Origin of the sequence: Anaerococcus urinomassiliensis, from assembly GCF_900128425.1 — a bacterium.
Taxonomy (GTDB): Bacteria; Bacillota; Clostridia; order Tissierellales; family Peptoniphilaceae; genus Anaerococcus; species Anaerococcus urinomassiliensis.
On the sequence record NZ_LT635782.1, the window covers coordinates 1,115,515 to 1,346,200 of the forward strand.

The 230,686-nt window shown below is 34.6% G+C and carries 198 protein-coding genes, 2 rRNA genes and 3 pseudogenes (2 of these 203 running past the window's edge); 34 read left to right on the forward strand and 169 right to left on the reverse strand.

Features of this window, described 5'->3' with window-relative positions; translation table 11 throughout:
- The 4 genes from BQ7474_RS06395 to BQ7474_RS06410 all read right to left on the reverse strand — a co-directional run.
- Positions 1–145, reverse strand: partial view of an FtsB family cell division protein gene (locus BQ7474_RS06395; RefSeq protein WP_073998102.1) — the beginning only. Its footprint begins 224 nt before the window's first position; 145 of the gene's 369 nt are visible here — the first part of the coding sequence; it begins with the start codon at positions 143–145; its stop codon lies beyond the left edge, outside the window.
- Positions 138–383: an RNA-binding S4 domain-containing protein gene (locus BQ7474_RS06400; RefSeq protein ID WP_073998103.1), complete on the reverse strand. Its 246-nt coding sequence runs from the start codon at positions 381–383 to the stop codon at positions 138–140. Before BQ7474_RS06400 ends, BQ7474_RS06395 begins: the two co-directional genes overlap by 8 nt.
- 77 nt (positions 384–460) lie before the next feature.
- Complete coding sequence (locus tag BQ7474_RS06405) at positions 461–1,276, reverse strand: YsnF/AvaK domain-containing protein (RefSeq protein ID WP_073998104.1); 816 nt, start codon at positions 1,274–1,276, stop codon at positions 461–463.
- A 123-nt stretch (positions 1,277–1,399) separates the two neighbouring features.
- A complete protein-coding gene (locus BQ7474_RS06410; protein WP_143179989.1) occupies positions 1,400–1,624 on the reverse strand; it encodes a DUF2382 domain-containing protein in 225 nt (74 codons plus the stop codon).
- Positions 1,625–1,697: 73 nt separating this feature from the next.
- On the opposite strand from BQ7474_RS06410, the gene BQ7474_RS06415 reads away from it, so the two are divergent.
- On the forward strand, positions 1,698–2,732 hold the full coding sequence (locus BQ7474_RS06415) for a DNA polymerase IV (RefSeq protein WP_073998106.1): 1,035 nt from the start codon (positions 1,698–1,700) through the stop codon (positions 2,730–2,732).
- Positions 2,733–2,770: 38 nt separating this feature from the next.
- Here the strand turns inward: BQ7474_RS06415 and recA are convergent, their stop codons facing one another.
- The 16 genes from recA to BQ7474_RS06495 form a co-directional block, all read right to left on the reverse strand.
- Positions 2,771–3,817, reverse strand: a complete 1,047-nt coding sequence (recA, locus tag BQ7474_RS06420; RefSeq protein WP_073998107.1) for a recombinase RecA — start codon at positions 3,815–3,817, stop codon at positions 2,771–2,773.
- 9 nt (positions 3,818–3,826) lie between these two features.
- Positions 3,827–4,357 (reverse strand): CDP-diacylglycerol--glycerol-3-phosphate 3-phosphatidyltransferase, encoded by a 531-nt coding sequence (pgsA, locus tag BQ7474_RS06425; RefSeq protein WP_073998108.1) that lies wholly within the window; start codon positions 4,355–4,357, stop codon positions 3,827–3,829.
- Position 4,358: 1 nt separating this feature from the next.
- Positions 4,359–6,659: a DNA translocase FtsK gene (locus tag BQ7474_RS06430; protein ID WP_073998109.1), complete on the reverse strand. Its 2,301-nt coding sequence runs from the start codon at positions 6,657–6,659 to the stop codon at positions 4,359–4,361.
- Between the two features lie 92 nt (positions 6,660–6,751).
- Positions 6,752–7,852 (reverse strand): ABC transporter permease, encoded by a 1,101-nt coding sequence (locus BQ7474_RS06435; RefSeq protein WP_073998110.1) that lies wholly within the window; start codon positions 7,850–7,852, stop codon positions 6,752–6,754.
- Positions 7,839–8,936 (reverse strand): ABC transporter permease, encoded by a 1,098-nt coding sequence (locus tag BQ7474_RS06440; protein ID WP_073998111.1) that lies wholly within the window; start codon positions 8,934–8,936, stop codon positions 7,839–7,841. Before BQ7474_RS06440 ends, BQ7474_RS06435 begins: the two co-directional genes overlap by 14 nt.
- A 1-nt stretch (position 8,937) precedes the next feature.
- Positions 8,938–9,876, reverse strand: coding sequence for an ABC transporter ATP-binding protein (locus BQ7474_RS06445; RefSeq protein ID WP_073998112.1), 939 nt, complete (start codon positions 9,874–9,876; stop codon positions 8,938–8,940).
- Between the two features lie 133 nt (positions 9,877–10,009).
- The gene (gene pnp / locus BQ7474_RS06450) at positions 10,010–12,172 is read right to left on the reverse strand and encodes a polyribonucleotide nucleotidyltransferase (RefSeq protein ID WP_073998113.1); all 2,163 of its coding nucleotides are present in this window, start codon (positions 12,170–12,172) and stop codon (positions 10,010–10,012) included.
- Between the two features lie 43 nt (positions 12,173–12,215).
- Positions 12,216–12,482, reverse strand: coding sequence for a 30S ribosomal protein S15 (gene rpsO / locus BQ7474_RS06455; protein ID WP_073998114.1), 267 nt, complete (start codon positions 12,480–12,482; stop codon positions 12,216–12,218).
- 108 nt (positions 12,483–12,590) lie between these two features.
- A complete protein-coding gene (locus tag BQ7474_RS06460) occupies positions 12,591–13,529 on the reverse strand; it encodes a bifunctional riboflavin kinase/FAD synthetase (protein ID WP_073998115.1) in 939 nt (312 codons plus the stop codon).
- On the reverse strand, positions 13,519–14,403 hold the full coding sequence (gene truB / locus BQ7474_RS06465; RefSeq protein ID WP_073998116.1) for a tRNA pseudouridine(55) synthase TruB: 885 nt from the start codon (positions 14,401–14,403) through the stop codon (positions 13,519–13,521). Before truB ends, BQ7474_RS06460 begins: the two co-directional genes overlap by 11 nt.
- Positions 14,396–15,358, reverse strand: a complete 963-nt coding sequence (locus tag BQ7474_RS06470; protein ID WP_328585400.1) for a DHH family phosphoesterase — start codon at positions 15,356–15,358, stop codon at positions 14,396–14,398. Before BQ7474_RS06470 ends, truB begins: the two co-directional genes overlap by 8 nt.
- Positions 15,348–15,731 (reverse strand): 30S ribosome-binding factor RbfA, encoded by a 384-nt coding sequence (gene rbfA, locus BQ7474_RS06475; protein WP_073998117.1) that lies wholly within the window; start codon positions 15,729–15,731, stop codon positions 15,348–15,350. The genes BQ7474_RS06470 and rbfA overlap by 11 nt, the downstream gene beginning before the upstream one ends.
- A 1-nt stretch (position 15,732) precedes the next feature.
- The gene (infB, locus tag BQ7474_RS06480; RefSeq protein ID WP_073998118.1) at positions 15,733–17,982 is read right to left on the reverse strand and encodes a translation initiation factor IF-2; all 2,250 of its coding nucleotides are present in this window, start codon (positions 17,980–17,982) and stop codon (positions 15,733–15,735) included.
- Positions 17,983–17,992: 10 nt separating this feature from the next.
- Positions 17,993–18,259 (reverse strand): RNase P modulator RnpM, encoded by a 267-nt coding sequence (gene rnpM, locus BQ7474_RS06485; RefSeq protein WP_073998119.1) that lies wholly within the window; start codon positions 18,257–18,259, stop codon positions 17,993–17,995.
- A gap of 1 nt (position 18,260) precedes the next feature.
- Positions 18,261–19,526, reverse strand: a complete 1,266-nt coding sequence (gene nusA / locus BQ7474_RS06490; RefSeq protein WP_073998120.1) for a transcription termination factor NusA — start codon at positions 19,524–19,526, stop codon at positions 18,261–18,263.
- Between the two features lie 9 nt (positions 19,527–19,535).
- Positions 19,536–19,988, reverse strand: coding sequence for a ribosome maturation factor RimP (locus tag BQ7474_RS06495; RefSeq protein ID WP_073998814.1), 453 nt, complete (start codon positions 19,986–19,988; stop codon positions 19,536–19,538).
- Positions 19,989–20,203: 215 nt separating this feature from the next.
- Here BQ7474_RS06495 and BQ7474_RS06500 point away from each other — a divergent pair, with 215 nt between their 5' ends.
- From BQ7474_RS06500 to BQ7474_RS06515, 4 genes are all read left to right on the forward strand, one after another.
- Positions 20,204–21,661 carry a carbon starvation CstA family protein gene (locus tag BQ7474_RS06500; RefSeq protein WP_073998121.1) on the forward strand — a complete coding sequence of 486 codons (1,458 nt, stop codon included), beginning with the start codon at positions 20,204–20,206 and terminating at the stop codon, positions 21,659–21,661.
- A 58-nt stretch (positions 21,662–21,719) separates the two neighbouring features.
- Positions 21,720–22,031, forward strand: coding sequence for a hypothetical protein (locus BQ7474_RS06505; RefSeq protein ID WP_073998122.1), 312 nt, complete (start codon positions 21,720–21,722; stop codon positions 22,029–22,031).
- Positions 22,032–22,300: 269 nt separating this feature from the next.
- Positions 22,301–23,755, forward strand: a complete 1,455-nt coding sequence (locus BQ7474_RS06510) for a carbon starvation CstA family protein (RefSeq protein ID WP_073998123.1) — start codon at positions 22,301–22,303, stop codon at positions 23,753–23,755.
- 45 nt (positions 23,756–23,800) lie between these two features.
- Complete coding sequence (locus tag BQ7474_RS06515; protein ID WP_073998124.1) at positions 23,801–24,112, forward strand: hypothetical protein; 312 nt, start codon at positions 23,801–23,803, stop codon at positions 24,110–24,112.
- A gap of 106 nt (positions 24,113–24,218) precedes the next feature.
- On the opposite strand, the gene BQ7474_RS06520 is transcribed toward BQ7474_RS06515, so the two are convergent.
- From BQ7474_RS06520 to BQ7474_RS06540, 5 genes and pseudogenes are all read right to left on the reverse strand, one after another.
- Positions 24,219–28,337 carry a PolC-type DNA polymerase III gene (locus tag BQ7474_RS06520; protein WP_073998125.1) on the reverse strand — a complete coding sequence of 1,373 codons (4,119 nt, stop codon included), beginning with the start codon at positions 28,335–28,337 and terminating at the stop codon, positions 24,219–24,221.
- Positions 28,327–29,388 (reverse strand): flavodoxin-dependent (E)-4-hydroxy-3-methylbut-2-enyl-diphosphate synthase, encoded by a 1,062-nt coding sequence (ispG, locus tag BQ7474_RS06525; RefSeq protein ID WP_073998126.1) that lies wholly within the window; start codon positions 29,386–29,388, stop codon positions 28,327–28,329. The genes BQ7474_RS06520 and ispG overlap by 11 nt, the downstream gene beginning before the upstream one ends.
- A gap of 10 nt (positions 29,389–29,398) precedes the next feature.
- Complete coding sequence (locus BQ7474_RS06530) at positions 29,399–30,412, reverse strand: M50 family metallopeptidase (RefSeq protein ID WP_073998127.1); 1,014 nt, start codon at positions 30,410–30,412, stop codon at positions 29,399–29,401.
- A 9-nt stretch (positions 30,413–30,421) separates the two neighbouring features.
- Positions 30,422–31,198 carry a phosphatidate cytidylyltransferase gene (locus BQ7474_RS06535; RefSeq protein WP_073998128.1) on the reverse strand — a complete coding sequence of 259 codons (777 nt, stop codon included), beginning with the start codon at positions 31,196–31,198 and terminating at the stop codon, positions 30,422–30,424.
- Positions 31,195–31,923 (reverse strand): annotated as a pseudogene (locus tag BQ7474_RS06540) (isoprenyl transferase); the annotation flags it as partial. The gene BQ7474_RS06535 and the pseudogene BQ7474_RS06540, both read right to left, overlap by 4 nt.
- 191 nt (positions 31,924–32,114) lie before the next feature.
- Here BQ7474_RS06540 and BQ7474_RS06545 point away from each other — a divergent pair.
- Positions 32,115–32,861: an ECF transporter S component gene (locus tag BQ7474_RS06545; protein ID WP_073998130.1), complete on the forward strand. Its 747-nt coding sequence runs from the start codon at positions 32,115–32,117 to the stop codon at positions 32,859–32,861.
- A gap of 1 nt (position 32,862) precedes the next feature.
- On the forward strand, positions 32,863–33,633 hold the full coding sequence (locus BQ7474_RS06550; protein WP_073998131.1) for a type III pantothenate kinase: 771 nt from the start codon (positions 32,863–32,865) through the stop codon (positions 33,631–33,633).
- A 141-nt stretch (positions 33,634–33,774) separates the two neighbouring features.
- On the opposite strand, the gene BQ7474_RS06555 is transcribed toward BQ7474_RS06550, so the two are convergent.
- The gene (locus BQ7474_RS06555) at positions 33,775–34,047 is read right to left on the reverse strand and encodes a UvrD-helicase domain-containing protein (RefSeq protein ID WP_082187896.1); all 273 of its coding nucleotides are present in this window, start codon (positions 34,045–34,047) and stop codon (positions 33,775–33,777) included.
- A 34-nt stretch (positions 34,048–34,081) separates the two neighbouring features.
- Positions 34,082–36,826: an AAA domain-containing protein gene (locus tag BQ7474_RS06560; protein WP_073998132.1), complete on the reverse strand. Its 2,745-nt coding sequence runs from the start codon at positions 36,824–36,826 to the stop codon at positions 34,082–34,084.
- Positions 36,827–36,961: 135 nt separating this feature from the next.
- On the opposite strand from BQ7474_RS06560, the gene BQ7474_RS06565 reads away from it, so the two are divergent.
- Positions 36,962–37,591, forward strand: coding sequence for a hypothetical protein (locus BQ7474_RS06565; RefSeq protein ID WP_143179990.1), 630 nt, complete (start codon positions 36,962–36,964; stop codon positions 37,589–37,591).
- 144 nt (positions 37,592–37,735) lie between these two features.
- Here BQ7474_RS06565 and BQ7474_RS06570 read toward each other — a convergent pair whose 3' ends face one another.
- From BQ7474_RS06570 to BQ7474_RS06595, 7 genes are all read right to left on the reverse strand, one after another.
- Complete coding sequence (locus BQ7474_RS06570) at positions 37,736–39,856, reverse strand: thermonuclease family protein (protein ID WP_073998134.1); 2,121 nt, start codon at positions 39,854–39,856, stop codon at positions 37,736–37,738.
- A 321-nt stretch (positions 39,857–40,177) separates the two neighbouring features.
- A complete protein-coding gene (locus BQ7474_RS06575) occupies positions 40,178–40,459 on the reverse strand; it encodes a hypothetical protein (protein WP_073998135.1) in 282 nt (93 codons plus the stop codon).
- A 141-nt stretch (positions 40,460–40,600) separates the two neighbouring features.
- The gene (locus tag BQ7474_RS10610) at positions 40,601–40,759 is read right to left on the reverse strand and encodes a hypothetical protein (protein WP_159429551.1); all 159 of its coding nucleotides are present in this window, start codon (positions 40,757–40,759) and stop codon (positions 40,601–40,603) included.
- A 383-nt stretch (positions 40,760–41,142) separates the two neighbouring features.
- The gene (locus tag BQ7474_RS06580; RefSeq protein ID WP_073998136.1) at positions 41,143–42,324 is read right to left on the reverse strand and encodes a GspE/PulE family protein; all 1,182 of its coding nucleotides are present in this window, start codon (positions 42,322–42,324) and stop codon (positions 41,143–41,145) included.
- A 1-nt stretch (position 42,325) separates the two neighbouring features.
- On the reverse strand, positions 42,326–43,855 hold the full coding sequence (locus BQ7474_RS06585) for a YifB family Mg chelatase-like AAA ATPase (RefSeq protein WP_073998137.1): 1,530 nt from the start codon (positions 43,853–43,855) through the stop codon (positions 42,326–42,328).
- A 1-nt stretch (position 43,856) separates the two neighbouring features.
- Entirely contained in the window at positions 43,857–44,756 is a 900-nt protein-coding gene (locus BQ7474_RS06590) for an RluA family pseudouridine synthase (RefSeq protein ID WP_073998816.1), read from the reverse strand.
- Positions 44,757–44,822: 66 nt separating this feature from the next.
- Positions 44,823–46,736: an FIVAR domain-containing protein gene (locus BQ7474_RS06595; protein WP_073998138.1), complete on the reverse strand. Its 1,914-nt coding sequence runs from the start codon at positions 46,734–46,736 to the stop codon at positions 44,823–44,825.
- Between the two features lie 150 nt (positions 46,737–46,886).
- On the opposite strand from BQ7474_RS06595, the gene BQ7474_RS06600 reads away from it, so the two are divergent.
- Positions 46,887–47,714 (forward strand): exodeoxyribonuclease III, encoded by an 828-nt coding sequence (locus BQ7474_RS06600; protein WP_073998139.1) that lies wholly within the window; start codon positions 46,887–46,889, stop codon positions 47,712–47,714.
- A gap of 83 nt (positions 47,715–47,797) precedes the next feature.
- Here the strand turns inward: BQ7474_RS06600 and BQ7474_RS06605 are convergent, their stop codons facing one another.
- The 15 genes from BQ7474_RS06605 to BQ7474_RS06670 form a co-directional block, all read right to left on the reverse strand.
- Positions 47,798–48,907 (reverse strand): hypothetical protein, encoded by a 1,110-nt coding sequence (locus tag BQ7474_RS06605; protein ID WP_073998140.1) that lies wholly within the window; start codon positions 48,905–48,907, stop codon positions 47,798–47,800.
- Positions 48,908–49,031: 124 nt separating this feature from the next.
- Positions 49,032–50,249, reverse strand: a complete 1,218-nt coding sequence (locus tag BQ7474_RS06610; protein WP_073998141.1) for a CAMP factor family pore-forming toxin — start codon at positions 50,247–50,249, stop codon at positions 49,032–49,034.
- Positions 50,250–50,431: 182 nt separating this feature from the next.
- Positions 50,432–50,581 carry a hypothetical protein gene (locus tag BQ7474_RS10615; protein ID WP_159429552.1) on the reverse strand — a complete coding sequence of 50 codons (150 nt, stop codon included), beginning with the start codon at positions 50,579–50,581 and terminating at the stop codon, positions 50,432–50,434.
- 83 nt (positions 50,582–50,664) lie between these two features.
- Positions 50,665–51,582, reverse strand: a complete 918-nt coding sequence (locus tag BQ7474_RS06615) for a helix-turn-helix domain-containing protein (protein ID WP_073998142.1) — start codon at positions 51,580–51,582, stop codon at positions 50,665–50,667.
- Between the two features lie 214 nt (positions 51,583–51,796).
- On the reverse strand, positions 51,797–52,897 hold the full coding sequence (locus BQ7474_RS06620; RefSeq protein WP_073998143.1) for a hypothetical protein: 1,101 nt from the start codon (positions 52,895–52,897) through the stop codon (positions 51,797–51,799).
- A 352-nt stretch (positions 52,898–53,249) separates the two neighbouring features.
- Positions 53,250–54,353 (reverse strand): tRNA 2-thiouridine(34) synthase MnmA, encoded by a 1,104-nt coding sequence (gene mnmA / locus BQ7474_RS06625; protein WP_073998144.1) that lies wholly within the window; start codon positions 54,351–54,353, stop codon positions 53,250–53,252.
- Positions 54,343–55,416, reverse strand: a complete 1,074-nt coding sequence (locus tag BQ7474_RS06630) for a cysteine desulfurase family protein (protein ID WP_073998145.1) — start codon at positions 55,414–55,416, stop codon at positions 54,343–54,345. The genes mnmA and BQ7474_RS06630 overlap by 11 nt, the downstream gene beginning before the upstream one ends.
- Before the next feature lie 96 nt (positions 55,417–55,512).
- Entirely contained in the window at positions 55,513–56,019 is a 507-nt protein-coding gene (locus BQ7474_RS06635) for a YbaK/EbsC family protein (RefSeq protein ID WP_073998146.1), read from the reverse strand.
- On the reverse strand, positions 56,019–56,240 hold the full coding sequence (locus BQ7474_RS06640; RefSeq protein ID WP_073998147.1) for a YdbC family protein: 222 nt from the start codon (positions 56,238–56,240) through the stop codon (positions 56,019–56,021). Before BQ7474_RS06640 ends, BQ7474_RS06635 begins: the two co-directional genes overlap by 1 nt.
- Positions 56,241–56,250: 10 nt before the next feature.
- Positions 56,251–57,366, reverse strand: coding sequence for a GH25 family lysozyme (locus BQ7474_RS06645; protein WP_073998148.1), 1,116 nt, complete (start codon positions 57,364–57,366; stop codon positions 56,251–56,253).
- A 218-nt stretch (positions 57,367–57,584) separates the two neighbouring features.
- Entirely contained in the window at positions 57,585–58,517 is a 933-nt protein-coding gene (locus tag BQ7474_RS06650; protein WP_082187897.1) for an asparaginase, read from the reverse strand.
- Between the two features lie 61 nt (positions 58,518–58,578).
- Complete coding sequence (locus BQ7474_RS06655) at positions 58,579–59,985, reverse strand: YfcC family protein (protein WP_073998150.1); 1,407 nt, start codon at positions 59,983–59,985, stop codon at positions 58,579–58,581.
- Complete coding sequence (locus tag BQ7474_RS06660; protein ID WP_143179992.1) at positions 59,982–61,247, reverse strand: amidohydrolase; 1,266 nt, start codon at positions 61,245–61,247, stop codon at positions 59,982–59,984. The genes BQ7474_RS06655 and BQ7474_RS06660 overlap by 4 nt, the downstream gene beginning before the upstream one ends.
- Before the next feature lie 816 nt (positions 61,248–62,063).
- A complete protein-coding gene (locus BQ7474_RS06665) occupies positions 62,064–64,160 on the reverse strand; it encodes a heavy metal translocating P-type ATPase (protein WP_073998152.1) in 2,097 nt (698 codons plus the stop codon).
- A 19-nt stretch (positions 64,161–64,179) separates the two neighbouring features.
- Positions 64,180–64,635 carry a CopY/TcrY family copper transport repressor gene (locus tag BQ7474_RS06670; protein ID WP_073998153.1) on the reverse strand — a complete coding sequence of 152 codons (456 nt, stop codon included), beginning with the start codon at positions 64,633–64,635 and terminating at the stop codon, positions 64,180–64,182.
- A gap of 198 nt (positions 64,636–64,833) precedes the next feature.
- On the opposite strand from BQ7474_RS06670, the gene BQ7474_RS11100 reads away from it, so the two are divergent.
- Positions 64,834–64,926 (forward strand): IS3 family transposase, encoded by a 93-nt coding sequence (locus BQ7474_RS11100; RefSeq protein ID WP_082187941.1) that lies wholly within the window; start codon positions 64,834–64,836, stop codon positions 64,924–64,926.
- A gap of 73 nt (positions 64,927–64,999) precedes the next feature.
- Here the strand turns inward: BQ7474_RS11100 and BQ7474_RS06680 are convergent, their stop codons facing one another.
- Positions 65,000–65,803, reverse strand: coding sequence for an alpha/beta hydrolase (locus BQ7474_RS06680; RefSeq protein WP_073998154.1), 804 nt, complete (start codon positions 65,801–65,803; stop codon positions 65,000–65,002).
- Positions 65,804–65,980: 177 nt separating this feature from the next.
- The gene (locus BQ7474_RS10905) at positions 65,981–66,301 is read right to left on the reverse strand and encodes a substrate-binding domain-containing protein (RefSeq protein WP_235821484.1); all 321 of its coding nucleotides are present in this window, start codon (positions 66,299–66,301) and stop codon (positions 65,981–65,983) included.
- 262 nt (positions 66,302–66,563) lie between these two features.
- On the opposite strand from BQ7474_RS10905, the gene BQ7474_RS11005 reads away from it, so the two are divergent.
- On the forward strand, positions 66,564–66,782 hold the full coding sequence (locus tag BQ7474_RS11005; protein WP_268873870.1) for a transposase: 219 nt from the start codon (positions 66,564–66,566) through the stop codon (positions 66,780–66,782).
- Between the two features lie 144 nt (positions 66,783–66,926).
- Here the strand turns inward: BQ7474_RS11005 and rrf are convergent.
- The 18 genes from rrf to BQ7474_RS06780 all read right to left on the reverse strand — a co-directional run bounded on the left by rrf (position 66,927) and on the right by BQ7474_RS06780 (position 89,309).
- Positions 66,927–67,043, reverse strand: a 5S ribosomal RNA gene (gene rrf, locus BQ7474_RS06700).
- Between the two features lie 185 nt (positions 67,044–67,228).
- A 23S ribosomal RNA gene (locus BQ7474_RS06705) occupies positions 67,229–70,256 on the reverse strand.
- Positions 70,257–70,880: 624 nt separating this feature from the next.
- On the reverse strand, positions 70,881–72,431 hold the full coding sequence (locus BQ7474_RS06710; RefSeq protein WP_073998156.1) for an NAD(P)/FAD-dependent oxidoreductase: 1,551 nt from the start codon (positions 72,429–72,431) through the stop codon (positions 70,881–70,883).
- A gap of 31 nt (positions 72,432–72,462) precedes the next feature.
- Positions 72,463–73,548, reverse strand: a complete 1,086-nt coding sequence (locus BQ7474_RS06715; protein ID WP_073998157.1) for a tetratricopeptide repeat protein — start codon at positions 73,546–73,548, stop codon at positions 72,463–72,465.
- Position 73,549: 1 nt separating this feature from the next.
- Complete coding sequence (locus BQ7474_RS06720; RefSeq protein WP_073998158.1) at positions 73,550–74,251, reverse strand: hypothetical protein; 702 nt, start codon at positions 74,249–74,251, stop codon at positions 73,550–73,552.
- A complete protein-coding gene (gene argS, locus BQ7474_RS06725) occupies positions 74,251–75,951 on the reverse strand; it encodes an arginine--tRNA ligase (protein WP_073998159.1) in 1,701 nt (566 codons plus the stop codon). The genes BQ7474_RS06720 and argS overlap by 1 nt, the downstream gene beginning before the upstream one ends.
- 14 nt (positions 75,952–75,965) lie before the next feature.
- A complete protein-coding gene (locus tag BQ7474_RS06730) occupies positions 75,966–78,311 on the reverse strand; it encodes an endonuclease MutS2 (RefSeq protein WP_073998160.1) in 2,346 nt (781 codons plus the stop codon).
- The gene (locus BQ7474_RS06735; RefSeq protein WP_073998161.1) at positions 78,311–80,509 is read right to left on the reverse strand and encodes a peptidase U32 family protein; all 2,199 of its coding nucleotides are present in this window, start codon (positions 80,507–80,509) and stop codon (positions 78,311–78,313) included. Before BQ7474_RS06735 ends, BQ7474_RS06730 begins: the two co-directional genes overlap by 1 nt.
- Positions 80,509–81,000, reverse strand: a complete 492-nt coding sequence (zapA, locus tag BQ7474_RS06740) for a cell division protein ZapA (protein WP_073998162.1) — start codon at positions 80,998–81,000, stop codon at positions 80,509–80,511. The genes BQ7474_RS06735 and zapA overlap by 1 nt, the downstream gene beginning before the upstream one ends.
- 8 nt (positions 81,001–81,008) lie before the next feature.
- The gene (gene pheT / locus BQ7474_RS06745) at positions 81,009–83,396 is read right to left on the reverse strand and encodes a phenylalanine--tRNA ligase subunit beta (RefSeq protein WP_073998163.1); all 2,388 of its coding nucleotides are present in this window, start codon (positions 83,394–83,396) and stop codon (positions 81,009–81,011) included.
- A gap of 8 nt (positions 83,397–83,404) precedes the next feature.
- A complete protein-coding gene (gene pheS, locus BQ7474_RS06750) occupies positions 83,405–84,427 on the reverse strand; it encodes a phenylalanine--tRNA ligase subunit alpha (RefSeq protein ID WP_073998164.1) in 1,023 nt (340 codons plus the stop codon).
- Positions 84,428–84,655: 228 nt separating this feature from the next.
- Positions 84,656–85,378, reverse strand: a complete 723-nt coding sequence (locus BQ7474_RS06755; protein WP_073998165.1) for a TrmH family RNA methyltransferase — start codon at positions 85,376–85,378, stop codon at positions 84,656–84,658.
- A gap of 11 nt (positions 85,379–85,389) precedes the next feature.
- Complete coding sequence (gene rplT, locus BQ7474_RS06760; RefSeq protein ID WP_073998166.1) at positions 85,390–85,743, reverse strand: 50S ribosomal protein L20; 354 nt, start codon at positions 85,741–85,743, stop codon at positions 85,390–85,392.
- Positions 85,744–85,765: 22 nt separating this feature from the next.
- Positions 85,766–85,963: a 50S ribosomal protein L35 gene (gene rpmI, locus BQ7474_RS10530; RefSeq protein ID WP_143179993.1), complete on the reverse strand. Its 198-nt coding sequence runs from the start codon at positions 85,961–85,963 to the stop codon at positions 85,766–85,768.
- 3 nt (positions 85,964–85,966) lie between these two features.
- Positions 85,967–86,509: a translation initiation factor IF-3 gene (gene infC / locus BQ7474_RS06765; RefSeq protein ID WP_177343664.1), complete on the reverse strand. Its 543-nt coding sequence runs from the start codon at positions 86,507–86,509 to the stop codon at positions 85,967–85,969.
- 154 nt (positions 86,510–86,663) lie between these two features.
- Positions 86,664–87,521, reverse strand: coding sequence for a DegV family protein (locus BQ7474_RS06770; protein ID WP_073998167.1), 858 nt, complete (start codon positions 87,519–87,521; stop codon positions 86,664–86,666).
- 93 nt (positions 87,522–87,614) lie between these two features.
- Entirely contained in the window at positions 87,615–88,469 is an 855-nt protein-coding gene (locus tag BQ7474_RS06775) for a DegV family protein (protein ID WP_073998168.1), read from the reverse strand.
- A 75-nt stretch (positions 88,470–88,544) separates the two neighbouring features.
- Positions 88,545–89,309 (reverse strand): MBL fold metallo-hydrolase, encoded by a 765-nt coding sequence (locus tag BQ7474_RS06780; protein ID WP_073998169.1) that lies wholly within the window; start codon positions 89,307–89,309, stop codon positions 88,545–88,547.
- A gap of 80 nt (positions 89,310–89,389) precedes the next feature.
- On the opposite strand from BQ7474_RS06780, the gene BQ7474_RS06785 reads away from it, so the two are divergent.
- Together BQ7474_RS06785 and BQ7474_RS06790 are read left to right on the forward strand one after the other, a co-directional pair.
- Positions 89,390–89,869 carry an aminoacyl-tRNA deacylase gene (locus BQ7474_RS06785; protein ID WP_073998170.1) on the forward strand — a complete coding sequence of 160 codons (480 nt, stop codon included), beginning with the start codon at positions 89,390–89,392 and terminating at the stop codon, positions 89,867–89,869.
- A 23-nt stretch (positions 89,870–89,892) separates the two neighbouring features.
- A complete protein-coding gene (locus BQ7474_RS06790; RefSeq protein ID WP_235821485.1) occupies positions 89,893–90,486 on the forward strand; it encodes a hypothetical protein in 594 nt (197 codons plus the stop codon).
- Positions 90,487–90,537: 51 nt separating this feature from the next.
- Here the strand turns inward: BQ7474_RS06790 and BQ7474_RS06795 are convergent, their stop codons facing one another.
- Genes BQ7474_RS06795 through BQ7474_RS06805 form a run of 3 tightly spaced genes read right to left on the reverse strand, consistent with a single transcriptional unit; the run spans position 90,538 to position 94,451 of the window.
- Positions 90,538–91,875, reverse strand: coding sequence for an acetyl-CoA hydrolase/transferase family protein (locus tag BQ7474_RS06795; RefSeq protein WP_073998171.1), 1,338 nt, complete (start codon positions 91,873–91,875; stop codon positions 90,538–90,540).
- Between the two features lie 10 nt (positions 91,876–91,885).
- Positions 91,886–93,577, reverse strand: coding sequence for an acyl-CoA dehydrogenase family protein (locus BQ7474_RS06800; protein WP_218188979.1), 1,692 nt, complete (start codon positions 93,575–93,577; stop codon positions 91,886–91,888).
- 16 nt (positions 93,578–93,593) lie between these two features.
- Positions 93,594–94,451 carry a 3-hydroxyacyl-CoA dehydrogenase family protein gene (locus BQ7474_RS06805; protein ID WP_073998172.1) on the reverse strand — a complete coding sequence of 286 codons (858 nt, stop codon included), beginning with the start codon at positions 94,449–94,451 and terminating at the stop codon, positions 93,594–93,596.
- 250 nt (positions 94,452–94,701) lie between these two features.
- On the opposite strand from BQ7474_RS06805, the gene BQ7474_RS06810 reads away from it, so the two are divergent.
- Positions 94,702–95,760 (forward strand): CaiB/BaiF CoA transferase family protein, encoded by a 1,059-nt coding sequence (locus BQ7474_RS06810; RefSeq protein WP_073998173.1) that lies wholly within the window; start codon positions 94,702–94,704, stop codon positions 95,758–95,760.
- A gap of 179 nt (positions 95,761–95,939) precedes the next feature.
- On the opposite strand, the gene BQ7474_RS06815 is transcribed toward BQ7474_RS06810, so the two are convergent.
- Both BQ7474_RS06815 and BQ7474_RS06820 read right to left on the reverse strand, forming a co-directional pair.
- On the reverse strand, positions 95,940–96,536 hold the full coding sequence (locus BQ7474_RS06815) for a hypothetical protein (protein WP_073998174.1): 597 nt from the start codon (positions 96,534–96,536) through the stop codon (positions 95,940–95,942).
- Positions 96,537–97,691 carry an AAA family ATPase gene (locus BQ7474_RS06820; RefSeq protein ID WP_073998175.1) on the reverse strand — a complete coding sequence of 385 codons (1,155 nt, stop codon included), beginning with the start codon at positions 97,689–97,691 and terminating at the stop codon, positions 96,537–96,539.
- Positions 97,692–98,122: 431 nt separating this feature from the next.
- Between BQ7474_RS06820 and istA (BQ7474_RS06825) the strand changes: the two genes are divergently transcribed.
- Both istA (BQ7474_RS06825) and istB (BQ7474_RS06830) read left to right on the forward strand, forming a co-directional pair.
- Positions 98,123–99,421 carry an IS21 family transposase gene (gene istA / locus BQ7474_RS06825; protein WP_073998176.1) on the forward strand — a complete coding sequence of 433 codons (1,299 nt, stop codon included), beginning with the start codon at positions 98,123–98,125 and terminating at the stop codon, positions 99,419–99,421.
- Positions 99,411–100,160, forward strand: a complete 750-nt coding sequence (istB, locus tag BQ7474_RS06830) for an IS21-like element helper ATPase IstB (RefSeq protein ID WP_073998177.1) — start codon at positions 99,411–99,413, stop codon at positions 100,158–100,160. The genes istA (BQ7474_RS06825) and istB (BQ7474_RS06830) overlap by 11 nt, the downstream gene beginning before the upstream one ends.
- Before the next feature lie 892 nt (positions 100,161–101,052).
- On the opposite strand, the pseudogene BQ7474_RS11105 reads toward istB (BQ7474_RS06830), so the two are convergent.
- From BQ7474_RS11105 to BQ7474_RS06930, 19 genes and pseudogenes are all read right to left on the reverse strand, one after another.
- Positions 101,053–101,265 (reverse strand): annotated as a pseudogene (locus tag BQ7474_RS11105) (type II toxin-antitoxin system RelE/ParE family toxin); the annotation flags it as partial.
- Positions 101,266–101,347: 82 nt separating this feature from the next.
- A complete protein-coding gene (locus BQ7474_RS06840) occupies positions 101,348–101,620 on the reverse strand; it encodes a type II toxin-antitoxin system Phd/YefM family antitoxin (protein ID WP_073998178.1) in 273 nt (90 codons plus the stop codon).
- Between the two features lie 2,089 nt (positions 101,621–103,709).
- Positions 103,710–104,366, reverse strand: coding sequence for a hypothetical protein (locus BQ7474_RS06850; RefSeq protein WP_073998179.1), 657 nt, complete (start codon positions 104,364–104,366; stop codon positions 103,710–103,712).
- Between the two features lie 182 nt (positions 104,367–104,548).
- Positions 104,549–104,968: a hypothetical protein gene (locus BQ7474_RS06855; RefSeq protein ID WP_073998180.1), complete on the reverse strand. Its 420-nt coding sequence runs from the start codon at positions 104,966–104,968 to the stop codon at positions 104,549–104,551.
- Between the two features lie 102 nt (positions 104,969–105,070).
- The gene (locus tag BQ7474_RS06860) at positions 105,071–107,218 is read right to left on the reverse strand and encodes a pilin N-terminal domain-containing protein (RefSeq protein ID WP_073998181.1); all 2,148 of its coding nucleotides are present in this window, start codon (positions 107,216–107,218) and stop codon (positions 105,071–105,073) included.
- A gap of 525 nt (positions 107,219–107,743) precedes the next feature.
- Positions 107,744–108,931 (reverse strand): acetyl-CoA C-acetyltransferase, encoded by a 1,188-nt coding sequence (locus BQ7474_RS06865; RefSeq protein WP_073998182.1) that lies wholly within the window; start codon positions 108,929–108,931, stop codon positions 107,744–107,746.
- A 27-nt stretch (positions 108,932–108,958) separates the two neighbouring features.
- Positions 108,959–109,801, reverse strand: coding sequence for a 3-hydroxybutyryl-CoA dehydrogenase (locus tag BQ7474_RS06870; protein ID WP_073998183.1), 843 nt, complete (start codon positions 109,799–109,801; stop codon positions 108,959–108,961).
- 9 nt (positions 109,802–109,810) lie between these two features.
- On the reverse strand, positions 109,811–110,590 hold the full coding sequence (locus BQ7474_RS06875) for an enoyl-CoA hydratase-related protein (protein ID WP_073998184.1): 780 nt from the start codon (positions 110,588–110,590) through the stop codon (positions 109,811–109,813).
- 97 nt (positions 110,591–110,687) lie between these two features.
- Positions 110,688–111,692, reverse strand: a complete 1,005-nt coding sequence (locus tag BQ7474_RS06880) for an electron transfer flavoprotein subunit alpha/FixB family protein (RefSeq protein ID WP_073998185.1) — start codon at positions 111,690–111,692, stop codon at positions 110,688–110,690.
- A 9-nt stretch (positions 111,693–111,701) separates the two neighbouring features.
- Positions 111,702–112,487, reverse strand: a complete 786-nt coding sequence (locus tag BQ7474_RS06885) for an electron transfer flavoprotein subunit beta/FixA family protein (protein WP_073998186.1) — start codon at positions 112,485–112,487, stop codon at positions 111,702–111,704.
- A gap of 12 nt (positions 112,488–112,499) precedes the next feature.
- Entirely contained in the window at positions 112,500–113,645 is a 1,146-nt protein-coding gene (locus tag BQ7474_RS06890) for an acyl-CoA dehydrogenase (protein ID WP_073998187.1), read from the reverse strand.
- A 179-nt stretch (positions 113,646–113,824) separates the two neighbouring features.
- Positions 113,825–114,187: a class II SORL domain-containing protein gene (locus BQ7474_RS06895; RefSeq protein WP_073998188.1), complete on the reverse strand. Its 363-nt coding sequence runs from the start codon at positions 114,185–114,187 to the stop codon at positions 113,825–113,827.
- Between the two features lie 74 nt (positions 114,188–114,261).
- Positions 114,262–115,560, reverse strand: coding sequence for a histidine--tRNA ligase (gene hisS, locus BQ7474_RS06900; RefSeq protein ID WP_073998189.1), 1,299 nt, complete (start codon positions 115,558–115,560; stop codon positions 114,262–114,264).
- A 200-nt stretch (positions 115,561–115,760) separates the two neighbouring features.
- Positions 115,761–116,417: an FctA domain-containing protein gene (locus BQ7474_RS06905; protein ID WP_073998190.1), complete on the reverse strand. Its 657-nt coding sequence runs from the start codon at positions 116,415–116,417 to the stop codon at positions 115,761–115,763.
- On the reverse strand, positions 116,417–116,686 hold the full coding sequence (locus BQ7474_RS06910) for a sortase family protein (RefSeq protein WP_073998191.1): 270 nt from the start codon (positions 116,684–116,686) through the stop codon (positions 116,417–116,419). Before BQ7474_RS06910 ends, BQ7474_RS06905 begins: the two co-directional genes overlap by 1 nt.
- 255 nt (positions 116,687–116,941) lie before the next feature.
- The gene (locus tag BQ7474_RS06915) at positions 116,942–117,859 is read right to left on the reverse strand and encodes a class C sortase (RefSeq protein WP_073998192.1); all 918 of its coding nucleotides are present in this window, start codon (positions 117,857–117,859) and stop codon (positions 116,942–116,944) included.
- The gene (locus tag BQ7474_RS06920) at positions 117,828–118,709 is read right to left on the reverse strand and encodes a class C sortase (RefSeq protein ID WP_073998193.1); all 882 of its coding nucleotides are present in this window, start codon (positions 118,707–118,709) and stop codon (positions 117,828–117,830) included. Before BQ7474_RS06920 ends, BQ7474_RS06915 begins: the two co-directional genes overlap by 32 nt.
- A complete protein-coding gene (locus tag BQ7474_RS06925) occupies positions 118,702–119,766 on the reverse strand; it encodes a class C sortase (protein ID WP_073998194.1) in 1,065 nt (354 codons plus the stop codon). Before BQ7474_RS06925 ends, BQ7474_RS06920 begins: the two co-directional genes overlap by 8 nt.
- A 1,175-nt stretch (positions 119,767–120,941) precedes the next feature.
- The gene (locus BQ7474_RS06930) at positions 120,942–123,221 is read right to left on the reverse strand and encodes an MSCRAMM family protein (protein ID WP_073998195.1); all 2,280 of its coding nucleotides are present in this window, start codon (positions 123,219–123,221) and stop codon (positions 120,942–120,944) included.
- Positions 123,222–123,953: 732 nt separating this feature from the next.
- Here BQ7474_RS06930 and BQ7474_RS06935 point away from each other — a divergent pair.
- Positions 123,954–124,457 carry a sigma-70 family RNA polymerase sigma factor gene (locus BQ7474_RS06935; protein ID WP_073998196.1) on the forward strand — a complete coding sequence of 168 codons (504 nt, stop codon included), beginning with the start codon at positions 123,954–123,956 and terminating at the stop codon, positions 124,455–124,457.
- Positions 124,458–124,642: 185 nt separating this feature from the next.
- On the opposite strand, the gene BQ7474_RS06940 is transcribed toward BQ7474_RS06935, so the two are convergent.
- The 9 genes from BQ7474_RS06940 to srtB form a co-directional block, all read right to left on the reverse strand.
- Positions 124,643–134,215, reverse strand: a complete 9,573-nt coding sequence (locus BQ7474_RS06940) for a SpaA isopeptide-forming pilin-related protein (protein ID WP_073998197.1) — start codon at positions 134,213–134,215, stop codon at positions 124,643–124,645.
- Between the two features lie 705 nt (positions 134,216–134,920).
- Positions 134,921–135,292 carry a GIY-YIG nuclease family protein gene (locus tag BQ7474_RS06945; protein WP_073998198.1) on the reverse strand — a complete coding sequence of 124 codons (372 nt, stop codon included), beginning with the start codon at positions 135,290–135,292 and terminating at the stop codon, positions 134,921–134,923.
- A 724-nt stretch (positions 135,293–136,016) separates the two neighbouring features.
- Positions 136,017–137,771 carry a hypothetical protein gene (locus BQ7474_RS06955; protein ID WP_073998200.1) on the reverse strand — a complete coding sequence of 585 codons (1,755 nt, stop codon included), beginning with the start codon at positions 137,769–137,771 and terminating at the stop codon, positions 136,017–136,019.
- A 58-nt stretch (positions 137,772–137,829) separates the two neighbouring features.
- Positions 137,830–138,978 (reverse strand): toxic anion resistance protein, encoded by a 1,149-nt coding sequence (locus tag BQ7474_RS06960; protein WP_073998201.1) that lies wholly within the window; start codon positions 138,976–138,978, stop codon positions 137,830–137,832.
- A gap of 10 nt (positions 138,979–138,988) precedes the next feature.
- Complete coding sequence (locus BQ7474_RS06965) at positions 138,989–140,047, reverse strand: substrate-binding domain-containing protein (RefSeq protein ID WP_073998202.1); 1,059 nt, start codon at positions 140,045–140,047, stop codon at positions 138,989–138,991.
- On the reverse strand, positions 140,044–140,655 hold the full coding sequence (locus BQ7474_RS06970; RefSeq protein ID WP_073998203.1) for a 5-bromo-4-chloroindolyl phosphate hydrolysis family protein: 612 nt from the start codon (positions 140,653–140,655) through the stop codon (positions 140,044–140,046). Before BQ7474_RS06970 ends, BQ7474_RS06965 begins: the two co-directional genes overlap by 4 nt.
- Positions 140,655–142,265, reverse strand: a complete 1,611-nt coding sequence (locus BQ7474_RS06975; RefSeq protein ID WP_073998204.1) for a substrate-binding and vWA domain-containing protein — start codon at positions 142,263–142,265, stop codon at positions 140,655–140,657. Before BQ7474_RS06975 ends, BQ7474_RS06970 begins: the two co-directional genes overlap by 1 nt.
- A 132-nt stretch (positions 142,266–142,397) precedes the next feature.
- On the reverse strand, positions 142,398–143,300 hold the full coding sequence (locus BQ7474_RS06980) for a DNA-3-methyladenine glycosylase family protein (RefSeq protein ID WP_073998205.1): 903 nt from the start codon (positions 143,298–143,300) through the stop codon (positions 142,398–142,400).
- Positions 143,301–144,089, reverse strand: a complete 789-nt coding sequence (gene srtB, locus BQ7474_RS06985) for a class B sortase (protein WP_073998206.1) — start codon at positions 144,087–144,089, stop codon at positions 143,301–143,303.
- A gap of 77 nt (positions 144,090–144,166) precedes the next feature.
- Between srtB and BQ7474_RS06990 the strand changes: the two genes are divergently transcribed.
- Complete coding sequence (locus BQ7474_RS06990; protein ID WP_073998207.1) at positions 144,167–144,397, forward strand: glutaredoxin family protein; 231 nt, start codon at positions 144,167–144,169, stop codon at positions 144,395–144,397.
- A gap of 14 nt (positions 144,398–144,411) precedes the next feature.
- Positions 144,412–145,230, forward strand: coding sequence for a Cof-type HAD-IIB family hydrolase (locus BQ7474_RS06995; RefSeq protein WP_073998208.1), 819 nt, complete (start codon positions 144,412–144,414; stop codon positions 145,228–145,230).
- Positions 145,231–145,275: 45 nt separating this feature from the next.
- Here the strand turns inward: BQ7474_RS06995 and BQ7474_RS07000 are convergent, their stop codons facing one another.
- The 10 genes from BQ7474_RS07000 to BQ7474_RS07045 form a co-directional block, all read right to left on the reverse strand.
- On the reverse strand, positions 145,276–145,632 hold the full coding sequence (locus BQ7474_RS07000; RefSeq protein ID WP_073998209.1) for a DUF1667 domain-containing protein: 357 nt from the start codon (positions 145,630–145,632) through the stop codon (positions 145,276–145,278).
- Positions 145,629–146,888 carry an NAD(P)/FAD-dependent oxidoreductase gene (locus BQ7474_RS07005; protein WP_073998210.1) on the reverse strand — a complete coding sequence of 420 codons (1,260 nt, stop codon included), beginning with the start codon at positions 146,886–146,888 and terminating at the stop codon, positions 145,629–145,631. The genes BQ7474_RS07000 and BQ7474_RS07005 overlap by 4 nt, the downstream gene beginning before the upstream one ends.
- 10 nt (positions 146,889–146,898) lie before the next feature.
- Positions 146,899–148,326 carry an NAD(P)/FAD-dependent oxidoreductase gene (locus tag BQ7474_RS07010; RefSeq protein ID WP_073998211.1) on the reverse strand — a complete coding sequence of 476 codons (1,428 nt, stop codon included), beginning with the start codon at positions 148,324–148,326 and terminating at the stop codon, positions 146,899–146,901.
- Positions 148,327–148,422: 96 nt separating this feature from the next.
- Positions 148,423–149,925, reverse strand: a complete 1,503-nt coding sequence (gene glpK, locus BQ7474_RS07015; protein ID WP_073998212.1) for a glycerol kinase GlpK — start codon at positions 149,923–149,925, stop codon at positions 148,423–148,425.
- 13 nt (positions 149,926–149,938) lie between these two features.
- A complete protein-coding gene (locus BQ7474_RS07020) occupies positions 149,939–150,508 on the reverse strand; it encodes a glycerol-3-phosphate responsive antiterminator (protein ID WP_073998213.1) in 570 nt (189 codons plus the stop codon).
- 126 nt (positions 150,509–150,634) lie between these two features.
- On the reverse strand, positions 150,635–151,231 hold the full coding sequence (locus BQ7474_RS07025) for a sugar transferase (RefSeq protein ID WP_073998214.1): 597 nt from the start codon (positions 151,229–151,231) through the stop codon (positions 150,635–150,637).
- Between the two features lie 42 nt (positions 151,232–151,273).
- A complete protein-coding gene (locus BQ7474_RS07030; RefSeq protein WP_073998215.1) occupies positions 151,274–151,972 on the reverse strand; it encodes a 16S rRNA pseudouridine(516) synthase in 699 nt (232 codons plus the stop codon).
- A complete protein-coding gene (locus tag BQ7474_RS07035; protein ID WP_177343665.1) occupies positions 151,969–152,295 on the reverse strand; it encodes a PadR family transcriptional regulator in 327 nt (108 codons plus the stop codon). Before BQ7474_RS07035 ends, BQ7474_RS07030 begins: the two co-directional genes overlap by 4 nt.
- A gap of 40 nt (positions 152,296–152,335) precedes the next feature.
- A complete protein-coding gene (locus tag BQ7474_RS07040) occupies positions 152,336–154,894 on the reverse strand; it encodes an ATP-dependent DNA helicase (RefSeq protein ID WP_073998216.1) in 2,559 nt (852 codons plus the stop codon).
- Entirely contained in the window at positions 154,888–155,391 is a 504-nt protein-coding gene (locus tag BQ7474_RS07045; protein WP_073998217.1) for a GNAT family N-acetyltransferase, read from the reverse strand. The genes BQ7474_RS07040 and BQ7474_RS07045 overlap by 7 nt, the downstream gene beginning before the upstream one ends.
- Before the next feature lie 101 nt (positions 155,392–155,492).
- Here BQ7474_RS07045 and BQ7474_RS07050 point away from each other — a divergent pair, with 101 nt between their 5' ends.
- On the forward strand, positions 155,493–156,668 hold the full coding sequence (locus BQ7474_RS07050; protein ID WP_073998218.1) for an NAD(P)/FAD-dependent oxidoreductase: 1,176 nt from the start codon (positions 155,493–155,495) through the stop codon (positions 156,666–156,668).
- Between the two features lie 1,068 nt (positions 156,669–157,736).
- Here the strand turns inward: BQ7474_RS07050 and istB (BQ7474_RS07055) are convergent.
- From istB (BQ7474_RS07055) to ilvA, 7 genes are all read right to left on the reverse strand, one after another.
- Entirely contained in the window at positions 157,737–158,486 is a 750-nt protein-coding gene (istB, locus tag BQ7474_RS07055; protein ID WP_073998219.1) for an IS21-like element helper ATPase IstB, read from the reverse strand.
- A complete protein-coding gene (gene istA, locus BQ7474_RS07060; RefSeq protein ID WP_073998220.1) occupies positions 158,476–159,774 on the reverse strand; it encodes an IS21 family transposase in 1,299 nt (432 codons plus the stop codon). The genes istB (BQ7474_RS07055) and istA (BQ7474_RS07060) overlap by 11 nt, the downstream gene beginning before the upstream one ends.
- A gap of 374 nt (positions 159,775–160,148) precedes the next feature.
- Positions 160,149–160,886 carry an alpha/beta hydrolase gene (locus tag BQ7474_RS07065; protein ID WP_073998221.1) on the reverse strand — a complete coding sequence of 246 codons (738 nt, stop codon included), beginning with the start codon at positions 160,884–160,886 and terminating at the stop codon, positions 160,149–160,151.
- 8 nt (positions 160,887–160,894) lie between these two features.
- Positions 160,895–162,187: an NAD(P)H-dependent oxidoreductase gene (locus BQ7474_RS07070; RefSeq protein WP_073998222.1), complete on the reverse strand. Its 1,293-nt coding sequence runs from the start codon at positions 162,185–162,187 to the stop codon at positions 160,895–160,897.
- Positions 162,180–163,388 carry an aminoacetone oxidase family FAD-binding enzyme gene (locus tag BQ7474_RS07075; RefSeq protein ID WP_073998223.1) on the reverse strand — a complete coding sequence of 403 codons (1,209 nt, stop codon included), beginning with the start codon at positions 163,386–163,388 and terminating at the stop codon, positions 162,180–162,182. Before BQ7474_RS07075 ends, BQ7474_RS07070 begins: the two co-directional genes overlap by 8 nt.
- Entirely contained in the window at positions 163,385–164,812 is a 1,428-nt protein-coding gene (locus BQ7474_RS07080; RefSeq protein ID WP_073998224.1) for a UDP-N-acetylmuramoyl-L-alanyl-D-glutamate--2,6-diaminopimelate ligase, read from the reverse strand. Before BQ7474_RS07080 ends, BQ7474_RS07075 begins: the two co-directional genes overlap by 4 nt.
- Complete coding sequence (ilvA, locus tag BQ7474_RS07085; protein WP_073998225.1) at positions 164,809–165,993, reverse strand: threonine ammonia-lyase; 1,185 nt, start codon at positions 165,991–165,993, stop codon at positions 164,809–164,811. Before ilvA ends, BQ7474_RS07080 begins: the two co-directional genes overlap by 4 nt.
- 88 nt (positions 165,994–166,081) lie before the next feature.
- Here ilvA and BQ7474_RS07090 point away from each other — a divergent pair, with 88 nt between their 5' ends.
- On the forward strand, positions 166,082–166,699 hold the full coding sequence (locus BQ7474_RS07090) for a hypothetical protein (RefSeq protein ID WP_073998226.1): 618 nt from the start codon (positions 166,082–166,084) through the stop codon (positions 166,697–166,699).
- On the forward strand, positions 166,686–167,507 hold the full coding sequence (locus BQ7474_RS07095) for a hypothetical protein (protein ID WP_073998227.1): 822 nt from the start codon (positions 166,686–166,688) through the stop codon (positions 167,505–167,507). Before BQ7474_RS07090 ends, BQ7474_RS07095 begins: the two co-directional genes overlap by 14 nt.
- 1,026 nt (positions 167,508–168,533) lie before the next feature.
- On the opposite strand, the gene BQ7474_RS07100 is transcribed toward BQ7474_RS07095, so the two are convergent.
- The 5 genes from BQ7474_RS07100 to metG are packed head-to-tail and all read right to left on the reverse strand — an operon-like array spanning position 168,534 to position 172,876.
- The gene (locus BQ7474_RS07100) at positions 168,534–168,761 is read right to left on the reverse strand and encodes a glutaredoxin family protein (RefSeq protein ID WP_073998228.1); all 228 of its coding nucleotides are present in this window, start codon (positions 168,759–168,761) and stop codon (positions 168,534–168,536) included.
- A 29-nt stretch (positions 168,762–168,790) separates the two neighbouring features.
- Positions 168,791–169,642, reverse strand: coding sequence for a 16S rRNA (adenine(1518)-N(6)/adenine(1519)-N(6))-dimethyltransferase RsmA (rsmA, locus tag BQ7474_RS07105; protein WP_073998229.1), 852 nt, complete (start codon positions 169,640–169,642; stop codon positions 168,791–168,793).
- Positions 169,639–170,169, reverse strand: coding sequence for a ribonuclease M5 (gene rnmV, locus BQ7474_RS07110; RefSeq protein ID WP_073998230.1), 531 nt, complete (start codon positions 170,167–170,169; stop codon positions 169,639–169,641). Before rnmV ends, rsmA begins: the two co-directional genes overlap by 4 nt.
- Positions 170,166–170,927, reverse strand: coding sequence for a TatD family hydrolase (locus BQ7474_RS07115; RefSeq protein WP_073998231.1), 762 nt, complete (start codon positions 170,925–170,927; stop codon positions 170,166–170,168). The genes rnmV and BQ7474_RS07115 overlap by 4 nt, the downstream gene beginning before the upstream one ends.
- Entirely contained in the window at positions 170,927–172,876 is a 1,950-nt protein-coding gene (gene metG / locus BQ7474_RS07120) for a methionine--tRNA ligase (protein ID WP_073998232.1), read from the reverse strand. The genes BQ7474_RS07115 and metG overlap by 1 nt, the downstream gene beginning before the upstream one ends.
- A 236-nt stretch (positions 172,877–173,112) precedes the next feature.
- Between metG and BQ7474_RS07125 the strand changes: the two genes are divergently transcribed.
- Genes BQ7474_RS07125 through BQ7474_RS07135 form a run of 3 tightly spaced genes read left to right on the forward strand, consistent with a single transcriptional unit; the run spans position 173,113 to position 177,911 of the window.
- On the forward strand, positions 173,113–174,306 hold the full coding sequence (locus tag BQ7474_RS07125; protein WP_073998233.1) for an ArsR/SmtB family transcription factor: 1,194 nt from the start codon (positions 173,113–173,115) through the stop codon (positions 174,304–174,306).
- Positions 174,293–176,152 (forward strand): ABC transporter ATP-binding protein, encoded by a 1,860-nt coding sequence (locus BQ7474_RS07130; RefSeq protein ID WP_073998234.1) that lies wholly within the window; start codon positions 174,293–174,295, stop codon positions 176,150–176,152. The genes BQ7474_RS07125 and BQ7474_RS07130 overlap by 14 nt, the downstream gene beginning before the upstream one ends.
- Positions 176,142–177,911 carry an ATP-binding cassette domain-containing protein gene (locus tag BQ7474_RS07135; protein ID WP_073998235.1) on the forward strand — a complete coding sequence of 590 codons (1,770 nt, stop codon included), beginning with the start codon at positions 176,142–176,144 and terminating at the stop codon, positions 177,909–177,911. The genes BQ7474_RS07130 and BQ7474_RS07135 overlap by 11 nt, the downstream gene beginning before the upstream one ends.
- A 60-nt stretch (positions 177,912–177,971) precedes the next feature.
- On the opposite strand, the gene BQ7474_RS07140 is transcribed toward BQ7474_RS07135, so the two are convergent.
- The 7 genes from BQ7474_RS07140 to BQ7474_RS07170 all read right to left on the reverse strand — a co-directional run bounded on the left by BQ7474_RS07140 (position 177,972) and on the right by BQ7474_RS07170 (position 184,233).
- Complete coding sequence (locus BQ7474_RS07140; protein WP_073998236.1) at positions 177,972–178,841, reverse strand: N-acetylglucosamine kinase; 870 nt, start codon at positions 178,839–178,841, stop codon at positions 177,972–177,974.
- Positions 178,842–178,843: 2 nt separating this feature from the next.
- Entirely contained in the window at positions 178,844–180,175 is a 1,332-nt protein-coding gene (locus tag BQ7474_RS07145; RefSeq protein WP_073998237.1) for a 6-phospho-beta-glucosidase, read from the reverse strand.
- A 14-nt stretch (positions 180,176–180,189) separates the two neighbouring features.
- Positions 180,190–181,527, reverse strand: a complete 1,338-nt coding sequence (locus tag BQ7474_RS07150; RefSeq protein WP_073998238.1) for a PTS sugar transporter subunit IIC — start codon at positions 181,525–181,527, stop codon at positions 180,190–180,192.
- A 12-nt stretch (positions 181,528–181,539) separates the two neighbouring features.
- A complete protein-coding gene (locus tag BQ7474_RS07155) occupies positions 181,540–181,851 on the reverse strand; it encodes a PTS sugar transporter subunit IIB (protein ID WP_073998239.1) in 312 nt (103 codons plus the stop codon).
- 317 nt (positions 181,852–182,168) lie between these two features.
- Positions 182,169–182,486, reverse strand: coding sequence for a PTS lactose/cellobiose transporter subunit IIA (locus BQ7474_RS07160; protein WP_073998240.1), 318 nt, complete (start codon positions 182,484–182,486; stop codon positions 182,169–182,171).
- Positions 182,487–183,386, reverse strand: coding sequence for an N-acetylmuramic acid 6-phosphate etherase (murQ, locus tag BQ7474_RS07165; RefSeq protein WP_073998241.1), 900 nt, complete (start codon positions 183,384–183,386; stop codon positions 182,487–182,489).
- A complete protein-coding gene (locus BQ7474_RS07170) occupies positions 183,376–184,233 on the reverse strand; it encodes a MurR/RpiR family transcriptional regulator (protein WP_073998242.1) in 858 nt (285 codons plus the stop codon). Before BQ7474_RS07170 ends, murQ begins: the two co-directional genes overlap by 11 nt.
- Positions 184,234–184,574: 341 nt before the next feature.
- Here BQ7474_RS07170 and tyrS point away from each other — a divergent pair, with 341 nt between their 5' ends.
- A complete protein-coding gene (gene tyrS / locus BQ7474_RS07175; RefSeq protein ID WP_073998243.1) occupies positions 184,575–185,825 on the forward strand; it encodes a tyrosine--tRNA ligase in 1,251 nt (416 codons plus the stop codon).
- 40 nt (positions 185,826–185,865) lie between these two features.
- Here the strand turns inward: tyrS and epsC are convergent, their stop codons facing one another.
- The 9 genes and pseudogenes from epsC to BQ7474_RS07220 all read right to left on the reverse strand — a co-directional run bounded on the left by epsC (position 185,866) and on the right by BQ7474_RS07220 (position 192,759).
- The gene (gene epsC / locus BQ7474_RS07180) at positions 185,866–186,387 is read right to left on the reverse strand and encodes a serine O-acetyltransferase EpsC (protein WP_177343666.1); all 522 of its coding nucleotides are present in this window, start codon (positions 186,385–186,387) and stop codon (positions 185,866–185,868) included.
- Positions 186,380–187,292: pseudogene (cysK, locus tag BQ7474_RS07185) on the reverse strand (cysteine synthase A). The gene epsC and the pseudogene cysK overlap by 8 nt, the downstream one beginning before the upstream one ends.
- 337 nt (positions 187,293–187,629) lie before the next feature.
- Positions 187,630–188,181, reverse strand: coding sequence for a DUF3793 family protein (locus BQ7474_RS07190; RefSeq protein ID WP_073998244.1), 552 nt, complete (start codon positions 188,179–188,181; stop codon positions 187,630–187,632).
- A gap of 2 nt (positions 188,182–188,183) precedes the next feature.
- A complete protein-coding gene (locus BQ7474_RS07195; RefSeq protein WP_044566703.1) occupies positions 188,184–188,615 on the reverse strand; it encodes a flavodoxin in 432 nt (143 codons plus the stop codon).
- A gap of 149 nt (positions 188,616–188,764) precedes the next feature.
- On the reverse strand, positions 188,765–188,917 hold the full coding sequence (locus BQ7474_RS07200) for a FeoB-associated Cys-rich membrane protein (RefSeq protein ID WP_073998245.1): 153 nt from the start codon (positions 188,915–188,917) through the stop codon (positions 188,765–188,767).
- 17 nt (positions 188,918–188,934) lie between these two features.
- The gene (gene feoB / locus BQ7474_RS07205) at positions 188,935–191,088 is read right to left on the reverse strand and encodes a ferrous iron transport protein B (RefSeq protein ID WP_073998246.1); all 2,154 of its coding nucleotides are present in this window, start codon (positions 191,086–191,088) and stop codon (positions 188,935–188,937) included.
- A complete protein-coding gene (locus tag BQ7474_RS07210; RefSeq protein ID WP_073998247.1) occupies positions 191,085–191,312 on the reverse strand; it encodes a FeoA family protein in 228 nt (75 codons plus the stop codon). The genes feoB and BQ7474_RS07210 overlap by 4 nt, the downstream gene beginning before the upstream one ends.
- Positions 191,309–191,533, reverse strand: a complete 225-nt coding sequence (locus BQ7474_RS07215) for a FeoA family protein (RefSeq protein WP_073998248.1) — start codon at positions 191,531–191,533, stop codon at positions 191,309–191,311. The genes BQ7474_RS07210 and BQ7474_RS07215 overlap by 4 nt, the downstream gene beginning before the upstream one ends.
- A 443-nt stretch (positions 191,534–191,976) precedes the next feature.
- Positions 191,977–192,759 carry an alpha/beta hydrolase gene (locus tag BQ7474_RS07220; RefSeq protein WP_073998249.1) on the reverse strand — a complete coding sequence of 261 codons (783 nt, stop codon included), beginning with the start codon at positions 192,757–192,759 and terminating at the stop codon, positions 191,977–191,979.
- A gap of 59 nt (positions 192,760–192,818) precedes the next feature.
- Here BQ7474_RS07220 and BQ7474_RS07225 point away from each other — a divergent pair, with 59 nt between their 5' ends.
- The 4 genes from BQ7474_RS07225 to BQ7474_RS10920 all read left to right on the forward strand — a co-directional run bounded on the left by BQ7474_RS07225 (position 192,819) and on the right by BQ7474_RS10920 (position 196,015).
- Positions 192,819–193,205, forward strand: a complete 387-nt coding sequence (locus tag BQ7474_RS07225) for an MORN repeat-containing protein (RefSeq protein WP_073998250.1) — start codon at positions 192,819–192,821, stop codon at positions 193,203–193,205.
- The gene (locus tag BQ7474_RS07230) at positions 193,195–195,000 is read left to right on the forward strand and encodes an acyltransferase family protein (RefSeq protein ID WP_073998251.1); all 1,806 of its coding nucleotides are present in this window, start codon (positions 193,195–193,197) and stop codon (positions 194,998–195,000) included. The genes BQ7474_RS07225 and BQ7474_RS07230 overlap by 11 nt, the downstream gene beginning before the upstream one ends.
- Position 195,001: 1 nt before the next feature.
- Positions 195,002–195,607 (forward strand): threonine aldolase family protein, encoded by a 606-nt coding sequence (locus BQ7474_RS10915; RefSeq protein ID WP_235821486.1) that lies wholly within the window; start codon positions 195,002–195,004, stop codon positions 195,605–195,607.
- Between the two features lie 90 nt (positions 195,608–195,697).
- Positions 195,698–196,015: a PLP-dependent aminotransferase family protein gene (locus BQ7474_RS10920; protein WP_235821487.1), complete on the forward strand. Its 318-nt coding sequence runs from the start codon at positions 195,698–195,700 to the stop codon at positions 196,013–196,015.
- A 34-nt stretch (positions 196,016–196,049) separates the two neighbouring features.
- Here the strand turns inward: BQ7474_RS10920 and BQ7474_RS07240 are convergent, their stop codons facing one another.
- Genes BQ7474_RS07240 through BQ7474_RS07250 form a run of 3 tightly spaced genes read right to left on the reverse strand, consistent with a single transcriptional unit; the run spans position 196,050 to position 197,242 of the window.
- Complete coding sequence (locus BQ7474_RS07240) at positions 196,050–196,505, reverse strand: YtxH domain-containing protein (RefSeq protein ID WP_073998252.1); 456 nt, start codon at positions 196,503–196,505, stop codon at positions 196,050–196,052.
- A 40-nt stretch (positions 196,506–196,545) separates the two neighbouring features.
- Positions 196,546–196,767, reverse strand: a complete 222-nt coding sequence (locus tag BQ7474_RS07245) for a hypothetical protein (RefSeq protein WP_073998253.1) — start codon at positions 196,765–196,767, stop codon at positions 196,546–196,548.
- Positions 196,768–196,780: 13 nt separating this feature from the next.
- A complete protein-coding gene (locus BQ7474_RS07250; RefSeq protein WP_073998254.1) occupies positions 196,781–197,242 on the reverse strand; it encodes a GyrI-like domain-containing protein in 462 nt (153 codons plus the stop codon).
- A gap of 124 nt (positions 197,243–197,366) precedes the next feature.
- Between BQ7474_RS07250 and BQ7474_RS07255 the strand changes: the two genes are divergently transcribed.
- Entirely contained in the window at positions 197,367–198,566 is a 1,200-nt protein-coding gene (locus tag BQ7474_RS07255) for a peptidoglycan-binding protein (protein WP_073998255.1), read from the forward strand.
- Positions 198,567–198,630: 64 nt separating this feature from the next.
- Here the strand turns inward: BQ7474_RS07255 and BQ7474_RS07260 are convergent, their stop codons facing one another.
- The 7 genes from BQ7474_RS07260 to BQ7474_RS07290 all read right to left on the reverse strand — a co-directional run bounded on the left by BQ7474_RS07260 (position 198,631) and on the right by BQ7474_RS07290 (position 204,440).
- The gene (locus tag BQ7474_RS07260; protein WP_073998256.1) at positions 198,631–198,957 is read right to left on the reverse strand and encodes a hypothetical protein; all 327 of its coding nucleotides are present in this window, start codon (positions 198,955–198,957) and stop codon (positions 198,631–198,633) included.
- Between the two features lie 27 nt (positions 198,958–198,984).
- Complete coding sequence (locus BQ7474_RS07265) at positions 198,985–199,431, reverse strand: SH3 domain-containing protein (RefSeq protein WP_073998257.1); 447 nt, start codon at positions 199,429–199,431, stop codon at positions 198,985–198,987.
- Positions 199,424–200,089, reverse strand: a complete 666-nt coding sequence (locus tag BQ7474_RS07270) for a CpsD/CapB family tyrosine-protein kinase (RefSeq protein ID WP_073998258.1) — start codon at positions 200,087–200,089, stop codon at positions 199,424–199,426. The genes BQ7474_RS07265 and BQ7474_RS07270 overlap by 8 nt, the downstream gene beginning before the upstream one ends.
- Positions 200,082–200,873, reverse strand: a complete 792-nt coding sequence (locus BQ7474_RS07275) for a YveK family protein (RefSeq protein ID WP_073998259.1) — start codon at positions 200,871–200,873, stop codon at positions 200,082–200,084. The genes BQ7474_RS07270 and BQ7474_RS07275 overlap by 8 nt, the downstream gene beginning before the upstream one ends.
- Positions 200,863–201,654, reverse strand: coding sequence for a glycosyltransferase family 2 protein (locus BQ7474_RS07280; RefSeq protein WP_073998260.1), 792 nt, complete (start codon positions 201,652–201,654; stop codon positions 200,863–200,865). The genes BQ7474_RS07275 and BQ7474_RS07280 overlap by 11 nt, the downstream gene beginning before the upstream one ends.
- Before the next feature lies 1 nt (position 201,655).
- Entirely contained in the window at positions 201,656–202,804 is a 1,149-nt protein-coding gene (locus BQ7474_RS07285; protein WP_073998261.1) for a glycosyltransferase, read from the reverse strand.
- Between the two features lie 187 nt (positions 202,805–202,991).
- Positions 202,992–204,440, reverse strand: a complete 1,449-nt coding sequence (locus BQ7474_RS07290) for an amino acid permease (protein ID WP_073998262.1) — start codon at positions 204,438–204,440, stop codon at positions 202,992–202,994.
- A gap of 152 nt (positions 204,441–204,592) precedes the next feature.
- On the opposite strand from BQ7474_RS07290, the gene gltS reads away from it, so the two are divergent.
- Positions 204,593–205,771: a sodium/glutamate symporter gene (gene gltS, locus BQ7474_RS07295; RefSeq protein ID WP_073998263.1), complete on the forward strand. Its 1,179-nt coding sequence runs from the start codon at positions 204,593–204,595 to the stop codon at positions 205,769–205,771.
- Positions 205,772–206,089: 318 nt separating this feature from the next.
- Here the strand turns inward: gltS and BQ7474_RS07300 are convergent, their stop codons facing one another.
- The 11 genes from BQ7474_RS07300 to BQ7474_RS07345 all read right to left on the reverse strand — a co-directional run bounded on the left by BQ7474_RS07300 (position 206,090) and on the right by BQ7474_RS07345 (position 220,796).
- Positions 206,090–206,971 carry an undecaprenyl-diphosphate phosphatase gene (locus BQ7474_RS07300; RefSeq protein ID WP_407922701.1) on the reverse strand — a complete coding sequence of 294 codons (882 nt, stop codon included), beginning with the start codon at positions 206,969–206,971 and terminating at the stop codon, positions 206,090–206,092.
- Entirely contained in the window at positions 206,964–207,776 is an 813-nt protein-coding gene (locus BQ7474_RS07305; protein WP_073998265.1) for a tRNA 2-thiocytidine biosynthesis TtcA family protein, read from the reverse strand. Before BQ7474_RS07305 ends, BQ7474_RS07300 begins: the two co-directional genes overlap by 8 nt.
- A 9-nt stretch (positions 207,777–207,785) precedes the next feature.
- Entirely contained in the window at positions 207,786–208,577 is a 792-nt protein-coding gene (locus BQ7474_RS07310) for an MBL fold metallo-hydrolase (protein WP_073998266.1), read from the reverse strand.
- Positions 208,578–209,399, reverse strand: coding sequence for a Cof-type HAD-IIB family hydrolase (locus tag BQ7474_RS07315; protein WP_073998267.1), 822 nt, complete (start codon positions 209,397–209,399; stop codon positions 208,578–208,580). It abuts the gene before it with no gap.
- A gap of 541 nt (positions 209,400–209,940) precedes the next feature.
- Entirely contained in the window at positions 209,941–216,915 is a 6,975-nt protein-coding gene (locus tag BQ7474_RS07320) for a S8 family serine peptidase (RefSeq protein WP_073998268.1), read from the reverse strand.
- A 336-nt stretch (positions 216,916–217,251) separates the two neighbouring features.
- Positions 217,252–218,403 carry an NAD(P)-dependent malic enzyme gene (locus BQ7474_RS07325; protein ID WP_073998269.1) on the reverse strand — a complete coding sequence of 384 codons (1,152 nt, stop codon included), beginning with the start codon at positions 218,401–218,403 and terminating at the stop codon, positions 217,252–217,254.
- A gap of 402 nt (positions 218,404–218,805) precedes the next feature.
- The gene (locus tag BQ7474_RS07330) at positions 218,806–219,198 is read right to left on the reverse strand and encodes a MaoC family dehydratase (protein WP_235821488.1); all 393 of its coding nucleotides are present in this window, start codon (positions 219,196–219,198) and stop codon (positions 218,806–218,808) included.
- A 46-nt stretch (positions 219,199–219,244) separates the two neighbouring features.
- The gene (locus tag BQ7474_RS07335) at positions 219,245–219,844 is read right to left on the reverse strand and encodes an alpha/beta fold hydrolase (RefSeq protein ID WP_082187901.1); all 600 of its coding nucleotides are present in this window, start codon (positions 219,842–219,844) and stop codon (positions 219,245–219,247) included.
- Positions 219,844–220,011, reverse strand: coding sequence for a hypothetical protein (locus tag BQ7474_RS07340; RefSeq protein WP_082187902.1), 168 nt, complete (start codon positions 220,009–220,011; stop codon positions 219,844–219,846). Before BQ7474_RS07340 ends, BQ7474_RS07335 begins: the two co-directional genes overlap by 1 nt.
- Positions 220,012–220,167: 156 nt before the next feature.
- Positions 220,168–220,344: a hypothetical protein gene (locus BQ7474_RS10620; protein ID WP_159429553.1), complete on the reverse strand. Its 177-nt coding sequence runs from the start codon at positions 220,342–220,344 to the stop codon at positions 220,168–220,170.
- 149 nt (positions 220,345–220,493) lie between these two features.
- Entirely contained in the window at positions 220,494–220,796 is a 303-nt protein-coding gene (locus BQ7474_RS07345) for a hypothetical protein (protein WP_073998270.1), read from the reverse strand.
- 380 nt (positions 220,797–221,176) lie between these two features.
- Between BQ7474_RS07345 and BQ7474_RS07350 the strand changes: the two genes are divergently transcribed.
- Together BQ7474_RS07350 and citC are read left to right on the forward strand one after the other, a co-directional pair.
- Positions 221,177–221,941 carry a triphosphoribosyl-dephospho-CoA synthase gene (locus tag BQ7474_RS07350; RefSeq protein ID WP_073998271.1) on the forward strand — a complete coding sequence of 255 codons (765 nt, stop codon included), beginning with the start codon at positions 221,177–221,179 and terminating at the stop codon, positions 221,939–221,941.
- Positions 221,934–222,926, forward strand: a complete 993-nt coding sequence (citC, locus tag BQ7474_RS07355) for a [citrate (pro-3S)-lyase] ligase (RefSeq protein WP_073998272.1) — start codon at positions 221,934–221,936, stop codon at positions 222,924–222,926. The genes BQ7474_RS07350 and citC overlap by 8 nt, the downstream gene beginning before the upstream one ends.
- 528 nt (positions 222,927–223,454) lie before the next feature.
- Here the strand turns inward: citC and BQ7474_RS07360 are convergent.
- The 8 genes from BQ7474_RS07360 to groL all read right to left on the reverse strand — a co-directional run.
- Positions 223,455–224,450: a hypothetical protein gene (locus BQ7474_RS07360; protein WP_073998273.1), complete on the reverse strand. Its 996-nt coding sequence runs from the start codon at positions 224,448–224,450 to the stop codon at positions 223,455–223,457.
- Positions 224,447–224,983 carry a citrate lyase holo-[acyl-carrier protein] synthase gene (gene citX, locus BQ7474_RS07365; protein WP_073998274.1) on the reverse strand — a complete coding sequence of 179 codons (537 nt, stop codon included), beginning with the start codon at positions 224,981–224,983 and terminating at the stop codon, positions 224,447–224,449. Before citX ends, BQ7474_RS07360 begins: the two co-directional genes overlap by 4 nt.
- The gene (locus BQ7474_RS07370; RefSeq protein WP_073998275.1) at positions 224,976–225,671 is read right to left on the reverse strand and encodes a GntR family transcriptional regulator; all 696 of its coding nucleotides are present in this window, start codon (positions 225,669–225,671) and stop codon (positions 224,976–224,978) included. The genes citX and BQ7474_RS07370 overlap by 8 nt, the downstream gene beginning before the upstream one ends.
- Before the next feature lie 46 nt (positions 225,672–225,717).
- Positions 225,718–227,049, reverse strand: a complete 1,332-nt coding sequence (locus BQ7474_RS07375) for a CitMHS family transporter (RefSeq protein WP_073998276.1) — start codon at positions 227,047–227,049, stop codon at positions 225,718–225,720.
- Positions 227,050–227,064: 15 nt separating this feature from the next.
- Positions 227,065–228,609: a citrate lyase subunit alpha gene (citF, locus tag BQ7474_RS07380; RefSeq protein ID WP_073998277.1), complete on the reverse strand. Its 1,545-nt coding sequence runs from the start codon at positions 228,607–228,609 to the stop codon at positions 227,065–227,067.
- The gene (locus tag BQ7474_RS07385) at positions 228,606–229,499 is read right to left on the reverse strand and encodes an aldolase/citrate lyase family protein (RefSeq protein ID WP_073998278.1); all 894 of its coding nucleotides are present in this window, start codon (positions 229,497–229,499) and stop codon (positions 228,606–228,608) included. The genes citF and BQ7474_RS07385 overlap by 4 nt, the downstream gene beginning before the upstream one ends.
- Positions 229,496–229,789 carry a citrate lyase acyl carrier protein gene (gene citD, locus BQ7474_RS07390; protein WP_073998279.1) on the reverse strand — a complete coding sequence of 98 codons (294 nt, stop codon included), beginning with the start codon at positions 229,787–229,789 and terminating at the stop codon, positions 229,496–229,498. The genes BQ7474_RS07385 and citD overlap by 4 nt, the downstream gene beginning before the upstream one ends.
- Positions 229,790–230,335: 546 nt before the next feature.
- On the reverse strand, positions 230,336–230,686 hold the final stretch of the coding sequence (gene groL / locus BQ7474_RS07395; protein WP_073998280.1) for a chaperonin GroEL. Its footprint extends 1,266 nt past the window's final position; only the last 351 of its 1,617 coding nucleotides appear in the window; its start codon lies beyond the right edge, outside the window; it ends in the stop codon at positions 230,336–230,338.

The following is a 230,686-nucleotide window of genomic DNA, read 5'->3' on the forward strand; positions in this document are numbered from 1 at the left end:
GGTCAATCTCTCTCATCTCGGCATCCATCCTAGAGTTCGAATAGTAGATAAAGCCAGCAAAAAGAATGGTTAAGATAAGAATCATAACAAAGAATTTAGTATTTTTAGTCTTTCTTTTTTTTGCATAAGACTTTTTTTTAGCCATCTATTACCTCATACATTTCGCTAGCATCAGCTTTTTTGGCTCCGTCTACGATATTTTTGACTCGAACCTTTAGATTGCTCTTGCCAAAGACGATTTCAATTATATCGCCCTCATTTACAATAGAGCCAGCTTTTGCAAGATTACCATTTATGCTCACTCTGCCATTTTCGCAAGCTTCTTTTGCTACTTGGCGTCTTTTTATTATTCTTGAATTCTTTAAAAATTTATCTATTCTCATAAGTAAATTTTACTTGATTTACTAATTTTATCCACTTAAAAAGCCCAGGATAACCTGGGCTAATACTTTACTATTTTCTATAATAGACCGTCTTTGTCTGAATCAACTTCTTTTACATCACCTGATTCTACAACGTCAAGTTTTTCTTTTCTAACTTCTTCAGAAACTTTTTGATTTTCTGTAACATTTTCTCTGTTGATTTCTACTTCTTCGCTTACATAAGCTTCTTTGTCAACTGTAACTCTTTCTTCATGAATTGGAATTCTGATTTCTTCGTCAGTTGAATCAAAATTATATCCATCAGCAACTTTTTCGCCATCTACTGCATGACGTTCAACTGTAACTCTTTCTTTTTCAACTGGAACTTCAATCTCTTGAGTTTCTGTTACAACGTGTTTTTTAAGACCAATTTCACCAGATTGAACTTTTTCTTTGTTTACTCTTAGTCTTTCTTCGTGAAGTTGGATTTTTTCATCTTTAGAAAGGTCATCTCTTTCTAGGATATCTTTGTCGATATAATCTTTTCTATTTTCATATGCAGAATCAACGTATTCAGGATTTTCTAAATATCCTTCTCTTTCGATAGCTAGTACATAATTACCATTTTCTACTGCTCCAATAGCTTCATTAGAAATGTCACTATCAAAACCAAAATCACCAAAGTAAGCTGGATCTAATTGATCGCCTGTATAGTAACCATAAATTCCGTTATATTCAGGGTCTAATGTTGCTCTATTTGCTCTGTCTGCAATTCCGTAATATCTTATGTTGTCATTTGCAAATTCATTTGCAGAAATAACTTCTAGTTCGCTGTCTTTAAATCCTTGTGCTCTAAGTTGGTCGATTCTTGCTAATAGTTCTTCTTCACTTCTGAATGTTTCAAAATTTGCCATTATAATCTCCTTTAAATTAAATTGTAAGCATTCATGCATATTTGTCGTCTTCTATTTCATATATACCCCAGCATAATACTCCTAAACATAAAATAATAATTTTTTATCGCAAAAAAATATCTTTTAATCCAAATCTTCGTAGTTTATTTTGCTTTCATCTATAGAAATGACTTCTTTTCTGACAGGTACACGAATAGTTTCCATCTCTATATATTTTTCTCGTCTTATGATTATTTCTTCAACGATCTTTTTTTCTTTTCTAACAATAACCCTTTCTTCATGAAGGGGTATCACAACTTTCTCTCCTTTATTAAGTTTTTCTAAATATTCATCTTTTATATTATCCATATCAAAAAGTCCTTTCACGTATTCTCATTATTTATACCCAAGATATATGTCGTATAATAGCAGTGGTGATAATATGAACAATATTTTACATATAGATTGCGATGCCTTTTATGCTTCTTGTGAAGAACTTAGAAATCCAAGGCTAAAAAACTTCCCACTTGCAGTAGGAGGTCTTTCCAACAAATCAATAATCACAACAGCCAATTACAAGGCTAGAAAATATGGCATCCACTCTGCCATGCCTGTTTTCATGGCAAAAGAGCTTTGTCCAGATCTTATTTTATTAAAGGTTGACCATCCATATTATAAGAAGAAATCAAAAGAAGTTTTTGATATTATTAGAAATTACGCCATAAACTTTGAGCAAGTTTCCATAGATGAGGCCTACCTACAGATATCTTCCAAAGATCCTTATAGAATAGCAGAAACTATACAAAACGAAGTTTTTGACAAAACTAAAATCAATGTTTCTATAGGGATTTCTTACAATAAATTCTTGGCAAAACTTGCTAGCGATTGGAACAAGCCTCATGGGATTAAAGAAATATCAAAAGAAGACCTACCCGATATCCTTCTAGATCTAGATATCAAAAAAGTCCACGGTCTAGGCAGCCACGGTGTCAAAAAGCTTAGAAAAATCGGTATTTATACTATAAGAGACTTGATGAAATTAGATGAAGAGTTTCTGATAGGACTCTTTGGCAAGCAAGGGAGATATATTTACAATGTGATTCGTGGGATAGATGATAGAGAAATTAATCCAAGTAGGCAAAGAAAGTCTTTGGGGCGAGAACGAACTTTTGCAAACAACACTAATGATATAAATAAATTAAACGACTATTTATTAGAAATTGCCCAAAAAATAGAGAGTGATTTAGCTAACAAAGACTTGCAAGGCAGAACAGTAAATATAAAACTTAAAAATGCTGACTTCAAAACTATAACAAGGGCTATTACCCTTCAAGAACCAGTCTACAAAAAAGAAGATATATATCTAGCCGCATCTGACTTACTCAAAGATTCTTACAAAAATGAATACATTAGACTAATCGGAATCTCAATATCAAACCTTTCTAATAGAAATTCCAACCAGCTTAGTTTTTTATAAAAAAAGAAGTACTAGTAGCCACTAATACTTCTTTTATATTATTCTAAATCCAAGCTTTCTTGAGTATCTTTACCCTTTTCGCCTGTTTCGTCTTCTTGTTCAGGTGCTAATGTTTCCCTGATTTTTCCTTCTATTTCGTTCATTATATCTTGGTTTTCTTCAAGGTAAGTTTTTACATTTTCCCTACCTTGGCCAAGTTTCTCACCATCGTAAGAGAACCATGAACCGGCCTTGTCAACTATATCCATTTCTACTGCAGTATCTAGAATTACACCCGATTTTGATATGCCTGTTCCATACATTATATCAAATTCAACTACTTTAAATGGTGGTGCTACTTTATTTTTAACAATTTTTACTCTAGTACGAGAGCCTATAGAATTATCTCCTTCAGTAATTGTCTTTATTCTTCTTATATCAAGTCTTACTGATGAGTAGAATTTGAGGGCACGACCACCTGTTGTCGTTTCTGGTGATCCAAACATTACCCCAACTTTCTCACGAAGTTGGTTGATAAATACTACTGTTGTATTTGATTTGGCTATAACACCTGTTAGTCTTCTTAAGGCTTGGCTCATAAGTCTTGCTTGTAGACCAACGTGGCTATCTCCCATTTCACCTTCGATTTCTGCTCTAGGTACTAAGGCTGCTACAGAGTCTATAACTATCAAGTCTACAGCACCAGAACGAACTAAAGATTCTGCTATGTCTAATCCTTGCTCTCCAGTATCTGGTTGAGAAAGGATAAGATTATCTATATCTACTCCTAAGTTTCTAGCATAGTCTGCATCCATAGCATGCTCTGCATCTATAAAAGCACACATATTGCCTTGTTTTTGGTCTTCGGCAATCATATGGAGGGCTAGGGTTGTCTTACCAGAAGATTCTGGTCCATAGATTTCTATAACCCTACCTCTTGGTATACCACCGATGCCTAGAGCTATGTCAAGGTTTATAGCTCCGGTTGGGATGGCAGAAACAGATACTCTCGGTGCTTCTCCCATCTTCATAATAGAGCCTTTACCATATTTTTTTTCTATATTTTTAAAGGCTTGGTCTAGGGCCTTTTGTTTGTTTGCATCCATTTTTTTCTCCTAAATATTTTCTAAATCAAGTACTTGTTTATTTTTAACCATATAGTCTACACCAGAAATCACTGTTAGGATAACTGCTATATAAAATATATAGATTCCTATATTGTTTAAACTTTCAACATCAAGTAATAGACATACTAGGGCTATCATTTGGCTGGTTGTTTTTGCCTTGCCCCACATACTAGCAGCTATAGTTATACCTTGGTCTGCAGCAAGAGTCCTGAATCCTGTGATTATTAGTTCACGTGCAATAATTATAATAACTGCCCATGCAGGTATTATTTGTCCTTCTACTAGGACTATGAAGGCAGCCATGGTGAGTACCTTATCTACAAGTGGATCTACGAATTTGCCAAAGTTTGTGATAAGATTGCGACTTCTAGCCAAGTGGCCATCTAGGGCATCTGTAAGAGATGCGATTATAAAAATAATTGCTGCAATGTTGTTCTCTCTACCCATGAAATAATAAAAGGCTACAAATATTGGTATTAATATCAATCTTAATGTTGTTACCTTATTTGCTATATTCATCCTACTCTCCTTCAAAATAAGATTTATCTACCAAGACTTTACGTGGTTTGCTACCCTCATAAGGGCCTACTATACCCTTTGTTTCTAGCTGGTCTATAATCCTACCAGCCCTTGCATATCCAACCCTAAGCTTTCTTTGCAAGAGCGAAACTGATGCTGTGTTTTCTTCTATAATAATTCTTGTAGCCTCATCTAAAAGTTCATCCTCATCGTCAATTTCTGCTACTTTTGATTTTTCTTCTACAGTTTCCATAGCTTTTTCATCATAGCTTGCTTGGCTTTCTTTTTTGATGTGTTCGACTACATTTAATACTTCTCTGTCAGATACAAAGGCTCCTTGAATCCTTAGTGGTCTCATAGAGTCACTTGATGCAAATAGCATATCTCCCTTACCAAGTAGTTTCTCCGCACCAGCTGAATCAAGAATAGTCCTTGAATCTGTTTGGCTAGTTACAGCAAAAGAAATCCTTGATGGAATATTTGCCTTAATAGTTCCTGTGATGACATCGACTGTTGGTCTTTGAGTTGCTATAACCAAGTGGATACCACATGCGCGAGATTTTTGTGCAAGACGCATAATATAATCTTCGACTTCACTAGCAGCCGTCATCATAAGATCTGCCAACTCGTCTATAATTACTACAATATATGGAAGATTTTCCATGGAATCGTCTGTTTTGGCTGCCTCTTTGTAACCTTCTATATCTCTGACATGGTATTTTTGGAAGGCCTTGTATCTTTTTTCCATCTCAGATATTGCCCAAAAAAGCGATGAACTTGCTTTTTTAGGATCTGTGATAACTGGCATTATAAGATGTGGTATCCCATTATAGACAGAAAGTTCTACAACCTTTGGATCAATCATCAAGAGTTTGACTTCATCTGGCGAATGCTTATAAAGAATACTCATAATAATAGTATTGATACAAACAGACTTACCAGAGCCTGTAGCTCCTGAGACTAAAAGATGGGGCATTTTTTCTATGCCTGATACTATTGGGGCGCCTGATATTGACTTACCCATAGCAAAAGGAATCTTGGATTTGGCATTTTGAAAGTTTGATGTGGATATTATTTCCTTAAATCCTACTATTTCTTTGCTCTTGTTCGGCACTTCAATACCAACGTGACTTTTGCCTGGTATAGGGGCTAAAATCCTAATTCCGCTTGTTGCAAGTGATAAAGCTAAGTCATCTGATAGGTTTAATATTTTGCTTACCTTTACTCCCCTTTGTGGTTTTAGCTCATAACAGGTTACAGTAGGTCCTACGTCAATTTGGACCACCTTTGACCCTATGCCAAAACTTTCAAGAGTTTCTTCTATAGCGAGAGCCTTGTTTTTGATCTCTTTTTCGTCTATAGAACCTGCATTTGTCCTATCTTCTAATAAGTCTATTGTCGGATAATTATAATCATCAAATTCCTTTTTGACGCCTTCATCCAAATCTTTCATCTCAATTTGTTTTGACTTGTAGCTTCTTACTTCGACTTCTTCGTCCTTGTCGAAATCATAAGCTTTAATTGGACTTCTCTTAACTACTGTCTCTTGGTCAAAAGTTTGGTCAAAATCTTCTTTTTCTTTTCTTTGAACAATATCTTCTATAGGATTCTCATATACCTTGTTGTCATTTGGCAAATTATCGATTGTTATTTCATCATCATCTTTTCTAGACTCTTTTATTTTTTCATTTTGAGCTTTGAAAAATGAGCTTATTTTATTGGCAATAAAGACTATTAAATTTTTGAATCTTATAAAAAACTCACTATAAGTTAGAGGGCTTATCCCTACCAAAAATAAAAATACCGATATAAAAAACAAGATATCTAATCCCAAGGTTCCGATGAAACTTACCAAGTAATATGCTATGTATCCACCAAGTATTCCTCCACCAAGACTTGCATGGGTCTTATTATAATCAATGGTCCATGAAAGGTCATATCTAACTAATCCCTTTGATAAAAACCCAAGAGTTATCAGAAATACTAAGTACAAGAGCAAGAATCTCCCTAAGTTTTCTTTGTACTTGTCCCTATAGGCAAAGAGAAAGCTTATGAAAATTATAATAGGCACAAGTATTGAAATTTTCCCAAAACTAATTGTAAACCAATTAGTTATGGCGTTGCCAAGCTTTCCTGTGTTGCTTGATAGAATAAATATAAACAAGAATGCACTAAGGGCCATCATTATCAATGAAAAAATATTAAAATCAAATGACCGAGTGCGTTTTTTATTCTTAGAATTTTTAGGAGGCTTTTTAGTAGATGTCTTTCTTATTCTATTTTGATTTTTACTATTAGCCATAATCTACCTCCCTATAAATTATATCTGAAATGAGCAAAAAAAGAAACCTCAAGGATTTAAATAGAAAAAGCAACCACGGATAGTAGTTGCTGTTATTTTTCTAACTTTGGCTTTGCCAAAATCGTTAGTATTATAAATCCTAGGCAATAACCAATTAATATAAGGCTATTCTTATTGATAAAGGAATAATCAGCTTTAGTCATAATGTCTTTTATATTTGAAACATAATAAAAGGCTGGGAATATTTTTCCAATCTTGATGGCAAAATCACCCAAAAGTTCTTGTGGAACAAATATTCCTGTAAGAAAAGATGATCCCAAGGAAAATACGTTCATTATGCCAGTTATGGTGTTTTCTTTTTTTGCAAGTTTTGAAACAAGTACAGCAAAGCAAACAATAGTTGCTGTAAACAATAGTGCATTTGCCATCATTTGACTAACTTGTCTTGAAAATGAAAAGTCTTTAAAATATAGGCAATATAAAATAACATAGATTAGCCAAATTCCAAGACCTGATATGATATGTCCCAAGATAAGCTGTAAGTCTTGGCTAGATTTTTTCATTGGGGAGATTAGATTTCTCTTTTTTGTCATCTCCTTATTGTAAGTAAGGTTTATGGTCCCTACTATTAGTATAATCTGGCTCATTATAACATATGCCATCATTTGGAAATAATATGGGCTATCTTTTTTGTAGTTTTTGCTGATTGAATTGACCCTTACATCAATTTCTTTATCAAAATTATCCTCTGTGTTTTTTATAGCTTCACTTGTGGTAAATCCCGCATTTTCAAAGGCTTCTATCTGATTTAAGAATGAGTCTAGATCATTTTTTGCAAAGAGAGTGAATGAATCATTATATACTTCTTTAAACTTTAATACTCGATTATTCTCAAAATCACTTGGTATATCTATGGCGCAAACTATCTCTTCGTAAAATAATTTGTCGTCTAGTAAGTCTTCATCTACATCAACAAGAATGTGATTTTTGTCTATAAAATCAACCACAGCTTTAGAGATTTCTGTATTTGACTCATCTTTTACATATATAGGTAATTTAGTTCTCGTAAATTTATCAACTGGATCACCAGACCCAGCAAAGATAAACATCAAAACTAAAAATATAATTGTGTAAAGCATCAATGATTTCTTGTGACTTTTTAATATTTTAAAGTAATTTTTAAAGACTATCATATTGCTTACCTCTAGTAAATATAAAAGTTAACAAAATAAGTCCTAAGGTAACTCCCACTAGGCAAATAAGGTTATTGTAGTACCTATCTAAACTTTCGTAATAGTACAAAGAATATATGCCATCACTGATTAAAGCGACTGGATTGATTTTATTTATCAAAGGTGCTTTCTCAGCAATTATAATTTTTATATTCGATACCATCATTCCAGCTAGAAAAGATAATAACAAAGATATGCCTATACCTAGGCCAAGCTTTGTCTCAATGTCAGCCTTGTTGCTTGCTCCGATTACCATTCCAAGGCTAACCCCTGAAAGAGATCCTATGGCAACTATCAGCAACAGTTGGGGGATTCTATTAGAAAAATCTACTCCCAAAACTTTATTAAAAATTAGCATGGTAAGTAAGGCAATAAAGAAGTTTAACAAAAATCCCACACTCATAGATGCCAAAAGGCTTATTCTTTTATTAAGTGGTGATATGGCATTTCTCTTTGCTATAGTGGTCAAATTTGCTTCGTATTGGTAGATTATAGAAAGCCCCCAGGAATAACCATATATGATTTGAAAACCGATAAGAGCATAGAAGAACACCATAGTAGGATCCATATCCTTATTTGGAATATCACTTTCTATGTGGGTCTTATCAACGAAAATATTTGAAATATCACTGCTGGGATTTTTCTCCATTATGGTTCTTGCCATATTTTCGTTCATAGAATAATACTTTAGAATATTTACAAGAATGCTTTCTTTAATCCCATTTTTCTTTAAAAGAACCTTATCCTTTTTTTCTATATAAGCACTTATGTCATCTCGATCTAAGATTTTGTCATCTTTGGATGCTAGAAAATCAAGCAAGTCTTCATCTTTCATTTGATCAGTAAAGTTTTTAAAATACTGATCATCAAGCAGGCTTTCATTTACCCCAACTTTAATTGCTTCAAAATTATTGGAATCTTTCACATTGCCAAGGGCAAGTTTGAAAAACACTCCCAAAACCAGAGGAAAGATTAAAGCCCAAAAAATCATAACTTTTTGTCGCATAAAGACCCTAAGAGTCTTTTTAAATTCATGATAGAACATCCTAGTCCCTCAATTCTTTGCCTGTAAGAGACAAGAATACATCGTTAAGACTTGGAGATTGACTGGTCAAATCGTCGTATTCCAAAGAGTTTTTATTAAAGAAATCAATCAAATTTATGAGGTTATTCTTACCGTGAGCAAAGTTTAGATGATAGTATCCATCCTTATATTCTATATCTATGAGATGATCCATTTCCTTTATTTGATCTATTTGTTCACTACTTAGCTTATCACTTGCAAAAGATACTTTCTCATTGATATCTATCAAATCTTTGAGACTTTCTTTTGTACCCTTGGCTATCACCTTGCCCCTGTCAATAATTACTATGTAGTCACAGAGCTCTTCTACTTCATCCATATAGTGAGAAGTGTATATTATCGTAGCTCCTTCTTTGTTAAGTTTTTTAATACCCTCCAAGATGTTATTTCTAGATTGAGGGTCGACAGCAACTGTCGGTTCATCAAAGATAATAATTTCTGGTTTGTGGGCTATACCACATGCAATGTTTAATCTTCGTAAAAGTCCACCAGAAAGCTCTTTTGGTTTAAATTTTAGAAAGTCATTGAGTCCAACCAAGTCGCAAGCCTCTTTGACAAGTTCTTTTCTTTTATTTTTATCTTTTATGTAAAGGCCACAAAAATAATCAATGTTTTCATAGACGCTAAGCTCTTCATAGACTCCTACATCTTGGAAAACCACTCCAATCTTTCCCTTTATATCATATGATTCCGGTGTCATTTCTTGATCAAAAATTTTGATAGATCCACTATCTTTGTAAAGTAAGGCAAGCATACAATTAATAGTCGTTGATTTACCTGAACCATTTGGTCCCAATAAGCCTAATATTTCTCCTTTTTTGACATCTAAGTCTAGATTATCGACTGCTCTTAGTTTTTTATAGGACTTAACCAAGCCTCTAACTTCAATAATATTCTCCATGGATCCCTCCTAAAGAAATTATATCACCAATTTTTTATTATTTAAAAATTTTTCATAAATTTTACTTGTTTTTAACTTAAATTTTACAAATAAAAATCGGCCTATGCTCATAGCATAAAACCGATTAATTTGCTTAGTTGTTGTGATTTCTTGGATCTTCGTCTGCTGGCCAAGCTTCTTGTTTTCTAGATCCTTCTTCCTTTTCTTCTCTTTCTGGTTTTGGAAGTAGGGATTTTCTTGAAAGATTAATTCTACCTTGTTTGTCGATTTCTGTAACTTTAACCTTTACTTCATCTCCAACACTTAGAACATCTTCGACTTTGCCAACACGTTTGTGGTCAATTTGTGATATGTGAAGTAGTCCTTCCTTGCCAATTGCTATTTCAACAAAGGCTCCGAAATTCATTATCCTTGTTACTTTACCAGTGTAAACATCTCCTGCTTTTGGATCTGTTACAATAGACTTGATCATTTCTATAGCACGTTTACCACTTTCACCATCAACTGATGCAACTGTAATGTGGCCATCATCTTCAGTTTCTATTGTTACACCTGTTTCATCAATGATCTTATTGATTGTCTTTCCACCAGATCCAATCACATCGCGAACCTTTTCTGGGTCTATGTCTATGGTAAATAGTCTTGGAGCATAGTCAGATATGTCTTCACGTGGCTTTTGGATAGTTGATTCTATTAGGTCAAGAATTTGCATCCTTGCTTCTTTGGCATTTGATAGAGATTCTTCAAGGACTTCTCTTGTGATTCCTGATATTTTCATATCCATTTGTAAAGCTGTGATTCCATCACGAGTTCCTGCTACCTTAAAGTCCATATCTCCTAGGTGGTCTTCTAGACCTTGGATATCTGTAAGGATTGATATAGAATCTTCTTCCTTGATAAGACCCATAGCAATACCTGCTACTGGTTTTTTGATTGGAACACCGGCATCCATTAGTGATAGGGTTGAACCACAGATTGATGCTTGAGAACTTGAACCATTGGATGACAATACTTCAGAAACCACCCTAATTGTATATGGGAACTCACTTAATTCTGGTAAAACTGGAATAAGTGCACGTTCTGCCAAGCGACCGTGTCCTATTTCACGACGGCCAGGAGCTCTTAGTGGTTTGATATCCCCTACTGAAAATGGTGGAAAGTTGTATTGGTGCATGTAGCGTTTTTGGATTTCTTTGCGATTTAGTCCATCTATGATTTGTACGTCTGCTGGTGAGCCTAGGGTTACTACAGATAGTACTTGAGTTTGGCCTCTTTTGAATAATCCTGAACCGTGAACTCTAGGTAGTGTACCAACTTCTGCTGAAAGTGGTCTGATTTCTTTCATTTGACGTCCATCTGGTCTGATTTTATCAATTGAAATCATACGACGAACTTCTATTTTCATGATATCGTCAATGACTCTATGGATTTCATCTTCGCTTTCTGGATAGTATTCTAGGAATTTTTCTTTGGCAGCTTCTTCTATATTAAAGATAGCTTCTCCGCGTTCCATTTTATCAGTAGTTCTGATAGAATCTTTGATAGCTTGAGAATATTCTTCGATGATTTTTTCTTCTAGCTCTGATGGAACTAATACTTCGACAAGATTTTTCTCTTTGCCTATTTCATCAATTATTGTTTGTATAAAGTCACAAATATGGCCAATCTCTTCATGAGCTATTAGCATAGCTTCAAGCATTTTATCTTCTGTAAGTTCGTTTGCTCCAGCTTCCACCATATTTATAGCATCTTTGCTACCTGCAACTGTTAGTTCAAGTAGCGATTTTTCTCTTTGTTCTTCGTTTGGATTGATGATATATTCCCCATCAACATATCCTACAGATACTGCTGCTACTGGTCCATTAAATGGTATATCAGATATGCCAAGTGCAATACTTGCGCCTATTGTAGATAGGCAGTCTGGCTTGTTATCCTCGTCCATAGAAAATACAGTTGCAATGACTTGAACGTCGTTATAATAGTTTTCAGGGAAAAGTGGTCTTAGTGGTCTATCCATTTGGCGGCTAATAAGGGTTGCTTCATCACTTGCCTTACCTTCTCTTTTTAAAAATCCACCTGGTATTTTCCCTACAGCGTATAGCTTTTCTTGGAAGTCACAAATTAGAGGGAAAAAATCTATGCCCTCTCTTGGTTTTTCGCTTGCTACCGCTGTTACTAAAAGAGATGTATCCCCACTTTTTATGTAACATTCTCCATTGGCTTGTTCTGCAAATTTTCCTATTGTCACATCTAGATCAAAGTCATGATTTGAACTGTACTTGTAAATTTTTTCCATAAATTCTCCCTAAAAAATAAGGCGGGTATAACCCCGCCCATAATTAGCCTCTGATTCCTACTCTTTCGATGATTGATCTATATCTATCAATGTCCTTATCTCTTAAGTAGTTTAGTAAACCTCTTCTACGTCTAATCATTTTAAAAAGTCCTCTTCTTGATGAGTGGTCTTTTGGATTAGCCTTAAGGTGCTCTGTTAAATCTTTGATTCTGTAGCTTAATATAGCTATTTGTACTTCTGGAGAACCTGTATCTCCTTCTTCTAATTGGTATTCTTTGATAAGTTCTTGTTTCTTTTCTAATGTTAACATATTTTCCTCCGTTATTTTATTTGCCTTAAGCCTTGTGAAAGTCGAGGTTTCAATCACCAAGCCTAGGTACTTTAGCTATTATACCAATAAAAAAAGCATTTGTAAAGATTACAAATACTTATTTTCTATAGTATCGTAAGCCATCTTTTTATCAAATTCCATTTGCTCAATAAGCTCATCAGCACTATTAAATTTATAGTCTCCTCTGAAAAACTCTAAAAATTCTAATGAAATTAATTCATCATATATTTCATCTGAGAAGTCTAGTATATAAGTTTCGATTTTCCTATCCATATTTTCAAAAGTTGGATTCTTGCCAATGTTGGTTAGGGCAAAATGAGCTTTGCCTTTTACATTAACACGTGTTAGATATACACCATCTTTTGGTATTACATAGTCGTAATTTAACTTAAGATTTGCAGTTGGGAAGTTTAGGGTTCTTCCTCTCTTGTATCCATGAGTGACAGTTCCTCTTATTTGGTAAGGTCTAGCCAAATACTCATTAGCCTTTGCAATTTCTGCTTTTTTTATAAGCTCTCTGATTGTTCCAGAAGATACTTTTTCATCACCATCATAGATAAAATCAACTACTTTTGTCTTGTAAGAAAATTCATCTTCATATTTTTTGAGAACATCTACATTGCCAGAAGCGTTTTTGCCAAATTTGTAGTCTCCACCCACAACCACTGCTTTTGTATTAAGCTTTTTATACAAAATATCTCTAATAAATTCTAATGGCGAAAGTGATTTGAATTTGTCGTTAAATTCTAATATACAAAAATCTTCTATACCCATCTCAGAAAGTATCTCGATCTTATCATCTATGCTTGTTAGATATAAGGATTCCTTGGTTAGAGTTTTCTTGCTATTTTCTTTAAAGAGCAAAACTGAAGGAACTAGGTTCATTGATTTGGCTAGTCCTATATTTGTTTGCATTAGTTTTTGATGGCCAATATGGACTCCATCAAAATTACCAAGGGAAACTACCTTAGCTTCCACATCGGTAAGTCCTTGGTCAAGGTCTACTACTTTTATATTATTTTTCATAAAATACTTTCTCCATTTTTAGGAAATATCGATCTTCATCTTTAAAATTCTTAGCAAGTCCTATGAATTGATCACCAACATAGACCCTGACTAAATCATCAGAGTATATATCATAAACTCTCATAGTCATACCATTTGTCGCTTGTTTAAAATAGGACTTATCAAGCCTTATCTCTTTGTAGTCCTTAAGGACATAATCAACTGGCTTGATGTGGCTTAAGATTTCATCTTTTCCCATTTCCAGTAAGTCGGCTGAATTTATGGCATCTTCTATGACAAAATCTCCAACCTTTGACCTAGTAAGTTTATTTACATAGGCAAAAGATCCCATGGCTTCTCCCAAGTCATCTATAAGGGTTCTAATGTAGGTTCCTTTAGAACATGTGATTTTAAAAGTAGCTTTTGGAAAGTCAAAGTCTATGAATTCGAAGTCATAAATTGTGACCTTTCGAGTCTTTCTTTCTACTTCTATACCATTTCTAGCCAAATCATACATCTTAGTCCCATTAATCTTTATGGCTGAATACATAGGCGGAATTTGCGTAATTTGACCTTTGAAATTATCCATTTCACATATAAGTTCATCCTTAGTAAAAGTCTTATTAGATTCTTCGGTTACTTGCCCTGACCAGTCTAGGGTATCGGTACGTGAGCCAAATACTGCCTCAGTGATGTACTCCTTTTTCTCATTCATTAGGAAATCAGATACCCTAGTGGCCTTGCCTATTACAATAGGCAAAACACCATCTGCTTCGAGATCTAAGGTTCCAGTGTGACCAACTTTTTTCGTATTCAAGGCTTTTTTGACTAGACCTACACATTTGTTAGAAGATATGCCAACTTCTTTGTTTACATTTAATATTCCACTAATCATTTATACTTTTTAATATATTTAAGGCTTTTTCTCTAGCTTCTTGTAAGTCATCCGCAAAGATTGTAAATCCACTAGCTCTGATATGGCCTCCACCACCGTTTTCACGGGCAGTTTTTGATACGTCAACATCTTTTGACCTAAGTGATGCCTTGAACTCATTTGGCCCATATTCTTTGATAATCATAGAAACATCGACACCATCTAAATCTCTTAGTTGGTTTACAACATTTTCTGCATCACCAATTTGGACTCCATGTTTCTCTACAAGGTCTTTAGATGCTATTGCAAACACTTTATTGCCAATAAATTCAGCATTAGCAATCATTTCGTTTTCAAATTGCATCACTTTAATCGGTTTGGATTGGTATAAATTTCTGTAGATGTATTCCATATCAGCGCCAGCTGTGGAAAGTCTGCCAGCAGTCACAAAGGTGTTTTCTGTTACATTTGTATACAAAAATCTACCAGTATCTGTGACAATTCCTGTAAATAATAAGCTTGCTGTAATCTTATCTAGGGGAAGGTCAAGTCTATCTATAATTTCATAAATAAGTTCACATGTAGCTGGAGAATCATCAACTATGATATTTAGGTCAGTTTGGATTCCACCACCTACATGGTGGTCTACTACTGCTGTTTTCTTAGAATTTTGGGCTATTGGCAGTGCTGTTCCAATTCTTTCCATCTCAGATGCATCAAGAACGAAAAAAAGGTCATAGGAATCTCTGTGATCTTTTGAATAATATTCTAAGTCAGGTAAGAATTTCAAATAATCATCTATCTCATCATGACCTATAACATCTACATCCTTGCCATAATTTCTTAGGGCCCTTGCAAATCCAAGGGTAGATCCCAGATTATCTCCATCTGGGTCTACGTGAGAAGCTATTGCTATAGTTTCTGCTTGGTCTATAAAACTTTTTAATTGGTCTAGTTTTTCTTTACTAATTTTCATCTTTATTATGAGACCTTTCATCTTTTTCTATTGTTTCTTTGATGAGCTTATCCATGTAAGCACCGTATTCTATAGACTCGTCAAGTTTGAACCTAAATTCCGGCATAGATCTTAGTCTCATCCTGTCACCTATTAGAACTTTGATATATCCTTTAGCTTGGTTAAGTGCATCTATTACACCTTCTTTTTTGCTAGTATCTCCTAAAACTGAAATATAGCAATCAGCAAAGGATAGGTCGTTAGTTACCCTAACTTCTATGACAGAAACAGCAGCAGTGTCAGCTAGTCTAGGGTCGTTTAAGTCATCTCTGATGATCTTGGATAGTTCCTTTTGGACTTCTGCACCTATTCTTTCTGTTCTTATCTTTTTCATTCTATTCTCTCTCTTTTTCGACTATTTGGTAAGCTTCCATCTCATCGCCAACTTTGATGTCGTTAAATCTATTTAGTCCGATACCACCCTCATAGCCTGAAGCAAGTTCTTTGGCATCGTCTTTAAATCTCTTCATTGAAGTTATATCACCATCAAAGATTACTATGTTGTCGCGTAATAGTCTGATTTTAGAAGATCTTGGTATAGATCCATTTGTAACCATTACACCAGCAATTGTACCAACTGATGGTACTTTGAAGGTATCACGTACCTCTGCACGACCTAAAACTTCTTCTACAAATTCTGGGTCAAGCATACCCTTTATAGCTTTTTCTACATCTTCTATAGCTTCGTAGATTACGCTATATGTTCTAATTTCGATGTTATTATCTTTAGCTCTTTCCATTGCTCCTTGAGTTGGACGAACGTTAAATCCAATGATAATAGCATTTGATGCTTGGGCCAATAGTACGTCAGATTCTGTGATACCACCAACAGCACCAGCTACTACTGATACTTTTACTTCTTCATTAGATAGCTTGATAAGTGATTGGCTTACTGCATCTACAGTTCCTCTAACATCTGTTTTTACGATTATATTTAAGTCTTTTAGCTCGCCTTCTGATGCTTCGCCTGATATATCTTCAAGGCTTGCACCCTTGGCCATAAGTCTTTCTTCTCTTTTTTGTTCCTCAGCTTTTTCGGCATAAGCTCTAGCTGTCTTTTCATCTTCTACAGCAAATAGCTTATCTCCAGCTTCTGCTACGTCTGATAAGCCAAGAATTTGTACTGGAATAGATGGACCAGCTTCTTTGATAGCCTCTCCCCTAGAGTTAAACATTGCACGGATTCTACCAGATGCAGATCCTGTTAGGACATTGTCTCCTTCGTGAAGGGTTCCCTTTTGTACTAGAACAGTTGCTACTGGACCTCTTGCCTTATCAAGTTGTGCTTCTATGATTAGACCAACTGCATCTCTGTTTGGATTTGCCTTTAGCTCTTTCATTTCTGCAACAAGTAGTACCATTTCAAGAAGTTCGTCTATGTTTTGTCCTGTTTTGGCAGAAACATCAACTGTGATGGTATCTCCACCCCAATCTTCAGCAACTAGACCATATTGCATTAATTCTTGTTTTACTCTATTTGGATCAGCTGTATCTTTATCAACCTTGTTTACTGCTACAACAATTGGAATACCAGCAGCTTTGGCGTGGTTGATAGCTTCAACTGTTTGAGGCATTACACCATCATCAGCTGCAACTACTAGAATTGCAATATCAGTTGATTGTGCTCCTCTCATTCTCATTTCTGTGAAAGCTTCATGTCCTGGGGTATCAAGAAAAGTTATCATTCTACAACCAAGATCAACAGAGTATGCACCTATGTGTTGGGTTATTCCACCAGCTTCTCCACGGGTTACATGTGTATCCCTGATTGCATCAAGTATTGATGTCTTACCATGGTCAACGTGTCCCATTACTGAAACTACTGGAGCTCGTGTGATTAGATCTTCGTCATTATCTTCATAATCTAAGTCTATAGATTGCTCTTCTATAGCAGAAAATTCTTGCTCAAGGGTGATTTCCTTACCAAAATCTATTGCAATAAGTTCAGCTTGATCAAATTCTATTGGATCATTTAGACCAGCCATTATTCCAAGTTGGATAAGTTTGCCTATTACTGCATTTGGACTTTCTCCTATTTTTTCTGCAAATGCACCTACATTTATATGTTCTGGAATTTCTATCTTTGAATTCTCTTCTTTTGTATTTGAAGCTTGATTATTTGCCTTAGATCCTTTTGACTTTTTATTTTTTTTCTTTCTGTTCTTCTTGCTTTTATTTGCAACATAATCATCTTTATTGTAGCTTTTACCTTGATCAGATTTCTTTTGACTTTTATTTTTATTTGATTTAGAAAACTTCTCTTTTCTAGCTACATTGTCATCATCATATAAATCATCTATATCATTATTTCTTCTTTGGCTATTTTTACTCATATTTGGTTTTTTATCTAAAGAATTCTCTTCTACTTTCTTTTGATTATTCTTTTCTTTATTATTTTTTTTGTCTGTTTTTTCTTTTTTATCTTCTTCAAAATACTCATTTATAAGAATAAGGTCATCTCCACTTACATTTGACATGTGGGATTTGATTGATAGACCAAATTCATCATTTAGAAATTTAACCATTTCTTTTGCTGGCATATTGTGTTTCTTTGCTAGTTCATATACTCTCATTTTATCAGCCATATATAACACCTCATTTTAATTCATAAGCTTCTAACTCCTCATAAAGTTTGTCATCAATTTTTTGTTTGAATACTCGATTAAGCTTATTGTTCTTCCTAACGTCCTTAAGGCAGGCTTCGTTTTTACAAATGTATGCCCCACGTCCGTTAAGTTTTCCAGTTTCATCTATCACAACGCCTAGGTCCTTGTTATTTACAATCCTAAGCAAGTCGTTTTTATCATAAAGATTACCACAAACAATACATTTCCTTTGGGGTATCTTCTTTGCTTTTACCATTTTAATTTTCTTCCTCGAAGGATTCTTCTTCGTCATTTTGAAGGGTTAAATCAGATTGATCATCGTAATCTTCATCTAGTGATTCTTCAGTTTGATTATCTTCATAATCAATTTGATCAAGGTCTTTATCTTCATCTAGATTTTCATCAGATAAATCTTCGTCAGTACTTTCATCAGCAATTTCTTCATCATCTACTAGGCCAAGTATTTGATCAATTTCTTCTTGGCTCATTGTATCGAAGTCTTCCTTTGACTTGATATCTATCTTCCAGCTTGTAAGCCTTGCTGCAAGTCTTGCGTTTTGACCCTCTTTACCAATGGCAAGGGATAGTTGATAGTCGTTTACTACAACTAGTGATTGCTTCTTCTTCTCATTTATCAAAACATCAACTATATCAGCAGGTGAAAGAGCGTTTGATATGAATACTTTTATATCCTTATCATAGTTTATAATGTCGATTTTTTCGTTTTGAAGTTCATCAACTATAGAATTTACTCTGACTCCCTTGTAACCTATACAAGCTCCAACTGCGTCAATTGCATCATCGTTAGAAAAAACTGCAATTTTAGTTCTAGAACCAGCTTCACGGGCTATAGAATATATTTCTATAGTTCCATCATTTATCTCTGGAACTTCTAGTTCAAAAAGTCTTTTTACTAAATTCTCACTTGATCTAGATAAAATGATTTGTGGTTCTTTAGATGAACTTTTTACATCTTTTATAAGAAATTTCATCCTTTCGTTAGGAATGTATCTCTCACTTGCCACTTGCTCTTTTAGTGGAACCACCCCTTCGATTTTATCAAGGTTGATATATACATTGTACTTATCTTCTCTTTGGATAGTTCCTGTAATCATTTCATTTTCTCGGTCCAAATATTCTCCATAAACTGAGTCCCTTTGGGCATCTCTGATTTTTTGGATAACAATATTTCTGGCAGTTTGAGCTGCAACACGACCAAAGTTTTTTGGTGCGATTTTTATTCTGGCCACATCACCAATGCCAAGTTCTTTATCAATTTCATTTGCTTCTTTTAATGAGATTTCGTTGATATTGTCATTGACTTCATCAACTACAGTCCTAAGGGCAAAGACTTCGATATTTCCTGTTTCCTTATCAACCACAACATCAACATTCTCTGCATTGTCGTAGTTTTTTTGATAGCTTTTGATCAAAGCTTTTTCAAGTGCTTCAAGGATAACGCCCTTATCAATATTTTTATCCTTTTCTAGCTCATCTAAGGCTAGCATAAATTCTTCATTCATAAATTCCCCTTAAAATACAATCTCTATGTTGATTTTTTTAATATCCTCTCTATTTACTGAAACTTTCTCTTCTTTTTTGTCTTTCTCCACTCTAAAAACAAGGTCATCTTCATTAATTTCTTCAATATATCCAAGGAAGAAATCTCCTGTTTTAAGCTTAACTTTCAAAAGTTCCTGGTAATTTCTAATCAGATCTCTGTCAGTTTTCAAAGGTCTAGATAAATCTTGGCTTGAAACTTCGAGATAATACTGACCCTTTATCAGGTCAAGCTCATCAAGCTTCTCATCCAAGAAATTACTAACTTTCTCACAATCGTCTACTGTTATTCCATCTTCATCATAGATATAGAAGGTAAGCATCCTGCCTTCTTTAGTTGTTCTAAAGTCAATGTCTACCAGTTCATATCCCAGATTTTCAATATCTTCTTCAAAGGTTTGTTTAAGTGTTGTTATTAAATCCATCTTATTATCCATCCTTTGCTCCATACAATACAAAAGAGCGGAAATCCTCCCACCCTTTTACTAAGAATAACTATACTCTTTTCATTCATATATTCAATTTTTATTATCATTAAAAAGAAATCATTTGGCAAGATAAATAAAACATTTTCCTATTGTTTTTTTTAATAAAACGATTTATAATTAAAGTGAAAATAATAGAAGCTAAGGAGGTTTATATGCTATTATTTTTTGTAGGACTTATTATTTTATTTGGAGGAGGCTACCTATATTCAGGATATGTTGAAAAACAACTTGAAATTGGTGATAATCCAACACCAGCAGTAAAAAAAGCTGATGGTATCGATTTTGTTGTAATGCCAAGATGGAAAAACTGGCTTGTTAACTTGTTAAATATTGCTGGAACTGGCCCAATCTTAGGACCTATCCAAGGTATTTTATTTGGACCAATTGCGTTTTTAGTTATTCCAATCGGTTGCGTTATTGCAGGAGCTACTCACGACTTCGTAATGGGTACTATTTCAATGAGAAATGGTGGAGCACAAATGCCAAGAGTAATTGGTAAGTACATAGGAAATAACATTCGTAAAATTTATAACGTTGTAATGGGAGTGCTTTTACTTCTAGTAGGAGCTGTATTTGTATACACACCTGGGGATCTAATTGCAAACGATATCTTAAAAATTGACCCAGCTTCTAATAAAGTATTTATTATCTATGCTATAATATTCCTTTATTACCTAGCTTCTACAGTACTACCTATTGACCAATTAATAGGAAGAATCTACCCAATCTTTGGTGCATTCCTTTTAATATCAGCAATTGGTATATTTATAGGTTTGTTTATGAATGGCAATCTTCAACACTTAAGTATGCCAAATCAAAGCGGATTACTATATGAACACCCAACAGGACAAAAATTCATACCTGCATTCTTTGTAACGGTAGCCTGTGGTATACTCTCCGGCTTCCATGCTACTCAGTCAACTCTTATTTCAAGAACAATTGCTAGCGAAAGAGAAAACAGACAAGTATTCTACTCAGGAATGATTTGTGAAGGTTTCATAGCTATGATTTGGGCAGCAGGTGCCATGGTATTATTCTCACAAAATACAGCACTTGATACACCAGCTACATTAATGGTAGGTGAGGTTTCTAGATACTTCATGGGCAAAATTGGTGGTGTAATCGCAGTTATCGGTGTTATAGCTCTTCCTATAACAACAGGCGATACAGCATTTAGATCACTAAGATTAATCGTTGCCGAAGAACTTAACTTAGATCAAAAAGCAGCAGGAAAGAGATTAGGACTTTCTGTTCTCTTATTCATACCAGCAATTCTACTACTAGTATGGGCTAAATCAGACACTAACGGCTTTAACATGATTTGGAGATACTTCGGTTTCATGAACCAACTAGTTGGTATTTTCGCTCTAGCAGCTGCAACAAGCTACTTGATGAACAAGGGCAAAAATTACTTAATCGTATTTATACCAGGCCTATTCTATACATTTATAGTATCATCATTTATCCTATACGATCCAAAGGTAGGATTTGGAGTAAGCTATCCTATAGCACTAATCATTGGTTTAGTACTAACAGCAGCTTATGGCTACGGTACACTTCATGCAAGTAAGAAAAATAAAGATAGAATAGCTCATATAATCCTTGAGTAATTTAATAATTTAGAGGCCCTAGCGGCCTCTTTTTCTTTAAAATATAAAGGAGGGTAATATGAAAGTTATATATACAGACAGTGCAAAAGAATTTATCAAAGATAAAAATATTGAAAATGTATATATAAAACCAGTCCTAACTGGCAGCAGATGTTGTGGAATCCGAGGTGTAAGAATTGATATAAAAAGTCATGTGAAAGATGACAAGGAGTATATCAAGGATTATTTTGATGGGATAAATACAAATTATCACCCAGCAATAAATCAGTTTTTAAAAAGTTCACCAGAAATAATAATAACAGCTGTTGGAATTGGCAATATGAAAACATTAGTTTCTCAAACAGAATTTTCGTCAGTTAAGCTTGACTAATATCATAGTGGGGCTGTTGTAAATTGATAGTTATAATCTATTATTTACAATAGCTCCATCTTTTTTAATGTCTAACTTCATAAAGCCTATCAAAAATACTTATTTCTTCACCCTTATGATTACTGTAGTGTCACATTTATCAACACTATATACATTATAGTAAATTAAACTTGCTTATTATTCTATTTTGCTAAAAAACTTGCAATTTTAATGTTTAATGTTTATAATTTAATAGTCATTATAATTAATACATAATAAGGAGGTATTATATGGCGTTATTTCTAATAGGTTTAGTCATCCTTCTAGTTGGTGGATTTTTCTATTCCAAGTACGTTGAAGACCAACTAGGAATCGATGATAGAGAAACCCCAGCTGTTAAAAAGGCTGATGGTATCGATTTTGTTGCTATGCCAAAATGGAAAAACTGGCTAATAAACTTACTAAACATAGCTGGTACTGGCCCAATATTAGGACCAATACAAGGTATTTTATTTGGACCAATAGCATTTATAGCTATTCCTCTTGGATGCGTATTTGCTGGAGCAGTACACGATTTTCTTGTAGGTAGTATTTCTATGAGAAATGGAGGAGCTCAAGTTCCAAAACTAGTTGGTAAATACTTAGGAAATGGTACTCGTAAATTTTATAATATAGTTATCGCAGTACTATTGCTTCTTACAGGAACAGTGTTCGTTTACACACCTGGAGATTTGATTGCTAATGACCTTATGAGTGTTGCCGAAGGTTCAAACACAATATGGGTAATCTATGCAATTATTTTCTTATATTACATACTTTCAACAGTATTACCAATTGACCAACTTATTGGTAGAATTTATCCATTATTTGGTGCATTTTTAATTGTATCTGCTGTAGGCGTTTTAATTGGTGTTCTTACTAAAGGTGCTGGACACTTATCTTTCCAAGGAGCTGGCCTACTTGCTGATCACCCAACAGGACAAAAATTCATCCCATCATTTTTCATAACTGTAGCTTGTGGTATACTTTCTGGTTTCCACGGGTCCCAAGTAACCCTTGTTTCAAGAACAGTAGCTTCTGAAAGAGAAAACAGAGCAACATTCTACTCAACAATGATTGCAGAAGGCTTTATAGCTATGATCTGGGCTGCTGGTGCTATAGTTTTATTATCACAAGGAATTGTTCCAATGGATACACGTGCAACCCTTATGGTTGGTGAAATCTCAAGATTTTTCATGGGAAAAGTTGGTGGTTTATTAGCTATTATAGGTGTAATCGCACTACCAATCACATCTGGAGATACAGCATTTAGATCACTTAGACTTATTGTAGCTGAAGAATTAAATATAGATCAAAAAGTACCAGCAAAGAGAATCGGAGTTGCAGCAGTATTATTTGTTCCAGCAATATTCTTGCTTTACTGGGCAAAATCAAATCCAAATGGATTTAATATGCTTTGGAGATACTTCGGATTTACAAACCAATTAGTAGCACTATTTGCTCTAGCAATGGCAACAAGTCACTTACTAAACAATGGCAAAAACTATCGTATAGCTCTAATTCCTGGAATATTCTATACATTTATAGTATTTTCATTTATCCTATACGATCCAGCAGTTGGTTTTGGTCTGAACTACAACCTATCACTAATACTTGGTGTGATAATTGCAATAGCTTACACATACTTTGTAATAAATAAATCAAAGAAAAACAAAGACAGAATTAGGGCTATTACATTACAATAATAATTTAAGGGGGCTTTGCCCCCTATTTTTAAAAGGATATATTTTATGAAATTTATATACAGTAAGAAGGCACAGGATTATATAAAAAGAAAAAATATAAATAAGATTTTTATCAGAGAAGATATAGAATCATCAATTGGTTGCTGTTCTATCTCTACCATAAAGCTAAACATATCTACTAAAGGTGAAAATGAAGAAAATTACAAAAAAGAAGAGTCTGATTTAGTCACAACTTATTATGACTCTAGACTAGAAGCACTTTTGATTAATTACCCACAAGTAGTTATTTCAGTTTTTGGCTTTAGAAATAAAAAATCATTTTTTACACAAACAGAATTTAGTCCTCTTAACTCATAAAAAATGCCCTAACTATTGGAAATCCAATGTAGGGCATTTTATTTTTTACTTTACTATTTATGCATTGTATCTTACAATTATTATACTTATATAATTTTTTAGAACATTAGAAAATTCCATCAAATAGACTCATTTGATTTTCTTCGCCCATATTATCTATGATTCCAAAATTCTTTAGTGAATCCATAGCATTTTTGTTTATTGACGTCCTAGAATTTAGATCCTCAACTGATATAAATTCGCCTTTTTCTCGTTCATTTACTATATCTATAGCCATAGCTTCTGAAACATTGTCTACCGAGCTAAGTGGTGGCAATATATTTTTTTCGCTTAGGATAAACTTTGTGGCCTCAGATTTATAAAGATCGGCCTTATCGATCATAATATCTCTAGCATACATTTCTTCAGCTACTTCTAAAACTTTTCTTATGTTTTCATCACGAGCTGTGAGATCATACCTTTCTTGGTAGGATTTAAGAGCCATTTGTATAGATTCTAGGCCATTAATGATTATTGAGTATACAAAATCATTGACCTTGGTATTAAAATATGTTGCATAAAAGGCCCTTGGATAATAGACCTTGTAGTAAGCTATACGATAGCTCATCAGACAATAAGCTACAGCGTGAGCCTTTGGAAATAGATATTTTATTTTAAGGCATGACTCTATATACCATTCAGGAACTCCATTTTCTCTCATATAGGCCAATTGCTCTTCAGATAGGGACCTTCCCTTCCTTACAATTTCCATTATTTGGAAGGACTTTTTCTTATCAAGGCCCTTTTGTATAAGCGAGTTCATGATATCATCACGAGTTGATATAATCTCATCAAATCCTGCAGTTTTTGCTGCTATTATATCACGAGCGTTATTGTTCCACACGTCTGTTCCGTGGGACAGGCCTGATATTCTAGTCATTTCAGAAAACTTGGTTGGAAATGTTTCTTTTAGCATGCCGCGTACAAAGTTTGTTCCAAATTCTGGTATGCCCAGTGTTCCTATTTCGTTATTGGAAAAATCATGCTTGATATTAAGTGGATCTGTGTTTGAAAATATCTTCATAACTTCTGGATCACCCATCTTTATCTTTAGCGGATCAGTCCCAGTCAAGTCTTGTAGGGCACGGATGATAGATGGTACATCGTGACCAAGCAAATCAAGTTTTAAGAGTGTTTCATGCATCATATTATAGGTAAAATGAGTTGTCTTAATATCATCTTTTGGATCATCAGCTGGATATTGGATTGGAGTTATATCAAATATTTCAATATCATTTGGCACTACAATTAGACCACCTGGGTGTTGGCCAGTTGTCCTTTTGACATCCTTTAGTCCTCTTTGAAGCTTCCTAATCTGAGCATTGGTGAAGCTTTCATTGTACTCCTCGCTGTATTTTTTGATGTAACCAAAGGCCGTGTTATCTTGGATAGCGCCTATGGTCCCAGCACGAAATACCTTGCCCTCACCAAAAAGTTCTTCAGTATATTTGTGAATTGTCGGTTGGTATTCTCCAGCAAAGTTTAAGTCTATATCTGGTTCCTTGTCTCCTTCAAAACCTAAGAAAACTTCAAATGGTATGTTGTGTCCATCTTTATTCATAGGACTTCCACAAATTGGACAATCCTTATCTGGATAGTCAATACCTGCCCCAAGTCTATCTTCCTCAAAAAATTCGCTATGCTTACATTTTGGGCACACATAGTGAGGTGAAAGTGGGTTTACCTCGGTAATGTCTGCCATGGTCGCTGCAAAGGATGAACCAACAGATCCCCTAGATCCAACAAGGTAACCATCTCTGTTGGACTTGCCTACAAGTTCCTTGGCTATGATATATAAAACTGCATAGCCATTTGAAATTATTGAATTTAACTCGCGGTTAAGCCTATCTTCCACAATTTGTGGCAAAGGGTCTCCATAGATTGACTTAGCCTTTGTAAAACATGCATCTCTTAGCTTTTCCTCAGATCCATCGATTTTGGGTGGGAAAGTTCCAGGAGGAATTGGTCTTATATCTTCGATTTGTTCTGCAACAATCTTTGGATTTTTGATTACAAGCTCTTCGGCTAAATTCCTATCAAGGTAAGAAAATCCATCAAGCATTTCCTTTGTAGTTCTAAGATAATAAAGCGGCCTATTTTCGTGGTATCTAAAATATTGGCCCTTGTGGAGGATATTTCTTAGTATGTAATCACTTGGCTTAAGATATCTAACCCCACCTGTTGCAACAGCTAGCTTTCCATGCTCTCTTGCAAGATTGATTATCCTTGTGTTGATCTCTTTAACTTGGTCAAAACTTCTTATCTTGCCATTGTTAACTTCATCAGCAAAGATTTCAAGTGGTTCTACTTGGAGGAAATCAAAAAGTTTTAAGGCACTATCAACCTTACTTTGTGGGTATCTGTTTAAAAGATAGTTAAATAGTAATCCTCCATGGCCACCACTTCCCACTAACAAACCTTTTTTGTATTTCTTGAGCAGAGAAATAGGGGTTTTGCCCTCGTTGGCAAAATTTTCCATCCTTGATTTGGAAATTAGCTTGTAAAGATTTTTCAAACCAACTTGGTCCTTGGCAAAGACTATGGCAGAAAATGTTTCAAACTTAGCCTTTGGATAATGTGTATCTAGCTTATTAATATTAGCTAAATCAATGTCCTGTTCCATTATCATATCAAACATCTTTATGAAAATTTGGGCAGTTGCCCTAGCGTCATCGCTTGCTCTGTGGTGGTTAAAGGCTGGTATGTTTAGTTTTCTAGCTATTTTATCAAGTGAAAACCTAGCCATATCGTCAAATAAGGCACGCGCCATTGGTAGAGTATCCATGTAGATTGGAGAAAAGTCATAGCCAAGCTTCTTAGCATTTTCTCTTACAAAGCCAACGTCGAAATCAGAGTTTTGTCCAACCAAAATGGCATCTCCAGCAAAGTCTAGAAACCTTGGTAGAGCCTGATCAATTTTCTCCTTATCCATGACCATTTCATTGGTAATTCCTGTCAATTCTATGACCTTATCAGGGATAAGTTTTTCTGGGTTTACTAGCTCATTAAAGACATCTGTGATCTCACCATTTACTACTCTAACTGCACCAATCTCTGTGATTTTATCAGCAAATCTAGATAATCCTGTAGTTTCTAAGTCAAATACTACGAATTCTTGGTCCTTTATATCCTTGATGTGTGGAACATACCTTTCAGATAGGTTGGTAAGTATTCTTAGCTCATCTTCTACTAACAATAGTTCAGCGCCTGGCAGCATCTTTTTGCCAGTTTTTCTTATGGCTTCATAAAGATCTGGCAGACCCTGGAGAGTGGCCGTATCTGTGATACCAATGGCATCCCAATTCCAATCATTTAAAATTCTTACAATATCCGCATTATCTACAAATCCATCAAGGTTTGTCATCTTGCTGTGAACTTCTAGTTCAATGCGCTTTTCTATGGCTGTATCAGTTTTTTTGGAAATTGTTGCAGGAATTACTGAATTGGCAGTAAAGACCTCATCGTGGGCGTAGTCGTCGTAGTTTAGTACTCCCTCTATTTGGATTGCTATACCATCTTTAAGGTCGTAAAGCTTAGGATTAGTCTTTTCTGATGCAAATATTTTACAAGCTATGGCATCACTTTCATCTTCTAAGTCAAAGGTATAGATAAAGTAATTGTTTTTGGTTTGGAAGACATCTAGGCCGTAGACTGTACCGATAAGAGAAACTCTAAGGCCCTTTTTTGAATAAATTTCCGATATAGGAATCACATCTTCTCTAATCTTTCTACCAAAATTTAGACCATCTACAGGCTCTTCTTGTTTTTTTGCATCTTTCTTGGTATTGTCAATAGCATGGCTTATACGGGTCTTAAGTTCTTCTTCCTTTTTCTTTAGGAGATCATCACAAGAATCACTTTCACAATTTTCTTCATTTTCATCTACAGGCTCAATAACTTCTCTTTCCAAGTCCTGATCTTCTATGACCTCTACTTCATTTATATTTTCTGTAATATCATTGCCAGCCAAATCTTCTTTTACAGCTGGAGATAATTTTATAAATTCAATTGTGAGTGTCACATAAGAAAAATACTCGTCTAAGGCCTGTCTTAGCCTTTCATCAAGGTAGTCGAGGTTCGATTCTATAGTAAGTTTTAGCTCATTATTTTCTTTAAAATATATGGCATTTGTTATAGTATATTCATTTTCTTTGATTTCTACGAACCTACTTAAATCAACCTTCATTTAAATGACTTTCTTTTAAAACTTGTAAAAGTGTATCTACTATTTCTTCTTCCTTAACCTTTTTTATCGTCTTTCCATCTTTAAATAGGAATCCCATGCCATTTGCTGCAGATATTCCATAATCAGCTTCCTTAGATTCGCCAGGTCCATTTACAGGACATCCCATGATTGCAACCTTGGCATTTACACCTATACCTTTTGACTTTTCTTCTACTTCTGCTACGATTTTTTCAAGATCCACTGTGGTTCTTGAACAAGTTGGGCATGATACGATATCAAGGCCATCACGGCGTAAGTTTAGTGCCTTTAGAATTGTCTTTGCAGCCTTGACTTCTTCTACAGGATCTCCTGTTATGGAAACTCTGATAGTATCTCCTATCCCATCTTTTAGCAAAGATCCTATACCGATTGAAGATTTTACAAGGGCTTGATACAAAGGACCAGCTTCTGTTACTCCTAGGTGAAGGGGATAATCAACAAGGTCTGATAGCTTCCTATAAGCATCTATCATAGTGTTTACATCAGAAGATTTTACAGATATTTTCATTTTATAAAAATCCATATCTTCTAAGATCTTGATTTCTGACATGGCACTTGCCACGAGAGAATCAGCATTAACACCCCCAAATTTGTCCACAATCTCTCTTGAAATGGATCCGGAGTTGACACCAATTCTTATAGGGATATCCTTTTTCTTGCAAGCTTCGACAATCTCTCGAACCTTATCCTCGCTTCCGATATTACCTGGATTATACCTTAGGCAATCACAGTCATTTTCTACAGCTGCTAGGGCTAATTCGTAATCAAATTGTATGTCAGCTACAAAAGGAATATTGGTTCTCTTCTTAATTTCTGGAATTGCTCGTGCATCTGCCATATCATTTACTGCGGATCTAGATATGTCGCAACCCGCTTCTTCTAGGGCCTTGATTTGCCTTACGACAGAGTTAATATCGCTAGTCTTAGCTGTTGTCATTGATTGGATAGAAATAGGAGAGTCACCTCCGATTGCAACGTCTCCTACATAAATTTTTCTAGTATTTTTTCTCATTAGATCTCCTCTAAAAAAGTGTAAATATATCTTTTATTGTGACTATTAGTATCAGGGATAATAAGATTATAAATCCTGCAATAGTCACCTTTTCTTCTATTTTCTTGTTGACCCTTTTTTTTGTAATCATCTCATAAAGATTTGTAAAAATTTTTGATCCATCAAGGGCTGGAAATGGTATCAAGTTAAAAACTGCAAGGTTAACACTGATGTATGACAAGAAATATAGGACATTCATTACTCCATTTTGAGCTTGGTTGCCAATTTCTTTTACTACACCAACTGGGCCGCTTAGAGAGCCAAAGGAAAGTTTTCCCGTAAACAAATTACCTAAAACAGTAAAAATAAGCTTAATGTTTCGGCCAGTTTCTTTAAAACCAAGGCCAATGGCTTCAAAAAATCCCACACTTCGCATCTTGGCAGTTACGCCAATATAGGCCATATCATCTTGAAATGATGGGATGATATCAAAGGACTTTTCTTCATTATCTCTTCTAAGTTTTACAGTCACTGGCTTATCTTTTTGATTAGTCTCATAAAAACTAGCCAGAGCCTTTGAGATATCAGTAAAATCGTTAATTTCTCTATCTCCAACACTCAAAATCTCATCATCCAAGATAATTCCAGCTTCTTTTGCTTTTGAATCCTCAGTAAAGCCACCAACAGAATTCGTAGCAGTTCCACTGTTAAAGGCAACTATAGTAAATACGATAACTGCAAGTATGAGATTCATAAGAGGTCCTGCAAGGATTGTCAAAAATCTCTTGTATGCAGGTGCGTTGTCGTAGCTTCTTGGGTCATTTGACTCGTCGTCTTCCCCTTCCATAGCACAATATCCCCCAATTGGTAGAAGCCTTAGAGAATACTTCGTTTCTCCCTTTTGATTTGATACTAGCTCAGGTCCCATACCGACAGCAAACTCATTTACTTTTATGCCTGATAATTTTGCCACTATAAAATGTCCAAACTCGTGGATAGTTACCAAAAGTAAGAACATCACAATGGCTATAATAATTGTTCCCATTTATTCTCCTTAAATGATAGAAAAAAGATAAAGGATTGGCGCAATAAATATCATAGAATCAAACCTATCGATAATTCCCCCATGACCTGGGATTATATTTCCAAAATCTTTTATTCCCGTTTTTCTCTTTATAAAACTTGCCACCAAATCCCCAATCTGGGATAAGATAGCTCCAAATACTGAAAAAATTATAACATAAGTTGTGTTAATACCAAGTAAATTATATTTATGATAAACCAAATTTAAAACTAAAGCTCCAAGTATACCACCTACACAGCCTTCGATAGTCTTCTTTGGACTAATGTGAGCTATGGATTTGATTTTGCTTCTGCCAATAGTAGAACCTATCAAATAGGCAAAAGTATCAGAACCCCAAGCTGTGATATAAAGTGGCCAAATATAATTTATGTCCCTAATCCTAATTATGGTTCCCATCAAGGTAGGGATATACATAAGGATAAAAATCCCAATACTAATTGTATAAAAAGATATATCCTCCTTAAATATCATATAAATTAGTAGTGCAATGACAGAAAAAATTATTGCCAAAATAAAGGCATCCTTATCTTGCCAGTATGCTGCCCCCATTATGATAAAATCACAAATATATAACAAAGTTTTCGGAAGCTTTATATCTATATTGTCAAAAGCCCAAGTAATCTCCCTTATAGCTATAAGAGAAAATACTGTAAATCCAATACTTAGTGATAGGTGGCCAAAATATGTTATGGCAAATATCACAAGTAGTATTATGGCTCCACCATATGTTCTCTTTAACAAATTCATTTGACATCTCCAAAACGGCGGTTGCGTCTAGAATATTCCTCAATGGCCATATCAAAGTCCTCATAGGAAAAGTCCGGCCAAAGCTTATCAGTAAAATATAGCTCACTATAGGCAATTTGATAGATCAAAAAGTTTGAGATTCTTAGCTCACCACCTGGTCTAATTAGTAAATCAGGATCTGGTATATCTTTAGTATACAAATAATCTGAAATTAGTTCTTCATCAATATCTTCTGCCCTATAACCTTCGTTAATAATATTTTTAAAGGCGTGGACGAGCTCATTCCTACCACCATAGTTTAAAGCAATATTTATAAACAGAGATTTGTTATCCTTCGTTCTATCAAGTGCTAATTCGACTGCCTTTCTAGTTTGGTCAGGAATAGCAGACAAATCTCCCAAAAAGTTCAACTTACAGTCTTCTTTCATAAGTTGGTCAATTTTATCATTTACAAATTTAATAAGAAGTTTCATCAAATAGTCAACTTCTTTTTTTGGTCTTTTCCAATTCTCGGTAGAAAATGCATAGAGTGTCAAATATTTTACTCCACGTTTTTTGGCATGGATAGCTATATCGACAACATTTTCTGCTCCATTTTTATGGCCAAAAGTTCTTGGCATATTTCTTTTTTGAGCCCAACGTCCGTTCCCATCTAGGATTATGGCAACGTGACTTGGTGTTTTTATATCTTCCATATTTCCCTCTTTATAAAGTCTAGATTTATTATACCGTTTTTAGAGATAAGACACTTAAATATTATAAGTTAGATTTATATCTATTTACTATACGATTTTTTATGCTATAATTTATATAGCTTATTTAAAGGCAGGATACTTAACTGATCCTAGCAAAATAAAAACTAAGTTAGTGAACAAAAAAAGAACGGTATCAATATGAACCGTATCAGGAGGTAAAAATGAAAAAAGAAAAACTAACTAGCAAAAAACTTGTTACAGCTGCCATACTTGGTGCTATAACAGTAGTACTTTCCCTTACACCACTAGGGCTAATACCACTGGGCTTAATCAATGCTACAACCATGCATATTCCAGTAATAATTGCAGCCATTGTAGAAGGACCACTTGTAGGCGCTCTAGTAGGACTTATATTTGGAATATCTTCATTAGCTAATGCTATTATTAGACCAAATCCGGTTTCATTTGTATTTTACAACCCACTTATTTCAATATTGCCAAGAGTTCTTATAGGCATCACTTCATACTATGCTTACAATGCCCTAAAAGGAAAAGATGAAAAAACGTTAAAGGTACTAACAAAAGTATTGTGGACACTTATCTTACTAGGACTAGTTTACTTACTATATAGAAATATCAAAACTGGCGCAACAACCCTAAACATAGTCTTGGTTGTAATTCTACTTATAATTACAATTGGCTTGCTTATCTATTCAAGAAAAACACCTACTCTAGACTTCCCAGTAGCCATAGGGGCCTTTGTGGGATCTATGACCAACACCATACTTGTTCTAGGTGGCATATATGTAATATATGCTGAAAAATACGTAAAAGCAGTAAATATTCCACTTGAAAGTGCCAAATCAGCCATACTTGGTGTTTCGATCACATCAGGTATCCCAGAAGCAATCCTATCTGTAATACTAGCAACATCAGTAGTAAAAGCTTTAAAGAATACGAGAAGGTAAAATGTTACTTGCAATTGATATAGAAAATAAAATTACAAATGTAGGGATTTTTAAAAATAGAAATCTAGTAGCTAATTTTCTTATAACAACTGACAGAAATAAATCAATAGATGAAATTTACCTCATCCTAAAGCTAATGCTAATGGATAAGGATATCAAATTTTCTGATATTGACCATGTAATAATCTCTACTGTGGTTCCAGAATTATTAGAAAGCTACAGCAAGATATCAAAAAAAATAATTAATAAAAATCCAATCATCATATCTCCTGGAGTAAAAACAGGTATAAATATAAAATGTGAAAATCCAAAGGAAGTTGGCACAGACAGGATAATCAGGGCTGTTGGAGCAAGTGATATCTATGATAAAAACATCATAATCATATCAGCTTCAACTATTACTACAATTGATTATATTAATGATAAAAAAGAATTTTTGGGTGGTGTGATTCTCCCTGGCATTGACCTTTTTGAAAAATCTCTACACCAAGAAAGTGCCAAACTTCCACAAGTAGAAATTCTAAGGTCTAAGAAAATCCTAGGAAATAATACAACAAAGTCAATCCAAAGCGGAATTTTCCACGCCTATCAAAACGCTTGTTGGGGTCTAGTCAAGGATATAATTGATGAACGCAGACTAAATGATGAAAATCCCGAAATAATTATTACAGGCAAGTATAGAAACTTATTGGCAAAATCTACATCTACTCAAATCCCATCACTAGGACTTATAGGTCTAAGCAAAATATTTGAAATTAACAAAGAAAAATAATAAAAGCAATGGGGCTGTTGCAAATTGATAGATATCTAACGTTCCATCATTGGATTGACCTCCCAGAAAGTTTGAGGTTTATCCCGCCGGCTGACAGAGACCTTTCTGGGAGGGTGCTAGAATGATATAGGAACGATTTATCTATTTTGCAACAGCCCCATTAATATTAGCAACTATATTCTTTTTAGCTAATTCATTTGTAATCCTAGTAATTAGTTCCTTGGTAGCTTTTTCTTTAAAGGTGGCCATCATAATCTCTTCAGGCTTAGCACCCTTTTCCTCTATAAGATATATCGCTCTTTGAACTAGAGTATGGGTCTTGCCTATTCCAGGACCAGCTGTAATTAAAACTGGCCCCTCAGTGGTTTTAACTGCTGATATCTGATTATCATTTAATTCTCCAAAATTGAACATTATATTCCTCCATAAACATAATTATATAAAGATACTATATGATTAAATTAAAAATTTCTTCTAAAGTGCAAAACTGATCTACAATTTTGTTATTAGGATGATCTTGTTTTAAATTTTCAGTTTCAAAAGCTGTAGTCCCATTTATTGGTAATCTAAGTAAAAGATAAGAGCAACCTTTGAATTTATTAATTTTATCCTTTACCTCTTCTCTAGTATTATTTTTAAGAACTACCCCTCCATTATTGATAACTAGATCATCCTTTATTTTATCTTTATCCTGTCTATCTGTCGTTTTCTTATACTTTATGTGGTCATACTCATTTTGCTCTATGAAAAGTCTATGATAAAATCCATCTATCTCTATTAACATTAGAACCCTGTTATTTTCATCTAATATTCCAAAATCATATCTAGGATGATTAGTTTCAGGATTTTTATCATTCCCTATTCTTTTTCTTTCATTATCAGCCTTAGTATTATAAATATAAGAATTAGAATCTTGACTTGTTTCATCAATCTTAATTAAATCACAATAAATTTGACTCATAATCTTATATTTTTGTTTATTAGAAAAAATACTCTGTAAATTATGATTTAGAACAAATTCTCCTGCGCTATCTATCATATCAGCATTAGATTTTTTTTCTACATACTTTACATATTTTGGATTTTCATCAAATATTGAAACGTATTTAGTTTCTTTAAAACTATTAAAGCCATCCAATTCATAAATATAATTTAATAATTTAGTTGTGTATAGACCTGATTCCTTAGATTTAGAATTAATTTCGATTGATGAGTAAGCTGACTTACTTTCTAGTTTACTGAATTTTTCTATCTCTTGAAGCAAGCTAGAATCAAACATCCTATCTGAAGTGATAATATTAAATTCTTCCTTAGCTCTAGTTACTGCTACATTTACTAAGTTCATATTTTGAGAAGGGCTATCATGTTCTTTTCCATCAATTACAGGGAAAAAATAAACTATATCAAATTCCTGCCCTTGAGCTTTGCTCACTGTTTGAGTTTTAATATATTTATTTGATTGAATTGATATAAAGGTTCTGTTTCTTCTTTTTATCTTCTCAACCTCTGACAATTCTTCTTCATCCAAAGAATCAGTATCATTATCTAAAATAGCAGCGATTTCACTAGAGTATCCCCTATTTTTTACTTCCTCATTTAAAACCTTATATAGTTCATATGTTTGCGGCCAAAAAGGTGAGGTAATACAAATGCTCTTGCTACCGATATCCTCATTTCCTAATACCTCATTTAAAATTTTTTCAATTAACTCATATTTAAAAATCGAAATTTGTTTAGCATTTATAGTTGATTCTTTTATCTCAAACCTTTTTGGCTTACCATCACTATTGTATCCATCTTCAGCACTATCTACCTTATACCTACTGTATTCATTATAGTTACCTTTATACCAATAAATATTAAAAGGAGATTTGTCGTCATTTAACGTACATTCGCTAGTCTCTGCTACTTGTAGATTTTCTCCATATATATTTTTTATAGAAAAGTTTATTATTTTAGGATGGCATCTATAATGAATATTCAAATGAGTTAGAAACTCACCATAGAAAGATTTAGTTGCTGGTTTGTCAAACGCATCTAAAGTAGACTGTAGAATACTATTCGCTACTGTTTCTCCATTTTCGTCTCTAGTGAGTTTTAAATGATTTGGTATATTTTCATATTCTTGATTAACAAGATTAATTTGTTTTTCATCTATAATAGGTTGCAACTGTTTAGTATCACCAATTATCACTATGTTCTTGGCTATACCATAGGCTATCATTCCTAAAGCTATGTTACACTGACTGGCTTCATCCATTATCACTAAATCATATGCATAGTCTTGTGAGCCAGATTTATTAAATAATTTTCTAATTGAGTGTATTGTGGATATAATTATCTGCTTTTCATCCGTATAAGATTGAGGAACTGACAACTCAAAACCACCAGCTGATGAAGATGTTAAAATTTGACCGTTAAAGGGATTCGTTCTAAAGTATTGCTCCCTTTGTTCTTTATTAGTAATTTTTGCATATTTATTTTTAAGATTTCTTAACCACGATCCATACTTTTCCTGATTATCAGTAATTTCGTTTAACTTTGATTCTACATTATTAATAGCTGAATTGTTATAAGATATAACGGCTATCTTATAGTCTTTGTTTTTAGCTAGAGCGGTAGCTAATAATCCGATTATTGTATGAGTTTTCCCAGTTCCTGGTGGCCCTTCTATAACAGTAATTGGATAATTTAAGGCTTTAGATATTGATTTAAGTTGAGATTCATTAAGACCAGATATTTTTTTACCATTTTTATCAATTTTGGATTTAAATAGATAGTTATCTTGATTATTATCTAGTTCTTTAAACAAGCTATCACTATTAGATTTCCATTTTTTAAAACTAGTATATTCGGCATATCCGTGGATTAGCATATGTAGTGGCACTTTTACAGAGCTGTTAGTTAAGTCTTCAAAAAACAAACTATTCGGTACAGCTTCTTTATCACGATCACCCTCATCATTAGTATAAGGAATTGTGTTTGGATACTTAGACCCTCTTAAAGAATAGAATGGCTTATTATCAAGTTCACTGACTTTCTCATATTTAGAATCTTCTTTTTTATCATATTTATAATACCAAAATACAGAGTATGGACTTTGATTATCCCAATCTTTCTTTTTAGGTATATCAGTAAAATCGGCATAATAATTTCTTATTTGCTTGTAATCAACAGCATATGTCTTGGACATAAATAATCTCCTCTATACTTTCTTTACTTTATTATAGCATAACACTATGTACTTGGGGTATAATAAAAACTCACGATAAATTTTGAAAGGAAGGAACCGAAGTTCACAGATAAATTTAAATCTAATTACATTAATATGCAAACACGTTATGGTGGAATGTTTGAAGTTCTTGACAGTCTGATAAATGAATTTAAGTTTAGGTCAGGTTTGATTAATGATGATTTTAATCTCAAAAAATGGTCTTTAAAGGATGTTATGGATATAATTAATAACGAAAAAAGACTTAGGTTAATAGAAACCGATGCATATAATAATCGTTTCTGCATTTACCAAGATATCTTTCTTGAAATCGAAATTAAAATGCCGATAGATGTATACAAACGAGCCTTTTCTAAAGTTTGTACCCATACGTTTTTTAAAGAGTTGTCAGAATTAGATGAAAATAGTTTTAAAGAAAAAGTAAATTTTTTAGACGATAAGTATTATCTTGCAAGATTCAATATCAATGGACTTTTAGCTCCAGCATTAAAAGCATGGTATAAGCATAAAAATTTAAATAAAGTACCAATTATTGCAGGAATCATAGATGGTTATGTCTATGTACTTCTTGAAAATGAAGGTTCAAATATCGTGTATCATTTATTAGGTGGTGATGCACTATACGAAGAAGCTAAAGAAGTGGATTACCAGATGGACTTGTATGATGAATTCTTTGATTTTATCAATAATAGTAATAGAGAATTTTGGAAAGAACTATCTATTTAATCATTGTTTCTCATTTATAAGCAACGAATGAGATATATAAAATTAGAAAATCAAATATAATAATTATAGCCCCTAAGTAAGATAATCGGTTTTACTTATGGGCTTTGAAGTTGACTTGGTTTAGATAATAGAAATTTAAATTTTTCAGTCTTCTGAATATGGACTTATTCTATTAATAATCTCATCATATAATGGACGGTTATTCACTACTACTAACAATAGTTTGTCTAAAGCCCTCGTAAAAGCTTGATAAAATAGATTTTCAGTTATATAATTCTTTATCAATTTATTCTGTAGTATGTTCTTATCATAGTAGACATTCTCATCTAAACATACCAATACCTTGCTGAACTCCTGACCAAATGTACTTGTAATATGCTCATAGTTAATCATTGGATCATGGTATAACAATATATTGTCATAAAAAACATCGTTATTCTCATCAACTGTAGTATTTATTACTTGATAATTATCACTATCTGATTTAACATAAATATAATCTAAAGCCTCGGCTTGGTTTTCAAAATAAATAACATTAACAAAGCCTTTATTTGTCAAACTTTTTCTAGCTCTTTTATCCATCTTTCCTACTAGAATTTTAATAAGATCGATTTTGTCTCTTCCAACCCTAAAACTATCATTTAAGCGAAATTTTTTATAAGGAATCTTAGAAGCTTGTAATTCTGCAAATATTTTATTTTCAAGTTCTTGTTTTCTAATTACTTGATCAGGGTCTAAGAAATATAAGACTTTCTTTGAGTTTAGCTTAATTAAATATCTAATTTGAGGCAAATAAGTTCTTTGAGTTTCATCAATCAAAATTACATCATAATCTTTGATTGCATCATACTTAATGTAATAGTTCCTTGTTCTATCTGAAACATCGCTAATAGCTTTGAAATCAAATCCTATTGATTCTTTAAAGACATTACGTAGCTTGCTATAGTTCATTACAAATCCACTAAACAAAACCAAAACATTTTTACCTTCTTCTATGTAATGTTTTGCTAAATCAAACATTAACATAGACTTTCCACTACCTGGGCCACCTGTAATTATAATGTGACTATTATCGAAAGTTTCAGTAATTGAATTTTTTATTGATTGTTGACTGTTACTTAAATGGTATTGCTGATCTATAAATTTCTCATATTTGCTGTAATGCGATATAAGAAACTTCTTGCCCATATATTTATCTAGCAGATTTATATTAAAGTATCTATAATCTATATCAGCTACTAGCTCAGAAAAATTTGATTCTCTAAGTATATTATTCTCTAATTTATATAATTTATTTATATTACATAAGTAAGAATAAGAATAAACTTTTTCACTTATTAAAGAAAGAATTTTTCGAAATCTTATAAGCTGATTTAATATTTCTTCTTCGCCTATCTCCTTGTTTTTTCTTGGATATTGTCCTTTTATTTCTACATTTAAAACATTCTTTGGAGCAAATCTAAGTATATCTAATTCTGTACCAATAATGTCTACGTAGTTATTTATAAAATATCCCTCTTTCTGGTCTCCTTTAAGATGAGGGTTTAACTTTTCGAAGAAAATAGAAAACTCATTATATTCTTCTGGAGATACGTTAGATATATTATTATAGTCTCTTTGTCCAGGTGCGTGATAAATCATAGAGTTCCTATTACCTTTAACTGGAACCCAAGTTGTATCTGCGGTGTAAGTCTTTCCTCTATTAGTAATCTGTTCTGTTGTTTGAACCCAACCACCTGTTGGAGCTTGTGATTGCTGGTTAGATTGTTGTTCAACTGCCTGATTATTGTTTGACTGGTTAACCACCGCAACTGGTGTATTATTAGCCTCCCAAGCAGAACGTTCACTATCATTCCATAAACCAACACCCTTATCCCTAGCTTCGGCTGCCATTTTAGCAAACCAATCAGAATATTTTACATCTGTTGTATAGGTATTAGATTGAGCATAGCCATCTCTGCATAAAATACCATTGATCGTCTTATCACTAACTTCCTCGTATGTTGGATTCTCTGGATCTTCAGGTAATTCTAACCAAACATATCTAAGAAGTCTGTCATATTTATCAGTCTCTGAGACATCTCTTTCAGTCCAGACTTTCTGATTGTTTAATTTTGTCTCAGTAAACGCTGGTGCTTCCTTACCAAAAAACTCTACTCCTTTACTTGGATGATTTGTCTCTAGAGTATCTACACCAATAAATCTAAGCTTATAGTTATTTCCATATATCCCAACTGTTATTGTATCCCCATCAGTAACACCCATTACTGTATCGACCTGATAGTATTCGTTAGGATCAACCTTATTAGCTATTTCTTCATTTTCTTTATTCTGTATATTAGCTCTGGATAATACTTCTAAAACTAAAGCTGGAGATTTTTGTTTATGTATTTCTTCTGTGAATTTAATTAGTTCATTAGCTGATAGATATTCTAAACCAGTTAAATCTTCAATAGCTTCATCTTTAGCCTTAGTTAGCTCATCTTATCTCCTAGTATCAGCTTCTTGTTCAGCAAGTTCTTTCTCTTTAGCTGCTTGTTCCTCTTTTGTCTTCTTTTCTTCAAGTTCTTTAGCCTTACGTTCCTCTTATTCTTTTTTCCTAGAGGCTTCTTCTTCGGCTAGACGACTTGCTTCTAATTCTTCATCAGTTGACGCTTCAACTTGTTCACTACTTACAGCTTGTAGTGGTTTAGTATTAGCATCACTAGGAGCGTCGATTTTTCCAAATGCAATCAAAATTGCTATACTTAATGTAGCTATTCCTCTTTGGTAAACCTTGCTGTCAACCAGTCCTTTCCTGTATCTTCTTCTATATCTGAAATACCATGGGATTGTTAGAATAAAACCAAATGATAGGAATCCAGACAATCCAGATGACCAAAAGCCCGGCAACAGCATTATGATTGTAAAAGTCAGTAGTTTATTATTTTTTATAAATTTAAAACATCATTCATTTATGTATCTCTCCAAATTTTTAAGTTTATCGTACATAGAAAACTTATCTTTTATTTACTGTATGTTATCTAAATCTTTAGTATACCTGATCAGCTCTCCACGCCATTTAAAGTCGGTTAATTCAGTTTCAATAAAACTTAGGGTTTCTTCCTTAAACTCAGCAAGCTCTTGTGGATCTTCAGTCTTGATGAGATTTGATTTATGTGTATCCATAGCATCATACTTATCAATAACTTCATTTATTTCAGATTCATCATTAGCTAAATCAATTGAACCTTTAGCTAAATTCTTATCTATATCTTGGATGTTAGATAGATTATCTATATATTGATATGCCTCTTCTTTTACTAGATCTAAATCAGTTTTAGTATATTTTTGACTATTAGATCAAGAAGATAATATTAAAATAAAAGTAAGAGTAATTAATATTTTATTAATATTCTTAAACATCGCATTTCTCCTTAATCTTATACTTCTATTATATCAAAAAACCTTATATTTAAAAGAATTTATGGTAGATATTTATTTTTAAAAAAAGCAATCCCCTCAGCTTAAATATGTCTGAGGGGTTTTACTTATCTATCCAAATAAATAATTCATATCTGGTCATACATTACGGAAATTATCTCTTCAAAGCTAGTTGTTCCGTCTATTACCTTGTCTAGGCCATTGGCTATCATGGACTTAAAATCATTGTCTTTGGCGTATTTATTTAAACTCACTAGGTCAATTTTCCCATTTCTGATTAGGTCTCTGAATTTATCATCTATGACAAAGACTTCTTCGCAAGCCTCCCTGCCCTTATATCCTTCGTTGCAATGTGGGCAGCCATTGGGCCTATAGATTGTGCTTTCTCTATCAATATCTAAAAATCTTTTTGCTATATTGTATTCATCATCGGTCATCTTATCGGCAACTTTACAATCACACAGCTTTCTAACTAATCTTTGGCTAGCTACTGTATTAATTGCAGATGATAGGAGGTAGTTTTCTATACCCAAATCCTTTAGCCTTATTATTGAGGATAAGGCGTTGTTTGTATGAAGTGTTGTGAGGACTAGATGGCCTGTTATTGCTGCTCTTATCGCTATTTGAGCTGTTTCATAATCTCTTATTTCTCCCACCATGATTATATCTGGGTCCTGCCTTAGAATAGACCTTAGGGCCTTGGCAAAGGTGAAGTCGATTTTTTCGTTGATGTTTATTTGATTGATCCCTTCAATATTGTATTCCACTGGATCTTCGACTGTCACTATATTATCAGCTTCAGAGTTTAGACTATTAAGTAAAGAATATAAAGACGTTGATTTCCCAGAACCTGTTGGCCCAGAAAAAATTATCATACCAGATTTATTTTTCATGGCTTCATACAAAATTTCCTTAGAAGAATTGGAAAATCCTAAGAGATTAGCTTTCTTTTGGTATTCACTTGTTGAAAGTATGCGGATTACAAGTTTTTCTCCATTGATTGTACCAATACTAGATACTCTGAAGTCAACATTTTCAAATCCAGCAAGTTTCAGGCTCTCATCTTGTGGTCTCCTGTGTTCGCTAATGTCCATTTTTGATAAAAGCTTTATTTTTGAAACTAGTTTTTCATAATTATCTTTATTGATGTGCAAAATCTCTGTAAGCTTGCCATCTATTCTTATTCTTATTCTAGCATAGCTCTCCTCAGGCTCTATATGTATATCACTTGCTTTGCGATATATGGCATAATCTAGAAGATCATATACAAATTTATTTATATTTGAAATTATCTCTCTTTGATCAAGCATTTTATACCGTCCAATATTTATCATCTAGGGCCCTATATCTCACTGCTTCTAGAATGTGTTTTTGTTCTATTTCCAAGCTCCCATCAAGGTCCGCTATAGTCCTTGCCATTTTTAAGATCTTGTTGAAGCTTCTTACTGAAAAATTGTATTTATTAAAGGCAAGTTGTGCTACTTTTTCTACTTCTGGCTTAAGTTTGATATATTTTTTCATTTGATTAGTAGAAAGCTCAGAATTTGATCTTATTTTTTCATTTTTGTAGCGCTCATCTTGCATTACTCTTGCCTTAACAACTTCTGCCTTAAGTTCTGCAGAAGATTTTGATGGAGATTTATCCTTCAAATCCTCATATTTAACTGGAGCAATCTCTATGTGGATATCAATCCTATCCAAAATCGGTGCGGAAATTTTGTTTAGGTACCTTCTTATTTCATTTTGTGTACAAGTACACTCTTTGAGAGGATTGCCGAAGTTACCGCATGGGCACGGGTTCATAGCTGCAATTAATATGAAATCTGATGGATACTTTAAGGAAGCTTGAGCTCTTGAAATATTTATCTCACGATTTTCAAGGGGTTCCCTCAAGGCTTCTATTGTCTTTTTGTTAAATTCAGGGAATTCATCCAAAAACAAAACTCCCCTATGAGCCAAGGATATTTCTCCAGGTTTTGGTATAGAATGTCCTCCACCTATGAGCGCCACCTCGCTTGCACTATGGTGAGGAGACCTAAATGGTCTTTCATTTACCAGCTGTCCCTTGTCCAAAAGTCCCATTATAGAATATATCTTGGTTACTTCTACCTTCTCATCAAAATTCATATCTGGCAATATAGTTGGCAGATGTTTGGCAGAAAAAGTTTTGCCTGATCCTGGAGGACCTATCATTAGTACATTGTGACCTCCAGCTGCTGCAATTTGTAGGGCACGTTTTAGACTCTCTTGGCCCTTTATGTCAGAAAAATCTAGGTCATAGGTCACTTGGTCATCTATTTTATGTAAATCTAATTTGTAGGCTTTTACTTCTTTTTCCTTATTTAGAAAGCTTACTATGTCATTTAGATTATCAAAAGGCAAAATATCTACATCATTTATAATAGCACATTCGTCTTTGTTTTCTTCTGCTATAATAAATTTCTTGTATCCCAACTCGCGCATAGAAATAATCATAGCTAGAGCGCCTCTTATTGGAACGATTTTGCCTGCAAGTGATAGCTCTCCCAAGAATACATAATCGTCATAAGGGTAGGTTATGACCCCCATTGAAGATAATAGAGATATTGCTATTGGCAAGTCCAGCTGGGTTCCTTCTTTTTTAAGATCAGCTGGGGATAAGTTTACCGTTATCCTACCAGGTGGGAAATTATAGCCAGAGTTTAGGATTGCTACCCTCACTCTTTCCTTAGATTCTTTGATTGATGAGTCTGGCAAGCCAACTATTAGAAAGTTTGGCAAACCTGTTGTAATATCGCTTTCTACTTCTATTGCTTTTCCATTAAGTCCCAATAGTGAGCAAGTTATAGTTTTTGAATACATATTAATCTCCAAGTCCTAAGACATCTTGATATTTTTGAAATTTGGCGTGGACAGGCGCGCTAAAGCTGACATATTCTCCATTTTGGTCAGTAAATCCAAGCCTTGTACAGTGCAATAATTGGTGATCAAGGTTAAATTTGTGCTTGACATTGCCATAAACAGGATCCCCCAGCAATGGGTGGTTGATATGGGTCATATGAACACGAATTTGGTGGGTACGACCAGTTAAGATGTGGATTTTGACTAGAGAATACCCGTCGACTTCCTTTATGACCTCATATTCACTAATTGCCTTTCTTCCACTAGGACAAACAGCCATCTTCCTAGGATTGTTCTTATCCCTATCCATAAAATTTTCTATACGAGCCGATTTTTGATCAAAATTTCCAAAGACAATAGCCAGATACTCCTTGTAGACTTGCCTTGTTTCAAAAAGTCCCTTCATATACTTATAAGTCTCATTGTTTTTGGCAATAACCATAAGGCCAGTTGTATCCTTATCGAGCCTATGAACAATGCCAGGCCTATCATCTCCTCCAATGTGAGATAGGCCATCATAGCCGTACTTGTAGAGCAAGCCATTTACCAAAGTCCCGGTAATGATAGATCCTGCTGGGTGGACTATGACATTTTCGTCCTTGTCAATAATGGCATAGTCTTCGTTTTCATAGACAACTTTTATATCCATTGGCTCAGCTAGTATCTCTGGAACTTCAAAAAGCTCATCGTCTATATCAATCTGATCACCAATTACTAATTTGTAAGATGGTTTGATATTTTTATTATTTACTTTTATTTTTTTATCCTTGATAAAATCTTTTATTTTCTCCCTTGGAATTTCTTCAAATTCGTCGGAGATGTATTTATCAACTCGGATGTTTTCAAATGCTTCTAGTATCATAACTTTATTATAGCATATATTTTTTGGCAAAAAAATTACGGGCAATTTCTCACCCGCAATTTCTATCTATTTTTTCTTTTTTAATAAATAACCTGCACCTGCAATTATTCCAAGTAGTGGAGCTACTGGAGTAATGCCTGTATTAGGATTCCAACCTTTTACAGTTTTTGCTTTTTTATTTTCCTTGGCAGGATCCTTTTTGTCTGCTTCTTTTTTGACTTCTTTTAGGCCTTCTGTTGCTTTTTCTAGTTCGCTTGCTGCTTTGTCAACATTTTCCGGACTATCCAGTGAGTTTTTTGAAATCATATCTTGAGCTGTTTCAAAGGCTTTATTATAAGCTGCTAGACTTTCTTTAGTGTAAGTTTTGTTTTTATCATAGGATTTTTTAGCTTTTTCTATTGCATCAATTAGTCTTCCATAATTTGGGACTTTTTCTATTTTTGTTACTTTACCCATCTGATAAGGGGATTCATTTGGATCAACATTTTCCATGGTGACATTGTAAATATCGCCAACTTTGGCATTAGGATCAGCCAAGCTCTCAAAGTCTATTGTAAATTCCAAGTCCTTGTATTCTGAGTCTGTAAGACGTGCAAACTTACCAGCTTTTTCTCCGATTTCTGTTAGGACAAATTGACGAGTTATAACTCCCGTTTTTTCGCTAAGTCCATCCATAGCTCCTCTTAATTCTTTGCTTGCTTTATCAACTTCTTCTTGGGTCGCATCAGCTTTATCTAAGATCTCTTTGGCATTTTCAAAGGCTTTTTGGAATCTATCAGCACTTTCTCTTGTAAATGTACCATCACCTAGCACTATGCTCCCAGCTTGATCAACTGTCTTTTTAAGTTCGTCAAATTTTACATCAGTATCATTTTCACTTTTGATTTTCTCGACCTTTTCTATGACACCTATGTGGCCCAGCTGATCTTTTGTATAGGTTATTAAATACTTATCCCCTATTTTAGCCTTGTCATCTTCTAGTTCTGATAGCATTACTAGGCTTATCCCACCAAAAGAATCAGATTTTTTAAGATTAGCATCCTTGCCTCCCTTGCTATCAGTGATATCAACAAGTTCAAATTCTGCTGTTTCTTTAATTTTATCCTTATTATCAAAAGTTTTCTTTACTTCATAAATCTCGCCAAATTGAGCTGGAATTGATTTAGTAGATATTCCATTCCAAGTGATATCGTATTTATCACCAGCTTTTGCATTTTCATCTTTCAAATCTTCTAGGTCGATTGAAAATACATTGGTCTTATTGCCACTTTCAAAAACTATGGCAGACTTCTCTTCTTTAGTATTTATAATCTCATCAATTTCAAATTCTAGACTCTTTTGGTCTTCTTTTGCCAATTTTTCCACTCTAAATATCTTGCCAAATTGAGCAGGGTATGACTCTAAGGTTACCCCATCCCAATAAATAGTGTATTTATCACCTTTTTTTGGACTGTCGTCACGCAAGTCATCACTCTTAATAGAATATTTATTACCTTCATTATTAGCTTCAGCTATAGTTGCAACAAATCCACTTTCTTTGTCGCCTTCAAGCTTTTCTATTACAAAATCTAATTTTTCTGTATTTTTAGGCAAATCTTCTTTAGCCATATTTGTCGGTTTTATATACTTTTCCTTAAGGCTAATGTCTTCTTTTTTGACATTTTCCTTAGCTACATTATGAAGTTGTTCTTTGCTCTTAATTTGATACATATCGTGAATATTTACATCATCTTCAAAATATTTTTTATCAAGGTCAAGATTGGTATTTTTATCGACTTCTTCTATAATCATAGAGTCGTCTTTGATTTCTCCTTGATAAAGCAAAGTTACATTTTTTTCCCCTACTTTAATAACTTCATAAACATATGTACGATTTTCTTCTTGTTGACTTTCTATACTTGTATTATTAGCGTAGACATTATTTCCAATTGAAAAAACAAATGCCATGCTAAGGCCTAATACAAAAATTTTTTTGTTCATAATGTCCTCCTCATAAGTCTTTCTTATACTTATTATACCCACTATAAAAAATTCTACATATTTGTTACGAATTTGCAGTCTCTATGAACTTGCATTTATTGATAAAAATTTTATAGTTAAAGTAAGATAGAAATTAAAAAGGAGATTAATTTGAAATTTATTTCATGGAATATAGATTCACTAAATGCAGCTCTAACTAGTGATTCTAATAGAGCTCACATGACACGTGATGTTTTTGCAACTATAAAAAAAGAAGACCCTGATGTAATTGCTTTGCAAGAAACAAAACTACCACAAACGGGCCTTAGCAAAAAGCATAAAGAAAAATTAGAAGAATATTTCCCAGAATATAATTACGTTCATGTCAATTCTTCTGAAGGAGCTAGGAAATCATACGCAGGATGTATGACCTTATATAAAAAAGATTTAGAAGTCAACTCAAACTTCCCATTTATAGATGCACCAGAACCAATGGATTTGGAAGGTAGGATTGTAACCTTAGAATTTGACGACTTTTACTTCACCCAAGTTTACACACCAAATGCAGGAAACGAACTAGTAAGACTTCCACTTCGCCAAGTTTGGGATCAAAAATATGCTGACTATCTAGCAAAGCTTGACAAAGAAAAACCAGTTATATCGGCAGGAGATTTTAATGTAGCTCATAAGGAAATCGACCTTGCTCACCCAGATAATAACCATATGTCTGCTGGCTTTACCGATGAAGAACGTGAGGGCTTCACTAATCTATTAAATAGAGGATTTGTAGATACTTTTCGCCACATCAATGGCGATGTAGAAGGAAAGTACACTTGGTGGGCCCAAAGGGTAAAAACAAGCAAAATCAACAACTCAGGCTGGAGAATCGACTATTTCCTTGTATCAGATAGGATAAAAGATAAGGTAAAAAGATCTGATATAATAGATTCTGGCGATAGGCAAGACCATACACCAATAGTTATGGAAATTGAAATTTAATTTTTTGGATAGCAAAGAGCCCTCATTATCAACTGTAGATAATGAGGGCTTATAACATAATATATTTGGAGGTTTATTTATTATTATTTTTTACTTTTCCAAAGTGCAACTGCTGAAAGCAGTGGAAGGCTTACAAGTCCTAATGAACTTACAATTCCTGTTTTAGGATTTTTGCCAGCCATTTTACCATCTTTATTTTCTTTGTTATTATCTTTATTCATTTTACTATTTTCGCTAGTCTTCTTATCTTTTGTTGTATCTTTTTTGTCAGGTGTTTTCATGTCTTTAGATTTATTGTCTTTTGACTTATTTTCTTTATTGTCATCTGTAGCTTTAGTTTCTGCTATCTTTTCAATCTTGGTGATTTTAGCAAATTGAGCTGGTTCGCTTGTAAGAATTTCATCTGAGTGTGTGATTTTGTACTTATCACCAACTTTTACATCATCTTTAAATTCTTTCTTTTCAACCATGTACAAATCACTACTATCTTCCATTAGCTCAGATCCATCTTCTTTGCTATAGTAAGCTAGGGTAATTCCATTTTCATTTACTTCTTTTACCTTGTAAATATTTGTGATACTTGCAGTTTCTTTTACGGACTCTTCAATTTTTTCTACATCAAAAATCTTGTTAAATTGTGCAGGATATGAATTCATAACTATATCATTGTGAGTGATTTTATATTTATCGCCAACTTTTATATCGTCATCAAAATATTTTTTCTCAACCATATATTTTTCAGATTCAGATCCAATTTTTTCTACAGTAACCCCTTCTTCATTTATTTCTTTAACTAGGAATTGGTCAGTAACTTTTTCTTCTGTAGCTTCTTCTTTTGCTGCTTCTTTGATTTCATAAATTTTGCCAAATTGAGCTGGATTTGATTTTAATATTATTCCATCACTTGTGATTTCAAATTCTTTGCCAGCTTCAAGATCCATTTTCTCAAATGCACTTTTTTCTACTTGGTAAAGGTCATCTTCATAGCCTTTTTTGTTAAGGATTACATAGTCATCCTTGATTTCTTTTACAATATAAGATTCTGTGACTTTTTCATCCTTTTCATCCATTACTTCTTCAATTTTGTTTTCATCTTTCATTTCATCTTTTAAATCATCTGCTCTAACTTGACCAATATTTGTAATTGCCAAGGCAAGAGCTAAACTTGTTGTTAGTATTAATTTTTTCTTCATAATACCCTCCTTAATCTATACCAATAATAACACGAGGCTTGTTAAGACTGTGTTAAGGTAAAAAAATAAAATGACCTCCTACTTTTTTCCTTAAAAAAATCCTAGGCGGTCATTTTCTTATTTATTATTCGTCTATTTCTTCAATAGTTTCAGTTTCTATATTCTCTTCTACTAGGTTTTCTTCTTCACTTAAACTTTCATCAATAGATGCTTCTTCACTCTCATCATCAGCTTCTATTTCATCACTTGTCTCTTCGCTAACTTCTTCTTCACTAATTTCTTCTTCGACAACTTCGCTAGGTGTCTCTTCTGCTACTAGAGCATCTTCTGCTGTTTTCATTGCAGCAAGTATATCTTCATCAGCAGCATTTGCTTGATTTACGGTAGTTTTGCTATCGTTTAATACTCTATTTGCTTTTGTGATTGCTCTATTTAGTTCTTTTATAACAGATGACTCAACATTTCCTTTTAATTTGAAATCACGCAAGTTTTTTGCAACTTGTATGTCTTTTGCAAGAGGAGCTTTTGTAAGCTTATTTGCTGTTCTTTCTCCTTCTGGTATAGACTTATAAGCTTCGTCTATTAGCTTATTTAATTCATCTGTTATAGAGTTAACTTCACTTACTGTGGCTTGACCATTTCTTCTGACATCTACTGCTTTTTTGATAGTCATATCTACTTCAGCAAGTTTATTTGGATCTAGTTTATACTTTAATTCCTTGTTTCTAATTGATTTGGCATTGCTAATTGCTCTATCAAGTTTTTCTAAGGTATAGTGAGTTCTCTTGGAATCATCAGTTAGCTTAGGAACTTGACGAGCTTTTTCTAATGAAGCTTTCAAGTCATCAGAAGCTTTGTTTAATCCTTCAGGACCTTCAAATAAATCAAGAGCTTTTAGTAAAGCATGAGTTACAGAAAAACCAACTATAACATGAGCTTGTTGTTGGCTATCAACTAATTCTGTGGCATCAGCTGTTATAGTTTCTGCAACATTTATTAGTAGGTCAATTCTAGGGATAAGTTTTGTTCTGATTTCAGATGCGCTTACTAGACCGTTTTTTAGAATCTTAGATGTCAAGTCATAAGCGTTTTTTATTGCTTTTAGCCAATCTAGTTGGTTTCCTGTTAAGCCACCTGCTATATTTTCAATACCCTTAATCAAATCACCTAGGTAATCTAACTTAGATGTTACATCATCTTTTTCGCTATCATTTTCTTTGTCTGCATATACTACACTTAATTTAAGTGGATTTATATTTAAGGCTTTGTGGCTAGCAGGTGCTATTGTATTAGCAAGTAGTGTGACTGAAAGCATCCCTATAAATAGTTTGTTGTTTTTCATAATTACTCCTTTATTTTTAATAAAAGTTTACTAATTTAACTTTTTATATTATAATAAGGAGGTAAACAAGTAAACTTTTTTTACTTTTGCAGTGGGTAAAATAATCGATTTGGAATATTGGCGTATTTATTCGATTGTTCTACCCTGTTTTTTTCTAACCAATGTCTATGATAAATTCTTTTCTATACGTTTTCTACATCTTCAATTACATAAAATTGATCGATTAGATAATCATCCCATTCTGTATTAATGGCAACCTTAGTATCCTTTGCTCCAAAATGTGCAGCTAGAGATAATAATATTGCAAAAATAAAAGCTTTTTTAAATTTCATATGTCTACCTCCTTGATAGTTATATAATACCAACCTTAACAGAAAAATTAAATACACATTTGTGTGTTTGATTATGAATCATATTATTTATGGTTGCTAATCATAACGTTTACTTGCTTGGAAATACTATTATATAGAGATTTTTCAGAAAATATATTTGTAAGTGCAAGACAATAATTAAAACTCTCTTTTGCTTCCTTAATCTGATCAATATCTATATGATTAACACCTTTCAAATAATATATCATATTAAGATAATATGTTTCTTTAATATTTTTAGCATTTGCTATAGCTATATCGCAGATTTTCAAAGATTGTTTGTTATTACCTGTTCTTAGATATGTAGTGGCAAGATTATAAGCAAAAATATAATAGTTGTCCATATTAGGATCTAGGTATATTTCTATTTCAAGCATCATATCCCTATACAAGTCAAAATTACCCTTCTTATACTCACTAATAGCCAATGCCAAGAGTATCCTTAATGAAAACTCATCATACTTGTAATCTTTAAACTTGTTAATTTTAAACTTAGTATTCATATCAGCCATGGCTAGCTCAAATTCATCTGCTGAATTACTACAAACTTCATTATTCTTTAAGGTCAAAATACCATTAAAATAATGTTTAGTTGCAAAAAGTTCTTTTTCGTAATTTAAATTTGCCTTAAATTCCATAGCATCAAAAGATTGCATCAAATCTTTTGCTTTTTCTATAGAAGAATTGTTTACAAGATAGTTTATATCTTTCCTTAGTTTTACCATATCCTGGTATAAAGCTTGTTGATGGTTTATAATATCTCTAAGGTCAATGCCCAGATACTCACATATAGGAAGTAGGGTAGAAAGCCTTGGGTCGTTTTCGCCTTTTTCAATTCTCCTGATTGTTTCCTCAGAAATAAACATTGCATCTGCTATTTGTTTTCTAGTAATACCTTTTTCTTCTCTAATTTTTCTTAAATCAGATCCAATAAAGTCGTAATTATTTATAATCATAAACATTTCTTTCTTCTAAACAGTAATTTCTATATAATCATTATATAGGAAATAATTATAAGTCAAACTAGATTTAATTATATTTTATGCTTGTATTTCACTATACCTTATATATTTGATATTATTAAACATGATATAACTTATAAAATAAGTTAGTATATATAATAATTAGGCTAATTAAAAATGCCACAAATCTAAGATTTGAGGCACTTACTCTTTGCTATTTTAATGTATTAATTGCATCTTCTACAAGTTTTTCTGAACTTTCAACTTTTTCTTTAAGTTCTTTTTCTATGCTCTTTACGGTTTTCGGTGTTTTTTCTAGGAGCATCTTACCTGCATTTGTCATAATCATATTTTGGAAGATAGATTTTGCTAACTCTTGATCACTCATTGATTCAAGCTTTTTATCGTATTTGTACTGTATAATCTTAAATATAGCAGTAACTTTATTTCCTTCTGCTTTATCTTTATCAGTTAAGAACACGTTATAGGCTTCTTCCATTAGTCCATTAGTTTCGCCCATAAGTTTTTCTAACGATGGTTTAATATTTGCAATGGTTTTTGGACTTTGTTCTAGCAAAATTGAAGTAGCCTGGTTTTGTACTAGGGCATCAAACATAGAAATAGCAAGTTTTTTCATTTCGGAGTCGTCATAATGGGTTAGTTTTACTTTTTCAACCCTATAGATTTTTCCAAATTGAGCTGGGTAAGATTTTAATGAAATTCCATCCCAGTATATCTTATAAATATCGCCAACTCCAGCATATTTATCTAGCAACATGTCAAGCTTTATTACATACTTATTATCTGGATTGCCAACTTCTGCAAGAGTAGCCATAGGCTTTTCATCGTCTTTGTTAATTTCTAATAGTTCAAACTCCATGGATTCATGATCTGCTGGTAATTTGTCAATTGGCATATTTTCAAATTTATCTTCTTCATCTAAAGGTTCAAGTTTTTCTACCCTGTAGATATGACCAAATTTTGCTGGGAATGATGTGAAAGCAACCCCATTCCAATAAATCTTGTAACGGTTATTTACTTTTACATCATCGTCACGGAATTGACCTAAGTCTAGTACATATTCACTTTTTTCATTTCCTTCTTCATAAAGTACAGCACTTGTACCTTCTTCGTTAATTTCCTTTACAACAAATATTCTATTCATAGAATCTTCTGGAATCTTATCTATAGGCATATTTTCTGGTGCTTCTGTGCTTACTGCACTTACTTCTGCATTATCATTAGCTTCTGCTACAAGTGCAGGCGATATAGCAAAAGATATGCATAGACCTGCTAGCAATAACTTTTTATTCATGGTTTTCCTCCTAATTCTTCTTGTCATTTATACATAATTTTATCACAAATGTGTTAAGATTATGTTGGTAAATATATACCCTATTATATATCGAATAAACATTTATTCTAATTTTATTAAACATTGTAATATCAAGATTTATCAATGATTTTATCATTAAATAATATAATTCAAATATAAAAATAAAGTTGTTTTTTTATTTATATTTAGCATTTTATAATTAAAGTTTATTTATAATTATTAATTTTAACTTTTACAACTTTATAGTTATAAATATTTTTGCTATATTTCTTATACTCATTATTATGTATTTGATATCAAAAAAACCACTAGTTTCCTAGTAGTTTTAATTTCAGACCCTAAGTCTCTTATCTCCATTATAAACTTCATCAATAATAGCAGAACCAATACATATATCATCCATGTAAAACACAGCAGCTTGTCCTGGGGTTACTGCCTTTGTGGAGTCGTAAGTTACTTCTACATGAGTTTTATCCAATACCTTTACGTGGGCGTTGATATCTTTTTGTCTATATCTAAATTTGGCTGTGCAGTCAAATTCTGTTGGGATTTTTTTATTGGTAAAGGTAGAAAACTCACTTGCTAATAATCTATTTGAAAATAATAGTGGGTTACTTTTCCCTTGGCAAACTATTAGTTCGTTTTTTTCAAGATCCTTGCCACATACAAACCAAGCTTCACCCTCTCCACCTATGCCAAGACCACGTCTTTGACCTATTGTGTGATACATCAAACCATCGTGTTTGCCCAATATATTTCCATCTGTATCTACTATATTTCCTGGCTGGGCTGGCAAATAGTTTGATAAAAACTCATTAAAATCGCGTTCGCCAATAAAACAAATTCCTGTAGAGTCTTTTTTGTCGGCTGTTGCCAAGTTGTACTTGTGGGCAATGTCACGTACCTCAGATTTTTGAAGTTCTCCAACTGGGAAAAGCACATCTTTGATTTGCTCTTGGGAAAGTTGGCTTAGAAAATATGTCTGGTCTTTGTTAGAATCAAGGCCACGAAGCATGACTGTCTCATCACCTGACCTATCAACTCTGGCATAATGACCTGTTGCTACATAGTCTGCTCCCAAGTTTTTGGCATAGTCCAAAAATGCCTTGAATTTGATTTCCTTGTTGCACATTATATCTGGGTTTGGAGTTCTTCCTTTTTTATATTCGTCTAAGAAATAAGTGAAGACCCTGTCATAGTATTCTTTTTCAAAGTTTATAGAATAATATGGGATTCCTATTTGGTTGGCTATTGCCACTGCATCCTCGTAGTCTTCCTCTGCAGTACAAACACCATTTTCGTCAGTATCGTCCCAATTTTTCATAAAAATTCCGACTACATCGTATCCTTCTTCTTTTAATAGTAGGGCAGCTACTGAGGAATCGACTCCTCCACTAATGCCTACTACTACTTTTGTATCTTTTTTATCTTTCATTATTTAGCCTTTCTAGGACTTCTATAGCTTTATCAATATCTTCTTTTGTATTGGTATATCCAAAGGAGAAGCGTATTGAATGCCTTGCTCTATCTTCGCCGTACATATTGGAAATGACATGGCTTGGCAAGATAGATCCAGCCCTACAAGCAGATCCTGCCGATGCACATATTCCATTCATATCCAAATATGTTAGTAGAAAATCTGACTTATAATCTCTAAAGTATAAGTTTAGGACATGGTCAGATGAATTTTCTATAGATCCGTTGATTTCATAAGAAATATTTGACCTTTTTAGTTCTTCTACAAAATATGCTTTCAATTCTTTAATTTTCTCTCTTTCATCAACCATAAGAGGAAAAGATTCAGCCATAGAATATGCTCCAGCTACAAAAGAAGTTCCTGCACGCCTATCTTTTTCTTGCTCTCCACCTGTGATTAATGGCTTTAGATTTTCTCTCATATAAAAAATCCCAAAACCATTTAACCCACCTATTTTGTGGCCAGAAAGTGATAGAGAATCGCAATTAATATCATTAACATCTATGTCGACATGGCCATAGGCTTGGACAGCATCGACATGAAACCATATGTCCTTATCTTTGAGATATTCTCCGATTTCTTTTACAGGTTGGATGGTACCAGTTTCGTTATTCACATACATTATAGCCACAAGCTTTGTTTGATCATCTATCGCATCTTTTAAATCGTCAAGGGAAATTCTTCCATCCTGATTGGCATCAAGCAAAATAGCATTATTTTTATCTATGGTATTAAGTATAGAATCGTGTTCTATAGCACTTGTTATAATTTTATTATCTTTAAAAGCTTTGATAACAGTGTTGTTTCCCTCGCTAGCACCAGATGTAAACACCACATTTCTTGGATTGGCACCTATCGATTGGGCAATTTTTCTCCTGGAATCTTCTAATATTTTTTTAGCCTCTCTGCCCTTAGCATGCAAGCTATCTGGATTGCCATCAAATGCTTCCTTGTTTTTTATTATATATTCTAAAATATCTTCTCTTTTTACAGACGTTGCTGCATAGTCAAAATATATCATATTCACCTTCTATTCTTGTGAAATTATACTATTTTTGCACATTTTATCTATAAAAATGGCAAAATAATAACCCTTGGATTGCCAAGGGCTAATTTCTTAAAATTCTACTACTGGTTGGAAGTCAAATATTTGGTAGTCATAACCAGCATTTTTGACAAATTTGAATACATCCTCATTCTTTAAAAATACTGTTTTTGTATTGTCATCTGGGTGGAAGGTCATGATTTCATTCTCGTCAATCATATCCTTATCAAAGATAACTTTGATATCTTCATCAGTATTGATAAGGCCAAATACAGAGATAATTCCAACTTCTTGTTCCAATATTTCTAGTATTTTTTCTGGCTGAACAAAGTGCATTCCTTTTTCATCTAAAAGCTTGTTGTAATCTTTCATACTAATCATCTTTTGATCATCCATTACGATAAGATAGTATTGCTTATCCTTCCTATTGGCCATAAAAAGATTCTTAGTTCTAGCACCATCCTTGCCTTCTATATATCTATCAGCTTCTTCTGTACTCTCAGCAGCAGGATGCTCTACAATATCATATTTGATATCAAGTTGATCAAATATTTCAAATAGTTTGTCCCTATTGCTCACTAAAATTCCTCCTCTGTTAGGATATTTTTTAGTACTTCTGCTTCTTCCTTGGTAAGGGTTACACCCTTGCTCATCCTAGTGTGATCCTCATTCCAATCTCTAATGTCATATTTTGGATCCCTTTCATTCCATGAAACTAGGTTAAGCTCCTTTGTCCATCCCTTTGCATTTGTAGAAAGTACTCCAAGATTTTCAACTATATCAAATTTTAATTCTGCCATAATTATCTCCTTAAGCTCTAGTAATTTTTAATCTTTCATTAACAGCCTTTTGTACTATGTTATAATCATATCCTGCATAGGTGAGGCGTCTTTTTCTTTCGGCACCTGTTCCCCATCTGCCCACAATAATTTCGCTTACAAGTGTATTCATGCTTTTTTTAGAATTGCCTTTAATAATCAAAGGATAATCTTTATAGACTACACTTGTATCAACATTGTATTTATATCCATTATAGTACCCCTTGTCTGTACGCTGCCAAGAGTCAAAGTCTGAACCATTGTATTTTGTAAAGTTCTTTGAGGCGTAGTCAGCTATCCAAAATTCGTATTTGTTTCTCACATCTTTGGTCAAATATTTATTAGCAAACCAAGGATATGAATAAATGCCAGATACATAACCATTTCTTCTCATAGCAAGTATAAAGGCTTCAGCAGCTTCAGAAATGTCAGCCTTACTTGCCTTTGCTTGTCTCTTATCATCTTCTATATCTATATAAACAGGATAAGATACATTTTTATTTTTTAAAACATTACTTACATACTCTGCTTCTCTAATAGCTTCTACTACGTTGATAGCACGAGAATAGTGATAGAATCCCAATGGAACTCCTCTGCTATTAAGATTGTTATAGTGCTCTTCAAGATGGTAATCAGTCCTAATATTTAAAGTGTCTGCATCCATAATAGAAGTACGTAGGATCGCCCCATCTATACTTTTTGCAAACTTATCGTAATCGATCAAACTAGGATCTTGGTGTTCAGATATATCTACTACTTTTTTATAAACTGGTGTCTTTGAATAAATAGGTTCCTTCTTTTGGTCTTCATAAGTGGTCTCGGTTGTTTCCGTAACTTCAACCTCACCGTTGTCTTTCACTGTGGTTTCCTCAGTCACTTCCTCTTCAATAGGCTTAAAATCTGGAACAACATCCGCATTTGGATTGTTGATATATCCCTTAATCCTATTTTCTACTCCTTTTTTATCATAATAAATACCATTATCATCTAAAACCTGGTCAAGATTTATATCATTATACTTAACAAGATCACTAGCCAAAACAGATGCTGGATTTAATATCGTCAAGGCCAAAGCAAGAGCCATATATTTTTTAAAACACTTTCTCATAACAAATCCTCTCGTCAATAATATCTAGAAGTTAAGAATATTATAATGTAAAAACATACTTTTTTCAATGAAATCGATCTTGCTTGGATAGTCAAATGATTTTATATATTTTTAATTGTTGTATTATAATATAAAAAAATAAAACAGTAAATCATCTAGAAATACTGTTTTGTATCAGAAAATTCTTAATATTTTACTAATGTTCAAAGACTTTAAACTTAATAAAGATTCCACTTACTTTTTATTTCATCTTTTTCTGCGGAGTTTTGCATGGCTATTAGCTTTAATCTTGCCTTATTTGAAGATAAATATCCATAGTCTAGAATCGCACCTAATTCTTTTAATTTGACCGCTGTTCCCTTTGTACCATATATACATCTAACACCACCTCGAATACACTTTGTGACTAGTACCACTGGAATCCCTAACTTTATGGCTTTTTCTACCTTATCTTGGACAGCAGGTGTTACTGCTCCTACTTCAAATCCTTCGATTATAATCCCATGGCAATCTTTATCTATTATTTTATCAAAGATATTTTCGTCAAAGTCTAAGCTCATTTTAACAATATAGACAGACTTTTCAAAGTTGTAATCAAGAATTTCAAGTTTTTTATATCCTATTGTATCGTAGTAATAAAAAACTTCTCTTCCATAAACATTGCCTATTGGCCCAGATACAGTTGATGCGAAACCACCTAATTCTGTTGAATTTATTTTACTTACATATCTAGCAAGGAAAATCTTTTCATCAAATACTACTAAGACTCCCTTATTCCTGCTAAGTTCTGATGAACTAACTATTATAGCATCTCTTAGATTTGCTGATCCGTCATAACCCAAATTTCCCATTGATCTTTGTGAACCGGTAATAACTACAGGAGCTTTACCATCATAAAGCAAATCCAACATAAATGCTGTTTCTTCAAGGGTGTCAGTTCCATGAGTAAGAACTATTGCATCAGCCCCTTCTTCTACTTCACTATCAATTTGTTTTTTAATATCAACTATATCTGAAAGTTTCATTTCAGTAGATGGAACTGTTTTTAGGTCTACTATTTTTAGATTGAGGTCAAAATTCTCTAAATCTATATCTTTTATAAGTTCATTGCCGGTTAGTTTACCTGATTCAAGTTTCCCTGTTTTTTTTATTTTCTACTGAAGATATAGTTCCTCCTAGACTGATTAATGTTATATTTTGCATAGAAACTCCTTAAAATGGACCATAATTTATCGCTTGTGCGACAAGAAGAAATACTAGACCCATAAGTATCATTATACTTAGTAATTTTGAGAAGAATTTTACCCACTCTGAATATTCAATTTTAGCTATTTCAAGGGTAGCCATGAAATAACCTGATGTTGGCCAAAATACATTTGTTAATCCATCCCCTATTTGATAAGCAAGCACTGCTACTTGTTGATTAACACCTATAATTTCTGCTATAGGTGACAAAATAGGCATTAATGCTAGTGCCTTTCCACTACCTGATGGCACAAGGAAGTTAAATATGGTTATTAAAAATAGTATGCCAATTGATGTTAGGCTAGCTGGTAGGTATCTAAGACCATCTGATAGATAGTAAACTATAGTATCCATAATCATAGATTTATTTAATATTACTGATACAGCAGTTGCTACTCCTATTAGGACTACCCCCGTTAAAACTGACTTCATTCCCTTCAAAAATGCATCCACTATCTGTGAACTATCAAGTCTTCCTACAATTCCTGAGATAATGCCGATAGCTAAGAATATACCAGCCATTTCTATCATTCCCCAACCTTTTGTTAGCACACCATATATCATATAGGCAAAACTTAATACAAAAAATAAGCCTATTATCTTTTGAATACGAGTAAGTTTTACTGTTTCTCCATCTCTATTTACTTTAAGATCCTCAGAAACTAGGCCTAAGGATTTGGCATTATTGATAGCTAATTCTGGTTCAACTTTTATCTTTTTTGCGTAATTAATCACATATAAACATCCAGCAATAATATATACTACAAACATTATTATCCTTAGCCACATGCCAGAAAACATCGGTAATCCAGTTATTTGGTGAGAAATTCCAACAGTAAATGGATTTGTAAAAGCAGCTGTAAACCCTACAATAGTTCCAACTAAGGGAACAGCTACAGCAATCATAGGATTATAACCTAGAGATACAATTAGTGGCAAAATAATCGGTACATACACCATGCATAGTTCTGGTGTTCCAACAAAAGCTGCTATCAGACCAAATACAACCATGAGTATAGCTATTAAAGTATTGCCATTATTAGAATATTTATTTGACAAAACTTCTACCATAGTATTTATTAACCCAATTTTTTCAAGCACACTAAAAGCACCAGCAATAATGAAGTTAAATACTATGACGTTAGAAGAATTGACAAAGCCTTGAGGAATTGATGCAAAAAAATCTAACAAAGATATTGGATTATTTTCGACAAATTTAAACGAATCGGCGACAACCATCATTCTTCCTGATTCAGCTTCTACCCTTTCAAATTGGCCTGCAGGTATTATGTATGATAGTAAAGACATAGCAATTAGCAAAATAAAAAGTATAACGACAGCTCCTGGCATTTTTATCTTTTTCTTATCTTTCATAATTTGCCTCCATAATTTACATATTTTACAAAATCTATTAGCATATTTAATCCTCTTTGCATATCATCTTCAACTATATCAAACTTTTCGTTGTGATGACCTGCCTTATGGTTAGTACCTAGGATAAAATGCATAGCTTTTCCATTATTTTTGCTCACCTGATTTAGAAAATAAGCCACATCTTCGGATCCATAAATTCCACCATCAACGAGACTGTATCCTTTCTCTTTATAATAATTGATTAAATTTACCTTAAAATCTTCATCATAGGCGAGTAATGAAGGTGCAGCTCCTACTAATTTTATATCATAATCGCAGTCGTATGAAATAGCAGAGCCCTTAACAATTCTTTCTACACCCACTTTTAAATATTCAATAATATCTTCATTTTCTCCCCTAATCTCCATTTTTAGTTCTGCATGGTTAGGGACAATATTTCGTCCAGATCCGGCATTAAATGTACCAACATTCAGTCTCGATGCTCCTTTAGAATGTTGAGTTAGGCTATTAAAATTCATAACCGCACTTGATGCTGCAAGAAGTGCATTCTTACCCTCCTCTGGCGTACCACCAGCATGGCTAGCGAGTCCTTCAAAGTTTATATCAAATTTCTTTGTAGCAAGCATTCCCTCACTGCCAACAACAATTTTTCCACTAGGAACTTTCATACCAATATGCATTCCAACAAAATAATCTAAGTCGTTAAAAATAGGATTATTTTTCAAAGCATATGCACCTTTTACTCCTTCCTCAGCAGGTTGAAAAACAACTACGTAATTTCCATTTAAACTATCCTTATTTTTTGCTAAGTACTTTGTAAATGCTATACCAATAGCCATATGTGCATCATGACCACAAGCATGCATAGCAAAATCATTAGTACTTCTAAAACCTTCTTTATTTGGAATATGGTCGATATCATCGCTTTCATGTATATCATTAGCATCAATATCAAATCTAAAGCCAATATTATTTCCTTTTTTTATACCTTTAATAACAGCAATGAGACCAGTATATGAATCCAAAATCTCATCCGATTTATCAGTTGTTTTTAAATTAATATTGTTCTTATACTCACAAGCTTTTTTTTCATCAGGTAGGCCAAGCCTATCATCAAAATAAATTTCCTTACCATAATGTAATTCAATATCCAAACCCCTTAATTCTTGTATAATCTTATCAGTAGTCTTAAATTCTAACCGTGCTGGTTCAGCAATATGGTGAAAATACCTTCTAAGATTAATCATTTCATCAATGTTCACACTAAACTCCTTATAAAATAAAATTATATACCCAATACACAATTTCATCTTTGTATAAAATAAATTATATGATTTTATACAGAATGATATTTATATATAATATAGGACAAATAATTTGATTTGTAAAATATTGCTATAAATCAAATATAATAAAAATATTTCAATATCTAATTATGTAGAAAAAATACTCCATAATATATAATTATAAGGTCTATGCAAAAAGTACAAAGTTATTAAAATGTTTAGGGATTTATATAAAGTTAAAAAAGAACACAAAGCAAGCTTCATAAATTTATTATATAATTAAGATTAGTACTTAAAACAGAATATTCATGACTAAAAAAGACCTAGTCATATGACTAAGTCTAGTTTTACTCGACATCCATGAAGTCTACATATATAGGGGATAGTTTCTTCCACAATCTATGCTGGCTTATTTTCTGTATTAGATATAGTAAAACATATATTTATGGATTATCAATACTTCTTTTTACAATCCACTTATCAGGAAATATCCCTCCTTATCCATTTATACTTACACTTTGAATCCAAATGTATCCTTCTCCTTATCTGTTTTTCGTAATATTTTGCCAGTTGAAATAGTGATCATTGGTACTTTTCCCCTAATTTATTAACTTTCGAAATTCGGACAAAGCTAAAATAATCAGTCTAATGTTATTTCTTCATTATAAATAAGGTTTTTTATAAACAATAAAAAGGAAAAGATGATTTTTAAAGTACTTACATCTCTTCCTCTTCTGTAAAATTATGGTATTTTATTCTTTAGAGAGTTTCAATTATTCTATGCGTTAACTGTCATTTTTTTGGGTTTAATCTTAATAAAATAGCATTAATTGCAACTACAACTGTTGACACAGACATTAGAATTGCTCCTAATGCAGGGCTTAATGTGATACCAATAGGGGCCAAAATTCCCGCAGCTAGAGGGATAGCTATAAAGTTATAGCCGGCTCCCCAAAAGAGGTTTTGTTTCATTTTACGAGTTGTTTTGTGTGCTAATTCAATGAATGATTCAATATCTCCTGGATCGGATTGAGTCAATATGACATCAGCTGAATCCAATGCCACTTGGGTTCCAGCACCTACAGCTATACCAACATCTGCCAAGGCAAGAGAAGGGGCATCATTGACACCGTCACCTACCATAATAACTTTTTTCCCTTCATCTTTAAGTGCTTTTACCAATTCATACTTGTCTTGTGGAGATTGATTTGATCTATATTCAATACCTAAATCTTCTGCCGCGCCTTCAGCCGCTTTTTCATTATCACCTGTTGCCATAATCGGCTCTATATTGTTCTTTTTAAGAGCTTTAATTAACTCTTTACTCGTTGGTTTTAATTCGTCCCCTAAAGCTACAGCACCAATGGCATCATCGTTTTCTACTAATATACTGAGAGTTGCTCCTTTTGGAATATCAATATCCAAATTACGTCCATATGCTTTTTGACTGATTAATTGGTAACTATGGCCCTTGGCTTTGCCTTCTACGCCAGCACCGGAAATCACATCAATTGAATCAAAAGATACTGGACTTATACCTTGATCCTTAGCAAAACTAATAATTGATTGAGCAATTGGGTGGCTAGATCCCCCTTCAATACCTGCCAACAAGGCAATGATTTCCTCTTTTGTATATTTGTCATTAAGAAGTTTTACATCTAATACTTTAAACTCACCAGTTGTTAAAGTACCCGTTTTATCTAAAATCATCACATCTGAATCTTGAGCTATTTCTAATGATTGGCGGTCTTTTACTAGTAAGCCACGGCTAGCTCCTAAGCTTGTGCTACGGGCAGTGACCAATGGAATAGCAAGACCCAATGCATGTGGACAAGCTATAACTAATGTTGTGATAGCAAATTTTACTGCCGTTGGAATATCCGCTATAAGCACCCATACTACAAAAGCTATTAGTGCGGCAGTTACCGCAATATAGAAGAGCCACCCTGCAACTTTTTGAGCAATATTTTCTGCACGAGAAGGTTGACTTTGAGCTTGGCTGATTAAATCCTGTACTTGAGAGATAAAGGACTTATCACCTGTCTCAAGTACTTTAATATAAATAACCCCTTCCCCATTTGTTGAGCCCCCGATCACTTCATCGCCAGGTCCTTTTTTAATTGACTTAGATTCCCCAGTCAAAAGAGCTTCATTTAAACGTGATTCGCCACGCTCGATAGTTCCATCTGCTGGCACATTTTCCCCAGCTTGAACACGAATTAAATCACCTACCTTTAAGTCAGCAACTGGACGTGTTTCAATGGAATCATCTTCTAATACAACATGAGCATCTTTTGGTACTAGCTTAGCCAGTTCTTCTTGTGCATCTCCTGCTTCTCCAATAGCTTTCATCTCAATCCAGTGACCCAATAACATGATTAATAGTAATGATGCAAATTCAAAGAAAAAGTCCATCACGTGTTCACCCGTTACGTAGTTAGCTATAACAGTATAAATACTGTATAAATATGAAACACTTAAACCTAAAGAAACGAGTGCCATCATTCCAGGTTCTTTTTGTTTAAATTCGTCAACTGCACCTTGATAAAATGGACGTCCACCATAAATAATTAATATAGTAGATAAAATAGCTACTATAATATCAGAATATGGAAAAGTAAACTGGAATGGTAGGTCAAACCCAGCCATAGGGGATAAGAGCATAATAATGATTCCTAGTGGTAATGACTTTAAGAAAAGTTCCTTAAAGTTACCGTGATGATGATGCTCATGCCCACTGTGCCCACTGTGGTCATGGTGGGCATGATGGTCGTAATGTTGATCCTTATGGTCTCCATGTTCTTCCGTGCTTACGTGCTCATGTTTTGAATGATCCATGTCGCCATGATTATGGTGGCTGTGGGATGAATGTTTGTTGTTATTCTTCATTTTTAATTCCTCCTTATGCTTAATGATGATGATGATGTAAATGACATTCGCATTGTCCTTCTGGACAATTGCAATCCACTTCTTCTACTGCGAAAGCTTTTTTCTTCTCTAATATTTCTTCTAATCGATCTATATCATCGAAGCTTAAGACATGATCTTCAATGATGCTTCCTATTACATTTCCGACTTTCTTTTTGCAAATACGGTTAAAAATATCTTCTGCATAATCCCTTACGGCTTCTTTCTCTTCAATATTGGCAGTGTAAATAAACTTTCTACCTTCTTGCTCTGTATTTAGTACGCCTTTTTCAACTAATCGACCTAAGATCGTTTTGATAGTGGATTGTGTCCAGTCCATTTTTTCTTGCAATATGGAGATGACTTTTTTACTAGTTACTCGATCATTTGCCCAAACTACACGCATGACTTCCCATTCAGCATCTGTGATATGAGTATTATATTCTATTACACCCATTGTCTTTTCCTCCCTTATAGTTTACATTTGTAGACTTAATGCTTAAAATTAGTTTACTCTTGTAAACTTATCTTGTCAAGTATTTTTATAATATGTAAACAGTTATTATTGCCTTTATTTTATATTTTTACTCAAACTAATATAAATTTACATAGATTTACTTATAGTATTTAGAATTATAAATAATTAAGAACAAAGATAGAAAAATATATCAAATGGTACAATGAAGATAGGATTAAGACAAAATTAAACGGAATGTCTCCTGTTATGTACAGATTACATTCCGCTTAAAATATTATTAAATTATTCCGTGTTTACGGGTTCAGGTCAATTTCCCCTAGCGTTTTTAATGTTAATTTTTTGCTTATAGCCTATTATCTATCCAATCAATGATATCGCCAATTACTTCGTCTTTGGCATATTCATTCATGATTTCATGGTAAAGACCCTTATAGATTTTAATTTGGCAGTCTTTAGAAGAGTTGTTTTCAAAAAAGTCAAAGGAATCTTTGAAATTAACTATGCCATCGTCCCTGCCGTGGAGGATTAAAACTGGGTAAGAAAAGTCTTTTTCATTTTCATTAAACCAAACTATTCCGTCTTTTAATGCATATAAAAGACCCACTTGGTATTTTTTAAGGTTTAATGGGTCAGCGACATAGGCTTCTACAACTTCTTTTACAGAGCAAACCCCGTCGCCAAGCTCGTTTGGAAGTTCTGTGTGTGGGTCAAGGCCAGGACCTACCATTTCAGTTATCTTATTATTATCGTGGGTAAGACCACCAGAAGTTATGACTCCAACAAGGTTTTTGTCCCTATACTTTGCCCCGTAAAGGCTTACTGCAAAACCACCCATAGAATGACCTAGCAAGAATACTGGCTTATCAGGATTTTCTTCTATAGCCTTATCTACAACTACATTTACATCTTCTAGCATGTCTTCGTAGTCCTTGTAATATCCCCTCTCGCCTTCAGACTTGCCGTGGCCCCTGTGGTCAAACCTATAGGTCGAAAAACCTGCATTGTGGAATTTCTCAGCCACATAATCGTACCTACCAGAATGTTCTGCCAATCCATGGACAATAACAACTGCAGCCTTGGCATTTTTTGCTTCTTCCTTGTTGTAAAATAAAGCTGTGCCATCGAAAGATTCAATAAAATTTGTCATGATCATTCCTCCAATTTTTTCTATATCGAATATTTGCTTTCCTAAACAAAAGCTTATTATATATTAATACCCCTTAAAAGTTGTTTCCTTTTCAATTAATTTTGCCTCGAAGGCAATATTTGTCTGAGCTTCTTCATCATTTAAAATCTTAAGAAGATTATCAATTGCAAAATTTACCTAGTCGGAAATTCTCTGATCTATGGAAGTTATGGCTTGGTTGGTAAAGTCTGTTGCATGGATATTGTCAAAACCTATAATGCCAAGGTCTTCAGGGATTTTTATTCCTTCATTTGCCATAAGTTTATAGGCATTTACAGCAAGTCTATCTAACTCAAATTGGATTGAGTCAAATTCTGGATGTTTCCTTAGAAAATCGATTAATTTCAAGAGGTCTTCCTCTGGGTCTTTTACTTTAAATTCAACAAAATTCGCATCGTCATAATACTTATAAAGAGACTCAACAAAACCTAATTTCTTGGCAATATAGGACCTAGACATATAACCAGTATCCAAAGACATATAGAGGGGTTTCTTGTAAGAATTATCCTTAAAAAGCTTGACAGTCTGTCTATAGCCTCAATTTCATCTATATAAACGTTTACAATTTTTTCGTTTTCGTCAGTTGTAACGCAAAGAAGTGTAGTATAAGCAAACGAATCAAGATTTTTTTCAAGCTCATAGGCTGATTGGCTTTCAAAATACCCTCTAATGTCAGGGACCATTATACCAATCATCTGGAAAGAAAAATTGACACATAACAATAACAAAAGTCTACAGATCTTTCGACTGGAACAAAGATGGTCAAAAAACTAAAGGAATCTACATAGCGAAAACCTTCCAAAAGTATAGGAAAGAATCATTAGAAAACATAATATCTGACCAAGAAATAGAAGAAAGATTAAATAGATCAATCCAAGCTGAAGGAGCATTTTCAAAAATAAAGTCAGGACTAAACTACAATAGATCCCATTATAGATGAAAAGAAAATATAATAAGTGAAATATGCCTCATCACCTCTCACTATGATCGACCATTTCATGGAGGGTCCTCCATCAACCAGACGGGCTTTTTCGGTGTATCCTGTATGAAAAAAAGAACTAGTCCGTTGACTAGCTCTTAGTTTATTTGGCGACTTCCTACTCTACCGGGAGGTTGCCCTCCGAGTACCATCGGCGTTATGAGGCTTAACTTCTGTGTTCGGTATGGATACAGGTGTATCCCTCATGCCATCATCACCATATTCTTTTGAACCTTCTAAATAGCTAGTCGAGTTAAAGGACTTAGCTTAAGCTTTTGTTATACTTACGACTTGTCCGTAAGTGTCTTGCCAAGCTAGAGCTCTTCGAGCTCTACCGTTGGGACACTCTCGACTAGGACCTATCATACATTTGCTTGGCAAATGTGATTAGGACCGTAACAATATTTCCAGTCAAGATTTAAAGTTTAGTATCCTTTAGCTTAATACATTACTGTACTTACACCTTGAACCTATCTAAGGTATTTTCTTTACCTTCTTTTAGAAATCTTATCTTGAGGGTTGCTTCGTACTTAGATGCTTTCAGTACTTATCAATGCCATACTTAGCTACCCAGCTATGCTTCTGGCGAAACAACTGGTACACCAGTGGTATGTCCATCCCGGTCCTCTCGTACTAGGGACAGCTCCTCGCAAATTTCTTACGCCCACGCTGGATAGGGACCGAACTGTCTCACGACGTTCTGAACCCAGCTCGCGTGCCTCTTTAATGGGCGAACAGCCCAACCCTTGGGACCTACTTCAGCCCCAGGATGAGACGAGCCGACATCGAGGTGCCAAACCTCCCCGTCGATGTGGACTCTTGGGGGAGATAAGCCTGTTATCCCCGGGGTAGCTTTTATCCGTTGAGCGATGGCCCTTCCATGCGGTGCCACCGGATCACTAAGTCCGTATTTCTACTCTGCTTGATCTGTATATCTCGCAGTTAAGCTCGCTTGTGCCTTTGTACTCTGCGAATGGTTTCCGTCCATTCTGAGCGAACCTTTGAACGCCTCCGTTACTTTTTGGGAGGCGACCGCCCCAGTCAAACTGCCAAACTGACAATGTCCATTGCCCAGATTCATGGGTCAATGTTAGAATTTTGATATTAGAGGGTTGGTATCCCAAGGGTGACTCTGCCTACACTGGCGTGCAGGTTTCTAAGTCTCCCAACTATCCTGTACGTCTAATCTCAAAATCCAATATCAGCCTACAGTAAAGCTCCACGGGGTCTTTCCGTCCTAGCGTGGGTAAGTCGCATCTTCACGACTACTACAATTTCACCGGATCCTTTGTTGAGACAGTGCCCAAATCGTTACACCTTTCGTGCGGGTCGGAACTTACCCGACAAGGAATTTCGCTACCTTAGGACCGTTATAGTTACGGCCGCCGTTTACTGGGGCTTAAGTTCTAGCCTTCGCTTTACAGCTAAGCCTTCCCCTTAACCTTCCAGCACCGGGCAGGTGTCAGCTCCTATACGTCATCTTTCGATTTTGCAGAAACTTGTGTTTTTGGTAAACAGTCGCTTGGGCCTGGTTTCTGTGGCCTGATCGCTCAGGCTCCCCTTCTCCCGAAGTTACGGGGACATTTTGCCGAGTTCCTTAACAAAGGTTCTTCCGCGCGTCTTGGTATTCTCTACCTCCCTACCTGTGTCGGTTTTGGTACGGGCGCTTTGGTCTTGATAGTGACTTTTCTTGGCAATTTGAAGTCGGCTATTTCTCTACTTATGTTTTCGATGCCTATTACACATTGGCTGCTGATCAGCGGATTTGCCTACTGAAAAGCCTTTGTGCTTAGACTGCCTTCCATCGGGCAGCTAGCTTATCCTCTTGCGTCATCACGTCTCTTTAACGACTTTAAGCGGTACAGGAATTTAAACCTGTTGTCCATCGGCTACGCCTTTCGGCCTCGCCTTAGGTCCCGACTTTCCCTGAGGGGACGAGCCTTGCTCAGGAGTCCTTAGGGTTTCGACGGGAGAGATTCTCACTCTCCTTCTCGCTACTCATGCCAGCATTCTCTCTTGTATTAAGTCCACGCTTGCTTTCGCTTAGGCTTCACCCCTAATACAATGCTCCTCTACCACTGATAGAGAGTTTAAAATTGCTGGTAAATACTTTGACGATATTTCAACCAGTTGTCATTTTTAACTTTTGTTTTATGACTGCTTGTTCGGTGATAATTGAGTTCTTTTACAACTTACCTTTTTCTTGTGTTTGATTTTTGCGTAATTTTTGAATAACTCGTTTATCTTGATTGTGTTTAATATTTCCGTCTAAGTTTTACCTTTTTTCTCATTACTTTGTTAGGTTGATGAGCGTCGTAACTTTCTTGCCAATCGAGCTTTGCTCTCTTGGGAAAGTCTGACGGCTGACCTACTTACAATTTATTTCATAAATTGAGTTAGGTCTAGCAATTTTAAATTCTCTATCAATCCGAAGCTTCGGTACTGGATTTTAGCCCCGTTTATTTTCGGCGCAAACCCACTTGACCAGTGAGCTATTACGCATTCTTTGAATGTATGGCTGCTTCTAAGCCAACGTCCTGGTTGTCTTGGTAGGTTCACATCCTTTTCCACTTAATCCAGATTTGGGGACCTTAGCTGTCGGTCTGGGCTCTTTCCCTTTCGACTTAGGAGCTTATCCCTCTAAGTCTGACTCCATGACCTGATTTTTTGGCATTCGGAGTTTGATAGGCTTTGGTACGGTATGCCGCCCTAGGCCATTCAGTGCTCTACCTCCTTAAATCTTTGGTCATAGGCTAGCCCTAAAGCTATTTCGAGGAGAACCAGCTATCTCCGGGTTCGTTTGGTTTTTCGCCCCTATCCACAGTTCATCCGATACGTTTTAAACCGTACCCGGTTCGAGCCTCCAGTGAATTTTACTTCACCTTCACTCTGACCATGGATAGATCACCCGGTTTCGGGTCTATCATATTAAACTATCCGCCCTGTTAAGACTCGCTTTCGCTTGGACTACGCATCTTAGATGCTTAATCTTGCTTAGTATGATAACTCGCTGGCCCATTCTACAAAAGGTACGAGATCACTCTTTTGAGCTCTCTCTGCTTGTAGGCACTAGGTTTCAGGTTCTTTTTCACTCCCCTTGCGGGGTTCTTTTCACCTTTCCCTCACGGTACTTGTTCGCTATCGGTCACATGTTAGTATTTAGCCTTAGGGGATGGGCCCCCTGTCTTCACAGCAAATTCCTCGTGTTCACTGCTACTTGCTCCCTAAAATATTTTCTCTTTTGTCTACAAGACTTTCACTTTCTTTGGTTCATTTTCCCAAATGATTTGACTGGAGAAAATATTTCTTGTTGGGTTGGGCTGTTTTCTTTTCGCTCGCCGCTACTGGGAAAATNCTGCTTCATGCGAGGCTGTAATGTCATAGGGTATTATTCTCCGTTTCCAGAGGCTATCCCCTTGTGTAAGGCAGGTTACTCACGCGTTACTCACCCGTTCGCCACTAATTCACTTAAGTTCATTCCGAAGAAATCATTTAAGTTTCATCGTTCGACTTGCATGTGTTATGCACGCCGCCAGCGTTAATCCTGAGCCAGGATCAAACTCTCATGAAAAATATTTATGAGAGCTTTTCTCGGCCGTTCCGTCCTGCGACCACTCCGTGGAGGGTCCTCTCTGGGCCGGACAGGCCTGTTCTTTGATTCAAGCTCTTTTCATTTACACTGATCTAAATCAATGCGTGATTTATTTTTTTAATCATCCTTTAAGAAATCAACTTGGATAAGTTGTCAATAACTTATTTAAAGTTTTTGATAGGTTGATTATGTTTTACATAATCATTGATATTAAATTTCATTGTAGATAACGAGTCCTCAGGCTACGCCTTGCGGCAATTCCATTGAGGGTCCTCTTCTGGCCGGACGGGCCAGTTATCTGGTTCAGTGTCGTTTATTTGTAACGACTTTATTAGTCTACTACTAAAAAATACTTTTGTCAAGACTTTTTTAAAATATTTTCAAAAAATCTTTTTTATCATCTTCATTTCTTAGAAGCGACTTATAAGAGTATACACCCTTTTATTTTGAATGTCAAATATTTTTTCTTATTTTCTTTTTAATATATATTCTGCTGACTTTATCCCATCTATGGCTGATGACACAATGCCTCCTGCAAAGCCTGAACCTTCACCTATTACATATAAGTTTTCTATTCCTTCTGCTTTATTTTCACCATCTCTTTTCATCTTTATTGGAGATGATGATCTTGTTTCTACTCCAGCTAGTATTGCATTGTCATCATTGAAACCTTTGATTTTCTTACCCCAGTTTTCCACTGCTTCTATAATCATTGCTTCAATTGCTTCTGGATAAAGACCTCTTAGATTGCTTTTTTGGTAAAGACCTTCTATAGATGGTTTTATATGTCCAAATTCATTTGTTATGTTATTGTTTTTATAATCTATATATCTCTGAACTGGTACTTTTCCACTTCCTAGTTTGTATGCCTTGGCTTCTATTTCTCTTTGAAATCTCATTCCATCTAAAATATTTTTGCCATAGACATCCTCGCCAACAGTGACTATTATTGCAGAGTTTGAATTTTTGCCATCTCTTGCGTGATAGCTCATTCCATTGACACAAAGTTCACCTTCTTCACTACTTGCATTTACTACATATCCTCCTGGGCACATACAAAATGTATAAGCTGATAAGCCCTTTTCTCTGTCATTGTAGGATAGATTGTATGATGCTGCTGGCAAAGGATTATTATCTATATCAGTTTCTTTTCCATTATACTGGGCATCATTTATAGTTTTTCTCTTGTGTTCAATTCTAAATCCAACGGCAAAGTTTTTATTTTCAATTTTTATTTTATTTGCTAATATCTCAAAACTATCTCTTGCCGAATGTCCCAGAGCTAGGACATAGGAATCACTTGTTAATTTTTCACCATTGATGGTTAAGCTATCCACTTTGCCATCATTTATATCTATATCATCCATATGGTGGGAGAATAGAAACTCTCCTCCACTTTTTATAATTTCTTTACGCATATTGACTATTACATCTCTTAATAAATCTGTCCCTATATGCGGCTTGGAATCTATTAGTATATCATCTGGTGCGCCATGTTTGTGAAAGGTCTCAAGAACTAATCTAACTCTTGGGTCTTTGGACCTTGCAGTAAGTTTTCCATCTGAATATGTGCCTGCCCCACCTTCTCCAAATTGGATATTGCTTTCTGGATTGAGTTTGCCAGTTTTTTTGAAATTTTCAATAGTTTTTATCCTATCTTCTATTGGCTCGCCTCGTTCTATTACTTTTACCTTTACTCCGTTTTGAGCCAGGATGTAGGCACAGAATAATCCAGATGGTCCTGATCCTACTATGGCAACTTCTTTTGGTGGATTGTTAATTTCTATAGAAAAATCTTTATAGGCAAAGCTTTCAGCACCCTTTATCTTCTTAATTTCCTTATCTGGCAAATCTATATCTACTAAAACCTGGTAGTTAAATTTTATTCCCTTGCGAGAATCTATAGATTTTCTGAAAATTTCATATTCAAAATTTTTACGTCTGATTAGTTTTGCAATTTTTGCCCTTAGCTTATCTTTGTTGTCTGATTCTAGAATAATATTTCTTATTATTATCATAATTCCTCATTAAAAAAGACCCCTAGAGGTCTTATATTTCAAATTGATTTTTGATTATCATCAAGTTATGCCTTATCTCATCGCTTAAGTCATCGAAGGTTAGTAATTCTTCAATATCTTCTTTTGCCTTGTTAATATTTCCTATAACTAAGTTGATTTGTATTTTGTTATAGGAAATCCTTGGATCTGATGGATATTTGTCCAAGCCTTCTTCTATTATATTTAAAGCTTCGTATGGTTTTTCCCTTAGGTATAGGGAGACTCCATAGTCATTGTAGACTTCTCTAAAATCTGCACCTGCATCAAGGGAATTTTCGAAAGCCATAATAGAATTGTCGTATTGGCCGATATTTTGGTAGGCAACTCCCAGATAATAATATGCATCAGCACGTTTCTTATTTGAAAGAAGCCCAGTCAATTTTTTGATTGCATCATCATACCTAGATTTGCCAATGAAATAAAGAGCTTCTTCAATCTCTGCATTGTCATTTATTTCTGTAAGCTTATCCCTTATTTCATCCATAGCTTCTGGTGAATCAGTTTTTTGCAATGCATTGTTATAGTAACTTCTTGCCTTGATGTATTCTCCCAAATTTTTGTAAATATTGCCGAGTTCATAGTAAGCTATAGCAAAGTTATGGTCTCTTGAGATTATATCTTGCAAGATTTTAAGGCCTTCTTTTACAAATTCGTCTGCATTTTCTTCTTCTAGATTAAAAGCAATTGGCCATAGATATCTGGCGTATAGATATGAATTGTAATTATCTTCTGGATTTAGAATATATCCTCCCCTTAAAAACAAAAGAGATTTATCACTATTATCGCTTGCTAAGGCCTTGCTTGAGGTGTATCTAGCAATATCTGGAATGTACTTGTTTAAAATAACCTTGTATTCGTCAGCGTGGATAAAATCAGGATCAACACCTATATTTATAATCATTCCATCTAAGAATTTTTCCAAGGAAATTTCTTCTTGCATCTGACCTGTCATAATGCCAGTTTTCATATCGTCGATATATACTGGCAAATCTAGGTCTTTTAATAGTTCATTAGAAGATGTATCCTTTAAGTTTAGATATGCCAAGTTTTCTGTATATTTTCGAAAATAATTATTCATATTAATATCTCATAAACTTTCTTTGGCGGTATGGGTGGTCGTTTAAGTATTTGAATAGATGTCCCCTAACCAGATAAAATAATAGTTCAAAAACTGCATATATAAAAATATAGCCAGCCTTTGTAAGTCCTAAGCTTAGTCCGTAGGTGAAGTTATAAGTGAAATAAACTCCAATTATTATAAATATTAATGACAATAAACCATAGGTTATTACATTGTCACAAACAAATTTTGCTGATGATTTTATTGCATCAAATCCTGACTTGCCATTTATATATACTTCTTCTACCATTGCCGACATAAAAAATTCAAATGCTACCATTGTTATCAAATAGCCTGCAAAGTTCATGCCTCTTTGGACGATTGATAATACCATACTTATAAGATAATAGTAAAAGACTGTACTTAATATTGGCTGGAAAAAATTACCTAGGGAGTTTCCTATAGATTTTTTGCCAGGGTTGCCATAAACAACAAGGCTTCTTAAGGCTTGGGCTACAAAGCAAAGAAGGGCTGCATCAATAAAGTAGTTGATTAGCCCGGCTGCCATAGTCCTTGAAAACATCCCATTCATTCTATAATTTTGATAAAAGGCTCTAACTAATATAACTATAAATGCTATATATACTTTGTCTAACTTGGCAAAGCTTTCTTTAAAAGCCTTGCCAGTTACTTCAATAAAGTCCTTTAGCCTATCGTTCATTACATCTTCTCAACAGTTTTGATTCCAAGTAATGCTAGTCCTTCTTTGATAACAATAGAAGCAGCATATGTTAGAGCAAGTCTTTCATTTTTAACACCTTCATCTTCTGCCATGATTTGGTGAGCATTGTAGAATTTGTTGAAGTTCTTAGCAATTTCCATAATTTGTCTTGATACAATTGATGGTTCATATTTGTCGTGTGCTTTGATAAGTGAATCTTCAAAACCAGCTATTGATTTGATTAAGGCCATTTCTTCTGGAGTGTTTAAGTTCTTGAAATCAAGTTCTGCAAATTCTTCTTTGCCTGCTTTGGCAAGTACAGATTTTGAACGAGCGTATGTGTATTGTACGTATGGACCTGTTTCTCCGTTGAAGTTAAGTAGGTTGTACCAGTTAAATACATAGTCTTTAATTCTGTTGTTGTATAGCTCTTGGAACTTAACAGCACCTATACCTACTATTTGAGCTGTTTCCTCGATGTTTTCTATATCAGCATCACGGTCGTTCATGATTTCTTTTGTCTTTTCAATTGCCTTATTTAGTACGTCTTCTAGGAAGATAACGTGACCACGTCTTGTTGATAATGTCTTATCTTTCATAGATACAAGGCCAAAAGGAATGTGGATACAGTCTTCCCAGAATTCGTGGTCCATCTTCTTTAGAATTTTTCTTAGTTGTTGGAAGTGTAAGTTTTGTTGGCTTGCTACAACGTATAAGTTTTTGTAGAATCCATATTCTATGTCACGGTTTTCTGCTGTAGCTATATCTCTTGTAATATAGGCACTTGAACCATTGGATTTTAAGATGATTGCTGGTGGAAGGTCTTCATCTGTTAGGTCTATGATTTGTGCTCCCTCAGAATCAACCAATAAGTTTTTCTCTTTTAGTTCAGATATTACACGTGGTTCTGAAGCAGCATTGTAGCTTTCACCGTGGTAGTTATCAAATTCGATGTCAAGCATTTTATATACTCTATCAAATTCTTTAAGTGAGAGGTCTTTGAACCATTGCCATAATTCTACAGCTTCTTCTTGGCCTTCTTCAAGATTTCTAAATTCTTGTCTAGCTGCATCCATCATCTTTGGATCATCTTCTGCTTCAGTGTTGTATCTTACATATAGTTTTAATAGTTCATTGATTGGATCAGCATCTATAGCTTTTTTATCTCCCCAAAGTTTATAAGCTGCTATCATTACACCAAATTGTGTACCATAGTCACCTATATAGTTGATACCAATTGTGTTATATCCCAAAGCTTTGTAGATGTTTCTTATAGCATCACCAATTACAGTTGATCTTATGTGACCAATGTGGAATGGTTTTGCAATATTAGGAGCAGAGAAGTCTATGGTTACATTTTTGCCTGTACCAATTTGTTTTTTACCATAGTTTTCTTTTTCTTTTAATACTTCATTTAAAACTTGGTTTTGGATAAATGCTTTGTCTGAATAAAAGTTAATATATGCATTTAGTACTTCAACTTTTTCAAATGTTTCAAGATCGCCGATTTCATCTTTTAGTTCGCTTGCTATTTGTGCTGGGTTTTGTCTTTTAATTTTTGCTAGTGAAAAGCATGGGAATGAATAGTCACCCATATCATCTTGTGGCGGAATTTCGATTAGGTCATAGATTTCGTCATATGATAGTCCAAGGTCTAGTTCTTCTAGTTTTTTAGCAATAATTACTTTTTGATCTTTCATAAATTCTCCTTATATTAACTTAGGCTTACGATGGTTACACCAAAACCACCCTCTTTGTCATTACCCGTTCTAAATGAACCAATCATTCTATTAGATTCAAGATATTCTGTGATGCCCTTCCTCAATGCTCCAGTCCCCATACCGTGAATAATCTTTACTTCATCAAGACCTGTAAGCATTGCATCATCTAGATATTTGTCTACTTTTAAGATGGCCTCGTCTAATCTTTGGCCTCTTAGATCAAGGGTTGGTGAAAAACTCGCTACTTTCTTTGCATTATACACTTTGTTGATATTTTTTCTAGTTTCATCGACACTTGCAATCTTTGTTACATTTTTGATATTTGAATCCATTTTTAGTATACCCATTTGGACTTTGATATCGCCTTTTGAATCTGGAGCGGATATAACTTCGGCTTCTTCTCCCAGACCTGCTATGATTACCTTATCTCCAATTTTTAAATCATCTGGTATATCTTTGGATTTTTTGACTCTTAGGCCGTCTTTTTGTCTATCAATCTTGTTTTTCTTGTATCTATTTCTAATGTTATTTAAGGACCTATCGATGTCACTTGTGTTGGCGTTTTTTGATTTTTTGGCTTCTTTGAGCATTTCTTGAGATTCGCTGTTGGCTTTTTCTAAGATTTTATTGGCCTTATCTTCAGCTTCTCTTATGATTTTTTGACGTTCTTTTTCAACTTCTTTGGATTTAACTTCAAGTTCTCTTTTTATACTTTCTATTTCTTTTTTGTAGCTATCGATCTCAGAGTTTTTATCTTCGAGAACTTTCCTATCTTCTTCGATTTGTTCAAGGATTTTATTTACATTTCTCGTATCTTCCCCTATAAGACTTTGAGCATTGTCCAGTATTGCTTGATCAAGGCCAAGTCTTTTTGAAATTTCGAAAGCATTTGACTTGCCTGGTGTGCCAATCTCTAGTCTATAGGTTGGCGAAAGGGTATTTACATCAAATTCTACCGATGCATTCATAACTCCTTGTGTGTCAACAGCATAGTATTTTAGTTCACTATAGTGGGTTGTGGCAAAGGTCATAACCTTTCTTTTCCTTAAGTTGTCTAATATCGATATGGCTAGAGCTGCGCCTTCTGTAGGGTCAGTACCAGATCCTACCTCATCTAGTAATACCAAGGACTTATCACTGGCCTTAGACAAAATATCCACTACATTAGTAAGAGAAGCAGAGAATGTAGAAAGGCTCATTTCAATAGATTGGGTATCTCCAATATCTACATATATATCATCAAATACATTTACTATAGACCCCTCATCAGCTGGAATATAAAGTCCGCTTTGGGCCATAAGGCTAATCAGTCCAACTGTTTTAAGTGACACTGTCTTACCACCTGTATTGGGTCCTGTGATTATTAATGTCAGATATTCGCCACCTATTGAGACATCAATTGGCACAACCTTTCCCTTTAGTAGTGGATGTCTAGCTTGTTTTAGACTCATTATTTTCTCATCGCTAATCTTTGGCAATGAGTGTTCTTTGTTAATGGCATACTTTGCCTTGGCAGCCAAGAAGTCTATACGACCCATTATTTTTTGATTTTCTAAAATCTCTACGTCAAAGGCTTCTGTAAGTCTTGATAGCCTATCCAAGATCCTTCTGATTTCTTCTTCTTCCTTTAATTCCAAGTCTCTAAATTGGTTGTTAAGTTCAACTATGGCAGCAGGCTCTACAAATATAGTATTGCCACTTGAGGACTTGTCGTGAATGATGCCACCTATAGCTGACTTCTTATTAGTTCTTACCGGGACAACATACCTACCATCTCTTACAGAAACTACCTTGTCTTGAAGGATGTCATCAAATTTGGAATTTGTCACATAAGAATTAAGTTTTGCCTTGATTTCTTGCTCTTTGCGAGCCTTTTGCCTACGTATATTCCTTAGGGCTCCTGATGCATTATCAGCGATTTCATCTTCACTAATTATTGATCTCTCGATTTCTTTTCTTAGGAAATCCTCGGTATTGATCCTATCAAATAAATCTTTGATATAAGGCTCAGATATATTCTTGCCGTATTCTTTGAGGTATTCGCTCGCCCTAAGCAAATCATTGACTTGCAAAAGCTCATAGGCTTCTAGGATTCCCTTTTTCCTCACATAGGAAATCATATCAGTAAAATCATAGAGGCCAAATAAGTCAATATTGCCAAATCTTTTTATGACAGCAAACATTTGTGATGTTTGTTCTAGCTCCTCTTTTATGTCGTCAATATCAGTCATAGGAGTTAAATTTAAAATTTTATTTTTAATAAGCATTGAACGTGCTTCTTTAGATAAAGCTTCTAAAATTTTCCCATATTCTAGGACCTCTAAAGTTTTTTCTTGCATTAAATAACTCCTTTCTCATATCTTTGGGATATCTTTTTCGTATTAATACTTTTTATGTCATCATCTTCCATGACAGAATAAAGTAGTGAAAGCTGATCGCTAAATTTATTTCTATCAGCTAGGATAGCTTCTTGTGGATAAATCTTGGAATATGATCCATATCGTATAACTTTCATCAGATTGCCATCAAAAGACTTCATACTTGCATTGTTAAAGCTACAAGTCCTGCATCCTTCTAAACCACATTTTTTAATTACAGAAAACGGACAATGTCTCATATTCATAAGCTCAATCCTACCATAGGCAAGAGCTTCTACTTGCAAGTTTTGCCTATTGATAGTATCAAAATCACTTTCTACTGATGAAGTGATACTTTCAGCCAAGTCAGCATAAAAATCATAGGCATAGGAATTGAAAACATTGAGATATCTGCCTATCCTAATTCTTATATCATTAGCTTTAAAATCATCTATATAGTATAAATCCCTATAATTATTTATAATAACACCACGAATTTTATTTTCTTTGATATAGCCTATAAGATCCTCAATATCGTATTCATCATGTGAATCTAGGTTAAGGTATAAGTTAAGTCCGGCATATTTTTTATCAAAGGATCTTAGATAAACATTGTCAAAATCATCTAGCAATTCTCTTGATATATGGTTAGTCAAAAGTTCTATATTCTTCTCAGCTTTGATATTTTCTTTTTTCTTATGTTCAGGCAAATCGATTTTGATAGCTTTCCTATGATAATCTTTTAGTATTTCTTGGAAAAGTAAGTTAATAGCCTGCCTACGGCATTGGTTGATGTCTTTTTTCCTAAGAAATATCCCATCTTCAATATCCACTTTAATTAGACTAGGAGTAAAGATTTCATCGTTGAATTTGCCTAGATTTTCTTTAACATCTTCTTCCTTAAGGGAAATCTTGCTAGCTTTTTCGCTTTTTACATTGTGAGTGTAAGTTACTGTGTCCTTGCCATGGACTATTGTAAGCCTTGGGTAATGACCAATTTTTGCATCAAAATATAATTTGACGTCTAGATTTTTATAGCTTCCAAGTCCTTCTTCTAAGTCTTTACTTAAGGAAATGGAATTTAGCATAAGAACATGAGAATCGATTTGGGCATCCTTATATTTATCTAGGAAAATTTTATCTCCAGCGCTGTAGGCTTTGGTTGTAGTAAATGGCAATCTCTTGCCCTTATCAGTTGTTATTTCTAGATTATCTCCAAGTTTTAGATTAGAATTGCTTATAAAGTATTTTTTACCTTTTTCATTTGAAATTTTTCCAACAGATCTATGCTTATTGTCATCTTTCAAAAGAATATAGTCTCTATTTTGGCCAAAGATGAAACCATCAGTGTAGCCTCTATTTGATGAGTCTAACAAATCATTTTTATTGTAATTATTCTCATAAATCTTGGACTTATAGTTAGAAACTGCCGTATATACGTATTCTGCTGTCTTCATACGGCCTTCAATCTTGATACAATCTACTCCGATTTCTAAAAGCTGGTCTATATTGTCTATGGCATTTAGATCTTTCATATTGAGAAAATAATCATCAGCAAGAACCTTCCCATTTGATATGAGCTGGTATTTTTGCCTACATGGTCCAGCACACCTGCCCCTATTTGCAGATCTGCCACCAAAATATGAGCTCATCAAGCATTCGCCAGAATAGGACACACACAAGGACCCGTGGACAAAAACTTCTAGTTCGCAAGGAAGTTTGGCGATTTTTCTAATCTCTTCTATTGGAGTTTCTCTGGCTATGACAATCCTATCAAAACCAAGAGATGCCAAATATTTTGCCCCATAGTATTCCCTAACAGCCATCTGAGTTGATGCATGAAGCTCCATGCCAGGAACCTTATCTTTTATGATAGAAAAAAATCCTATATCTTGGATAATTAGCGCATCAGTTCCATACTCATAAAGTTTTTCTACATAGGAAATAGCCTTTGCCATTTCACTATCTTTTATGAGAGTATTCATAGTAATAAATACCCTCTTGCCAAAGAGATGGACTAAGTCTATCACTTCTTTGATATTGTCAATGGTGAAATTTTCGGCATAGGCTCTTGCACCAAATTCATTAAGGCTTAAATAAAAGCTATCAGCATCTGCAGCAAGACCTGCATAAAGCATGTCGTAGTTGCCAACAGGTGCTAGGATTTCAGTTTTTGTCATTAAAGTTTTTCCTTAAAATTATCATTTTCTGCTTTTAGGCTGATAACTTCTTCTTGGAGTTTTTTTACTTCATTTCTAAGTTTTTCTATAGTTTTTGTAGACTCTTCGTTGTTTTTGACTTTTCTAAATAAATTGGCATTTTCTTCTTCAAGATTTTTGTTTTGCTCAAGTTTTTCATCAAGCTTTGCCCTTAGCTCTTCATTTTCTCCTATAGCTTTTTTATAATCTTCGCTAAGGGTCGGGTAGTTTTCTACTGCCTCTCTTGAATCTTCCTTTAAATTATTGTATTTGTTGCCCACATTAAACAAGTCATTGGCTATGTTTAAACTAGTAAGAACCAACTCTCTGTCAAAGCTTAAACGTTGTGATTTTACTTCATTGATTTTCTTTTCTACGTACTTTGCAATATCTCTGATTTGATCTTCATCTTCATCTGTCAGCAGGGTATAGTTTACACCGTCAATTTCAACTTGAACTTTATTTTCAGACATTTATACTCCTAACCACGTAAAATAATATTATTTTCTTCTAGTTCCTTCAAAATATTTTTTTCTATCTCGGACATATCTTCTTCTTTGAGGGTCCTATCATCAGATCTGAAGCTTACATTGTATGAGATTGATTTCTTGTCATCTGCTATCTGATCACCTGTATATACATCAAATAGTTCGATTTCTTTGACCAAATCTTCTCCCTTACTTCTAATTATATCTTCAATAAATTTGGATTCTACATCCCTGTCAGTAACAAAGGAATAGTCACGTGTGATTGCTGGATATTTTGGAAGAGCCTTATATTTTCTTTCTACTTGCCTTTGGTCAAGGATTTGAGAAAGGTTTATTTCTAATATTTGACAGCCCTTTTTGATATTATATTCATCTCTGATTTCATAGGAAATTTCACCAATCATGCCGATTTTCTCATCTTTTAGGTAGATATCTGCAGATCTTCCCTGATGAAGTACTGGATTTGTTTCATTTGCCACAAAGCTAAATCCTCTTAGGCCAACATTTGCCATAGATTTGATAAAGAAATCTTTCATATCATAAAAATCATATGAACCATACAAGGCCATTGTTAGTGTGTCGTTTTCTTTTGGTAGGTCTTTGTCGCATTTGACAAATGCCTTTCCAAGTTCAAACAGCCTTAGGTCTTTTTGGCCGCGATTGATATTTTTGTAGATTACATCTAGGATATTTGGTATTTGGGTAGTTCTCATAACTGAGAAATCTTCACCAAGTGGGTTGATAAGATTGATTGTATCACGAAGTTTGGAATCTTTGTCTAGGCCCATCCTGTCAAATTCTTTTGGTGATATGAAAGAATAAGTTGTAATTTCAGAAAACTTTTGGCCAACTAATGCATTTTTTAGGTCATCGCGCAATAATCTCGCATCTGATCTTATACCTCTTTGTAGGGTTGATTTTAGTGGTTTTGATTCAATCTTGCCCATACCGTAAAGTCTAACAACTTCCTCTATAAGGTCTGCTTCTATATCTATGTCAGTTCTAAAGAAAGGAACTTTTGCCTTAATTGTATCATCATCAATTTTTTCAATTTCAAATTCTAAAAGCTCTAGATTTTCTATTGCTTCATCCATTGTAAAGTCCACACCACTTAGGGCATTTAATCTTGAAATCCTGAGATTTACATACTTATCTTCGCTATTATCATTGCCTACCCAGCGAAGTCCCTTAGCAACTTTACCGATGTTTAAGTCTGAGATAAGTTTTAGGGCTCTTTTTGATGCAAAATCTGCCATGTCAACAGCTATGCCTTTTTCAAAACGGTTTGATGCCTCACTTCTAAGGCCTAGTTTTTTGGAAGTTTCCCTAACTGTTGTAGAATCAAAGTTTGCAGCTTCTAGTAAGATATTTTTAGTATCACTTGTTACTTCAGTATCGAAGCCACCCATAAGACCTGCAAGACCAACTGCTTTTTCTCCATCAGCTATTACAAGCATTGATGGGTCAAGCTCTCTCTCTTCGCCATCAAGAGTCTTAAGGTTTTCGCCTTCTTTACCATCTCTTACTATAAGTTCTTTGCCAGAAACCTTATCCAAATCATAAGCGTGAAGTGGTTGACCTGTTTCTAGCATTACAAAGTTTGTAATGTCTACTATATTGTTAATAGGACGCATACCAGCAAGAATAAGGTAATTTTGTAGCCATTGAGGTGATTTGTCGATTTTTACATCTGTCACAGCCCTTAGGATGAATTTATTGCACTTATCAGAATCTAGAGTTAAGCCTTTTGTTAGCTCTATGATGTTTTCTTCACTTTCTGGATAGTCTAGCGAAGGAAGGCTGATTTTTTCTCCAAAACTTGCAGCACTTTCCCTGGCCATACCTATGATAGATAGGCAATCTGGTCTGTTTGGAGTGATTTCATATTCTATAACCGGTGTATTTGATTTTAGTACTTCGCTTACAGGCGTTCCCGGTTCAAATTCTCCATTTAAGATAATAACTCCATCCTTAAATTCCTTTGGAATAACATTATCAGGATAGCCTAGCTCGCTATAAGATGTGAGCATTCCTTCAGAGTTTATACCAAAAAAGTCATGGTCTCCAATTTCTGTGCCATTGTCAAGCTTTGTTCCACTTGTTATGACAAATAAGTAATCGCCAACCTTGGTGTTTGGTGCAGCTGTTATAATAGTGGTAGGTTCTTTTTTGCCTATGTCAATTTTTAAAACCTTGAGCCTGTCAGCGTTTGGGTGCTTTTCTTGTTCTAGAACATGGCCTACAACAACTCCTTTTAGGTCAGTAGTTCTTATAGTAACTTCCTCTACGTGAGATCCTGTTTCTGAAAGTCTATCTGTAATTTCTTTTATGTCTTTGTCGATTATTACATAATCATTTTGCCAAATTAAAGGTACTAACATTATTTCTCCTAAAATTGTTCGATAAATCTTTTGTCATTATCATAAAGTAAGCGAATATCATCTAGGCCATATCTAACCATAGCAATCCTATCAACTCCTAGGCCAAAGGCAAAGCCAGTGTATTTTTCGCTATCTATACCACAAGCTTCTAGTACATTTGGATGAACCATACCTCCACCAAGAAGCTCCATAGACCAGCCTGTGTTACCACATGCAGGACAACCTTCTCCGTGGCATATTGGGCAAGTTGCATCTACTTCAAGTGATGGCTCTGTAAATGGGAAATGGTGAGGACGGTACCTAAGTTCTATATCATCTCCAAACATTTCCTTGATAAAGGTCTCAAGTGTTGCTTTAAGATTTGCCATAGATACATTCTCGTCAACAACCAAACATTCCAATTGGTGGAACATTGGTGAGTGAGTTCTGTCTACTTCGTCATTTCTGAAAACCCTACCTGCTGAAACCATTTTGATAGGAAGTTTGCCCTCGTTCATCACGCGAATTTGTACTGATGAAGTATGTGGACGTAGTAAAATATCATCTGTAATGTAGAAAGTATCAGATGTTGACCTTGCTGGATGGTCTGCTGGTGAGTTTAGATCGTCAAATACGTTTTTAACTGTGTCAATTTCTGGACCATCTACAACTTCAAATCCCATATTTTGAAATATTGTTTCCAAATCATCTAGGGTTTGGTTGATTAGTGATAGGTGACCACTCTCGTGTCTATCAAAGTGGGCTGTCACATCTAGTTTTTCTTTTTTAATCTTTTCTCTTAGGATTTCTTTGTTAAGGGCTTCAGATTTTTGTCCAAGTGCTTCTTCAATCTTTTTACTGTTTTCATTTATTAGCTTACCAGCCATTGGTTTTTCTTCTTTTGGCAACTTAGAAATGTTTTTCTTTAGATCTGTAATAAGTCCCTTTTTGCCAAGATATTTAACCCTTGCCTTTTCCAAGTCATCTAGGCTACTTGCAGCTTCAATTTCACCTCTTGCTTTTGCCAGTATGTCATTAAGTTTTGCTTCCATCATCTTCTCCTAAATTTTTGCATAAAAAAATTCCATCCTAAAAAGGACAGAAATTCTGCGGTACCACCTTAATTGATTTTATAAAAATAAAATCCACTCATAAGCTTATAACGGGGCTTAGCCGTATCAATTTTCATATCAAGCTTCATCGGTGAATTATCTAGCCGGAACTTAAAAGGCTCTCATCATCCCCTCTTGCTGTATAAGAATAGCTAAACTTTTGTCGATTCACAAGCTAAGTTTATTCATAATAATGCTAGCTGCAATAGCCGCATTTAGTGATTCAATCTGACCTTTCATAGGAATTTTGACAAATGTATCTGTCAAAGATCTAATCTCTTTGGAAAGACCATTGGCTTCATTGCCTATGGCTAGGATCAAATTGCCATCTATATCACATTCATTAATATCATACCCGGTCATGTCGGCAGATACCATCTTGTAATTTTCTTTTAGTTTTTTTACTTGGTCTAGATTTTTCTTTACAATATTCAATCTAAATATAGAGCCCATTGAGGCTCGCACAGTTTTTTCGTTATATATGTCACAAGTTTTTGGCATAAGGATTATATCAGAAAATCCAAAGGCTTCAGCAGACCTTATGATTGTCCCCATATTTCCTGGGTCATTTATCTGATCTAAGAGCAAGACTCTCTTTGCCGAAACTTCCTTATAAGCTGGCTTTTTTACAACAGCTCCGAAGCCATCGCTTGTAACCATACCAGTAACTTTATCAAAAAGTTCTCTCGTTAGAACTATCTTTGGCAAATCACTCTGGTAATCTTTGTTTTCTTCGCTTAAAAAAATAAAATCAACATCAGCAGAAGAGATGGCCTCTTCTACCAATTTTTTTGATTCTATTATAAAGGAATTTTCCTTATCCCTAAACTTTTTTTGTTTAAGTTTGTTTATATATTTATATTTTTGATTATCACTACTAGCTATAATCATCTATATTGTAATTAAGCGTTTTGATTAGTTAGTTCTACTAATTTTGTGAATTCAGCTGGGTTTTCTACTGCTATTTCAGCAAGCATTTTTCTGTTGATGTCGATGTTTGCTTTTTTAAGGTTGCCCATAAGTTTAGAATAGCTTGTTCCGTTAGCTCTTGCTGCAGCGTTGATTCTTGCAATCCAAAGTTTTCTGAAATCTCTTTTTCTGTGTTTACGACCAATGTAAGCATAGCTTAATGATTTCATTACAGCTTGGTTAGCAGTTTTGAATAAAAGGCTTTTTGAACCGTAGTATCCTTTAGCTTGTCTTAATACTTTTTTATGTCTTTTCTTAGCGTTTATTCCTCTTTTTACTCTTGCCATTTTTCCTTACCTTCCTTTGGGATTACATTCCTAATAATTCTTTTGTTCTCTTATTGTCAGCTTTTGAAAGTAAAGCACCTTTTCTAAGTCTTCTCTTTCTTGCTGGAGATTTTTTTGCTGTTAAGTGGCCTTTATAAGCTTTTCTTCTCATAAGTTTTCCACTTCCTGTAACTTTAAATCTTTTTGCAGCTGCTCTTCTTGTTTTATTTTTCTTTGCCATATATTACTCCTTATTTGTATTTGGTTCTAAAAACATTACTAGAGATCTACCTTCCATTTTTGGCTTTTTGTAAACCACACCGGCATCTCCAAGCATTTGGGTAAATTTGTCCATCAGCTCATAGCCAGGCTCTTTACGTCCTAGTTCACGGCCTCTAAATCTAATAGAAACTTTTACTTTATCCCCGTTGTTTAAGAATTTGATAGATTGATTTGCCTTTGTTTGCAAGTCGTTATCTTCAATATTTAAAGAAAATCTAGTCTCTTTTAGTTGAGCATTTTTTTGATTTTTTCTATTTTCTTTTTCTTTTTTCTCTTGATCGTATTTGAACTTACCATAGTCCATGATTCTAGTAACTGGTGGTTTAGCATTTGGACTCATTAGTACAAGGTCAAGTCTTCTCTCATCAGCACGCTCTAGGGCATCACTAAGAGATGTAATACCAACTTGGTTACCATTTTCATCTATTAATCTTACTTGGTCAGCTCTAATTTCATCATTTATTCTTAAATCTTTTATAGTTATACCTCCAATGTATAATTGCATAAAAAAAGCGGGCACAAAGTACCCGTTTAAATTTTAAAAATAATTTTAAAACTATTAACCTACAAACCAATGTCGGTAGGTGAGTAATTGGGTACTTCTTCGTTGTCTATGCAAAGTATAATACCCTAAATCATAAATCTTGTCAAGACTTTTTTTACTCATTAATTACTAGATAGCCTAAAGCAAATGTCTTGCTACCAGCATGGGCTGATACAACCGATCCAAACCTTCCCTGGTGTATGTTTATAGCCTTTTCTTCTATATCTGCCAGCCTATCTCTAAGTTCATCTATGACATAATCATCCTTGCCAGATACATAAAATAGATAATAATTTTCAGTATCTCCAATGTCTTCTCTAATTTTTTCTTCTATTAATTTGTAGGCCTTTTCCCTGGTAAGTTTTAGCTTAACTAGTTCAAAATCTCCCTTGCCATCTAGTCCCAATAGGGGTTTTACATTAAATATAGTCGATACTTTTTTAGCAACCTTGCCGATTCTTCCACCTGCTTTGAGATATTTTAGTGTATCAAAATAGCAATATCCGTATTGCTTGCCTATGCTAGCATTTAATTTTTCTACTATATCTTCTGCACTTAAGCCTTTTTTAACTAAATCAACTGCATAGTTTATAATGATTCCTTCCATTAAAGATACACTACCACTGTCTATTATATGAACTTTTAGACCGTTTTTCTCCGCAAGATTGGAATTTGTTAGTGTCGCTGACATTTTTGAAGTTATGCCAATATATATAGCGCTATCGTAACCATCTTCCTTAATTTTGGCAAAAAGTTTGCTAAAATCACCAGGAGAAGTAGCTGATGTTTTTGCTGTGTAGTCTCTGTCGGATTCGTTGATTGCTGTAAAGTCATCAGCCTTTATCTCTTTTCTATCCTCATATATTTTATCATCTAATATAACATACAAGTTAGCTACATATATGTTGTTTTCACTTATATAAGCCTCTGATAGATCAGCGGTCGAGTCTGTTATAATTGCTAATTTTTCCATAATTAATCCTTTTCTTATTATTCATATTATATCTATATTTAAATATTTCTCTGTATACAAAAATACTCATGGATAAATCCATGAATAATTTTCTTAGTCTAGGGTAAATATCCCAAATCCAAACAAGCCTGGACCAGTGTTTGCCCCAAGTGTTGGTGATATTTGTACCTTATAAACTTTCTTTGCGTTAGCTATTACATCTGATAAACTTTCTTCTATTTTTGATAGAGCTTGTTCACAGCCACCATGTCCGTAGAATAAGTAATAATCTTTGACATCGGCTACTAAACTTTCACCAATTTTCTTAAGCTCTCTTAGTACTCTCTTCTCTCCTCTAGCAACTTTCGTTAGCTTGAAAACTCCTTCTTCTGGGTTTACAGTTATGATTGGTTTTACAGAAAGGGCATCCCCAATTTTGCCAAAGGTTCTTGGGACTCTACCTCCTTCTACCAAGTATTTGAAGGTTTCCAAGGTAAAGAATACGTTAGAATCGTTCCTCTTTTGATTTAGCTTATCTATAATTTCTTCAAAGGTTAAGCCTTGATCTATCAATTCCTTTGCGTAGATGGCAAAAAATCCTTCGGTCATAGTAAGATTTCTGCTATCAAATACATATGTTTCTAGTCCATCTACATCAAACATCTGCATTAGATTGTTGGTACTTGAGAAATGACTGCTTAGGCTTATGGCTATTAGTTTGTTATAGCCATCGCTTTTGATTTTTTCATAAATCTCAGTAAGATCTCCTGGCGATGCAGTGGATGTCTTTGGCATAGTGTCGTTTTTTTCCATCCAAGCATAAAATTCATCTGGAGAAATCTCTATCCTATCTTTATAATACTTGTTATCTAAGTTAACATACAAAGGCAGAAGGTATATGCCAAGTTCTCGAGCCGTTTCGATATCTATATCTGCTGCAGTGTCAACTAGTACTGCTATTTTTTCCATTTTATTCCCTCACTTATTAACGGAATATAATATACCTTTATTTCTAAGATATAATAATATATTATATCACATTAATCATCTATAAATCATCTCTATTTGATTTTCTTCTCTTATCTCTCTCACATCAGTAAAGTCGTATTTATAATCTTCTTTAAATTTTTTTGATACTTGCTCACTAGATCCAAAATGCATAGGAAAGAAAACTTTTGGTCTAACTTCCCTAATAAAAATATCAGCTCCCTTATAGTAGTTCTCTTCCAGCCTATTATCTAGGGCAAAAAAGCAAATATCTATCTCTTCGTTTTTTATCTTATTAACTTCTGCCATAAAGTCATCGTATTCTTTTCTCATGGTAGAATCATCATTACTAGGCCAAGCCCAAAAGTTTAGATCTCCACCATGGAAAATATTCACTCCATCAACATCCATCAATATTGATACGCCTAGATCTGTAGACCCAAAAGTTTTGACATCAATTATTTTACCGGAAGCTAGTTTGATTTGGTATGTCATATTTTCTTCTACAAAATGAACATTACAAGCCTTATACAAAGTCTTTAGATGGTCCATAGATAGTTTGTTATCTTTGATAAAGACTATATTTTCATCGCTTGGAAGCTCTCCTATATCGCTAGATAGGATGTAGGTCATATTTTCCATATTTGGCAGTTTCAAAATCTCTGATGTGTAGTGGTCACTATGGCCATGAGTAGATACAAAAATAACTTCCTTGTCTTCAGGAATATTTAATTTTCCCTTATAATAATCAAAAACAATAAATAAATCTTTAGTTTCCACACTGTAGCAAGAGTGATAAACATAGGTAATAATATTTTCCATAAATACTCCAATTCTTTTTAGCTTTATACCCATTATCTTTGGATAATTTATAGTATAATAGGCAAATAGGAAGTGATTTTATGAAAAAAGAAATAAAAACAAATGCAATGAGAATATTAGACAACTTAAATATCGAATACGACCACCAAGACTATGGTTTGGAAGGAGATTTTGTCTCATCGGTAGACCTTTCAGAAAAGACCAACCAGGACATACACTACATATACAAAACCTTGGCAACTGTATCAAACACTAAGGACATATATATCTTTGTCATACCTGGGGAAGAAAATATAGATTTCAAAAAAGCTGCCAAGTGCCTAGAAGTCAAAAAATTGGAAATGCTGCCATTAAAAGAATTAAAATCCAAAATAGGCTATGAACGAGGTGCGACAACCTCCCTCGCCATGAAAAAAGACTATCCAGTAGTCATAGATCAAAGCGCCAAAAACCTGCCATATATAAAGATTTCGGCAGGAAAAGTTGGCCATGGACTCAAACTAAAGGCAGAAGACTTAGCGAAAGCAAATAGCGCAAAGTTTTTTGATGTAATCCAATAATTAAAGTTTTTTGATGTGATCCAATGAATATAGAAAAAACCAAACAATATACAAAACTAATCTTCCCAAATGATAAGAATAACAATAATCTCAAGCTTTTGGTGACACTATCGCCCATATTTATAGCTTCATTTGACAGTGGGAAAAATGAACTAGAATATTTGAGCAAAACAATAGAAAAGTCAAAATTCCCCTACGGTCTATATCCCAATTTTTTTGCAGATTTTGATATAGACGACTACAAAAAAGCTTATAAAAATTACCAAGTTGAGGAAGATATATATTTAAACGAGCAAAACAATATAGAATTTAGGATAAACCCTATCGATCATAAGTACCTAGATTCCCTCATAATTCTGATAGAAACAATAATACTTGATGAAAAATCCAACGAGCACTTCACCAAGTATTTTGCCCAAATGAGAGATGATATAGTCAGAAATGGCAGAAGGTCGATCCTTGCAAATGGCATCCAAGGCTTTTATTTATCCAAATATGTTGTGGTATGGATGCTTGACCTATGCCAATATGTAATGGACCATCATCCAGAAAAAAAAGAGCATATCAGACCAATCTATAACTTGGCAAATACACTCAAAATTCCAAGTTCTATTTAATAATTTCAAAACAAAAATCGGGTCAATTGGCCCGATTTTGCTTTTTGTGGATTATTTATTAGATTTTCTCCAAATTTTCATTCTTTCTGCTTCTTTGATTAATTCGTCTCTAAATTGAGGGTGAGCTATTGATATTAAATCTTCTGTTCTTTGCCATACAGATTTGCCCTTTAGGTTTACTATGCCTTGCTCTGTTACAATGTAGTGAGTGTTGGCACGTGTGCCTGTTACCATGGTTCCTGGTGCAAAGTTTGGAACTATGTTTGATACTAATTTGCCATCTGAACCTTCTCTTGCTGATAGCAAGGTTACAAAGGACTTACCACCCTTGGATTCATAAGCTCCTAGCATAAAGTCTAGGGCCCCACCAGATCCAGATATGTGTCTATATCCTATTGATTCGGAAGATACCTCACCTTGCAAGTCAATTTGAATTGCTCCGTTGATACTTACAAAGTTGTCAAATTGTTTGATGACTGATGGGCTATTTACATAGTCAACGCTTCTTACAAGGCATTGTGGGTTGTTTTCCATATAATCGTAAAGTTCGTGGCTTCCTAGGGCAAAGGTAAATACGTGGTTACCCCTGTCTAGTTTCTTTCTCATACCAGTTACCTTGCCAGCTTTGATCAAATCAAGGAATCCGTCTACAAATAGTTCGGTATGGCAACCTAAGTCTCTTACATCAGATTTGGCCAATAGTGAAACTATGGCATTTGGCAAGTTACCAACTCCGATTTGAATGGTAGCGCCGTCTACTATTTCTGGTACTACTAGCTCTGCTACCTTTTCTTCAAGTTCGCCATAGCCCATATTTGGTATGCCTTTAAGCTCTGGGTTGTCTCCTTCGATGATATAGTCAACCTCATCTATGTGGATATTAGCATCAGATCCACCAGAAACTCTAGGCATATTTTCATTGATTTCAAGTATTACTACATCAGCTGTTTCAAAGCCTGCTCTGGTGTATGATCCTGATAGACCAAAGTTGAAGTATCCATCTTTATCCATTGGAGTTACTTGCATTACATAGATATCTGTTGTCAAATATCCTCTTTCAAAATATGATGGCAGCTCAGAATATTTCATTGGTGCATAGAAAGCTTGACCAGTTTTTAATACATTTCTCATAGCTCCCAAACCGTGGTAGCAAGTATAGGTAAAGTGTTCGTTCTCTGGATCTGCGGCAAATACTGCAGGTTCTGTTAGTTCACAACCTCCACGTAGGTGAATATTGTTAAATTCACCCAATCTTTTTGCCAAGGCAGCATCAAAGTATCTAGATGTTGATATAGACCAACCATAGTCTATGTTCATATCATCTTTGACTAAGTCTACTGCCTGATCTACTGTGATTAATTTTTCCTGGTATTTTTCTTGATAAGTCATATAGCTTTACCTAACCCCTTAATTTTTCTATTAATACTGGAAGAATTTCCTTGTAATCGCCCACTATACCATAGTCTGCTTCTGCAAAGAATGGTGCGTTTGGATTGTTGTTTATTACTATGATCTCGTCAGTTTCCTTTAGGCCCAACAAGTGTTGAACTTGACCAGAAATACCCACTCCGATGTATCTTTGTCCTGGGAAGTTTTGGCCAGAAAGTCCTATATATCTATCTATGCCAATCCATTTTCTGCTTTCTGCTATTGGTCTAGAACCACTTACTATAGAACCTGTCTCGCCCGCAAGCTCGTTTATAAGTTCCATATCTTCTTCTTTTTCCAAACCCATACCAAAGGCTACAACATTTTTAGCATCGCTTATTGGTCCATTGATATCAACTTTTTCTGCCTTTAGATTTTCGGCTCCTATTGCTTCTATAAGTTTATCTACTTTTTCTTCTGGAGAACCTTCGTTTATAATAACGTTTTTACGCTCACCAGTTATTTTTCTCTTGGCTTTCTTTGTATCTTTTTTGTCCTTAGAATCTCCTCCAAGTTTACCTATCATGGATCTAGAGATTACTATTTTTTGTACTTCTGATGCACCTTCGTAGATTCTGTTTACTCTGGTATCTCTGTACATTCTTTCTATTGGAATACCACTGATGTATCCAGAACCACCGTGCATTTGCAATGCTTGGTCTGTGATATATCCTGCTGTCTCAGATGCAAATAGTTTTGCCATAGCTGCTGCTTCTAGGAAGTCAAGCTTTTCATCTTTCATCTTTGCAGCTGTGTATACCATATGTCTTGCTGCGTTTACTCTTGTTCCCATATCTGCAATTTTGAATTGGATATCTTGGATTGCTGCTAGAGGTTTGCCAAATTGGTATCTTGATTTGATGTGGTTAATGGCTTCTTCAAGAGCTCCTTGAGCTATACCTAGGGATTGAGAACCTATACCGATTCTACCTCCATTTAAGGTGGTCATAGCTATATTAAATCCTTTTCCTTCAGGACCTAGTTGATTTTCTTTTGGAATTCTTACATTGTTAAAGGTCAATCTTCCTGTTGAAGATGAGTGTAATCCCATTTTACTGTAGGTATCTGGAATCTCAAAACCTGGAGTGCCTTTTTCTACTATAAATGCTGTGATGCCTTTGGTTCCAATACCTGGTGTTGTTAGGGCAAATACTATATAAATATCTGCATATGGTGCGTTTGTAATATATATCTTTTCACCATTGATGACAAATTCATCGCCATCTAATACTGCACTTGTTTGTAGACCACCAGCATCAGATCCTGCATCAGATTCTGTCAAAACAAAGGCTCCTAGTTTTTCTCCACTAGCAAGTTGTGGGATCCAGTATTTCTTTTGTTCTTCTGTGCCCCAATCATATATTGGGCTTGTTGCTGCTGATGAGTGAACTGACATAAATACGCCGACACCTGCATCAACCCTAGAAATCTCTTCAACAAGGATAGCATATTCTAGAAAGCTTTTGCCCATGCCACCGTATTCTTTTGGCCAAGGCAAGCCTAGCCAACCTTTTTCGCCCATTTCCTTGATAACTTCTAGTGGGAAGACATCGTTTACATCCCAATCAAAAGCATTTGGTTTAATCTTCTTTTCTACAAATTCTCTAACTTCATATCTAAAGGCTTTTTGCTCTTCTGTTAGCAAGTAATCCATATTAATCATAGTCATACCCCCCCAATTATTTATTCTCGTAATCGTAGAAACCCTTGCCTGTCTTCTTGCCCAACCAACCAGCTCTTACATAGTTTTTAAGAAGTGGATTTGGTGCATATTTTGGATCTCCATATCCTTCATAAAGTACATCAAGTATATACTTAACAGTATCAAGACCGATGAAGTCAGCCAATTCTAGTGGACCCATTGGGTTATTAGTTGCAAGCTTCATAATTGTATCGATATTTTCTGCACTAGCCACACCCTCGTTTAGGCAAGAAATTGCTTCATTGATGTAAACTTGAAGAACCCTGTTAGAAATAAATCCAGGAACGTCATTACAAACAACTGGAACCTTGCCTATAGCTTCAGATAGGTCATGAATCACTTGGTAAGTTTCATCAGAAGTTTGTAATCCTCTAATAATTTCTACAAGTTTCATCACAGGAACCGGGTTCATGAAATGCATACCGATAAATTTCTCAGGGTTCTTATAACGGCTTGCAAGCTCAGTTATTGGAAGAGATGATGTATTTGAAGCCATGATACAATCGTCACTTACTATTTCGCCAAGATTTTTGTAAAGTTCACCCTTGGTATCCAAGTTTTCAATAATAGCTTCAACAACTACATCTACATCGCTAGCCTCGCTTAGATCTTTACATTCTTTGATATTTGCAAGAGCTTTATTTCTTTCTTCTTGAGTTTTCTTTTCTTTCTTAACATCCTTATCTAGAATACTGGTAATGAAGTCGATTCTTTTCTCTACTGCTCCCTCAAATGAATCGTATAACAATACTTCAAAACCGGATTGGGCAAAAACTTGTGCAATTCCTCCGCCCATTTGACCAGCGCCAACAACTAAAACTTTTTTAACGTCCATTTTTTTAAACTCCTTAAAATATTTATTTTGTCTAGTTAAATTGTTTTCCTTATACATATACCCAATTATTTAAAAAACCTACAAACATTTTCATTGCAGTACATTTTTTCAAAAATTATATCATATAAACTTTAGTATATGTTTGATTTTCAACGATAAAGGGTAATCTACTTATTAGTATAGTTAGCAAACTATAAAAGATAACCAATTACAAACTTTTAAAAAGTGTAAGAAAACGTTAGGAGGATCAATGAACTTACTAGATGATTTGAAAATTTTGGACTTAACAACACTATTGCCTGGACCATATGCTACCTGGCAACTAGCTGAAATGGGAGCAAAAGTAACAAAAATAACTGCTCCAAACAGACCTGACCTAGTTTTGGAAATGGAACCAAAAACAGAAAATGGTATAAGCGCCAACTACGCATGGATGAACCATGCCAAAGATGAAATAGTCCTAGACCTAAAATCAGAAGATGGGGTCAACGAAGTAAAACGCTTGATAAAAGAAGAAGGTTACAACTGTATCATAGAACAATTTAGACCAGGAACTATGGCAAAATTTGGCCTATCATACGACGAAGTCAAAGAATTTGCCCCAGACATCATCTACTGCTCCCTATCTGGTTACGGACAAAACGGTCCATACAAAGATAGAGCAGGCCACGATATCAACTACCTAGCCCTATCCGGCGTGGCAAGCTTCTCTGGTAGAAAAGAATCTGGCCCAGTCCTATACGGAAGCCAAATCGGAGATATCGCATCATCACTAAACGCCATCATAGGAATCTTAGCAGCCCACAACAAAAGAAAAGAAAATGGCAAGGCTATATTCATAGACGTAGGAATCCTAGACTCACTCATACCACTAAACTCAATGCTAGGCGCTGGATCTATGCTAGATAATAACAATCCTACAAGAGAATGCCACTGGCTAAACGGTAGCGGAATATATGACTTCTACCAAACAAAAGATGGCAGATATATATCCATAGGATCAGTAGAAGGCAAATTCTTCAAAACACTACTAGAAGTCTTAGGACACGAAGATTGGCTAGAAGAAGGAGTCACAATAGAATCAGCTGGCCAATACAAAGAACAAATCATAGAAGATATCAAATCCAAAACATTTGACCAATGGGTCCAAATATTCAAAGAAAAAGACGCCTGCGTAGAACCAGTCCTATCAGTAACAGAAGCCCTGGTAGAAAGTGAAAACACAAAAGAAAGATCATCTACCCAAAAGGTAAAGGTAAAAGGAGAAGAAATCCTAACCTACGCCAATCCGATCAAATTTAAAAACTAAGAGAAAAAACGGTGATGAGCGTAAAAATACACCATCACCGTTTCTTATTGTAATCATTTGAGATTAATAGAAATTATGAGCAGATTACAGGGGTATAATAATTGGCTATATTTATAATATCGGCTGGATCTTCCACAGCATCGTCACATTTCATGACTTAAACATTTTCTATCAAACCACTACTTTTCCAATAATCTTTTCATATAATCTATAAAATACACTAAATTACTGTGGTTAACATCAAGGTTTTCGACTTTTTTATTCCCTTTTTTATCTAGTTCTTTTTTATCATAATAATACTTGTCTGGAAGATTACCAATAGCTTTTTCATAGTCTCCATAATTTGATTTTATAAACTTATAGACACCATTTCCTTTTTGATAATCATTTATATACAATTTTTCATAATCTATTCCTATTGATGCAGCGACAAAAACTTCAAAATTGGGATTAGATAGAAATAAATTATTTTTTATATTACTTTTTTCAACTTTATCAACCAGCTTATTCAAATTACGCAATTCTATTTCTTTTTGTTTGGCTCTGTCTAAATCCAGTATGAAAATAAATATTTTATATAATTTTTCATTTTTCTCAAAATACGAAATAGTTGGTAACATACCCTTACCCTCTAAATTGCTGACAGTAATATTGGGAGTAAATAATCCATATTCTTTAAGCAAATTTTCTATATATACTCTCTCACTTATACCTTCACATGCTATATTAACTGTAACCGTTGTCTTTAATCTTCTCTTTGATCTATTTCTCTTCATCTAATAAACCTCAAAAGATCCATCTAAATAAAGTGCAGGTAAATTCTTCTTTTCGTACCTTAGCTCATAATCATCTATAGACCTTATAACAGTCTGATATTTACTATCTTTAGAAAAAACATATAATTGACTTGCATGAAAAGAATCAAAATCCATTAAAATAAGGTTATGTGATGAAATAATTAGCTGGCCTTTTTCATTTTTATTGCTATTTATAATGCTATTAAATATTCTAATAAGAGCTTTGGCTCCTATTGATGAATCTAATTCATCAATAAGCACTGTCTTTCCATCAAAAATACCTAGAATATCAATCAATAAATTTACAATCTTTCGTATTCCTTGGGACTCATAAGCAATATCGTATTTATGGCCTTTACGCTTAATAACTAAATCGTAGCCAATCTTATCTTTAGCTTCTCTTTTGGTATACTCAAAATCATCTATAGTAGAATCAAGGTCGCTAAGTATTTCTATTACTTCTTTCTTATAAAAATCTATAACTTTTTTTTCATCTTCATCTATAAGTCTAAATTGAGGAAAGTATTTTATTTCTTCATTAAAAGGAGATTCAGTTACAACACCTACGCTAGAGATTGTATCAACAAATGATTTAATATAATCTGGTATAAAGTCCTCTAATTTTGATAAAAAAGTATCTGTTGAATTTACAGTATTAAAAAGAGACTCTATCTCATTTTTTTTATCTAAATCAATACCAATTGATAGTTTTTTATTCTCGTATATAAATATTAGATTGTTATCACAAATAAATTCTTCATAAATTATTTCTCTATCTTTATCAAATTCAAGAGCATATTCAAAAACACGCTTATTTACGGATTCTGTAATGCCAATCGAAAATTTTATATTTTTACAATCAAAATTAAAATCCTTATCAAAATCCCTTTCTAAACCATTTTTAATAATTCTCTTAAAAGATGCCAAAGCATAAAACCAGTTAGTCTTACCTGAAGCATTATCTCCAAACAATACAGCTGATTTCATGACTCTTGGAATCTTTTTGGAGTTAGGAATCACAAAGTTTTTTTCATATTTAGTATTAACAATCCTAGCACCAGGACTAGGAGTAAAATAGAGCATCTGAGCTTCATTGAATGAAAGAAAGCCCCCTACTTCAAAATAAACAAGCATATAAACCTCCTTTTACTTATATATTACCACATAATAAAAAAGATAAACAGTTTTTTTGTTTATCTTTATCATTATTATATGATATTATTTATGTCGGTATAGAGTAACTTTATTTTTTTACTTATAACGATATCATAATAAATTATCCTTATAGGCTGAATAAAATCTTAAATAAGGAAATGTATTAAGAAAGATCCTTCGGTCGTGTTCACTCCCTCTAGGATGACAGGCGTGGTGATACTCACTTATTAATTCTCTGAATAATGATGAATAACATATTACCCCTGTCATTCTGAGCGGATGCGAAGAATCTCCTAGCTAAACTGTACATTGTAAATGCTAAAATAAGAATGTACAAAAGTGGTCAAATAAAAATGTACAAATAAAAACTTAATTGGATAATACATTTAATAAAATAATCAGGAGAATATATGTATTACCAATTAGAACTAAAAGATTCAAAATATTTTGAAATAAAGAATCTAAATGACTTAAATAAATTAAAAGTTTTTGAGGAGGTGTTAAATATTAAAGTCATTTTTTCAGAAATAGCAAAAGATTTAGGTGTTGATAGAAGAACTGTAAAGAAATACTATGATGGATACAATAAACCTAATACTAAGGAGAAGGCGAGTAAGATAGATCCTTTTATCCCCTTAATTAGGGAGCTTTTATGTGATTCTAGTATACAGAAGTTTCACTACAAAACTAACTTGTATCAATACTTAGTTGATAATTATGGTTTAGATGTTGCATCATCCACATTTAGACATTTCATAAAAAATCATGAGGAGTTTAATCAATATTTCGTTAAGTCTAATAAAATTAGTTCTAGTGTCAGGTGTATGAGATATGAAACTGCCCCAGGAGAGCAAGCACAGATAGACTGGAAAGAAGATTTTACCTTTTTAACTACAGATATAGGTTATGTTAGCTTAAATATCTTTGTCTTTATCCTAGGATACTCTAGATACTCTATCTACTATGCAAGCTTAGATAAAAGACAATCAACCATATTTTCCTTTCTAAGTAATGCTTTTGAAAAATTAGGAGGAGTGCCCAGTGTAATAGTTACAGACAATCTAAAGACTGTTATGGATAAAGCAAGAAGTGAATATCACAAAGGTGAAATTAATTCTAAGTTTTATGAATTTGCTAAAGATTATGGATTTAAGGTTCAACCTTGCATAGTTAAAAGACCACGAACAAAAGGTAAAGTTGAAAGCCAAATGAAAATATTAGATGAGTTAGATGCTTATCAAGGAAAGCTATCATACAAAGAACTGATAGATAAGGTTGGAAAGATAAATTTAAGAAAGAATATGAGTATCCACCAAGGAACATCTAAAACTCCGATATCCTTGTTAGAAAAAGATAAAGGCTCCTTAAAAGCTCTTCCATCTAAAGAGATTAGGAGCCGATATCAAAACCATCAAAGCATTGTCAAAGTTAACGAATCTTCGATGATATCATACAAATCTAACCAATATTCTCTACCAACTGAATACATCGGAAAGACCGTAACACTACAAGTAGAAGACAACTACTTGTACCTGTATGATACCACACAATTAATAGTTAAGCATAAAATTACCAATAAAAAGCTAAACTATCTTAAAGAACATTATCAAGAAATAACTAAAAAGACAATGCCCTACAAAGATGAAGTAGACATAAAAAAATTCTCAAAAGAAAACTTAAAAAAGATAGGAGCCTTGTTTGACAATTAAAGAAACCAGCAATTACCTAAGATTAAAAGAAAATTTAGAATACTTAAAATTAAAACAATTCATCTTACACATAGATGATCAAATAGCTGATAGGAATACCTCTTTAATAGAATCCTTGTTAAAATTAACGGATTATGAAGTAGATACAAAAAGAATAAACGCAGCCAATCAGATGGTAAAAACAGCAGCATTTCCTTCTTTAAAAGACATATCAACTTTTGATTTCTCCTTTCAACCTAGCATTAATGAAAGACAAATTAAAGATTTATGTCAATTAGGGTTTCTAGAAAACAATGAAAATATAGTATTTCTAGGATCGAGTGGAGTAGGCAAAACTCATTTATCAATATCAATAGGTATAGAAGCGGCAAGACAAAGATATTCAACATATTTTATCAAATGTGCAAATCTACTAGAAAATCTAAAGAAAGCTCAAGATGAAAATAGGTTAGAAGCAAGACTAAAGCATTACGCCTCTTACAAGCTTTTGATAATAGATGAATTAGGCTATCTGCCTATTAGTCAAGGAGATGAACGACTCCTATTTCAACTAATAGACAGAAGATATGAGAAGAAATCAACAATAGTTTCAACTAATATTAATTTTTCAGATTGGGAAAGTATATTTTATGATACAAGAATAGCTAACGCTATACTTGATAGAATTCTTCATCATTGCACTGTTATTCAGATTGTAGGTGATTCTTATAGGCTAAAGGATATTGTTAACAAGGAGTAAATTGTACATTCATATTTAGCCAAAAATGTACATTTTTATATTGACATTTACACTGTACATTAAAAGATCCTTCGGCCTACGCCCTCGAGGATGACAAGGAGAAGAAAGTCAATACCACAGCCACACTGTCATTCTGAGCGGATGCAAAGAATCCCTTGGATGAAGGGTACTTCGCGAGATCCTACGGTCGCGTCCACTCCCTCAGGATGACAGCGTGGGATAGATGCTTTAAAAAGTACATGTCTATTGGTAATAACACTATCATTGTGCCTTCCCATTGTCATTCTGATCGGATGCGAAGAATCCCCTGGATAGACTGTACTTTATGAGATCCTACGGCCTGTGGCCTCAGTCGGCTCCGTTAGCCAAATCATATAGATTTGGACTTCGCGACATTTGACCTTCCATCAATTTCATCTAAAGTTCTTCGGATTCACATTCGTTTATCTCGAAGATGACAAATTTACAATTTGCCACCCTAGATTTAGGGACTTGTATAGGTCAAGAAGGATGACAGGGGGTACGTACATTTTTATTAATAATGTCAGCCCAAGCAACTACGATTGTCATTCTGAGCGGATGCGAAGAATCCCTTGGATGAAGGGTACTTCGCTAGATCCTACGGTCGCGTCCACTCCCTCAGAATGACAACGGGAAGAGCATAAAAACAACCAACCACTACCTGTCATTCTGAGCGAATGCGAAGAATCTCCTGGATAGACTGCACTTTGTTAGATCCTTCGGTCGGCTACCTTAGCCAAATCGCCCTATATGCGACGGGTGGACTGCTAGGATTCTAAATAGATAGTTTGAATTATTCTACCACTTCCAATGAGCAAAGCGAATGCACGGAGAAATCTACTTAAATAATCATTAAGTCTAGATAATAATATTATATAAGTTCAGCAATATCTCTTCTAGAATAAAGTATCCTTCTAACTTCCATCACATCATCTATAACTACATAAAATATAGCATAACTGTCAACATTTATCCTATAATATTGATATTGTCTCGTTTTACTAGAACTATATGGTGCATACATTAAAGGATTATCAAGTCTTTTTATTATTGCTTTTTCAACTTTATCAACTAACTTATGAGCAGCAGCAGGATTTTGTTAATCCACAGTAATGTAATCAACTATCTCATTTAAATCCTGCTCAAATAATGGTAAGTAATTAATTCTATAGGTTTGATTGTTCATCTATCCTGTTCCTAATATTATTAAAAACATCATTATGTTCTAATCTCTCTGTATTAGTATCAGCAATCATATCAGCCTGGTCCAATTTTTTCTCAATAGTATCTGTCAAACTTGCATAATGATCTAAGCTCATTACAACCATTGATCCATATCCATTTTTAGTTAGAAAAATAGGTGAGTCGGTGCTATTAACTTCTTTTTCAATTTCTGTAAAATTATTTCTCAAATCTGATATAGGACGAATATTTATCATAATTTATAACTCCTTTTATCATAATTATATCATTACTTTATACATTCTCAATTATACATCTTAATCACAAACAAATTTAAAAATAATATATCCAACTTATTACATATAATAGGGTTTATTCAATAAGCTTTATTAAATGAGCAAAATGAATGATGTATAGACCTATTTGTAAATGTCAACCGAAAATTGGTCTATAAATAGTGAAAAAATTGACCACACTTTTCCTTTCCCATAGGGGAAAACCCAGGGGACTTAATAAGCCTGTCCGGCTCGTGGAGGACATGCCCCTTATGCCCTTCCCGGCATCTACGGTATGATCTTAGCATCTATTAACTATAGTTATATAAATCTCTTATAAATACCAATATTATCTACTGTAACCTCTATCCCTTGGGGACCCTTTAAGGGCGTTGTCCTCACTCGCCGGACTGGCTGGCGTTCGCCCTCCAAAGTCTCCCCAAACCCCTACCAAACTCACCCTAACGGCCACTCGCGTGGGGCGATGTTGTGGTATAAACACCAATTTTTTCCAACGCTAAGCTTATAAACATTTAGGATATATTGTTCAAATTGGTAGGTTAATAATAAAGGGAATTTTTTTGAATTTATTAATGTCTTTTGTTTAATAATTATTTTAGTTTATACCTTCGACTCCGGGGTGCAGGGCGGTAGGGGCGACAGATGCCCCTTTTGCCCTTCCCCGGGCCCCCGACCCATTTCACCCCTCTGCCACTCGCGTGGGGCGGAGTGAATTATCAACATCAAAAATAGGGTTTTATCAATCTCAAATTTCTAAAAATCGCAAACTCGCTACGCTCAAACAGTGCGATTTTCTAAACGAAATTATGAGATCTTAAAACACCAATTTTTTCCACCTCTAAGCTTAGTTATGTTTCCCGGCCCCCTGTCATTCTGATTGAGCGCTAGCGAAAGAAGAATCTCCTGGCGTAGTGTTTCTCTATGAGATCCTTCGGTCACATTCGTTCCCTCAAGGATGACAGGTGTGCCAGAGTTATTTATGCATTGAATATAAATATACTATAAAAAAAGAATTTGCGGAGCAAACTTCTACTGCTCATTGCTCCACGCAGTGGCGGTGGGGGTGTAGAAGGTATAGGGGGATCGGGGGAGTTAAACAACCGTTAATTTCGGTTGTTTAACCCGGAAACTAAGTGCGGATGCACGAAATAGCTTTTTAAAAGCGAGTTTCCGTAGGAAAAAGGGGTCTGTCCGAGATCGGCCGGACTGGCAATTGCTACCCCTAATTCCTATCCTCCGAGGTACTAAGGTACAGCCTTAAAAAATATTTAAATAAAAGATTTTGATTACTAAAATAAAATAAAAATATTTTCTTTTTAAATTCTTTGTAAAGATCCTTCGGTCGCTTACGCTCCCTCTAGGATGACAGAGAAAAGCGTCAATACCACCCACCCCTGTCATGTTGAGAGTATGCGAAAAATCTCCTATACAAACATATTCCCCTCAAAGATCCTTCGGTCAGTCCTGTAAGGCCCTCCCTCGAGGATGACAGGTGCGCTTGGACATTTTATAGGATGCATATGTTTAAGAATAATACTTAATATACAAAAAGCCACCAGAAATATATTCTAGTAGCTATTGTGTGTAATCTTGATTGAAAACTTATAATTTTATATATATTAGTCTCTTGTACTATATAAAAGTAATATACCTATTTAAATTAACTAAATCTTGTTCATTTAATATAATATCCCTCGGGGCTTTATTATTTATCTTGTTTAACAAAATATTAAATACATCGTCACTAACATCTCGTCTCGATTGTGTTAAAAGTTTTACATCGTAAGTTACATTCAACGAATTAAAAAATTTATCACAGTCAATTCTCGTTTTCTTATTAAAAGGATTTCTATTAGGGTCTGGACTCTCATCATGATAAGAGGTAATTGGATTGCTCTCAGCTTTTAGCATATAAGGTTTAAGTGTCTGGCATTTAAGAAACTTATGTTTATTATTATTAACTGATCTACAAATATACATATGAGAATTAGTAGCAAGTTTAGAATTTATATTTGGGTATGGAAGTTTAATTGTAATAACGTCTTTTTCTCTAATCAATATCCATTGCTCCATTCTCATCAATCTCAACATATACTGGATTGTGCAATCCTCCGTTTTCCACTACCTCAGATAGTACATCCATATGTTCCTCGGTAAGATTATTATAATCATCATCTGATATTAAAATATTATAGTTAGATATTGGCAAAATTTTAATATTATTAATTAGATCTATAGGATACATTTCTCTAAGTGTATTCAATAGTTTAACATCATCATCACTAAAATCTTCTATATCTAAATTGACCTGCTGTTCTCCTGACAGAATCCTATCTTTTTTTGCACTCCACAAATTTAATTCGTGAGTTAAGTTGGAAAGTTCATTCTCGTTTAATATAGAAACAATAAAATCAGCTAATTGAACTCTTTCCATATCAATATCAGAATTATCAGCATCATTTATTTCTTTACATTTGATTAAAAACTCAGAATTATCCTTAGTATAGTCTCCCCACAAATTGCTAAAGACTGGACCTCTTTTCCAACCTCTTAAGTGATCGAATTCAGCATGTTCTCCATCAATTCTACTAAACAATTCATAAAAAAGCACAAATTTCTGTAGCTTAAGAGGAGAATCGAAAGCTGACTTGTTATTATTTAATAACCAAGCACTTAAATTTAATTTTCTATTGCTTGAATAAAGCATGACATCATCTCCTTAAAATTTATTAATTTGAATTGCCAAAATAAATTAATAGTTAGTCTAATTATACAAGCATATAAATTAAAATCAATTAAGCATTCTGATATTAACTAAGTAATCTTTTTGAATGTTTACTCTTATACTATACATTATTTAATAGAATTAGACTTGAAAGCGATAAGATATTATTTCTTATTGTTTGATAATTTCTTTTTGTAGCTAAGACCTTTAACTGATACAGTTAATATCTTAATGCATATTAGAGCTAATATAATTTGCTTATAATCTGCAAAATCTTTTGTTTCTAAGCCTATATATGCAAATACGAAAGTTAAGACAGTAATAATACCATCAATAATATCAAAAAAATCAATAACAAAATCATAATCATTAGTATTAAACATATTGCTAGATTCCATTATTTTCATTATTAATAGTGTTAATAATATACTAATTAATATTAATGCGCCAAGTAATATTATTTCATTTTTAATCAATGTTTTTAATAAATAAGATATAGCCAAATATATTAAAATTGATATTGCCACTACTAATATTGATAAACCAACTTTCATATCATTTTTTGTTTCATTAGAAAGATCCATAAAATATTCCTTTATTTAGTTTTTATAAAAAAGAGCCCAGGGTTTTATCCTGAGCTCTCTTATTGCTTTTTCTTATTTAGTTTTTTGTTACTATTTCAGCGATTATGCTTCAACAGCGTTTCTTCTCTTCATTACGAATGCTAGTCCCATGATTGCAAGACCTGCTACGATAAAGATTAGTGAACCAATACCACCAGTTTGTGGGATTGTTACTTTCTTGTTTGGTACTTTTTTAGCATTATTTTCAGTATCAGTTGTTTCATATTTAATATCTACATCTTTTGTAGAGTATGAACCTTTTTCAACTTTAAATTCAACAGGTTCTTGTAATTTAGCATAGTCTTTTGGAGCTGTTTTTTCTTCTAATTTGTAATCACCATATGCAAGACCAGTAATTTCAAATTTACCATTTTCATCTGATGTCAATACTACAGCTTCTGCAGGGATATTTCCTTTTTCATCTTTTGCTTTGAATTCGTATTTGTTAGAGTTAGCAAATACTGCTTCATTGTAAGCCTTTTGTTTTTCATCAACTAATGCTTTAGCAGTTTTTCCTTCTTCACCTTTTTGTTGTTCTTCAGAAAGTGCATTGTATGCTTCAACAGCTTTATCTAGTGCATCTTTTGCTGTTTTAACTGCTTCGATATCAGCTGGTGCAGATGGTACTAAGTATTCTCCTGCTGCGTTAGTAACGTAGAATTCAGCTCCAGCAAGTCTTTCTGTACCTTCTTGGTTTGTTTTTACAAATTTCTTACCACCATTAACAACCTTTGGATTTGTTGGTTTTAATGTTTTTGGATTGTCATTATCAATTTTATTTACAATGACAATTTTACCATTTTCATCAACTTTTTGATATTCAGGTTCATAACCTGAAACAGATTCTACTACTCTGTAAGTTTTAGTGTCATCTAAACCTTCAAAGGTTTCTGTAAATCCTTCTTTATAACCAACTTCTTTTTCTTGAACATCTTTCCAAGATCCATCTTCTTGTTGTTCTTGAAGTGTAAATACAGCTTTTACATGTCTATCAGCTTCTGTTATTTCTTTTCCATCAGCAGCCCATGATTTTTCTACTGTGATTTTTCCTTCAGAAGGTTTTGTTTCTGTTGGTTCGTTTTCAAAACCAGGTTTGTTGCTGTAATCAAATGTTACATTATTTTCTTTCACTTGATCTGGTTTAACTGTTCCGTCAAGATGAGCAGAATATGTCAATGTTAGTTCAACTTCACCATTTGCTGCAGCATTTTCTACTTTTGTAAGACCATCTGTTGTAAATACAAGTCTAAATCCTCTATTTGTTTCATAAAGGTTGTAGTCTGTTCCTTTTACTAAACCTTCAAGACCAGAAATTTCTAAGTCTTTATTATATACAAGACCTTCTTGCATTTGGTCGTCCCAAACTAATTTTTTGTATTTAGCTTTTGCTGGGATTTTTGTTTTAACTTCATATGGTATTTTTTTACCAAGTTCTGAAGTTACTTTTTCTTTTTCTTTAGAATAGTTGTCGTAATTTGCACCAACTGTTTCTTCGGCTCCATCTGCAGATTCTTTTTCTCCAGCTAATTTTGCTTCACCTTTGCCATATTTGAAGTTCTTGTCGATTTGTGGTTTTTCTTCTGTGTTCTTTGGATATACGTGAGCTTCTTTTACTACACCGTCATTGTTAACTAATGGAAGTGTAATGTCTACTGGAACAGCTTTCATATCTGTTAGAGTTTCACCATCTTTACCAACATATGAAGATTCTTCGTGAATTTCTTCAATTAAGAAATCACCTTTAAGACCTTTAGTATTGAATGCAATACCTTTATCTTCTGTTTCGCCGGCTAGAAGTTTAACACCTTCTTCTAGTTCAGCGTCTAATGAATCAGCCACGCCATAAACAGGATCTTTTCCTTCTTCTTCCTTAATTGTTACATATTTTCCTTTGTTTTCTCCGTCATTATATTTGAATGCGAAGTATACGCCTTTTATTTCTTCTGAGCCAGTACCAAAGTAACTTCCGATATCTTGGATTTTGTTTCCATTATATTCGGTATCATCTAAACCTTTATGTCCTGGAAATACATCCTTTTTTTCCTTATCTTTTGCATTTAGATTATCTTTTGATTGAAGAATCTTGTGTAAGGTAACTGTTTCAGTAGTTTCTTCAGCAGCATTAGCGCTTGTGAATGGAGCAACTAGTACACCGATTACCATTGCAAAAGCTGTTAAGAATGACAAAATTCTATTTGTTGCTTTTTTCATTTTGTTTTTTTCTCCTTTGTCTTGTATTTTGCGAAAAAGCAATTTGATACACTTCTTTTCCCAACGCTATGTGACTTAAGTATCTACGTTATGTAGGCTAGCATTTTCCCGTGAGAAAATATAGTGTATCTAATCTGTTTGATTCTTTTGATAAAACTTCGAAAATACTTAGAAGAATCGCCAAGTATTTTTTCTAGGGTATCCTAGCTCGATCGGAGTCGATCTTTGAAGAAAGTAATAGGTTGACATTATTCGTTGATAAGATTTCAACTACTTGTAACGCGATTACGCACTATAAGTACGCAACAATTACTTTGTTGCCTATATTATATATGATTTGAAAATAACATACAATACCTTTTTGCTCGAATTTAGACATTGTAGGTAAATTGGCCAATATTGATAAAAAATTTGTTGTGATATTGGGCATATTAGTTGATTGTCTAGATATTTCTTTAGGCTATTTCCTGCTAATCAGATAAAACCCCAAAACCTTTTTGGTTGAGGTTTTGGGGTTGTTTGTTATTATGGTCTTTCTACTACTATTGCTGTACCCATACCGCCACCTATACAAAGTGTTGCGATACCTTTTTTAGAGTCTCTCTTTTGCATTTCATATAGTAGGGTTGTGAAGATTCTTGCTCCACTTGCTCCGATTGGGTGACCGATTGCTATTGCTCCACCGTTTACGTTTACTATGTCTGTGTTTAGACCTAGTTCTTTGATTACTGATAGGGCTTGGGCTGCGAATGCTTCGTTTGCTTCGATTAGGTCAATGTCTTCTAGTGTTAGGTTAGCTTTTTCTAGTGCTTTTCTTACTGTTGGGATTGGGCCTGTTCCCATGATTGCTGGGTCTACACCTTCTGTTGCATATGATACTATTGTTGCTAGTGGTGTTACGCCTAGTTCTTTGGCTTTTTCTTCGCTCATTACTACTAGTGCTGCTGATCCATCATTTAGTCCAGATGCGTTTGCTGCTGTTACAGTACCACCATCTCTCTTGAATGCTGGTTTTAGTTTTGAGATACCTTCTGCTGTTACGCCTTCTCTGATGTGTTCGTCTGTGTCTACTACAGTAACGTTGCCTTTTCTATCTTTTACTTCTACTGGTACGATTTCGTCTTTGAATCTACCTTCAGCACGTGCTTTTTCTGCTCTATTTTGGCTTAGTGCTGCTAGTTCGTCTTGTTCTTCTCTTGTTAGGCCAAATTTTTCAGCGATATTTTCTGCTGTCATACCCATGTGGTAGTCATTGAATGCATCCCAAAGTCCGTCTTTGATCATTTCATCGACAACTTTTTTGTCTCCCATTCTTGCTCCCCATCTTTCGTTGGTTAGTAAGTATGGTGCGTTTGACATTGATTCTGTACCACCTGCTACTACAACATCAGCATCTCCTGCTTTGATCATTTGTGCTGCTAATGATACGCTTCTTAAGCCAGATCCGCATACTATGTTCAGTGTCATTGCTGGTTTTTCTTTAGGGATTCCTGCTCCTAGAGATACTTGTCTAGCTATGTTTTGGCCTTGGCCTGCTTGTAATACGCAACCAAATACTGTTTCGTCTACATCTTCTGGTTTGATGCCTGCTCTATTGATAGCTTCTTTTACTGCAGTGATTCCTAAGTCTTTCGCAGATACTGATTTTAGTGATCCACCGTATGAACCTACTGGTGTTCTTACTGCGCTTGCTATTACTACTTTTCTTGTCATTATATTTCCTTTCTTTTTATAATTGTCTTATTTGCTGTAATCGTAGAAGCCTTTGCCTGTTTTTCTACCTAGGTCACCAGCTCTAACCATTTGTCTTAGGAGTGGGTTTGGTCTGTATTTGCTATCGCCAAATTCGTTATATAGTACTTCCATTATTGCTAGGCATGTATCAAGTCCGATTAAATCTCCTAATGCAAGAGGTCCCATTGGGTGGTTTGCACCAAGTTGCATACCTTTATCGATATCTTCAACGCTTGCTAGTCCATCAGCTAGTACGCCAACTGCTTCGTTGATCATTGGGATTAGAAGTCTGTTTACTACAAATCCTGGTCCTTCTTTTACTTCTATTGGTTGTTTGCCTAGTTTTTCTGCTAGTTCAAATATTGCTTTATTTGTTTCATCAGATGTGTGAAGTCCTCTGATTACTTCAACAAGTTTCATTACTGGAACTGGGTTGAAGAAGTGCATACCAATTACATTTTCTGGTCTATTGGTTACTGCAGCTATGTCTGTTATTGAAAGTGATGATGTGTTTGATGCAAGGATTGCGCCTTCTTTTACAACTTCATCTAATTCTTTGAAGATGTCTTTTTTAAGTTTTGGATTTTCTGTTGCAGCTTCGATTACTACGTCACAGTCTGCCAAGTCTTTTACTTCTGTTGTGTAAGAGATGTTTTTTAGAGCAGCTTCTTTTTCTTCTTCTGTCATTCTTTCTTTAGAAACTTGTTTAGCGTAAGATTTTTCTATTCTTTCTTTTGCTTTTTCTAAGAATTCATCTTTTATATCTCTTACTACTACTTCGTAGCTTTTAGCAGCAGTTTCTACAATACCGCCACCCATGATTCCTGATCCGATTACACCAATTTTCATTATTTCCCCCTATTTGTTTTGAAACTCTGCTTTTTCTTTGTTGATGAAAGCTTGTGTTCCAATGTTTTTGTCTTCTGTTGTAAATACTAGGCCAAAGGCATTTTCTTCGATTCTCATAGCATGTTCTATATCTACTTGAGCGCCTGTGTTGATAGCTTCTTTAGATAGTCTAACTGCTATTGGAGCTTTGCTTGCTATCGTTTCTGCTAGAGTGTTCACTCTTTCTTCTAGTTCTTCTACATCTACTACGTCTTGAACTAGCCCGATTTCTAGAGCTTTGTCAGCTTTGATGTTTTCTGCTGAGTAGATTAGGTATTTGGCCCAACCTTGTCCTACTAGTCTTTGTAGTCTTTGTGTGCCACCAAAGCCTGGGATTAGGCCAAGACCTACTTCTGGTTGACCAAATAGAGCTTTGTTTGATGCTATTCTTATATCACAGCTCATAGCTAGTTCGCAGCCGCCACCTAGAGCAAAGCCGTTTACTGCTGCTATTACTGGGATTGGTAGAGTTTCAATTTTTCTAAATACTGATAGACCTTTGTTACCGAAAGCCTTTGCTTCTAGTCCACCTAGTTCAGACATTTCTTTGATGTCTGCTCCAGCTATAAATGATCTGCCTTCACCTGTGATGATTAGAACTCTAAGGTCATTATTAGCCTTGATTTCGTCTAGGCATTTGTCAAGCTCGTCTAAAACCTCTGAGTTTAGAGCATTGAGAGCTTTTGGTCTATTCATTGTAATTTTTGCTATATGTCCGTTTACTTCATATTTGATTGTGTTGTAGTCCATGATTATCCTCCAAATTATTTATTTCATATATACATTGTATGTTTTATGAAAATGTTTTTCAATGATAATTGTTTTCAATTTAAATTGTTTTAGGGGATTATTTTGCAGATTTTGCAAGTTTTATTTTCTTGATTAGTTCTGGGACTACTTCGTTGATATCGCCTATGATTCCAACATCTGCAACGTTGAAGATGTTTGCATCTGGGTTTTTGTTGATAGCTACGATTAGGTCAGATTCTTCCATACCAGCCAAGTGTTGGATAGCTCCTGAGATTCCTAGGGCAATGTATAGGTTTGGTCTTACTGTCTTACCTGTTTGTCCTACTTGACGGTCTTTTTCTAGCCAACCTGCATCTACTACTGCTCTTGATGATGCAACTTCACCTTCTAGTACTTCTGCTAGTTCATAAGCAAGGTTCATATTCTCTGCTGATCCTATACCACGGCCTACAGCTATTAGTACTTCTGCATCTTCAATCTTGATTTTTTTCTTATCTTCTTGTTTTTCTTCGATGATTTGAACGTTTACGTCTTCATCTGTTAGTTCTACTTCAAAGTTATGAACTTCGCCTTCTCTAGCTTCGTCTGGGTCTTGTTTTGGCATTACACCAGGTCTTACTGTTGACATTTGTGGACGAGCTTCTGGTGATTGGATGGTTGCCATTAGGTTACCACCAAAGGTTGGACGGGTCATATTTAGTAGGCCAGTTTCTTCGTCTATTTCTAGTTTTGTACAGTCTGCTGTTAGTCCACAGCCAACTCTGGCAGATACTCTTGGTGCTAGGTCACGGCCTATAGTTGTTGCACCAAATAGTACTACTTCTGGTTTTAGTTCGTTGATGATAGCTACTGTTGCTTTTACATATGGTTCTGTGAGGTATTTTTCTAACTTGTCATCTTCGTGGTAGTAAACTTCATCAGCACCGTATTTTATCAATTCTTCTGATAGGTTTTGTACTTTCTTACCTATGATTACTGCAATTACTTTACTTTCTAGATCGTTTGCTAGGTCACGAGCCTTACCAATTAGTTCTAGTGATACATTTTGTAATTGGCCATCTCTTTGTTCGCAAACTACTAATACATTTTTATATTCGGACATCTTAACTCCTTAAATTAAAAACTCTTCGCTTAACTTATCAACTATTAGGCTAGCACCTTCGTCTGCAGGTACATCAAATACTTTTCCAGCTTGTTTAGCTCCTTTTGTGAAGGATCTTTTTACTCTAGTTGGAGAGCCTTTTAAACCTATGTTGTCTCTATCAACTTCTATATCATCAACAGTCCAAACTTTTACAACATCTTCTCTGTTGCAGTCGTAAATTCTTGATACTCTCATGTATCTTGGTTGGTTCATTTCACCAAGAGTTGTGATTAGTATTGGATAGTTTGCTTTGATAAGTTGGTATCTATCTTCAAATTGTCTTTTTACTGTGATATTAGAAGAGTTTACATCTACTATTTCTTCTACATAAGAAATTGATGGGATGTGTAAGTGTTCTGCTGTTTGTGGGCCAACTTGTGCTGTATCACCATCTATAGCTTGTCTACCTGCTATAATTAGGTCATATTCTATAGATCCGATAGCTCCTGATAGAGCTGTTGATGTTGCCCAAGTATCAGCTCCACCAAAGGCTCTGTCTGTTAGTAGGATTACTTCGTCAGCTCCCATAGCGTATGCTTCTTGTAAAGCTACTGATGCTTGTGGAGGTCCCATTGTTAGTACTGTGATGTGAGCTCCGTTTTGGTCTTTGATTTTTAGTGCTTCTTCAAGTCCTGCCAAGTCGTCTGGGTTGATGATTGAAGGAAGTCCTTCTCTCATGATTCTTCCAGTTTCTTGGTCGATTTTTACTTCGTTTGTGTCTGGTACTTGTTTGATTAATACTAATATATTCACAATTAACTCCTATTATCTAAATAAGCTTCCGCTTATTACCATTCTTTGAACTTCTGATGTACCTTCGTAAATTTCTGTGATTTTTGCATCGCGCATCATACGTTCTACTGGGTAATCTCTTGTGTAACCATAACCACCGTATAGTTGTACGCATTTGGTTGTTACGTTCATAGCAGTTTCAGCTGCAAATAGTTTTGCATGAGCTGCACTTACTGTGTAAGGCATTCCAGCATCTTTGTCGCAAGCTGCTTTGTATACTAGATATTTTGCTGCTTCAATTTGATTTGCTAGGTTAGCTAATTGGAATTGTGTGTTTTGGAATTTTGCTAAAGGTCTACCAAATTGTTCTCTTTCTTTTACATAGTCTAATGTTTTTTCTAGGGCGCCTTCTGCAATTCCTAGTGCTTGAGCAGCTACACCAATACGTCCACCGTCAAGAGTTGTCATGGCAACCTTGAATCCCTTACCTTCTTTATCTAGTAAGTTTTCAACAGGTACTTTGCACTCTTCAAAAATAAGTTCACAAGTTGCAGATCCGTGGATACCCATTTTCTTTTCAGGTAGTCCTATTGTAAATCCAGGGGTGTCTTTTTCTACTATAAATGCAGAAATTCCGTGTGTTCCCTTTGATTTGTCAGTCATTGCTATAACTATAAATGTATCAGCAATAGTTGCGTTTGTGATAAATATTTTTGAACCGTTTAATATGTAATATTTACCATCGTCTGATATATGAGCTGTTGTTTGTTGCATAGATGCGTCTGTACCAGCCATTGGTTCTGTTAGGGCAAATGCTCCTATATGTTCACCTGTTGCAAGTTTTTTTAGGTATTTTTCTTTTTGTTCTTCTGTACCGTAAGCTTCGATAGGCCATGCACATAATGATGTGTGAGCTGAAACTATTACTCCAGTAGATGCGCAAGCTTTTGATAATTCCTCTACAGCCATTACATATCCTAGGTAATCTCCACCTTCTCCACCGTATTCTTTTGGAATTGGAATACCAAAGAATCCTGCGTCTTTTAGCTTTGGTATATTTTCATAAGGTGGTCTTTCTTCTTCGTCAATAGTTGCTGCTAGAGGCTCAACTTCACGTACCGCAAAGTCTCTATACATTTCTCTTAGCATTTTATGGGTATTATCTATCGTAAAATCCATACTTTCTCCTTTAATTAAAAACTATGTTATCTTTTTAACCTTCATTTGTATTATATAACGCCAAGTACATTTTGTCAAAATTTTATTTATATATTTTACTTAAAGCTACCACCTCCATTTTTCCTAAAAAAAATCAGACACAAAATAAAGCCCTTGTGTCTGATTCTCTATCATAATATTTAGTTTAATTCAGCTGCGTTTTCCCATAGACCATGGATATTGCAGTAGCTTAGTGCATAGATTGTACCTTTTTTGTCTGTCTTTAGGATACCTGTTGCACATGGTACTGATAGTACATCGTCTTCTCCATGAGCGTTGAATTCATATGAAGAAATTTCGATTGGGAATTTGCCATCTTCTGCTTGGAAGAATACTTTGATCCAAGAGATGTGGTGTTCTAGTGTGTTTGGGTGTTCGATTTCAGAGCCAACTGCTGCTGTAACTTTGATTTTGCCGTCTTCACATTTTTCGATTTTGATTTCTGGTACGTGTTTTTCACTTGCCCAATCGCCAGTTTGTACTGTTTCAGTTAATTTTGTCATAATGACCTCCGTAAATTTTTCTTATTAATTGCTAGTTTTACCTACTAATAGTATAGCAGTATTTTGCTATGAAATCAATTGCCTAAATGGAATTCTTCGATTTTTTGCTTGGTCTGTTCTCCCGTTTCCATATTTTTGATGGATACTTCTTTATTATTAGCTTCTTCTTCGCCTATTATGATGGAGTATTTGGCTCCTATCTTATCAGCATAGTTCATTTTCTTTTTGAACTTGCCAGTTTCTAGGTATATATCAGCCTTAAGTCCCTTGGCCTTGATTTCCTTAAGGACTTCTATGGCATACAGGTGCAAGGATGGATCCATTGGCAAAACAAGGACATCGGTATTTGCTCCCTTAATCTTATCAACTAGGCCAAGTTCTTGGAGTTGGTAAAATAGTCTAGTTAGGCCAATTGACATACCTACTCCTGGCAAGTTTTGTTTGGAGAAGTTGTTGGCCAAGTTCTCATACCTTCCACCTGAGCAAACTGAACCTATAGATTCGTAGCCATTGATGAAGGTTTCATAGACTGTTGATGTGTAGTAGTCTAGGCCTCTAGTAATGGCAAGGTCAATTTTGATATTTGCTTCTGGCACGCCAAAGGCTAGCATATAGTCATAAACTATCGCGAGTTCCTCAAGGCCATCTTTGTAGAGGTCATTGCCATCAAATTCTTTTAGGCTTGCTATAAGGTCATGACCTTGCTCTGGGTTTTGGATAAAGACAAGTATTTCTTCTGCCTTATCTGCTCCTACAATTTCTGTAAGTAGACTTTGAGTTTTGTCTATGCCAATCTTGTCCTTTTTGTCTATAGTTCTTAAGACTTCTGTAGAGTCATCTATGTCTAAGCTTTGGAAAAATCCATTTAGCAATTTCCTGTTGTTGATGTGGAAGGTCAAGGCTGGAAGTTCTAGTTTTTCAAAGGCCTTATACATTACAAAAGGCAAAATAGCGTCGTTATAAATGGTTAGGCTGTCATGGCCTATGATATCTATATCTGCTTGGTAGAACTCCTTGTATCTACCCTTTTGATTGCGCTCTCCCCTATAAACCTTGGCAATTTGGTATCTCTTGAAAGGGAAGTTTAGGTCAGAAAAGTGCTCTGATACGTATCTAGCTAGGGGAACTGTAAGGTCAAAACGTAGGCTCATATCCTTAGAATCGCTAGCTATCTCAAAGATTTGCTTTTCTGTTTCTCCACCACCCTTTGCAAAGAGTATCTCATTTTTTTCTATGATTGGGGTGTCGATTGATGCAAATCCATAATCTTTGAATGTTTCTTCTATAGTGTTTTTTATGTAGTCAAAAACTTCTTGGTCGGCTGGAAGTAGTTCCATGACGCCGGCAATAGTTGATGGTTTTATAATATCCATGTAAATCTCCTAGGCTTTTTTACTATTATAACATATTTCATTAGCAAGGAAAAAAGAGGGTCTGATGAGTGGGAAATCCCCCCCTCAAATCTTTATATAGAAAAAACCTCATAGTTTTAACTACGAGGCTTAGTTTGTTTCTTGCTTGCTAATAATAAAAATCCTGCTAGCAAAAGTATGATGAGGTAAGAGATAATTCCCTATATACCTGTTTTTACATTTCCATTCGAGTTTTTGTTTTTAGTAAATCCTTGTTTGCCTGGAATAGTAGGGTTATCCTTGTTTGGATTATCTTCCGGGTTCTTGCCAGAGTCTGGATTTTTGCCGTCATTGCCCGGCTTACCATCCTTGTCAGGATCATTTATTTTGCCTTTACCAGGGTCATTGTTCTTAAAAACAATCTCTGCTACTTTTGATGTATGGTCAGGGTCTATGATGTTTTTATCATTATCATAAGCATATACAGAAATATTTAATCCGTTTTTGCCTTGTTCAACTATATAAACCAAGTGATATTTGGTTTTGTCATAGCTAACTGATCTATGTTCTTCTTTAATATCTTCGTTGTTTTGATAAATTAAGTATTCATATCTGCCTGGTCCAGTAAATTCTGGAGCAAAGCCAAACTTCAAATCTCCGTTTCCATAAAACTCGTCTACATCATCTGGCAATGGCGCCCCATTTATCGGCTCGATTTTGATATCGGTTTTATGGGGAGCTTCATCCCACTTTTGATCACCAAGATACCAATCAACAGTGATTGGAACTGCAACACTAGCTGCTTTTGCTTCTACAAATGGGATGAGTACAATCACTGCCATTAGTATTAAATTATATATTCTTTTAAATGATTTCATCATTCATCTCCATTCATAGGTCTTAAGACTCCAAGTACAACTGTCCTACCGTTGGTCGTAGCCTTCTCGCAGGTGGATAAGGCTATTATTTTGTCATTACCTATATCTATATATCTCTCTTGGAGCATATTTTTTCGTGCATAATCAATCAGTTTTTTTCTCCCATCCATAGTCTTAGTGCTTTCAGGGTTGAAAACTATCTTATCGTATGCATCGATTTTGCTAACCATAAAAATTTCTATTTTGTAAGTTTTTTCTGGTAAAAACAAAGTCCCATATTTATGTTTGTCGAAATAAATTTTTACTCACATTTTGATAAACTTTAAAAAGGGCTTTAATGCCCAATTTTCTCTTGTTTTCCTGTTTTTATTTGTTATTTTCATTTTATAATATTTTCGAATATTTATAAACTTATTAATCGTTTCTATCAATACTAGACAATACTAAATTACCCATTAATTTTTTTTATTTTTTATAGTAATTTTTTGACAAAAATAGACCCTAGCTTATGCTAGAGTCTTTGTTTACTTTTTGTATTTTATTGTTGCATTTATTCTTTTAATAAATCTAACTAAGGTTAGTATAAATAAGACTACACCAATTATAGAAAGTATTAGAGTTGCTATCCTTGTTGTTGCTACTGTTTGGTCTGTTGATGAGATTTTGTTTTCTTCTTCATCCTTTTGACTTACTGGATAGTCATCTGTGCCTGGGAGTTTGAATTCCTCGGCTATTGTCTTACTTGTCTCATCACGAACACAGTTTACCAAAAGTCTATTTGGTCTTGGTGGCAAGAATGGTGAACAAGTCATAAGACTGATAATATCAGCATCTCCTCTTGGAGCCAACTTGTCCCAATCGTAAGGGTCTATGACTTCCTTGTCATTTACCACATAGCGCATGGTTTGTTCGGCACGCTCTACATAGACGTAGTCACCATAATTTAGCTGGTCAAGGTATAAGAACATGGTATCGCCCCACCAGCCCCTGTGGCCAGCTATGACTGACCTTGTTCCAGGTCCTCCTACTGGGATAGAAGTCCCATCTACTTGGGCAACACCCCTTGATATATGGTCTAGTGTCGCATCAAGATATAAGGGTAGGCGTTTGTCTAGTTTTGGTATGACTAGATAGGCAAAGGGAATATTTGTGTTTTGAAACTTCTCATAACTTGTCTGGTAATCTTCAGCTGTAAAAGGGTCACTTACACTTATATCAGAATTTTTGACTATTTCGTTATACTCATTAGCATTTTCTGTTTCTTCTGCCACTTCTTCTGCTTTTCTGTTTTCTTGTATTTGCCTAAATTCTTTTTCAGCTCTTCGGGCAGAGTAGTCTTTGTAAGATCTTCTAATTAGAGGGAGAGTTACAAACAAAAGTCCCACAAGTATAAGGATATATCCAAATGTATTAGTTTTTGTAAGCTTTATTTTCTTGTTCAATACTTTCTACCTCCATTGCCAATCTTTTTCTTATTCTAGCTTCTCTAATCATAATTATTAGCAAAAATACTATTACTGGTAGCATTCCCAAGAATAATTGTAAGAAATCTGGTTTTAGTCTATGTGTATTGGCCACACCATCGTCTATGGCTTCTTGATATGGGATTCTATGGCCTCTTACCAATAGCCTGTGAGAGTTGATCATATATGGTGTGCATGTCAAAAGTGTGGCTAAATCTTTGCCCTCTTGGACCATAACCGGTTCAAAATTTGAAGGGTCTACAACCTCAATATGGTCAATCTGATATGCCAGGGTTGTTTCTATGTTGTGGATATAGAAAATATCCCCCTCTACCAATTGGTCCAAGTTTCTAAAAAGCTTGGCATTTGGTAGCCCCCTGTGACCTGTGATAACCGTATGGGTGGAAGTTCCGCCTATAGGAAGAGATGTACCTTCCAAGTGGCCAAGACCCTTTTCCAGAACATCGTCACTTGTACCAGCATAGACAGGCAAATCTTGTCCAATCCTCGGTATTTCCACGTGGCCTAGCATCTCGTTTACCTCAAGCATCCTAGCATATTCTGCTCGACCCTCTTTTTCCTTTTCTGTAAAAGGATCGGCAAGCCTAGATGGATCTAGGGTAGAGTTGTAGGCACGGGCTAGGTCTATACGTTTTTCTATGTCAGCCTTGTCAACATCATCAATTTGCTTCTTAAACTCTACAACTTCGTTAGTAGACTCTATTTCATAATATTTCTGGCTAATAAACGGATAGGCAAAAATCAACAGTCCTAGGACAAAGATGAGTATGAAAGGCAAGTTTTTCTTAAATGCGCCCTTCTTATTCATCACTATTTCCTAAATTATTGCTATCATTACGAGTATTTGGACCAGTAGACCTCATCTGTTCAAACATATCTGATGAACCTTGGTAGTTTCTGAAATTACCAGAGTTCATAAACATCTTCTTCAAGTCTTCTTGTTCTTTTCTGACTTCTTCTAGACGTTTATAATAGTCTTTGTTCTCACGTCTTAGCTTAATAAGTCTTATAATAAGAACTATAATCAAGAATAAGGCTAGGAAAAATAATATTCTAAATATCCAGTTTGCTTTGTTTGTTCTAATCAATTCTTCATCCACAGCAGGTACGTATGGTACTCTGTGCCCCCTTACTATAAGTCTATGAGTGTTAATCATTATCGGCGTACAAGTCAAAAGTGTCACATAATCGTGACCTGGAGCAACCATCAAATCATCGAAATTTGTAGGCTCAATTACCTTAATCTGGTCAACTTGATAGGCCAAGACTCCTTCTATGTTGTGTACATAGAACTTATCTCCAATTTCAAGTTGGTTAAGGTGGGTAAATAATGTCGCTTCAGGCAAACCAGAGTGAGCAGTCAAAACAGCATGGGTTGAGTTTCCCCCTACCGGAAGAGATGTACCTTCCAAGTGGCCTACACCCTTTTGGAGTATATCCTCACTAGTACCAGCAAAAATCGGCAAGTCTTGGTTGATACGAGGAATCTCCACGTGGCCTATCATCTCAGAGACCTCTAGCATACGTGCATATTCCTTGCGGCCTTCTTCTTGCTTTTTCCTAGTGTATGGGTCATCAGCAATATTCTCACCAGACAAGGACTCATTGTAAGCATGAGCCAGATCTATACGTCTTTTGACCTCATCTGTAGAAAGGTTGTTAGCCCCAGCCTTAAAGGTATCAACTTGGCCTGTAGAATCTATACGATAGTACAAGCGGTTGATTAAAGGATAGAGCATAACCAAAAAACCAATAAGGAAAATAGACCTCCAAATCCATTTAGAAGCCTTGGACTGGGGCTTTTTCTTCTTACTTGGCTTATTATTAACTTTTTCTTCTTTAACTATTTTCTTATTAAAAGGCATCAAAACTCTTTTCTTTTAAGGGATTTTCTTCCCTTTAAGGAACCCTTAATTAAGTGTAATTACATAAAAATTAAAATGCTTAGTACTCGAGGGATAGGGATTAGGGGTAGTAATTGCCAGTCCGTCCGCTCTCGGACAGACCCCTTTTTCCTACGGAAACTCGCTTTTAAAAAGCTATTTCGTGCATCCGCACTTAGTTTCCGGGTTAAACAACCGAAATTAACGGTTGTTTAACTCCCCCGAACCCCTAAAACCTTCTACTACGAAAACCCGCTTCTGAGGAAGCTCTTTCGTGCTACCGCACTACGTTTTCGGGATAAATGACCGAAATCAACGGTCATTTATCTCCCTCCGCCACTGCGTGGAGCAAGAGCAGAAGAAGTTCACTTCGTGAATTCTTTTTATGTTTTATTATATGTAAACTGCTATCATTAGGCCATTGGCCAAGGAATCTCATAAAACACCACTAAGCCATGGGATTCTTCGCGTTCGCTCAGAATGACAGTGGGGTGGGCAGTATTGGCGATACTCTTTCCATTGTCATCTCCGTGGTTAACCAGACATCCGTCATCGCTTTGTCATCCTGAGGCCACAGTCCGTAGGATCCCATAAAGCACCATTAATCCAGGGGATTCTTCGCTTTCGCTCAGAATGACAGTGCAGCGGGTGGTACTGACTTACTTCCACTTGTCATCATTCTTGACCTATCCCAATTCTCATATGAGAATTGATGGAAGGTCAAATGTCGCGAAGTCCAAATCTATATGATTTGGCTAACGTAGCCGACGGAGGGAGCGGACGCGACCGTAGGATCTCTTAAAACACCGCTAACCTAGGGGATTCTTCGCGTTCGCTCAGAATGACAGTCTGGTGAGTGGTATTAAATATGTTTATAAAATTTGATGAATTCCTTATTCTATACCTTAATAACCTTGTCAGAATGCTACACTTTGTTTTGATAATAATGCACATTCATGCACACACTCTGTCATCCTGAGGCCCTGAGCCGAAGGATCTCGTAATGCACCGTTAACCTTGGAGATTCTTCGCGTTCGCTCAGAATGACACCATTGTAAATGGTTATCATTGTATTTTCACATCACCATAACAGTCCTCTTATAAAGCAAAATAAAAGGTTTCTTCTTGAAACCTTCTATTTTCTCTTAAATTCTAGCCTAAGCTAATTGAATTTTCTGATTTTTTTCATCTTTCTTTACTATGATACTTCCAGCTACTATCATCACTAGGCCTAGGGCTACTAGGATTACTATTCTAATATCCCCTGTTTTTACAAGTGGCCCTCTTGGGATTCTTGTCTTGTTGCCTGGAACATAGTAAGTTGTTGGTGGTTTTACTGTTGTTGATGGTGGTGTTGTTCCTGGAGTGTTTGTCCTTGATGGTGGTGTTACTGTTGGTGGAACAACAGTCTTTTTTGTATCCTTTTTATTTACAATCATAATAGCATCTTTTTCGTAGCTATCTTTTGTAATCTCAAACTTAATAGGATTTACATCAAGGATATATCCATTTGGAGCAGCTGTTTCACGTAGCATATAATTTTTAAATGGTAGATTTTGCACTTCGAATTCACCATTTGAATCAGATTTCAATGTTACTCTTTTGGCATTTTTATCATGTGGAGAGTAAACTCCCTTTTCATTTACAACGTATGGAGTGTATCCTCCCTTGCCATCTTCTATATATAGGGCAAATACAGCATTAGCAAGTCTGTTCTGTTCCTTGGAATCATCAACCTTGATGAATTTGTAGCCACCCTTTTGCTTTCTATTTCCATCTGGTGGAACAACATCTTTTGGTTTGTTTGTAAGGGTTTGTTTGCTAAATTTCCTTGAGAAAGGTCTAGCATTTTCCTTGCCACGGTTTTCTGCTGAGTCATAGTCTTTCAATGGTTCATTTTCTTTGAAATAGTAGTCACCATCAGGAAGACCTGTTACTTTGATTTCCCCATTTTCATCGGTGTATAGTTTATAAACTTTGCTTGATTCGCTAGCATTGCTATCAAATTGATAGCTGCCTGTACCTCCAACAAGTCCCACAAGTTCTCTCTCTCTGTGAGCAGTACCATCTTTATTTTTGTTTATCTTTGTTCTATATAATTCAAATCCAACCTTGTCAAGAGAATCGTTTGTTAATTGGTCTTTTTTAGTGAGAGTAATCTCAATAAATTCATCCTTGTAGTTTTCGACAGTAATTGTCTTGCCAAATTCTGCTGGATAGGTTCTATCAGATACAAGCACGTAATCATCTAGAGTTTTCACTTCTCTAAACTCATATCTATATCCTGCTGGTTGTTTTGGCAAATCTGTTAGGATTATTGATCCATTTTCATCAGTCTTGAAGATGAAATTCAAATCCTTACCTTCAGTGTTTTTGCCATCTGAGATTATATATTTGCCATCTTTGTCAACTCCAACTGGGAAAAGATCATTACCAGATGCAAGATAAAGTTCAAATTCTACACCAGCTAGGGTGATTGGGTTTTCAGGATCGGTTCCATCAATTTTTTTGAGGTGAAGAGTGTTCTTTTCTTCTTTTTCATTTGTAATGGTGATATTTCCACCATTGCTTGGTACAAAGTTTATATCCTCAGAATATTCTTTGCCTTCAAAAATCTTGTAGCCCTTATCTTTGTCAGTTTTAGTTTCTTTAAACTTGTAATTTCCCTCTGGTAAATTATTGATAACAATTTGACCATCTTCATTGGTTATTAGATCTGTTGTAGCATCTTCACTATCATTTATGTAGGAATATACTCCATCTTTATCTTTAACAAGTTTTACTATAGAATCTTCTTCATCATTTTTTTCTTTGTCTATATTGATTAAGTTAAATACAACGCCAGAAAGCTTTTCTTCTGTTTTGTTGCCTTTTTTATCTACAATAACACCAACTTTATTTAAGATTAGAGGTTTATTATCCTCTCCCTCTCTCACCTTATCCTTAACATGGCTAACCTCTGTCACTCCTTCTTGAGAGCACCAAGCTATAGGAACCATTTTGTATTGGTGGTTAGAAGCAGATTCTTCTGTTTCCTTCAACACATAAGTACCTGCAGGAAGGCCCCTAAGCTCAAAAGAATCATAGGAAGCTCCATCATTGCCTGTTTTAACTTTTGATTTTTCAGACAAGATTCCCTCACCATACTTAGCTATGACATCTACCATTTTCATAGCATCTATCTTCTTATATAGATCCTCAAGTTCTTCATTAGTGTATATTTTATCATCAACTTTAAAATATTTGAACTGACGAGGTTTAGAATCTTCTTTGGCGTCATCGCCTTTTCTAGGCACATCGATATCAAGATTACCATATTCGATTTTTCCTTGGTCATCTTCTCCTTTAGCAAAAGCAAATGGCGAAATAATCACGCCAAGCACCATAAATAAGCTTAGCAAACCGGCCAATACTTTTGATCTATATTTCCCGTTCATAACTACTCCTGTATTAATATTTTTTATAATTCCTGTTTCCTGTGTCTGAACAGACTTAGTCACCTATATTATATCTTAAAGCTCGGATTAATACAATTAAAAAAGCCCTAATTTTAGGGATGTTAGAACAAAATTATTAAATATAAAAATGTTTTCAAATAATTAAGAAAATAAATGAGAATTGAAAAAGGATTGTTAAGAGCAAAGATCCTTCGGTCGCTTACGCTCCCTCGAGGATGACAGATAGTGGAGGAATATGCTTTGTTTTCTAAGCAGAGAGTAAGTATTTTTTAAAAACTATTTTAGCATAGGATTTGCAAACCCATGCTTTTCCTATCATCTGTAATCACACTCACTAACTTGTCATATTTAATGACCTAACCCCATTTTTGAAAAAAATGGATGGTAGGTCAGATATCAGATTGTTTAAATGACAAGCCTGTCCGGCTAGTGGAGGACATTTGTCAAAATCTGATTGAGCGGATGCGAAACATCTTTTATACAAAACAATTCCATACAGAAATCCTTCGGTCGTGTTCACTCCCTCAGTTTGATAGGGTAGTGGAAGAATTTGTTTTATTCCTTTTTCTCCTTAATTCTATAGATACATCTCCCTTTTATCCCTTTTCTTTTCGTCTTATTGCCCTTTATACAATTAAACTTTTTCTTCTTTTTCTTATACCATTATTGTGTCGACAATTTTAATAAGCGGCCGCTTTGAAAGGTTTTATTATGCAAATTACAATAGACAATTCAAAGCAAATCGTAAATTCCTATATGCCACTTTTGATTTCAATGGCTAGGAAGTTCCCTTCTAATGATTATGACGAGGATATTGATGAGACTAGGATGATTCTTATGGAGTGTATCCCTTCTTATGACGAAAGCAAGGGGACTTTTGGGAATTTCTTGAAAAATCAGCTTCGCTACCACTATTTGGACAGGGCGAAGAAACAAAACCCCCAAAGTCTAGATGATTTCGACCAGAATGGAAATCCTATAGTTGATACAATCCCAGATGATTATGATTTTGAAGTTCACATTCTTGAAAATTACAAGGAACTCTACCTTGCCATATGTAAGCTTAGTGAAAAGGATAGGGAAATTATCAGACTGAAATATTGGGAGAAATTAACTAATAAGGAAATTGGAGAAATTTTACACATTTCTCCCAAAACTGTAGCAAACAGGCACAGCCTCAGCCTTAAGAAGCTCAAAGATTTGATGGAAAGATAAAAAAACAAGCACTTGAGGGGGATTATCCCCTTAGTGCTTGTTTCTGATTTATTGAATAAGAAAGCCCTATTGTACTCCAATAGGGCAAAACTTATAGTCAGCAGTAGCACTTTGCTACGCGCGACTAGTGTACTGTAGTATCATTATATCACTTTGTGAAAAATTATCAACACTAACTGTACTATTTATTTCTTGTACCTTGCAGATCTTCTTCTATTTTTGTCATTTTGGTAAATGCCAAAATATGCTAATGCTAGAAGCATCACTGCTGTACCGATGATTGCAAAACCTATAGATACTCCATTTCCACCAGTGTATGGGTAGGTTGCTTTGTTGTTTACTATATCTATTGGATTAGATTTTGAATTATCTTTTATCTCTTTAGTTTTATTTACATCGACTTTTGATATCTTAAAGTCTTCTACCTTAAAGTTATATACTGCCTCTTTTCGCTTGATGTAGCCTGTAGGTGCTTTTGTCTCTTTGACTTGGTATGTTCCATCTTTTAGGTTGGTAAATTTGAAAATACCATTAGCATCTGATCTGGCTACAATATCCTTGCCATTAGCATCTTTTACATTAGTAAATTCAGACTGATCATTAGCTTTGTACAATAATTCAAATTCTGCATCCTTTAGGTATTGTGAACTACCATCAGCGTTGTTAGACTCTGATTTTTTTCTAAAGTAGATTTCAGCTTCATTCTTTTTGTTCGTGATGGTATATACAATTTGTTTAGTTTTACCATCTGGAGTTAGTTTCTCCTCTTTTCCATTTTCTACTACTGCATTAGGGTCTATACCTAGTCCTATGCTTATAACTTCTGTAGTAGGTTCTACCTTTGTATTTGGAACTTCTTCCTTGGTATATGAAACTACTCTTTCGCCAGTCTTTGGACTTGCTTGTGGTGCATCTGCCGGCCAGTCTGCTGGTCTTGTTGCATTTAGACCTTCTGAAGTGTCATAGGTTATAGTGTATTTATAGGTTACAGAACCATTTTTACCTTCAGTTACTGTAGTTTTCTCGCCTTTTTTCTTGTTGACGTCTACTATAGTTGTAGTCTCAAATTTTATTTCTTGATCTACATTTTTGCTCTCTTCTCTAGTTACTACCTTAGGTTTTGTACCATATTCTATAATTTTAGGTTGTGCATTTGTTATTATATTTTCTCTAACAAACTCCTTCTCACCTTCTGGTTTACCACCTACGTATTTTTGTCTATATACTTTGACTTTTCTACCAGTTTTACCTTCAAAGATTACATTTTCTGTACCCTTAAACATATCTGGGTTTGCTCTTCTGATTGGCTCAGCTGGAATAGGGATTATTGATTCTTCTTCTATTTCCTTATAGGTTACCTCTGGTGCTTTATTAACCTCATCTTCACTATAAAATTGTTGGGCTGCCCATTGCTCAGGCTCACCATTAAGTCTTACATAGTATGCACCAAGACCAATTGCTCCAGAATCTGGATAGGTATATTCTACTTCTACTGCGATAGTACCACTGAAGTATGTTCCAGGTGTACTTATTGTAATCTTAGATCTGTTATATCCATTAACTTTATTATTAGCTACTGATGTAGTAAGAGTTCTACCTGGATTTACTAGGTTAGTAGGAGTAGATGTGCTATCTACTACTTGTGCTTTTAATATTTTTAGGTTTGGATTAGGTCCACTAGACCATATATCCCTATTTTCTGGCCAAGCATGGATGTTTAATGTAGGTCCACCTATTGATTGTCCAGTCTTATTTATTATAAATACTTGTCTATATTTGTTTTCAGCTTTGTTAATTTCAGTAACTTGAGTTTTAATATCAGCAGTTTCTCTAGTAGATCTTTGTTTTGATTTACTTAGGTCAACCTTCTCCCATGTTCCTGCTGCATAGGCTGTCATTGGTTTAAAAATATCTAGCATGTTAAATGCTGTCTTTTTACTTGCTGATATGGTTGCATGATCTGGATATACAAGTTCACCTGCAAACTCAGTATATGTGATTGGAGATCCATTAAATCCTGCTTTTATACCCTTTGGTACTACAGTAAATTTGTAGCTTGCATTACCTTTTGAATGGTGTGGGTCAAAGTTTGAAACTGTGTAGATATTTCCATCTAAGCTACCCTCAGCTGGTCTTATATCAAACCTATCTGTATCAAATAGGATTTTTAAATCTGTAGGTTGATTTGCTATGCCGTAGGCTCTATCAAAGTCAACACTTAATTCAAACACTCCATCAGTTGCTGTCTCTCTTAGGGTTGAACCTAGTCTACCTGCAAAGTTTCCATTATAGTATACTAAAGTCTTATCGTGATTTTTAATACTATATGTTAGTCCATTATCTGCAGGTGGAGTTATTGGATCTTCAGGTTTTGGATTGGTTGGCTCTGTATTTCCAGGCTCTGTATTATCTCCAGGTGTTTCTGGATTTTCATTTTCTCCTGGCTTAGGAGCCTCCTCAGAAGCTTTTACTGTCTGAGGTGTTATAGTTACCTTCTTATCCTTATCTACTACTACTTTCCATCTCATGTTAGGATCTTTGTATCCATTTGGAACTTTGGTTTCTTTTATATAATATGTTCCAGGTGTTAGGTCCTCAAATTTGGCTAGGCCATCTTTTCCTGTAGTTCTTTGAGCAATTACTTTATTAAGTTTATCATTTAGAAGTGTAAACTCTGCACCTGCTATAAGCGTATCAGGATTATCCTCATCTACCTTTTTGATAATAATCTCTGTATCAGATTTTTCATTTACTGCCTTTAATGCTCCCGGTGGGAAGTCTGGGACAGTTCTTTTGATACCTAGATTGTTTGGCTCAGCTGGTAGGACTGTTTTATCTGTATCAGATTTCCATTGATAGCTTATATATTTATTTTGCTCTCCATCATTGAAGTCTGCCTTAGCTACTACTACATATCCAGCTCCATCCCATCTTTTATCTTTATCAGTTGGGAATTTTATTGTAGTTTCATAGTTTGATTTATTAACCTCAATGTCAGATGCCTTATAAGTTGGGTTTAGATAAGGTGTATCCATAGACCCCTTATTGCTCTCAGGATATCTATATACCTGTACATCTACGTTAGTAGCCCAGTTATGTTTTATAACTAGGGTTGTAGGTCTATTTGGACCTTGTCCTAGGGTTGGATCTTGTCTAGGATTTAGGAAAATTCTACCTATTATACTATTTCCATCGGTTGATTTGAGTTTGGTACTCATATTCATAAAGCCTGGATAAGGGTTTGTGTTAAAGATATCTGGTTGTTCTAACCTTTCTTCTGTTATCTCACCAGCTTTTGGTGTAGTTACAGTGTATGGTCCACCATTTCCAATGCCATCACCTTCAAATGTTACTTTTCCTTCAGGAGATACAATAACATTTATCGCTTTTGTAATTGGCTTGTACCCTTCTGGAGCTCTAGTCTCAGTCAGTGTATATGTGCCTGGGTCTAGGTCATCAAATGTTACTAAACCAGATGGTGATGTGTAGTCTTCTTTTACTATCTTGCCATTGCTATCCGCTAGTCTAAAGTAGGCTTGTGGAAGAATTTTTTCCTCACCATTATCTTTACCATATTTTGTTATAGTAAATCTACCCTTGTCAGATTTTTTGTTAAATACTGTCAAATCATAGTTTGGCTCTACAACATCCACACTTGTACCAGTTGATGATGATGCCCTATTTGGGTTTGGCCTAAATTGTGCCATACCTGCAGTATTACCCCATCTTGTCTTATATGCAGCTATGGTTTGTGTATAAGATTCTCTAAATAACTTTTCATTAGTTACTTTATAGAAGTTTTCTATTACATAACCAGATCCATTATTATCAGGAAGTGTTATTTTAAACTGAACATTATCCATAGATCTAAGGTCCGGGGCTTTTCCAGGGCCTGCTCTATTTTCATCAAAGGATAAGTTAATGCCTCCTTTAAATTCATTTAGCCTATCCTTACCTTCAACATCAAATGTAGCGACATGCTCATAAGTTCCTGTCTTATCTTCTGATGGTCTAACACCACCAGATATAGGCATATTGTCTGGATTAGGATTTGCTACTCTCCATACTACTACCTTGGTAGGTTTATGAGCAGGAGCTATTTTATCATTTAATACAGAAGGATTTGGATCTTTGGTAGCTCCGTAGAATATTCTCATAATTCTATCACCTGATGGGTGAAGTCCATCTGGGTTATAGATAGTTACATCTCTCATCATATATTGAGGATTTTCAGGTGTACCTGCGTTATAGGTATCTACGTTTTGTGTTATATATCTTAATTGACCAGCTGTACCATAAAATACCCATAGGTAAGCATCTACCCTAGTATTAATAGTTTCTACTGAATCACCAGTGTTTATAGTATCAGTAAAGTAGTAGATTCCATCGTTTTTAACATAGTATTTAGAAGGTCTAACACCCTTTACATGCATTTTAGCTCTTACATTATCTTTACCATATACAGCATCTGTTAATGTGTAGGTCAATACATTATTTTTATAATCCATGCTAGGACGCGCTATAACATTTCCATATCCATCTTTGATAACTGGCATTTCATCAGTCCACTGACTTAAGTTCCAGTTTTTATCAAAGTTAATAGTGAACTTATCTCCACCACGCTTATTTCTAATATTAAGCTCTAGGTCAAAATCATAGGACTCGTAGGATGCTTCTTCCCAAACTCCTGGTTTGGTACCATATCCATCTTTCTCATGAAGTGTCATGGATTTTTTTAGCACCTCTATCCTAGATTCTGATGGTGGGCCACCAGTACTAGGTCCTTGGTTTTTACCTACTAGGTATTTATCACCTGGTGCTAAAGGGGTGCCATTTTTATCAAAGGCCTCATATAGGATCTGTCCACTCTTAGTTACTGTAACTTTAAATCTAATTTCATCATTCTTGTAGCCTTCTGGCGGATTAGATTCTTTAAGTTCATATATACCTTCTGGCAGATCTTTAAATTCTATAACACCGTTAGAGTCGGTTTTTCCTCTTTTGACTATATTGCTATATGAGTCAGTCATTATAAATTCCGCTCCAGCTAAGGTTTTTCCATTTTTATCTTTTTTAGTAACCTTTACTGGATGAGTCTTAGCCTTAGTGTTTGAGATTTTAAGCTCTGCATTTTCTACCTTTGCTTCATCTTCTCTTTCTTTATCTCTATCGGCCTTGGAAGGTATTATATTTTCTATATTTTCTATCTTCCAGTTTGTAGCGGTATTATCTTTTGTTAACCAATCATAAGTCACCTTAGCTTTGGCATCTTTATTTGACACTCTACCATTTACTTTGATGATAAATGACCAGTCATTACCAAATCTTGATTGTCCAATATCTACTGCTGCTACATTTTTGTTTAGATATGGGTCATTAACATTTAGGTAAGATTTTATCTTACTTGAATTTGTAGTATTTTCTGTACCACCCCTGTATGGTATGTTAATTTTTAGGTTTGTATCTAGGAAATCTTGCCAGCTGGCTAGATAACCTCTTTGTATGGCATCTCTAAAAAAGCCCTTGTTTACAGTAGGTTCTATGTTATAGATTTCTATACCATCTATATCTACATTTTCACTTCTTATAGCTACTCTTGTATCTTTGTTTGTACCGTTAGTCCCTGCAGGATTAGCAATTGGCTTTAACATAATATATGAAACTACACTGCCATCTTCATACTGTACATAGGATATAGTGTTCATAAATGAAGAATCTGTTTGATTATCAGGGGCTTCTTTTTTTACAACTTTACTTTTATATCTGTCAACCTGCCCCTCATTTGAGCCAGCAACCATAACATTTTCTATAAGGTTATTAGTATTCCATGATACTCTTCCATCTTCATGGACAGTTATTGTATCTTGACCATTATCTCTTACATATCCTGTTGGCGCTTGGGCTTCTGATAGGATATATTTACCTGGTTCGATATTTTTAAATACTATCTTACCATCAGCGTCAGTCACACCTTCAAAAGTTTTATCATTACCAACCATTTGAATTCTAGCTCCTGATAGAGCTTTTCCATCATTACCTGTCTTTTTGATAGTGATATCAGCTGGTTTATTTTGAGTTTTTTCTAAGATTTGATTTCTAACTTCAAATCTTCTCTCATGTGGGTCGTAGAAGACATTTACTTCTCTATAAGTTATTGTCTTGCCATTTTCTGTTTTATCAGGTGGGAATTTTTGGCTTAGGGTGTACTCTATTGGTGTTGCCTTTCCATCAGCTCCTACTTCCCATTTTTTGACATTTGGAACTTTTACATTAAATTCATATGGATCTCCAGCTTTTCTTGCTGGGACTTCTAATGTAGCTACTTCGCCATTTTCAGATTTTGGTGTAAGGGTTATGGTTTCAGCTGGAGGATATTCTCCTTGTATAGTTGACCATTTAATATTTACATCTACATCTTCATATTCAGATATATTGTTATCTCCTAGGGAGTAGCCATTCTTATCTTTTTCTTTGATGTTTGTTATATATTCATATACTGCAATAGTTCCTGGTTTATGGGTAGTATTAGCTAGTGACCCTTCATTTACTGGATAAGAATTTTTTATATCTTGAGTTTCCCCAACTTTTTCTATTTTTCCAGTTTTTGCATTTGGCGCATAGTAGGATACTTTTAATGATTCTAAGGTTTGGTTATCACTTAGAGTTCTAGTAACCAATGGTAGAGAACCTGGGTCTCCTGATGATACCTCTTCAGTTACAACCCAACGAATTTGGTTATTAGGTCGGAATTCTCCCTTATTAGTAACCCTATTAGTAGTTATTATTCTAGTTGGAGTGTCTGCCTCTACCTTGTCTTTTTCATATCCTCCTTGAACTAGTCTTACTGATCCAGTTTTGTTTTTACCATTTAATACGCCTGTTAATACGCCTGATATATCTAGTACATAGTTTTCTTGTTTTTCTTCTACTTCCGTTCTAAAGGTGTATACATATCTACTTTTACTTTGATTTGGCGAAACAGTTTTGGAGTCATTAACTAAAAATTGACTTCCCATTGAATCTGTATTTGGAGTGATGGACTGACCATTTAATTTAATACCTGAAATATTTTTTATTCCAGATCCTTCTACCGCTGTGAAGTTGGTCATTAGGTCAAGTGCTGGATCATTTAGATTTTGTCCATTACCATCGAAGGTAATCTCCCAATCTATAGCTTTCATTTCGCCATTTTCTATAACTGGATATGACTTAGCATCAAAGTTTACCTTATAGGTTGAGGTTGGGTCAAAGAAGAATGTTGTGTCATGAAGGTCAGCATCACTCATGCTGCTAGGGTCTAGGCCTAGTTTGTCACCATTCTTGCTTACCTTTTGGGCTGGTAGGTTTTTTGGATCTGTTACACCCAGACCTGATATTCTATTGGTCACTGTGAAGTTACCATCTTCATCTAGGTCTATATTAGCAGTATTGTAGTCCACTGGTATATCTAGGGGTACTTGGATATTTTCTGTAATATCATTTTTTATACTATATTTAATTGTATTTGTTTTAGCATCGTATGATGGTTCAGCTATTACATTCCCATTGTATACTATTGGTTTTAAAGTAGATGGGTCTTTTACTCTTAGCTGATTATCTAGGTGGATATTGAAAAATTGTCCAGCCTTTATTGGTCCAGCTACTGTTGATGTGTCAAATCTAGTTATGACATTATATTTTTTCTTTTCTAGTTCAGCCTTGTTACTATCACTTAGGGCATATAGCAACCAGGGGTTGAAGTTCTCATCAGCATCTCTTGCTATAAGGGCCTTGATGGCTTCTTCGTTATCTGCCATTAGTTTGGCTTCGTCTTTTCTATTTAGCTCATACTTGCTGCCAAGCTCGTGAAGTAAGGCTTGGATATCTGCTAGGGTATTTGCTTCATCAGCTAGGGCAGCCTTTAATTCTTTGTCTGCCTTGGCTAGGTTTGATTGGCCAAAGATGCCCTTGATGCCTTCTGAAATATTATCTATTAGAGATCTATCGTCTTCTTGTGGTTTTTTGCTTGCTTCTTTGGCTTGGTTTAGGCTTTCATCGAAGCTTTCTAGGGCATTGTCTTTGATTTTGTCTTCAGGAGTTCTGAAGTCTTCTGTTGTTTCTGTTTCTACATTGTCATTTTCAGCATTTGTAGTTTCTTTCCTGTCAGCTTCTTTTGTTTCTGTCACAGGGTCTTCTTCTGTTACTTGTTCTTCCGCTTCTTCTTTTTCATAGACTTCTGCTAGTAATTGGTCTTCGTCAATATTTGCTACCTTGTAGGTCTCTTGGTTGAGTCCTGCTATGAGTCCTTGTACTATTTCTGCAAAGTCTTCTTTTGATAGGTCTTTTGCTTGTGTTTTGAGATTTGCTAGGAATTCTTCGTACGTCATCTCATCATTATTGTAAGCGCTGAAAAGAGAGCTAATGTTATTGATTGTGATTTCAACGACTGTATTTAGCTTTTCATTATTTTTGAAATTGTTGATGACGCTATCTCTGTTGAGGTTTATGGCAGATTTTGTTTCATCTGTGTCGTCTTCACTAACTAGAGAATGATCAATTACAGCTTCGTTTGTTTCTGGGTCTATTGGTATGATTTTCTCTTCACTAGTACCCTTTGATTCTTCTGTTTTTGGATTTTCTTCTGGCAGAGGATCTGCATCGTCCTCTTCTGATTTTTCTTCTGTCTTTTCTTCTTTATATATAGGGTTTGGAATTTTGGTTTGATTTAGAGAGTATTCTTTTTTATTTTCTGTAACTTTTGTTCTTAGTTCTACTTTGGCAATGTAACCCAGTGGAATTTGAAGTTTGAGACTTTCAGTAAATGGAATTTCTTTTGTAAAGTCTTCTTTTAATGAATAACCTTTTTCATTAGCTTGGTAGAATTCGACTTTAATTTGTGAGTCTGTGGCATCTTGAGCCTCATCAAGCTTGATGTCAGTTGTGAATTCTTTGTCATCTTCTGTGTGGATAAAATCAGTCCAAGTAATCTCTCCTGGATTTTCTCCTAGTAGATTTGAACTTCCTTCTTTATATATAGCATTAACTTGATGGGTTGGATTTTCTTTTTCTTTTAGAGTCTCGATAATATCTTCTGCACCTACGCCTACCACTTCCATTTTGTCTATGCTTAGGGCATACCTATCTTGATATAAATTAGCACCTGCTTCTGCTATGTTTATCTCAAGGTCCATGCTAGGAGTTTTGTCATCTATCTTAGCTAGTGATTCTTCTGATAATTTTGCGCTTAGGTAATAGACCAAATCCGCCTTGTCTGTTGTGACTCCTAGAGTCTCAAAGGCATCGTTGTTATATAGGATAGATGGTCTCTGTTCTTGATATTTGATTTCCACTTGCGAATTATCACTATGTATTTGACTTACATTTTCTAATTTCAAGTCTTCTAGGTCAGTGTTTTTGCTAATAGCAAAACTTGTAGTGACCTTGTCATTGGATTCTTCATCCTTATCCTTTAGATGGACCTTGATCAAGTATTCAATTTGTCCAGTAGTTTTGGATAATCTTGCATATTTTTCTATTAGATACTTGTCTGTTTCCTTTTTTGTAATTTCCGTTTCTAATAGAGTTTGGTCTTTGACTTCTTCGTCATTTTGACCTGTAGTATCAGTCTGAGCTAGTCCCATAATACTAGCTGAAGCCTTGTATTTTCTCGTTTTCGTATTATCCAAGCCCATAGCAAATAGGTTAGTTGGAAATACTAAGATAAAAGCCAAACACATAGAAAAAGCCTTTATCAAAAAGTTTTTAACATTCCTTCTCATTAATTTATCTCCCGTATATTTTTCCATTAATTTTATTATCTTCTAAAATTAAGAATCCCAAATAGGGCTAACTTTAGCCCTTTGTTAGCACCATTATATCAGATTAATGTAATTTTGTATATATAGTGTAGGAAAATACTCGAATTTCATAAAGTAGTAGAAGTGTTGAAATATAAACATTTCCCAAAAATCATTTCTCCAATATAGCAGTAAATTTCCCAATATATTGAAAATATTTAAAAATGCTTGTTGTTATAGATATAAAAAGGTAATGATAAGGGAATCTCTGAGATTTTATAAGTTATACTGGAATCGTTGGTAACAGAGTATTAGTTGGATGCTTAGAGAAAGCGAAGGATCTTTTATTTTTGCAAATAAATAAAAATCTGTTTTGTTTTTAATATAATTTGTAGGATCCTTCGGTCGCTTACGCTCCCTCGAGGATGACAAGCGGGGGACTGTAGGGTTATGGGCTACTTCGGCTTTCAGCCTCAGGATGACAGAGGGCGTAGTACATTTTCTCTATATACCACTCTCCATCTATTTCCACTGTCATGTTGAGCGTATGCGAAACATCTTATGGTGATTGGTACTTTGTGGGATCCTTCGGCTTACAGCCTCAGGATGACAAGGATGCTGGCTTCTGTTGGTTTTGTTGATAGTATAGGTTGGTTAAAATACACCACATCTATTGTGGGTCACTTGCTAAATAATTATTGCATCCATTTTTCTGTTATGTTCTTGTAAGTTTTCTTTATATATTTGCCTTTCTTTAGGACTTAATATTGGTATGCCCCAATCTTTGCTTAGGTCTTCCCAATTAGGGTTGGTTGATTCAATTAAGGCTATTTTCTTAGATCTTAGTTTGGATTTTAATGTTTTTTCTCTCTTTATAGCTTCATTTGAATCAGCAAATTCCTCATAATAGACTAATTTCGTGCAATTATATTTATCTGTATATCCACGCAAAAGATGTTTTTTGTGTTCAAACAGTCTATTCACAATGTTTCCTGTTACTCCTATATAAAGTGATTTGTTGTACTTGTTGGTTAGTATGTATGTATAGTATATTTTCATAAATTCCTCCTTGCTACTTTATCTATAATTACCCGTTTATATTACTTTATTATTGATATGATTATAAAACGTTAATACCATCTTTCGTTTTTAGCTAACAATCTTAAGGATAATGGTGTATTTGTGAGATCCTTCGGCTTTTAGCCTCAGGATGACAGAGGGCGTAGTACATTTTCCCTATATACCACTCTCCATCTATTTCCACTGTCATGTTGAGCGTATGCGAAACATCTTATGGTGATTGGTACTTTGTGGGATCCTTCAGTCGCTTACGCTCCTTTCTCGGTCAGCTTCGTTAGCCAAATCATATAGATTTGGAGTTCGAGACATTTGACCTACGTGCCAACCCACCGTCATGTTTAATGATCTAACCCCATTTTTGAAAAAAATGGATGGTAGGTCAGATATCAGATTGTTTAAATGACAAGCCTGTCCGGCTAGTGGAGGACATTTGTCAAAATCTGATTGAGCGGATGCTAAACATCCCACTGGATTGATCATATGTGGGATCCTTCGGCTTTCAGCCTCTAGGATGACTGGAGTGGGTTGTGGGTTTTGTGAGATCCTTCGGTCACATTCGTTCCCTCTAGGATGACAGTGTCAGAGAAGGGATACTTTTACCTATGTTATTCCTTAATACTCCTCCTATTGTCAGTATGAGCTTTGGTGACAAATCTTTTTCACACAAAAATAACGCCCTCAGGCGTTATTTGTATTATTCATCTTATTTTAGACTATCTAGCAAGTCACTTCTTAGTTCTAGGTTTTCTAGGTAGTAAGCTATGGATGGGTATTCTCCTTTGATTTCTTCTTTTGTCATTGTTGTTTGCTTTCTTTCTAGAGGATCTAGAGTTACAGTTACAACATTTTCTAGTTTTTTATAAACTTCTTTGGAGAAATCTTCCTTTACTATTACAAAGTGTGGGCTTATATAGTCCTTATTTTTCTCTTGGTTTTCTTTTACTGTTTTTTTTGTGTTTTCGTCAAATTTTTCTACATCTTCCAAGAGTTTGTCGATTTTTGCCAATTCTTCTGGGTGTTGGTCTAGATAGTTTGCTTCTTGGCCAAGTTCTACTTGTCTTAGGACTTCTAGTATTTGATTTGTTTGATCATTTAGAGTTTTTATTAAGCTTTGAGCCTCTTCTTCTTTTGTAGGTTCAGTCTTTGTTGTTATGAGCTTATTGTATTGGTCAGCTGTTATAACTTGTTTTAGGGTTTCTTCTATTTCTACCTTGATTCTTTCAAGTTTATTTGTTAGTTCAATGGCTGTTAATTCTTTTGAACTTTCTGATTTTTCTTCACTCTTTGACTCATTCATTATTGTAGCTGGCAATTGAGCTTCATTTTCTTGCAAGATTTGGCTAATTTGTCCGCTTATGGAATTGATTTGTTGAGTCATTTCTTGGGCTTGGACTTCTTTTGTTTTAGCCTTGTTATCATCAACTGTTATTGTTTTGACTTCGCCAAGCTTTACTTCTTGTTTTTCTTCTGTTCTGTTAGTTTCTAAAGAATCTTGAGTTTTTTCGTTTGATACCAGAGTAGTTTTAATTTCCCTACTTGTATCATTTAGCTTTTCTGTATAATCTTTTGCTTGATCTTCTTTTGTCTTGTCAGTTTCCAATAATTCATGTGTGTTTGTCTTATTATTTGTGACAATAGCATCATTTATTTGGTAAACTTCATCGCTTGGTAAGGCCTTTGTTTTAAATGATAACTTTACAAGGCTATGAGGAGCTATTTCTAAGTCTTTGATAGAGCCTAGGTCATAAGAATTTGATTCTTCTAGCTTGTAACCCTCGCTTGTAAGATGATAAAAATCTAGTGTTAATTTTTGATTTTCAAGGTCTTGGTTGGAGCTAACATTTAGGATATAGTCAGTTTTTACCGGCTCATTAGTGTTATTTACAAGACTGTCCGCCCAGCTTATAGTTTCTGGGTCGGCATATTGACCTGATAGTCCTAGGCTTTTTGAGTCTTTCTTTACTTCTTCTACTTCAAATTTGTCAGCATTTTTTACTAGTTTTGCGTCAACATGTGTGTGATCTTTATAGTCATTGTCATCCACAAGTACTAAATCAAAAGAAAGATCTTCAGTTTTCCCTTCTTTGATGTCAGCTGTTATTTTTAGTGTACTTTTTTCTTTTAAGTCTACTTTGATAGCCTTGCCTAATTCCGTGTCTATATTTTGACCTTCTAGGCTCAAGTTTTCAATATTGCTTTGGCCTAGTTGGTATATATAAGCGATTAGATTTCCTTTTGCTTGGTCTTTATTGATATCAATATCATAGGAAATTTTCTTGCCATCTTCTGATAGGCTCATTGTTAGAGATTTTTGGTAAGGATTAGTTTCTAACTTTGTTTCTGTAAGTATAATATCAGCTTGGTCTTGTTCACTTGCAAAAGCAGCCACTGGGCTTACTATTGACAGGGCCAATGCTATGGCTGTGTATTTTCTTAATCTTTTTCCTGTGTTTTTCATGAATCCTCCATATTGACTATATAGTACCACAAAGCTAGACTATATTGCAATCATTTTCTTATTCTCCCCTGCTTTGAGGAGATAATGTCTTGGCTAATTCATTACGTAGTTCTTCCTGGACCATAATGAGTTCTTTTTCTGCCTCTTTTCTTTGGTTTTTGGCATCTTCTTGGATTTGCATCGATTCTTCTATGGTAGCGATAAGATTCTGGTTGACTTCCTTAATGGTTTCAACATCTATGGTGGATCTCTGGGCTTCTTTTTGGATTTCTACTGTGGAATTTCTCAAATTTTCAGAGTTTCTACGCAAAAGCTCATTTGTTGTATCAGATACTTCCCTTTGCATCTCAACAATTTCTTGTTGGCGATTGAGTCCTAAGGCTATGACAACCTGACTTTTCCATAATGGGATTGTGTTATTGATTGAATCAGTGATTTTGTCAGCTAAAAGCTGGTCGTTGTTTTGGATGAGCTTGATTTGTGGAGCTGTTTGCAAGGCCACTGCCTTTGATGTCTTAAGGTCAAATATACGCTTTTCAAAACGGTTGACATTATCTTCAAAATCACGAACGACTTGCATTGCCATAGGTTCATCAGAAGATTCAGCTTCCTTATATAGGGCTGGCAAAGTCTCACTTCTCATCTCTTCTATGGCTTCTTCGCCTGCTATGATGTATCTTTCTAGGTCCTTAAAATAGGCTATATTTTCTTCATATAGTTTGTCAAACACACCAATATCTTTAAGCAGACCCATACGTGCTGATTCAAGCTTGGCAGATATCTTGTCAATTTGTGTTTCCATATTTTGGTATTTAGCCAAGTATTTTTCAACTTGTTTTTTGGGTCCACCAAAAAATTTGTCTAGAAAAGATTTCTCACCAAAGTTTTGGATGTCAGCATCATTTACTTTTACAAGCAGGTCGCGCATTAAGTCCCCAACCTCACCAGTGTCTTTGGATCTTACTTCTGATAGGATTTCATCAGAGAATTTAGCTATGCCTTTTTGGGCATTGGTTCCGTATATGGATGGAAGTCCAGAATTTCTAAGGTCTATTTGATTCTTAATTTGGTCAATTTTTTGCCTGTCTTCTGGACTAATCTTTTGGACTATTTTTTCGGTAACCTCTGCAATTTCATTTTTGTCTAGGGTAATATCACTAGTCTTGCCGCCATCTTTCATCAAGTTGTCTAGAGAATAATCTGCCATGGTTCGCTCCTTATTTTATAATCTCCATTAATTTTTGCATTACTTCTATGTTTGGCATTTGCATTATTTTTGTTACTTGCCTTGCCATGCCTTTTACTTGGAAGTCATCTGGGTTTTCTGTGCCCGCCACTATTGTTCTAAATCCGTGTTCTTTCCATGCTAGGCTCTGGATGTCCTTATCCATGAGAGCATTTAATCCAACCTTTCCATTTTCTGTAAGGGCAATGTAAACGTGAGATGACCAAACTGTTGGTTCTGGATATAGGATAATCACATCATCTTTGATTTTTTCATACATTTCTGCTTCTTGTTTAGAAAATTCTAATAGTTGGGATTCGTATCCAGCTATTATTGGAAAAGACCCTAGGCCCTGGCGTAGGAATTGGTTGAACATATCTATTGACGAAGTTTGCATATAGCCAATTTGATTGTAGATGCGCTTGATATCAGAAGATATCTCGTCAACAGAATCCATAGTAACAGGTTTGTTGCCATTTAGGGCATTGGCCAAGAGACCTAAGAACATATTGCCTGAGTTTGATTGATTTGGATCTGTTGTATCTACTAGTATGGGACCATAAAGTTCTGATAGGCCAATGTCTGCCCAAGTTTTTCCTTCTACCATTAGATTTGCTAGTTTTATCATATCTATGTAGCAAACACCCTCATCTTCTCTGACTACCCCTTGTTTCTTTAAGGTATCGACAACGATTTTTCTGGAATATAAAACTATGGGAGTGTTGAAGACTATCTCATTTTGCAAGTCTTTGCCGCCATTTTTCCTAAAAAGTTCTAGTGCCAATTGGCTTGATGGCCACAAGTAGTCCTTATCAGCCGTGTCAGCTTCTGCCATAGCAAGGGAACCTTCCTTACGATAGTCCATACTGAGTCCGTAGGATTTTTTCACCTTGTCCTTAAAAGTTTGATTTTCTACTAGGGGGATTTTCTCACCACCTATAAAACCTGATATTGCAACATTATCTGGGGTCTGTTTATTCCAGTACATGTATCCTCCAGCTAGGGCAATTACCAGAAGTAAGACTAAAATCCCCCATTTTTTCTCTTTCATTTTATCTCTCCTCCAAGCTTAATAGTCTGCTCAAGTAGGTCTGTCTCTACCTCAAGTTGATTGATTTTGTCTTTATGGTAGGAATCACGTTGTTTATCAAATATTTCATTTAATAAATCAAGGGATTGGTTTGACTTCTCTTTTATCTCCTTGAACTTACCTAAGCTCACATTGGATTTTTCCAAATCACTGTAGTTTTTGACGATTTCACTTGCTGTTTTTACATAATAGTCCAAAAAATATCTGGATCTAGATATTTCCCTAGGATTTTTCTCTAGGTAAAATCTTATATCTAGGCAAGTTTTGGTAAGTTTGCTAATTTTGCTAGAGATTTCAGTGTCTTTTATGTCTATGTTTAATGCCTTTAACTTTGCTATGTCAGCTTCAAAATCATTAAATATTTGATTGATCTCTTGGGCATTTTCTAAGGCTTCTATGTCAGTATTTCCAATCATTAGCTTTGGTTTGCCGATTAGATAAATTCCTATATATACACCCACTGCAAGTACGGCTGCTACTACAAAGTGCCAATGAAGGCCTAGGAGCAAACCAAAAAACGTAAATAGAGAAGCTAAGAGCGCCTTAAAGTTCCTAAGAAAGTCCTTCATTAATTGTATCCTTTTACGTTTTGGAAGGCCTTTATCATATCGCTTCTACCATCAAATACACGAGCCTTTGACATTGTTGCTATCTCTTCTAAGTCCTCTTTTCTGGCATCACCAAAAAGGATGCTAAATATTGGCACATCGTAGCCCAAGCTTTGGTAAGATTCATTGAGCTGGTCAAAGTCCATAGGACCATTTGGCATACCATCGCTTAGGACAACTATGGCTGGACTATAGTCCTTTAGCTTATCCTCGTTGGTTTTTAGTATAGATATAGCCTCGTCAATAGCTTCGTACATAAAGGTTGCTGTCTCTGGAATGTAATTTTCTGATAATTCTTGGTATAGGCTATCAAGTTCTTGTCCATTTCCACTAGCCATCAATTCTCCTAGGACCCTATCTGAGAAAGGAAGTATATATGTCATGTCTTTGCTGGTGCCTAAAAGTAGGTTGGCCTTGGCATTTTCTGGTACTAGAACTTGTCTTAGGGCCTCATTCATCTGTTCATAGCCACCATTTCCTCCCATAGATCCAGAATAATCTAGGACATATATAGTAAAGGCTGGTTTTTTGAACTCACTTTGGTACATATTGAGAGCTTCCATGAAGACTTCTGCCTTCGGAAACCTTACTGGGCTTATGGTCTTATCTAGGTCTATGCCCCAGTTTTTGTCATAAATTGCTCTGTTTTCTTCTCGAACTGTGCCATAGGCTGATCTCTTGCCAGTCTTTTCTATTTCGTTTTGGGCCTCATCTGATAGGAGATACTCTTGAAATTTCTTGAAGGCCTCTTCTTTCTTATTATCATTTTTGTCAACATAGGCAAGTGGTGAATCTGAAATTGACAATCCATCTACTGGATATACTAGGTAAAGTGGTTCTTTCCCCTCTTCTTCCAATGCTTTGTTAGTCGCAATTACTAGCTGCTCGTAGTTTACCATAGCATCGTAATCACCTGATAAAAACAATTCTGTTAGCCAATTTGATGAACCAGATGACCTTTCTACACCTGCTAATAGGGAGGTAATCTCTTGTTGCAAGTCTTTATTTGTCAAGTCTTCGCTTGTCAGACCATTTTTGTCAGCTGCAAGTGCATTTAAAAATCCAAGATATGCAGATGCCCCAGAATTTGATTGGGTAGCAGAAGTCATAGTAAATTTTAGTTTGCCAGAAGATATGGCATCTATAATATCTTTGACTGTCACATCTTTATCTACAAAACCTAGTTCTCCTGCCAAGGATTTCTTAATTCCAAAAACAACTGGACTTTGGGATGTTGTCTCTTGGTATTTTAGGATATGGTTAGTATCTCCCATATTAAGCCATATTGATGATGCAGGCCAAACAGCATCATAAGTAATTTCAGGATCGCTTAGTAGTCTCATAATGTCTAGTGACCCCAAGTAATCTATTTCTATATTTTGTTTATTTGCTTTGGCATATTCTTCAATAATTGGCTCAAGTTCCTTATTTTCAGAACCTGCCACAATCTTTAGTGAATCTCCAGAGGTGTAGGAAGTTTGAAAGTGTGAACTAGAATTCTTTTTTTCTGTATTGGAAGTACAAGATACAAGAAAAATTAGTGATAAGAGAACTGATAGTATTTTTTTCATGGCCTTCTCCTTGTGTATTTCTACTATAATTATACCATCTTAAAGCTGTATTTAATCGACTTTACATAGATTTAACATTATGGCAAATAAAAAGACTGGAAAGTCCAGTCTATAATACAAATTTCTATTAAATTATTTGCCTATTTTTTCTTCCCTACCGTAATAGAATAGGTATTGTTGGGCATAGCCGGCGTTTTCGCCAAAAATATCCCTGGCATAGTTATCGACAAGTTTTTTTGGCACTTCATGACCTATAAACAGGGTTTCCATAACTCTTTTGATCCAAACGTCAACCGGGAATGTTTCCCTGCGGTGGAAGGCAAAGAGCAAGATACAATCAGCAACTTTTGGTCCTACCCCTGGCATTTCCATTAGTTTTTCTTTCAATTCCAAACTATCTAGGTCCATATCACTAGTGAAATCTAGGTAGCCGTCTCTTATCATCTGGCTCGCCTTTACAATCCTTACATCTCTAAAGCCTACCCTAGCGTATTCTCTTAAATCGGCTGGGTCAACTTCTGCTAATACTTCTGGTCTTGGGAAAGAATAGTAGCTTCTGCCCTTATATTCTCCTATATAGGTCCCATAGCGTTCACTTATGATTCTTACAGCTTTTTTTATCCTTGTTATGCCATTGTTGGCAGAAATGATAAAAGATATTACTGTTTCAAACATCTCCTGGTTTAGGATTCTTATCCCATAACCATAGTCACTTGCGACTTTTAGATTTTCATCTGTAGAAAGTTTCTCTTTGATATTCCCATAGTTAGTCCCCAAGTCAAAGTAATCGTAAAAATATTGGTAGAAATCATCTAAGGATACATTTCTGATTAGTACATAATCTTCTTTTGGGAGAAGATTTATTATCATATTCAAAAACACTGCTGTATATGATCCATCCTCTTCCTTGTGGAAGTTAAAGGCTTGGCCGCATTCGAATATATGGGTTGGGTTGAAGGAATCTTCCCTAAGGATTAGGCCTTCGGGAGATTCCACTATATCAAGTTTTCTTTTTTCTTTTGTTTTATAATACATCTATCTAACTCTAACTGCATGGATTGCAAGTCTTTGGTCTTCGTAGTCGTATTGGCAGGTTGATAGGGTGATGATTTGGTCGTCTTCTTTGAAAGTTGGGCTATCAAGCAAGACTTCTGAATTGCTTCTTAGTTGGTTAAAGAAAGGCACTACATCGTCCCTATTTGTAAAGTATAGGGTCCTGTATTGGTAGTCAGCTGGTATGCCATAGGCTGAGAAAATCTTATATTCTCTAAGTTCATTTAGAGTTGCCAAGTAGATTGTCTGGTGTTTTTCAGCAAATTCTTGTTTTCTATACTGGTCAAGTGGAGTAAACATTGATTTTATCTCCAAGTGGTGACCGTATATTACCGTATTGTCATCATTGAAGTCTGGTGTGTTGTTCATATCAATGAAAATTGAACCAGCAATGTCATACTCTTTGTTAAGTCCACGCCTTAGGTAAAAGTCGTTATCTGGACCTTGGACTACTGGATAAGAAACATCTGCTCCTGGTATGTCTATAAAGCCTATAATATCATCGTTGTTATATTGATTTTTCAAGGCATTTATGATCTTTGCATAGTGTTCTTGCTTTTTAGTATATTCGTCCTTGTTGTCGAGATTGACATTGGTATTACTTTCTTCAACACCAGTTTCCTCTTCAACAGACTTTACTATGTCAGATATTTCTTTGTTGTTGTGTGCATTGGTTCTATAGTCTAGAAGCCTTTTGCCTAGGATAGCAATGCAGGCTAATATTATCAGGATTAGGATAAATCTAATCACGCTCATTATTTTAGATTTCATTTCGCCACCTTTAAAATTTTCTTACTATTAGTATAATATACCATAATGAGCTAATTATGAAAATATAGGAGAAAAAAATGAAAGATTACAAATTATTTGTAGGAACTATTTGTCCTTATTGCAAAAAAGTCGAAAACTTTATGAATGAAAATAACATCGAAATTGAAATAGTAAATATAGAAGAAGATAGAGACGCTATGAATGAACTCATAGAAAAAGGTGGCAAAAGACAAGTGCCATGCCTATACCATGATGGAGAATACTTATACGAATCTGATGATATCATCAAATTCTTAGGACAAAATTAACTTATAGGAAAAATATGATTAAATTAATAGCATCCGACATAGATGAAACCCTAGTAGACAAAAATAAAAATGTGCCTAAAAGAAACAGAGAAGCCATAGCCAAGGCCCAGGAAATGGGGATTGTAGTTATGCTTGCTACTGGTCGTGGCCCATATGAACTACATGATATACCAGATCAAGCTGGTGTCATAGACGAAGATAGGTTCATAATTTGCTGTAACGGTGCAATAATCATAAGGGCATTAGATAGGGAAATTGTATCATCACTTCCACTTGAGTTTAAATATGCAAAGGCTGTATTTGATTATTGCAAAGATAACAATCTGCAGGCCTACATCTATACTCTAGATAAGAAATACGCTATAAATCTTGACCCTATTGAAAGAAATCATATATACACCAACGATAGCAAGGTTATAGAAATCAAGGACGGAAATATTGATTTCTTGGAAGATGAGCTCATACTTAAGGCCTTGATTAAAGATTCAAATATAGACTTCTTGCACTCACTAGAAGTAGATATAGCAGCTATTACCAACTACGATGTCGAGATAGCCTATTCTTCTAATATGTTTATGGAGATAAATGCCAAGGGCGTGGACAAGGGTATAGCCCTTAAGAAAGTCTGCGACCACTACGGTTTTGATATAAGCGAGGCTCTAACTATTGGCGATAATTACAATGATGTAGCTATGTTAGAGGTAGCAGGTACATCAGTTGCTGTGGCAAATGCCCATCTTCAAGTTAAAGATGTAGCAACATATGTGACAGATGCGACCAATGAAGAGGGAGCTGTTGGCGAAGCTATAGAAAAATATGTTTTAAATAAATAAACAAGGAAAAGATCCACTCAAATTTGAGCGGATCTTTTATATTTGTTACAATCTTTCGTCAGTTGCTATTACATTTACTCCTGTGTCTAGGAGATTTTCTATAACGACATCACCTATATGAACTGGTGCTTTGATTTCTGCTTGGTTGATCTTTTCCATGCATTCAAAGATAAGTCCTTTTGGAATAGCTGTTTCTGTTTTTACTGGAACGCTATAGGCATCATTTCCGCTTATTTTAACTGTTGAGCATACCATTCTCTTTGGATCTTTGATCTCATCTCTTACATAGATTTCTCCACGTTTACAGTTGTTACCTTCTATATTTGTAATCTCTTCGCCGTCCATGGTTACTACAACTTGGCAACCCAAAGGACAGTTTATACATGTGAATTGCTTTTTCATACTTCCTCCAATTGTATTGTGACTTTCTTTGTATCTGGATCTATGTCATCTTTTTTAAGTCTTAATAGTTCCATTTCACCTGGAGCTAATACTCTTTTTTTGCGTTCTATGATGCACTTATCATCAGTATAAACAGCGATTTTTCTTGATGGATAAACATTGTTTACCCTAAATTTTACTATGATAGAATCGTCCATATTTTCATAGTCTAGGTATTGCGGAAGTGTGTAAGATACTCCATCTCCAGCTACCATTTCTATTGTTTTATCGCTTGTTTGGGTAAATTCACCCTTGATATAGTTTGCTGCATTTACTGCTGCTTGTTCGCTTTCTTCTGATACGAAGTCTACTAAATCGTGAACATGGAGTACGTTACCTGCTGCAAATATACCATCTACACTTGTCATTAGTTTATCAGATACATAAGCTCCCTTTGTTTTTGGGTCAAGCTTAATATTTGCTTCTTTGGTAAGTTCATTTTCTGGGAGTAGTCCTACAGATAGTAAGACTGTATCACATTCGATGAATTTTTCTGTTCCTTCGATGATTCTTAAGTTTTCGTCAACCTTTGATAAATACACTCCCTCTACCCTATCAGTTCCCTTGATGCCAGAGATAGTTGTTGAGTAGTAAAGTGGTATATCAAAGTCGTGCAAGCATTGAACTATGTTTCTTTTTAGACCGCCTGAAAATGGCATAAGTTCTGCTACACATTCAACCTTAGCTCCTTCTAGGGTCATACGACGAGCCATGATAAGACCTATATCGCCTGATCCAAGTATTACTACCTTCTTTCCTGGCATATAGCCTTCTAGGTTTACTAGTTTTTGAGCTGTACCTGCACTATAAACACCTGCTGGTCTGCTTCCTGGAGTGTTTAGGGCTCCTCTTGGACGTTCCCTACAACCCATAGCTAGGATTATTGCCTTTGGCTTTATCTCAAACATACCACGTTCTTCATTCATTAGTAGAAGTGTTTTGTCTTCATGCATATCCATTACTATGGTATTAAGCATTATATCTATGTCACGTTCTCTCGCTTCTTTGATGAATCTATGAGCGTATTCTGGACCTGTAAGCTCTTCCTTAAATCTTTGTAGGCCAAATCCATTGTGGATACATTGGTTTAAGATACCACCTAATTTGTTGTCACGTTCTACGACTAGGATATTTTTGATTCCCTCATCATAGGCTTTTACAGCGGCAGAAAGTCCTGCAGGACCCCCACCTATTATTACTAAATCATAATCGTGCATTTATTTCTCCTTACTTAACTCTCTTTTCAATGTATATGGATTTGTTGCCTTTTTTGGTAATCTCTTCTTGATCCACTCCTAGTTCACGGGATAAGATTTCAATTATAGATGGAAGACAGAATCCACCTTGGCATCTACCTGCTGTGGCGCGGCAACGTCTCTTGATACCGTCTACTGTCCTTGCTCCTACTGGTGCATGGATTGCATCTAGGATTTCACCTTCTGTGACTTTCTCACATCTACAGATAATCTTTCCGTATTTTGGATTTTTCTTTATAAGTTCATTGTGTTCTTCAGCAGTCATTTCACTTGTTTTTGGTATAGGATTTCTGCCAGCTTTAAAGTCAGGATTTTCTGCAAGTTCTAGAGAGTCTTTTACCAAGCCCGCCATGTATTTGCCTATGGCTGGCGCTGATGTGAGTCCTGGTGATTCGATACCTACGCAATCAAAGAATCCTTTTTTGGTCTCTTGTAGGATGAAGTCTCCACTACTTTCATGGGCTCTGTTACCAGAAAATGATGTGATCACTTGACGAACTGGTACATTGTCAACTGTATCATTTACCTTATCTATTACTTCTTCTATAGCTTTTCTTGTTGTAACTAGGTCAGACTTGTCATCTATAAAGTCACTTGTTGGACCTATAAGGGTATTTTCATCTACGGTAGGTGTTACTAAAATTCCCTTACCTTTTTCTGTTGGCAAGTTGAATAGTACGTGGTTTACATAACCTGCTGTAGCCTTATCTAGGAGCAAATATTCTCCACGACGAGCTCTGATTTCAAATTTCTTATCATCCATAATCATATCGTGGATGGCATCTGAATATAGGCCTGCTGCGTTTACAACAGCCTTTGTTTCTATTTCTTCACCATCTTTTGTTTTTAATATGTAGTGGTCATCAGCTTCTTTTATTTCTACTATTTCTGTATTTAGTTTGTATTCTACACCATTTAGATTGGAGCCTTCTGCATAAGCTACATTCATCAAAAATGGATCTACTATACCAGCTTCTTTGCTGTATAAAGCTGCGTATACGTCTTTTTCTACATGAGGTTCCATCTCTAGGATTTGTTCATTGTAGATTATTTCCATGCCAGAAACGCCATTTTCTATACCTTGATCGTATAGCTTTTGGAGTTTTGGGAAGTCTTTTTCGTCATGGCATAATACCAATGTGCCTATTTGTTTATATGGAAAAGACAACTCATCTGCTATCTCTCTCATCATGTGGTTACCTTCTACATTCATTTTTGCTTTCATACTGCCAGGTTCTGCATCGTAACCACCGTGGCAGATGGCAGAGTTTGCTTTACTTGTTTCTTCGCAAACATCAGAGTGTTTTTCTACTACTAGAAAGTCACCCTTAAATTTGGATAAATTATATGCTACAGATGTTCCTGTTACACCTGCACCAACTATTACTACATCTCTCATATTTTCTCCTTATATGTAATGAAAAAAGGACCATAGCTGGCCCTTTTTAGTCAAAGAGCACCCTATAATATTCAGTAGCTCTTTCTCAGTTTATATTTACTTTAAATCTTTTGCCCAGTCAACTGATCTTGAAATTGCCTTTTGCCAGTTGTAGTCTTTTTTGTCTCTTTCTTCTTTTGAGATTTGTGGTGTGAATTCACGATCAACTAGACGATTTTGGATGATTTCTTCTTGGTTTTTGAAGTAGCCTACTGCAAGGCCAGCAAGATATGCTGCTCCAAGTGCTGTTGTTTCAAGTGTAGCTGGTCTTTCTACTTTTGTTTGGATCATATCAGCTTGGAATTGCATCAAGAAGTTGTTTGCACTTGCTCCACCATCAACTTTTAGTTCTTGAAGCTCTTTGCCTGAGTCAATTGACATTGCTGCAAGAACGTCATTTGTTAGATAAGCTAGAGATTCTAGTGTAGCTCTTACAATATGATATTTGCTTGTACCACGGGTGATACCTACTATTGTTCCACGTGCATATGGATCCCAGTATGGAGCACCTAGACCTGTAAATGCTGGAACTACGTAGCAGCCGTCCGTATCGTCAACTTTTGTTGCCATATATTCTGTATCATCAGAAGCATCTACGATTCTTAGTTCATCTCTTAACCATTGGATAGCAGAGCCTGCAACGAAGATAGAACCTTCTAGAGCGTAGTTTACTTTTCCTTCTTCAAGTCCCCAAGCTATAGTTGTTAGTAGACCATTTTGAGATTCTACTGCTTCTTCGCCTGTATTCATTAGTAAGAAAGCACCTGTTCCGTAAGTATTTTTTGCATCTCCAGGGTTAAAGCAAGTTTGTCCAAACAATGCAGCTTGTTGGTCTCCTGCCATACCTGCGATTTTTATTGGTGCACCAAATAATTTTTCGTTAGTTTCCCCATAAACACAAGAAGATGGTTTTACTTCTGGTAGCATACATTTAGGAATATTTAGCATTTCACAAAGCTCATCATCCCATTTGAGCTCCTTGATGTTATAAAGCATTGTTCTTGATGCGTTTGTGTAGTCTGTAACGTGTACTTTACCACGAGTTAAGTTATATACTAACCATGTATCAACTGTACCAAATAGTAGTTCTCCGTTTTCAGCTCTTTGTTGGCCGTTTTCAATGTGATCTAGAATCCATCTAATCTTTGTAGCTGAGAAGTATGGGTCAACTACTAGACCAGTTTTTTCTTTGATCATCTTGCCATAGCCATCTTTTACGAGTTGGTCAGCCATATCTGCTGTACGACGACATTGCCAAACGATTGCATTATAAACAGGTTCGCCTGTTTCTTTATCCCAAACTATGGTAGTTTCACGTTGGTTGGTAATACCGATTGCAGCTATTTCAGATGGGTCGATATTTTTCTTTGCTATAGCTTCAGTACAAACTCCTAGTTGAGTTGACCAAATTTCTGTTGCATCGTGTTCTACCCAGCCTGGTTTTGGAAAGTGTTGGGTGAATTCTTTTTGTGCAACAGATATGATTTCACCTTGTTTGTTAAAAATTATCGCTCTATTGCTTGTTGTTCCTGCGTCTAAGGCCATAATGTACTTACTCATAATAAATTCCTCCTTACATTTGCCAAACACTATAATTTGATGATGAGATTGCAATAGCATCTGAGTTTAAGGCTGCCATAACTTCTTCTTTAGTAGTTATAAGCCCTCCTGCAACTACTGGTATATTGGTTCTTTTTTTGATGTCTTTTATAAGGTTAGGCATTATGCCAGGTAGCATTTCGATCACATCGCAATTTGCATCCTTTATGGTTTGTTTCATATTTTCATATCCCATTGAGTCAAATACAAAAAATCTTAGTACTGTGAAAAGTCCCATCTTTCTTGCATAAGATGCATTTGATGGCTTGGTAGTGATTATGCCATCAGCTTTGGTGTATTTTTTTATGAAACTTGCCGCATAATAAGAACTTGATAATCCTTCAATGAGGTCTTCATGAACGATTACAGTCTTATTTTTGGCCTTTAGCTTATCTACTATTATAGGAATAGTATCAATATTGCCATAAAGGACAAAAACTACAGTGTTTTCGTTTTCCAGACACTTTTCCAAGTCTCTGTTGTTTTTAACTGCCATGATGACAGGATTGCTATAAAGTTGTTCAAAAACACTAGAAGTGTTCATAATCCCCCCTAATAAAAGACAAAACGAGCCCGTAACTTAATCATCGGCTCGTTCTCATCACTTATATTATTATACTTAAACTTTATCACAAATTATAAAGTTTTGCAAATCTTTTCCTTGATTTTTTTAAAAATTTTGCTTTCCTTCCCTAACCCCTTCAGCTTTGAAAACTTTTGGTATGGTTTTAAGGAAAATCTTAAGGTCATTTATAAAAGTAATATCATTGGCATAGATAGAATCAGTGTGTGCCTTAGTAGCTGGATCTAGGTTATCTCTGCCTGATATTTGTGATAGACCAGTAATACCTGGCTTGGCCTTGGCAGAACCATTTGCTGCTCTAAGGTCTAAGAGTTCTCTTTCCTTTAATATAACTGGTCTAGGACCTACAAAACTCATATCTCCCTTTACAATATTAATAAGCTGTGGAAGTTCATCTATGGAAGTTTTTCTCAAGAATTTGCCCAGAGGAGTAATAAAGGAATCTGGATTTTCTAGCTCCCAGGTAGATGCATTCTGGGGTGCATCCATACTCATAGACCTAAATTTGTAGCACATAAATGGCTTATTATCAACTCCTGCCCTTTCTTGCTTAAAGAAAATTGTACCCTTGGGCTCTTCTATTTTAGATATTATTCCTATTATTAAAAATAGTGGACTTAGGATTATGAGCAAAAGAAAGCTTAGCACAAAGTCCAATAATTTTTTTATATAATTTTTGTACAAGCTATCCTCCTAAGACTCTATATTTTATTATTATAAAATATTTTAGTCAATAAATAAATCTAATTCTTCTTCAGTTAATTCTCTGTATGAGCCTTCTTGTAAATGTGGATCTAGGCTTAGATCTCCAATTGCAGTTCTCTTTAGGGCAACAACTTCATTGCCAAGATTAGAAAATAGCCTTTTTACAAGGTGAAATTTGCCCTCTGTAACTTTAACTATAGCCTTTTTATCGTCAATTATCTGAAGTTTGGCAGGCCTTGCAATGTATGATTCTTCTTTGATTTCTACACCGACTTTAAATTTTTCTATAAAAGATTCATCTATACTATCTCTTGTTTCAACAAGGTAAGTTTTTTCTATATTTGAGTTTGGGCTAGTTACCTTGTGGACGAATTTGCCATCTGTAGAGATTAGCAAAAGCCCTCTTGTATCCTTATCAAGACGGCCTGCTATGGATAGGTCTAGATTTTGGTAAAATGGATCTAATAAGTCTATGACAGTTGGATCTTCATCAATTGTCGCAGACAAGTATCCAGCGGGTTTGTTCATCATTATATAAATATTTTCGAAATAATCTACATACTCACCCATGTAAAAAACTTCATCGACATTTGGATCAACTTGGGTAGATGTGTCTTTTACAAGTTCACCATTTATTACTAGGCCACCTTTTTTGGCATTTCTCTTGATATTTCTCCTAGTGTCAAGATTAGCATTTCCTATCATCTTATCTACTCTCATTTATTTCCCCTATCTATGACATTTTCTACAGCTTGATTTAGCTCGTTAAATGATTGGTAAAAATTTGCCAAGTACTTTTCACCATTTTTGCTGATATAGTAATACTTACGCCTTGGTCCAATCTCTGATTTTTTGTATGATGCTAGAATATACCCCTTTTTGGTCATTCTTTGTAGGATTGGATAGACAGTTCCCTCAGTCATGGTATAAAAACCACTTCTTTTGAGTTCTTCTACAATTTCATAGCCGTAAGTTTCGTTATTTTTTATGATGTGGAGGATTACACCCTCGATTACACCTTTTAACATTTGAGATTCAATCATATTATCACCTAACTATATTGTATTGCACAGTAGGCCATTATCAATATCTGTGACAGTAATATTTCATAGGACAATACTTACATTCTACCCTCTTATTAGTTTTTTTATAAATTTTTTCTTGAACAATATTTTTTGCTATCTGGTCAATTTTATCTATAGAAAAATCTGTTTGCTTAACTTCTATGACCTGGTCTTTTTCTATGAAATATAAGTAGAGCTTATTTGGATAGTGGTCATTAAATTCGCAAAGATACTTATATGTTATCAATTGTTTCTTGTATTTTTCCAAGGTCTCTTCATCATATGACCCAGTTTTAAGGTCCATTATAGACCCATCAGCTAGGATTAGGTCGATATTTCCCTGGAGTATATAGAAATCTCTGTCAGCCTTGTAATTGACCTCACTTAAGCTTAGGTCAAAGTTTTTCTTGCGAAAATTATCAATAGCTTCTGTGTAAGCTTTATTTGTAGCTAAAATCTCATTTAGCTTATGCTCATTTATGTCCTTATGAAGGCCTATATATTCGGCTAAGGCGTGAATATTCGTCCCTAGGATTAGACTTTGGGATTTTGGTAATTTGTAATTTAATTTCCTTATAAACTTGTACTTAAGTGGACAAGATTCATAAACTTCTATGTCTGTAGTAAATGATAAGATTGGTTTTGGGATTTCTACATTGATTTTTTGAAAATCTATAGTCGATAGCTCGGATGCATTGTCGCAAGTTTTTGCAAAGTCTACTAATCTTTGATCCCTAGAATTATCCAGTATTACCAAAAGATTTTTTGCCCTAGTAAAGGCTGTGTAGTATTTTCTATAAAAGTCTTTCTCAGCAGAATCCTTATCAGCCCTTGCGTAATCGTATTTTTCTAATAACTTCTTCTTATTTACCCTAGGATAATCATTGAGTCCAGAGACAAATACAGTATCAAATTCCAAACCCTTGGCATTGTGGATGGTCATAAAGTTAATTGCATCGTAGTCTGGTGTACTATCATCAAATTCTTTTATAGAATTTTTTTTGAAAAAATAATACAGGTAGCCGTGGATGAATTCTAGGCCAGAAGAATTTTTGAATATATCTTCATAATCGGCAACTATTTTAGTAAATTTGCCTATGTTTTTCATAGCCCTATCGCTATTGATTTCTCCTAGTTCTTTGTCCAAAATATCCTCAAAGATCGGCAAAGAAAAGGACTTATATACTATCTCACTTATAGAAGTTGGGTTATTATTTCTAAAATACCTTATAAATTCGTCCATTTCTACTGACTTAAAAGACTGATCGTCAAATAATTTTGCCAAGTAGGACCTAAAAAAATACTTTTGCTTTTCTTCATAGGACAGGTAGTCATTATAGGATAAATTGGACGGATATGATGAATATATGCTAGCAAGTATATAAACTAGGATTTTGATTTCTCTCCTATAGAAAAATTTGCTAGAAGACCAGTTTATAACCTTAATCCCCGCATCCTTAAAAAATGCTTCCAACTGCTTTGGGTAGTCAGAATTTAGGGTTGGGAACAAGAAAGCAATTTGCCCAAAATTTATCTTCTCATTTAAAATTTTTATTATCTTAAGCAAATTTTCTTTATTATTGGCCCTTGCCCTTACAAGTGAGTTGGGATTCTTATCTTGGTCTATGGATTTTAGTTTCTTTGACTTATTTGATCCAAAATAATTATTTAGCCACTTTTGACTAGTATCTATGATAGTTTGGTTTGACCTATAGTTTATATCTAGTTTGTAGATGCTTGCAGATTTTCCAAGCTTATCCTTGCAAACCTGGTCAAATTCTAATAGATTCTTGGGATCTGCTCCCCTAAAGCTATAAAGCGACTGGTCATCATCACCAAAAACAATAATATTCTTATCCTTTAATAGCTTAAAGGCGATTTCTTGTTGGATAAGATTTGTATCTTGATATTCATCAATTATTACAAAATCTATGGAATTTCTAATCTCATCTCCCATGACCTCATCTGATAACAAGTCGTAGAACTTTTTTAAAATCATCTGAAAATTCATTAATTTCATTGACTTTAGTAGGTTTAAATGGGTCATATAGATTTCAAAAGAAAGCCTATCTATCGGATCTTTTGAAGTCTTTAATAGATCAAGGTCTATTAGATTGTTGGTAATGGATTCAAAAATTTCCTGAATCTTATAAACTTCTCCATATTTGATATACTCTTCAAAATCATCAATTTCCTTAAAAATATGAAGGTTTTTTTCTAGTATATAACCTTCCAAATCCTGGTCTATAACCATTGATGGAAAAAAATCATCATCAAGTTTCTTATATTTCTCTATAAAAATATTGGCTAGGGAGTGGAAGTTGCCTATTTTTAGGTCATCAAGGTCAGTTTTTATCCCCTCTTTTTTGAACTCACTAAGAATCCTTACATTAAGTTCAGCTGCAGCTTTTTTTGTAAAAGTTGTAATCAATATTCTATTTGGTGCAAGGTCGTGGTTTTTGACAAGGTCTGTGACTTTTTTTACTATAGTAAAGGTCTTACCTGTACCAGGTCCAGCTATGACTGCTGCAGGATAATTGCTATCACAGATTACTTTTTTCTGACTATCATTTAGCATAATAACAGCTCATAGGCGACTCTTGGCATTGGAGTTCCATTATCATTGACATATATTATGCCAAGGTAAGAAAATCCCATCTTTTCTATGAGTCCTTTCATCCTGAAATTTTCCTCATGGGTGTCAATTTCTATTGCATCCCTATTTTCATCTCTTGCAAAATCGATTATTTCGCTAAAAAATTTGCTAGCAATCCCCTGCTTAGTAAAATCACTATCAAGGCAAAAGGTATGAACTGTTATAGAATTTTCCCCTTTCATCATATTTCTTACACTAGCGTAAGTAGGTTCATAGTCTTCTGATAGATATGCATAAGCTATTATTTGCTCATCTTTTTCGTAGACATAAGCTCTATTTCGTGATATTTGGCGAGCCAAAAGTCCTCTATCAGGGCTACCTTTTTGCCATTGGTCCACGCCATCATTTCTTAGTGAATTTTTTGCTTTTTCTATTATTTGGTATATTTTATCTAAATCGTTAAATGTCGCTATCCTCATAAAAATATTATACCATTATGAAATCACTACTTTTCTTCAAAAAAGGGTATGAATCATGTATAATGGTAATTAAGTAAAGAATTATTTTAAAAGAGGTAAAAATGTACGATTATTTGATTATTGGAAACGGTATTGCAGGCTTATCTGCAACAGAAGAGATTAGAAAAAAGGATTCTGACGCTAGTATTCTAATAGTATCAGCAGAAAAACCAAGCACATACTGGAGAACTAGACTATCTGATTTGATTTCAAAAGAATTCAATGAAGATGACATATATGTAAAGAAACAACCTTGGTACAGCGAAAGACATATTAAAGAAAAACTTGAAACAGCTGTAGAAAAACTTGATCTTGACAATAACATCGCTCACCTATCAACAGGTGATAAGATAGAATACGGCAAAGTTCTACTTGCAACAGGAGCAAGACCATTTGTCCCACCAATCAAAAATGTTGAAAGCCAAGGAGTCTTTGCCATAAGAACTATAGATGACTTGATGAACTTCAAAGCATATGTAGAAGACAAAGATGAAGTTCTTGTAATAGGTGGTGGAATCTTAGGACTTGAAGCAGCTTACTCTGCCCTCCTACTAGGCAAAAAAGTAACAGTTATAGAAAGCTTTGACTACCTATTATCTCGTCAACTAGATAAAGAATTGTCAGAAAAATTAGAAGAAAACCTAAATGAAATGGGAATCAAAACCTATACAGGCAAATTCACAGAAGAAATTCTAGTTGAAGATGGCAAGGTTAGAGGAGTTAAACTCTCTGATGGCGAGGAAATCCCAGCAGATGCAATTATGATCCAAGCAGGCGTAAGGTCCAATATAGACTTAGCCAAGGCATCAGGCCTTGAAGTAGACCGTGGCATAGTAGTTGATGATAACCTACAAAGCAAAAAAGAAAATGTATTTGCAGCAGGTGACTGTGCACAAATAGGAGATTTCACAATAGGCCTATGGACCAGCAGCCAAGAAATGGGAAGAATAGCTGGTCACAATATGACAGGATCTGACGAACACTACCAAAAACCAAAGCCATTCTCAACACTAATGATAGGAGATACAAAAATCTTCTCAGCAGGAATGAGTTCGGGTGAAGGAATTGAAGAAATCAAAGCAGAAAAAGACGGAAACATCTACAAACTATTCAAAAAAGAAAACCAATACGTAGGCGGAATCCTATGGGGAGACATCAAGTATCAAAACGATGTGAAAGATGTGGTATTCTTTGGTAAAGAACTAGAAGAAACTAAATTAGATGAAGTTTTTAAATAGAAATTTAGAAAAATTTGCCAGGCTACAAGCCTGGTTTTTTGTTGATTATTTTTAGAAAATAATCGAAAATCTTTTTGTCATAATAAAGAGACATTCTTTTAGGACTTATAGTAGTATCTTTTTTAAAAAAAGGGAAAGTATTTTTCCTTATCATATTTTCATTATGTAAGAAATAAATGTCTTATATTTTATTATTATTTAAGGTCTACACTTCGACACCGGGGCGCAGGGCGGTAGGGGCGATTAGCCCGTCCGGACTGTCAATTGCTACCCCTCGACCCTACCCCATTTGTACAGGGGCATAACCTTAAAATATAAATAAGCTTTTTTTTATGTCTATTGATATCTTTTATATTTTCATTAGTTTTAGATATACCTTCGTTCTAAGGGGGAAAACCCAGGGGAGTTCCGATTCTCCCCAACCGGTTTTCCCCCTTAACCCCCCTTTTCTGCTTCCCCCTCGAAACGGCCACTCGCGTGGGGCGGAGTATATTATAAACACCAAAAATAGGGTTTTATCAATCTCAAATTTCTAAAAATCGCAAACTCGCTACGCTCAAACAGTGCGATTTTTTGTACGAAATTATGAGATTTTAAAACACCAATTTTTTCCTCCTCTAAGCTTAAAAACACTTATACTCTATAGTGCAGCAAGTAATGAATTAACAGTTAGAACAAAAGAATTCTCGAAGAGAACTTCTACTACTACTCTGTGCACCACGCAGTGGCGGTGGGAGATAAATGACCGTTGATTTCGGTCATTTATCCCGAAAACATAGTGCGGTAGCACGAAAGAGCTTCGTTCGAAGCGGGGTTTCGTAGTAGAAGGTATAGGGGGATCGGGGGAGTTAAACAACCGTTGATTTCGGGTCCTAGATGTAGCGGACGGCTAATTTTTAACCCGGAAACTCAGTGCGGTAGCACGAAGGAGCTTTGCAAAAAGCGAGTTTCCGTAGGAAAAAGGAGTCTGTCCTCTGTCAGCCGGACGGGCTAATTACCCCTAATTCCTATCCACCTGTAAATGTCAATATAAAAATGTACATTTTTGGCTAAATATGAATGTACAATTTACTCCTTGTTAACAATATCCTTTAGCCTATAGGAATCACCTACAATCTGAATAACAGTGCAATGATGAAGAATTCTATCAAGTATAGCGTTAGCTATTCTTGTATCATAAAATATACTTTCCCAATCTGAAAAATTAATATTAGTTGAAACTATTGTTGATTTCTTCTCATATCTTCTGTCTATTAGTTGAAATAGTAGTCGTTCATCTCCTTCACTAATAGGCAGATAGCCTAATTCATCTATTATCAAAAGCTTGTAAGAGGTGTAATGCTTTAGTCTTGCTTCTAACCTATTTTCATCTTGAGCTTTCTTTAGATTTTCTAGTAGATTTGCACATTTGATAAAATATGTTGAATATCTTTGTCTTGCCGCTTCTATACCTATTGATATTGATAAATGAGTTTTGCCTACTCCACTCGATCCTAGAAATACTATATTTTCATTGTTTTCTAGAAACCCTAATTGACATAAATCTTTAATTTGTCTTTCATTAATGCTAGGTTGAAAGGAGAAATCAAAAGTTGATATGTCTTTTAAAGAAGGAAATGCTGCTGTTTTTACCATCTGATTGGCTGCGTTTATTCTTTTTGTATCTACTTCATAATCCGTTAATTTTAACAAGGATTCTACTAAAGATGTATTTCTATCAGCTATTTGATCATCTATGTGTAAGATGAATTGTTTTAATTTTAAGTATTCTAAATTTTCTTTTAATCTTAGGTAATTGCTGGTTTCTTTAATTGTCAAACAAGGCTCCTATCTTTTTTAAGTTTTCTTTTGAGAATTTTTTTATGTCTACTTCATCTTTGTAGGGCATTGTCTTTTTAGTTATTTCTTGATAATGTTCTTTAAGATAGTTTAGCTTTTTATTGGTAATTTTATGCTTAACTATTAATTGTGTGGTATCATACAGGTACAAGTAGTTGTCTTCTACTTGTAGTGTTACGGTCTTTCCGATGTATTCAGTTGGTAGAGAATATTGGTTAGATTTGTATGATATCATCGAAGATTCGTTAACTTTGACAATGCTTTGATGGTTTTGATATCGGCTCCTAATCTCTTTAGATGGAAGAGCTTTTAAGGAGCCTTTATCTTTTTCTAACAAGGATATCGGAGTTTTAGATGTTCCTTGGTGGATACTCATATTCTTTCTTAAATTTATCTTTCCAACCTTATCTATCAGTTCTTTGTATGATAGCTTTCCTTGATAAGCATCTAACTCATCTAATATTTTCATTTGGCTTTCAACTTTACCTTTTGTTCGTGGTCTTTTAACTATACAAGGTTGAACCTTAAATCCATAATCTTTAGCAAATTCATAAAACTTAGAATTAATTTCACCTTTGTAATATTCACTTCTTGCTTTATCCATAACAGTCTTTAGATTGTCTGTAACTATTACACTGGGCACTCCTCCTAATTTTTCAAAAGCATTACTTAGAAAGGAAAATATGGTTGATTGTCTTTTATCTAAGCTTGCATAGTAGATAGAGTATCTAGAGTATCCTAGGATAAAGACAAAGATATTTAAGCTAACATAACCTATATCTGTAGTTAAAAAGGTAAAATCTTCTTTCCAGTCTACCTGTGCTTGCTCTCCTGGGGCAGTTTCATATCTCATACACCTGACACTAGAACTAATTTTATTAGACTTAACGAAATATTGATTAAACTCCTCATGATTTTTTATGAAATGTCTAAATGTGGATGATGCAACATCTAAACCATAATTATCAACTAAGTATTGATACAAGTTAGTTTTGTAGTGAAACTTCTGTATACTAGAATCACATAAAAGCTCCCTAATTAAGGGGATAAAAGGATCGATCTTACTCGCCTTCTCCTTAGTATTAGGTTTATTGTATCCATCATAGTATTTCTTTACAGTTCTTCTATCAACACCTAAATCTTTTGCTATTTCTGAAAAATTGACTTTAATATTTAACACCTCCTCAAAAACTTTTAATTTATTTAAGTCATTTAGATTCTTTATTTCAAAATATTTTGAATCTTTTAGTTCTAATTGGTAATACATATATTCTCCTGATTATTTTATTAAATGTATTATCCAATTAAGTTTTTATTTGTACATTTTTATTTGACCACTTTTGTACATTCTTATTTTAGCATTTACATCCACCGAGGTACGAAGGTACAGCCCTAAAAAATAATTAAATAAAAGACATTGTTTAGTTAAAAGTAAAGTAAAATATTTTCTTTTTGATTTCTTTGTAAGGATCCTTCGGTCGCTTTCGCTCCCTTGAGGATGACAAATGCGCCTGGACAATATAAGTAGTTAGGCTAATTAATACTATAAAAAGTTCATATAAAAATCTATTTATTCAAAAAAGCACCCTTATAGGGCGCTAGTTTTTATATATAAAATTTTTCCATAAAATTTATGCTAACTTAATTTAGCAAATAAGCTAAAGCCTCCGGCATTCTTTCTGCCCAGTCTCTTTCGTGGTGCGTTGCACCTTTGGCGTAGATAAATTTGCTTTCTAGCTTATCTTTCACGACTCCATAGGCCATCTTGTTTAAATCGACATATGACCTGGATAGAACTGGGTCTTCTGGGTATTCATTATCTCCTACGTCTATATAGACTTTTTGTTTGTTTTTGCCATCATAGGCATTTAAGATTTGGCCAGATTCTACTAGGTTGATGTTAAAGTGTGAGCTCATTGCTAGTACTTTTTTGAAAGTCTTAGGGTATTTTGCTCCCATATATAGGCTCATTAGTCCTCCTAATGATGCTCCACCTATTAGTCTTATTATATCTTTCTTATCTTTTTCTACATTTGGGATGAGTTCTTTTACTATAAATTCCCCGGTTTCTTTTCCAAGAGGTCTATAGGTAAAATCATCGTCAAAGTAGTCAGCTTCTGGGTCTCCCTCAGTGTATGGGGTGTACTCATTTGTCCTATTTGAATCGTATGGAGCATATATACCTACTACATTTGCATTAATCTTAGCTTTGTCTAGGGCTTCTTTGAATTCAAAGGTCGCATCCATATAGCATTCTTCTAGGTCAAATAGGTTTTGTCCATCAAAGAAATAAATGTATATATTGGAATCTGGATTTTCTAGAAAATTGTAAGTTACATTCCTTTCTAAAATTTTTGAATAAATTTCAAATTTGTCCATTACCTCTCCTAGAGTTTCATTGAGTTTTGTCTACGACGTAATCTTGTTATAGTAGCTCTTTCGTCTAATTCTACCATAGTCATATCTATTAGGCTATCTTTTGGGATATCGACTTTTGCCACTGTTTTTGGAGTTATAAGTCCTATTGGCAATAGGTCTTCTTCCATAGATCTGGTATGGCTTGTTAGTTTACCAAATACCTTTTCGCTGCCTATACCATCTAGGGTTTCACCCTTTTTGATGTCTCTTTTGGCAACGGTGACTGTATCTGCCACTTGTCCTTGGATTGGAGCAATTGTAGGTTCATTTTCAACTACTGCCTTGTAGATAGTGATTGGTGCTTCAAGACTTGTTAGGTGATATGGTCTATACATTAGATAGTTTGGACCATCTCCAAAGCCTAAGAATTTCATCAAATCTCTCACATCTTCCTTGTCACTTGTAACTATAATAAAGACTCCTGGCGCCATTCCTTTTGAAAATTCCACTACCTTGTAATTATCAAGGATTCCACCATCAGATTTTAATTTAAAGTCTTCTACAGCGTTCTCAGGGCTTGTCTCTATACCATGGCAGCCGAAGGTATCCGGCATAAATCCAAGGGCATTGCATACACTATTTAGCTCAATCATAGTATTTGTTCCATCTATAAAAGAAGTGAGCATCTTTGGGTTTAGACTTTTTTCTCTTGCTTCATCTCTTACTTGATCAGGTGTGACATACTCATCAAGTCTGTTGTTTTTACCTTTTGCTGCAACTAAGACATCTAGACCCATACCAAAGGCTTGCTCGCAAAGGTCTATGATGGCTCCTGGCTCATCTCCAAGGATGCCAGTGTAGACTACTCCAGCTTTTTTGGCCATATCGTGCAATACTGGTCCAACTGTTGCTTCACATTCCACATTAAAGGAAATCATATGCTTGTGGTATTGGATAGTTTTTCTTGCAATAACAGCCCCAAATGATGGATTGCCTGTACAGTCAACTACAGCATTTATTTGCATAAGCTTATAGGAAAGTCTGTAGTTTGTAGACACACAAACATAACCCTTTTCTAGAATTTCATAACCTTCGTTATAATCATCAGTATAAATAATTTTATCTTCAGCAACTCCACTTCTTACAAGGGCATCTATAGCCTTTTGTGGGGTTCTGTCGATTACTAGTTTTACTTCCATGGCATCCATATTTCCTAGTTGGGAGATTAAAGATGTTCCCATCTTGCCTGCTCCCATTACAGCAAGCCTTATAGATTCGCCATTGTATTTCATTTCATTTAAATTTCTACTTATTTTAAACATTCAAACTCCTTAAAAACTTTGATGATACAAAAGCAGATGCAGCAGCCCACCATATATTGTAGCCACCGCAATCTCCAGCCACATCTAGGCATTCGCCTATGAAAAAAACATCCTTGTATTTTTCATCAGCCATAGTTTTAGGGTCGATGTATCTTGTATCTACCCCACCTATGGTCACCTGGGCGTTTACCCTATCGTGTATATCTGTTATGTTAAATCTCAAGGATTTCAAAGTTTTGCTAAGCATTTCAAAATCCTTGTCATTTAAGTTATTTGCTTTTTTATCAGGGCTAACTCTAGCCACTTTTAAGATATCATCAATTAGTTTCTCATTTATTATACCGATTAAAATCTCTTTTATGGTCCTAGCTGGGAATTTTTTTGCAATATTTCTCAGATAAAAAGTAAATTCTTCCTTAGTTGACCCTGGGAAAAAGTCAATTTCTATTTGGATTTTGGAATTATTTTTTAGACTAATGGATAATTCATTGGAAATATCTAGAATTGCCGTTCCTGTGAGGCCATAATTTTGGAAAATAATGTCGTCAACAGATGATTTAATATACTTTCCATCGACTAATAAACTTGCTTTTCCAGTAATCTTTGTACCCTTGGCTTTTTTTGAAAATTTTTCTTTTGTCTCAAAATTTGTAATACCATAGGTCATAGGAGTGACCTTAACCCTATCTTTTATGAGATCAAAAATCTTGCCATCAGATCCCGAGTTTTTCAAAGTTTTGCCACCAGTAGATATTACTAGCTTGTCGTAAGTATATGACTTATCCTTGGTTTTTACTTGTTTTTTATCAAAATCAATTGCTATCACTTCTTGGTTAAAGACAAATTCTGCATTTTCTTTTGCCTTAAGAAACAGGCTATCCCTCACAGTCTTGCTTGACATGGTGAGAGGATAGCACCTACCTGATGGCAGGTGAGTAGTAGCTATGCCTATTTCATTAAAGTAGCCTATAAGCTTATTAGAATCAAAAGTATTTATAGCATAATCCACAAAGCCTGGATTATTTGACTTAAAAAATTCCTTGCCTTGGTTAAGATTTGTAAAATTGCAGCGGCCATTTCCAGTTGCCAGAAGTTTTCTGCCAGCAAATTCATTTTTTTCAATAACTGTAATGTCTCCACCATCCATAAAAGATGCAAAAAACAAGGCAGACACACCAGCTCCTATTACGAGAATTCTCATTGCTCTTTTATAGCCTCAAGAACTGTTTCATATTCATTATAATAAGTTTTCTCATTGCCGTGGTGTTTTAAGAATCTCTCCTCGCCCTTACCAAGCATGACAATATAATCGCCCTCATTAGCTTGACTTATGGCCCATTTGATTGCTTCTTTACGATTTTCGATTCTCTTATAGTCTCCATCAAATTCCTCTATGCCTTTAATCAAATCATTGGTGATATTTTCAAAAGTATCGAATTTGTTATCATCTGTAGTTGCCACTACAAAGACGTCATTTTTGGCACAAATATTGCCTGTGAGCCTTCTAAATTCTTCGTTTCTATCGCCATTTACTCCAAAAACTGCATAGGTTCTCACATCTTGTGGTATAGATTTAAACAACGAATCAAAGGCAACGGGTGTGTGGGCAAAGTCTATGACAATATTTTTGCCTAAGTCATTTTCTATATATTGGAATCTTGATGGAATCCCCTCAAATTTGACTAGGTTTTCAGCGATTGTCGATAGGTCATTTCCCATTTGACTTAGAACAGTTATGGCTGCTAGGGAATTGTAAAGTTCATAATCCGCTATGGTGTTTATGATAAATTTTTGGTCTTTTACAAAAAATGTAGTTTTGCCATCAAATTTTTTGATGTCATAGGCCATATAGTCAGCATCTTTTTTTGTACCATAAGAAATTACATCAGCAAATCTTTCCTTTGCCTTTCTGCCATAAGGATCATCAAAGTTTGCTATTTTTACCTTAGCAACTTCAAAAAGTTTCATCTTTGCATCAAAGTATCCATCCATAGTCTTATGGTAGTCAAGATGTTCTGTGGAAAGGTTGGTGAATACCCCATAGTCAAATTCTATGCCATTTAAGCGATTTTGGTATAAGCCGTGGGAGCTAGCTTCTATAACTATCTTATCTATGCCCTGTTCCAAACTCTCATTTAAAACTTTGTTGATGAAAAATATATCTGGAGTTGTATTTGGGGTTTCAGTCCTTGCACCATTTACAAAGGCCCCATCAGTTCCAATATTTGTCGCCTTGCCATATATTTCCTTGATTAGAAAATATATTAAGGAAGAAGTGGTAGTTTTGCCGTTTGTTCCTGTCACTCCCACCACTGTCATCTTCTTTGATGGATAGTCTTCTAAGATATTTGATATATCTGAAGTAGCCTTTCTACTATCAGCTACTTTTATATAGTTTATACCTTCTACATAGTCGATTTCCTCGCTATGAACTATAGTTTTTGCCCCCTTATTTATGGCATCTTCTATATACTTATGGCCGTCTAAGACATTGCCCTTTATCGCTGCAAATGTATCAATTCCGTCCATATATTGGGAGTTGTTGGTAATATCATTAATATCACTATCGTTTTGTTTTTTGTAAGAGATATATTCAATTTCTTTGATTAAATCATCAAATCTCAATGTATAATGTATCCTTTCTTAATTAAAAGATCGTGAATTTTCTTAACGTGTTCTACGCCATTTGTTTCAAGGGTAATCTCAACATTGATATTTTTGTATCTGCTTGCTTCTCTCAAGCTATCTTGGTCAATTGTAACGACATTTGCCTTTGTATAAGCAATATCTGATAGAAGTTCTTGAAGTTTACCTGGTATATTTGGTAGCTCAACGTTAATTCTTGTAATTCTACCTGTTTCATATAGACCACGGTTGATAAGTTGAGATATAAAGCTCATATCAATATTTCCACCACTTATAATTGAAACTACGTTTTTATTGTAGAAATTAACTTTCTGTAGGGCTGCCAGTGATAGGGCTCCAGATGGTTCTGCTACTAATTTGTGGCGTTCCATTAGGTTGATGAAGGCCATCAAAACTTCCTCATCTGTTACAGTTATCCAGTCGTCTACATAGTCCTTACAAATCTCGTAAGTATATTTGCCAACTTCTGCAACTGCTGTACCATCGGCGATTGTATCAACCCCGTCTAGCTTAACTACCTTACCCTTTTTGACTGCTTCTTTCATAGAAGCGGCTGATGCTGGCTCCACACCAATAACTTTGATTAGTGGGCTAATTTGCTTGATGCATTTGGCAACTCCAGAAATAAGTCCACCACCACCTACTGGGACAATTACATAATCTACATATTCCAAGTCTTCCAAGATTTCAAGGCTAATAGTTCCTTGGCCTTCTATAACATCTAGGTCATCAAATGGTGGGATAAAAGTAAGTCCTTCTTTTTCTGCTCGTTCTAGAGCGTGGTCTTTGCAGGCATCAAAGTTTTCACCAAATAAGTCTACCTTTGCCCCATACTTTAGTGTTCCATCCACCTTGATCATTGGAGTTTGCTCTGGCATACAGATTGTCGCATCTATGCCAAGGTCATTTGCAGAAAAAGCTACCCCTTGGGCATGATTTCCAGCAGAAGCTGTAATAATACCCTTTGCTTTTTCTTCTTCGCTCAATTTGCATATCTTATTATAGGCTCCCCTTATCTTAAAGGAACCAGTTTTTTGTAAGTTTTCTGGTTTTATGTATACGTTATTATTAGATATTCCTGAAAAATAATCTGAATAGAACAAGTGAGTTCTATTTGTAACCTTATCTACTCTTTCTTTTGCGTTATTAAAATCAAACATAATATCCTCCTATATTTATTATTATAACATTTAATTTATTTAAATCTTGTAAAATATCTGATACAATTAACCAATGAGGTATAATTTTATGAAAATATTTTTAATGATGCTTATTTTCCTTAGCCTGTCATCCTGTAATAAGGCAAGTGATTTCATCTATAACAATTTTTCTTTACAAAAAAATATAGATATGGCCGAAGAAAATCACAGAAAAAATATTGAAGGCGATTTTAAAATAGATGGATATTCCTATACATTCCCAAGTCCAGTAGATAGATTTGTGCAAAACGGTTTTACCTACCAAGTACAAGGACCAGAGAAGGATACTCACGAAAAGAAGCCAAGTCTTGATATAGGAGAAGCTTGTGATATCTACTTTAGCCAAGATGATACAAGTTTTTTTGGCAAAGTGATAAACAATACTGCAAGCAGCTCTGATATAGAAGAATTATCCCTATCATATATCAAGCTTACAAAAGAAGGTCTTGGAGACACTGACTTTTCCATAGATGAAATAATAATGGGAGATGAAATAAGTCTTATCAAAAGTAAGCTTACCGATAAGGAAATAATAAGTTTAGGAAACGACCAGTACTATATGTATCTAAACGGCCAATATGTAGTAATATTTACCATGGAAAATGATAAAGTAAAACAAATTGAGATTATCCCTAACGAAAGGTTAGCTGATTATGAGAAAAACTAAATTAGAAAAAATATATAGGCTTTTGCCATTGATATCACTGATTATTCTAAGTATTTGTTTTGTATTTAGATATTCCTATATTGACTTTTTGGGCTATGACAGGCCCCTAAAACTTGCTGTCTTGTTTTGTACTAGCTTTGGACTAATAGGTACTTTGTTAGCTATTGTCGATGGAGTCAATAAGGATTTTAGGGGCAAGGTAGTGTTGTTTTTGCTTATAAACCTACTCTTTATCTTTACATTTCCCGTACTCCATGCTGCTGAAGTGTTTTTAAAACCAGTGGAAAATCCTTATAGTAAACTTACGCCAGAAACTAACTACACCACCAAAAAAAGAGATGATGCCGCTTTCATCCTTGAAGGAGAGCTTTACCAATGGCCACTTACCATAGATGATTTCCTAGATAAGGGCTACGATTACAGAGACCTAGGTGATAATAGGGTCTCTCTAAGCAAACTAGGCAAGTCAAACGAACTAAAACCAACCTGGTTTACAGATGGTGACAGCGATGATATAGCAAGAACAGAAGCCTACTCTATAGAACTTGGACTAGATGAAAACAAAAAGGACGTAAATTCTTTCCTAATCCAAGCTATGGATAACAACTGGGATTTTGAAATAATGGGCCACACTCTCTTAGATAGTATTTATAATGTTAAGGGTGAATTTAAAGATAAACTTATAGAAGATCCGAATAATAAAGGCAAAACCATGAAAAACTTTTACCTACAAAGCTCAGATGGCTACAAAATCACCTTTGGTGGTCTGAATGGCAAAATACAAAATGTAGAAATAAGTAAGCTATAGGAGTGAGATTGTAATATCAAATATTAGGGGATATTCAAAACCTATAATCCTTGAATGCGGTCTTTTAGGAATGACCGAAGGGTCTATAAAAAAATCGTTAATTAAAATTATCTTATTTCTACTTTAAAAATAATAAATGTCTTGTATTTTTTTATTATTTAAGGCTGTACCCTTGCACCTCGGGGGATAGGAATTAGGGGTAGCGGAGACCCCTTTTTCCTTTCCCCCGATCCCCCAAAACCTTCTACACCCCCTCCGCTCCTGCGGAGAGCAATGAGCAGAAGAAGTTCGCTTCGCGAATTCTTTTTTTTAATTACTAAGATTACATACGACATAAATGATATCAAAACACCTGTCATCCTCGAGGGAACAAAGTGACCGAAGGATCTTACCAGCCAACCGCATCTTGGGAGATGTTTCGCTTTCGCTCAATCAGATTTTGACAAATGTCCTCCACTAGCCGGACAGGCTTGTCTTTAAAACAATCTGATATCTGACCTACCATCCATTTTTTTCAAAAATGGGGTTAGGTCATTAAACATGACGGTGAGAAAGTGGGCATACTTTTTTTCTTCTACATAGCACCTCGCAACACCTGTCATCCTCGAGGGAGGTCCTTTTAGGACCGACCGAAGGATCCCCTCTAGGAGAATTAGGCTAGGAGATTCTTCGCTAAAGCTCAGAATAACAGCAGGCGAGAATAGGGCTTGTTCCTCCATTATAATGACATTTATTGAGTGGATATGCACTTATTAATTAGAAAAAATTAAGCATCATATGCCCCATTGTCATCCTCGAGGGAGGTCGCTAAGACCGACCGAAGGATCCCCTCTAGGAGTATTTTGCTAGGAGATTCTTCGCTAACGCTCAGAATGACAGCGGGCAAATGGGCACGCCTTTTATTATGCATACCCTGTTGCACACCTGTCATCCTCGAGGGAAGGTAGTAACCGAAGGATCTCACAATGTACTATTAGGTCTTCTTAAATTTTCCCACTAAAAAAGAGGGCCATTGCCCTCTTCTTTTTATGCTAATTTTTCTTCTATAGCTTGCTTGTCAAATCCTACTATATCTTCTCCATTGATGCTGATTACTGGAACACCTCTGTATCCTTTTGATACAAGGTATTCTACTGCATCTGGATTTTCGTCTATGTTCATTTCTGTAAATTCTATATTATTTTCATTGAAGTATTGTTTTGCTGCTTTACAGAAAACACATGTATTTGATGTATAAACTTTTATGTCTGCCATTATTATCTCCTTATTTTATTCTTACTAACTTATTTATACCCAAGATTTTCTAATTCATTGGCCAAATTTATATAATCATCTAGTGATAAGTTTTCTGCCCTAAGATTTTCCTTTAGATCTAGCTTGGCAAAAACTAATCTTAGGTCATCTTTGCTAGCTACATCAGAAAGTGAATTTAATATGGTCTTTCTTCTCTTGTTAAAACCAGCTCTCACTAATTTAAATAACAAATTCTGATTAACTTTATCATCATAGAGCCTAAGCCTTAGATTAAGTATGGTCGAATCAATCTTTGGTTGGGGCATAAATACTGATTTTGGTAGGTTTACCAAGAACTTTGCCTCTGAATAAAATTTTACAAAGACCGATAGTGAACTATACTCCTTGTCCCTTTCATCTGCAAGCATCCTCTGGCCAACTTCTTTTTGGACCATGATGGTCATATCGGTGCATGGTAGATTTGATGTGATTAGCTTTTCTATGATTGGAGTTGTGATGTAGTAGGGTAGGTTTGATACTACTTTGAAGCTTTCTCCAGCAAATTCTTTTTCAACTAAATTTTTAAGGTCAACTTTTAGGATATCTTCGTTTATTACAAGGGTGTTAGAAAATTCTTCTAGGTTTTGATCTAGGATTGGTATAAGATTTTGGTCAATCTCAACTGCGACAACTTTTTTGGCCACTTTTGCCATCTCATAAGTTATAGTTCCTATACCAGGACCAATTTCTAGGACATTTTGATTTTCTATATCAGCTGCATCAACGATTTTATCTACAAAGTTCTTATCTATAAGAAAGTTTTGACCTAAAGATTTCTTGAAATTAAAATCATATAGGTCGATTATTTCTTTTACAACCTTTGGTGAATATAATTTCTTCATAGCTTAGCCACCGCCCTTTCAAATTCCTCACGGCTTATGGCAAAGGAGTTTAATTTGCTCAATAATTGCTTGGAATTATAATATCCTATGCCTAGTATATCTCCCAGTTTTTCACGTTTTGCCGCTGCACCCGGGCCAATCGATAGGCCATTATTTACCAAGTCTGCCATGACAAATTCATTACTTTTTTCTGTCATTTCAGCTTTGGCATTTTTTAGTGCCTCAATGATTACCTCAGGGGCTGCATTTTCAACACCTAGGTCGTTTTTTTTGATGGCAAGCTTCCTATCTATATAGGCATGCTTGGCATTTGGTATATGACGGGCAATTTTATCTCTAATTTTCTTGCCAGCATGGTCAGGATCTGTTAGTATTATGATTCCTGTACGCTCATCTATAACTTTTAGTCTTTCTATCAAATCTTTGTCAAAGGCAAGACCGTTGGTTGCTATTATCTCACAATCGATAGCTCTTTTTACATTGGCTATATCATCTTTTCCTTCAACTACAATAGTTTCTTTTATCATAAATTAAAAAACTCCACGGTATTTTTGTAGCATCTTTTGGCAAGCTTATCTATCTTCATATCTCGAAGGTCTGCAACAGTTCTTGCTACTTCAACTACGCGTCTTGGATCGTTTCTAAGTCCCCTGTATGGTTCAGGTGTAAGGTATGGACTATCGGTTTCTAGCATTAGCCTTTCTATAGGAACATTTCTAGCGGCAACTTTTTCATTTGTCCCATTGGAAAAGGTCACAACGCCACCTATTGATATATAAAAACCCATGTCCATGTAAGTATTGAGGGTCTTTAGGTCATCAGAAAAGCAATGGATTTGGATTTTTAAGTCTGTATAATCCTTTAAAATTTCTATTACATCATCTTTTGCTTCTCTAACATGGATTACAGCTGGTAGGTCTAGCTTTCTTGCAAGTTTTAATTGGTAGATGAAAATCTCTTTTTGCCTATCCTTATTATCGTCTTTCCAATAATAATCAAGGCCAATCTCACCAATTGCAACGACCTTGGGATTTTTTGCTAAGATTTCTAATTCTTCTAGGTCTTTATCGGTAATATCATCTACATTTTCCGGATGTATGCCTACCATAGGATAGAAATTGTCATATTTCTCCGCTAGGTCTATGGCCTTTTTTGAATCTTCGATATTGGTTGCAGGGTTTATAATCCCCCTAATAGCAAAATTAGACAGGTCATTTATTATAAATAACCTGTCAGAGTCAAAAGCCTCATCTGTCAAGTGACAGTGACAATCAATTAATCTCATTAAGAAACCTTACTTCCTGGCTTCATATCTTTTAGGGTTGTTAGCATTGTTAAGTCATCTTCAAAGTCTGCTGCAAGAAGCATACCTTGGCTTTCTATACCACGCATCTTCCTAGGAGCTAGGTTTTTGACTACAATTACATTCTTGCCAACTAAATCATCTACTCCATACCATTTTTTGATACCAGAAATGATGGTTCGTGGATTTTCTTCACCGATATCTACTGTAAATACTAAAAGTTTGTCGGCATCTGGATGGTCTTCACATTTTAGTATTTTGCCTACAACAAGGTCAACTTTGGCAAAGTCTTCGTAGTCAATTTCTGAAAGTTTGTCTTCTTCTTTGTCAGAATCTTTGCTTTTTCCTAGTCTTTCTTCGATCAAATCGTTGTTGCGATCGTGAAGTTTTACTAATTCTTCGTCTATATCAAGTCTATCAAATAAGTTTTTGCCCTTTGTTACCTTGCTTCCTTCTTCAAGTAGTCCAAATTCACTCGCAGATTCAAAGCCCTTGTTATCTGTGCCAAGTTTTTCCAAAATTTCTTTTGTTGTATTTTTCATCACAGGCTCAATAAGTTGGGCAACTATTCTAAGTGATTCGGCTAAGTTATATAAGACTGTATTTAGTCTTTCTTTGTTGGCCTCGTCACGACCTAGTATCCATGGTTCTGTTTCATCTACATACTTATTAGCACGTCTGATAAATGTCCACACGCTTTGTAGGGCCTCGTTAAATTCAAAGGAATCCATTTGTTTGTTGTAAGATTCATAAGTCTTTGCAGCCAAGTCTTTTAATTCATCGTCAAAATGGTCTGATACACTTCCCTTAGCAACAAGTCCACCGTTATATTTATCAATCATTGATGTAGTTCTTGATAGGAGGTTGCCTAGGTCATTTACCAGGTCGGAATTGTATCTTTCCATAAATTTCCTACTTGAGAAGTTACCATCTGATCCAAAGTTAAACTCACGTAGGACAAAGTATTTGAGGGCGTCCACACCATAAAGTTCTACTAGTGGTTCTGGATACATGATGTTTCCCTTGGACTTACTCATCTTGTCATTGTCAAATAATATCCATCCATGGGCAAAAACTTTCTCTGGAAGTGGAAGATCTAGGGCCATCAATAGTGCTGGCCAAATTATTGTATGGAAACGAACTATATCTTTTCCTATAAGGTGAACACTTGCCGGCCAATATTTTTTAAATTTCTCTGGGTTATCCCCATAGCCTATTGCAGATAAATAGCAAGATAGAGCATCTATCCAAACATAAACTACGTGCTCATTGTCAAAAGGAACATCAACACCCCAATCAAAAGAATTACGGGTCACAGATAGGTCAGATAGGCCCTTATCTATGAAGTTATTGAGCATTTCCTTTTGGCGGAAAGCAGGTTCTAAGAATTCTGGATGTTCTTTAAATAATTCTTTTAATCTATCTTCGTATTTGGATAGTCTGAAGAAATAAGATTCTTCTTCTTGGTATTCCACATCGCGACCACAGTCTGGGCACTTGCCATCCTCTAGTTGGGCCTCAGTCCAGAAAGTTTCACAAGGTGTGCAATAATATCCTTTATACTCACCCTTGTATATATCGCCTTGGTCATAAAGTTTGGTAAAGATATTTTTTACATCTTCTTCGTGTTGGTCTTCAGTAGAACGAATAAAAGTATCGTATTCTATTTCAAGTTTTTCCCACAAAACTTTAGTTTCTTCAGCTATAATATCAACAAACTTTTGAGGGCTAGTTCCATGATCAATAGCAGAGCGCATGATTTTTTGCCCATGTTCATCAGTTCCTGTTACAAGGTAAGCATCGTATCCATTTAAATTTTTATATCTTTTTAATACATCAGCAATTATTGAAGTATAAGTATTTCCAATATGTAAGTTACTATTAGGATAGTATATTGGAGTTGTTATATAATATGGTTTTTTTTCTGTCATTTCCTATCCTTTCTTAATCTTCTCGAAATTATATAGATATATCATACTTCAAAAGTCAATATCTACCCAGCAAAATATAGTTTTTTAATTATGATGTTTATGCAAGGCTTTATATTAGATTAATATCAAACTATTGTCTATTGAAATTAGATATATTTCTATTTATAATAGTATTAACAAGTACAAATCTAATTAAACTATTTATAGTTAGATATATATCTAAGAAAGGATGCATTATGGCCAAACCAATTTTTAAGACAAATAAAACTATAGACTTTGAAAATGAAGCAGGACTATTGATTTTCTCATATACAGACTACATAGCACAGCCTAACCCAAATAAAATCGACTGGAAAGATTCCTATATCAACTATGCTAATTCCACTAAATATATTTGCAGAATGGAAGAAATGTTATCAGCCCATCCTTCTTATATGAGCTTTTTAAGAGAGGTAAGAAGTGAAGCATTCTTTCTTATAGAAGAATTCTTTGATGAGAAAAATAAAGATATACTTGATCTCTTTTATATTTACGAAGAAGGAGATGAAAATTATTTTCCTTTTATGTTATCTATATTTCAAAATCTAGATAGGAAAAATAATGAGACTTTGACCTATGACTTATTCAAAGAACTATATGATACATTTTTTTACCAATATATAGGACTTGATTATTTAAACCTTGGGGAATTAGGGATTACTACATACGATGATCTTAAAAACTATATGGACCCTTCAAAACTAATGGAATATATATCAAATTCTCCTTTTACAGACCAAGAAACTATGACGCTGCTTAGAGCTTATCAAAATACTTGTGATATGTACCATAGATTGATGCCTCTAGTAGAAAAACTTACCAAAATAATTAAACAAAAGATCCACATAATAGATGATCTTGTAAACGATAGTTTGGATAAATTAGAAAAAACTCAATATAAAATTGCATTTGAACTTGCCAAACAAGTAGGCTTAACAGAGATAATTAAAAAAGAAAAGCAAGAAATAACCGTGTATACTTTGCTTCTTGCCCCATACACTCAGATGTTTAGATTTATTGATTTTAATGATTATACCAAGGCTGTAAAATTAGGCCTATTGATTGATAAAGATGAAAACATAGAAACTACTAAGACTCTAACAAATATTAATCAATACCTTACAGTGATATCTGATCCAACCAGGGTACAAATCCTAGACTTCTTAAAGGAAAGCGACTACTACGCCAAAGAACTTGCCGATAAGCTTTACATCACCCCAGCTACCCTATCCTACCACCTCAATAAACTTCTAGTTTGTGGCTTTGTAGGAATTCGAAAAGAAGGTCGAAAATACTATTATTATCTAAGAAAAAATGGTTTTGAGTATTTGATAGATAATTTAGAAAAATTTAGCAAAGATATCAAGGAGAGTAATGATGGAGATGACTAATAAAAAAGATTTAACAAGGTACTTAACAAATGAAGAAAATATAAAATCCCATCTAAGAGATAAGAAACTTTCGAATATAGAAATTTTAAAGTATGCCTATAGACCATTTAAAGATAACTGGAAAATTAAAGCAAGTCTAATTATTTATCCTATAGTAAATGGAATAATCCCAGTACTACAAGCTTTTATTATGTATTATCTAGTAGGGCTAATTTATAATAATACCAGCCTAAAGAACCTACTAGTAACTATTGGTCTATACGGACTAATAATTTTTATTTGTTCGATAATCTCCAATCAAATAGAGTACAAGACCTATGCCAAATATATGGGGACTAGGTTAGATTTTTTTAAAAAATCTGCTGGAAGAATAATGGAAATGGACTATGGTCTTGGTGAAAATGCCAACTTTATGGCAGAATTTACCAAGGGCTTTTCTCCCTTTTCCAATAACGTAGAGGGTCTTGAGGGTATCTACCATGATATGTATCCTTTATTATCAAACCTAGTTTCCTTTATCCTTATTAGTATCATCATGGCAAAGCTCTCTCCTCTAATCTTTGTCTTTGCTATAGGATCTATAATAATCCAACTGATCATAAGAAACTTTACAGATGCCTATAGACACAAGCAGATGACGGACCTTCAAAAAGTTACTAGAAAGACAGAAAGATACTACCAGGAAGCCAGTAACTTTTCTTATGCCAAGGATATAAGAATATTTGCTTTTATGGAAAACTTTATAAGAGGATTTAGACCTCTAGTTGATAATGTTTATAAAATTTCTAATAAATTTATTAAACCAGAGATTTATTTATCTCCTGTGCTGGCATTACTTATAGTAGGTATAGAGGCAATTTCATATTACTTTTTACTTAACAAGGTGAATAACCAGGCTATCAGTTTACAAAATCTAACACTTGCTATTACATCAATCACAGTTTATGTAAGTATTATCTCATCACTTGTCATGAACATATCTCAAACAAAATCAAATCTCAGATATGTATCAGATGGTTTTGATATGATACGCACTGACCTTAGATCAGCTAGGGGAGATAAGAAGATATCTGGACCTATTTCTATAGAATTTGAAGACGTTTCATTTTCGTATCCCCTATCTGATACAAAAGTTTTGGACAAACTTTCATTTAAGATAAATCCTGGCGAAAAGATAGCTATAGTCGGGGTAAATGGTGCTGGCAAATCAACCATTGTTTCTCTCATTTTAGGTCTTTACAAACCTACAAATGGGACAATTTACATAAATGGTATTAATAGTGAAGAAATCAATATAAAAAGCCGTTTTGCCGCCTTTGCAACAGTCCTTCAAAATGTAGAACCTTTAGCTGTTAGTCTTGCTGAAAATGTAGCAGCAAACACAGGGGAAATCGATAGAAAAAGAGTAATAGAATCACTAGAAGCTGCTGGCCTATCCTATAAAATAGACCAACTTGAAAAAGGCATCGATACCCCTATGACAAAAAACATCCACGATAATGGGACACTTTTCTCTGGTGGGGAGAATCAAAAACTTGCTATTGCCCGTGCTTTATATAAAAAAGATGCTAAGGCCCTAATCATGGATGAGCCTACTGCCTCCCTAGATGCTCTGGCAGAAGAAGAAATATATAAGCAAATAGAAAATATTTCATCAGACAAAACCCTAATCTTTATCTCCCACAGGCTAGCTTCAACAAGATTTTGTGATAAGATCTTGCTTCTTGATAGTGGGAATATAAAAGAATTTGGAAGCCATGATGAGTTACTGGATCAAAGTGGCCTTTATAAAGAAATGTATGAAAGTCAAAAAAAATATTATGAGGAGGAAGTAAATGAAAAATAAATATAAAGCCCTTGGTATGCTGGTAAAGCTAATAGGAAAAAATGACCCCCTTTATCTACTTGCCCTCCTTGCTAAATCTATCCTCCCAGCCCTAGATACCATGGTAAATGTATATGTACCTATGATTTTTATAAGCCAACTTACAAACCCTAGACCAAAAGCTTATTTTATTAATCAAATAATAATACTAATTATAGTAAAGTTTGCCCTAACTAGCCTATCAAGGATAGCTAATAGGAGAGAATTTGTCAGAAGACGAGCGATAAATGAATTCATATCTTTTGAGATTTCAAAAAAATCAATGGACCTTGCCTACTATAATATAGAAGATCCTCATGTATTAGATTTAAAAGAAAAGGCAGGATCTGCTATAAGTTTTGGTAGCCTCCACTCACTCCTATTTTGCCTTAAAGATATTATCCAAGGCCTATCCACAATGATTGGTACTGCTATTATTATAATAAACTTCTCCCCATATCTGGTGGGATTTTCTCTTATAATATCTACTCTGATAATATTGATAGATAATAAACTGTCAAGATATACCCAAGAATTTGATCAATCCATAGTTGATTTCAACAGGAGATTCTCTTATTATTTTTCCCTAATGGCAGGCCCTAGTTTTCAAAAAGAGATCAGAGTTTATGATATGGGGGATTTGATTGATAATAAGACTGGCCTATACTTAAATAATATGATGGCAAGATTTAGTGACAAATTTTCTTATGAGGCCAATTCCAATGCGGTAAAGATTTTTCTAGAATCAATTATAAGACTAGTTTCTTACTCTTATGTGGCTATGAGAACCCTATCAGAAGCTTATGGCCCTCAAATATCATTTGGTGAATTTTCACTAATCATAGGAGCTAATGAAAACTTTATGTCATCATTCCAAAAGATGTTTGCTGAAACAGCAGATTTTCTAATTAATCTTAAAAATTTAGAACCCATGTATGACTTTATAAATCTAGATATAGAAAAAGAAGCAAATCAAAAAATAGCAGATGATTTTGAAAGCCTAGAATTTAAAAATGTATCCTTTGCCTATCCAGGAAGCGACAGACAAATACTTGATGATATCTCTTTTAAGATCAATAAGGGCGATAAAATTTCTATTGTGGGAATCAATAATGCCGGCAAAACTACCATAGTAAAACTTATATTTAGATTTTTCGAAATAGATAGTGGCGAGATTTTATATAATGGAATCAATATTAATAAATATCAAAAAGAATCCTTATACAAAAAAATCTCAGCTGTTCTCCAAGACTTTGCCATCATGCCCTTTACCATAAAAGAAAATATCATTGGTACAAAAGATTACAACAAAGAAAAAATCGATCAAATCTTAAATGAGCTCGAATTAAAAGAAAAGGTCGATAGTTTAGATAAGGGCATTGATACTTACCTAAACAAGGATATCTTCGAAGATGCAACAGACTTCTCCCTTGGCCAAAAGCAAAAACTTGCCATAGGAAGATGCCTATACCAAAACCCAGAGCTAATAATCCTAGACGAGCCTACAGCGAGCCTAGACCCATTGGCAGAAGCCAAAATCTACGAAAACTTCAACCAAATGACTAGAGGCAAAACTGCCATCTTCATCTCCCACAGGATGAGCTCATCAAGATTTATCGACAAAATATTAGTTATTGATGAAGGTAAAGTTCTAGCTTTTGATAGCCATAAAAACTTGATGAAATACGACAATATCTACTCAAGATTATATAAGTCTCAGGCTAAGTACTATACGAATTGAGTTTATTCTCCAAATAAAATGACCTCGTATTATTAAGAATTCACGAGGTCATTTATTATTCTATACTAATTCTTTTGCAATTAGGTATCCTCCATAAGTAGGATTATTTGATGCTTTTCTAACACTTACTTTGTTGGCCAGATTATTTTCTACCATTGCACCCAGGTCTATATTTGACTTAGTAAGTCCACCAAAAAGTATAACGTCATTAACACTGGAATCGTATAGGGCATTTATTAATTCTACTATCTCATCAATCATATTATCAATAATTTTTATAGCTTCAATATCAGCTTTTTCGAATAAATCGAATACAAGATGAGATAAATCAGCAATGTCCTCTCTTGTCATAGTTATATTTTTCTTTATAATATCATAGTCATCATCTAAATCTAACTTTTCTTTTACATCATAATATAAGTCAGTCTTCTTGTGACGTCCATCAGCTTGTTTGGTAAAGGCTGTTAAGAGCAATTTCCCTAGGTAATAACCACTAGCCTCATCGCCCAACCCGTATCCCCAACCACCAGCTCTGTGGTATGATCCATTTACATATTTATAGGCAATACTGCCAGTGCCTAAAATAACCAATATACCAGTTTCCATTTGGAATTCAGAATAATAGGCTAAATGGACATCACTAGTTATATGATAATTATAGGAGTGAAAATTACTTTTAATCACTTCATCTATTTCTTGAATCATATACTTATTATTGCCGTAACCAGCTAATCCAAAAACAATATAATCATCTTTAGAAAATCCTAGGTCAGATAAACCAGCTTTTAAAATAGATCCCATCTTTTTACTTCCAACTTGCATTATGTGACAAGTGGGATAAGTGACTTTTTCTATAACTTCCCCATCACTAATATCATATGAAACAAAATCAGTTGAGGTCCCTCCACCATCTACTACAATTATTTTCATACTTATTTAAAATATTTGGAGAATTGAGGGAGGTATTCTTTATGAGCTTCTAATAATCTATCAAAAACTTCTATGGCAATATTTTCACTTGGTATTAATGGATTCATTGTTAGTGCTGCAATTGCTAAATCTCTATTACCAGTTACTGCCGCCTCAACCGTCATTTTTTCAAAAGTTTTAATGTTATTAACTGTACCTAAATGCTTATAAGAGGCTTCTCCAATTTTAATTGGTTTTGGTCCATCTTTAGTTACAGAACATGCAGTTTCAATTACATTATTGTATCCGAAATTTTTAAAAGTATCTTTATTTAGAACATCTACATATTGCGTATCTCTGAAATCATTGTATATAGAATTTATAAGGGAGCATGCTGCTATACTATAATATGCACCACCCCTTTGCTCTAATTCTTTTGGTTTTTCTTTTAAGTTTGGGTCTTTATATTTTTCAAAAAGATCTTTTTCAATAATCTTTACCTTTTCTGCACGAACTGAATGGGATTTAAAATCTTCTAATTGATGGGCAAGCCTGTCTTTTTTATTGAAATAATATGCAAAATACGAACAAGGTATAGCTTCTAGCCCTCTCAATAGTTCTATACTAAATTTTTCTCCCATAATATTTTGCATTGTCAAAAGATTCTCTTCTTTCGAGTTTTCGTAATTATTTATTACATCCCACAATCTAGATTCTCCATTTTTTATTACATCTGTAACAAAAAAGTGATGATTAAGTCCAAATATTCTAAGATCAATATCTTCGTATGGTGAGTCAAGTAATTTTGCTATTCCCATCTTCATATCAACAGGAACATTACATAAGCCTATACTTTTTTCCCAACCACCTATATTAATGCTAGCTTCCGTAATCATACCAGCCGGATTAGAAAAATTTATTAACCAAGCATCTGGACATAGTTTTTCCATTCTTTTGATTATATCTAATATAACTGGAACAGTCCTAAGAGCTTTAAACATACCTCCAGCACCATTTGTTTCTTGACCAATAATTCCTAATTCTAAAGGAATTCTTTCATCCTTAACCCTTGCATCAAGCTGGCCCACCCTTATTTGAGTTGTTACAAAATCTGCATCTTTTAATGCCTCGTCTTTATCCAATGATAAATGAACATCGATAGGCCTCTTAGATTTTTCTATCATTCTCTTAGCAAGATTTCCAACAATATCTAATTTCTCCTTACCTTCTTCTATATCCACAAGCCATAACTCTTTTATTGGAAAGCTGTCATATCTATTTATAAAACCTTCTACTAATTCAGGAGTGTATGAGCTCCCGCCTCCTATAGTAACTACTTTTAGTCCTTTTTTCATATAATCACCTCGTTTTATTCAATTGTATTATTTTCTTGTTCCAAAAGTTGATTATCATATATCTTAAAGAATGGATAATATAGTATTACAGCAATTGCTATTAAGACAAAACTTAAAATAATAGATCTTACATCTCCCGTTGCAAAAAACGCTCCAATAGGTCCTGGCAATGTCCAAGGCGCAAGTGTTACTACTCTACCTACCAATCCAAGGTTAGTAACTACCCAAGCTATAATCCCAAGAATTAAGGGCACTCCTATAAAAGGTATCATTAGTGTTGGATTTAAAACAATAGGAGCACCAAAAATAATAGGTTCATTAATATTAAATATTGCTGGTAAAATAACAGCCTTTCCCAAAGTTTTTCCATATGTTGATTTTGATCTAAATAGTAGTAATAAAGCTAATCCTATTGTAGCTCCTGAACCACCAAGTAATACAAACCATTGATAGAAAGGTTCAGCAGCTGTATTTGGTATAGGTGCGCCAGCCGCAAAAGCTTGGCTGTTTTGTTCAAGTAGCATTAACCAAAGTGGTCTGGCAACAGTTCCAATTATCGATGAACCGTGAATACCAAATACCCAAAAGAAAGAATCTAGAAAAATAATAATTAATACTGATGGCAAGGTATCAGAAGCGCTAATTAAAGGTGCTATAATTCCCCCAATAATAGAATGCAAATCTATCTTTAGCCACATAGATATAGTTGCAAATAACAATATTACAATTGCAGTCGGAATAAGCGACTCAAATGACCTTGCAACTGATTCTGGAACTTGTGGCGGCATTTTTATTGTCCAACCACGTTGCTTACATATTCTTAATATTTCTACTGCAGCTATTGATGATAAAATACCCACAAACATTCCAGCAGAACCTAAGTTACCCATTGGTATAACCCATCCTTCTGGAATCTGTGATATATATTCTTTTAATTCTCCATTACTATTTGCTAAATTATTAATTGATTTGCTTACTTCTGGCAATGCTTTCGGAATAATAGTAAGTAGGTATGCAAGCTCAGATATAATGCCTCCAGATAAACCATCCATCTCATAGGATCTACTTAAAGAATAACCTATTCCAAATACTGCATATAAGGTCATTATAAACATACTCATTCTATGAGGTAACAATATATCATTGGCATGAGCCTTTATCCATTGAGCAATCGCCCAATTTTCTGGCATTTGATTTGGCAAAAAAGCTATTACCAAAAACATAGATGATACTATTATCATAGGAAGTGTTGCTATAATACCGTCTCTTACAGCTCTTAAATGTCTTTGTTCAGCTAACCTAGCCATTGGAGTAGCTAGTTTTTCATCTAAAGTTGATGCAAATTTTTCCATATTATATCCTTTCTATTTCTCGTTATATAAATTCATTGCTTGCTCATAAAGTTTTTCACTACCCATAGGACTATAAGCAACTGGTTCAATAAGTTCAATTGGAATATTATATTTTTTTGCAATTTCTTCTAAGTCTTTAAATCTGTGCCTAATTTGTGGAGCAACCATTACTATGTCATAACCATTTTTTATTTCATCTTCTAGTCCACTAGATCCAATTGCATTCACTTCAATTTCTACATTATTTTTTGCACCTTCTTCTTTTAATCCATTAACAGCCATAGAAGAACTCATCCCCATGGAACAAACAAATAAAACTTTCATATTTTTCCTCCCTATATTAAAATAAAATAATTAGTAAATATAAAAAAATTATTACAAAATATAATAAAATCTTTATAATAGTAACTTTTCTAAATTTGTTTCTAGTCTTATTTATCTTACTTTCCAATAAAAATGTAGTTGTGCTAATAAAAGCTGGAAGTAAGAATAATATAAAATACTTATTTGAAATAAATTTCCTAAAAATAGTAATATATAAAAAGCTAATAAATATAAATAATACAGCACTAATATATGAAATTTTTGGTATATCATAATCAGTTTTATAAGCTCGATTATTTTCCAATCTCAACTTATTTTTACTTGTCATTAATTTTAACCTTATAAATTTTTATAAATGCACTTATCAAATCCTTTGTTTCGACTGCTGTCATAAGTTGATCCTGGGCATGCATCATAATAAGTAATTTGCCCTTATAACCATTTTCGATGTCATCTTGCATTAATTTCGATTGGAACTCATGAGCTTTAAAAAAACTCTTATCTGCTTTCTTCAAAAGTTCATCGGCTTTTTTAAAGTCACCATCTTTTGCACAATCTAGTGCTTCATATGCATATGATTTACCTTCACCAGCATCAATTATTATTTGAAAAATCATTTCTTCATAGTTTTGCATTTAATTATCCCTCAGCGCCTCTTTTAAAAATCCATTTGCTGATTGAATTTTCTCTCTAGCTTCTTTTTTATTACAGCCTAGTTCAATCATACAAATGGCTTCTTTAACATTCCAATTTGTCTTCTCTAAAGTACTTTTTGCAAGTTTTTCATCAGCTTTTGTTATTTCAATTACTATATTCTTTGCTCTTTTTCTTAATTTATCATTTGTTGGCTTTACATCTACCATTAAATTTTGGTAAACTTTACCGATTCCTACCATTGAAGAAGTACTAATCATGTTTAAAATCATTTTCTGTGCACTTCCTGCTTTTAGCCTAGTAGATCCTGTCAATACTTCTGGACCAACTATAGCTTCTATTGGATAATCCGATATGGCACTAATTGGAGAATTCTCATTACATACTATAGAACCTGTCACAGCGCCGATTTCTTTTGCATATTCGATTGCTTGTATAACATATGGTGTTCTGCCACTTGCAGCAATCCCAACAAGTATATCATCTTTGCTAAATTCTATATCTTTTAAGTCTTCTATCGCTTTAGCCTTGTTATCTTCCATGCCTTCCTTGGCAGAATATATCGCATCTTGCCCCCCACTAATTAGTCCTATAACCATATCTGAATCTACTCCAAAGGTTGGTGGACATTCCGAAGCATCTAGAACTCCAAGTCTTCCACTAGTGCCTGACCCAATATAAACTAATCTACCTCCTTTCTTAAACGTATTTATAACTTCATCTGATAGGTCAGCAATCATCTCAGCATTTGTACTTACCGCCTCAGATACTTTCTTATCTTCATCATTCATCAATCTGACGATTTCAAGCGTGGATAATTTATCTAAGTTCATCGAATCTGGGTTTCTCGTTTCAGTTTTTAAGTTTTTTTTACATTCCAAATTCCTTTTCCTCCTTAACTATATAATTTTTACTAATCTTTTTAATGGAACTATCATAATTTCTTATAATGTATATGTTATAAAGTAGGTCCACTATATTAAGTTGGGCTATTCTTGAACTAACAGCCCCTGTTCTTACGATATTTTCTATAGGAGCAACTTGTAAAATTTTTTCGGCCTTTTTTGCTATAGGTGAATTTATGAATCCTGTTATTAAAATAATCTTAGCATTGTTTGAATATAAGGATTTAGTGCATTCAAGCATTTCGTGAGTTTCTCCAGAATAAGAAAAAATAATTGCCAAGGTGTTCTCATCAGCATTTCTCGCATTTAATAACTGTAGATGCCAATCTTGGTCAATAATAAAATTCCTATTGACCCTCAAGAACTTTTGCCTCATATCCATTGCTACAAGCAAAGAAGAACCCATGCCAAATAAATAGACTTTGTCATAAGATTCTATTAGCCTTATAGCCTCTAACAAATCCTCTTCATCGTTTAATTTTCCTGTATTAATAATAGCCTGCTGATTTTTGTTAGTTATTATATCAATCATATCCGATATAGAAGTATCTTCGGAAATATCTTTGGAAAGCTCATTTACATTTGCTTCTTCTATAGCCAGATTGTATATTAAAGAATTTTTCAATTCTTGAAATCCAGTAAAATTGAGGTTTTTGCATAACCTTATAATAGTAGCAGGTGAAGTAAACGTTTTTTTTGACAGCATCCTTATATTGTAATTAATAACTTCATCAGGTTGATTTAACATATAATCTATCAGTATCTTTTCACTATTACTAGCTGATGGATAATATGATTTTAATTTTATGAAAACATTATTCATTTTTTACTCCTACATAAAGGATATTCTAAAGAAACAAAATTGTCAATAATTCTTATACATTTAGAAACAATGTTTCGTTTACTGATAGAAAACGTTATTTCATTACACATTTAACATTAATTCAATTTGCTTTGTATATTGTAAAATCCAAAAATTGATGTATATTATAAATATATAAATATAACAGATAATGAATTCTAGTAGGGATTATTCCTGAATTACACTTTCATTTTGTTTAAGGCCTGCCTTGGGTTTGTCAAGGCTTAGAGTATAAAAAGAGGTGGTACCGCAGATATCTGCCCTCTTATGCTCTTTTTTTGTGCTTATTTTAGGAGGAATATATGAAATTTACTTACGAAAAAGAATATGACAATGTTTTTGATGAGCTTGTGGACCGTGGTTACTACGAGCAAGCTACTGATGAAGCTGAACTTAAGGAAAAACTTAAAAACGAATCAATGACCTTCTACTGTGGTTTTGATGCTACAGCTGATTCTCTTACAGTAGGCCACCTTATCCAAATTATGGTTATGATCCGTATGCAAAATTACGGTCACAAGCCAATCGCCCTACTTGGTGGTGGTACAACCCTAATCGGTGACCCATCTGGTCGTTCTGATATGAGAAAAGTTATGACAGAAGAAACCATCGACCATAACGCCAATAGCTTCTACCAACAGTTCCAAAGATTTTTAGAATTTGGTGATGATGCAGCTACTGTTGTTAACAACAAAGACTGGCTTACAGAACTTAAATTCTTGGAATTCTTAAGAGATGTAGGAAATGAATTTTTGGTTAATGAAATGATCAAAAAAGATGCCTATAAGAATCGTATGGCAGCTGGTGGATTGACTTTCTTTGAATTTTCCTACATGCTTTTACAATCCTATGACTTCTTAGAACTTTACCGCCGCCACGACTGTACCCTAGAAATCGGTGGATCTGACCAATGGTCAAATATAATCGGTGGTGTAGACCTTGTTCGCAAAAAAGAAGATGCCAAGGCTTATGGTATGACTTTCTCACTTCTTACAACAGCTGATGGAGTGAAGATGGGCAAAAGCCAAAAGGGTGCTGTATGGTTAGACGGCGAAAAGACAAGTCCATATGAACTTTTCCAATATATGAGAAATGTGGACGATAGAGATGTCGAAAAATTCTTGCTTCAACTTACTTTCCTACCAACAGAAGAATGTAGAAAACTAGGATCTAAGTCAGAGGCAGCTGATATCAACCATGCTAAGGAAGTTCTAGCCTTTGAAGTAACCAAGCTAATCCACGGCGAAGAAGCTGCAAAAGAAGCCCTAGATGCTGCAAAAGCACTATTTGCCGGAAAAGGTAACGAAGATGCTATGCCAACAACAGAAATTTCTAAAGAAGATTTACCAATTGGCCTATTACAACTTATGACAAATGTTGGACTAACAGGCTCTAACGGAGAAGGCAGAAGACTTGTTAAACAAGGTGGAGTATCAGTAAATGATGAGAAAATCACAGATGTTGGAATGGAAATAAGCGAAGACTTATTCGAAGATAACAAAATTATAATCAAAAAAGGAAAGAAAAATTTCCACAGAATACTTTTAGGATAATATAAAAAACACTTCCATTAAATTACGGAAGTGTTTTTCTTTATCTTTTTATAATTCTTGCTGGAACTCCTACTGCTGTTGAGTTTTCAGGTATATCTTCTAGAACTACAGCGTTGGCGCCTATTTTGGCATTATCTCCTACTTTTATATCACCTAGGATTACTGCCCCTGCTCCAAGCATTACATTGTTTCCTACACTAGGGTGTCTCTTGCCCTTTTTGTTTGCAACAGCACCAATGGTTACCCCATGATACATAAGGCAATCGTCGCCTACTTCTGCTGTCTCTCCTATGACCACTCCAACCCCATGGTCAATATAGCATCTTCTGCCAATACTTGCCCCAGGATGAATCTCTATTCCTGTTTCCATCCTAGATTTGAAGGCTAGCTCATTGGCTTCATAAAATTTCCCCTTTTCCCAAAGTTCGTGGGCCCTATAGTGGGATAGGAGAGCCTTTACTCCAGGGGAATAGAGTACGGCTTCTTCTTTACTTCTCAAAGCAGGATCTTTTTCTAGAGCAGATACTAAAAGTTCCTCTTTATAATCTTCATAATTAATCATTTATTGGATATAATTCTGTAGATAAATATCTTTCGCCAGTATCTGGAAGTACTGTTACGACAGCTTTCCCTTCGCCAAGTTTGTCGGCAATTTCTATTGCTCCACATACATTGGCTCCTGATGATATACCTACTGCTAGAGCTTCATCTTTTGCAAGTTGCCTACTCATTTTGATAGCATCGTCACTTGCTACACTTACTATGTCATCAACTACATCAAAGTCTAGGTTTTTAGGGATGAAGTTACCACCTATACCTTGGATTTTGTGGCCTGCTGCTTTTCCTCCTGATAAGAGTGGACTTTCCGCTGGTTGGATAGCGTAAACTTTGATATTAGAATCTTTTTCTTTTAATCTTTTTCCAACACCTGTTACTGTTCCACCTGTACCAACTCCTGCAATAAATGCATCTGGGGTGATTTCTGCTAGGATTTCTGGGCCAGTTGTTTCATAGTGAGCCTTTACATTGGCTGGATTTGAAAATTGGTCTGGGAAGAAGTATCCTTCTTTTTCTGCTAATTCTTTGGCCTTATCTACTGAACCTTGGAGAGCATTTTCTGTGGTTCTGATTACTTCTGCACCATAGGCTTTAGCCAATTGTTCACGTTCCTTACTCATTGATGCTGGCATAGTTAGTATAAGCTTGTAGCCTTTTGCTGCAGCTAGAGCTGCTAGGGCTACACCAGTGTTACCACTTGTTGGTTCTACTATTGTGTCACCTGGCTTGATCTTGCCTGCTTTTTCTGCTTCTTCGATCATATAGGGCTATCCTGTCTTTGATAGATCCTGCAAGGTTGTTTTTTTCTACCTTAACATAAATGTCTGCTCTTCTCTCTTTTTCTAGAGAAGTTAGCTTGAGTAACGGTGTATTTCCTATTAATTCTTTTGAATTATTTTTAATTGTCATACAATCTCCTTTTATATAAATAAGTTTATTAAAATAAACATAAAATTAGCGTGCTTTCTTGTACATATTATTATAACCATGGATTATGATAATTCAAGTTATAATTTGCCAATATGAGGTTAATACCCTTAAACAATGAAAATACACTAAGGATCTACTCTAACGTTTCACACTTTGTCATAAATATTTTAATAAAATAAAAATAGCAAGTTAGAATGGATATTTTATCAATCTACTTGCTATTTTATAGTGTAATAACTTTTGTACATATAGGTATATTCCTATCAAGCTTATATTGTTTAGGAGACTTTGCATGAATTTGATAGGAATTTAGTTTTTATTTACTATTTTTTTCAACTAGTTCTAGTATCTTTGCACTATCTCTTATTGCACAAAGATATCCTAGCCTTGCTTGATTATACAAAGCAAAGATTTTACATTTTGCATCCTTATCTTTATATACTTTCCAGTAACCACTGCAAAGATAATTTTTACCTTGGTTTTCTATAAATCCCATCACATCTTCATAGGGATAACCAAGTAATAATCCAATTTCATGAGGAAAATCCTTTTGGCATAACCTATCTTTAAGGCAATCTGTACAGATATCAACGCTATTAGTATCGTATCCACAAGATTTTAAAAAATATTTAGTATCATTAGTATTAATGAATTTTCTTAGCAGATCTTCTCTAAAGCAAAATATGGACGAAGTTCTTTCTCTCGTGGATAAGATCTTAAAATATATGCCATATTTGTTGAAATCCTTATTCCATATCCTTATCAAACTATCAACGTCATATTTATAATTTGATAAGGAAAATAAATTAGATGGTTTGATTTTTTCAAAAACCGGGCTACAGTATAGGGCTAATAATTCATCACCCATATCTATAGCATAGCGATTAAACTGTCAGCCAAATCATAGCAAGCGTTAATATCCTCTTCACCAGGCTCTCCGTAAGCGGTTAGGCCATTAGCTGCTAAGTTTATATCATGTTCTTCACATCTTTCTTGCCAATCTATCATCCACTGACCATCATTCCATTCATATGAACCAAAGATAACAGTAGCTTTGTTAGCTAAACTATCTTCTACTGATTCAAACATCGGTTCAAATTCGCCTTCTTCTAGCTCTTCATTGCCCATAGCTGGACAGCCAAAGGCAAAGGCATTGTACTTATCTATATCAGCACTTGTGAAAGCACCTGCTTGAATCAAATCTGCATCAACTTCTTTTTCTTTTAATCTGGTAAATATAGCTTCTGCCATCTTTTCTGTATTACCTGTACCAGACCAATATATTATTGCTACTTTTGACATATTACTTCTCCTTATATAATGTATTTTTTATAATGTATCGTATAACGATAATCATTATCAATAGTTATGCAAAATTTTTTGAAAGCCTATAGTTTATCCAAAGACTTTCAAAAAATTATTACAGTTTAAATATTAGTATAAACTATTTCTTAGAATTTATTTTTATTAAATCCTTTTTGTGGATTGTGACCTGGACAATCCTTGCAACCCTCATTTGCATCATTTTTTATAAATCTAGTATAAACAATGTAAGCACATACTAGCAAAATTATTATTAAAAGAATCCATGATTGTAGGTTCATCTTTACCTCCTATTTCTTTAGCGAGCAACACTTGCTTTATAAGTATTGTTATCTGCAATAGCCTTATTAGGTCTAAACAATAAGTATAGTAAAGCAACCAGTACTATAAATGCTATTATTGTTGATAGAGTAAATGTTCCATAAACTATCAACCTTGCAAGTTGATAGAAAATAAAACTAATTGCATATGCAAATCCCATTTGGTAACCTACTGTTAACAAAGTCCATTTATTATCACCCATTTCTGTTTTTATAGCTCCAACCGCTGCAAAACAAGGCATGCAAAGCATATTAAATAGCAAGAATGAGTAACCAGCTATTGGTGTACCTATAGCTGCATTAAAGGCTGCTAGTAGTTCTGGACTATCTTCTGTAATATCAGCGCCTAGACCCAAAACTATACCCATGGTATTTACTACATTTTCTTTGGCAACAAAGCCAGAAATTGTTGCGACCATTGATTGCCATGTGCCAAATCCCAATGGCTTAAATATAAAGCCTATAGCTGAGCCTATAACTCCCATAATCGAATTTGCCCCATCTTCTTCAATTAGATTTAATCTAAAGTCAAAGTTTGTCAAAAACCAAATTACTATGGATGAAAGTAAGATTATTGTGCCAGCACGTCTTGCATAAGCTTTTGACTTATTCCATACATCTTGCAAAACAGATTTTAGCCTTGGTGCATGGTATGGAGGCAACTCCATAATAAAAGGAGCAGGATCAGAAGCAAATTTCTTAAATTTCTTTAATATAACACCTGACATTACAATAGCCGCTATTCCTATAAAATAAAAACTAAAGGTAATAAGAGCCTTATTGCTTGGGAAAAATGCCCCTGCTATTAGGGCTATTACAGGAAGTTTTGCAGAGCACGGCATAAATGATGTAGTCATTATTGTAATCCTTCTATCTCTGTCATTTTCTATAGTTCTAGAAGCTTGGATACCAGGAACTCCACAACCTGTCGAAATCATAGCTGGAATAAATGATTTTCCTGATAGGCCAAAACGTCTAAATAATCTATCCATTATAAAGGCAACTCTCGACATATATCCTATATCTTCAAGGATAGAAAGAAGAGCAAACATAACCATCATTTGTGGTAAGAATCCAAGTACTGCTCCTACACCAGCTAAGATACCATCTGTTACAAGTCCAACAAGTACTTCATTTATACTTGCACTTTCTAAAGCTGCTTGAGCTCCTGGAATCAATGTATCATCAAAAAATCCATTTACAGCTTCCGTTGCCATAGTTCCAGGTGAATGTTCGTAAACTGCAAGGGAATAAACCAAGAACATGACAAGGGCAAATATTGGTATACCCAAGATTCTTGATGTAACAATATTATCTATCTTATCAGTTGTAGATAGCTTCGGAGCAGCTTTTTTTAATATTCTACCACCAAGCACTTCCAATCTTTCATATCTTTCACCAGTTATAATAGATTCAGCGTCATCGTCATAAAATTCTTCGCAAGCAGATCTAATATCGTCTATTTTCTTAAGATCATCATTACTAATTCCTATTTTCTCTACCATTTGCTCGTCATTTTCAAAGGCTTTAATGGTATAAAATCTTCTTAAATCTTCATCAACATATGAGTCTATAATATTTCTAATATCTGCTAGCTTATTCTCCAAATCATAAGAATATTCTAAAGCTTTTGGATAAGTTTGATTGCTGTTAGCTTTTTCAATTTCACTAATTAGCTTATCAATTCCCTTTTCTTTATTTGCCACGATTTCTATTACTGGGCAGCCCAATAGTTCAGATAAAGCAGCCTTATCAATCTTATCCCCTCTTTGCATTACAATATCCATCATATTTAAGGCAAGTATTGTTGGGATACCAAGTTCTATAAATTGGCTTGTTAAGTATAAATTCCTGATAAGATTTGACCCGTCAACTAGGTTAACAATTAAATCTGGTCTTTCATCGACCAAATATTCACGAGCTACTTTTTCCTCTAATGTATATGGAGATAGAGAGTAAATTCCTGGCAAGTCTTGGATAACTATATCTTTGTGACTTTTTAGATTCCCTTCTTTTTTGTCAACTGTAACACCAGGCCAGTTTCCAACTCTTTGATTTGATCCAGTAAGAGCGTTAAACAAAGTAGTCTTACCAGAATTTGGATTGCCCGCAAGGGCTACTGTATAACTCATAATTTCTCCACCATGATATTTTCGGCATCATGTTTTCTAATTGTAAGTTCATATCCCCTTAGACTTATTTGTACGGGATCTCCTAATGGAGCAACCTTTCTTACAAAAAGATCAGTATTTTTAGTAATGCCCATATCCATTATTCTTCTTTTTGTAGGACCATCTCCCTTTATTTTCACAACTTTAAGATTTTCTCCTACCTTGGCATCTCTTAAAGATTTCATCCAACAACATCCTCAACAATTATTCTTTTAGCAATATCCTTTGCTAGAGCAATTTTGTTTCCCTCTATTAAGAAAATATAATTAACACCATCAAATCTTTGTAGGGTCATTTCCTTGCCCTTTACTATTCCTAAATTTGATAAATGCTTTCTAATTTGATCATTGCCCTTAATCATGGTTACTCTCACTGAGTCACCTTCACTAAACAATGTAACCGGCATGCATACTCCTTTTCTATATAAAACAATAATATTTATAATTTATTTAAATATAATTAAAATTCCGAGGTCTTTTTAACTGCATTTAAAGTATACCATATAAAGTAATGATAATCAATATCAAAATATAAAATTTTATTCTTTTCTATTTTATTAGTAATAATACGATTTTTTATATAAAACCTGACTGAAAATCCTAACACTAATGAATTTATCATAAAGATTCTTCTGTCGTTCCTAGATGTAGAGGGTCGCTTGTTGTCCATCAAAATGACAGTTATTTAGAGTGTTCAGATGATGATATGGTTATTTTTTGATACTCTGTCATAGTATAAAAGTAGGAATCTAACACCCGCTGTCATCCTCGAGGTCAGAGGTCTGCGGATTTCTAAAAGCACTATCAGCTAAAAATTATTCACAGCAAAAAAGGACTAGATTCAGTCCTCTTAGTTTCCATATTTTTCAAAAAAATCAAACATCAATTGAAAGGATTCTAATCTTTGGTCAAAATCTGAAAATGTATGATCTGTGCCTTTAATTTCCTTGTACATGCAGTTTTCAAATGATTTGCAAAGTTTCTTGTTTGATTCTTTTGATATTATCTTATCTTCATCTCCCCTGATTATTTGAACTGGGCCTTGGTATTTTTGTGCCAAAGCGTAGAGGTCATAGCTTGTTACATCTTTTATAAATTCATCGCTGATTTTTAGACCTCCTACATCGTCCCCTTCTTTTTTGACATAGGATGATCTAAAGGCTTCTTTTAGTGATTTCATTAAGGAGTTCTCTTCTTCACTAAAATCGGCCGCTGGCGAAAATAAGGAAAGTGCCTTAGGCTTTTTCTCGTGGGCAATTGCTACCGCAACAGATCCACCCATGGAGTGGCCCTTCCAAAACAAATTTTCCTTATCAACATAAGGCTCGTTTATAACAAATTCGTGGATTAGCCTTGCTTCTTCAATCTCACGAGATAAGTTTATATCAAAGAAACTTCCATCAGATTCGCCACATCCGGAAAAATCAAAACGAAATACTATATATCCATTAGCCGTCAAAAATTTGGAATTTTGGATATTCATAAATTGTAGGCCATTTCTATCATCTGCGAAGCCGTGGAAATATATAACCGTTGGGTAAGTTTTGGACTGATCAAAGTCATCTCCAGTGTTTAAAACACCTCTTAATATGATATTATTGTCTTTTTTTATGTCTTTATAAAAATATTTCATAAAATCCCTCATTTCTTTGATATAATATACCCATAATATAGTATGAGGAGATATTTACCATGGAAAATAAGAAATTTCTTTCATATATGGCTCTTTCCTTAGCTTTGATAATGTTAATATCAGTTATATATTTTTTTGCAAGGCCAAAAGCTAAGAATGTAGAAGCTTACAAAATTGACAAAGGGACTTATTACACTGGGCCTATGGTCGATGGTAAGTTCGATGGAGAAGGCGTACTCAAATCCGAAAGGGGAACTTACCAAGGTTCTTTTAAAAACGGAAGATTTGATGGAGCTGGAAGTTTTGCTGGGGATGATTTTACCTACAAGGCTAATTTCTCCAAAGATAAGGGGAATTCCAATATTGAAATCAACCTTAATTCTGGCGAGACATTTATCAAAGATGGAGATACTTTTAAGAATAAGGATATGAAAAATGAAGATTAAGGGTCTAGATTATATTAGGTTTTTGGGGATATTCTTAGTTTTATCCTATCACTTTTTCCCAAATGCTCTGCCAGGAGGCTTTCTTGGAGTAAATATGCTCTTTGTTCTTTCTGGTTTTTTGATAAATTTTCATTTGATTGATTCCCTCTACAAAGATGGATCAATTGATTTTAAAAACTTTTATTTCAAGAGATTTGTAAGGATTTTCCCAGCAGTTCTTTTGATGCTAAGTCTTACTACAATATTTGCTTTTGCTATTGATAAGGACTATACAGTAAGATTTTTTGACCAGTTTTTGGCTGCTTTTTCTTACAACTACAACTTTTTTGAAATAATGCGTGGTGGTTCTTATGAGAATCAATTTATCAAACAGCTATTTATGCATACTTGGTCTCTAGCTATCGAGGTTCATTTTTATATATTTTGGCCTTGGGTTATGGCGAGTATTTATAATAAAGTCAAAGGAAAAAGGAATATAAAACGTAGTTTTTCCAAAAAGTTTATGGAAATTTGCATCATTTTATATGTCTATGCTTATATTTTGACATTTTTATTAGTTGCGCTTAGGAAGGAAAATATATCCTTTATCTACTTCTTTGACCTAGCAAGGATGGGGTCTTTTGTATTTGGATCTATGCTTGGAATTTTTGTAAAGAGATTTTCCTTTAATAGACTTCCTTACAACAAGCTCACAATGATATTTTCTGGACTAATACTACTTATGTCCTTGCTTTTCTCCTATGACAATAGGGCCACTTATTTTATAGGATTTTTGCTAACAGATATCATAACAGGAATATTGATTCTCGTAGGATATTCCAACAAAAATCTTGATGAAGGCAAAGTAATCCCACTCCTAAGCGAGTATTCTTATGGTATGTATGTATTCCACTGGCCAGCCTTTGTAATAATTTCAAGCAAAGTATCCAGCACATGGGCTTTAGTATTATCAATACTTGTGACAATACTTTTAGTTTTGTTTAATTATCACATCTTTGAACCGATTTTTGTAGGCAAAGATACCAAGCCTATAAGTGATAAAATCAGTATACCAAAAATTGACTATAATAAATACCAAGGCATGATCCACTTTACCCTTGTATTTATAATCCTACTAAGCTTTAGCATAGCTTATACCATATCCGATGCTTCAGATGATATGGTAAGCCTTGAAAAATCAATCCTTCAAGAATCTATCAAGCAAGATATTGATAAAATCTACATGGATAGGAAGAAAGTTTCAGACATCATGGATAAGGACAATGATAAAATAAACAGTCTTGCAGAAAATCAAGCAATTACAGTTATTGGCGATAGCGTGCTTCTGGGCAATAGGGAAATGCTGCAAGAAAATATTCATGGCCTTTATGTAACTGCCGAAGGAAGTAGGCTACTTGAAAGCACTCCAGAATTATTAATGCAAATGGAAAACGAGGGTAATCTAGGTTCTATAGTAGTCATTGCTATGGGAACAAATGCTGTAGAGGACCCGGAAAATAGCCTAGAAGAGATTGTTAAGACACTACCAGATGGTAAGAGATTAATATTTGTAACTTGCTACGATAATAGGTACGAACAACCTCACAGAGTATCAGTAGCTATGGAAAAGATCGCTCCAAAGTATAAGTTCGTAACTATAATGCCGTGGGAAAAGGAAGCTATGGCCCATCCAGAATACTATGCTGGGACAGATGGCGTACATTTTTATGGAGTCATGGATGCCTATGATGCTTACCTTAAGATGTTAAAAGAATCAATAAGAGAATCTTTGAAGAATCCAGCAAAAGGAGAATAAAATGTATTTTTTCGTAAATGATTATAATGATATTGCAAGAGATGAAATATTAGATGCCCTAGTAAAGGCAAAAGATGAGTACAACACAGGCTATGGTTTTGATAAACACTGTGAAAACGCTAGGGCTTTGATGAGAAAAGCCTTGGCAAATGAGGACCTTGACATCCACTTCATACCAGGTGGAACAGGTGCAAATGTTGTGGGCCTTGCATGTGGTCTAAGGCAAGAAGAATCAATCCTTGCTGTAAGAACTGGCCATATAGAAGGTCACGAAGCAGGATCTATAGAGGCAACAGGTCTAAAAATAGAAGCTATTGAGTCAGAAGATGGTAAATTATCTAGAAAACTTTTAGAAAAAAAATATTCTCATTATGACAATGAATATATGACCGTTCCAAGAAAAGTCTATATATCAAATACAACAGAGCTTGGAGAAGTTTATACAAAGAAAGAACTTAGCGAAATCTATGATTTTTGCAAGGAAAATGGCTTATATCTTTTCATAGACGGAGCAAGGCTTGCCCACGCACTAGTAAGTGAAAAATGTGATTATGACCTAAAAGACTTGGCGGACCTTTGCGATATATTTTATCTAGGTGGAACCTGAAATGGATTCTTATATGCAGAAGCCCTTGTAATTGTAAATGATGATTTGAAAAAGCATTTTATAAACCTACAAAAGCAAAAAGCTCAGCTTATGGCTAAAAGCTTTATCCCAGGGATAATGTTTGAGGCTGTATTTGGTAAAGAAGACGGCTACCTAGAAGGAGCGAGAATTGCTTACCAGATGGCAAAGGACCTTGCCACTGGCATAGTAGAAAAGGGCTACGACCTTGCCTATCCATTCGAATCAAACCAAGTATTTGTAAAGCTTAGCCAAGATGAACTTAAGAATTGGCAAAACATCGCCCAATTTGAAATCATGGGCGAAATTGATGGCAAAACTATAGCAAGGCTTGTCACAACTTATAGGACAAGTAAATCTGATATAGAAGGATTTTTATCTCACATATAAAAATATCCCGGAAATTCTCCGGGATAGTTTTTTACTATTTGTTGTAGAAAGAATTCTTTACATCAATAGATTCTACAGCTTTTCTGCTTTCATTTTTTGTATCATCTACTACTTCTTCTACACCTTTAGCTATTTCTTCGCCTTTTTCCTTTACATCTGAAACAACTTTTTTGCCCTTAGTTTTTATATCTATAGCGATTTCTGGTGCAATTTCCTTTCTATTGTCAAAGGCATTTGATATTGCATCTCTATTTTTGTATAAGAGATAGGCTGTACCTGCAGCAGCTCCTGCTATAAGTAAAGTCTTTCTTCTTTCCGCTCTTTCCATCTCTTCATCAACAAAAAAGTCAAATTCTGGCACGTGATCCATTGGATCAAAAGTTTTTATCTTGTAAGCAGTACTTGCAAGGCCTATCATATCACCAATGTCTAACAGTCCTAATTTGTTGTTAAGTTTTATTAAATCTGCAGCTAGTTTTAATTTTCCCATATAATTCTCCTTATCTTGTTTTTCTTATTTATACCCAGTTTTAATAATTATCTTCAATTTGGCATTCAATGAACTCATCATCTTTGTACTCATCTTCGTAACTATAAGTAAAACTAGAGTTTATTTTCTTTGCTTTTGGTGTTTGTCTAGTTTCGATCAAGGTATCCCCATAAAATATTTGCTCATCACTTCTTCTTGTTGGATACATAGTACAAGAAGATAGGCAAATTGTAAGAAGAGCAAGCGTTAATAATTTTTTCATATAAAACCCATTTCTAAGCGTGAATATTTTCCATTAGGCTAATATATAAACTTACATTTCCAATTTCTCTTTTCTTGCCATCATATTGAAAAAACTCCAAGTCAGGATCGAGGGAATGGAAATACTTTTTGTTTGGAAAGAATTCCTCGTAAGTGTATCTATAGCCTTCTTCTAGCCCATCTTCACCATTAATAGCCACTTCTAAATACAAAGATTCTTCTATCTCATATATTTCAAGGGCCCATTCTTTGATAAAATCTGTGTCAGAAATCTCAAAACCCAGGAAGTAATCAAAAGTCCCATCAAGGGCATTATAGCGTCTTAGACCACAAAAAGAACCCAAGTCTTTTAAGTCTAGATCCTTAAACTCTTCTAGAAACTTTCTTCTAACTTCTTTTGCATCACTTGCATTTTCTAATTTATAAGCTCTGCCAGCCAATCTAATTCCTGGCTGATTATCTATATTAATTTGCATAATACTCCTAATTTCCTTTTTAATCTTATACCCCTAAATAGTTAAAAGTTTTCTTTATATTTGAAATTTACCTAATATTGTACTATAGTAGTGAGGTAACATAATGATTTTAATGGAGGAGTTAATGAAAAAGAAATATTCTATAGCAACAATTATGCTAGCAACAGCTTTAACTTTTGCTGGATGTGCAAACAATAATGAGGAAAAACCAGCAAACGAAGTTAAGGAAGAACAAGCTACTGAAGAAACAACTGAAGCAGAATCTCCAGCAGTAGAAGAAGAAGCTACTAAAGAGGAAGCTACTGAAGAGGAAAATACTGAAGAAGAAGCAGCTGACGAAAATTCTGAAGAAGCTAGTGAAGAAGATACAAAAGAAACTAGCGAAGAAACACCAGCTGAAATGGGTAACCTAGTACTTCACAGAGCATATCCAAAAGATGTAGATAGATCTTTCACAAACGTTGTAGTAGCAACAAGTGGAGATAAAATCGTTGATGCAATCATAGATGAATACCAATACTATGAAGCTGATTCTGACTACAAGGGAGTACCAAACTCTGACGGAGCATTTGGAGAAGGTACAGCAGAAGGCAAAATCCTTGGATCAAAAATCGACAATAACGAAGCTTACTCAGCTGACATGAAAGAAGCTGGTGGTGAAGTTACATTACTAGATAACTACAATGCTGTTACAGACTTTGTAAAGGGAAAAACAATTGCTGAACTAGAAGATTTCTTAAACGAAAATGATGATGAACAAATTCTAGATGCTATAACAGGTGCAACATTCAAATCAACACCAAACCTATTAAAAATGATTGTTGAAACTGCAAAGGATAACACATTTGTAGCATCAGGAGATGCTGAAAATCCTGATGATGTAGAAATCAGATACGCTTTAGGTGCTCCACACGGTGACAAGAGCTTTGGTAATGCTGTTGTAGCTGTTGAAGGAGATAAAATCATTGCTGCAAGCATTGACGAATACCAATACCTTGAAGGTGGTGCAGGCGTTCCAGGATCTGAAGGTGGATTTAGCGAAGGATACAATGATAGCAATGTTGTTCTAGGTTCAAAACTAGAAAACAACGATATGTATTCTGACCTAATGACAGAACACGCTCAATCAACAGTAGCATTAAAAGATAACTATGCTGCAATTGAAAACTTTGTTGCTGGTAAAACAGTTGAAGAAGTTAAATCAGTAATCGAATCTACTACACCAGGTAAAGCAATTGATGAAGTAACAGGTGCAACACTTGTTGACACAGCTGGATACCTACAATTAATAATCGACGCTGTAGAAAATAACATTAGAAATTAATTTTAGAATTTTAAAAAAGCTCTTGGCTTATCCAAAGAGCTTTTTTAAAATTCTATTTTTTTTGTTACTCAATTAATGTAAATCTTAAAAGCAAGATTAGCATTACAATCATAAGGACAATGCCAATTATAGTAAATGCATCTATGTTTTTTCTTAAAGCGAGTATCACAAGGGATATAGATAAAAAGAACATAAATAAATAAAGTTGCAAGTATAAGTAGGTGTTATTGGTATAAATCATATAAGCCATGATCCCTAGGCCTAGTAGACTTGCAAGTATAGCAATAATTTTGCTATGATTTTTTCTATCTATTATATAATTTAATAAACTAATGACCCCTATTGTTAAAATAAGAGGCCATATAGTATTTTTTATTAGTAGTATCTCCATCTATCCCTCATTTTTTACTAAAGTGGACTATTTTTCTTTAATCAAATCGCTTCTGATATATCCTGTTTGACCAGCTATACTTACCCTTGTCCAATTGTCAGAATCGCCAAGTTTTATAATATCTTGACCTGGTTCAGCTTTGGTTATAATAGCTGAGTTTTCACTTGGTGCAAGTCTAACATTTACAACATCTTCGACAGTATAGATTACACCATCAGAGCTTTCATCAGAATTTTCGTCAGTCTTGTCATCTGTATTTTCGCTAGCTTGGTCACCTTCTGTATTATTAGCGTTTTCATCTGTGTTTTCGCCAGTATTTTCGCCTTCAGTATTATTTTCTTTAAGATCACTATCAGAAACTTCACTGACATTGCTATCTTCTGGGTGACGGACAGAAACATATTTGTCCTCTGCGCAAGCTGTAGTCATAAGTATCAAGAGAAAAACAGCAAGACTTTTTAATCTTTTATTCATCATATCCTCCAAACAAATCATCAAGTTCATCTTCACTATAATCATAGTCAGTAATGGCAAGGCCAAGTATGTTGGCATCTGCTTTTTCTAGTTGGCCCAATGAATTTTGGGTTTGCTCACTAGATTTTAGATCGTCTTTAGTAAATACTAGGCAAGCATCAGTACTTGCAGCAAACATATTTGCCTCAGCAACATCTGTATTTTCTGTTAGATCAACTAGAACATAATCATATTCATTGCTGATGTCACTAAAGAAGTTTCTAACAACCTTAGGTTCCAAAAACTTATCAGCATAATCTGCTACTGACCCTGTTTTAAGATAAGATAAAGATTTGTAGGCCCTATCTCTTATTTTAACTTGGTCTACATCATAGCCACCGAGGATTACATCTATAAATCCACGTTCAGAATCTTCTTCTATAAAGTCATCCAAGTTTGAATATCTAAGATCGGCATCTATCATAAGGACACTAATACCGTCTTCAGCAAGGTGTCTTGCTATGTTTAAGATATTTTCAGTTTTTTTCGTGCCAATGCTTGTAGCTGTAAAAGCTATGGAAACATTTTGGCGTCCCATTTTCTGGATTATTTTATCTTCAAGATTATAAAATGATTGAAGAAGGATTTCCCTTTTTTCATCAGTTTGCTTCTTAAACATCTAATTCTCCTTTTTCATAGCTAGGTAATTTACCAAGGATTTCGTATTTATTAGTGTTACTTACCTTGTTATTTATCTCTTTGCTATCTATAACTCTAGTTGTGCCAGATTCTTTATCAGCATCATTTAAATCTGAGACTACTGTGGTCTTTTCTTTTGGCTCAGATTCAACTTTCTTGACTTCTCGCACTTCTTTTACTTCGTCTTTTTTTGCATTTGTGAGATATGCTTTGGCGATTTTCTTGTTATGGGAGTTGATTGAAATCATTGTAATTAATGCCCAAAGTATTGCTCCGGCCCCTGCTGCAAAACCAGCATATTTGATAGTATTGTCTGTCACAGAAGCCAAGCCATATGAATATTCCATAACCTCTGCACCAGAATCATAAATATTATTTATTACCCTTACAGAATAGTCAGCGTATTGGTCAGCCAAGTCTTCTGCGCGTAGCTTGTTTGTGTCTTGTACTGTGATGTCTATGATAGATGAATTTGCAGTTGGCTTTATATCAAGCTTGCTATCTAACTTGCCTACATTCCAGTCAATTGCAAGGGTTTCTAAGGTTTTTTGTTTGATTTTTGAGCTATTGATTGTTGCTGCATAAGTTTGTGCAGTGTTCTTAGCATCATCTACATTCTCAACATTTGATGTAACAATTTTTGCTTGGGCTGTGTATTCCTTGTATCCCGTGTAGTTTAGTCCAAAATATGTTAGCATTCCTATGATAATTCCTGCTATTATTGCAGGTGGGATTGCTGAAAAAAGTGATCTTTTATTCTCCATTTTCTCCTCCAAATTCTCTTGCTCCACTAAGCATAAGCTTGCGAGCTTTTTTTATATCGATAACTTCTGACATTTCTTTATGTCTTCTCAAAAATTGTTCTATATATAGCCTATAAGTCCTTGGAAACAAAGCCTTAGAAAGCTTGCCCTTATCAATAAAAAACTTTTCGTCATAACCTGTAAACCAAGTAGAATCGTCATTATAGACCTTGGCGATAAGCCTTATACTTGTCCTAATTTTAAGTCCTGCTTTGAAAGCATCTCTTAAAAACAAGCTATCTTCACCAGAACCATTATCAGTTCCTGCACCAAAATAAGTTGAAACTGATAAGTTATTTTTTACTATAGAGTCTTTCTTAAAAACAAAATGCACAGATCCATATCTTAAAGAATTGTAAAGCTTAAGATCTTTTTCTTCCTTAACCTTTACAATCTCCTCACCATTTAAATATATTATAGTTTTAAATATGAAAAAATCTACATTAGGATGCCTGTCAAACTCTTCTCTTATAGCCTTACTATAGCCAGTTTCAAAAACTTCATCATCATCTGCAAAAACTAGGATATCTGCCCTAGAATTTAGTATAGCAAGATTTCTGCTTACTCCAAGTCCCCTAGTATCAGTTGAAATCATCCTGACCTTAAAGTCACCAGCATCTATTTCTTCATAAGCATTTTTATCAGTTTGGTTTATGATTAGAGCATCTGTTTCTAGGTTGAATCGCTTGTAGCAATCTATGGACTCTTCATTCATAGTTGAAATTAAAACTTCTATACTCATCCTAGGACCTCGTTGTCTCTGCCTTTTCCCATGTTGCCTTGCTCTTACCGGTAGCCTCGTTATAGCCACCCTTAAGCTGAGCTGCCATCATCATGGTGTAATAATATGGGAAGTAGAAGACTTTGCTCTTACTTTCAGTAAATTTTCCTATCGTTGCAAGGGTGAAAAACCCAACCTGGATTAGGAAAAATACCCTATAAAAGTCTCCCTCATTTAACAAGGCCAAGTTAGCAATAAATAAAACTATGTGGTTAAAGGCCTGCAAAAATCTCAAAGTCTTGTGATTAAAGTGGAAGAAAGAAAACCAACCGTACTCAAAAATATTTAAACGTCTGAGATTGGTGAAAAGATTGGTCAAAATCCTTCTTTGCATCCTAACTTTTCTCTTGAATTCATCCTTACTGGTCTGCCCCGCCTTCTCCAGTGCTATTGCTTTAGGATTGTAGAGGGCTCTCTTGTGGTTTATACCAGCATAAAGAGGCATCTCATAGTCATGGGAGCTTACCAGGTTATAGCGTCGGTAATCGCTCTTCCTACAGGCATAGATCGCACCATTACCAGCAGCAATAGTTGCAATTTCTGATTCGATTTTTCTCACCCTAAGTTCCATATCCCAGTAGGAATTTTCCGCAACAGCCGAAGCTATATCATCATCCTTGGCATATATTAGTGATCCACAGACATATATAATATCTTCATCAGTAAAATAACTTACAAGCTCATCTATGGCATCAGCCTTAAACATGGAATTTGCATCAGAAAAGACTATTATCTCTCCCTTAGCCACATCAACAGCTTCATCTTGGGCGTTAGTTTTCCCTAAGTGATTTTTGACAGTATTGACCTTAATATCATATAGAGGATGATTATTTATAAAGTCTTGGCAAATCTCAACTGTCCTATCGCTTGATGCATCATTGGCCACTATAACTTCATAGTGGGGATAGGTAGATTTTGTAATATTTTCTAGTTTTCTTTCTATTACCTTTTCTTCGTTGTAGGCTGATATTATTATAGATACAAAGGGCTTGTAGGATAAGTCCTTGTCGTTTTTCATTTTCATAATCTTATCTAAGATAATCAATGTGATAGGATAGCCAGCCATAGCATAAAATATGGCAAATCCTACTATGTAAAATACAATTTTCATAATTTCCTCAATTCATAGTTAATTATATAATATATTGCATCTGATTTTCAATTATTATTACATAATATACATTAAGAAATTATTAAATTTAAAAAAAATCGTCCCAAAATAATTGACACTCTTAGGATATAGACAAGATAAAGCTTTGCTAAAATCATCCTAAGAGTGTGCAAATTACGGAACGATATTATTCTACAAAAGTATTAGCTCTACCATCTTCTTTGGCTCTTATAGTTGGGAATATCAAACCTAGAGCAACTAAGAATACTGGTGTTAAGATATTCAAAATCATTGTAACCTTATCATCTGAATACATCCCTAGTAGGCATGATAATAGTGTAATTATAAAGCACCATAGGCCCCAGAATTTACCAGCTCCTTGAGATTTGGTAAACTTGTACTCTCCATTATCCATGGAGTTTTTCTTAAGCAAGTAATAAGCTACGAATACCCATAGATATCTTAGTGGCATACATACAGAGTTTAGTTTTGTAAGTGCTCTTAGAACAGATGCAGCTCCTGGAAGCAAGATTTGTGATAAGATTATTGTTCCAGATAGGATTACAACCATCTTGATTCCATTGACATATGCTCCATATTTGTTCTTTTTAAGAAGTTTTTGTGGAACATGGATACTGATTTTTGGATCGCCTAGTAGTATTCTAAGTGGTGCATCTATAGAAAGAACCAAAATTGACAATTGGCCAATTAGGTTTGATAGGGCATAGATGATTAGGAAGAAGTTTCCTAGGCCGTAGTATTGACCAAGTTTTTGGAAGGCCCAATATGCTCCATTTGCTACATAAGAGTCAAAACTTTCTTGGCTGGCATTGATAACAGCTGGGTCAAACATCCTAGCCATAGCAACAGTCCCAAATAAAGCAGATATTACAACCATTATAGATGCAGCAAGCATTGCCTTTGGGAAGCCTTTTGATGGATTACCTTTCATCTTGTTAATATATGGCGAAATTTTTTCTACACCACCAACTGCAAATACCAAAATTGAAAGTGAAGTAAAATATCCAACGTTAAATGTTGGCACTATTGCCTTTAACGAAAAATCAATATTTTGATAATCTCCACTTGGTGCAACAACTGGTGCAAAAAGTCCTAGGATAATATATAAAATTCCCATAACAAACATAGAACTTCCTGCTATTTGTGTTAGATTCTTAAGTGGATTAAGTCCACGGCTTGCAATAAAAGAAAATATCAAAAGTATTGCTAGTGTAACAATTTGAACATGAGAAGTTTTAAAGGTATCAAAGGTTTCTGCATTATGAAATACTAGCCAAGAAAAAGCCTTCAAAGCTCCTGAACCCTTGGATGCAATATAAGGGATGTGCACGCACCAATAGGTCCAACCAGCATAATAAGCAAGCTTTGTTGTTGATGTTCGTTCAATCCATGAAGAAACTCCTCCTCCAAGATTTTTAAATGTTGATCCCAATTCCCCTACCATTAGTGCATAAGGGATAAAGTAGAGGACGAACATCAAAATCCATGAAAAAATAACTTGAATACCATTAAAGTACATGAAGCCATTGGCAACGTTACCAAAGCCCCACAAAGTTGCAAAAGCCATAAAGGTAAGACTCTTCCAACTTATCAGTCCATTATCATTTTTTTTCATAAAATCCTCCAAATTTATTATATATTCAAATTAACATAGTTTGATATCTAAGTCAACGATTTCATATAAATAATTATGAGTCTTTTCCCAAAATATTTAATTTTATCAAAATAGATATATAATATAAGCAAGCTAAATGAAAAGAGGAAGATATGCACATAACATTAGATATGATACAAAGCCTGGGAATTGCAATTCTCGCATATATTTTGGGCAACAGAATCAAAGAAAACTCAGAATTTCTAAAGAAGTTTTTTATACCTGCTCCAGTTATAGGAGGGTTAATAGTAAGCTTTGTGGTTTTTATACTAAAAACTACTGCAAGCTTTGACATAGAATTTGACCAAGTTCTCCAGGATTTCTTTATGAATATATTTTTTGCATCCATAGGCCTTGCTTGTTCCTTTAAAGCTCTTAAAAAGGCTGGCAGCCTTGGCCTAAAACTTGCCCTTGCAATTATAATATTGCTCCCTCTTCAAAATATCCTGGCTATTGGCTTTACAAAACTTTTTAACATCAATCCACTCTTTGGAGTTGCTATGGGATCTACATCCATGACAGGAGGCATAGGATCTGCCGTAAGTTTTGGCAAGATTATGGAAGGATACGGGGCAAATAACGCCACAGAAATAGGAGTCGCTTCAGCAACCTTTGGCCTTTTGATAGGATCTCTCGTGGGAGGTCCCGTTGCCCAAAGACTTATCAAAAATCATAGCTTAAATAGCGAAAATTTGAATTCTTATATAAATCTTGATGAAAGAAAAGATACCATCGATCAAAAAACATTGATGCGAGCAATTATAATCGTAGGACTTGCAAGCTTTTTGGGAACTTTTATCAATAAAATATTGCTTCTAACCGGCCTTAACTTCCCCTACTATGTAGGCTGCCAATTTGGAGGTCTTATTGTAAGAAACATTTACGATTATCTAAAAAAAGATATCAACACAAAAAGCATAGATACAGTAGGCAATATATCTTTGAGCTTATTTTTATCTCTTGCCCTTATAGGATTAAATATAAGCGCAATTGTATCCCTTGCCCTACCAATGCTTGTTGTTATGGTAGCTCAAGCAATATTTATAGCTATATACACTAGTCTTGTTACTTTTAGACTTGCTGGATCAAACTACGATGCAGCAGTCATAGCAGCTGGTCACTGCGGAGTAGGACTTGGCCAGACACCAAATGCCATAGCTAATATGGAAGCCATCATAGAAAAGGAAGGCCCAGCTGATGTGGCAATGTTTGTCTTTCCTATAGTCCTTGCCATAGCTGTAAATTTATGTAATCCAATAGTTATATCATTTTTTATAAATTCATTAATTTAATCTATAACTAGCTTAATAGCTAGTTCAGAGCGTCTACAAACCCATTAATAAATTGGGTTTATCGACGCTTTTTCTATAAAAGTGATAAATATACTAGCTAATTACTGGTTTCTATAATTTTTCCGATTACCCTTCTTGCTTATAACTATACTAACGGTCAAAAGGTAAATAATGAATCTTACAATCTTAATAAGCGAAGATCTGGCGAATATATAAATTCATATATAAAGGAAAATTATGATTCATCTCCAAGAAGTCTCAGCCTATGATTAACTAAACATTATAATTTAATACTAAAAATGAGAGCAAATTTTGCTCTCATTTTATAATACCAAAGTATAAAAATACTACAGCAGCAAGGATTATCCTATATATTCCAAAAGGAATAAAGTCGTGTTTGCTGATATATTCCATAAATTTCTTGATAACTACATAAGCAACTATAAAACTTAGTACCATTCCTACTACTATTAATAGCCATTGACTGCCTGTAAAGCCGTGGACATTTTTTACTACTTTAAGTAGGGTTGCTCCAAGCATGGTTGGTATGGCTAGGAAGAATGAGAATTCTGCTGCAGCTTCCCTTGAAAGTCCTAGGATCATTGCTCCCATTATAGTTGCAGCTGATCTAGAAGTACCAGGAATCATTGCCAAGGCTTGGAAAAATCCAATAGCAAGAACTGTTTTGTATGGTACATTTATGATATTATCATTTACAAAATCTACTTTTTTCTTATTTCTTTTTTCTACAAATATTATTATGAGACCCCAGATAGCAAGCATGGCTGCTACTACCATTGGATTAAATAAATGTTCGTCTATAAAATCATCAAACAAAAATCCAAGGACTCCTGCTGGCAATATGCCAACTATCACTCTTTTCCAAAGTTCCATAGTCCTTTGGTCTGGGTGAGTCAGCCTATAATATAACCTTGATTGTCCATTTAGACTATCATAATTTTTTGGGAAATATTTGTGAGTTTTTTCATAATCCCAAGGATTTAATCTTTGGAAATACAAGACAACTACAGAAAGTATTGCTCCAAGTTGGATTATAACATTAAAGGCATTGGAAAACTCAGCAGGTTCGAGCTTTACAAATTCATTGACTAATATTAAATGGCCAGTTGATGATACTGGTAAAAACTCTGTGATTCCTTCAACTATAGAAAGGATTAGTACTTTTAAAAACTCAATCATCAAATTCCTCCATAAAAGAATGTTTTTCACCATTTAATTGGTAGCCTATAACCATGTCACAGTTGACATTTTCTGCCGAACGAAGTATTGACATTTCAACATCAGGATTTGACTCTTTCATATTTGCTATAATATTTTTGATCATCTTCCTGGTGTAGGCTTCCTGGGATTTTGTTACTGTGCATGCACAGTTTAGGGCAAAAAGTTCAACATAATCACGCCATTTAATAATGTCTTCTTCTTTTACATAATAAAATGGACGGATAAGCTCCATATTTTCAAAGTTCTGTGCCTTAAGCTTAGGTTTCATTGTTTTAAAATTTCCTGCATAGAGAACATTTAACATTATAGTTTCTATGACATCATTCATATGGTGACCTAGAGCAATTTTGTTGCAACCTAGTTCTTGAGCCTTGGAATATAAGCTTCCTCTACGCATTCTGGCACACATATAGCATGGATATTGGCCCTTTGATACGCTCTCAGCTATTTGAAATACATCGGTATCAAATATTTGTCCATCTATATTTAAGTATTTTAAGTTTTCTTCAAGGCGTTCTCTATTTTCTAGACTATAACCTGGGTCCATTGAAATATAAACTACATCAAATTTCACCTTAGAGTGTTTGTGAAGTTCTTCTATGACCTTGGCCAACAAAAGAGAGTCCTTGCCCCCAGATATTGCAACCGCAACCTTATCTCCATCATTTATAAGCTCAAATTCCTTGATTGCTTTAATGAAGGGTGACCAAATTTCTTTTCTATATTTTTTTATAATCGATCTTTCAATTTCTACTAATTCCATTATTTTCCTCTATAATTTGACAATCCCTGATGGATTGTGTCTATCTGCAACATCTAAAACAATATCTATTTTGGTATCAAGTCCCAAACTTGTAAGGTAATTATCCACTGTAAGCCTTGATAATTCTGGTGTGTTGTTGGTTTCTGATAAGTGGCCTAGGTAAACATGTTCTCTTTTACCCTCTAGGGCATCTGCCAAGACTTCTGCCGACTGGTCATTTGACAAATGTCCCATATTGCTCATAACCCTAAGCTTTAGAGGATATGGATACGGTCCACGCTTTAAGGCTTCAAGGTCGTGATTGGCTTCCATATAATATATATCAGAACCCTTAATCTCATAGGCCATTTTCTCATCTACTATACCAGTATCTGTAAGTATGGTAATCTTTTTATTGCCCAGATATAGGACATAGCCTACAGGCTCTTTGGCATCGTGGTGGATTTTGATTGGAAGTATATCCATAGAACCGAAGCTTAAAAATTTGCCTGTATCAAAAATTTTTATATTTTCTTCTTTGATTTTACCACAATTTTTAGCTAGAGATTGCCAAGTTCCATTGTTGGCATATATTGGCAAATTATGCTTACGACTCATGGTCCCTAGACCTTTAGAATGGTCGGCATGCTCATGAGTTACAAACATAGCGTCAAGTTCCTTGGGTGATTTGCCAATTTCTCCTAATAAGTATTCAATTCTTTTTGCCGAGAATCCAGCATCAATTAGGATTTTTGTCCCCTTGTACTCAACAAAAAGGCTATTACCAGATGATCCTGAAGATAAAATAGCAAATGTGTCCATCTATACCTCTAAATCAAAATAATCTTTCAAAAACTCACAAAGACCAGCTTCATCGTTGCTTTTAGCTACAAAATCTGCTGCACTTTTTGTCTCATCAGATGCATTAGCCATAGCAACACCAATTCCAGAAAGCTCTATAGCAGCCTTGTCATTGGCCCCATCACCAAAATACATAACTTCATCAGTACTAATACCAAGATAGTCACAAAGTGCCTTTAAAGCTTTTTGCTTGCCAGATGATTTCTTCAAAACTTCCAGAGCATAATCCTCGTTTCTCATAGTCATATAATCTTTTTCGATTTCTGATTTTTTATCATGGTAAAAGACATCCAAAACATCCTTGTTTCCCATAAAAGCCGCCCTACCTATATCACTAGGTATCTCTTCAAAAGTCATGTACTTTTGGCGCGGCATGAGCAAAATTCTTTGATCTTTTAGAAAACCATCATTTAAAACTTCTGCATTATTATAAAGAACATCCTTAGAAAACAAAGCAAATTGTAGGTCATAATCAGATAGATAGGAAGATATCTTGTAAAAATCCTTAACAGTCAATGAATTATCGATAATCTTCTTGCCATCAGCATTGCACCTAACAAAGGCACCAGTATTGCAAATAGAATAATCATCAAAAGATTCTAGCCCAAGTTCCTGTCTAATCCACCAAAAAGCATTGAAAGGCCTACCAGTAGCAATGCCAATCTTCATCCCCTTGTCATGGAGGGCTTTAAGAACAATTTTATTCTCTAAAATCACCTTACTAGAAGAATCCACCAGGGTCCCATCAAGGTCAGTGACTATAAGTTTTATATCTTTTTTCATTATAATCCCTTCTATTTTAAAAAATCTCTCGCATATGTATCTTGCTCTCATTTTTCTTTTAAATTCTGAAATTTATGCTTTGACAATATTTTTATAATCACATTTTTATTCTCTAAATACAAAAAGGCTGATTATCGAAATCAGCCCCATAATTTTCTAAATTATTATACTTTTATTAACGAATTATTCAATTTGTTTAGTGTTATTTTGTTTAAAATATGAATGAAGAACTACACCTATCCATATATCTGAAAAATATCCAAATAAATCTCAAGTATAGGCCCTTCTATAAACCATATCCATTTTTACAAATTAATATATATTTTTATCTATCAACCTATTCAACAAAATAATAAATTACAATAATATTTATATATCTGATTATACAAAACAAGTAGTTCTTTTCCTTATTTTGTTTGTGAATGCACTTATAACAAAACTAAATCAAGTGAAATTTTTGCTTTATAGATAGGGTATTTCATCTACATTTAGCTAGAATTTATAACTCTTATCTAATTTTGGGATAGATGAAAATTAAAGTCTACTTTCTTTTTTTGCTTTTTAAAAATCCGACTGTTGCAGCTAACATTGTCAAAACTACATTGGATGTATCTGAAACGCCTGTTTTAACATTTTTAGAAGCTTTTTTATCGCTAATAACTGGAATAATATTTCTCTTAGCATTTAATCCATAGATACTACTTTCTTTGGTATAGCTATCTAAAATATCCATTTCTTTTAAATTTTTGTTGTTATTTTTTTCTACTTCTTCCCTGATATTATTTAAGTCTGGCTCTATTGCAATCATATCTTCTGTAGCTTTATTATCATTACTTGGCCTATCTTCATCATTAGATTTTCCTAATATATCTTTTATGGCAATTTTTTCTTCTGATTTAATTCTAGAATCTTTACTTGAATCAGTTTCTTCTTGAATCATAGGTATTCCTGAATCCTCATGCTTGTCATCAGTTTTTAAATTTTCTTTTTGATGGATTTCAGAATGGACTGATGATTCCGTTTTATTTTCTGGAAGTGTTAGGTCTTCATGATTTGGCAAAACTGGAATTTTTTCCGACTCTTGTGATTGATTGTCCTCTAAATATCCTGGAATTTCTGAAGTTTTAGGTTTTTTTGATTCATCTAAGACTGACTTTAAAAATTCCTTTTTTAGAGCCGTTACTTCTTCTATTGATTTTGCTTCTTTTATATGTTTAATAATTATTTTGGAGTCAATCTCAGATTTTATCAGTTCATCTATGGCTAATTCTTTTGCTTTTTCTAAGGCTATACGTTTATTTTTATCATTTAAATCAAAAGTTGGAGTATTTTCATACTTTCTACTTTCCTCAATTTTAATAAATTCTGGTCTTATAGTCATATCGCCTTCTGGATAAATTACATTGTTAATTTCTCTTATTTTTTCTTCACCATCTACCTTCCATCCAATGAATTTATATCCTTCTTTTATCTGTCCATTATATGATGGAAGAATGTAATCTTCACCAGATTTAATTTTTTCAATAGTATTATTTCCATTATTTTTTACAGATACTACCTGTATTTCTTTATCTTTAATTTCGCCAGTTAGTTTATCAAATATAAATTCTTTTACAGTGGTATTTCTAGCAAAGTCTTTTGCTATAATTTTGATATTTAATTTTTCATCGGTCATATCTTCGATATCTTCTAGTGACTTGTATTCTTTACCATTGACGAATATATGCTTTTCTTGGATTTCTCCATTTTTTTCATTATCACGAAGATCTGATATATTAAATCTAATAAACTTATCTTTAACATACTCGATAGGTGTATTTCCATTAGTATCAACCTTTACCTCTGGTTTTACATTGTCATAAAGGAATTGGTAATGTACACCTACTGCTCTTGCGTTTAGTGGAGAATAGCCAGTTTTTATAAATACATTTCCATCAAGGTCTCTCACCTCGTCTGGGAACCCATTTGTGGAATAATCTTTCATACCCCAATCCATGATGTCACCATCTCTAACATCTATTTTGACATTGAAATCTTTTCTATTATCTGAGTGAAGGTCACCGTAAATCAAGTAGTTATCTATGATTGATTCATTAATTCTCATTTCCCAGTTAAAGCCACCCATATCTCCGATTTTCCCCTTTAGGTAAAAATCTTGGTTTCTAACATATATCTTATTTTTTGGGCTTGGGTTGAAGTAATTATTGTCTATGGATAAATTTATTGGCTTAGTGTCTATATAAAGCATAGATCCATCTTCCCTGATTGCTTCTACATCGGCATCTCTTTCAGATATATATTCTTTTCCATCTTGGGCAAAAAGTACTAGATTTTCCGGCTTATTTAAGTCAACTAAGTTGCCATCTTTATCTATAGCCTCACCTTTATCGTTTACTTTGATTTTAAACACCTGATATCTAATGATATTGAAACCTTCTTTGCTTGCCATTAGAACTGAGCCAGTATACTTTCCATTTGATTGATTTCTACTATCAGAAAAGATTATTTTTTCTGACATAGCTTTTATGTTAGGATTTGTATTTTGTATTTTTTCAATATCCTCACTGCTATAGACACCATTGTTTTCAATCATGTCTGTCTTACCTGGATTGTAGCTAGTTACTTTAATGGCATAACCTTCTCTTACGGCAATCTTATCGTTAAAGAAATATAGGTCTTGGTCTTTATCATAGTATAATTTGCCCACATCCATATCACTTGGATTATCTGGAATCTTGATCAAGTCTCCTTCATTCATTTCAATTACCCTGCTATAACTTGAGCTATATGGAGGTATTTCTTTACTTTCAGTTTTCACTTCTGGCATTCTCACAACTGTCTTTGCTACTGTTGTTCCACGATCTCTAACATAAATCTTCATATCTCCAGCAAATTGAACGCCGTTAGCTATATCATTTATATTTGCATATAGGTCAAAAATCATAGTTTTGTTTTCAGGATCATATTTAGTTGATGTTATCTCAACAGATTTGTAATCATTGCCATAATAAACTTTAGCATTTCTTGAAACATTGTTTACTTTTGCTAATAATTCAAAACTTCCTTCTTCTGATGGAGTTAGAACACCATTAATTTTTGATTTTGCTTCTTCTATGTTTTCTATTTCATATTCTAGATCAGACCCATCTTCGTAGGCAATAATATTTCCATTATCATCATATAGATAATAAAGTTCTACAGTCATAGTTCCACCATTTACAAAATCTTCTACTTCTTTAGTTTTTATTTTGATGGTTTTTTTTAGATCCTTTTCTTCAATTGCTCTTAATGTTGAAACTTTTTCATTAATTTCAATTATTGATTCCCCTTCGATAGGAGTCACTTCTTCTGATGAATTTGGATTTTCTTTTCCGCTAATATTGTCATCGTCACTTTTTATACTTGAAAATTTGCTTTCAGGAATTTCTCCCAATTTTTGATATTTTGAAGAATCTACATCCGGATCAATTAGATAATAAGATATATTACCTCTTTCATCAGCCCTTTCAGAGAATTTGATTCTGTGAATTTTAGTAAAATTGTTAGCTCCATCCAAGGCAATAACCTCAATAATCTTGCCTCTTAAGTCGCCAGCTCCATTTATCTCATAAACAGTGTTCCCATATTTGTCTAGTTTTCTATTTTTATCTTCTCCTTCTCCAGCATATGTTACGCTGAGATCTTTTTCTACATTTCCATCGCTATCAACCAGTGCTGCACCGGCATACCAAACTTCGTTTGCTACTGTATCAAATTTCTCAGGATATAACTTCTGATCCCTTGAAAATAAAGTTTCATTTTTGTATTCATCTTTGACTTTATGATAGGTATCTTTTACTAAAAGTTTGATTTTTTCAGGATTTGAGAAGTCGAGTGAAACTATCTCTGGTGAAGTGTTGTCAATTTTTACTGGAATGTATGATACTTGCCATGGATAGTCTTTTGTTAGTCTATATTTAAATTTGTAATAATATTGTCCTTCAGCTATTGGTTCATATTGACCTCTTAACTTATCTGTATCATTTTTGTCATTATCTTCTATAACATTTTCTTCCAAACCTCTTGGATTATATATTAAACCATCCCATTTTAAGTCACCCCAAACTTGTAATTTTGAAGATTTCACACCTTTAGCATCATTTTCTTTGGAATTTAGTATACCTCTAATAAAGTGTTCTCTTGATATTACTTTGAGGTCTTTTTGAATATCCCCACCTTCACCTTTGTTATTTACGATTGATATCAAACCTTCTTCTGCACTTCTTAGTACAAGTGGTGATGGTGTCAATCCTTTTTCTACCTCGACATTTTGTGCTTTCCCGTTTGAATCTAAAGGATATACTTTAGCTATATTTGATTCGCTACGACTAGGGGCATTTAAATCCTGATTATTGTTAAAGGCAAATAAATCTGGATTTTGATCTAGGGATTTTGTATCACCATCTTTTCTATTTTGAATTACTGCAGCTGGATTGAATTTATCTATGCCGTACTTTCCGCCTATTCCTTTATTTAAAGTGCCTGGTATTTTGGGTTTTCCATCATCATCGTATCCCTGAATTTTTGTTGCTGACGGGTCTTTTTCCCAAGCCCATTTATCTAATATTGGTTCGTTGTTCCAATTTCCAGCAAATCCCATCAATGGCATTGATAGTGATGGTTGAACAAATTGATTTGCTGTAGTTGAATTTATAGCTTCTATTTCTTCTTGTGATTCAAAGTGGATGAATGATTCTACAAACTTATTCTTATCAGCGGCATCTCCAACATTTATTACTGCATTTAAATCAAAGCTCGAGTTTGGATTTATTGTAAAAGTATCATGTTCAAATGTTATAGATGCATTGTTTACTTTGCTTGGATGAATTTCTGGAACAACTTTTTTTCCATCATTTGTTGTTTCATCTTTGTAAGTCTCATCTAACTTCAATCTATCTATCATACCATCTGTTGTGATAGCTGATGATGAAGCTCTAAAGGTAATTGGTCTGTTTGATGTATTGTATAATTTTATTGTGAAGTATTTTTCGTTTCCCTTTATCTCTTTTAAGGAAATAGATCCATAAGAGTTTACAGACCCATTAGAATCTTTATTCTTAAATGTTGCTATAACATCATTCTTTACTGCTTTTCCAACATTAATTAAACCTGCACCTTGCTGTCTTGGTGAAGCTAAATATAATGATTTTTCATTCCATGATGTTGGATCCATCATTGGTGTGGCTGTATTTTGTAGGGCAATTTTTGTTAGACTTGTAAAATCAATTTTATCATCACCTTGTAAGCTCTTTATTAGACTAGAATTTAGCATCTCATTAATTTTTGGTCGAAGTAAAACTGTCGATGCTGCAACAACTGGAGCTGCCATTGATGTACCTGACATGTATCCATAGTTTGATTTACCATCTATTACATTTAGTGTTGACTTAATATTTTTTCCTGGTGCCGATATATCTGGTTTTAGTAAAAGGTCTATTCTTGGTCCCCATGATGTAGATCCTGCTGGTACTATTACATTTTCCTTGTACAGTGCCTTATCATTATCCTTTGCAAATTTGAAATCAAGCTCTCTCTCGTCGCCAACGTTTGGTTTGTTTGCATTATAACTAGCCATATCTAGTGGATAATATTGGTCTAGCTTATCCTTATAGTCCTCAACATTGTTTTTCTTAACTTCAACTTTCTTATCTGGATTTATCATATTCCAAATTCTTAGACCATCATTTCCAGATACTGAAAATACTTGGCTTGTTGTAGCATCATCTTCTTCGTATCCCATTGCTGGCAAGTCTGTCCAGTTGTCCCTATTGTAATAGTTAACAGTATTTACAACCATTATTGCACGAGCACCCTTGTCGGTAGCTTTCTTAAAAGCGTACTTTAAGTCTTTGGTATAAATCCTATCCATTACAGCAATTTTACCTTTAAGATCAAGTCCAGTTAAATCATTATCTTGACCTTTACCAATGTATACAAATTTTAGTTTTCTGTTTTCTTTAGAATCTTCATTTTTTATAACTTTTTCTTTGTCAAAAAAAGCACCTATATTTCTATATTTGAAATCCTCCCCACCAATATTTACTTTATCAAATTCAACCACCTGATTTTTTGCTGATGCAACAGCAATTGCATCTTCGTGGGCAGCAGTTCTCGTAACATTACCAGTATCTATCATTCTTAAATCATTATTTGCAGATAAATCCCATGATGAGCTTGAGGCAGATGTGGCATAATTACCTGTAGCTACTACTAGTGGGATACCAGCTTTTCTTAAGGCTCTAATAGCTTGCCAATATTTTTCACCTACTAGTCCTGTACCTGTAAAACCAGAAGAAATAGAAACTACATCGACATTATGTTTTATAGCATCTTCGATAGCGTGGAACATAGTTTCGTCACCCGCAAAGCCAGTAGATGCATCTGAGTAAATTTTATAAGAAAAAATTTGAGCATTTGGCGCTATACCATCAATACCATTGTAATTTTCGATATCTTCCTTTGTATCATTGCCTGCAAGTATACCTGCTATATGCATGCCGTGTGGGTCGTAATAATCACTATTATCATCATATTTCTCAATAGTAATCTTGCCACCATTAAAGTAGTTGAATGCGTGAGGTATTTTATCACTTAGCCAGTAATCCTTATCCGAACCTTTTAAATCTTCTTTTTTATACTTTATATATTCTAATGCATCATCATCGATACGCATAGCCTTATGCCTATAATCTACACCTGTATCTATATTTGCAATAACAGTTCCCCTACCGTCAAACTTGTTAGCATAGCTAGCATTGATAACTTTTAGATAATCAATAGCTTCATCTATACCAATCTCTTTGCTTGCGTGGTTCATAAATGCTTGTAATTTTTGGGATCTTTCTAAGGATTTTATGCCGTTTGTAAGTTTTATTTTATCCAAATTTTCTGGCAGAGTTTCTATAGCAAGTCCATTAAACAAAGTATCATACTCATATAAAACATTTGTTCCATTTATCGATTTTAAATCTTTTTTTGCTTTTTCTTTGCTTTGTTTATCCAGGAACTCGGCGATGTAAACTACAGTATTTTTTTCTGTTTTTTTATTTTCTATATTTTCTTTAGCTGGTGCTTTTTTATCAGATATTACACTCTCAAAAGAATCATCCTTATTTTCTTTACTTGATTCTTCATTTGTTTGTTTGTTCTTATAGTCCTGTTTCTGTTCATTCTCTTCATTGGATTTATCATCTATATAATCAGATTTTTCATCAGAATTATTATTCTCAATATCTTCTGATGAAATTATATCTAGTGCTTCTTCCCTATCGTTTTTAGATATTTCTTCTTTTTCTGCACTGCTGTCTGTTTCTAAATTAGAGTCATAAATATTTTTTTCTTTTTCAGAAACAATGCTTTCACCATTTTCATCTAAAGAATTAGTATTATCTACGCTAGCATATGACACATCTGAAAATAAAAATGATACAGATAATGCAGCTACAAAAGCCGTCTTTATAATCGTCCCTTTTTTCATAAATTCTCCCTGTAAAATTTGATACAATAAAACTAATTATCAAATAAAATATATCGAATAATAGTTGATGATATTGCAAATCATTTGCAAATACTTTAAAATACCACATTTTCAAATAATAGTCAATAGCTAATATTTTTTACAAAAATCCTAACACAAACCCGTAATTTTCAGTGTTTTATCGCATCCATAGTCTAGATACGTATATTTTTTTACCTGATTTTCAAATTGATTTTATTACTAAAATAAAATATATTAATTTTTCAAGCAAAAAAGAAGAAACTATTTATCGTTTCTTCTTTCTATATAAGTTATTAATTTGTCGTTAAGAATTAACTATTTCAGATTTTTCACTGCATCACTTACTGCATCTGCAATGCCCTCTTCAAAAGCAGATGGGATAACATATTCTTCATTAAGCTCATCATCACTAACAAATCCTGCTAGAGCCTTCGCTGCCGCCATTTTCATCTCATCTGTAATTTGACTAGCACGAGATTCCAAGGCTCCTTTGAATATTCCTGGGAAGGCTAGGACGTTATTTATTTGGTTTGGAAAATCTGATCTACCTGTTGCTACTACTTTTGCTCCAGCTTCTACTGCTTCATGGTAGTCGATTTCTGGTACTGGGTTTGCCATGGCAAATACTATGGCATCATCGTTCATATTTTTGATATCTTCCCCATCTATAATATTTGGTGCTGATACTCCCACGAATACGTCTGCTTCTACCAAGGCTTCTTTTAAGCTGCCTTCAAAGTTTTCTGGGTTAAACATTTCTGCAATTTGTGCTTTTACTGGGTTACCAGAGCTTAGCATCAAATCACTAATTGCTCCGTGAGAATCGCATACTATGATGTTTTTTACTCCTAAGTCTCTGATTAGTTTTGCACAAGAAAATCCAGCTGCTCCAGCTCCAGATATAACTAGTTTGATGTCTTCTGGTTCTTTGCCTACTAGTTTTAATGCATTAATCAAGGCAGCTACTGTTACAATAGCTGTACCGTGTTGGTCATCGTGGAATACTGGTATATCTAGTTCTTCTTTTAGTTTATCTTCTATATATACACATCTTGGTGAAGATATATCTTCAAGGTTAATTCCCCCAAAGCCTGGTGCTATGTTTTTTACAATATTGATGATTTCATCTGGGTCTTGGGTGTCAAGAACAATTGGCACTGCATTAACCCCACCAAATTCTTTGAAAAGAACTGACTTTCCTTCCATAACAGGCATAGCAGCTTTGGCTCCAATGTTTCCTAGTCCAAGCACAGCAGAACCATCACTTACTACAGCAATAGTATTTGCTTTCATCGTGTATTCGTATGCCAAAGATTCATCTTTTGCAATTTCTCTACATGGCTCTGCAACTCCTGGTGTGTAAGCATAGGTCAAGTCCTCAGCATTATTAACCTTTGCCTTTACATCAGTTCCTACCTTACCTTGCCACTCTTTATGTTTTTCTAATGCTTTTTCATAAACGTCCATGATTTACTCCTTTTTATTTTCTCAAAGACCAATCCTACTTATATGTAAGCGAATAGCTTTACTTATCGATTGCCTATGTTTGGTGAGATTTCGTCAAATAGTCCTTCTTTCAAACTATAAGCATCTCACTATATAAGTCTATATTCTATATTATAACATCATAGGTATTAAATGTTAATTCTTTGTTGGTAACGATATCAAATAGTTCAAAAAAATGAGCTGTTGCAAAATAGATAAATCGTTCCTATATCATTCGAGCACTCTCCCAGAAAGGTCTCTGTCAGCCGACGGGCTAATTACCACCCAGAGCCTGTGGGCTAAACCTCAAACTTTCTGGGAGTGCACTTCAATGATGTAACGTTAGATATCTATCAATTTGCAACATCCCCTTTAAATTTCATTTTATTTTGGTGACATTCCCTTTGCTGTACCTTCTACGACAACGTCACCATCTTGGTTTGTACAAAGAGTTTTCAAAATAGCTCTGTTTTTTTCTTTTATCAATTCATCAACAGTGATTGTAGCAGTAATAATATCGCCAAATTGTACCGGTTTGTTAAATCTTAAGTCTTGGTTAAGATAAATTGTTCCAGGACCAGGTAGTTTTGTACCAAGAACTGCGGATATGAATCCTGCTGAAAGCATACCATGAGCTATACGTGTCTTAAAGGCAGTGTTTTTTGCATACTCTTCGTTCATATGTGCTGGGTTAAAGTCACCAGTGACTCCTGCAAAGTTATACACGTCAGCTTCTGTTACTGTCTTGGTAAATGAAGCTTTCTGTCCAACTTCCAATTAATCTATGGTTAATCCTTTAATCTCTTTCATCATTGCTCCTTTATTATGAACGTTTTTGTAGCCATTCAACAACTTGAGCTACTTCTTTTTGACTTCTACCACTTACAAACATTCCAATGTGACCTGTGGGGAAGCATTTTTCTGTGAAGTCTTTTGATCCAGTTAGGTCTTTGAGTGGTATAGATGCAGCATTTGGCACTTGCTTATCTTTTTTAGCGTATAAGTTTAACACAGGTTGGGTTATCTTCTTGAGGTCAACCTTTTCGCCTGCTATCTCTATCTCGCCTTTAGCAAGTTTGTTTTCTCTATACATAGAATTCAAGAATTCCTTGAAAGCATTACCTGCTTGGTCAGGTGAGTCAAATATCAATTTTTCCATGGTCATAAAGTTTGCTACATAGTCTGGGTCTTCAAGATCATTTATAACATCAACATATTTGTTTACCATAAGAGAAATTAATCTTAAGGTCAAAAATCCTGTGTTCATAAAGTCCCCTGATACAACACCAAAAGCATCTACCATAGTATCTGGACTTAGATATTTGCCCCATTTGAAAAGCAATCCATCATCAGTTGAGAAATCTACTGGAGTAACCATTGTTACAACATTTTTGATTTTCTCTGGATGTAGAGCTGTATACATCAATGAGAAAGTACCACAAATTTAGACCACATATCATAGAATTCTTTAAATGTCTTTGCTTGCTCTCCTTCTTGAATTGATGTTGCATAGTTTTCAAAGTATTCTTTTGAGTACTTATATCCTATTGAAGCTGTTCTTGTCATATATTCAGAAACTGCAACAAGCATTTAAATCATAGCATTGACAGCTTTATTATTTTGTTCCAATGGCTCACGTTAAGAACCAACCACTGGTGATTTTACCAAAATACCAAATGTTTGATCGTAGGCAGCCTTCCATTGTTTTAGTGTATCTGAGAACTTCATCGGATCATCAAACATACTTTACATTGTAATATCAGAAATATTTTGATAAGCGTATGCCCATAGACCTAAGAAGTTTTCCATAGATTTAAAACATGTGTTGAAATAGCTTTGAGTATTTAGTGCAAGTCCTTGCAATTCCTTTGGCATAAGCGGAATAAAGTTAGATGTGAAAATTTGGTTAAACTGTTCAGCCATTTCATGAATGTCTTTATTAAAGGTATCACTAGCTGGTTTTAAAATTTGCTCATTGAATTGTTTCCATTATTCATAAAGTGATAGATACAATTTTTGTGAGTTTTGCATTTTTTCAAAAACATCAAGGTTAAAAGGATTCATGCTTTGGCCTACTTGGAATGGATTATATGTATTATCATATCCACCCAAACTTGGTATGGACCATTAAACATTGAATTTGATGTACCCATCCCTTTGTACATATTGTCCATTCCTTGGTACATGTTTTTCCAATCTTTGTACCAGTTTTGTTGCATTTTAACAAAATCTTTATAGTTGTAAGGATTGAAGCCAGCACTTGAATCAGCACTATTTCCAGCTTGGCTAGGATTAGTAAAAGCTCCCATCCAGTCATTCATCATTTTTTGAGAATTCTCAAACATTTCTTTCCATGCGTTATGATATTCAGTCATAATTGCCCTCCAGTATTTATAAGTAATTAGAAACGGATCTTTTTATAAATAGAAACTAATCAAGTATATATTTTGACACTGTAAATGATTACAGTTTTATTAGAACATAGTACTAACTATATCGCAAGCATTTTCATATACTAATTTGTAAAACCTGTATTAAATCTATGTGTTTAAATCAAAGGCTTTTCCATAGTTTTATTTTAAAATATATTTTTAGTTTTATTGTAAAAAATATAATCGTTTTCATTGATAAGTTTTATATTTCACTAATATTTAATTATCAAATTTATAATCTCTTACATTTTCCAATTAGCATTTAAATTGCTTTTAATTGGATGTACACCTTTTTAACTAATTTCTTATGTTATAATGAAATTATGAGAGATATCGAAAAATACACAAATGCTTTATCTAAGGCCATAGATAGCGAACTATTAAGAGAACTCCCTTTTGGCTGTGTCAACCTACGGTCAAATGGGTCCCATAATGACATGGACTATAATTTATTTGTAATATCCAAAAATTCTATAGCAAAGTCTTTGAAAAATATCACTTGGTCAAACATAAATGATTTCAATCAGCTTCGCAAAGCGGGAAAAAAAGTTGAAGATCAGATGTTTGCAGCCACAAATTCTATCAACACCCACAAGGGTTTGATTTTTTTGCATATGTTTATTGCCAAAGCCTACGTGGATGGTATCAAGCGGAAAGATTTTAATTCCTATATTGAGAACCTAGCCATGCCATTGATTAATGATTACCAAACTATGGGTAAGGCAAAAAAATGGGATAATAATGGCCTTTGTGATATAAGAACCTATCCCATAAACGGCTTTGTTTCTTTAACTAATATAGTGGATCAGATATACTTGCAAGAAATCAGCGACTTGTACTTGACGATTTTTTTGCTTGCAACAACTGATGATACAACTACCTTTCAGAGATCTAGTATAGAAACATTAAGATATGTTCAAAAAAGAGCTGGTCAAATTTTGAACACTTCTACTAGCAAGGATTTTACCATAAAGGCCCAGGAATTGAGTGATTATTACATAAATAATAATATTTCCTCAGGAGGGGTGGCTGATTTGTTTACAACAATCAGAACGCTTGAATATTTAAGGGAGGATTTTGATGATTAAAATTTATCCAAAAATAATAGCAAAAGATAGGATGGATCTGGAGAACTTATTATTCCAAGAAGGCATACGTTTTGAAGAAAATGTCGAAACAACTTTTGGCAAATATGAAAATGACAAACTAATAGCTACAGCATCTATTTATAAAAATATTATAAAATGTGTAGCAATAGACCCAGCTTACAAGGGAGGATCTGTTTTTAATGAGATGATGACAGTCATTCTAGCTGAGATTAATCAAAATAACTATGATAACGCCTTTGTCTACACCAAAACAATCTATGAAAAATCATTTGCATCTATAGGCTTTAAGGAGATTGAAAGACTTGGAAACGAGTTGATTTTCATGGAAAAAGCAAGAGATGGATTTACTTCTTACTTAGAAAAACTAAAGGAGACTAAGGTAGATGGAGAAAGTATTGGAGCAGTAGTTTTAAATGCCAATCCCTTCACCTTGGGCCACCAATTCCTAGTGGATTATGGAGCAAAGCATTGTACTTACTTACATGTTTTTGTGGTAAGCGAAGACGCTTCGTATTTTTCTGCCAAGGATAGGTCCAAAATGGTAGAATTGGGAGTAGAAAACTATGATAATGTCATCGTCCACCCTACAGAATCTTATCTTGTATCAGCAGCTACTTTTCCCTCATACTTCATAGATGAAAATAAGTCGGTTACAAAAATCCACGCTAGCCTAGATGCAAGAATTTTTAAAAACCACATAGGCAAAGTCCTAGAAATCGACCAAAGATTTGTAGGAACTGAGCCAACCGACGAAGCGACAAGAATATACAATGAAACTATGAGAGAAATCTTTGAAAGTGAGCCAAATAAGCTTGACCTTGTAGAAATACCAAGAAAAGAACTATACGGAAAAGTCATATCAGCATCTCGTGTAAGAACCCTCATTGATCAAGGGAAGATGGAAGAAATCAAAGACTTAGTTCCTCAGACAACTTACGAATATATTAAAAACAATAATTTATAAAAATAAAACTAGAGCACTAAACAAGTCTCTAGTTTTATAGTTTATGTGAAAAAAACAAATACAAAAGTACCATATATGTATCGGGGACACGGGGTCGAAGGTTCAAATCCTTTCACCCCGACCAATATTTATTTTTGCTAGAGCTGGCTTCGAGAAGGCGAGGCTCGAAGGTTCAAATCCTTTCACCACGACCATTTTATTTAGCCCGTAGATGAGTTTTCTACTGGCTTTTTTAAATTAGTAATACTGCTGTAATATAAATCAATAGGGAAATATCATAAGAAATTAAATGCTTTGGATATTTCCTGCTAGCAAAGCATCCTCAAGAATTGCAAAAGGGGCTGTTGCAAATTGATAGATATCAAACGTTCCATCATTGGAGTGCACTCCCAGAAAGTTTGAGGTTTAGCCCGCCGGCTCAGGGTGGTAATTAGCCCGTCGGCTGACAGAGACCTTTCTGGGAGGGTGCTCGAATGATATAGGAACGATTTATCTATTTTGCAACAGCCCCTTCTTTGCCATCATCTTTTATTTTAACTTGATGGCCAATTGTTCTATTTTTTCTTCATCCCCTGGGACAAAGGCATTTTTCGCTATGTTTTCTATTAGATCCTTCTTGCTAATGCCATGTTTTGCTGATAGGTCATTTACTATCTTCATGAATGCTGAGTAGATTCCATAGTATCCAATCAATATTAGATCGCCCATATCTTTTACATCTACACCATATGCTTTAGCTATGGGTTCTAGTACCTTTACTGATTCAATTGCTTTGATCAGATCAGCCTTTGTTTTGTAGCCCTCTTTATTAGCTGCTGCTATTAGTGTCTCTGTTCTGGTATTGCCAGCTCCTGCTCCAAGTCCAGCTATAGCTGTATCTGCAAAGCTTGCCCCATTTTCAATTGCAATCATTGTGTTTCCTACAGCAAGCCCTAGGTTGTCGTGGGTATGGAAACCAAGACTTAGACCTGTTGCTTCTTTTGTTTGTTTAATAGATTTGGCAACTTGACTTGGATTCATGGCGCCTGCGGAATCTGTTATAGTTATGGTATCTGCTCCATATTCCTTTAGCTTGATGGCTTCTTCTTTTATTTCGCTAGGATCAAGTCTGCTTGCCATCATCATAAATCCACCCACTTGGATATTTTTTTCTTTGGCAAGCTTTATGTATTCTTTGCTAGGGCTAACATTACTTGCCTGGACAGCTATTCTTACTAATCCTATGTCAAAATCAAGCAGGTCTTTGTAGCTTTCTAAGTCTATCTTGTTAGGAAAAACTAGGATAGCAATTTTGCTATTTGAACTTGAACTGATAGCTCTTTGTAACATTTCTTTATCGCTAGGGTATCCCTCTTGGATAAAACTGCCCATACCATAACCATAGCCCACTTCGATATAGTCTACACCTGCATAATCAAGTGCCTTTACAATCTTTTCTATATCGTCTAGGCAAAATTTATTTTTTACTGTATGGTTACCATCTCTTAAAGTTGAATCTATAATTTCTATTTTTCTTTCTATCATAATTCTCCCTTATACTCGTCTATCAAATTCTCTATCCAAGAAATCATCTCATCTACACTATGCGCCCTTCTACTTGAACAAACTTTTGCATCATTATCGCATATGAAGCATTTCCTAGCTGTGTATGATAAGTCCTGCCTGCTGATGTTTTCTCCTTTGTAGAGGATATCTATATCGTATAGTCTGCCAAAATAGGAATCATTTTCCAAAACTATCATTTCTTTTTTTAAGCTTCTACCCTCTAGATCTAAGGCCAAGAAATATTCTGGCCCTGTGATTGTGTATTCTGCTTGCTCAAACAATATATTTCCCAAACCAACTAATTTTCTTATTTCATCTTTACCATGGTCAAATATTTTGATTATGGCATTATTCGTTTTTTGACCTCCTGGTATGTTTAGCTTAAAACAAAGGATAGATCCATGTGGAAATTCTTCTTGCAATTTTCTTATTTTCCCCACACGTTTTTCTCTGTTTAATAATACATCCTCAAGGCTAGGTATATTTTGATCATCAAAGTACTTTCTAATCATCTTCACTCTCTCTATTAATTAGTATAAAATCATTATATTTGTAGGATTGATCAATTATATATTCTTTTGATTCTTGCAAGTGCTTTCTTATGAAGTTTTCCAACTTTTCAAATTCTTTGGCTTCCATCAAATCTAACATATCGCTATGTTCTTCAACTGATAGTTTTCTCCTTGAATTGTCACTTCTGCTGTCAAAAGAAATCTTCCTAAGTACTTCTAAGTAATCATTTAGATTGGCAATAATCATAGTAAGCCTTGGCATATCTGCATATTCGTAAATAGCCTCATTGAAGGCTTTTGCAGTAGCCCTAAGATCTTCTGTATCTCCACTTCTTGAAGCAATGTCAGCATCCTTTATTATGCCTCTTATATATGAATAGTCTTCTTTTTTCATATTTAGACCAGCTTCTTTGAAAGCAAGTACATCAAGGGATGTCCTTATTTTGAAAATTTCTTCAATGTCTTCTAGTGTAATAATTCTAACACTATATCCAACATTTCTGTTATAATTTAGCAATCCCTCATCATATAGGCTACTCAAGGCTTTGTTTACTGGAGTTCTTGATACATAAAGCTCTTCTGCCAAATCTTTAGCCTTAAGTCTCATACCCATAGGATATTTTCCGTTTATGATATTATATTTAATGTCACTTCTTACTTTTTCATATAAACTTTGATAGTCGTTCATAAATACTCCTTAAAACAAAAGCCTAGCCTATTAACATTTTATTTTCTTAAACTGCTATTATACCGAACACGATACCAAATATTAGCATGATTAAACTGATACCATAACACCATGCAAAGGATGCCTTTATGTGTCCTCTTAAGGTGATTTCCTCATCAAATAGTCCAAGTCCCAACCAAGTTGCTGGCACCATTGGTGATAGGAGTAATATACAGTTTTTGCCAAGTATCATTGCTAAAGCAGTGTATATAGATTTAACACCAAAGGCTTCTCCTACACCTGCAAGAGGTGGCAATATGCCATAGAAATAAGCATCAGTACCTGTTATCATGCCCAGTGGTCCACCTAGGATTCCAAATATTATATGTATATACTTACCCATTGATTGAGGTATAATCCCAATTAGTGTCTGTGCCATGGCATCTAGCATGCCTGTACCTTCCATGATTCCAACCATAACACCAGCTGCCATTATTGTTGCTACAATAGATAATGCACTGGCTGCGTGTTTTTTGATTTGATTATTTTGTTCTTTTAGATTTGGGAAGTTGATAACCATTGCAAAAACTGTTCCTAGCATAAATATATAGTAGCTTGGTAGGTCTATAACTTTATTTGCCATAAGTAGTCCAATGATTCCAATTGTTAGAATAATATTGACTGGCAATAGCTTTTTAAATCTTGGATCGCTACTAGCTTTTTTTTCTGTATCTTCTTGCACTACTTTAGTAGCTTGAGTAGATATTCCTACATTTCCATTTGCAAGAGTATATTTTCTTTCTCTAATTCCAAGTATTACTGCAACTGTAAGTGATAGCACTACTCCTAGTATTTGTATTGGAATCAAGTGTCTCCACATATCTGTTGGATCCATACCTATTACTGTGGCTGCACGAACAGTAGGTCCGCCCCAAGGTAGTAAGTTCATTACACCAACGGATGCTGCAATAATTGTTAGAAGGGTTTGGCTTCTCATACCCATCTTCCTATATATTGGAAGCATAGCTGGTACTGTGATTAGCAAAGTCGCTGCTGCAGATCCATCTAAGTGAGCTATTGTAGCTATAAGTGCAGTAGATACAGTAATTTTTACAGGATTGTCCGCTGCCCATGCTGCTAGCTTGTCCACTAGTGCATCAAATACACCTACATCTGACATTATTCCAAAGAATAATATCGAGAAAATAAACATGAATGCATTAGATTTGATAGAATCCATTCCATCTTTTACGTAAGTTGATAGGTCGTTAATGCCCGTACCTACTATGAACGCAGCAAGGGTAGGTATTAGTACCATTACTGCTACTGGACTCATTTTTTCTTTAAGTAATAATATAATGATTAGTGCAATCATTATAAAGCCCATTGCTGATAACATATTGTCTCCTTAAATTTATTTTTTAACTTTTTTGATTACATCTATTATAGAACCATCTCTGTATTCTACTATTGCTACAACTTGATCTTCATATTCTATCTCACTAGCCTTGCCTGTGATTTCTTCTCCACGTTTTATCAAGTAATCAATATCTACAAGTGGTATATCTGTTTTTTCAAGTTGCTTTTTGATATCTTCTCTATTTGGATTTACTGCTACGCCATAGTCTGTTACAAGTACATCTACAGTTTCCCCTGGAGTGGTAATTGAAGTACAGGACTCTCTGACTGTTGCTATTCTTCCACGTATTAGTGGCGCAACTATGATGGAACATTTTGAACCAGCTGCTGTGTCCGGGTGTCCACCTGGTGCACCTTGGATAGTTCCGTCAGAGCCTACTACAACATTGACATTAAAGTCACGGTCTACTTCAAGAGCACCTAATACTACATAGTCAAGTTTATTTACATAGGCACCCTTATTTAGTGGATTAGCATATTCGCCAGAGTCTATCTCAAAGTGATTAGGATCCTTGTATACACTTTCAACACTTGCTATATCAAAGGCTTGGTCATCAGCCAAATATCTTACATATCCATCCCTTAGCAAGTTTACTATTGGCTCTGTGATACCACCCATAGCCCAACCCATCTTTATGCCTGCTTTTTCTAGATATGGTCTAATTTTTACGGCTGCTGCAAGACTTGCTCCACCTGCTCCTGTTTGGAATGAGAATCCATCCTTAAACCACTCGGTATTGGCTATGACTTTTGCACAATATTCAGCCATCTTTAGCTCTCTAGGATCTTTTGTCATACGGATAGCACCAGATGCTATCTTTGATGGGTCTCCTATTTTATCTACTTCTACAACATAGTCTACATCTACGCAGCTTATTGGATGTGGGTAGTTTGGAAATGGAACTATTGTATCTGTGATTACTACAACTTTGTCAGCAAATTTTGCATCTACTCCTGCATATGATAGGACACCACAATTTGCTTTGCCATTGATACCACTTGCATTTCCATATTCATCTGATGAACTTGCACCTATAAAGGCAACATCAATTTTCACCTTGCCTGATTCTATTGCTCCAACCCTACCACCGTGACTTCTTATATAGGCTGGATTTTTGAGCTTACCTTCTGATATTGCTTCTCCAATTTCGTCACGAACTCCAGATGTTGATATGCCTGTTATTGTTCCATCTTCAATCATAGGTACGAAGTTTGCGTGCGCCTTGCCTAGGGATGATGCACAGATAAATAAGTCTTTGATGCCAAGCTCGTGGATGGCATCCATCACCATAGCTGCAACATAGTCACCATTTCTAAAGTGGTGGTGAAAAGAAATAGTATCTCCATCCTTAAGGCCTGTTTTTTTAATGGCTTCTTTTATATCCTTTAATACTTTGCTATTTCTTGGTTCTACCTGAGTTCTTATGGTTGGAGTAGCCTTTACAAGATCTTTGCCCTCGTTAGCATATGCTCCCTTAAAAACTTGACTATTATCTTCTAGTAAGTAATCTGGCACTTGTCTATTTACTGCATTTTTCATACTAAATCACCTTCATAAATTCCTGCGGCTTTTGCCATTTCTAGTGTACGTTTTGCTCCTTCAACATGAGCTATATCTACCATTTTGCCATCAACTGTAAGTACGCCTATACCAGCTTGTTCAGCTTCTTTAACACCTATCACAAGCCTTTGCGCCTTGTTAATTTCTTCTTGGCTAGGAGTAAATACTTCATGTACTATATCTATTTGCTTTGGAGAAATAATTGACTTGCCATCAAAGCCCATATTCTTAATCATTTGTGTTTCACGTCTTAGACTTTCTTCATCATCTAGGTCAGTATAAACTGTATCAAAGCACATGACACCAGCTGCACGAGCTGATAGAACTATTTGAGAACGAGCTAGGAAATATTCCTCACCAGTCTTTGTGGTTGTAGCATGCATAGTTCTTGCAAAGTCTCCACCAGATAGGGCAACTCCCATTAGCCTCTTGCTTGATGTGCAAATTTCATAGCAATTGATAATAGATAGAGGTGTTTCCAAGGCTGCCATAAGCATAGTTGAACCAAGCTCTTTACCAAATTCTTTTTCAGCTTCTTCAACAAGTCTTTCAACTTCAATAACTTGATCTTTTGTTTCACACATTGGTATTCTAATACCGTCTGCTCCACCTGCCACACTTGCTCTGATGTCTTCCTTGTAGTATTCACTGTCAGTCGCATTGATTCTAACCCAAATTTCTGTATCGCCATAATCAACATATTTTAAGGTGTTGTAAAGTTGTATGCGTGCAGAGTCTTTTTCTTTGATGCTAACTGCATCTTCAAGGTCTAAGATTACACAATCTGCACCATATATGTATGCGTCTTTTACTAAAGATGCTCTTTGTGCGTTCAAAAACATCATTGATCTTCTTATTGTTCTTTTCATATCTTATCCCCCCATGGTAACTTACTATCAAGATTATCTGATCTTAATATAGCTGTTTGGACACGAGATCTTATTGTACAATCTAAGGCTCCCCTATCATCAACGAAAACTTCGCCAGTTTTTACCTCAAGATTTTCAAGGACTTCCTTTACTGTATCTTCGATTTGCTTGCCAAATTGAGCATATACTGAACTTTTAACCTCTACTTTAAGCTCATCGCTAGGATAAACATTAACTAAAGCATCACTAGATTCTAGAGTTCCAGCAGTAGAATTATTTTTGATATTCATAACTTCCCCTTTCCATAGAAATTGTTTTCATAATCTTAACATCTATATTGTACAATATAACAGCTTGAAAAAAACATAACAAATGGCTTAAATACAATCTAAATGCAAAGTTAAGCTTTGAGTCGAGGATAAAAGTGAGCACAAAAAAACCAGCAGATTGGTATATCTACTGGTTTTACTTTTTGTATTTTGTATTGCTCAAAGGCCGCTTGGCTGGGTCCTCGTCACTATGTTCCTGCGGCTTTTCGCGCTTGTGGCGCGAGTACTCAGCTAGCCAGGTAAATATGCCTAGATTTGGCATATTTACCCCGAAAACTTAGCGCGGGAGCACGGAAGAGATTCTTTGAAGCGAGTTTTCGTACGGGCTTTCTTGCTTCGCAAGACCATTTCATGGAGAGTCCTCTATCTGCCGGACGGGCTTGTCTTTTGTGCCTTCGGCAGTTTTATCGCTCAAACGCCGCTTGGCTTAGTCCTCGTTGCTTCGCTCCTGCGGTTTCTTCTCGCCTTTTGGGCGAGACTCCACTCAGGACGCCGGAGAGGCGTGCTTTAATACATTCCAGGCATGCCTGCTGGCATTTCTGGTTCTTCTTTTGGTATGTCTGCTACTGCTGCTTCTGTTGTTAGGATCATTCCTGATACGCTTACTGCGTTTTGTAGGGCAGATCTTGTTACTTTTGTTGGTTCTACGATTCCTGCTTCGAACATATTTACGTATTTGTCGTTATATGCATCGTAGCCTTCGTCTTTGCCAGATTCTTTTACATTTTGTACTATTACAGATCCGTCCATTCCTGCGTTTTCTACTATTTGTCTTAGTGGTGATTCTAGGGCTTTTTCTATAATTGCTGCTCCTGTTTTTTCGTCACCTTCTAGGCTTTCTTTAAGTTCAACTACTTT

Bases quoted from the DNA above. Each gene is read 5' to 3' on its own strand.
- BQ7474_RS06400 (WP_073998103.1), bottom strand. From the start codon at position 383: ATGAGAATAGATAAATTTTTAAAGAATTCAAGAATAATAAAAAGACGC.
- BQ7474_RS06405 (WP_073998104.1), bottom strand. From the start codon at position 1,276: ATGGCAAATTTTGAAACATTCAGAAGTGAAGAAGAACTATTAGCAAGA.
- BQ7474_RS06410 (WP_143179989.1), bottom strand. From the start codon at position 1,624: ATGGATAATATAAAAGATGAATATTTAGAAAAACTTAATAAAGGAGAG.
- BQ7474_RS06415 (WP_073998106.1), top strand. From the start codon at position 1,698: ATGAACAATATTTTACATATAGATTGCGATGCCTTTTATGCTTCTTGT.
- recA (WP_073998107.1), bottom strand. From the start codon at position 3,817: ATGGATGCAAACAAACAAAAGGCCCTAGACCAAGCCTTTAAAAATATA.
- pgsA (WP_073998108.1), bottom strand. From the start codon at position 4,357: ATGAATATAGCAAATAAGGTAACAACATTAAGATTGATATTAATACCA.
- BQ7474_RS06430 (WP_073998109.1), bottom strand. From the start codon at position 6,659: ATGGCTAATAGTAAAAATCAAAATAGAATAAGAAAGACATCTACTAAA.
- BQ7474_RS06435 (WP_073998110.1), bottom strand. From the start codon at position 7,852: ATGATAGTCTTTAAAAATTACTTTAAAATATTAAAAAGTCACAAGAAA.
- BQ7474_RS06440 (WP_073998111.1), bottom strand. From the start codon at position 8,936: ATGTTCTATCATGAATTTAAAAAGACTCTTAGGGTCTTTATGCGACAA.
- BQ7474_RS06445 (WP_073998112.1), bottom strand. From the start codon at position 9,876: ATGGAGAATATTATTGAAGTTAGAGGCTTGGTTAAGTCCTATAAAAAA.
- pnp (WP_073998113.1), bottom strand. From the start codon at position 12,172: ATGGAAAAAATTTACAAGTACAGTTCAAATCATGACTTTGATCTAGAT.
- rpsO (WP_073998114.1), bottom strand. From the start codon at position 12,482: ATGTTAACATTAGAAAAGAAACAAGAACTTATCAAAGAATACCAATTA.
- BQ7474_RS06460 (WP_073998115.1), bottom strand. From the start codon at position 13,529: ATGAAAAATAATATAAAAGTAGTAGACCTTGACCAAGGACTTACCGAT.
- truB (WP_073998116.1), bottom strand. From the start codon at position 14,403: ATGATTAGTGGAATATTAAATGTAAACAAAGAAGTTGGCATATCTTCT.
- BQ7474_RS06470 (WP_328585400.1), bottom strand. From the start codon at position 15,358: ATGAAAATTAGTAAAGAAAAACTAGACCAATTAAAAAGTTTTATAGAC.
- rbfA (WP_073998117.1), bottom strand. From the start codon at position 15,731: ATGAAAAAGATAAGAACAGAAAGAATAGGTGCAGAAGTCCAAAAGGAA.
- infB (WP_073998118.1), bottom strand. From the start codon at position 17,982: ATGGCTGATAAAATGAGAGTATATGAACTAGCAAAGAAACACAATATG.
- rnpM (WP_073998119.1), bottom strand. From the start codon at position 18,259: ATGGTAAAAGCAAAGAAGATACCCCAAAGGAAATGTATTGTTTGTGGT.
- nusA (WP_073998120.1), bottom strand. From the start codon at position 19,526: ATGAATGAAGAATTTATGCTAGCCTTAGATGAGCTAGAAAAGGATAAA.
- BQ7474_RS06495 (WP_073998814.1), bottom strand. From the start codon at position 19,988: ATGGATTTAATAACAACACTTAAACAAACCTTTGAAGAAGATATTGAA.
- BQ7474_RS06500 (WP_073998121.1), top strand. From the start codon at position 20,204: ATGCTATTATTTTTTGTAGGACTTATTATTTTATTTGGAGGAGGCTAC.
- BQ7474_RS06505 (WP_073998122.1), top strand. From the start codon at position 21,720: ATGAAAGTTATATATACAGACAGTGCAAAAGAATTTATCAAAGATAAA.
- BQ7474_RS06510 (WP_073998123.1), top strand. From the start codon at position 22,301: ATGGCGTTATTTCTAATAGGTTTAGTCATCCTTCTAGTTGGTGGATTT.
- BQ7474_RS06515 (WP_073998124.1), top strand. From the start codon at position 23,801: ATGAAATTTATATACAGTAAGAAGGCACAGGATTATATAAAAAGAAAA.
- BQ7474_RS06520 (WP_073998125.1), bottom strand. From the start codon at position 28,337: ATGAAGGTTGATTTAAGTAGGTTCGTAGAAATCAAAGAAAATGAATAT.
- ispG (WP_073998126.1), bottom strand. From the start codon at position 29,388: ATGAGAAAAAATACTAGAAAAATTTATGTAGGAGACGTTGCAATCGGA.
- BQ7474_RS06530 (WP_073998127.1), bottom strand. From the start codon at position 30,412: ATGGGAACAATTATTATAGCCATTGTGATGTTCTTACTTTTGGTAACT.
- BQ7474_RS06535 (WP_073998128.1), bottom strand. From the start codon at position 31,198: ATGAATTTGTTAAAGAGAACATATGGTGGAGCCATAATACTACTTGTG.
- BQ7474_RS06545 (WP_073998130.1), top strand. From the start codon at position 32,115: ATGAAAAAAGAAAAACTAACTAGCAAAAAACTTGTTACAGCTGCCATA.
- BQ7474_RS06550 (WP_073998131.1), top strand. From the start codon at position 32,863: ATGTTACTTGCAATTGATATAGAAAATAAAATTACAAATGTAGGGATT.
- BQ7474_RS06555 (WP_082187896.1), bottom strand. From the start codon at position 34,047: ATGTTCAATTTTGGAGAATTAAATGATAATCAGATATCAGCAGTTAAA.
- BQ7474_RS06560 (WP_073998132.1), bottom strand. From the start codon at position 36,826: ATGTCCAAGACATATGCTGTTGATTACAAGCAAATAAGAAATTATTAT.
- BQ7474_RS06565 (WP_143179990.1), top strand. From the start codon at position 36,962: ATGCAAACACGTTATGGTGGAATGTTTGAAGTTCTTGACAGTCTGATA.
- BQ7474_RS06570 (WP_073998134.1), bottom strand. From the start codon at position 39,856: ATGGGTGTTACTGATGGGGATACAATAACAGTTGGGATATATGGAAAT.
- BQ7474_RS10610 (WP_159429551.1), bottom strand. From the start codon at position 40,759: ATGGATACACATAAATCAAATCTCATCAAGACTGAAGATCCACAAGAG.
- BQ7474_RS06580 (WP_073998136.1), bottom strand. From the start codon at position 42,324: ATGCTTGATCAAAGAGAGATAATTTCAAATATAAATAAATTTGTATAT.
- BQ7474_RS06585 (WP_073998137.1), bottom strand. From the start codon at position 43,855: ATGTATTCAAAAACTATAACTTGCTCACTATTGGGACTTAATGGAAAA.
- BQ7474_RS06590 (WP_073998816.1), bottom strand. From the start codon at position 44,756: ATGATACTAGAAGCATTTGAAAACATCCGAGTTGATAAATACATCTCC.
- BQ7474_RS06595 (WP_073998138.1), bottom strand. From the start codon at position 46,736: ATGAACAAAAAAATTTTTGTATTAGGCCTTAGCATGGCATTTGTTTTT.
- BQ7474_RS06605 (WP_073998140.1), bottom strand. From the start codon at position 48,907: ATGAAGAAAAAATTAATACTAACAACAAGTTTAGCTCTTGCCTTGGCA.
- BQ7474_RS06610 (WP_073998141.1), bottom strand. From the start codon at position 50,249: ATGAAAAACAACAAACTATTTATAGGGATGCTTTCAGTCACACTACTT.
- BQ7474_RS10615 (WP_159429552.1), bottom strand. From the start codon at position 50,581: ATGAAATTTAAAAAAGCTTTTATTTTTGCAATATTATTATCTCTAGCT.
- BQ7474_RS06615 (WP_073998142.1), bottom strand. From the start codon at position 51,582: ATGTTTATGATTATAAATAATTACGACTTTATTGGATCTGATTTAAGA.
- BQ7474_RS06620 (WP_073998143.1), bottom strand. From the start codon at position 52,897: ATGAATAAAAAGTTATTGCTAGCAGGTCTATGCATATCTTTTGCTATA.
- mnmA (WP_073998144.1), bottom strand. From the start codon at position 54,353: ATGAAAGATAAAAAAGATACAAAAGTAGTAGTAGGCATTAGTGGAGGA.
- BQ7474_RS06630 (WP_073998145.1), bottom strand. From the start codon at position 55,416: ATGATATATTTTGACTATGCAGCAACGTCTGTAAAAAGAGAAGATATT.
- BQ7474_RS06640 (WP_073998147.1), bottom strand. From the start codon at position 56,240: ATGGCAGAATTAAAATTTGATATAGTTGAAAATCTTGGAGTACTTTCT.
- BQ7474_RS06645 (WP_073998148.1), bottom strand. From the start codon at position 57,366: ATGAGAAAGTGTTTTAAAAAATATATGGCTCTTGCTTTGGCCTTGACG.
- BQ7474_RS06655 (WP_073998150.1), bottom strand. From the start codon at position 59,985: ATGAAAGATAAGAAAAAGATAAAAATGCCAGGAGCTGTCGTTATACTT.
- BQ7474_RS06665 (WP_073998152.1), bottom strand. From the start codon at position 64,160: ATGAAGAATAACAACAAACATTCATCCCACAGCCACCATAATCATGGC.
- BQ7474_RS06670 (WP_073998153.1), bottom strand. From the start codon at position 64,635: ATGGGTGTAATAGAATATAATACTCATATCACAGATGCTGAATGGGAA.
- BQ7474_RS06680 (WP_073998154.1), bottom strand. From the start codon at position 65,803: ATGACAAATTTTATTGAATCTTTCGATGGCACAGCTTTATTTTACAAC.
- BQ7474_RS10905 (WP_235821484.1), bottom strand. From the start codon at position 66,301: ATGTCTAGGTCCTATATTGCCAAGAAATTAGGTTTTGTTGAGTCTCTT.
- BQ7474_RS06710 (WP_073998156.1), bottom strand. From the start codon at position 72,431: ATGATAATAATAAGAAATATTATTCTAGAATCAGACAACAAAGATAAG.
- BQ7474_RS06715 (WP_073998157.1), bottom strand. From the start codon at position 73,548: ATGAATAATTATTTTCGAAAATATACAGAAAACTTGGCATATCTAAAC.
- BQ7474_RS06720 (WP_073998158.1), bottom strand. From the start codon at position 74,251: ATGAACGATAGGCTAAAGGACTTTATTGAAGTAACTGGCAAGGCTTTT.
- argS (WP_073998159.1), bottom strand. From the start codon at position 75,951: ATGAAAGATCAAAAAGTAATTATTGCTAAAAAACTAGAAGAACTAGAC.
- BQ7474_RS06730 (WP_073998160.1), bottom strand. From the start codon at position 78,311: ATGCAAGAAAAAACTTTAGAGGTCCTAGAATATGGGAAAATTTTAGAA.
- BQ7474_RS06735 (WP_073998161.1), bottom strand. From the start codon at position 80,509: ATGACAAAAACTGAAATCCTAGCACCTGTTGGCAACTACGACATGCTT.
- zapA (WP_073998162.1), bottom strand. From the start codon at position 81,000: ATGTCTGAAAATAAAGTTCAAGTTGAAATTGACGGTGTAAACTATACC.
- pheT (WP_073998163.1), bottom strand. From the start codon at position 83,396: ATGTTAGTACCTTTAATTTGGCAAAATGATTATGTAATAATCGACAAA.
- pheS (WP_073998164.1), bottom strand. From the start codon at position 84,427: ATGGAAGCAAAACTTAATGACATACTGGCAAAAGCAAGAGGTGAAATT.
- BQ7474_RS06755 (WP_073998165.1), bottom strand. From the start codon at position 85,378: ATGATTATAGCTAGTAGTGATAATCAAAAATATAAATATATAAACAAA.
- rplT (WP_073998166.1), bottom strand. From the start codon at position 85,743: ATGGCAAGAGTAAAAAGAGGAATAAACGCTAAGAAAAGACATAAAAAA.
- rpmI (WP_143179993.1), bottom strand. From the start codon at position 85,963: ATGGCAAAGAAAAATAAAACAAGAAGAGCAGCTGCAAAAAGATTTAAA.
- infC (WP_177343664.1), bottom strand. From the start codon at position 86,509: ATGCAATTATACATTGGAGGTATAACTATAAAAGATTTAAGAATAAAT.
- BQ7474_RS06770 (WP_073998167.1), bottom strand. From the start codon at position 87,521: ATGGAAAAATTAGCAATTATAACAGACTCGACCGCTGATCTATCAGAG.
- BQ7474_RS06775 (WP_073998168.1), bottom strand. From the start codon at position 88,469: ATGGAAAAAATAGCAGTACTAGTTGACACTGCAGCAGATATAGATATC.
- BQ7474_RS06780 (WP_073998169.1), bottom strand. From the start codon at position 89,309: ATGGAAAATATTATTACCTATGTTTATCACTCTTGCTACAGTGTGGAA.
- BQ7474_RS06785 (WP_073998170.1), top strand. From the start codon at position 89,390: ATGAAAAAAGAAATAAAAACAAATGCAATGAGAATATTAGACAACTTA.
- BQ7474_RS06790 (WP_235821485.1), top strand. From the start codon at position 89,893: ATGAATATAGAAAAAACCAAACAATATACAAAACTAATCTTCCCAAAT.
- BQ7474_RS06795 (WP_073998171.1), bottom strand. From the start codon at position 91,875: ATGACTTATCAAGAAAAATACCAGGAAAAATTAATCACAGTAGATCAG.
- BQ7474_RS06800 (WP_218188979.1), bottom strand. From the start codon at position 93,577: ATGATTAATATGGATTACTTGCTAACAGAAGAGCAAAAAGCCTTTAGA.
- BQ7474_RS06805 (WP_073998172.1), bottom strand. From the start codon at position 94,451: ATGGACGTTAAAAAAGTTTTAGTTGTTGGCGCTGGTCAAATGGGCGGA.
- BQ7474_RS06810 (WP_073998173.1), top strand. From the start codon at position 94,702: ATGAACTTACTAGATGATTTGAAAATTTTGGACTTAACAACACTATTG.
- BQ7474_RS06815 (WP_073998174.1), bottom strand. From the start codon at position 96,536: ATGAAGAGAAATAGATCAAAGAGAAGATTAAAGACAACGGTTACAGTT.
- BQ7474_RS06820 (WP_073998175.1), bottom strand. From the start codon at position 97,691: ATGCTTGTTTATTTTGAAGTAGGGGGCTTTCTTTCATTCAATGAAGCT.
- istA (WP_073998176.1), top strand. From the start codon at position 98,123: ATGTATTACCAATTAGAACTAAAAGATTCAAAATATTTTGAAATAAAG.
- BQ7474_RS06840 (WP_073998178.1), bottom strand. From the start codon at position 101,620: ATGATAAATATTCGTCCTATATCAGATTTGAGAAATAATTTTACAGAA.
- BQ7474_RS06850 (WP_073998179.1), bottom strand. From the start codon at position 104,366: ATGCTTTATTCAAGCAATAGAAAATTAAATTTAAGTGCTTGGTTATTA.
- BQ7474_RS06855 (WP_073998180.1), bottom strand. From the start codon at position 104,968: ATGGATCTTTCTAATGAAACAAAAAATGATATGAAAGTTGGTTTATCA.
- BQ7474_RS06860 (WP_073998181.1), bottom strand. From the start codon at position 107,218: ATGAAAAAAGCAACAAATAGAATTTTGTCATTCTTAACAGCTTTTGCA.
- BQ7474_RS06865 (WP_073998182.1), bottom strand. From the start codon at position 108,931: ATGACAAGAAAAGTAGTAATAGCAAGCGCAGTAAGAACACCAGTAGGT.
- BQ7474_RS06870 (WP_073998183.1), bottom strand. From the start codon at position 109,801: ATGAAAATTGGTGTAATCGGATCAGGAATCATGGGTGGCGGTATTGTA.
- BQ7474_RS06875 (WP_073998184.1), bottom strand. From the start codon at position 110,590: ATGGACTACAACACAATCAAATATGAAGTAAACGGACATATAGCAAAA.
- BQ7474_RS06880 (WP_073998185.1), bottom strand. From the start codon at position 111,692: ATGTCCGAATATAAAAATGTATTAGTAGTTTGCGAACAAAGAGATGGC.
- BQ7474_RS06890 (WP_073998187.1), bottom strand. From the start codon at position 113,645: ATGGATTTTACGATAGATAATACCCATAAAATGCTAAGAGAAATGTAT.
- BQ7474_RS06895 (WP_073998188.1), bottom strand. From the start codon at position 114,187: ATGACAAAATTAACTGAAACAGTACAAACTGGCGATTGGGCAAGTGAA.
- hisS (WP_073998189.1), bottom strand. From the start codon at position 115,560: ATGGATATTATAAAACCATCAACTATTGCCGGCGTCATGGAACTACTT.
- BQ7474_RS06905 (WP_073998190.1), bottom strand. From the start codon at position 116,417: ATGAAATCATTTAAAAGAATATATAATTTAATACTAATGGCAGTGATT.
- BQ7474_RS06920 (WP_073998193.1), bottom strand. From the start codon at position 118,709: ATGAATAAGAAGGGCGCATTTAAGAAAAACTTGCCTTTCATACTCATC.
- BQ7474_RS06925 (WP_073998194.1), bottom strand. From the start codon at position 119,766: ATGCCTTTTAATAAGAAAATAGTTAAAGAAGAAAAAGTTAATAATAAG.
- BQ7474_RS06930 (WP_073998195.1), bottom strand. From the start codon at position 123,221: ATGAACGGGAAATATAGATCAAAAGTATTGGCCGGTTTGCTAAGCTTA.
- BQ7474_RS06935 (WP_073998196.1), top strand. From the start codon at position 123,954: ATGCAAATTACAATAGACAATTCAAAGCAAATCGTAAATTCCTATATG.
- BQ7474_RS06940 (WP_073998197.1), bottom strand. From the start codon at position 134,215: ATGAGAAGGAATGTTAAAAACTTTTTGATAAAGGCTTTTTCTATGTGT.
- BQ7474_RS06945 (WP_073998198.1), bottom strand. From the start codon at position 135,292: ATGAAAATATACTATACATACATACTAACCAACAAGTACAACAAATCA.
- BQ7474_RS06955 (WP_073998200.1), bottom strand. From the start codon at position 137,771: ATGAAAAACACAGGAAAAAGATTAAGAAAATACACAGCCATAGCATTG.
- BQ7474_RS06960 (WP_073998201.1), bottom strand. From the start codon at position 138,978: ATGGCAGATTATTCTCTAGACAACTTGATGAAAGATGGCGGCAAGACT.
- BQ7474_RS06965 (WP_073998202.1), bottom strand. From the start codon at position 140,047: ATGAAAGAGAAAAAATGGGGGATTTTAGTCTTACTTCTGGTAATTGCC.
- BQ7474_RS06970 (WP_073998203.1), bottom strand. From the start codon at position 140,655: ATGAAGGACTTTCTTAGGAACTTTAAGGCGCTCTTAGCTTCTCTATTT.
- BQ7474_RS06975 (WP_073998204.1), bottom strand. From the start codon at position 142,265: ATGAAAAAAATACTATCAGTTCTCTTATCACTAATTTTTCTTGTATCT.
- BQ7474_RS06980 (WP_073998205.1), bottom strand. From the start codon at position 143,300: ATGTATTATAAAACAAAAGAAAAAAGAAAACTTGATATAGTGGAATCT.
- srtB (WP_073998206.1), bottom strand. From the start codon at position 144,089: ATGAAATCTAAAATAATGAGCGTGATTAGATTTATCCTAATCCTGATA.
- BQ7474_RS06990 (WP_073998207.1), top strand. From the start codon at position 144,167: ATGAAAGATTACAAATTATTTGTAGGAACTATTTGTCCTTATTGCAAA.
- BQ7474_RS06995 (WP_073998208.1), top strand. From the start codon at position 144,412: ATGATTAAATTAATAGCATCCGACATAGATGAAACCCTAGTAGACAAA.
- BQ7474_RS07000 (WP_073998209.1), bottom strand. From the start codon at position 145,632: ATGAAAAAGCAATTCACATGTATAAACTGTCCTTTGGGTTGCCAAGTT.
- BQ7474_RS07005 (WP_073998210.1), bottom strand. From the start codon at position 146,888: ATGCACGATTATGATTTAGTAATAATAGGTGGGGGTCCTGCAGGACTT.
- BQ7474_RS07010 (WP_073998211.1), bottom strand. From the start codon at position 148,326: ATGAGAGATGTAGTAATAGTTGGTGCAGGTGTAACAGGAACATCTGTA.
- glpK (WP_073998212.1), bottom strand. From the start codon at position 149,925: ATGAGTAAGTACATTATGGCCTTAGACGCAGGAACAACAAGCAATAGA.
- BQ7474_RS07020 (WP_073998213.1), bottom strand. From the start codon at position 150,508: ATGAACACTTCTAGTGTTTTTGAACAACTTTATAGCAATCCTGTCATC.
- BQ7474_RS07030 (WP_073998215.1), bottom strand. From the start codon at position 151,972: ATGAGAGTAGATAAGATGATAGGAAATGCTAATCTTGACACTAGGAGA.
- BQ7474_RS07035 (WP_177343665.1), bottom strand. From the start codon at position 152,295: ATGATTGAATCTCAAATGTTAAAAGGTGTAATCGAGGGTGTAATCCTC.
- BQ7474_RS07040 (WP_073998216.1), bottom strand. From the start codon at position 154,894: ATGCTAAATGATAGTCAGAAAAAAGTAATCTGTGATAGCAATTATCCT.
- BQ7474_RS07045 (WP_073998217.1), bottom strand. From the start codon at position 155,391: ATGAGGATAGCGACATTTAACGATTTAGATAAAATATACCAAATAATA.
- BQ7474_RS07050 (WP_073998218.1), top strand. From the start codon at position 155,493: ATGTACGATTATTTGATTATTGGAAACGGTATTGCAGGCTTATCTGCA.
- istA (WP_073998220.1), bottom strand. From the start codon at position 159,774: ATGTATTACCAATTAGAACTAAAAGATTCAAAATATTTTGAAATAAAG.
- BQ7474_RS07065 (WP_073998221.1), bottom strand. From the start codon at position 160,886: ATGGACAAATTTGAAATTTATTCAAAAATTTTAGAAAGGAATGTAACT.
- BQ7474_RS07070 (WP_073998222.1), bottom strand. From the start codon at position 162,187: ATGTTTAAAATAAGTAGAAATTTAAATGAAATGAAATACAATGGCGAA.
- BQ7474_RS07075 (WP_073998223.1), bottom strand. From the start codon at position 163,388: ATGAGAATTCTCGTAATAGGAGCTGGTGTGTCTGCCTTGTTTTTTGCA.
- ilvA (WP_073998225.1), bottom strand. From the start codon at position 165,993: ATGTTTGATTTTAATAACGCAAAAGAAAGAGTAGATAAGGTTACAAAT.
- BQ7474_RS07090 (WP_073998226.1), top strand. From the start codon at position 166,082: ATGAAAATATTTTTAATGATGCTTATTTTCCTTAGCCTGTCATCCTGT.
- BQ7474_RS07095 (WP_073998227.1), top strand. From the start codon at position 166,686: ATGAGAAAAACTAAATTAGAAAAAATATATAGGCTTTTGCCATTGATA.
- BQ7474_RS07100 (WP_073998228.1), bottom strand. From the start codon at position 168,761: ATGGCAGACATAAAAGTTTATACATCAAATACATGTGTTTTCTGTAAA.
- rsmA (WP_073998229.1), bottom strand. From the start codon at position 169,642: ATGAAGAAATTATATTCACCAAAGGTTGTAAAAGAAATAATCGACCTA.
- rnmV (WP_073998230.1), bottom strand. From the start codon at position 170,169: ATGATAAAAGAAACTATTGTAGTTGAAGGAAAAGATGATATAGCCAAT.
- BQ7474_RS07115 (WP_073998231.1), bottom strand. From the start codon at position 170,927: ATGAGATTAATTGATTGTCACTGTCACTTGACAGATGAGGCTTTTGAC.
- metG (WP_073998232.1), bottom strand. From the start codon at position 172,876: ATGACAGAAAAAAAACCATATTATATAACAACTCCAATATACTATCCT.
- BQ7474_RS07125 (WP_073998233.1), top strand. From the start codon at position 173,113: ATGGCCAAACCAATTTTTAAGACAAATAAAACTATAGACTTTGAAAAT.
- BQ7474_RS07130 (WP_073998234.1), top strand. From the start codon at position 174,293: ATGGAGATGACTAATAAAAAAGATTTAACAAGGTACTTAACAAATGAA.
- BQ7474_RS07135 (WP_073998235.1), top strand. From the start codon at position 176,142: ATGAAAAATAAATATAAAGCCCTTGGTATGCTGGTAAAGCTAATAGGA.
- BQ7474_RS07140 (WP_073998236.1), bottom strand. From the start codon at position 178,841: ATGAAAATAATTGTAGTAGATGGTGGAGGGACCTCAACTGATTTTGTT.
- BQ7474_RS07145 (WP_073998237.1), bottom strand. From the start codon at position 180,175: ATGAAAAAAGGACTAAAAGTAGTTACTATAGGAGGCGGGAGCTCATAC.
- BQ7474_RS07150 (WP_073998238.1), bottom strand. From the start codon at position 181,527: ATGGAAAAATTTGCATCAACTTTAGATGAAAAACTAGCTACTCCAATG.
- BQ7474_RS07155 (WP_073998239.1), bottom strand. From the start codon at position 181,851: ATGAAAGTTTTATTTGTTTGTTCCATGGGGATGAGTTCTTCTATGGCT.
- BQ7474_RS07160 (WP_073998240.1), bottom strand. From the start codon at position 182,486: ATGCAAAACTATGAAGAAATGATTTTTCAAATAATAATTGATGCTGGT.
- BQ7474_RS07170 (WP_073998242.1), bottom strand. From the start codon at position 184,233: ATGAATAATGTTTTCATAAAATTAAAATCATATTATCCATCAGCTAGT.
- tyrS (WP_073998243.1), top strand. From the start codon at position 184,575: ATGAAATTTACTTACGAAAAAGAATATGACAATGTTTTTGATGAGCTT.
- epsC (WP_177343666.1), bottom strand. From the start codon at position 186,387: ATGATTAATTATGAAGATTATAAAGAGGAACTTTTAGTATCTGCTCTA.
- BQ7474_RS07190 (WP_073998244.1), bottom strand. From the start codon at position 188,181: ATGGGTGATGAATTATTAGCCCTATACTGTAGCCCGGTTTTTGAAAAA.
- BQ7474_RS07195 (WP_044566703.1), bottom strand. From the start codon at position 188,615: ATGTCAAAAGTAGCAATAATATATTGGTCTGGTACAGGTAATACAGAA.
- BQ7474_RS07200 (WP_073998245.1), bottom strand. From the start codon at position 188,917: ATGAACCTACAATCATGGATTCTTTTAATAATAATTTTGCTAGTATGT.
- feoB (WP_073998246.1), bottom strand. From the start codon at position 191,088: ATGAGTTATACAGTAGCCCTTGCGGGCAATCCAAATTCTGGTAAGACT.
- BQ7474_RS07210 (WP_073998247.1), bottom strand. From the start codon at position 191,312: ATGAAATCTTTAAGAGATGCCAAGGTAGGAGAAAATCTTAAAGTTGTG.
- BQ7474_RS07215 (WP_073998248.1), bottom strand. From the start codon at position 191,533: ATGCCGGTTACATTGTTTAGTGAAGGTGACTCAGTGAGAGTAACCATG.
- BQ7474_RS07220 (WP_073998249.1), bottom strand. From the start codon at position 192,759: ATGAAATATTTTTATAAAGACATAAAAAAAGACAATAATATCATATTA.
- BQ7474_RS07225 (WP_073998250.1), top strand. From the start codon at position 192,819: ATGGAAAATAAGAAATTTCTTTCATATATGGCTCTTTCCTTAGCTTTG.
- BQ7474_RS07230 (WP_073998251.1), top strand. From the start codon at position 193,195: ATGAAGATTAAGGGTCTAGATTATATTAGGTTTTTGGGGATATTCTTA.
- BQ7474_RS10915 (WP_235821486.1), top strand. From the start codon at position 195,002: ATGTATTTTTTCGTAAATGATTATAATGATATTGCAAGAGATGAAATA.
- BQ7474_RS10920 (WP_235821487.1), top strand. From the start codon at position 195,698: ATGGCTAAAAGCTTTATCCCAGGGATAATGTTTGAGGCTGTATTTGGT.
- BQ7474_RS07240 (WP_073998252.1), bottom strand. From the start codon at position 196,505: ATGGGAAAATTAAAACTAGCTGCAGATTTAATAAAACTTAACAACAAA.
- BQ7474_RS07245 (WP_073998253.1), bottom strand. From the start codon at position 196,767: ATGAAAAAATTATTAACGCTTGCTCTTCTTACAATTTGCCTATCTTCT.
- BQ7474_RS07250 (WP_073998254.1), bottom strand. From the start codon at position 197,242: ATGCAAATTAATATAGATAATCAGCCAGGAATTAGATTGGCTGGCAGA.
- BQ7474_RS07255 (WP_073998255.1), top strand. From the start codon at position 197,367: ATGAAAAAGAAATATTCTATAGCAACAATTATGCTAGCAACAGCTTTA.
- BQ7474_RS07260 (WP_073998256.1), bottom strand. From the start codon at position 198,957: ATGGAGATACTACTAATAAAAAATACTATATGGCCTCTTATTTTAACA.
- BQ7474_RS07265 (WP_073998257.1), bottom strand. From the start codon at position 199,431: ATGAATAAAAGATTAAAAAGTCTTGCTGTTTTTCTCTTGATACTTATG.
- BQ7474_RS07270 (WP_073998258.1), bottom strand. From the start codon at position 200,089: ATGTTTAAGAAGCAAACTGATGAAAAAAGGGAAATCCTTCTTCAATCA.
- BQ7474_RS07275 (WP_073998259.1), bottom strand. From the start codon at position 200,873: ATGGAGAATAAAAGATCACTTTTTTCAGCAATCCCACCTGCAATAATA.
- BQ7474_RS07280 (WP_073998260.1), bottom strand. From the start codon at position 201,654: ATGAGTATAGAAGTTTTAATTTCAACTATGAATGAAGAGTCCATAGAT.
- BQ7474_RS07285 (WP_073998261.1), bottom strand. From the start codon at position 202,804: ATGAAAATTGTATTTTACATAGTAGGATTTGCCATATTTTATGCTATG.
- BQ7474_RS07290 (WP_073998262.1), bottom strand. From the start codon at position 204,440: ATGAAAAAAAATGATAATGGACTGATAAGTTGGAAGAGTCTTACCTTT.
- gltS (WP_073998263.1), top strand. From the start codon at position 204,593: ATGCACATAACATTAGATATGATACAAAGCCTGGGAATTGCAATTCTC.
- BQ7474_RS07300 (WP_407922701.1), bottom strand. From the start codon at position 206,971: ATGATTGAGTTTTTAAAAGTACTAATCCTTTCTATAGTTGAAGGAATC.
- BQ7474_RS07305 (WP_073998265.1), bottom strand. From the start codon at position 207,776: ATGGAATTAGTAGAAATTGAAAGATCGATTATAAAAAAATATAGAAAA.
- BQ7474_RS07310 (WP_073998266.1), bottom strand. From the start codon at position 208,577: ATGGACACATTTGCTATTTTATCTTCAGGATCATCTGGTAATAGCCTT.
- BQ7474_RS07315 (WP_073998267.1), bottom strand. From the start codon at position 209,399: ATGAAAAAAGATATAAAACTTATAGTCACTGACCTTGATGGGACCCTG.
- BQ7474_RS07320 (WP_073998268.1), bottom strand. From the start codon at position 216,915: ATGAAAAAAGGGACGATTATAAAGACGGCTTTTGTAGCTGCATTATCT.
- BQ7474_RS07325 (WP_073998269.1), bottom strand. From the start codon at position 218,403: ATGGACGTTTATGAAAAAGCATTAGAAAAACATAAAGAGTGGCAAGGT.
- BQ7474_RS07335 (WP_082187901.1), bottom strand. From the start codon at position 219,844: ATGTATACAGCTCTACATCCAGAGAAAATCAAAAATGTTGTAACAATG.
- BQ7474_RS07340 (WP_082187902.1), bottom strand. From the start codon at position 220,011: ATGCTTGTTGCAGTTTCTGAATATATGACAAGAACAGCTTCAATAGGA.
- BQ7474_RS10620 (WP_159429553.1), bottom strand. From the start codon at position 220,344: ATGGCTGAACAGTTTAACCAAATTTTCACATCTAACTTTATTCCGCTT.
- BQ7474_RS07345 (WP_073998270.1), bottom strand. From the start codon at position 220,796: ATGACTGAATATCATAACGCATGGAAAGAAATGTTTGAGAATTCTCAA.
- BQ7474_RS07350 (WP_073998271.1), top strand. From the start codon at position 221,177: ATGAGAGATATCGAAAAATACACAAATGCTTTATCTAAGGCCATAGAT.
- citC (WP_073998272.1), top strand. From the start codon at position 221,934: ATGATTAAAATTTATCCAAAAATAATAGCAAAAGATAGGATGGATCTG.
- BQ7474_RS07360 (WP_073998273.1), bottom strand. From the start codon at position 224,450: ATGATAGAAAGAAAAATAGAAATTATAGATTCAACTTTAAGAGATGGT.
- citX (WP_073998274.1), bottom strand. From the start codon at position 224,983: ATGATTAGAAAGTACTTTGATGATCAAAATATACCTAGCCTTGAGGAT.
- BQ7474_RS07370 (WP_073998275.1), bottom strand. From the start codon at position 225,671: ATGAACGACTATCAAAGTTTATATGAAAAAGTAAGAAGTGACATTAAA.
- BQ7474_RS07375 (WP_073998276.1), bottom strand. From the start codon at position 227,049: ATGTTATCAGCAATGGGCTTTATAATGATTGCACTAATCATTATATTA.
- citF (WP_073998277.1), bottom strand. From the start codon at position 228,609: ATGAAAAATGCAGTAAATAGACAAGTGCCAGATTACTTACTAGAAGAT.
- BQ7474_RS07385 (WP_073998278.1), bottom strand. From the start codon at position 229,499: ATGAAAAGAACAATAAGAAGATCAATGATGTTTTTGAACGCACAAAGA.
- citD (WP_073998279.1), bottom strand. From the start codon at position 229,789: ATGAATATCAAAAATAATTCTACTGCTGGAACTCTAGAATCTAGTGAT.